Genomic DNA, 220405 nt, shown 5'->3' on the forward strand with positions numbered 1-220405 from the left:
CCCGGCGATGGCCGACCGTCGTGACGGCGACCTCGCGCGCCTCGCCCGCCGCCACCAGGGCGGTCGCGAGCGCCACGCCGAAGGGGGCGGCGGCCTCCAGGGTGTGCCCGGTGATGTCGCCGAGCGCCCGGACCGGCGCCTGCGGCGCCAGGGTCGCCAGCGCGTCGCGCTCCTCGCCGGTGATGCCTCCGCAGCCGGTGGCGGCCGAGATCACGGCATCGGGGGTGCCGAGGCCGGTTCTGCTCCACAGGTTCGCGAGGCTCGCGGCGACGCTGCCGGAGGCGCGCTTCGTCCGGTCGCTCGCCACCGCGTCGAGCCGGGCGAGCGCGCGGGCGCTGCGCGCCCTCGCGTGATCCTCGGCCTCGAGCACCAGGAAGGCGGCACCGGAGCCGAGGATGAAGCCGGGCGCCTCGGCCCTTTCGAAGATCGGGCGGTACCGGGGCTTGCTCAGATGCCCGCCCATCTCGTGGATCAGGAGCACGTCGGCCCGCTCGGCATTGTACGAGCCGCCGACGAGGACGATGTCGATCTGGCCGGCGGCGATGCGGGCCTGCGCGATCCGCAGGGCATCCACGCCGCTCGATTCCTCGCCCATGAAGGTGCGCGAGGCGCCGGTGACGCCGTGCACGATGGCGATGTTGCCGGCGAGCAGGTTCGAGAGCTGGGCGAGGAACAGCGTCGGGCGCAGGTCGTTCTGCAGCCGCTCGTTGAGGTAGGCGCCGGGATCGGCGGCGTTGCGCAGGCCGGTGAGGATCTGGCCGTCGACCGTGTAATCGCGCTCGCCGCCGCCGGCTGCCACGACGAGATGCATGCCGGCCTTCAGGGCCGCATCCGCCTTGGCGCCGGCCGCCTCCAGGGCGAGGCCGGCGGCGTAGACGCCGAGGCGCTGCCACGGCTCCATCTGGCGCTGGTCGGATTTCTTGGGAATTTGCCCGTCGAGGGTCAGGGGCGCGACCGGATGCACCGGATAGGGGGCGAAGGTCTCGGAATCGCTGCGCGGCGCCTCGCCGGAGCGAGTGGCCGCGAGATGCGCCGCAACGCCCTCGCCGGCGCAGGAGACGAGCCCGAGGCCCGTGACGACGACGTTCCGAGTCTCGACCTGCCGGTTCACGAATCCGCTCCGTCGGGGAGGCCGATGCGGGCGGTGCGCTCGCGCATCAGCGCGCCGAGCCCGTCCGGGAACGGCATGGTCCTGAACCGCAATTCGGCATTGCAGATCGGCTTGCCCTCGGACCGGATCGCCGCCTTGGTCACGGCGTAGCCCGAGCCGTCATGCTCCAGGCTCGCCTCGACCTCGAGCTCGGCACCGGGGCCGACGAAGGTGCGGAAGCGCGCCTTGTCGACGCCCATCAGGAACGGCATGTGGCTGAACGACGCACGGGCGAGCAGCAGGTACCCGGAGGCCTGCGCCATGGTCTCGGTCAGGAGCACGCCCGGCACCAGCGGATGGCCGGGAAAGTGCCCCTCGAAGACCGGGCTCTCCTGCGGCACCGTGGCGAGCGCCGCGATGCGCCCGCTGGCGCGGTCGAGGCTCACGACCCGGTCGATCATGTCGAAATATTCGAGGCGCATCCCCGCGGCCGCCTAAACCCGGATCAGACCTTGGCGGCTTTCTCGGCCACCAGGCCGTCGATGCGCTCGCACAGGTTCTTCAGCACGAAGTACTGCTCGGCCGGGACCTTGCCCTCGTTGACCTCCTGGGTCCACTGCTCGAGGGGCAGCTTGATCCCGAAGGTCTTGTCGATCTCGAAGGCGATGTCGAGGAAGGCCAGGCTGTCGATGCCCAGATCGTCGATGGCGTGGCTCTCCGGCGTGATCGTCTCGCGCGGGATGTCGGCGACGTCGGCGATGATGGTGGCGACGCGGTCGAAGGTGTCGGACATGGACGTGCAGCCGTCTTCCTGCTGAGGTCTGGCTCGAACGGCGCGACCTCCGGGCACCGCCCGCACCCCGGCCACGAAACCGCCTACCCGAAACGGGTCCGCCGGGCCTCGGCCCGGTCGAGGGGCCCGCATACACGAGGGGGGCCGGGCCGGCAACCGCGGGCGTTTCCGCATCGGCCCCCCTGCCCTAGGTCACGCCGCACGAGGCCTCCGCGGAGCGGCGGCGAGGACGAACCCGTCATGGAACACGTGAAGCCCCCTCCCGGCGCGCGATCCGGATCCGCCCCGGTGGCTCCGCCGCCGCACGCCGCCGGCACCTCCGCCTTCGCCCGCGCCGCGCTCGTCGTGGCGCTCGCCGCCCTCGGCCTGTGGGTGCTGCACCCGTTCCTGCCGGCGCTCGCCTGGGCGGTGATCCTGGCCATCGCCCTGTGGCCCCTGCGCGAGCGGCTGGTGCGGATCAAGCCGCCGGGCAAGCACAACCTCCTGTGGCCGGCCTTCCTCACCCTGGCGGTCGCCCTGGTGATCCTGGTGCCGCTGGTGGTGGTCGCCGTCCAGGCCGCGCGGGAGGCGCACGACGCGGTCGCGTTCTGGCGCCAGATCGAGGAGCAGGGCTGGCCGGTGCCGGACTTCGTGTCCCACCTCCCGTTCGGCGCGGCCCAGGTCACCGCCTGGTGGCAGGAGAACCTGAGCCATCCGCAGGGCTCGTCCGAGGTGCTGAAGCGCGTCGACCAGTCGATCAACCATTCGTCGCTGGTCGGATTCGGCCGCACCTTCGGCAGCCAGATCGTCCACCGGGCGATGCTGTTCGGGTTCACCCTGCTGACGCTGTTCTTCCTGTTCCGCGACGGCCCGTCGGTGGCGGCGCAGGGGCTGTCGGCGATGCGGCGGCTGTTCGGCCCGCGCGGCGAGCGGGTGGCGCGCCAGATGGCGGCCTCGGTCCACGGCACCGTCGACGGGCTCGTGCTGGTCGGCCTCGGCGAGGGCTTCCTGCTCGGCATCGTCTATTATTTCGCCGGGGTGCCGCATCCGGTGCTGCTCGGCGCCTTCACGGCGCTCGCCGCGATGATCCCGTTCGGGGCGCCGGTCGCCTTCGGTCTCGCGGCCCTGCTCGCCGCGGCGCAGGGCGGCGTCACGGCCGCCGTCGTGGTGGCGGTCGCCGGCCTCGTCGTCACCTTCGTCGCCGACCACTTCGTCCGCCCGGCGCTGATCGGCGGCGCCACCCGGCTGCCCTTCCTGTGGGTGCTGCTCGGCATCCTCGGCGGCGTCGAGAGCTTCGGCCTGCTCGGCCTGTTCCTCGGCCCCGCCGTGATGGCGGCCTTGGTGCTGCTGTGGCGGGAATATACTGCGGGCGACGACCAGCCCGTCGCCTGATTCGGCTCGAACCTTGGATCACCCGTCCCGATGAGATGTCTGCTCCCCGCGGCCCTGCTCTCCGGCCTCGTCGCCTGTCCCGCCGCGGCGCAGTGGGACGACGTCGATCGTCCGACCGCCCGGCGGGGCTACGACGATCGCGGGCGCGAGGCCGACCGCCCGCGCTTCCGCGACCGTGACGACGACAGGCCCCGGGATGCCGGCCGTCGCGACCGCGTGGAAGCCGACCGACGGGACTTCGACCGACGGGACTTCGACCGACGGGACTTCGACCGGCGGGACTTCGGCCGCGATCCGGACGAGATCCTGCCCCGCCGCCGCGACCGGGATGGCGACCGCCGCGACGCAGACGGCCGCGTCCGGTCCGACCGCCGCTGGGACGACGGATCGCGGGCCGACCGCTACGACCGCTACGACCGCGTCGGTCCTTCGCCCTACGGCCCCGTCCCCGTGCCGCCCGCGCCGGGCGGGGTCTTCGTCGTGCCGCCGCCGATCCCCGGCGCGCGCGCCTACTGATCCGCGAAGGGTGTCCTGAGAGATTGTCTCGGAAGGTTGTCTCGATGACGCAAGTCCCGACGCTCCGCGGCGAGCCCGCCCGTCGCCTCGACGCTCTCGGCCTCACGCTGCCGCGGGTGCCGGAGCCTCGCGGCGCGTTCCTGCCGTTCTCGCGCATTGGCCCGACCCTGTGGCTCGCCGGCCAGATCTGCGAGTGGGAGGGCGAGGTCCGCTTCACCGGCCCGGTCACCGACATCGCCACCGGGCGGGAGGCGGCGCGGATCTGTGCCCTCAACCTCCTCGCCTCCCTGAGCCTCGCCCTCGACGGCGACCTCGACCGGGTGGTGCGCTGCCACCGCCTCGGCGGCTTCGTGCAGGTGGAGCCGGGCTGGCCCGACGTGCCGAAGGCGGTGAACGGCGCATCGGAGCTGATGGCGGAGCTGTTCGGCGAGGCCGGCCGCCATGCCCGCACGGCGATCGGCGTCGCGAGCCTGCCGGCCAATGCGAGCGTCGAGGTGGACGGAATCTTCGAGGTGCGGTGAGGGCGGGTGCGGCCCTGGATGGCCATGACCGAGCCGGATCAACCGTCGGCCGGTCGGGCACGCTTCCGTTTCCCGGATCTCCTTCCGCTGACGCTTCTCAGTCGTCCGGAAAAAGGGCGCGACATGGCGAGGGTTTTCGGGGACCCGGCACGGATCGGCAATCCCGTCGCCAGGTGATCACGGACCAGCGCCCCTTGGGATGCGCCCTAATGCGCGTCCCCGGTGGCGCGGTATCCCGCCGCCTGCTCCACCAGGGTCAGGATGTCGAGCGCCCGCCAGGGCTTGGGGATGAAGGTCGCCGACATCCGCAGGTCGCTCGGCTGGTCGCCGGCATCGCCCGAGGTGAGCAGCACGTGAACCCGCGGCCAGGTCACGCCGATGATCCGCGCCAGCTCGAAGCCACCGATCTGGCCCGGGGTCCGCACGTCGGAGAAGACGACGTTCACCTCCTCGCCGCGTTCGCGCAGGATGGCGAGCGCCTTCTCGGCGGTCTCGGCTTCGATGACGCGGAAGCCGGTCTCCTCCAGCAGCGTGGCCGCGAGGAAACGCTCCTCCGGTTCGTCCTCGACGACCAGGATCACGGGCTGTGTCTTCGCGGCGGCGCTGGACTCGGTCATGTGCAGGGAACGAGCGGACGGCCCGGTGGTTGCATAGCTCCCGGGACCCTGAGCTCATCCTTCCCGAGGTGTTGCGGCAATGCAAGAGTTGCCGCAACACCCCGCGGCGATCAGGCGACGCCGTGCTGCCGGAACCACCCCAGCATCCGGCCCCAGCCGTCCTCCGCCGGGCCCTTGCGGTAGCTCGGGCGGTAATCGGCGTGAAAGCCGTGCGGCGCGTCCGGGAAGATCACGATCTCGACGTCCTTGCCCGCCGCCTTGGCGGCGTCGCGCGCCTTCTCGACGTCGGCGACCGGGATGCCGGTATCGGCCGCCCCGTAGAGGCCGAGGATCGGGGCGCGGATCTCCGGGATCACGTCGGCGGCGGTCTTCGGCTGGATGCCGGTGCGGGTGCCGCCGAAATTGCCGTACCAGGCGACGCCGGCCTTCAGGCTGGCGCTGTGGGCGGCGTAGAGCCACACGGTCCGCCCGCCGCGGCACCAGCCGGTGATGCCGAGCTTGCCGGGATCGCCCTTGGCCTCGGCCGCCGCCCAGGCGGCGGTGGCGTCGAGATCGCCCATCACCTGCGCGTCCGGGGTCTTCGAAACCACCTCGCGGACGATCTCCTGCACGTCGGTCATCTTCGAGACGTCGCCCTGGCGGGCGAAGAGCTCGGGCGCCACCGCGGTGTAGCCGGCCTTGGCAAGCCGGCGGCAGATATCCTTGATGTAGTCGTGGACCCCGAAGATCTCTTCGACGACGAGGACGATCGGGAACGGTCCGGCCCCCTCCGGCATCGCCCGGTAGGCCGGCATCGGCCCGTCGCCGACCGGGATCCGCACCTCGCCGGCGACGATGCCGGCCTCGTCGGTGCGGATCGCCTGCGCCTCGACCCGGGTGGTCGCCAGCGTCAGGCCGGTCATCAGGCTCGTCATCACGAAGCCGCGCCGCGAGAAGGGCGGGGTCACCAGGCCGTCGAGCTGTTCGAGGTCGTTCGAATCACCCGCCCGCGCGTCGTCGCTCATCGCCATCCCGGCCCTCCCCTGATGCGGCGCCTGTTCGCGCCGGGGCGCGATCATGCGTGCCGGACGCGGGGGGGCAAGAGCGAACACGCGCCGTCCACGGTCACGATCCGGTGCGAGAATGGCGTCCGCACCGAAAGGGCCGCCTGCGCGAGCGGACGGCCCTTTCGTTCGGCGGGCGATACGCGGCGGTCACGCCACCGCCGCCTTGCGGCCCTCAGGCAACCGCGGCCCTGCGGCTCTTGGCCGGGTTGCGGGCGGGCCAGCCGAGCGCCACCAGCCGCGCCTTGGCGTGCTCGCGCACCTCGTCGCGCAGGCCCGGCGGCATCGCCGCCAACGACGCCTGCGTCTCGGGGGCGAGCATCAGGTCGGTGACGGCGTTGATCGACTGCGCCTGGTCGATGCGCGCGGTCAGCTCGGATTCCGATGCGCCGCCACCTTCCTCCCGCGGCACGTCGACGTCGTTCGCGGCCCCGGTCTCCTGCGCCGATTCCCGCGCCGCCTCGGGCTCCGCCTCGTCGGGGTCCCGGGCGTCCTGCGGCTCGCGCAAGGGCTCGGGCCGGCGCGACTGGTTCGCCGCCACCAGGTCGGGCCGGCTCGCCTTGAACTCGTCGGCCTCGTCCTCGGAATAGAGCAGGCCATGCAGGCCGGCGAGCTTGAGGATCACCCGGTCCTTCGCCCGCTTCTCCGCCATGGCGAAGACGTAGGCGGCCTGCTTGCCCGAGACACGGTAATTCACGCCGATCAGCGCCTCGCCGATCGACCATTCGGTGCGGTCGCCGTTCGGGCCCGGCATGTGGCCGGTCACCAGGATCACCGCTTCGTCCCGCTCCGCCCGCACGATCACCGGCGCATCGAAGCGGATGCGGGCCTGCACGGCGATCCGCTCCAGGGCCTTGTGGTAGATCACGGCGGTGCCCTGCACGCGCCAGACGTTGCCGGCCAGCGGCTCGCCGTAGGTGGCGAGGATGTCCGCGATCTGCTTGTCCGTGGTTGCGCTCATCTCGATCGATCTCACCTGCTGACAGCGGGCTCCGGGCGGGGCGAGACGACCGGTTCCACGTTTGTTCCGTCTACCATGCTAAATGGGGATTCGCGAGCGGTTTCGCGATATCCCGTCCAAACAAAACACCACCGGGCGATGATGTTTTGTCGCGCCCACGGCCCAGCTCCACGACGACGTCAGACCATCCCCGGATCAGAACGGCCGCGCCATCAGGGCGGGAATTTTGCCGCCGTTGCACCGGATGGGTATGTTCGCTAAATGTTCCTAAAGAGCCTGCGGTGCAAGACTGTGGCTCGTCGGGTCATGCCGGTCGCGCCGGCATCGCCCCCTGAAGGCCTGCCACCCGGAGCCCCGCATGAGCACCCCCGCCCTCCTCGATCCCCCGGCCCTGCTCGATCGCCCGGGCCAGCGCCGCGGTGCGGTGCGGGGTGCCGCCGCCCGGCGTGGGCCCGCGCTGGCGCCGGCGGTGCCGCGCCCGGCCCTCGTGGCGGACTTCCTCGCCCTCGCGACCCTCGACCCGGCGGTGGAGCGCCTGCGCGCCGCTCCCGCCCCGGTCCGCCTGACGCTCGGCGACACCACGCTCGAGCATGCCGCCGATTTCGAGCAGTGGCGCACCGACGAGCCCGGCCTGCTGATCGACGTGGTGGCGGAGGCCGATCTCGGCCGGCACCCATTCCGGACCGCCTACGTGGCGGGCGAGCCGGTGATGGCCGAGGATGGCCGCCGCTTCGTGATCGAGAGCGCCGCCACCCTGCGGGCCGAGCCGCGGATCTCGACCGTGCGCCTGATCATGGCCTGCCGCCGCACCACCGTCTCGGCCGGCGACCGGGTGCGGATCCTGCACCACCTTGACGAGTGCGGCACCGGCCGCCTGGTCGAGTGCGCCGCCATGGCGATCAACGCCCAGGACGGCGTCGCAGCGGTGCTGGCGCTCGCCGTCGAAGGGCTGGTGGCGGTGGATGTCAGCCGGCCGATCCTGCCGGAGACGCCGGTGCGGCGGCGGGTGCTGCCGTATCCGGATCCGTTCGGGTTCTGAAGGTCAGGTCTGGAAAACATCTGGACGTTCGGGTCTCGGCACCGTCATCCCGGTGCCCGCCCAAGACGGGAACCCGGGATCCCCGACCGTCACCGGCGCCGGATGCGGTGACGAGCGGCCGGATCCGTCCTGCATCGTCACCGTCGATGCGTCCCGGGTTCCGCGATCGCGGCCCCGGGACGACGGAGGGGTGAGGATCGACCGGCGCGACAGGATCGACGGTTCCCTCACCCGCCCCGCTTCGCCACCGCCGCCTCGACCAGCGCGCGGATCGCCGCCCGCACCGGCTCCGGCGTCTCGTCGCGAGAGAACTTCGCCTCGATCTCCTCGCGGATCAGCGCGCCGTCGTCGCTGCGGGCGAGTTCGGTGGTGGTCTCGGCCTGGAGCAGCGACACGAAGGCGCTCTCGATCCGGCCGACCGCCTCGGGCGACGGATCGGCGGCGACCTGGCGGCCGGTGAGGTCGAACACGTCGGCCGTGAAGGGCAGGCGCTCCTCGGCGAGGGAGAGGTCGCCCGACAGCACGAAGACCGCCGGGACATGGGCGATCAGGTCGACCGAGCCGCGGGTGATGTTGCCCGGGTTGAACCACCGCGTCTCGCCGGCCTGGAGCGGGACGTGGCGCTTGTGGACGTGGCCGTTGATCGCGAGGGCGCAGCCGGCGATCGCCGCCGGCGGCACGGCGCCCGGGTAGCCCGCGCCGAAGGCGAGGTCGTGGTGCGTGAGCCAGACCGTGTGGTCGGCCTCCGGGAACAGCCCGCCCACCGCCGTCGGGATCGCCTGGCCGAACGGCGTCGCGCCGAGGCCGAGGCGGTGCCCGGCGACGTCGTACAGCGCCGCCGGCCCGGATTCCGGCACCACGTCGAGCACGTCGCTCACCGCCAGCATGGCGAGGCTGTCGCCGTCGGACAGGCGGGTGTGGCGGATGTCGTGGTTGCCGACATTGGCGAGCGGCCGGTGGCGAAACCCCTTGAGGATCCGGATCAGGCGCGACTTCAGGCTCTCGTCCGGCTCGACCGGCCGCTCGAACAGGTCGCCGAGGAGCACGGGCGCCAGGTCGCGCGCATTGGCCAGCGCGACGCAATGCTCGAGCTTCGCCAGCACCGGCGCCGGCCAGTCGGGATCCTTGCGCCGGCCCGGGCGGCGTGACGAGACGTGGGGGTCGCCGATGACGAGGAGGCCGGCGCACGGAACCGGCGCGGCGTCGAGCCGCTCGCGGCCGAGGATCATGCCGCCTCTCCCGACCGGGCATGGCGGTGCCCGGCGAGCAGCGTGGCGGGCGCCGCCGGCGTGCCGCAGGCCGGGCAGCGCCCGCCGGTGGCGGCGAGCACCGCGGCCATCTCGGCCTCCGCCGCCGCCAGCCCGTCGCGGGACGCGGCCTCGCGCGCCCGCGCCTCGGCGAGGTGGCGGCCGATCTCGGCGAGGCGGCGAGCGGTCGCGACGGCGTCCGGCCGGAGCACCGGCTGGGGCAGGGTCGTGGGCAGGTCGTGCAGGGCGGCCGCCCGCCGCTCGGCGTCGGCGAGGTCCCGCGCCAACCGGCGCAGCCGGGCGGCATGGGCGGTAGCCTGGCCGGTGTCGCGCGGCGCCGGCGCCACCGGCAGGTCGGCCAGGGCGGCCGCGCGGTCCGCCGCCCTCGCGAGGTCGGTCGCCGCCGCGAGCACCCGCCGGCCCACGCCCTCGCGGTGGCGCGCCTCGGCGAGGGCCCGGCCCAGCTCCGCGCCGGTCTCGGGCCCCGGCAGGTCGGCGAGAACCCGCGCCCGGGCGGCGGCACCGGTCGCGAGACGGTCGGCCCGGGCGAGACGGTCGGCCAGGGCCTCGCGGGCGCTCAGCCGCGCGGCCGCCTCGGCGAGGGTGGCGGTCTCGTCCCCCAGCGCGTGCAGGGCTCGGCCCGACTCGTCGAGCCCGTCGAGGGCGGCGAGGGCCTCGCGCAGCCGGGTGATCTCGCGCTCGCCCTCGCGCACCGTGCGCTGGTCGTCCGTGACCCGGTCGCGCTGGAGCGCCTGCATGTCGCGGATCAGCCCGGCCTCACGGCCGATCGACAGCACCGCCGAGCGCCGGGCCGGCTTCTCGCCGAGGAGGAAGACCGGGAATTTCTGGTGCGCCACGTGGACGTCGAGATCCTCGACCCGGGTGATGCCGCAGAGCCGCTCCACCCAGGCCGGCACGTCGCGGCCGCCGGTCTCGAAGGTCGTGCCGTTCTCCTGCACCAGCGTCCCGTCGGCCTCGTGGAGCGACCACAGGTTGACCGGCGTGCGCTTCGGCTGGCGCACGTAGCGCAGCACGCGGCCGCCGGCGACGCCGATCTCGACCCGCGCGGCGCCGGCCCCGGCCCGCACCAGGCTGTCGCGCACCTCGCCGTAGAACACCGCCCGGAGCGCCCGGATCACCGTCGACTTGCCGTGGTTGTTCGGCCCGACGAGGGCGTTGACGCCGGGCGCCAGCGGCAGGGTCGCCTCGGCGAAGCCCTGCACGTCGATCAGCCGGATGAAGCGGAAGCCCGGCATCTCGGGCGTCCACGCTGCGGCGCAGGATGCGGCCGGGCCGTCGATCGCCACCCCGGTCTCGGGGCGCCCGGCGATGCGGCTCACCGTCAGCCCAGCATCGAAGCCGGCGATGTCGTGGTGGGAGATCGCCAGGCACTGGACCCCGAGCCGGGCGGCGCCGTCGTCGAGCACCCGGTAGAAGGCCGGCACCCGGTCCGGCGCGATCCAGCAATCGGCCTCGTCGAGGGCGAGGAAGCGGCCGACGCCGGCCTTGACCACGGCGATCAGGCGCAGCGCCATCCCGACCACGTTGGTCATGGCGCCGCCATTGTCCTCCAGCACGTCCTCGCGGCCGCCATCCGGGCGCTCGACCCCGATATCCAGGGCCGGCAGGCCGCGCTCGGTGGTGAGATCCAGGCGCACCGGCTTCTCGCCGGGCAGGACTTCCTGGACGAGGGCGGTGAGCAGCGTCTCGAAGGTCGCCACGCTGCGCCGGTTGGCGTCCTGCTGCAGCTCGCGCAGGTAGGTGTCGATCGCGTCGCGCTGGGCGAGCCGGCCCTTGGCGGCGGCGACGGTCTTCGTCCGCACCGCCAGGGCATCGCGGTCGCGGTCGCGGGTCGCCTCCAGGCGGACGAGCAGGCGCCCGGCGCGGGTGAGCGCGTCCTGGAGGTCTGCGAGAATCACGGGTGCCGTCACGGGCTGCTCAGCGGGCCGCATCGAGGGCGGCGAGCCGGTCCTGCACCGCCCGCAGGGATTGCGCGAAGGCCTCGACCCGGCGGGCATTCTCGGCGCGTGCCTCCTCGATCATCCGGCGGATCTCGGCCTCGTCGTCGGTGCCGAGCTCCTCGCGGGCCTGGGCCCGGGCGGCGGCCAGCTCGGCGGTCAGGCGCTCGACGTCGCTCTCGGCCCGGATCCGGTCGGCGCGCAGGCGTTCATAGGCCGGCTGCAGCGCCTCGAGGCGCTTGAGCGCCTCGCCGTCGGACCCGGGCTCGCGCGAACCGGACTCTTGACCCTTGCGGCTGCGCTCCATCTCGCTCCTCATCGTCTGTCACGAGCCCGCGCCCGCAATCGCGGCAAGCCCGGACGGGCGCCGGCGCACCGATGCGCGCTCCTGCGCCGGATCGATGATCGTGAGGTGGCATCCGGGCCCGGCTTTGGCAACCGCGGCGGCGCCCGAGAAAGTTCCGTCGAAACCTGTTGACGGCCTGTGCAAATCAGCCCAGTGTTCCGGTAATGTTCCACGCGATGAGCCGGTCCGGGAGGCGGCGCGGCGTCGTGGCGGAACCTGGGGAGACCGGCATGGAGACCACCCGCCTGGACGACGTCGCGGCCGAGGCTGCCCCGCTGTTCGAGAACCGGGACTGGCGCCTCCACGCGGACGGGCTCGAGCACCGGGAGACCGGCTACTTCATCGACCGCGATGCCCTGAACGCCCGGCGGCCGGACGGCTACTGGGAATGGCCGCTGCACCTGTCGGAGAAGAGCTGGTGCGGCGTGCGCAGCTTCCGCGAGGCGTTCGTGGCCGCGCTGGAGGCCTTCGGCATCGCGCCCGACCGCAAGCTCACCCTCTCCTTCGCCCTCGGCTTCGGCACCCGGGTCGGCGGCGCCGCGCCGGACGCCTTCGTGCCGCTCGCCGATCTCGTGCGCCTGCGCGCCCCGGTGCCGCGCCCGGTCGCCGCGATCCGCCCGCTCGTCGCCGCGAGCGCCTGAGTCGTCTCTTCTCCCCTCCCTTGCCGCGAGGAAATGCTCTAGATCCCGCCCGATCGGACACCATTCGGGGAGCGGGCGGTCGTGAGCGGGCACCGCAGCGTGGGAATCATCGTCCGGGGCCGGGTCCAGGGCGTCGGCTACCGGGCCTGGACCAAGGGCGTCGCCGAGGCGAGGGGCCTCACCGGCACCGTGCGCAACCGGCCGGACGGCAGCGTCGAGGCCTGCCTCGCCGGCCCGGCCGAAGCCGTGGCGGCGATGATCGAGGCCTGCCGCCAGGGTCCGCCCGGCGCCCGGGTGGAGGATCTCGCCGTCAGCGAGGACGCGCCGGGCCCGGTCCCCGGCGCGCGCGGCGTGCAGATCCTGCCGACCGCCTGACGGGACCCGGCATGCACCCGGATCTGGGCCTGAGCAGCTTCTCGCTCGTCGACCTCGCCGCCATCATCGGCTTCCTGACGGCCTGGTGGGGCTATGCCTACGCGGTCGAGCACCTGTCGGGCGGCAAGCGCAGCCTCAACGGCATGATGAACCGGTACCGCCACGCCTGGGCCGACCAGCAGATCGTGCGCGAGAACCGGGTGGTCGACACCACCATCAACGCCTCGCTGCAGAACGGCACCGCCTTCTTCGCCTCCACGGCGCTGATCGCCCTGGGGAGCGCGCTGACCCTGTCGCGCTCCGCCGACGATGCCCTGACGCTGTTCTCCACCCTGCCCTTCGGCGCGCCGATGACCCGGGCGGTGTGGGAGATCAAGGTGGCGGGCCTCGCCCTGATCTTCGTCTACGCCTTCTTCAAGTTCGCCTGGGCGTACCGGCTGTTCAATTACGGCGCCATCCTGATCGGCGCGGTGCCGCCGCGGGGCGGCGATCCGGTGGCGATCGCGCGGGCGGCGCGGCGGGCCGCGGCCATGAACGTGGTGGCGGGCGGCCACTTCAACCGCGGCCAGCGTGCGTTCTTCTTCGCGCTCGCGTATCTCGGGTGGTTCGTCAGCGCCTACGTGCTGTTCGTCACCACCGCGATGGTGCTGACCGTGATGTGGCAGCGCCAATTCGCCTCCGACGCCCGCCGGGCCCTGCAGGACCACGATGATCCCTAGCGATTACGAGCTCGAACTCACCCTGATGCGTCTCGTCGCCGAGCGCGGCGCCGAGAAGACCGTCTGCCCCTCCGAGGTCGCCCGGGCGCTCGGCGGCCCCCATCCGGACGGCTGGGGCCCGCTGATGCAGCCGGTCCGCCGCCAGGCGGTGCGCCTGATGAAGGAGGGCCGCATCGCCATCCTGCGCAAGGGCAAGCCGGTGGAGGATCCGGACGATTTCCGCGGGATCTACCGGCTGTCGTTGCCGCGCTAGAGCGCTTCACGTCGCCGGAAAACGCTGTCGCGGTCACGGCCCGGGAAACACCGCCGCGGTGTAGCCCGACGCCCGGTACGCCGCGAGGCCGAGCCATTCGCGCACCGCGACGTCCAGCTCGAACAAGCCATCGCCGGCCGTCGAATGGAGCCCTAGGGCGCCGGGGCCGGTGCGGTAATCGACCGGGTAGGCGGTGACCGTGAAACCGGCCTTCCGGAAGCACCCCATCGCCCGCGGCATGTGCCAGGCCGAGGTGACGAGGAGCCAGCGCTCGCCGGGCTTTGGCCTGGCCAGCGCGGCGCTGAAGGCGGCGTTCTCGTGGGTGTTGCGGGACCGGTCCTCGTAGGTGATCCGCTCCGGCGAGACGCCGAGCGACGCGGCGTGGCGGCGCGTGATCGCGGATTCGGAGACGGCGCCGTCGCCGGTGAGCCGGCCCGAGCCGCCGGAGAAGACCACGACCGCCTGCGGGAAGCGCCGCGCGAGGTCGCCGAGCGCGATCATGCGCTCGCCGGCATCGTTGACGACGAGCTGGTGGCGGGCGGCCGACAGCCCGGTCTCGACCGCGCCGCCGAGCACCACGATGCCGGTGACCGGCGCCCCGTCGTCGCGAAACTCCGGGAATCGGTTCTCGAGCGGGCCGAAGACCAGGGAGGCCAGCGGCGAGACCCCTCCGACGAGGAGGACGAGGGCGGCGGCGGCGACCAGCCCGAGGCCGAGGCGCCGCCACCGAAGCGCGATTCCTGCTCCGGCGAGAACCAGGAGCAGGAGCAGGTTCGACGGTGCCGTGAGGAACCACAGCACCTTCGAGAGCACGAAGAACACCGGGACCGTCCCGGCCGGACGATGGTCAGGCCTTGTTGGTCTCGGCTTCGTAGCGGGCGCGGGTCTCGGCGTTCGGCGGATAGAGGCCCGGCAGGGGCAGCCCCTTGTCGACCTCGCGCATGATCCAGAGCTCCAGGCGCTCCTGCTCGACCGCGGCGAGCGCCACCTCCTCGGCCAAGGCCGCCGGGATCAGCACCGCGCCGTCGCCGTCCGCCACCACGATGTCGTCGGGATAGACCGCGACGCCGCCGCAGCCGACCGGCTCGCCCCAGCCGACGAAGGTCAGGCCCGACACCGAGGCCGGCGCCGCGACGCCCGAGCACCAGACCGGCAGGCCGGTGCCCTCGACGCCCTCGCCGTCGCGCACGACGCCGTCGGTGATCAGGGCGGCGACGCCGCGCTTCTTCATCCGGGCGCACAGGATGTCGCCGAAGATGCCGGCATCCTGCACCCCCATCGCGTCGACCACCGCGATGCAGCCCTCGGGCATCGCCTCGATCGCCGCGCGGGTCGAGGTCGGGCTCGACCAGGATTCCGGCGTCGCCAGGTCCTCGCGGGCCGGCACGAAGCGGAGGGTGAAGGCCGGGCCGACGATCCGCTGGCCGGCGGCGAAGCGCGGCATCGGCCCGCGCATCCAGCAGCGGCGGATGCCCTTCTTCAGGAGCACCGTGGTGAGGGTGGCGGTGGTGACGGCCTGCAGGGCGTCGAGGAGCGTCTTGTCGAGCGGCATCGGGCCTTCGGGGGCGTGGGGACGGGAACGCGACGAGACCTAGCCGATCCGGGGCGGGGCGGCCACGCCATGGGCGCATGGCCCGGATGGAGCGATCCGGCCGCGCGGCACCTGCTGCCGTATTCTCCTGAAAGACGACGCATCGATGACAGCAAGTCGCGGGATCCCCTCTCCCGCGTGGGAGAGGGGGAGGGGTGCGGGTGCTCCGGTGCCGCGTATAGCTGAGCCGTTACGCCGCCAGCACGAGGCTCAGCGCTTTACACGGATGCGTGTCACCCTCAGCCCCCGGCCCCTCTCCCACATGGGAGAGGGAGGTGCGCTTCATTCTTCAACGATGGGGGAAGAACAAGGATTTCGGTGTCGGATACTGCCGTGGCTGCGTCAGCCGACGACCGCTCGCCGGAATGGGACCGCCGATTTTTCGTATGGCTCAGCTCAGCGGCGGCAGCGCCGAGGCGGCGGCCGGCCGCGTCCGCAGGCGCTCGTACCAAGCCCGCATCGCCGGCCGCTCGACGCGCGGCACGTCGAGGAGGAGCCAGCGATGGGCGGCGGCCCCCACCGCGATGTCGGCGGCGGTGAAACGGTCGCCGACCATGTAGGGACGCCCCATCAGATGCGCGTCGAGAAGCGCGGCGCAATCCTCGGACGCCGCGACCGAGCGGTCGATCACGGCCCGGTCGCGCTGCTCCGGCGGCGTGCGCACGGTCTGCCAGAACGCGTCCCGGGTCGACGGCGTGAAGCGGGTCGCCTGCCAGTCGAGCCACTGGTCGACCTGCGCCGCCTCGCGGGGATCCTCCGGCCACAGCGCTCCCGCGCCGTGGCCGCGGGCGAGGTAGCGCAGGATCGCGTTCGATTCCCACAGGACGAACCCGTCCTCCTCCATCACCGGCACGAGGCTGTTGGGGTTCATCGCAACGTAATCCGGATCATGCACCCGCCCGAAGGCGCCGCCGGCCTCGACCCGCTCGTAAGGCAGTCCCAGCTCCTCCAGGCCCCACACCGCCTTCTGCACGTTGACGGAGCTCAGCCGTCCCCAGAGCCTGCGCATGGCGTGTCCTCCTCGGTCTTGTTCGTGGTCCCGCCCGCGATCTCGGGCGGATAGGCGTGGATCCGGCCGGTCGGGTCGGCGACGGTCCAGCCCGCCGGGCCGCCGGTCAGGTAGCCGGGGCCGACCGGCACCTTGCCGTAGCCGCCCGGGATGTCGAGGATGTAGGTCGGCTGCGCCAGCCCCGAGACCCGGCCGCGCAAGGACCGCATCAGCGCCTGGCCGTGATCGAGCGTGGTGCGCAGGTGGCCGGTGCCGGGGGCGAGGTCGCCGTGATGCAGGTAATAGGGCTTGATCCGGTTCTCGACGAAGGCGCGCATCAGGGCGGCGAGCGTGTCGGGATCGTCGTTGATCCCGGCGAGCAGCACCGACTGGCTCACCATCGGAATCCCGGCATCGATCAGCCGCGCGATGGCCGCCCGGGCGGCCTCGGTGAATTCCCGCGGGTGGTTGGCGTGGAGCGCCACGAACACCGCGCCGGCGAAGCGCTTCAGCGCCGCGACCAAACCATCATCGATCCGGGCCGGATCGACCACCGGCACGCGGGTATGCAGCCGCAGCACCCGGACATGCGGGATGTCCCGGAGAGCGGCGGCGATGCGGCCGAGGCGCCGGGGCGACAGCACCAGGGGATCGCCGCCGGTGACCACCACCTCCCAGATCTCCGGCCGGGCAGCGATGTAGGCGAGCGCCGCATCCAGCTCCGCCTCGGTGAGGCTGCCCTGCCCCTCCGGCCCCACCACCTCGCGGCGGAAGCAGAAGCGGCAATAGACCGGGCAGACGTGGAGCGGCTTCAGGAGCACCCGGTCGGGGTAGCGGTGGACGATGCCGGGGACGGGCGAATGGGTCTCGTCGCCGATCGGGTCGGCCCGCTCCTCCGGGGCGGTGATCAGCTCCTCGGCCCGCGGCACGAACTGGCGGCCGATGCCGTCATCCGGGTCGGCGATCAGCTCGGCCATTTCCGGCGTGATCGACACGGCGTAGCGCGCCGCCACCCGTTCGAGCGCCGGCAGCCGCTCCGCCGGCACCAGACCGCGATCCGCGAGCCCGCCCGCGCTGCGGATCGCCCCGCTCACCGGCGCGACCCGGCCTGGGCATGGTCGGCGCGGGGATATTCGGCGACGGGCGTCCACATCACCTCGTCGACCCGGCGCGCACCGGTCGCCAGCATCGCCAGCCGGTCGAAGCCGAGCGCGATGCCGCTCGCCTCCGGCATCTGCGCCAGGGCCGCCAGGAAATCCTCGTCGAGGGGGTAGCGCTCGCCGTAGACGCGCTCCTTCTCGTCCATCTCGGCCGAGAAGCGCCGGCGCTGCTCGGCGGCGTCGGTCAGCTCCCCGAAGGCATTGGCGAGCTCGACGCCGCAAGCATAGAGCTCGAACCGCTCCGCCACCCGCGGATCGGCGGGGCTCGGCCGGGCGAGAGCCGCTTCGGGGATCGGGTACTCGCACAGGATCGTCGCCCGGCCGCGGCCCAAAGCCGGTTCGACCCGCTCGACCATGACCCGGCTGAACAGGTCGGCCCAGGTGTCGTCGGGGGCGGTGCGGATGCCGGCCTGGTGAAGCGCGGCGGCGAGCGCCTCCCGGTCGGTGGCCGCGTCCGGCTGCACCGTCGCCAGGAGGTCGATGCCGGCATGGCGCCGGAACGCCTCCGCCACGGTGAGCCGCTCGGGCTCGGCGAACGGGTCGGCCTCGATCCCGCGCCAGACGAAGCGCGTCGCGCCGGTTGTCTCGGCGGCGAGGCTCAGGACATCGGCGCAGTCGCCCATCAGGCTGTCGTAGGTCTCTCCCGCCCGGTACCATTCGAGCATGGTGAATTCCGGCTGGTGCAGCGCCCCGCGCTCGCGGTTGCGATAGACGGGGCCGAGGCTGAACAGCCGCGTCTCGCCCGCCGCCAGCAGCTTCTTGCAGGCGAATTCCGGCGAGGTGTGGAGGTAGAGCGGGTGCGGCACCCCGTCCGGCCCGATCGCCGTGGTGGCGAAGGCCGAGAGATGCGCCTCGTTGCCGGGCGAGACCTGGAGGGCGCTCGCCGCGACCTCGACGAAGTCCCGCTCCGCGAACCAGGCCCGCAAGCGCGCGACGACGCGGTTGCGCGCCATCAGCCGCGGCCGGCGGTCGGCATGGACGTGGGGGGCCCACCAGGGCGAGGCGGAGGTCATCGTGCGGACATCGATCGGGTGGCGGGCGACTGGCGGTCGCGCCTGAGATGCGATAGGGCGGGCCGGAAGGCATCCTCTGCCGGCGCGGCGCCCGAACCTGCGCGGCTTGGCGGACGCCGCCGCTCTCTGTCAACGCTTCCCATTCAGGATTCGCCCCGTGCCGAAGGTCATCGCCAGCTCTCTCCGCAAAGGCAACGTCGTCGACAAGGACGGCCGGCTCTACGTGATTCTCTCCGCCGAGAACATCCATCCCGGCAAGGGCACCCCGGTCACACAGCTCGACATGCGCCGGATCACCGACGGGGTGAAGGTCTCGGAGCGCTACCGCACCACCGAGCAGGTCGAGCGCGCCTATGTCGAGGACCGGGAGCACACCTTCCTGTACAGCGACGGCGAGGGGTTCCACTTCATGAACCCGGAATCCTACGAGCAGCTCGCGGTGCCGGAGGACGTGGTCGGCGACCAGGCCCCCTACCTGCAGGAGGGCATGGCGGTGATGCTCTCGACCCATAACGGCGTGCCGCTGGCGCTCGAGCTGCCCCAGCGCGTCACCCTCGAGGTGACCGACACCGAGCCGGTGACCAAGGGCCAGACCGCGTCCTCGTCCTACAAGCCCGCCACGCTCTCGAACGGCGTGCGCACCCTGGTGCCGCCGCATATCGGCACCGGCACTCGCATCGTCATCATGACCGCCGACGCCTCCTACGTCGAGCGCGCCAAGGATTGATGCGGTCGGGCGGGGTCAGTCCCCGCCCGCCTGTTTGAAGCAAGTCCGGGACGCCACGATGGCCCGGGCCTGCTCCTCCGCCGTGTAGCCGTCGCCGGCCCGCCACAGGCCGTCGCCCCGCAGCCGCACCAGCACGCAGCGCGCCGCCACCCGGCAGACTGCCGCATTGCCGCCGGCCTCGGCGCAGTTCGCCCGGTACTCGCGCAGGAACGATGCCTCCCCCGCCCGCGGATGCGGCCCGGTGAGCGCCGCGATCCCGTAGAGCAGCCCGAGCAGCAGCGGCTGGTGCACGAGGTAGACCGCGAGGCTGTGCCGCCCGGCCGCCGTCGCGAGCCGCGCCGGGGCGTTGCGCGGCGCCCAGGCCCCGATCCGCGAGGCCGCGAGCCGCCCGAGCCCGATCCGGCCGAGACCCACCCCCGCCAGCACGAAGCCGAACCAGGGGCAGAGCGGCACGTAGTCGTTCGACGCCGGCACCACCGTGCCGAGTCCGAGGAACAGCAGGCCCGGCGCGTCGAGGAGAGCCGGCGCGCCCGCCAGCGCGGCGAGCGCGGGACCGGCGAGCACCAGGGCGGCGCTGAGCCCGACCACCGGCAGGGGGGCCGTCAGCGCCGGCAGGGCCAGCACGCTCGACAGGGCGATGCAGTGCAGGATGCCGAAGAAGATCCAGGCGCCGGGAAACAGCCACAGGGTCGCGAGGGAGATCGCCCCCGCCGCCAGGGCGATGCGCCCGAGCCGCGTCAGGTAGGGCCGCCAGCCGCCCCGGCCCCATAACGGGCCTGTGCCTGACTGGCCTCCTCTCGCCAGCACGAGACTCACCCCGACCAGGACCAGGAAGCTGCCCGCGATGCCGTGCGCCGCCGCCCGCCCGAGGGGCGACAGGGCGGCGTTCTCCGGCGTCAGCCGCAGGAAGCCGAGGTCCCAGGTGAAATGGTAAAGGGCCATGGCGGCGAGCGCCACGCTGCGGGCGAGATCGACGAGCGCGAGGCGGCGGATCGGCGTCGCGCGGGGCATCGGGGTCTGAATCGCGGCTCTCCGGAATCGGTCGCGGGCAAGTCTCTCGGACAGACCTCTTCGTCAGGCCTCCCGCAGCGCCCTCATAGCCGAGGCCGGCCTTGCTGCCCGCCCCTGCGGCGAAAACGCGCAGCCACCGCCGTGGCCCCCGCGCCGGTGCCTCAACTTGCGCGCGGCACCCCCGAAGCCTGCCTCCCCGGATTGCAAAATGCGCGGCCCGGAGGCGAATTCGGTGCGGGACATCACCCGTCGGAAGTTTCAACTCGGCGGATTTGGGCTTCCCCGGAGTCATGACTTTGTTAATCTGGCGGTGAAGCGCGCGACGCGATTCGAGTGGGTTGCTTACGATGTCGGACGAGTTCGGTTCAGCCCCGGCCGGGGAACGGCTGGTGGGCGCGTTCGGGGAGAGCGCGCGCGACACCCGGTCCGGGCTCGACGCCGCGGCGGAGCGCCCGACCGAACTCGTCGAGGTCAGCGGCCGGATCAAGTGGTTCGACGTCGCCAAGGGCTTCGGCTTCATCGTCCCGGATAGCGGCGCGGCCGACGTGCTGCTGCACGTCACCTGCCTGCGCCGCGACGGCTACCAGAGCGCCAGCGAGGGCGCCCGGATCGTGGTCGAGGCGGTGCAGCGCACGCGAGGCTGGCAGGCTTTCCGGGTGATCTCCCTCGATCAGACGACGGCGACCCACCCGGCCGAGCTGCCGATGCCGCGCACCCACGTCACCGTGGTGCCGACGAGCGGGCTCGAGACCGCGGTCGTCAAGTGGTTCAACCGCCTGCGCGGCTTCGGCTTCCTGAGCCGGGGCGACGGTACGCCGGACATCTTCGTCCACATGGAGACCTTGCGGCGCTACGGCATCGCCGAGCTCAAGCCCGGCGAGCACGTCATGGTGCGCTACGGCGACGGTTCGAAGGGCCTGATGGCGGCCGAGGTGCGCCTGCTCACCGAAGCCGGACCGCCCTCCTCGCACTGAGCGACGGGGCCGGTCACATTTTCGATTCGCCTGTGTTTCCGGCGGCGAGACCCCATCCCTTTCGCCGGACAATGCGCTAGCTCACGCTTCATGTCGCTCCGCTTCGCACGGCCACTCGCCGCCTCGCCGCGCCGGCTCCTCGCCGCGCTCACTTTCCTGATCCTGACGGCGCTGGCGCCGTCGGCGGCTTTCGCCGACGGCCCGTTCGAGCCGCTGACGATCGCCTCGCGCTCCGGCCGCCATACCTTCCAGGTCGAGGTGATGCGCGACGATGCCGGCCGGTCTCAGGGGCTGATGTTCCGCCGCGCCATGGCGCCGGACCGTGGCATGCTGTTCGATTTCGAGCGCAACGCCCCGGTGGCGATGTGGATGAAGAACACCTACCTGCCGCTCGACATGCTGTTCATCCGGCCGAACGGCACGGTGGCGCGCATCGCCCAGGATACCGAGCCACTCTCGACCCGCACCATCGAATCGGGCGAGCCGGTGCTGGGCGTGCTCGAGCTCAATGCCGGCACCGCCGCGCGCCTCGGGCTGCATCCGGGCGACAAGGTCGAGCACCCGCTGTTCCGCGGGCGCTGACGGCCCCCGGCGGCTCACGCCGCCGGAGGGATCTCAGAAGCCGCGATTCGAGATGCTGGGGATCGACGGCTGGGTGAAGGCGCGGTTCACGTCGGGGCGGCGCTGCGTCCCGTTGGTGTCGTTGGAGCGCACGTAGTTCTTGGTGTCGAAGGTCTCGGCGAGGCCGGAGCCGCGCGGGTCGCCGGCGCTGGTGCAGGCGGCGGCGAGGCCCGCGAGGGTGAGCGCCGCGGCGACACGAAGGAAACGCATGGATCGGTCCTGACTGAGGGCTTCTGGCGCTGACGAGGCTGCCGGGGTGCCCGGCTCCCGCCGGCCCGTCAAGGCGCCCCCGCCCGGAGGCGCCGCAAACCCGCCCCCTGTGCCCGCCGTGCCGCGTTCCGTGGAATGTGTGGAGGGCTGCGATTCTCCGGCTGGCGGAGTCGGGAGCTTTGCGCGACAGTCCGGGCCGATGAGCAACGTCGTTCCCCTGCTGCGCCCGCGTCCGGCGCCCGATGCCGCCGCCCGCGCCACCGCGTCGGTCGTCTCCGACCTGGTGACGATCGCCGAGCAGCTGCACGATATCGGCGCCCGCGCGGCCTTCCTCGGCCGGCCGCGGGGGGAGACCGAGCGCACGGTGCAGATGGTGCTGGACGCGGTGACGTCGATCGAGCGGGCGCTCGATACGATCACGGATGGCGGGGATTACACGCCGTTCTGAGTGACCCGTCTGCGCTGAGGGAGCTGCCACGCTCCGTGTCATTCCGGGGCCGCGCAGCGGACCCGGAATCCAGAACCGCAGGCGGTGCCAGATGGCGCGGAGCGCCACCTGATCTATCCCGAACGTTCGGCGCGTCTGAATCCCGGACGCCGCCGCCCGGCCCCGGGATGGCTCGGAGGCTCGTATCGTCGGGGGCTGCTCGACCCCGGGTCCCTCGCTGGCCGGTGCGGAACATCCTCCCTCACGCCCCCACGTCGAGCACGCTCCTGAATACCGCGCCGTAATGGCAGGCCGCCGCCGCCAGCACGAAGGTGTGCCAGATCGCGTTCTGGAACGGCAATTGCCGCCAGACGTGGAAGATCACCCCGAACGAGTAGAGCAGGCCGCCGGCGAACAGCAGCCACAGGGCCGGCGGCGACAGGGCGGCGATGACCGATTCGTAGGCCATGATGCCGCTCCAGGCCAGCGCCAGGTAGAGAGCGATCGCCAGCCGGTCGAAGCGTCCCGGCAGCGTCAGCTTCACGGCGGCGCCCGCCACTGCCACGAGCCAGATTCCGGCAAGCAGCCCGAAGGCGAACCCGTCGGTGCCGACGAGCGTGACCAGCGGCGTGTAGGTGCCGGCGATCATCAGGAAGATGGTGGCGTGGTCGGCCCGGCGCAGGCGCCATTTCAACCGGCCGATCGGGCACATGTTGTAGGCTGCCGACGTGCCGAGCATCGCCACGAGGCCGGCGGCGTAGACGCCCACCGCGACCTTCTCGGACGGGTCGAGGTTCGAGAGGGCGGCGCTGATCGTCAGCGCCAGGGCGCCGATCACGCCCAGGCTCACGCCGACCACGTGGACGACGCCGTCGGCGAGCATCTCGCGCGGCGTGTAGGTCCAGACGAGATCCAGGGGACGGCCGTCCGGCGCCAGCCGCGCCGCGGTGGCCGAGGATGCATCCAGGGTTTGCTCCTGCGCAGACATCGAACCTCCGCTCTCGGGGCTGGGAGTCGCCTCCCGGTTGACCAAGGTTAAGGTGGGTGCATGAACGTGGGACGAACGCCCGCGGGCTCACACCGTCCGGAGGACCGCCGGCGCGGGGGCGCGGCAGAGCCGGGCATGGGCGGTCGCCATGCCGAGCACCACCATCGCGGCGACCTGGTGGGCGAGGCCGGCCCAGAACGGCACGGCGAGGAGCAGCGTGACGATTCCGAGCGTCGCCTGCGCGACGACGAGGCCGGCGAGCGCGGTGGCCCGGCGCGCCGCGCCGGTGCCCGGCACGGTGCGGCGCGCATCGGCGGCATGGACGATGGCGAGGGCGAGCAGCGCGTAGGCGGTCAGCCGGTGGTTGAACTGCACCAGGGCGACGTTGTCGACGAAGTTCTCGATCCAGGGCGTGCCGGCGAACAGGCCTGCGGGGACGAGGCTGCCATCCATCAGCGGCCAGGTGTTGTAGGTCAGCCCCGCCTTCGAGCCGGCGACGAGGCCGCCGAGCGCGACCTGCACCAGCACCAGGGCCATCATGGCCAGGGCCGTGCCGGAGATGCGCGCCGGCACCGCCTCGTCGCGCCGCCGGTCGAGGCCGGAGGCGAGCCAGACGAGGCCGGCATAGATCGCGCTCGCCAGCGTCAGGTGCAGGGTGAGCTTGATCGGCGCCACCGCGGTCATGCCCGGCTGCAGGCCGGAGGCGACCATGATCCAGCCGACCGTTCCCTGCAGGCCGCCGAGGAGGCCGAGGCCGAGCAGGCTGAGCGACAGGCGCCGGTCGAGCTGGCCGCGCCACCAGAAGACCAGGAGCGGCAGGAAGAACGCGAGGCCGAGCAGCCGCCCGAGCAGCCGGTGGCCCCATTCCCAGGCATAGATGAACTGGAACTCCGACAGGCTCATGCCCTGGTTGATGAGCTTGTATTGCGGCGTCGCCTGGTACTTGGCGAATTCCTCGGCCCAGGCCGTGCCGGAGAGCGGCGGGATCGCGCCGGTCACCGGCTTCCACTCGGTGATCGACAGGCCGGACCCGGTGAGCCGGGTCGTGCCCCCGACCGCCACCATCGCCACCACCAGGGCGGCCATGACGAAGAGCCAGGTCCGCACGGCGCGGCGGGACCGGGGCGCGGCGGCCGCCGGGACCGCGGAAGGGGCGAGGCTGATCGAGGACGTGCTGCTCATGGGGCCGGCTTACCGGCGGGGATGCCGGGTGCGCAACGTTCAGCGGTGCCGCACCGGGCTTGCGGACAATGCTGAGCGCCCGGACCCGACGCTGTCTGGATCCAGGGCCTGCCTGTGCCGACGGATCACTCCCCCGGCCGCGCCAGCACCCCGCCGGTGATCGCCTCCCGCACCCCCGTGGTCGACGGGAAGGTGATCGGCAGGCCCTCGGTCGAGCGCACCGCCAGGTAGGCGAAGGCCTGGGCCTCCAGGAAGGCGGAGGACCAGCCGATGGCGTCGGCGGTCGTGATCTCGGCGCGCAGGTGGTAATTGAGCTGGCGCAGCAACTCGCCATTGCGGGCGCCGCCGCCGGCGACGATCCAGCGGACGGGCGGGTCGGAGGCGTGGTCGAGGGCGCGGGCGACCGCCCGGGCGGTGAAGGCCGTCAGCGTCGCGGCGCCGTCCTCGGTCGAGAGCTGGCCGGCGAGCTTGTGCGAGAACCAGTTGCGGTCGAGCGACTTCGGCGGCCGGCGGGCGAAGAACGGGTGGACGAGGAGCCAGGCGAGCAACTGCTCGTCGGGCCGGCCGCGGGCGGCGGTGCGGCCGTTGTCGTCGAGGGCGTGGCCGGTGCGCTCGCGCATCCAGTCGTCGATCAGCGCGTTGCCGGGGCCGGTGTCGAAGGCCAGGATCCGCCCGTCCCGGGCGATCAGCGTCGCGTTGGCCACGCCCCCGATATTGAGGATGCCGAGGCTCTCGGTGAAGCCCGAGGCCTGGGCCAGCGCCCGATGGAAGACCGGCACCAGCGGCGCCCCCTGCCCGCCCGCCTCGATGTCGGCGTGGCGCAGGTCCGACACGACCTTGATGCCGAGGCGGCGGCTCAACGCCTGGCCGTCGCCGATCTGCACGCTCATCTTCTGGTCGGGCCGGTGCACCACGGTCTGGCCGTGGAAGCCGACCACGTCGATCTCGGCGGCGCTCAGCCCGTTCTCGGCGAGGAAATTCTCGACCGCCTCGGCGTGGAGCCGCGTCACCAACTCCTCGGCCGCGCCCAGGCATCCCGGCCGCTCGCTCCGCTCGGTCACGGCTTCCGCATCGACGAGGGCCTGGCGCAGGAGCGCCCGGTCGTCGTCGGAATAGGCGCGGTAGCCCGTCGGCCCCAGCGGCTCGAGATAGCCGTTATGGCTGCGCTCGACCCGGATCGTCTCGCCGTCGGTCTCGATCAGGGCGACGTCGACGCCGTCGAGGGAGGTGCCGCTCATCAGCCCGATCGCCCGCCGCATCGTCATGCCGAATCGCCCCCGTGCCTTTCGGGACCGGCTTTGCTATGGACCGACCCGTTCCGAATCCGACGGAGCTAGCATGGCGGCGCCGCGCTGTCGCGCTGTCGCCCACCCGCGAGACTGATCGAGAGTTCCATGGCCGCGCCCACCGACTTCGCGCCGCGTTCCGACTTCCTCCGCATCCTGATGGAGCGCGGCTACGTCCACCAATGCTCCGATTTCGCGGGCGTGGACGAGGCCGCCCGCGAGGGCCGGCTGACGGCCTATGTCGGCTACGATTGCACGGCGCCGTCGCTGCATATCGGCCACCTGCTCTCGATCATGATGCTGCACTGGCTCCAGGCGACCGGCGGCAAGCCGGTGGCGCTGATGGGCGGCGGCACCACCCGGGTCGGCGACCCGTCCGGCCGCGACGAGAGCCGCAAGATCCTGACGCTCGACCAGATCGAGGCCAACAAGGCCGAGATCGGCAAGACCTTCTCGCGCTTCCTCGATTTCGGCGCCGGCCCGAACGCCGCCGTGATGGCCGACAACGCCGAGTGGCTGACCACGCTCAACTACATCGAGATGCTGCGCGACGTCGGCCGGCACTTCTCGGTCAACCGCATGCTGTCGATGGACAGCGTGCGGCTGCGGCTGGAGCGCGACCAGGAGCTGTCGTTCCTGGAATTCAACTACATGATCCTGCAGGCCTACGACTTCGCCGAGCTGAACCGCCGCTACGGCGTGACGCTGCAGATGGGCGGCTCGGACCAGTGGGGCAACATCGTCACCGGCATCGATCTCGGCCGGCGCCTCGGCACGCCGCAGCTCCACGCCCTGACCTGCCCGCTGATGACCACGGCGTCCGGCGCCAAGATGGGCAAGACGGCGTCCGGCGCGGTCTGGCTCAACCCGGACATGCTGAGCCCCTACGAGTACTGGCAGTTCTGGCGCAACACCGAGGATGCCGATGTCGGCCGCTTCCTGCGCCTGTTCACCCTGATGCCGCTCGACGAGGTGGGAAAGCTCGCGGCGCTCGGGGGCCAGGAGATCAACGAGGCCAAGAAGGTGCTCGCCACCGAGGCCACCGCCCTGCTGCATGGCCGCGAGGCGGCGGAAGGAGCCGCCGAGACCGCGCGGCGCACCTTCGAGGAGGGCGCGCTCGCCCAGAGCCTGCCCACCGTCGAGGTGCCGCGCGCCGCGATCGAGGCGGGGCTCGGCGTGCTCTCGGCCTTCGGGCCGGAGCACGCGGCCCTCGTCCCCTCGACCAGCGAGGCCCGCCGACAGGTCAAGAGCGGCGGGCTCAAGGTCAACGACGCGCCGGTCACCGACGAGCGCGCGGTGATCGGCGCGGGCGACGTGACGCCGGAAGGCGTGGTGAAGCTGTCCTTCGGCCGCAAGAAGCACGTGCTGCTGCGGGTGGTGTAGACCGCTTCAAGACCTCCCCGGGACACCCCTCCCCCCGCGGGGGGAGGGTGGGACACCCGTCACGAGAGAAGCCCCGCCGCGGCGGGGGCCGGGCGGGGCTGGGAGTCGAGGTCCAGAGAGCAGGATGCTACAACCGCCCCGGGGACCGGCGCATCCTCCATTTGCGAAAAAAGGTCAGGCGTGCGGGCGGGCCCGGCGCCGGGGCGTGGCCCGGGCCGTCGCCGCGGGCGCGCAACGCTGCCAGCCCCAATGGTCGTAGGCGGTCGTGGCGCGCGCCTCGCACCAGCCCTGGCGGCGGAGGGCCGCGGCGGCGCGGTCGCGGTCCTCGCAGGCCTGGTTGGCGAGCGGCGAGGCCGGTAGGGCGCAGGCGGCGTCGGAACGCTGCCAGCGCGCGACGAGATCGTCGGCCGCGGCGGGCGCGGCGCCCGTGGCGAGCAGCGCGACGATGAGGAACGGACGCAGGGGCGACATCACGCGGGGCCTCGGTGAAACGCGGTGCGATCATCGAACGACGATCGTGACCGGGATCGGACGGATTCGCGCAGTCGCGTCAAGCAGAAACCGGCTTTCATGATGGGGCTTAATCCGTTCGGCCGAGTTATTCCCCTGGTCCGGACTGGTCCCCCATTCGCAAGCCGTGCCCGTCCGCCGCTCCCTGTGCTTCCCGCCTGCCCCCTTGCCGGGACAACCATCCCTTCGGCGGTGTTGCGGCGGATACCCTCGCCAGCGCCGCAATCCTGTGCTCAAAGAGCCCGACCTCATCCCAGACGGGCTCTCCCAGACCAATGCTGCGCCGCCTCTACGAGTGGATCCTCGCGCTCGCCGCGCGCCCCTCGGCCCCCTACGCGCTCGGCGCGGTCTCCTTCGCCGAGAGCTCGTTCTTCCCGGTCCCGCCGGACGTGATGCTGGTGCCGATGGCGGTGACCCGGCCCGAGAAGGCCTGGACCTACGCGCTGATCGCGACCCTGACCTCGGTGGCGGGCGGGATCGCCGGCTACGCCATCGGGGCGCTGCTGTATGATTCGCTCGGCGCCTGGCTGTTCCACCTCTACGGGCTCGACAAGGGCGCCGACGCCTTCCGGGAGGCCTACGCGCATTACGGCCATTGGGTGATCCTGCTCAAGGGCCTCACCCCGATCCCCTACAAGCTCGTCACCATCACGTCGGGCTTCGCCGGCTACGACCTGTTCTGGTTCATCGTGCTGTCGCTGATCACCCGCGGCGCCCGGTTCTTCATCCTGGCGGGCCTTGTCGGCCGCTACGGCGTCGGGATTCGCACCGTCCTCGACCGGCACCTGAATGCCGTGGCGGCGGTGTTCGGCGCGGTCTGCGTCCTCGGCTTCGTCGGCTTCCGCTACCTGTTCTGAGGCTATCGGCCATGGCACACGCCCTCGCCCAGCGGCTCACCGCGCCCCGGCCGGCGGCCCTGCTGGTGTTCGTCGGCGCCGCCGCCACGGTGGGCGGCGCGCTGCTCTTCCAGCACGGGCTCGGCTACGTGCCGTGCAAGCTCTGCCTGACCGAGCGCCAGCCCTACTACCTCGCCCTGCCGCTGCTCGCCGCCGCCCTGCTGCTGCCGCGCCGCCTCGCCGGCGGGCTGCTCGGGATGGTCGCGGTGATCTTCCTGGTCGGGGCCGGGCTCGGCGCCTACCATGCCGGGGCCGAGTGGAGCTTCTGGCCCGGCCCGAGCGATTGCGGCGGCGGGGCCGGTCCGGCCCCGGCCGGCGTCAACGATTTCCTCAAATCCCTCGAAGCCACCCGGCCGGTCGATTGCACGGCCGCCGCCTGGCGCTTCCTCGGAATCTCCCTCGCCGGCTACAACGCGCTGATCGCGCTCGCTCTCGCGGCCCTCGCCGGGACCGCCGCGTGGCGGGCCCTGCGCGGTCGCTGAAGAGCCGCTGCCGAAATCCGGTCGATCGCTTCGCGATCCGGAGGTCAGCGCTTCGGCTTCATCACCGTCGGCTCGGCAAGGAGCGCCGCCAGGCGCTCGGAATCGAGGGCCGGCTCGGGCTTCGGCTTCTTCGCCTCCTTCTTCGGCTCCGGCTTGGGATCGACCTTCGCCAGCCGGGCGACCTTGGCCGCCGGTGGCGCCGGCACGATCGAGCCGGTGACGACCGGCTCGTCGAGGGGGACCGGGGGCTTCGCGACGGCGACGAGCTGCGGCTGGGGCGGGTCGCGGTCGAGCTGCGCCGAGCAGACGGCGCAGATCGTGGCGAAGCCCAGGCCCGCGATCGCCGCGAGGGTGAGGTTGGTACGCAGGGACACGGTCGGGTACTCAGGAACGGTTGACCATGGCCGAGACTAGGCGCTGACACCTAAGAAAGAGTCTCACCTGGTTTTCCACAGTCCCGTTCAGGATCTGCACACCATGGCGGCGGGTGAGGCGAACTGTTCAGGTTCTGACGCATTCCTCCCGGCACGCGGGAGCCAGACGATGTTCTTTACCCTGACGGCCGCGATCGGCGGCAGCCTGACGGCGGGGGTCTTCCTGATCGACGATGGTGCGGCGGCGGCCGTGCTGGCTGCGCTGACGGTCGGCCTGGCGAGCGCGGCGCTCGCCGCCTCCCTGGTCGTCCGGCTGGATCGTCGCGTGCGGATGCGCCGCCTGGATGCCGGCCCGGAGCGCGCGGCCGACGACGTTCCGCGCCTGGCGCGCCGGCGCCTCGCCGGATCGTACCCGCCGTACCATCCCCGGCCGGGGGCCGCACGGTTCGCCTCGGTCCTGTGATCGGTCCGGAACCGGGCCAATGCCTCCCGGTTGACGCTCGCACGATCCCGGAGGGCGAGCGATTCCAGCGCGACAGACCGGCATCGCCGCGCCCTCCCCCCCCGGTCGCGCGCGGGCTGAGGCCCGCCCTCGCCACCCTGGTCCTCGTGACCCTGGTCCTCGTCGCCGGGGCCGGGGCGGCCCAGGCCGCCGGGATCGGCGCGGCCGGCGGTCCGTCGGAGGTCGTGCTCCTCGTCCAGATCGTGCTGCTCCTCGCCGTCGGGCGCCTGCTCGGCGAGGCGATGCTGCGGATCGGCCAGCCCGCCGTCATGGGCCAGCTCATGGCCGGCATCCTGCTGGGTCCGTCCTGTCTCGGAGCTCTCTGGCCGGAGGCCCAGCACTGGCTGTTCCCGCCCGGCCGCGACCAGCGGGCCCTCCTCGACGGCATCGCCCAGCTCGGCATCCTGCTGCTTCTGCTGATGACCGGCATGGAGACCGACCTTGCCCTGGTGCGCAAGGTCCGGCGCGCGGCGCTCAGCGTCTCGGCCGCCGGCGTCGCCGTGCCCTTCGCCTGCGGCGTCCTCCTCGGATGGGTCCTGCCCGAGGCGATGCTGCCGCATCCGGAGCTGCGGCTCGTCACCGCCCTCTTCCTCGGCACCGCGCTGGCGATCTCCTCGGTCAAGATCGTCGCGATGGTAGTGCGCGAGATGGACTTCCTGCGCCGCAACGTCGGCCAGGTGATCGTCGCCTCGGCGATCATCGACGACACGATCGGCTGGGTGATCATCGCGGTCATCGTCAGCCTGGCGCAGGCCGGCACCGTCGACCTGTGGGCGGTCGGCCGCAGCCTCGCCGGCACCCTGGTGTTCCTGGGCCTCGCCCTCACGCTCGGGCGCCGCCTCGTCTTCCGGCTGATCCGCTGGGCCAACGATTCCCTGCGCAGCGAGGCCGCGGTGATCACCGCGATCCTGGTGCTGATGGGGGTGCTGGCGCTGGTCACGCAGGGGATCGGCGTGCAAACGGTGCTGGGCGCCTTCGTGGCCGGCCTGCTCGTCGGACAGTCGCCAATCCTGACCCGGCGGATCGACGAGCAGCTGCGCGGCGTCGTCACCGCGCTGTTCGCGCCGATCTTCTTCGGGCTGGCGGGCCTGAGCGCCGACCTCACCATCCTGCGCGATCCGCGCCTCCTGCTCCTGACCCTCGGGCTCATCGCCATCGCGAGCCTCGGCAAGTTCGCCGGCGCCTTCGCGGGGGGCCGGCTCGGCGGATTGCGGATCCCCGAATCCCTGGCGCTCGCCTGCGGCATGAACGCCCGCGGTTCGACCGAGGTGATCGTCGCCTCGATCGGCCTCGGCATCGGGGCGCTGAGCCAGGACCTGTTCACGATGATCGTCGCGATGGCGCTGATCACCACCCTGGCGATGCCGCCGACCCTGCGCTGGGCCCTCCGCCGCCTGCCGCTCACCGGCGAGGAGACGGCGCGGCTGGAGCGCGAGGCGGTGGAGACGCGCGGCTTCGTCCCGCATCTCGAGCGCCTGCTGGTCGCCGCCGATGACGGGCCGAAAGGGCGCTTCGCCGCCCGGATCGCCGGGCTCGTCGCCGGCTCGCGCGGGATGCCGGTGACGGTGGTGCGCCCGGGCGAACCGACGGAGGACCCGGTCCTGACCGGCGCGGTGGCGCGGGCGGCCGAGGGCGCCCGCGCCGAGGAGACCGGCGCGGTCGAGGTCACCGAACGCGCCCGGCCCGAGCCGGCGGCCGAGGTCGTGGGCGAAGAGGCCGCCAAGGGTTACGACCTCCTGATCGTCGGCATCGATCCGACGGTGTCGCCGGAGGGAGGCCTCGCGGATACGGTCGCCGGGGCGGCGGAGCGGTTCGACGGACCCCTCGCCGTCGCGGCGGCCCGGGGCGCGCACCGCGCCGACCCGGAGCACGCCGCCCTGGCGGTGCTGGCGGTGATCGACGGCACGCAGGCCGCCCGCCGGGGCGCCGAGATCGCCGTCACCCTGGCGCGGGGCGCGGGCGGGACGCTGACGGTGTTATTCCTGTCCGAGGGGCCAGGCCGCCTCGCCGGCCTGCGTCAGGCCGATGCGGCGGCCCTGCGCGAGGTGCTCGATCTCGCCGAGCGGGCCGGCTTGCGGGTGCGGACGGAGCTGAGGGCCACCCGGGCACCGGAGCACGCGATCCTGCGCCAGGCCAGGGCCGGCGATCACGACCTGATCGTGATGGGCGTCACCCGTCGCGCCGGCGAGGCGGCGGCGTTCGGGCCGGTGGCGGAGGCGGTGCTGGAGGCGTCGGACCGGTCGGTGCTGCTGCTGGCAAGTTGACGATCCCCGTCGACCGTGTCGCTCGCACCATGCACGGGGCTCGTTTGCGGCCTCGCCGCACGGCGATGGAAGGACCGGGGGGCGTCCGCCGCGGAGCGTCGTCCTCCGCCGATCCATCTTCGGCGCCGGGATCGTCGCGACGCGGCCGCGTTCAGTTCCGGTCGTCCGGCAGGGACGGCAGCGGCTGCACCGCGATGCCCTCGTCCAGCAGCGAGCGCGCCTCGGTGAGGCTCGCCTCGCCGTAGATCGCCCGCTGCTCGGTCTCGCCGTAATGCATCCGCCGGGCTTCGGCGGCGAAATCCTGGCCGACATGGTCGGCGGTGCGGGCGACGTGCTCGTGCAGGGCGCGGATCATCGCGCGGAGCTGCCGCTCGGGCTCGGCGACCAGGCTGAGCGGGCCGTCCGCGGCGAGAGCCGGTGCGCTGGGCGCCGGAAGTGCGGGCGCCTCGGCCGCGGCCGGCAGCGACGCGGCGCGGCCGAGCGACGGCGCCATGATCTGCTTGGCGACTTTCGGGCTGTCGCAGAACGGGCAGGTCACGAGGCCGGCCCGCGCCTGCTCGTCGTAGGACGCGCTCGACGGGAACCAGCTCTCGAAGCTGTGGCCGGAATCGCAGGACAGGGCGTAGCGGATCATGATCGGGATATCGGTGGGCGGGCGCGCGGCTGCGAGTCGGTGCGACGCTTCGGCCGCTCCCTGTGGCCGAAAACCGGACCGCTGGGAAGCGGTCTAGGGCCGGGCCGCCTCGACCACCACCGGCCGGGCGTGGCGCAGGGCCGGGATGCGGGCGCGGGCATCGGCGACCAGCGCCATGTCGATCTCGGCCAGGATCACCCCGGGCGCGTTGCCCTCGGCCTCGGCCAGCACCCGGCCCCAGGGATCGACGATGAGGGAGTGGCCGTAGGTCTCGCGCCCGTCCTCGTGCCGGCCCCCTTGCGCCGCCGAGATCATGAACGAGCCGGTCTCGATCGCCCGGGCGCGCTGCAGCACGTGCCAATGCGCCTCGCCGGTGTGGCGGGTGAACGCGGCGGGCGCCGACAGGATCTCGGCCCCGGCCTCGGCCAGTGCCCGGTAGAGCGCGGGAAAGCGCACGTCGTAGCAGATCGCGATCCCGAGCCGGCCCCAGGGCAGATCGGTCACCACCGCCCGGGCGCCGCCGGTATAGGTGGCCGATTCGCGGTAGCTCTCGCCGTTCGGCAGATCGACATCGTAGAGGTGGAGCTTGTCGTACGAGGCGGCGATCGCGCCCTCGCGGTCGATCACGAAGGCGCGGTTGGCGAGCTTGTCGCCGTTCTTCACGGCGAGCGAGCCGACATGGACCACCACCCCGCGCTCGCGGGCGACGTCGCGGAGCGCACCGAGGGTCGAATCGTGCTCAGGGGAGCGGATCTTCTGGAACAGGCTCGCCCGGTCGCGCTCGAGGAGCGAGGTCATCTCGGGCGTCTGCACGTAGTGCGCGCCGCGTTCCGCCGCCTCGCGGATGCCCGCCACCGCGGCGTCGCGGTTCTGCGCGGGGTCGCGGCCGGAGCGCATCTGCACGCAGGCGGCGACGAAGCGGGGAGCGGTCATGGGCTGCAACTCCGGAGGGTCCCGGAATCATACGCCCGAACGGCGACGCCTCGCCAGGGGGGGAGGCCCCTTTCTGGCTCAGCCGGCGAGCAGCGGGTCGAGCCGGCCCGAGCGGTCGAGGGCGTAGAGGTCGTCGCAGCCGCCGACATGCGTCTCGCCGACGAAGATCTGCGGCACGCTGGTGCGGCCGCCGGCCTTCTCGGTCATCTCGCGCCGGGCGCCCGCCTTGGCCTCGACGTCGATCTCGGTGAAGGCGGCCCCCTTCTCCTGCAGCAGCGACTTCGCCGCCGAGCAGTAGGGGCACCAGCTGGTGGTGTAGATCGTGACCGGCTGCATCCGTCGGCTCGCGCAAGGCTTTGGGAGGACCCGATATAGGCGCCCGGGACGCGTGCCGCCAGCGGGGTCTTACGCCGCCATCAGCTTCTCGACTTCCGTCACCAGCTCGCGCAGGTGGAACGGCTTCGACAGGACCTTGGCGTCCTTCGGAGCCTTGGAGTCGGGGTTGAGCGCCACCGCGGCGAAGCCGGTGATGAACATCACCTTGATGTCGGGGTCGAGCTCGGTGGCGCGGCGCGCCAGCTCGATGCCGTCCATCTCGGGCATCACGATGTCGGTGAGCAGGAGCTCGAACGGCTCCTCGCGCAGGCGGTTATAGGCCGAGAGCCCGTTGTCGAACGAGGCCACGTCGTAGCCCGCGTTCTGGAGCGCCTTGGCGAGGAAGCGACGCATGTCGTTGTCGTCTTCCGCGAGGAGGATCTTCATGAACGAAAGTCCCGGATACCGATTCGGAGCGTTCATTCCATAAAGCGGCCGCTTGGTAAACAGAGTGTTGACGCCGACCCCGCCGGCCGGGTTGCCCCCTGCGGGATTCGCCGAGGCCTGACCCCGTCGCGGCAGTGGACACGCCCGTGCCGGGACGCCAGATTAGCCGGATGACGGCGCGATCACGTCCCTCTCCCGGCCTCCTCGGCCCCGGCCCCCTCCCCCGGGCGGCCGGATGAGCCGAGTTTCTCCCGCCAGCCTGTTCACGCCGCCCTTCCGGGTGGACGAGCCGGAGCGGCAGACCCTGCCGTTCGTCTACAACACCGGGCATTCGGGAGCCGTCTACCCGGCCTCGTTCGTCGCCGCCTCGCGGCTCGACGCGGTGGCCCTTCGCCGCTCGGAGGACGCCTTCGTCGACCGGCTCTACGCCCCGGTCGTCGGCCTCGGCGCGCCCCTGATGCAGGCCGCCTTCCCGCGGGCCTATCTCGACGTGAACCGCGAGCCCTACGAGCTCGACCCGCGGATGTTCGACGGGCGGCTGCCGCCCTTCGTCAACGTGCGCTCGATGCGGGTGGCGGGCGGTCTCGGCACGGTGCCGCGGGTGGTGGCGGACGGCCAGGAGATCTATCGCAGCCGCCTGCCGGCCGAGGAGGCGCTGGCGCGGATCGAGGAGCTGTACAAGCCCTATCACCGCACCCTGAAGGAGCTGGTGGCCCGCACCGCCCGGACCTTCGGCCACGCGGTCCTGATCGATTGCCACTCGATGCCCTCGACCAGCCTCGCCCGCGACGAGGGGCCGGCCGTGGACGTGGTGCTCGGCGACCGGTTCGGCACCGCCTGCGCGCCGGACCTGATCGACTGCGCCGAGGCTGCGTTCCGGGGCCACGGACTCCGGGTGGTGCGCAACAAGCCCTATGCCGGCGGCTTCATCACCGAGCATTACGGCGAGCCGGCGCTCGGCCGCCACGCCCTTCAGATCGAGGTCAACCGCGCCCTCTACATGGACGAGCGCAAGCTCCTTCCCCGCCCCGGCTTCGAGGACCTGTCGCGGACCCTGACGGCGGTGGCCGAGACCCTCGGCCATGCCGCCCTCGACCTCGGCCCCCGGCGCATCGCCGCCGAGTAGATCCCGCGCCTTGCGACGAACGCCGGGCTGGCACGCCCGGCCCGATCGGCTAAGCAGGGCGGCGACCCGGCCCCGCGGTTCCTCGCGCGAGAACCGTCCGGAGGCCCGTCAAAGCGCCAGGGAACCCCGCGATGATCGACCTCCGCCTCCGCCGCAGCGTGCTCTACATGCCGGGCTCGAACCAGCGTGCCCTGGAGAAGGCGCGGACGCTGGCGGCCGACGCGTTGATCCTCGACCTCGAGGACGCGGTCGCGCCGGACGCCAAGGAGGTGGCGCGCGAGCAGGTCTGCGCCACGGTGCGCCAGGGTGGCTACGGCGACCGCGAGCTGATCATCCGGGTGAACGCGCCCCAGACCCCGTGGGGCGAGGCGGACCTGCGCGCCGCGATCGAGGCGCGGCCCGACGCGATCCTGATGCCGAAAGTGTCGTCGCCGGCGGTGCTCGAGAACATCGCCGACCGGCTGGAAGCCCTCGACGCGCCGGCCGGCATCAAGATCTGGGCGATGATCGAGACCCCGGCCTCGATCCTCAACATCCAGGCGATCGCCGCGGCGCGGCGCAACCCGGGCACCCGGCTCACCTGCTTCGTGCTCGGCACCAACGACCTCGCCAAGGACACCTGGACGCAGATCGTCCCCGGCCGCGCCCCGATGATGCCGTGGCTGATGACCGCGCTCGCCGGTGCCCGGGCCGAGGGCCTGACCATCCTGGACGGCGTCTACAACAACTTCTCCGATCTCGATGGCTGCCGCGAGGAATGCGAGCAGGCCCGGGTGCTCGGCTTCGACGGCAAGACGCTGATCCACCCGAGTCAGGTCGCGCTGGCCAACACCGCCTTCGCGCCGACCGAGGCCGAGGTCGCGGTCGCCCGCAGCGTGATCGAGGCCTTCGAGCGGCCCGAGAACGCCAAGCGCGGCGCGATCCAGATCAACGGCCGCATGTTCGAGCGCCAGCACATCCCGATGGCCCGCCGCTCCGTCGCCTGGGCCGAGGCGATCGCCGCCAAGGGCCAGTGACCAAGGGCCAGTGACCAAGGGCCGGTGACGCGAAGGGCCGGTGACCAAGAGTCAGTGCTGCAGAAGGCGGCGTGCGGCGCTGACGGGATGTCGCGGGCATTGCGAATCATCCGGGCTTGACCCCCGGATGGTTGCGTCGCACAAATCGTTTAGAAATAATTAACGCGCGATGTCCGGCAGTGCTTCCGGATCCGTGCCGGTCATCGGTCCTGTCGCGACCGGGCCCGGACTTGGCGCAGCCGCGCGTCCTCGACTTGGCGTCCCCCCGCTTCTCGGCGCCGCTCCCTCGATCGACCCGCGATGGAGATTTCTCATGCGCTGCGAGCCTCCCGCCTTCGAGACGATCTTCCGCATCCCGGGCGGGCACCGGCTGGAGAGTGACGGAATGCTCGGCCGCGGCGGCCGGGTGTTCGGCCTCTGCTGGTTCCACCGGGAATACGACCGGCGCGACCGCCTGGTCGCCCGCTACGAGACTTACGACGAGGTCGGCGCCGATGGTGCGCCGCGCTGCGGCTGGCGCCGCTACGACGAGGCGGGCCGCCTCACCCTCGGCCACGAGGTCGCGATGCGCTGGGCCGCCCTGGTCGAGAACCTGTCGCGCCACGAGGCCGAGACGGCGTTGCAGCACCCGCGGGCGCATGAGGCCGAGCGAGACTGCGTGCCGGCGTGAATGCGCGCGGGCCGCGACGAGGCTCGCCCCCTCATGGTCCGCCCGGGTTCTCGCCTTCGGCGAGCCCCGGGATGATCACGCGTCGATGCCTTCCTGCGGGGTGATACCGCCGCGTCGTCGAACGGATCGGTTCGACGGCGCAAGGCAAGCCCGAACGGGCGTCGGCGCTGATGCGCCGGCCGCCTTCGCATCGCCGTGTCGATGCCAAGGCGCGAAGGTATGAGACGTCACCGCGCCGGCTTCTTGGCCGGCTCCGCCGGTGCCGCCGCCGGCGTGATGCTGCCGGTCTGGGTCACCTTCTCCTTCGCCGCTTCCAGGCGCTTGGTCAGCGAGGCGAGGTCGCGCTGCGTGGTGGCGAGTTGCGCCTTGGCCTTGTCGCGAGCCGCACCCAGTTGGACGATCTCGTCCCGGGCCGCGGCGATCTTCGCCTGGCGGTCGCGCAGCTCGGCCTCGACGTCCTGGAACTGCTTGACGCGCGCGGCGAGCGTGTCGCGCTGGCCCTCGGTCTCCGCCAGCTGGGTCCGCAGCGCGGCCTTGCCCGACGAGGAGACGGCGTAGGCGCCCCAGCCCGACAGGGTGCCGAGGCCGAGGATCCCGACCGCGAGAAGGGCGGGGTTGGGGCGGAACCGAAGGGTACGCATCGGCAGTCCTCGTCAGGTACGCGGGTGGCCGCCGCGGGACGGCCGAGGATGTCCCGAGCCCGGGAACACGACTGCCTGCGAGTATGGCGAGTCTTCGTTAACGCCCTGTTGTCGTGCTCGACCTTCAGAAACCTTAACGAATGGTAAGCGGCCGGGTCGTACAATGCAGGATTGCGGAGTCCGGCTCTTAACCTCCGGTTGTTAGTCCTTGCTTGTGAGAGCAAGGCGATCGGCGACAGGAGGCCGTCCTGCCATGAAGCGGCTGTTCGTGCGTTTCCGGCGTGACCGCGGCGGCAGCGTCGCGGTGATCATGGCGCTGGCGATGATCCCGGTGACCTTCCTGGTCGGAGCCGGCGTCGACTATGCCCGCGGCGCCGGGATCCGGGCGAAGCTCCAGACCGCCACCGACGCCGCGGTGCTGGCGGTGATCCGCGAGGCGCCGACCCTGCGCAGCGACGCCGATTTCCAGGCCCGGGCCCGGGCCTATTTCGACGCCAGCTTCCCGGCCCAGACCGGCGTGACGGTGACGAGCTTCACGCCGGTCCGCTCCGGCACCCAGGTCACGGTCAGCGCCACCGCGCAGGTCGACATGACCCTCGGGCGCCTGATGCATCCCGGCCCGCTCGAGGTCACCGGCACGTCGCAGGCGATGTCCGGCGGCAAGGCGGTCGAGATCGCGCTGGTGCTCGACAATACCGGCTCGATGAACGATGCCGGCAAGCTCCCGGCGCTCAAGCAGGCGGCGAAGGACTTCCTGACCTATCTCGACAAGGTCGTGGTCAGCCGGTCCGACGCCAAGGTCGCCCTGGTGCCGTTTGCGACCCAGGTGAATCTCGGCACGAGCGTGACCAGCGCGGGCTGGCTCAGCTACACCAAGACCGGCACCACCAGCGCGACGAGCTGGCAGGGCTGCATCACCGACCGCGACCAGCCCTACGACGTCCAGGTGCCGAACGTCGAGCCGAGCGGCGCCGATGCCTACCCGGCGACCACCTGCGCCACGACGTCGAACGGCAGGCCGACGCTCGCGCCGATCCGCCCGCTCAGCACCGATTACGGCATGCTCGCCACCGCCATCGACAGCATGAGCGCGGGCGGCAACACCAACGTCACCATCGGGGTGGCCTGGGGCCTGGAGGCGCTGACGCCCTACGGACCCCTCGCCACCGCCACGAGCCTCGCCAACGGCCGGGTCAGCAAGATCATGATCGTGCTGACCGACGGTCAGAACACCCAGAACCGCTGGAAGATCGCCTGCTCCGGCAACTGGCTCGCCGATCTTCTCTCGGGCTGCGTCGATGACAGCGTCATCGATGCCCGAACGGTCTCGGCCTGCAACGCCGCCAAGGCCGCCGGCATCACCATCTACACGGTGCGGGTGATCGACGGAAATACCGACATGCTGAAGTCCTGCGCGACGAAGGACGGCTTCTTCTACAATGTCATCACGGCGGATGACCTGAAGCCGGCGTTCCAGAGCATCGGCAGCTCGATCGCCCAGTTCCGCCTCACCCAGTAGCGACGCCGGCCCGGGCGGCCGGGGCCCGACCCGTTGACTCGCGCGTTGCATTGCAGCATCGTGATTGCTGCGTCGCACAAAACCTCAGGGCGGCGCGCGTCGCGACTGCCAGAGGGAACGACCCATGACCACCACCCAGAAGCCGTTCGAGATCCCCACCGAGATGCGCGATTTCGCCGAGAAGGGCGTCCAGAACGCCCGCACGGCGTTCGGCACCTTCCTGGGCACCGCCCGCAAGCTGGCCGAGACCGTGCAGACCTCGACCCAGACCTCGCAGACCGGCATGGGCACGGCCGTGGCCCGCGGCTTCGACTACACCGAGCAGCATGCCGCCGCGACCTTCGACCTCGCCGAGAAGCTGGTGCGCACCACCGACGTCAAGCAGGCGCTGGAGCTCCAGAGCGAGTACATGCGCAACCAGATGAGCGCGCTGCAGAGCCAGGCGAAGGAGTTCGCCACCCTGTCCGAGTCGATCAAGGCCGACCTGAACAAGGCTCAGGCCAAGGTCTGAACCAAGGCCCGAGCCCGGGTCCTTGCTTGGGTTCGTACTCCGGGTTCGTACTTTGGGCTCGTCATTGGGCCGGCAGTTGGGCCCGAGGGCCCTGCGCCGGTCGGGGATGAGGCCGCCTGAGGCTCATCCCGCACCCTGACGATCACGGCCGGTCCGGCGGGGCGGAGGCCTAAGCCGCCGGTCGTCGATGCCCGGACCGCCGGCCCGAGGCGCCGTCGCCGGGCAAGGCTGTGCGGCTCGGGCTGGGCCTCCGAACCGTCGCACGGGATCGGTGGCGCGCAACGACGCGCCGCGTCCGACCGCACGGCCATCGTCCACGTCACGCCGCGGGTGCCCCGGACGAGCCTGCCGGCACTCCGGCCCCGCGCGCTCGCCCCCGCATCGGGTGGGGGCGGCCGCCCCCGGGTGACGCGCCAGGGACGCGACGCCCGCCACTCCGAGGAGGCCGAGCCATGACCACGCGTCGCACCGACAAGACCCGCAAGCCGCCCCGCCGCCCCGCCGCCCGCCCGGCGGCCCGGACGGTGGACAGCACCCGGTCTGGCACGATCGCAGCCGGCCAGACACTGCCCGATGCCGCCGCCGCCGGGACCGCGGCCACGTCGGAGTTGGTCGAGACCGGGCTGTCGGAGACCATTCCCGGCACCGAGGCCGTGTCGGAGCAGGCGCCGGCCGATGCGCCGGTGGCAACCGCCGCGGAGCCTTTCGGGAGCGAGCCCGCCGTGGAAGCGCCCGATCCGGAGACTGCTCAGGACGTGCAGGGCGTCCAGGAGGATCGGGTTCCGACGAGCGAGGCGGCACCGGAGCACGAGCTTGCCGCCCCGGACGCCGCCGTTCAGGAAGCCGCCGATCAGGAGCCGGTCGCTCGAGCGGCCGCCGACATGCCCGTCCTGGCACCCGACGAAGCGGTCATCGCCGAATCGGCGTCCGACGAGCCGGCTTCCGAAGCGACCGCGCCGGCCGCCGTCGCGGCCTCCGACGACCGGGCTCCCGCACCGCAGGCGGAAGCCACGCCCGAGCAGCCCGCGGCGCCGGACCGCGACGAGATCCCCCTTGCGGCGATGCAGGGTCTCATCGAGATCAACGGCCGGCTGGTCGCCTTCATGCAGGGTGAGGGCCAGGCCGCCGTGGCGTTCTGGAAGGCGGCCATGACCGTCCGCTCTCCGGGCGACCTCGTCCAGCTCCAGGCGGCCGAGATGAGCCGCGCGCTCGACGCGGCGCTCGCCTGCTGGGCCGACCTCTCCCGCCGAATGGGCCGGTTCGCGGCCTTCGCGCCGCCCCGGGCCCGCGCCGCCTGACGGTGCTCCCGTCGGCATCCGCACGGGTGCCGGCGGCACGCGAGGCCGGGCCCGTGAGGGGCCGGCCGACAATGGCCCCGGGGCGTCCCGCTCCGGTCCGCCGATCGCCCCTAGCTCAAGGAGACCGGGATGTTGGATGCGTGGTACGCGACGGCGATGCTCGCGATGGAATCCCAGAAGGTCATCGAGCTGCGGATGGTCAAGCTCGCCTGGGGCGGCCTCGCCGGCCAGGTCGAGGCGCAGCGGATGGTGAGCGAGAAGATCGGCGCCGCTCTCGAGGCGACCGGCACGCTCCTCAGCGGCGGCACGCCGGGGGCGGTGATCGACCGCTACCGCCAGCATGTCCGCAACAACGTCGAGCGCCTCTCCGCGCCGACTAATTGATTGCGCAGAAGCCGGCGCCGGACCCGATCACCCGGCCGGTGCACCAAGGCCGGGCCGGTGCCGGTGCGGGAGCCGGCGCCGCCTCGGTCCGCACGGCCGGCGCTGCGGGGAGCGGCGCGGTGGCTCCGGTCGTCATCGGCTCCGGCCCGCCGGCCGCCGCCGTGCGGATCCGCGGCGAGTCCGGGGTCCGGGCCGCCGGCGCTGCGGCATGGCTGCGGCTGACGAAAGAGAAGCCGCCGCCGCGCCGTCCGCGCGCTTCCGCCGGGGCCGCGGCCGCGACCATCCCGAGGCCGACCAGCCCGAGCACCAGACCTGTACGCATCGCCTTCACCCCCGCGCCACTGGACGAGAGGGATGATCGCCGGTGGATCTTAATCCGCCGCCCCATGCGATCGCTCGCATTCGACGGATCGGCGCGACGGCCTCAGGTCTTGCGCAGCCACAGGCTGGTCTCGAATGCGCCGGGCGGCAGGGGCAGGCGCGCCAGCACGCCGTCGAGCGGCCGGGCGGCGAGAGTGCGGCTGGCGAAGAGCGGGGCCCAGGCTCCGCCCTGCAGCAGAGCGCCGACCACCAACTGCTCGTTGTAGCCGCGCCAGGCCCAGGATTCCGGGTAGGGCTCGGGCAGGAAGACGTCGTGGATGTGCACGATCACGCCCGGTCTCACGCGCGGCAGCACGTCGAGGACGAGCCGGTCGACGTCGGTGCCCGGCATCGCGACATGGCTCGAATCGATGAACAGGATGTCGCCGGGCGCGAGCGCGGCCGCGGCGTCCGCGTCCTGCGGCCCGAACAGCCGCGCCTCGTGCTGCACGGGAAGGCCGGTCAGCGGCGCGCGGGGCGCCGGATCGATGCAGGTGATGCGGGTCGGCAAGCCGCCGTCGTGCACGGCCTGCGCCAGGAAGCGGGTCGAGTGGCCCGAGCCGATCTCGATGATGCGGGCGGGCCGCTCGCGCCGCACCAGGGCGTAGGCGGCGGCCGCGTCGAGGCGCGGGAACCAGTCCTGGGTGAAGCGTGCCGGCCGTGCGCCGATCAGGCCGGGGCCGCCGGCGGCGATGCGGTCGAGATCGGCGGCATGGGCTTCGATGGCGTCCAGCACGGCCCGGAACGCTGGCTCGGCCCGCATGAAGATCGGGCGGAGGGCCGGGTAGCCCTCCGCCCGCGCCGCACCGGCATGCCGGTACGGGATCAGGAAGCCGCCGGGCCGGAAACCGAGCAGGGTGCGGAGACCGAGCCCGGCGCGGCGCAGGCGGGCCCGGGTCATACCGCCTTGCGCACCGTGGCGTCGCGGAGGTCCGGAGTGATGCCAGGGCCGTCGACCGGCGGCGGCGGCACGGTCGCGGGCGACTGCGCCTTGTTGCGCAGGGCGTCGGCCAGGCGGCCGCGCTCGAACAGCAGCACCACGCCGATCGCCAGGGCGAAGGGGACCAGCAGGTAGAACAGGCGGAAGATCAGCACCGCGGCGAGCACGTCGGTCTTCGGCAGGTCCGGCATCGCCGTGATGAAGACGAGCTCGAACACCCCGATCCCGCCCGGGGCGTTGGAGACCAAAGCCACCGAGAACGAGGCCAGGAACACCGCCAGCACGACGAGGAAGCCCGGATTCCCGGCCTCCGGCAGGGCGAAGTAGATGATGCCGGCGGCACCCAGCAGCTCGAGCGGGGCGGCGACCAGCTGGCGGCCCATGATGTTGGGGCGCGGATACTCGATCTTGAACGAGCGGATGTGCAGCGGCCGGAAATGCAGGATCGAGCCGACGACGTAGAGCGCGACGAAGCCGAGCAGGCCGAAGCCGACGAGGCGCGCGGTGGTCGGGCTCGCCAGCACCGGCGGCAGCAGGCTCGCCACGCGCTGCAGCAGTTCGGGCTCGAGCACCAGGACGAGGCCGCCGAGGAACGCGGTGCCGAGGCCGAAGGTGAAGGAGCAGAGCGCCACCAGCACCGCCACCTGCGCGGTGGTGAGGCCCTTCGAAGTGTAGGCGCGGTAGCGTACGACGGCGCCGGAGAACACCGAGGCGCCGATGTTGTGTGACAACGCGTAGGTGGTGAACGAACACACCGAGACGAAGAGCCATGAGATGCCCTTCACGCCGAGATGCAGCAGCGCGATCCGGTCGTACCAGGCCAGTGCGCCGTAGGCGACCAGCGTCGACAGGATGGCCAAGGCGTAGCGGTGCGGCGGGATCGCCGCCAGGCTCGCCTTTACGTCGGCGAAGGAGAGGCCCTTGAGCAGGTGCCACAGCAGATAGACCGAGACCACGACGGCCCCGAGGCCGATGACCGGCCAGATGAAATCTTTGATCTTCTTCATCGCGGTCCCGTCGCGTCCCCTGTCTCTCGCGCGCGCTTCTGCCCGACCCTGCGGGCGACCGCAAGGACGGACCCGCGCCGGCGGGGCCTTCGTGTCATGGGATCGTGACGGTTTCGTGCCGGCGCTGCGGCGGAGGCCGGCTCAGGCCCCGCGCCGGTCGAGCCAGTCGAGCAGCAGGCGGGCGACGCCCTCGGAGCCGAGATCGAGCTGAAGGAAGTGGGCGATGCCCGGCACGGTGCGGTGCTCGGCACCATGATAGAGCGCGGTGCGCCACGTCGTCGCCGGCCAGATCATGCGGTCGTCGGCGCCGCCGAGCACCAGGGTCGGCACGCCGGCGAAGGCCGCCGACAGCGGCAGGGCCGGCCAATGCGCCTCGGCGAGCGCCACCGGGCTCTCGGCCGACATCCGGGCGGCGTAGCCCTGCGCTCGCTCCAGCGGCAGGCCTTCCGAGAACAGCCAGTGCCGGGCGAGCGCCACCGCCGGCTCGCGGCCCGGCAGCAGCGACCCGGCCAGGGCCTCGACCCAGAACCCGGCATCGGTCATCGCGATGCGCGGGCCGACCACGCCGAGGCCCTCGGGCGGCAGGGAGGCCATCAGGACGAGGCCGCGCAGGGGCACCCGGCCGAGCAGGCGCTGCGCCAGCAATCCGCCGAGCGAGTGCCCGACCAGGACCGGCGGCTCGCCCCACTGCGCCAGGGCCAGGCTCACATCGGCGAGGTAATCGGCGAGCGAAGCGGCGCGCAGGTCGCGCCCGCCCCCGCTGCGGCCGTGGCCGCGCAGGCTCACCGCCGCCGCACGGCGTCCGCGCCGGGCGAGGTGGGGGAGAAAGATCTCCTCGAACATCCAGGCGCCCCCGAAGGCGCCGTGCACGAACAGGAGCGGCGCCCCGCGGGGCTCGCCGGCCGGCTCCGCCTCGATCCATTCGAGGGCGGGACCGTCGCGGCGCTCGATCATGCGACGCGTCACCTGAGCGCGGGGCTCGGTGACGATCGTGAAGCGGCGCCGGTCCCGCGCGGATGCGTCGTGCATGGTGGTGCCTCTCAACCGTCCGACGGGCGGCCCGGCTCGTATCTAACGGCCACGCCCCGTCCGCCAATCGTCCGAACGGCGGAGGCCCTTCCGCGGCAGTGTCGCACGGGAAAGCTTGACAGGGGGGAAACGGGACGGCCCCCTCGCGCCGCAGCTGTGCCGAGAGGAGACGAAGCCGCCGTGAGCGATCACCCGACCGACGAGCCGCGCCTGCGCCTCGACGGCTACACCCCGGTCCCGCCGAGCCACGTCGCCGCCGTGGTGACCTACCTGGAGATGCGGGAGCCCCCTCCCCCGCGGAGGCATGAGCCGCTGCCGCTCGCATCCCTCGGCGCGGACATCGCCCGCTACCGGGCGCTCTACGCCGCCATCGGGAATCCGTGGCTGTGGTTCGGCCGCGCGCGGATGACCGACGATGCGCTCCTGACCATCTTGAGCGATCCGGACGTCGAGGCCCTCGCCCTGACCGAGGACGGGCGCGACATCGGGCTCCTGGAGCTCGACTGGCGGCAGCCCGGCGAGGCGAACCTCGCCTATTTCGGCCTGGTGCCGGAGGCTGTCGGCCAGGGGCGCGGGCGGCGTCTGATGGACGAGGCCCTGCGCCGCGCCTTCGCGCGACCCATCGAGCGGTTCTGGGTGCATACCTGCACCCTCGACCATCCCGGCGCGGTGGAGTTCTACCGGCGCTCGGGCTTCCGCGCTTACGCCCGGGCGATCGAGGTCGCGCCGGACCCGCGGCTCGCCGGCGACCTGCCCCGCGACGCGGCCGGGCAGATCCCGCTCCTTGGGGAATGATCGATCAGGCCCGGGCGCGGCCGAGGCCGATGGCGTCCATGCTGGCCTGATCGCGGGCATTCTCGGCGGCGCGCTCGCTGGTGCGCTCGCGGTCGTCGAGGATCTCGACCTTCTTGAGTTCCTCAAACGCCTCGGCGAGGGCCGCCTTGGCGGCGGCGAGCTGGACGTCGAGGTCCTCGGCCGAGCGGCGGATGTTGTCGCGGCGCTGCGCGGCGGCGCGGGCATAGGTCGGGTAGGCGAAGTGAGCCGGATCGGAGATCCCGGCCCTCTGCTCCTCCTGGCCGATCTCGCGGTCGAGATCGGCGGCCATACGGGCAAAATCGGCGATCATCATCTCGATTTGCGCGACCTTGCGGCGCTTCTCGTCGGCCTGGAAGCGGCGCAGCCGGATGAGCGTGTCCCGCGACTTCATCGATACTCTACTCCCGCCAGCGGCTTGCGGCCGAGCTCAAGACCCGCCACGCGCCGTCGCGCGGCCGCGCTGGCGGACCGCGCGACCGGCCCTCACGGCCCGCCGACGATCGCGGCGAGGCGTTCGTAACCCTCGCGGATGGAGGTTGCTTCTTCCTTACCCTGCCCCAGAAAAGCCTCCAGATCGGGCATCAGGCCGATCGCCTCGTCGACCTCCGGCGAGCTGCCGGGCCGGTAGGCGCCCAGGCGAATCAGCTCCTCCATGTCGGCATAGGTCGACAGCACCCGGCGGGCGCGGCGCACCACGGGGAGAAAGTCCGGGTCGCAGGCGCGCGGCATGGTGCGGGAGACCGAGCGCAGCACGTTGATCGCCGGGTAGCGCCCGCGCTCGGCGATGGCGCGTTCCATGACGATGTGCCCGTCGAGGATGCCCCGCACCGCGTCGGCCACCGGCTCGTTGTGGTCGTCGCCCTCGACCAGCACGGTGAACAGGCCGGTGATCGCCCCCTCCCCGGTTCCGGGCCCGGCCCGCTCGAGGAGGCGCGGCAGCTCGGAGAAGACGGTGGGGGTGTAGCCCTTGGCGGTCGGCGGCTCGCCGGCGGCGAGCCCGATGTCGCGCTGGGCCATGGCGAAGCGGGTGATCGAATCGACCATGCACAGGACCTGCGCGCCCTGATCGCGAAAGTACTCGGCGAGCGCGAAGGTGACGTAGGCGGCGTTGCGGCGCATCAGCGCCGGCTCGTCGGAGGTCGCCACCACCACCACCGAGCGGGCGAGGCCCGCCGCGCCGAGATCGTCCTGGAGGAATTCCTGCACCTCGCGGCCGCGCTCGCCGACGAGGCCGATCACCGCCACGTCGGCGGCGGTGTAGCGCGCCAGCATCGACAGCAGCACCGACTTGCCGACGCCGGACCCGGCGAAGATGCCCATGCGCTGGCCGGCGCACATCGTGAGGAACGTGTTGATGCAGCGCACCCCGAGATCGAGCGGCGGTCCGACCCGGCGCCGCGCATGGGCGGGCGGCGGATCGGCCTGGAGGCCGTAGGGCATCGGCCCGGGCGGCAGGGGCCCCAACCCGTCGATCGGGCGCCCGAGGGCATCGACGACGCGGCCGAGCCAGGCCGGGCTCGGCCGGATCGCCCCGGCGCCGTCCGCCCGCACCCGGGCCGGGCAGCCCCGCCGCACCCCCTGCAGCGACCCGAACGGCATCGCCAGCGCGTGGGGGCCGGAGAAGCCGATGATCTCGCACGGCACCGCGGCGCCGGCGGCCTCGTTCACCACGACGTCGAGCCGGCCGCCGAGGCGCATCGCCGCCACCGGACCGGCGACCTCGATCAGGAGGCCGCGGACCGCCACCACCCGGCCGAAGGTCTCGACCTCCTCCACCCCGGCGAGCGCGGCGCGGGCCGCCTCGAACCGCCCCGCCCCGGTCACGGCAGCATCCTGTTGATACGAGGCGGTTTCCCGATTCCTGCCGTCGCCATTGCCGGATTCCATCAACGATCCATTTACCCCTCTCCTTAACACTGAGGCGCATGGGATCCGGGTCGGGCTCCCGGAGGTTCTCCGGGCGCGTGGCACGGGCGCAACAACGCGGGCGGGCCTCAATGGCATGAGCCATTTAGGCATGCACCCCAGGAGCGGGATCACGGTATGCTATCGCGATTCGGCCGGAACGGAACGCCAACCTGCAAGGGGCCGGCCCGTCTCGCGGATTTCTTACCGCTTGCGGGACCGGAACAGGGTTTGTTAACCGTTCGGGCCTAGCGTCGCGGTTCGGAAGATAACGGGCGTTTTCCACGGGCCGGTGGGAAACGGGCGGCGGGGGCTTGCCTTAACCCTTGAGGGCCAAGGCTTGGGGACCTGAGATGCGGGTACTTCTGATCGAGGACGACAGCGCCACGGCGCAGAGCATCGAGCTGATGCTCAAGTCCGAGAACTTCAACACCTACACGACCGATCTCGGCGAGGAGGGTGTCGATCTCGGGAAGCTCTACGACTACGACATCATCCTGCTCGACCTGAACCTGCCCGACATGTCGGGCTACGAGGTTCTGCGCTCCTTGCGGGTGGCCAAGGTCAAGACCCCGATCCTGATCCTGTCCGGCATGGCCGGGATTGAGGACAAGGTGAAGGGCCTCGGCTTCGGGGCCGATGATTACCTCACCAAACCTTTCCACAAAGATGAACTGGTCGCGAGAATCCACGCGATCGTGCGCCGGTCGAAGGGCCACGCGCAGTCGGTGATCACCACCGGCGACCTGATCGTGAACCTCGACCAGAAGACCGTCGAGGTGTCGGGCGCCCGGGTGCACCTCACCGGCAAGGAGTACCAGATGCTGGAGCTCCTCAGCCTGCGCAAGGGCACCACCCTGACCAAGGAGATGTTCCTGAACCATCTCTACGGCGGCATGGACGAGCCCGAGCTGAAGATCATCGACGTGTTCATCTGCAAGCTCCGCAAGAAGCTGGCGAATGCCAGCCAGGGCAAGAACTACATCGAGACGGTGTGGGGCCGCGGCTACGTGCTGCGCGAGCCGAGCGAGGGCGAGGACCGCATCGCGGTCTGAACGGACCGGGCCCCTCTCCCGGGGTCGGACGACGAAAGAACCCCGCTTCGGCGGGGTTTTTTCGTTGCAGGGGGGCGCCGGCCGTCTGGGCTTGCCCGGCGCAGCGGGGCCGTATGGCACGCCGCGATGCCGTCGATGCGTTCTTGCGGGCGGTCCGATCGGTCGGCGGCACCAGTGACGGCGAGCCCGTGCCGTCCCGGGTTGCGCTCGCGCGAGTCCGGGACGACGCGTCGGGAATCGGTCCTGCCGGGCTTGAGCCGGGTGACGGACGCGCAGGCGTCGCCCGGGAGGCGGCCGCGGACCTGTTCGGGGATGGTGGGTTCCGGGCGTCGGGGGCGCTGCTCGGGACCTCGAGCATCCTTCCCTGCCCGCCTTGCGCAGGGCTGTCGCAGGCGCGCGCGAGAGGAGCCCGGCTCCACCCTCGTGACGCGAAAGCTGTGGACAGGATGCGCGCGATGCCCGAGCGCAACGGCGCCTGTCGGCCCGCGGGTAAGGCCGGCCCGGTTCATCCACCCCGGACCGCAGGGCGGTGCCCGGGGCGTGGGAAGGGGCGGCGCCTCAGCGGGCCGCCCAGCGCAGGCCGGCCATCGTCGGCGGCGAGGCCGGTGCGGCGAGTCCCAGGGTCGTGCCCAGGGTCGTGGTGGTCGAGGCCGGGGCGCCGAGGCTCACCGGCGGCGCCGCGCGGCCGTGGCGGTAGAGCCCGCGATGCTCGGGGTCGGGCATCAGCGACTCGGTGATGCCGATCACCGTCTCGGCGGCGCCGAGCAGCACCGCGCCGTCCGGGGCGAGCTGGTCGGCGATGCGGCGCAGCACGTCGGCCTTGGTCAGCGTATCGAAATAGATCAACACGTTGCGGCAATACACGATGTCGAAGGTGCCGAGCTGCTCGAACGGCTGCAGCAGGTTGAGCGGCCGGAAATCGACCATCTGGCGCAGGCTTTCCGCGATGCGCCACTGCTCGCCGACCTGGGCGAAATGCTTGAGCATCAGTTGCACGGGCAGGCCGCGCTGGACCTCGAACTGATTGTAGAGCCCGAGCCTGGCCTTCTCCAGGACTTCGGTCGAGAGGTCGGTGGCGACGATCTCGACCCGCCAGCCGGCAAGCCGCGGCGCGGCCTCGGCGAGCAGCATCGCCAGCGAGTACGGCTCCTGACCGGTCGAGGCGGCGGCGCACCAGATCCGCAGGCGTCGCTGATTCGCCCGTGTCGCGAGCGCGCCGGGCAGCAGCACGTCGCGAAACAGGTCGAACGGCGTGCGGTCGCGGAAGAAGAAGGTCTCGTTGGTAGTCATCGCCTCGACGACCGCGCGCTCGATCGCGCTGTCGCGGGCGAGCCGCAGGCAGCCGACCAGCTCGGTGAGACCGGCGAGGTTGAAGCGCCGGCAGACCGGCGACAGGCGGCTCTCCACCAGGTAGCGCTTCTCCGCCGTCAGGGCGAGGCCGGAGCGCTGCTTGAGGTAGGCGCGGAGGAAATCGAACTCGGTCTCGGTCATCGACGCGGCATCCTCCCCCGGATCCGTGGCAGGATGCGCATCAGTGTCCTCCGATCGCGGCCCGGAGGGCCGGCCCGATCGCGGAGAGCGCCAGGATCTCGTGGGCGTAGCCGGCCCGGACCAGGCTGCCGGGCATGCCCCAGACGGTCGAGGACGCCTCGTCCTGGGCCAGCATCGTGCCGCCGGCCTCGACCAGGGCCTGGGCGCCCTTGGTGCCGTCCGACCCCATGCCGGTGAGCACCACCGACAGGGTGGCGGCGCCGTAGACTTCCGCCGCGTCGCGGAACATCACGTCGACCGCCGGTCGGCAGAAATTCACCGGCGGGCCGTCGTTGAGCCGGATCACCGCCTCCGCGGCGGTGCCGGACAGGCCCATATGGCGCCCGCCCGGGGCGACGTAGACGACGCCCGGCCGCACCGCCTCGCCGTGCTTGGCTTCCGCCGCCGGCAGGCCGATCCGGGCGCCGAGATGCTCGGCGAAGACCGCGGTGAAGACCGGCGGCATGTGCTGGACGATCAGGATCGGCAGGCGCCGCAGGGTGGCGGCGCCGATGCCCTCGAGCACCTCCCCGACCGCGCGAGGACCGCCGGTCGAGGCGCCGACGAGGAGGCAGCGCGGCGGGCTGGTGCGCAGGGGGCGCGGGCGCAAGGTCGCCGGTGCGGCGGCCGGACGGGCCACCGGCGCCGGCGCGGTGGCCGGGCGCTCGGGCAGGCCGGGCCGCTCGGGCGGAGCGGCGGGACGGGCCCGCGGCCGGGTGCGCAGGTCGGCCCCGAGCATCCGGATCTTCTGGACCAGGTCCTCGCGGAAGCTCGCCTGGGTGGTGACGCCGCGATTGCCCTCGGGCTTGGGCAGGTAGTCGATGGCGCCGAGCGCCAGGCAGCGCAGGGAGATCTCGGCGTTGCGCTGGGTCAGGGTCGACATCATGACGACCTGGAGCCCGGGGCGCTTGGCCAGCATCCGGGGCAACGCCTGGGTGCCGTCGAGCTCCGGCATCTCGATGTCGAGGAGCACGATGTCGGGCTGGACCCGGTCGAGGGCGTCGAGGGCGATGCGGCCGTTCGAGGCGGTGCCGACGATCTCGCAGCCGGCCTCCTCGAGCCAGCGCGAGACCAGGCCGCGAACGACGACGGAATCATCGGCGACGAGGACGCGGATGCGAGGTCCGGCGCTCGGGGACGGGGTGGAGGTCGCGGCGGATGCGGCCATGGCGTGTCTCGGTCGGCGCGCCGCGGGGCGGGCCTCGGGGGATCGGGCCCCGGTACAAAGCCGGGGCGTCTCGGGGCGTCTCAGGCTTCGATCGGCGATGCGGGCCGGCCGCAGCGAGGCCAGCTGTGCCGTCGGTCTCAGGCGAGACCGACGGCGATAGGGTCTTCACGCGAGACCGACCGCCTGGAGCTTGGCGGTCATGATGTCCCGGTCGAAGGGCTTCATGATGTACTCGTCGGCCCCGGCATGCAGCGCCCGGGCGATCGACGCGACGTCGTTCTCGATGGTGCAGAACAGCACCTTCGGGTGGTCGCCCTCCGGCAGCCGCCGCAGGGCGCGCAGGACTTCGTACCCGTCCATATGGGGCATGTTCCAATCAAGCAGGACGGCGTCCGGCATGGCCGAGCGGCACTGCTCGACCGCCTCGCGGCCGTCCTCGGCTTCCGCCACCCGGAAGCCCAGGCCCTCGATGATCCGGCGCGCCACCTTGCGGATCACCGCCGAGTCGTCGACGATCAGGAAGGTCTTCATTCCATACGGTCCTTGCCGTCCGGTCCTCGAGGCTCAGGCCGCGCTGGCGGCCGGCCGCTCGTCGCCGAAGGCGAGGACCGCCTCGACATCGAGGATGATCAGCAGGCGACCGTCGAGGCGGTGCACCCCGCGCGAGACCGCGCGCCAGCGGTTGTTGAGATGGACCGGGTTCGGCTCGTAGGTATCGGCCGCGAGCTTCATCACCTCGCCGACCTGGTCGACGAGCAGGCCGTAGGCCTCGCCGCCATGCTCCAGGCCCACCGCCATGTTGCGGCCGTCGCCGGTGCGGTCGGGCAGGCCGAGGCGCCGGCGCAGGCAGAGGGCGGTGACGACCCGGCCGCGCAGGTTGAGCAGACCCTTGATCTCCGGCGGCGCCAGCGGGACGTCGGTGAGGTTGGTGGCGATGAAGACGTCGTGCACCCGGTCGATCGGCAGGCCGAACAACTCGTCGCCGAGCAGCACGGTCACGTAGTCGGTGGTCTCGCCGGTGGCGGACGCGGCGGTGCCGGCGGTGTTGGTGTTGGCGGCCATCATGGGCGGGGCTCGGGAGCGGGAGGACGTGCGGGGCGGTCGTGAGCGTCCGGGCGACGAGGGCGTGCCCGGACGCGTCGGGGCGGTCAGGCCGCGGCGTCGAGGGGGGCGCCGGCGATCTCGTTGACCGCCGCCACGAGGCCGGACCGGTCGAACTTCGCGACGCAATCGGCGACGCCCAAGGCCCGGGCGCGGGCGAGCGAGTCGGGCGCCATGGTGCCGGCGAGCGCCACCACCGGCATCGCCGCGAGCCGTCCCCCGCCCTTGCGCATCGCCTCGATCAGGTCGAAGCCCGAGCGGCCCGGCATCTCGAGGTCGCAGACCACGAGGTCGAGCCGGGCCTCGCCGCCCAGGTGGCGCAGGGCCTCCTCGGCATTGCCGGCCTGGGTGACGCGGAAGCCCGCGGCCTTGAGCACCGGGGTCAGCATCTCGCGGAAGAAGGCCGAGTCGTCGACGAGCAGCACGCTCGGCGCCTTCGGCACCGCGCGGTGCGAGGGCTGGCCCCAATCGTCGTGGGCGAGCGGCAGGTAATGGGCGATGTTGACGATCTCGGTCGCCCGGTTGCGCACCACCGCCGAGCCGATCAGGTCGGAGCGCTCGTGCACCAGCTCGACGTCGAGCACCTCGTCGACGATGTCGACGATCTCGTCGACGACAAGGCCCATCGAGCGTTCGCCGTCGGAGAACACCACCAGGGCCTGCGCGCCCTCGCGCTTGAGGGCCTGGCCCGGATCGGCCGGGACGAGCGGCATCAGGCGGCCGCGATACTGGATCAGCGGGCGTCCGCCGACCCACTCGATCTTGGCCGCGTCGATCTCCTCGAGGCGCGTGACGAGCGAGAGCGGAACCGCCTTCAGCGCCTCGCCGCCGCCCTTGAACACCAGCAGCGTCACCGCCTGGTCGGCGCCGGACTCGTCGGTCTCGGCCTCGGCCTCGATCTCGCCCTGCTGGCCGGTCGCGGTGCCGGAGCCGACCATCTTGGCGACGCCGTTCGGATCGATGATCAGCACCACCGCCCCGTCGCCCAGGATGGTGTTGCCCGAGAACAGCGGGATGTGCCGCAGCTTGGAGGACATCGGCTTCACGACGATCTCTTCCGTGTGGAAGACGCCGTCGACCAGGATGCCGAAGCGCTGGCGCCCGACCTGGCTCACCACCACGAAGCCCTCGTCGGTGGAGGCCGGGGCATCCGCCGCGTCGAGGCGGAGCATGCCGGCGACCGGCACGATCGGCAGCAGCCGGTCGCGCAGCCGCAGCACCGGCGAGCCGTTGATGCGCTCGACGGCATGGTCGGTGCCGGGCTGCACCCGAACCAGCTCCAGCACCGAGACCTGCGGGATCGCGAAGCGGTGCTCGCGGGCCGAGACGATCAGCGCCGCGACGATCGCCAGGGTCAGCGGGATCTTGATCGTGAAGGTGGTGCCGCGGCCGAGCTGGGTCTGGATGTCGATCGTGCCGCCGATCAGCTCGATGTTGGTCTTCACCACGTCCATGCCGACGCCGCGGCCGGAGACCGAGGTGATCGCCTTGGCGGTCGAGAAGCCGGCGTGGAAGATGAACTTCGCCACCTGGGCATCGGTCATCCGCTCGACCTCGGCCTCGGTGGCGACGCCGCGCTCGACCGCCTTGCGGCGGATCGCCGACAGGTCGAGGCCCTTGCCGTCGTCGGCGATCTCGATCGTGATCGTGCCGCCCTCGTGGAAGGCGTTGAGGCGGATCGTGCCCTTCTCGGGCTTGCCGGCCGATTTGCGCTCCGCGCCCGACTCGATGCCGTGATCGGCCGAGTTGCGCACCATGTGAGTGAGCGGGTCCTTGATGACCTCGAGCACCTGGCGGTCGAGCTCGGTCTCGGCGCCCTGCATCACCAGGTCGATCTTCTTGCCGAGTTCCGACGAGAGGTCGCGCACCACCCGCGGCAGCTTCTGCCAGGCCGAGCCGATCGGCTGCATGCGGGTCTTCATCACCCCTTCCTGCAGCTCGGCGGTGACGTGGGAGAGGCGCTGCAGCGGCACCTTGTAGTTGCCGTCCTCGTGCCGGCGGGCGATCTCAAGCAGCTGGTTGCGGGTCAGCACCAGCTCGGACACCATCGTCATGAGGTGCTCAAGGGTGTCGACGTTCACCCGGATCGTCTGCACCTTGCTGACGGGCCCGCCCTCAGCCTCGGCGGCGGGCGCCTCGGTGCGGGCGGCGTCGGCGCGCGCCGGCTCGGCGCGGCGGGCCTCGATCGGTGCCGGCTCGTGACGCACCGGCTCGGGAGCCGGCAGCGGGGCGGGGGCCTGGAAAGACGGCGCGGGGGCAGACGGCGCCTGGAGATCGGCGTCGAGATCGGGGCCGGGCGTGTCGCGGAAGGCGCGCTCGAGGTCGTCGAGGGAGACCTCGCCGGGCTTCAGCGCACGCTCGAGGATCTGCGGCACCAGGGTGCCGCTGGCCATCGCGGGGGCTGGCGGGGCGACGGGCTCGGGGGCCGGCACCGGCTCCTCCGACATGCGCTCGAGGGCGCCGATCAGGTCCTCGTCGACCCCGGCCGGCTCGCCGCCGGTCCGCTCCAGCTCGGCGAGGATCAGCTTGATCCGGTCGAGGGTCTGCAGGATCAGGCTGACCGCCGGGCTCGTCACCGGCATGCCGTCGCGGAACTTGCCCATCAAGGTCTCGGCGGCGTGCGCCAGCGCCTCGAGGCGCGGCAGCCCGAGGAAGCCGCAAGTGCCCTTGATGGTATGGACCAGGCGGAAGATGTTCCGCAGGATCGTCTGGTTGTTGGGATCCTGCTCGAACCGGACGAGTTCGAGGTCGACAGTGTCCAGGTGCTCACCGGACTCCGTCAGGAACTCACGCAACAAATCGTCCATCGCGGCCACTCGTCGATCCACGCAGGATCTCTGCGCCGTGTGACGGTGCCACGTGAGCCTTTATGATCCGTTGCCGGAAATCCTCACAGGGCGGCCGCCCCGGTCGGATCCTGCGCGGGTCTGACGAAAAACCCCGAGGATCGGCACGAAGAGCCCGCCGCCGCGCAAGAGAGGCGAAGCAGAGATCGGCGGGACGGAGGGCAGAGAGGCGCCCGCCCCGCCGGGACGACGCAGGGTTAGATGGCGTTATCGTCGCCGTCCGGGTCCGGCTGCACATCCGGCTCGGCGGCGTCGGCGGCGGCCTCGGCCCGGATCGTCACCGTGTCGCCCTGGATCGAGAACCGCACGCCCATCTCGGCGGCGCGGGCGACGAGGCCGGCATAGAACGGCTGGATCGCGTGGGCATCGACGGTGCCGCTCTCCGGCGTGCCGGCGATTAGGGCCTCGACATGCGGCGGGATGCGGGCATAGGCGCCCTTGGCGGTCAGCACGAAGAGCGGCGCATCGCCCTCCCCGGTGACCGCGACGTCGATCACGCCGCCGCGCGGGATCGCCGTCACGGCGATCACGACGAGGTTCAGCAGCAGCTTGACCTTGTTCTTCGGGAACAGGGCGCGCGGGGCGCTCCACGTCAGCTGGGTCTTCTCGTCGCCGAACATGCCGCGGGCCACGTTCTCGGCATCGGCGAGGTCGATGCTGGCGCCGGCCGAGCCCGCCGCCCCGAAGGCGATGCGGGCGAATTGCAGCCGGGCCGAGGCCTGCCGGGCGCTCTTGCGGATCAGGTCGAGGGCGAAGTCGCGCATCTCGGCGCTGTCCTCGTCCTCCAGCACCTCGAGGCCGTTCACGATGGCGCCGACGGGGCTGATGACGTCGTGGCAGACCCGCGAGCAGAGCAGCGCCGAGAGGTCGAGGGCGTCGAGGGTGACGGTGGTCATGGGGGCGCTCCGCGGGGCCGGGTTCGAATCGAGTCGCGGCGGCTCCCGCCACGGTTTGCCGGCACGGATAGCCGCCGCGCGGCTGTTTGAAAAGGCGATCCACGTGCCACCGCCCATCCGAGCGGCGCGAACCGGCGGATCGACAAATCCGGCGCCGCCGGGCATGACGATACCATGACACCGACCCTGGCACTCAACGCCGTGCCCCATCCTCCCGAGCGCGACGCCATCGCGCTCCGGCTCGCCGGGATCGCCGCCGCCGCCGGCGTGATCCTGAGGCAGTACGAGCTGGGCGGCTGCCGCCACCACCTCAAGCCGGACGGTTCGCCGACGAGCCAGGCCGACCTCGCCGCCGAGGCCCAGATCGTCGCCGACCTGACGCGGGACTTTCCCGGCATCCCGGTGATCGCCGAGGAGACCGCCGCCGAGGTCGCTCCCGCCGCCCTGTTCTTCCTGGTCGATCCCCTCGACGGGACGAAGGACTTCCTGAAGGGCACCGGCGAGTACACGGTCAACATCGCCCTGGTGGCCGGCGAGCGGCCGGTCGCGGCGGCGCTCGCCGCCCCGGCCTTCGGCCGGGTCTGGGCCGCGGGCGCCGGAGCTGCCGAGGCTCCGATCGTCGCGGGCCGCCCCGGTGCCTTCCGGGCGGTCGCGGCCCGGACCACGCCGGACGAGGGCATGACGGCGCTCGTCAGCCGCAGCCACGGCGAGGCGGCGGACGAGGCCTGCCTGGCGGGGCTGCCGATCGGGTCGCGGCGCGGTGTCTCCTCGGCGCTGAAGTTCGGTCTCCTCGCCTGCGGCGAGGGCGACGTCTACGTCCGCTGCGGCCCGACGATGGAGTGGGACACGGCGGCCGGCGATCACATCCTGACCCAGGCCGGCGGCTGTCTGATCGGCCCCGACGGGCGCGCCTTCGGCTACGGCCGCCGGCCCGGCCAATACCGCAACGGCCCCTTCGCGGCCTTCGGCGACCCGTCCCAGGCCGTCCGCGCGGTGCTGCCGGCGACGAGCCCGGGGCGGTCCTGAGAGAGAGCCCGAGGGCGGATCAACCGCCGATGGCCGCGTCGCGCCGCAAGACCGGCCAGCGATCCTCCGCCGCGTCCAGGAGCCCCGGTGCGGCCCGTGCCCGGCGCTCGGGGTCGCGGAACAGGTAGAGCCGGTCCTCGCGCAGGGCGGCCACCAGGGGATCGGCGTCGATGAGGCGGCCAGCCACGACGCCCTCCGGGTCGTAGCCGCCGAGCCGCGGCGCGTAGGTCTCCGGGTCCCGCGCGAAGGCGCCGCGATTGGCCGCCCCGGTGAAGCGCCAGACGAGGCCCGACCAGCTGAACTCATGCTCGGGCGAACCCGGTGCCGGATCGGGGCCGAGCCGGTAGGAGACCGGGTCGAAGCCGCGCAGGGCCAGCCCCGTCAGGGGATCGGCGGCGTAGAGTGACGGCACGCCGAGCGGCGTCTCGGCGCGGGCCGGGCGGAAAGCCGAGGCCGGCCAGATGGCCAAGCCTGGCAGAAGCGACAGCAGGCCGCGCCGCGTTAACCGAATCTTGCCCATATCCGCAGCATCTGTGGCATCCCGCCGCCCGTCCGCGCCGGGTCCCGGGGGCCAGGGCCCCGACCGGGTTCGGCCAGGACCTTCTAAGCCGGGATGCCTAACGAATGCTCTCAGCCTCCTCCGCTCCCGGGTCTCGCGCCGCCCGCTCCCGGCAAGATCCCGCTCCGGGCGATCCTGCCCGGCCGAAAGCCGGGCCGTCGCGTCGCCGCGCCGTCGCGGCCCTCCTCGCCGCGCCGCTGGCGCTCGCGTCCCTCCCCGCCGCGGCGCAGGGGCGCGGCTCCGGCGATCCCGGCACGTTCCAGCCGCGGGAGATCATCGATTCGGGCCACCAGTTCTTCGGCTCGGTCTCGCGCGGCCTCGCCCTGACGGTGCAGGAGGCGACGCGGCGCTGGGGCGAGCCCAACGGCTACATCCTGGGCCAGGAGGCGTCCGGCGCGATCATCGGCGGCGTGCGCTTCGGCGAGGGCACGCTGTTCACCCGCAATGCCGGGCAGCGCAAGGTGTTCTGGCAGGGGCCGTCGCTGGGCTTCGACGTCGGCGGCGACGGCGCCCGCAGCATGATGCTGGTCTACAACCTGCCGCGGGTGAACGCGCTCTACCGCCGCTTCGTCGGCATGGACGGCTCGGCCTACGTGGTCGGCGGCTTCGGCATGTCGGCGGTGACCGCCGACAACATCGTGGTGGTGCCGATCCGCGCCGGGGTCGGGGCACGCTTCGGCATCAATGTCGGCTACCTCAAATTCACCGACGCCCCGACCTGGAACCCGTTCTGATCCCGCCGCTTGACTCCCGTCGCGTGCCGCCACGCTGGTCCTTGCCGCGATCCCGTGGCAGGGTCCGGCCGCGACCCGCGCGGCCCAGCGCGGGGTGTTTCGTCGACCGTCGCAACCGTCCGCGCGGGATTGCCCGCCCGGACGCCGAGAGAGTATCGCCCGGGTGATCGAATCCCTGATGTTCGCGGCGCTGGGATTCCTCGGCGCCAGCCTGTGCGCCCTGCTGATCCTGCCGGCGCTCAATGCCCGGGCCGAGCGCCTGGTGCGCCGCCGGCTCGAGGCGCTCTACCCGATGTCGATCGTCGAGCTGACCGCCGAGAAGGACCACCTACGGGCCGAGTTCGCGGTGCGCGAGCGCCAGCTCGAGCGCCGGGTCGAGGAGGCGCAGGCGGCCCGCCGGGCCGGGATGGAGGAGATGGGCCGCACCACCGTGCGCCTCGGCACGCTGACCACCGAGATCGAGCGCCGGGACGCGCGCCTGTCCGAGATCGAGCGCGATCTCGTCGAGGCCCGCGGCGGCCTCGCGCAGGCGCAGAGCGAGCTCGCCGAGGCCCGCACCGCCCGGGCGGCGGCCGAGGAGGCGATGCGGGCGCTGGAGGGCCCCTACCAGCGCGCCCTGTCCGATCTCGCCGCCTTGCGCGGCGAGGCCGAGGCGATGCGAAGCGGCCAGGCCGAGGCACAGGCGGCGCGGGGCGTCGCCGAGGAGCAGGCGCGGGCCGCCCGCGGCCGGGTCGCCGAGGCGGGCGAGAGCGTCGCCAGCGCCGCCCGCGGGCAGATCCAGGCGCTGGAGGACGCGCTGACCGATCTCAACGCCCGCCATGCCGCCGAGGCCGAGGCGGCGCAGGCCGAGATCGTCCGGCTGCGCGAGGCCCTGCGCAACGCCGGCGCCCCGCCGCCGGAGCAGGTCGTCGCCCAGAATGCCGCCCTGGAACGGCGGATCGCCGAGGTGGCCGACGCCCTGATGCAGGGCCAGGGCCGGGCGGAGCCGCGCCTGCCGCCGGCCACCCCGATGCAGAACGCGGCACCGACGCCCGCGGCGGCGGGATGAGGCCGGGCCGTGATGTGCCGTGGGGCACATCACGGCCGTGCTTTCCAGCCGGGGGCTGCGACGAGCCGGACGGGACACAGCCTGGAAACGTGAACCAAGCGCCTGAGAAACCTATGGTTTTCCGTCCTGCTCCAGGCCCCCTCGGGTGTGCCTCCGGTGCCGCGGGCGCGCCTGCGGCGCCCCACAACCCTTGTCAGGTCGCCGGTTTCGGGCCATGTCGCTGCAACTTCCCACCCTCTGCAAGGCTTCGACAGACATGATGCTCCGGCCGATGTCGCTCGCTCTCCTGGCTGCCGGCAGCCTGACGCTGCTCGCCGCGCCGGCTCTGGCCCAGCGGGACGACCCCAACCTGAAGAAGTACTGCACCGGCGACTACATGACCTATTGCGGCAACCTGCCGCCGGACGGTCCCGAGGTGCAGGCGTGCTTCGAGAAGAACATGAAGAAGATTTCGGTCAACTGTAAGCGGGCGATCGACTACTACGAGCAGACCCACAAGAAGTAGCCATTCCGACTCGGGCCGGGTCCCGGCTCAGGCCGAGGCCTCGGTCCGGCTCGCGGCCTCCGACGCCGCGGCTCGCACGGCCGCCGCGTCCGCGGTCGCGGCCTCCAGGACCTCGGCCAGGGCCTCGATGGTGAAGGGCTTGCGCAGCACCGTCTCGCCGGGGCCCGGCTGGGGGCCGTCACGCTCCTCGTCCCGCGGATGGCCGGTGGCGAAGATCACCTTGAGGTCGGGCCGCCGGCGCCGCGCCTCCACCGCCAGCGTCGGCCCGTCGATCCCGGGCATCACCACGTCGGTGAACAGAACCGCTACCTCGCGCTCGCTGTCGAGGGTGGCGAGCGCCGCCGCCCCGTCCGGCGCGGTCAGCGCGCGGTAGCCGAGCTCGCCGATCGTCTCGGCGCTGGAAAACCGCACCGCGGCGTCGTCCTCCACCACCAGCACGGTCTGCACCGCCCGTCCCGGCGCCGCTGCGCTCAGGCGCGACCGGCCCGCCGCCTCGGCCGGCACGCCGTCCCGGCTCACCGGCAGGGTCAGCTCGATGGCGGTCCCCTGCCCCGGCTGGCTGTCGATGCGCACCCGCCCGCCCGACTGCGTGACGAAGCCGTAGACCTGGCTCAATCCCAGGCCGGTGCCCCGCCCCTGCGGCTTGGTGGTGAAGAACGGCTCGAAGGCGCGGGCCACCACCTCGGGCGGCATGCCGGTGCCGGTGTCGCGCACCGTGATCGAGACCCCCGGCGTGCTGTCGTCGAGGGCGCCGTGCGCGATCTCGAGGGCGAGCCGGCCGCCGCCCGGCATGGCGTCGCGGGCATTGACCGCGAGGTTCAGGATCGCGTTCTCGAGCTGGTTCTGGTCGACGAACACCGCCGGCGGATCGGCCATCAGCTGGGTCTCGACCCGCACCGTCTCGCCCAGGGTCCGCCGCAGCAGGTCGACCATGCCGGCGACGAGGCGGTTCGGATCGGTCGGGCGCGGCTCGAGCGGCTGCTGGCGGGCGAAGGCGAGGAGCCGGTGGGTGAGCTTGGCCGCCCGGTCGGTGCCGTCGAGGGCGCCGGCGATGAAGCGGCCGATATCGGTGTCGCCCCGGGCGACGCGGCGCTGGACCAGCTCCAGGGAGCCGGTGATCACGGCGAGTAGGTTGTTGAAGTCGTGGGCGATGCCGCCGGTCAGCTGGCCCACTGCCTCCATCTTCTGGGCCTGGCGCAGCTGGCTCTCGGCGGCGATGCGCTGGGCGTGCTCGCGCTTGAGGTCGGAGAGCGCCTGCTGCTCGGCCCGCGCCCGGGCGAGCGCCAGCCAGGCCATCAGCACCAGGGTCAGGGCCGAGACCGTGGCGACGAGGCCGTAGACCCGCAGGTTGTCGTACCAGCGGTCGAGGGCGACCGCGGTCTCGACCGAGAACGCGACCTCCACCGGATAATCGCCGATGCGGCGCCAGGCATAGAGCCGCTCGCCCTCGCCGGGCGGGGTGCCGGAGGCGGTGCCGCCCTGCGGCCGGGCGCGGAGCGCCCGCAGCAGCGGATCGGCCGGCGCCAGCCGCTCGTCGACCGCCGGGCCCGGCGGCTCGCGCACCAGGATCGCCCCGTCGGCGCGCAGCAGCATCGCCCGGTGGTCGGTCGGGGCGGCGATCTCGGCGTAGAAGCGGGCGAAGTACTCGGTGCCGAGCGCGATCACGATCACGCCGTCGAAGCGCCCGTCATCGGTCGAGCGCCGGCGGCTGACCATGAAGGCGGTCGAGCCGTCGGCCTCCTGCACCGCGGGGCTGACATAGATGCCGATGTCGCGCGGGCGATGGACCGAGAAGATGTCGCGCTCGGCGAGGTCGCGGCCGAGATCGCCGGCGCGGCTCGACGCCTCGATCCGCCCCTGCGGATCGACGACCCAGACCGCCCGGGCCTGGGCCAGCGGCGCCTTGAGGCTCGCCAGGAACCCACCGGTGGCGCTCGCCTGGATCTGGCTCCAGCTGCGGTCGAAGACGTAGTCGTCGACCCGGTCCATCGCCAGCTCGGCGGTGTCGAACACCTTCGAGGCGTGCTCGTGCATCACCGCCGCGGTGCGGACCACGGCGCTGTCCTCTTCCCGCAGCACCTCGGCCCGGTTCCACCACGCTGCGCCCACCAGGACGACGCAAGGGACCAGGAAAGCCGCGGCGACGAGGAGCTGGTGCAGCCGCACCGTCGAAAGGCTCACGGGACACTCACAAACGCGACCGAAGCCGACGCGGCGATCGGCCATAAGCTTAACCGTGCATTAACGGACTGGCGAGCGAAACGATTGCCGCAGCCTCCGCCCGGCCCCGCGACGGGGCCGTTGCCCAGGCGGTGTGTCGGCGGGGCATCGGTGGGCCTCCCGGGACGGCGCCTCGCGCGCACTCTCCCGGGCCACGCGCCAACGCCGCCTTAACGGCCACGCTCGAATGCCGCGCAACGCGTATGCGGGCCGGGCTCGCTTCACGGAACGCTGGCCGCTATGGTGCCGCCGTCACGCTTGTGCCCGGATTTCGCCCGTGTTCCGTACCCGTACCCTCGTCCTCCTCGGCCTGATCGCCGTCTCGGCCGCCGCCTGCGGCCGCCGCGGTCCGCTCGAGCCGCCGCCCGCGGCGGCGCCCGCCGTCCAGCCCCGGGCCGGGGGAGCGGGCGGGCAGGCGGACGGCACCGCCCGGCCGCGGACCGGCGCCGCCGCCGTCAACACGCTGCCGGGCGGCGTCGGGCTCCAGGCGGGCAGCGCCGCCCCGGACCCGGAGGACGAGCTGCCGGCCGCCGCCGTCGCGGCCCCGACCGGGATCCCCGCCCCGACCGAATCCTCCTCGAGGCGCCGCAAGGGCTACGCGATCCCCAAGGGCCCCTTCCCCCTCGATCCGCTGCTCTGACGGCGGGCGGGACCGCGAGGGGGCCGACGGGACGAGCACCGAGGCGAGGGGCGCGCGGGGGAAGGGTACAAAGCCCGGCCGCTTTCGTGTAGACGGCGCGTCTCGCGCCCGCCTCCGGCGCGGATCAGCGCCCGGATCGTCGGTCACCTCCCAGGTCACCTCCCATGCACCATTTCCATTACCGCGACGGCGTGCTCCACGCCGAGGACGTCGACCTGGCACGGCTCGCGGGCGCGGTCGGCACCCCGTTCTACTGCTACGCCTCGGCCACCCTGGAGCGGCATTACCGGGTCTTCGCCGAGGCCTTCGCGGGTGACGGCGCCCTGGTCTGCTACGCCATGAAGGCGAATTCGAACCAGGCGGTGCTCGCCACCCTGGCCCGCCTCGGCGCCGGCATGGACATCGTCTCGGAGGGCGAGTTGCGCCGGGCGCTCGCCGCCGGCGTGCCGGGCGAGCGCATCGTGTTCTCGGGCGTCGGCAAGACCGAGGGCGAGATGGCCGCGGCCCTCGACGCCCGCATCCTGTGCTTCAACGTCGAGAGCGAGCCGGAGCTGGAGCTGCTCTCCCGGGTCGCCGCCGCCAAGGGCATGACGGCGCCGGTCTCGATCCGGGTCAACCCGGACGTCGACGCCCGCACCCACGCCAAGATCTCCACCGGCAAGTCCGAGAACAAGTTCGGCATCCCGATCTCGCGGGCGCGCGAGGTCTATGCCCGGGCCGCCGCCCTGCCCGGCCTGTCGGTCTCCGGCGTCGACATGCATATCGGCAGCCAGATCACCGATCTCGCCCCCTACGACAACGCCGCCGCCCTGCTCTGCGGCCTCGCCCGCGACCTGATGGCGGCCGGGCACGCTCTCCACCACGTCGATTTCGGCGGTGGCCTCGGCATTCCGTACCGCGACGACAACGCGCCGCCGCCGGACCCGGCCGCCTTCGCGGCGGTGCTGCGGCCGCATTTCAAGCCGCTCGGCCTGAAGCCCGTCTTCGAGATCGGCCGGATGATCGCCGGCAATGCCGGCGTGCTGGTGACGCGGGTCCTGTACGTGAAGCACGGCGAGGGCCGCACCTTCGTCATCGTCGATGCGGCGATGAACGACCTGATCCGCCCGACCCTCTACGAGGCCTACCACGCCCTGCGCCCGGTGGCGGAGCCGCGGCCCGACGCCGCCCGCCTCACCGCCGACGTGGTCGGCCCGGTCTGCGAGAGCGGCGACTACCTGGCGCTCGCCCGGGAGATGCCGGAGGTGAAGCCCGGCGACCTGATCGCCGTGATGTCGGCCGGGGCCTACGGCGCCGTGCAGGCCTGCACCTACAACACCCGGCCGCTGGTGCCCGAGGTGCTGGTGCGCGGGCCCGACCACGCGGTGATCCGGCCGCGGCTGTCCTACGAGGCGCTGATCGGGCTCGACCGGGTGCCGGAGTGGCTGGCGGCCTGAATTGTCGTGCGCCGATCACTAAAATCCGACGGAATTTTCGAACGAGGCGGCCAGTCCTCACGGTCTAGGGTCTCGCCATGATAGTCGGAGGACCCCCCGCGATGGCGCCCCAAGGCAACCTGCTCGCCCGTGCCGAGGCCGTGGTCGAGCGCGCGTTCCGCATCGTCGCCGAGAACCAGGCCGCCCTGGCCCGGACCCGCAGCGCCGTGCAGCCGCTGCGCGACGCGGCGGCGCGGCAGGCCGGCGGCGTCGACCACGCCCCGGCGCTGCGGCACGACGACCGGACGGCCTGAGCCGATTTGACCCGCTGGCCCGGCCGGGCCGGCATGCTAGCCTCCCGGCTTCGCCCGTCCGCGGACGGGGCAAGGCAGGGCTTGACCCATCCCGGGATGGGTCGTGGGAGCAGGGCATGACGAAGGCCGAGCCGGACACCGCGCGGGGCGCGCCCGCCCAGACCGGCGCCGCGAGCCGCGCCGATCCGGTGCGCGCCGGGCTCGACCGGCTGGTGGTCCGCGCCGGCCGGGTGACGCTGTGGGAGCAGGCCTGGCCGATCCTGTGGCGGGGCCTCGCGGTCGTGCTGGTCTTCCTTGCCGCCTCCTGGCTCGGGCTGTGGCTCGATGCCGGGCCGACCTTGCGGATGGCCGGCGTCGCCGTGTTCGGGCTCGCCCTGGTCGCATCCCTCCTGCCGCTGGTGCGGCTGCGGCGGATCGCCCGGACCGAGGCCCTCGCCCGCATCGACCGCGATGCCGGCCTGAGCCACCGTCCGGCCCGCGCCCTCGAGGATACCCTGGCGCTCGGGTCCGACGATCCCGGCGCCCGCGCCCTGTGGGAGCTGCATCGCCGCCGCGCCGCCGCGACGGTCGCCCGCCTCAAGGTCTCGGGCCCCCGCCCCGGCATGGCCCGGCGCGACCCCTACGCGCTGCGCGCCGGGGCGATCCTCGCCGCGGTGGCCGGCGCCTTCGTGGCCGGCCCCGAGGCCGCCGACCGGCTGCGCGCGGCCTTCGACTGGCGCGGCCCGGCCGCGGCGGCGCCCGCCTTCCGGGTCGACGGCTGGATCGACCCGCCGCTCTATACCCGGATGCCGCCGCTCATCGTCACCCTGGCGGAGGCCGGCCAGCGCCTGCGGGCGCCGGTGAATTCGACGCTCGTGGTGCGCATCGCCGGCGCCGGCGACGCCACCGTGACGCCGGGGACCGGGCTCAAGCCCCTGCCCGCCACGAGCCCGGCCCGTCCCGACCTGCGCGAGGAGCGCTTCGCCCTCACCGGGGGCACCGCCGAGGTCGCGGTGCAGACGGGTTTCGCCACCAGCCACCGCCTGACGATCGAGACCATTCCCGACAAGCCGCCGGAGATCGCCTTCGCGGGCCCGCCGGAGACCAACGGGCGCGGCACCTTCACGATCCTCTACCGGGCCAAGGACGATTACGGCCTCGCCTCCGCCGAAGGCGTGGTCGAGCCGCAGACGAAGGGCCGGACCCTCGTGCCGCCGCCGCGCCTGAACTTAGGCCTGCCGGCGGATGCGCAGGGCACCAGCGACACCCGCACCCTGGTCGACCTCACCGACAGCCCCTGGGCCGGCGCCAAGGTGCTGCTGACCCTGGTGGCGAAGGACGAGGCCGGCCAGGAGGGCCGCTCCGCGCCGCTCTCCGTCACGCTGCCGGGACGGTTCTTCACCAAGCCCCTGGCGCGCGCGCTCGCCGAGGAGCGCCGCCGCCTCGTCCTCGATCCCGATGGCGGCCGGGCCCGGGTCGAGACCTCCCTCGACGCGCTGCTGATCGCGCCCGAGCGGTTCACGCCGCAATGGGGCGTCTTCCTCGGCCTCAAGGAGGCGGCGCGGCGCCTGCGAGCGGCGCGGAGCGACGAGGCCCTGACCGAGGTCGCCGATCTTCTCTGGACCATGGCGCTCCAGATCGAGGAGGGCGACCTCTCGGATGCCGAGAAGGCCCTGCGCGCCGCCCAGGAACGGCTGAAGGACGCCATCGACCGCGGCGCGTCCGACCAGGAAATCGCCAAGCTCACCGACGAGCTGCGCCAGGCGATGGATCGCTTCCTGAAGGAATTCGCCCAGCGCCAGCAGCAGAACCCGCAGAATCCGGGGCAGACCAACCAGCAGGCCGACCGCACGGTGACGCCGGACGACCTCTCGAAGATGCTCGACCAGATGCAGGAGGCGATGAAGCGCGGCGACGTCGCGGAAGCGCAGCGCTTGCTCGACCAGCTCCGCGGCATCCTGGAGAACCTGCAGACCGCCCAGCCCAACTCGCGCATGTCGGATCCGACCGCCCGCGAGATGAACCGCCAGATGCAGGACCTCGAGGCGATGGCGCGCGAGCAGCAGGGCCTGCGCGACGAGACCTTCCGCCAGGGCCAGGAGCGCCGCTTCGGCAATCGCGGCCAGCCACAGCAGCCGGGCCAGCAGGGCCAGCGTCAACAAGGTCAGCGCGGCCAGCAGGGCCAGCGTGGGGCCGAGCCGCAGCAGGGCGAGGGCCAGCAGCCGGGCCAGCGCGGCCAGCAGGGCGGACAGCAGGGGGGGGTGGGCGAGCGCCAGCAGGCCCTGCGCCAGCGCCTGGAGGACCTGCAGCGGCGGATGAAGGAACTCGGCATGCAGGGCGAGCAGGGCCTCGCCGATGCCGAGCAGGCGATGCGCGAGGCCGAGAACGCCCTCGGCCAGGGCCAGGACGGCGCTGCCGTCGACGCGCAGGGGCGCGCCCTCGAGGGCATGCAGCGCGGCGCCCAGGGCATGGCCCAGCAGATGCAGCAGATGGGCCAGGACGGCGAGGGTCAGCAGGCCGACGGGCAGCAGGGCCAGGGCAACCCGAACCAGCCCGGCCGCCAGGGCGCCCGCGACAGCGACCCCCTCGGCCGTCCGACCCGCAGCCGCGACTTCTCCGATGGCCGCGTGCGGGTGCCGACCGCCGAGGAATCCGGCGTCGAGCGGGCCCGTCGGATCCTGGAGGAGTTGCGGCGCAAGCTCGGCGACCCGAGCCGGCCGGCGGAAGAGCTCGACTATTTCGAGCGTCTGCTGCGGCGGAACTGACGCCGGGTGCGACGGCGAGAGGCCGGTGCGACGAGGCGGAGATCGGTCCGTCGCGGAACGATGCTGAAACGCCGAAGCCTGGAGCCGCATCCGGTCACCGCGTGATCGGGCGGTCCTCCCGATGACCGGACGAAAAACGGCGCGGTCCCGCCGGGACCGCGCCGTGTCTCAGGTGATGCCCGAAGGCGATATCCCCGGCCCCGCGAGGCGGCCGGGGATCGGCCGCTTTCAGTTGAACAGGTTGAAGTGGTAGTTGATGCCCACCTTGAGCTGGTGGGTATCGAGGCCCGTGCGCACGCCGAACTGGGTGCCGAGCGCGCGGAAGCGCACGTCGCGCGAGAAGTCGGAATACAGGTACTCGCCCTTCACCGACAGGTTCTGGGTGATCATGTATTCGAGGCCGCCGCCGACGGTGTAGCCGTCGACCGGGATCGAGGCGTTGAACGATGTCGGGGCGATGAGGCCCGGCGCCGTGACGCTGCCGCGGGCGCCGATCTCGGTGAAGGCCCAGCCGCCGGTGGCGTAGGCGAGGAGCGGGCCCCAGGCATAGCCGACGCGGCCGCGGACGGTGACGAAGTAGGTGTCGGTCTTCAGCGCGCCGTTGACGTTGCCCGTCGCGTTGGCCGAGGCCCGGAACTCGTTGTGGATGTCCGAGTAGCCCGCATCCGCCTCGACGCCGACGACGAAGCCGTTGCCCGGCGTGAATTGGTAGTTGTAGCCGACGGTGCCGCCCGCCACGAAGCCGGCCGCCGAGACCTCGGCGCGGGACGCCGGCAGCGCGGCCGGACGCGGAGCCGTGGTCGCGGCGCGGAAGTCGCCGCCGACGGCGCCGCCGGCGTTCACGCCGGCATAGAAGCCGGTCCAGGTGAAGACCGGAGGCGCGGCCATGACGACCGGCGGCGGAGCGACGCGACGGGGCAGGTCGGCGGCATGGGCGCCGCCCGCGAGCGCGATGAGGCTTCCGGCTGCGAGCAGAGAGGACTTCACGTCAGTAACCCTCGATATCGTCTTCGAGCGGATCCGGTCGCGCATGGCGCCGGATCTCGAGCCAAGGATGTGTTCCGGGCGCTGCCGGGCCTGGCGACCCTGCGCCGGCTCCGGGGGCAGCTGCGCCCGACCTCGGCATCAAGCCACGCCAGTTCAGTTTCGTCTATCGCAAATATGCAACACTGAAGCGATCTCGCTGCTCTAATGAGGTCTTAACTTGCGGGAGGCGTGACAGGTCTCGACTTGGGTCGATTGGCGGGCCTGCGGAGATGCCCGTATCCCGGGGCGCGCGATGACTGTTAGATCCTGTACTGGGCCAAGCGCGCGGTGCGGGAGCGTCGGTCTTGCCCGCGCTCCTGCGTCGCGGGGCCGCCTCCCCGCCGGGTCCCGTTCCGCCCTATCAGGCCGCTCCACCTCGCGAGCCCGTGCCGGATGTCCACCAACACCCTCGTCCTCATCGCCTGCCTCGCGGTCGCCGTGGTGCTGCTGCTCGGCCTCGCCAACATGCTCCGCGGCGGCAGCGCCAGCGTCTCGCAGCGCCTGATGCGGCTGCGGGTGGTGCTCCAGTTCGTCGCCATCCTGGTCATCATGGGGGTGCTGTGGTGGCGCGGCGGCTGACGCGATCGATCGCCGCCGCATGACCTTGCGGGACTGTGGCGGGGTGGCCGCATGGGGTGGAAAACCGCGCCGGGGCGGATCGTGCGGCGAGACGGGACGCGCGGCGCACGGCTAGGGTGAGCCCGCCCCAGCAACGGGGCGGTGGACCGTTCGACAGATGCGCGTAACCCTTCCGAGCCTCGCCGCGGCGATCGTCACGACGGCTGTCCTGGCCGCGCCGGCCGCACAGGCCGCCGACCCCTCGGCCCTCGTCCCGTCCTACCGGCCGCCGGTCCAGCCCCTCAGCATCGTGTCGGAGTTCCGCATCGGCGGCTCCGCCCAGGACCCGGGCAGCAACGAGAAGAACACCAGCAACATTAACGGCGAGTTTTTGTTCGCCCGGCCGGTCACCGTGGCCGACAGGCTGTGGAACTCCCTGATCCCCCGCCCGACCGTCGGCGGCAGCTACAACGTCGATGGCCGCACCAGCTACGCCTATCTCGGCGCCACCTGGACCTTCGACATCACCGACCGGATCTTCGTCGAGGGCTTCTTCGGCGCCGGCTTCCACGACGGCTATACCGGCCCGAAGGCCCTGGTGCCGAAGACCTACAACGCGCTCGGCTGCTCGCCGCTGTTCCGCGAGGCTGCGGCCGTCGGCTTCCGGCTCACCGAGCACTGGAGCGTGATGGCGACGATCGAGCACATGTCGAATGCCGGTCTCTGCGTCACGAACCGCGGCCTGACCAATTTCGGCGGCAAGATCGCGTACACCTTCTGAGGTCTGCCTCGCGGGGCGGGGTCTGGCGCTCCGGCTCGGGACCGCTAGAACCCTTGCTGTCGAAGCGGGCCCGCCAGGGAGGCCGCCCGAAGGGAGCCTCACCGTGGTCGTCCTCAACCGCATCTACACCCGCACCGGCGATCAAGGCACCACGGCGCTCGCCAGCGGTGCGCGCCGCTCGAAGGCCGACCTGCGGGTCGAGACCTACGGCACCATCGACGAGACCAATGCCTGCCTCGGACTCGCCCGCCTGCACACGACGGGCGACCTCGACGCGATGCTCGGGCGGATCCAGAACGACCTGTTCGATCTCGGCGCCGACCTCGCGACCCCGGAGACCGGTGAGCCCCTGTCCTACGAGCCGCTGCGGATCGTGGCGGCGCAGGTCGAGCGGGTGGAGCGCGAGATCGACGCGCTCAACGCGAACCTCTCTCCCTTGCGCTCCTTCGTGCTGCCGGGCGGATCGGCAGCGGCGGCGTCCCTGCACCTCGCCCGCACGGTCTGCCGCCGGGCCGAGCGTCTGGCGGTGGCGCTCGCGGGCACTCCGGGCGAGATCGTCTCGCCGGTGGCGATCCAGTACCTGAACCGCCTGTCGGACTTCCTGTTCGTCGCCGCCCGGATCGCCAATGACGGCGGCGCCGCGGACGTGCTCTGGGTTCCGGGCAAGAATCGCCCTTGAGCCACCGCGCCTGAGCCCCGCGCCGGACGCCGGGGGAACCGCCTTCCGGCCGCGTTGACAAGTCGGAAAATCGGCCGTTACGGTCCGCGCACCTTGCTGCATATCGGGGATGATCGCGGGCCGGCCGAGGGAGGGCCCGGCCACGATCGTCTCTCCGTCCTGAAGGATGCGACGATCATGAAGGTCCTGGTGCCCGTCAAGCGGGTGGTCGACTACAACGTCAAGATCCGGGTCAAGCCGGACGGCTCCGGCGTCGAGCTCGCCAACGTCAAGATGTCGATGAACCCCTTCGACGAGATCGCCGTCGAGGAGGCGATCCGCCTCAAGGAAAAGGGCAAGGTCACCGAGATCGTCGCGGTTTCGATCGGTCCGCAGCAGGCGCAGGAAACGATCCGCACCGCGCTGGCCATGGGTGCCGACCGCGGCATCCTGGTCAAGACCGACGCCGCCGTCGAGCCGCTCGCCGTGGCGAAGCTCCTCAAGGCGCTGGTCGAGAAGGAGAGCCCCGACCTCGTCATCCTCGGCAAGCAGGCGATCGACGACGATTCGAACCAGACCGGCCAGATGCTCGCGGCGCTCCTCGGCTGGCCGCAGGGCACCTTCGCCTTCAAGCTGGAGGTCGCCGAGGGCAGCCTCGACGTGGTGCGCGAGATCGACGGCGGCCTGCAGACCCTGACCCTGCAGCTCCCGGCGATCGTCACGACGGACCTGCGCCTCAACGAGCCGCGCTACGCCTCGCTGCCGAACATCATGAAGGCGAAGAAGAAGCCCCTCGACACGGTCGAGCCGGAGGCGCTCGGCGTCGACGTGAGCCCGCGCCTGAAGGTGCTCAAGACCGTCGAGCCGGGTGGCCGCAAGGCCGGCGTCAAGGTCGCCAGCGCCGCCGAGCTCGTCAACAAGCTGAAGGTCGAGGCTGGCGTCCTCTAAGGACGTCCAAGCCTCCCTCAACCGGAAGGAACGACACGCCATGACCACCCTCCTGCTGGTCGAGCATGCCGGCGGCGCCGTGAAGGACGCCAGCACCAAGGCCCTGACGGCCGCCAAGCAGCTCGGCGCCCCGGTCCACGCCCTCGTGGTCGGCGCCGACGCGCAAGGCGCGGCCGAGGCTGCCGCCAAGCTCGACGGCGTCGAGAAGGTGCTGGTGGCGGCCGACGCCGCCTACGACCACCTGCTCGCCGAGCCGACCGCCGCCCTGGTCGCCGGCCTCGCCGCCGCCTACAACACCGTGATCGCCGCCGCCTCGACCGAGGGCAAGAACGTGCTGCCGCGCGTCGCCGCCCTCCTCGACGTCGCCCAGGTCTCGGACATCATCAAGGTGGTCGGCCCCGATACGTTCGAGCGGCCGATCTACGCCGGCAACGCGATCCAGACCGTGCAGGCGACCGACGCCAAGCGGGTGATCACGGTCCGCACCGCCGCCTTCCAGGCCACGGCCGAGGGCGGCTCCGCCGCCCCGGTCGAGGCCGCGCCCGCGGCGTCGGCGCCCGAGGCGAAGTCGTCGTTCAAGGGCGAGGAGATCGCCAAGTCCGACCGTCCGGAACTGGCCGGTGCCCGCATCATCGTGTCGGGCGGCCGCTCGCTCGGCTCGGCCGACAAGTTCAAGGAGCTGATCGAGCCGCTGGCCGACTCGCTCGGGGCCGCGGTCGGTGCCTCGCGCGCGGCGGTCGATGCCGGCTACGCCCCGAACGACTGGCAGGTCGGCCAGACCGGCAAGGTCGTGGCGCCGGACCTCTACGTCGCGGTCGGCATCTCGGGGGCGATCCAGCACCTCGCCGGCATGAAGGACTCGAAGGTCATCGTCGCCATCAACAAGGACGAGGAGGCGCCGATCTTCCAGGTCGCCGATTACGGCCTGGTCGGCGACCTGTTCCAGGTGGTGCCGGACCTGCAGCAGGAAATCGCCAAGGCCAAGGGCTGAGCGGGTCCAAGGGCTTGGTTGCACGGCTGATCGGAACAGCCACTCCCCCGTGCGGGCGCCGCACGGGGGCATACAGACCCGACCGTCCCTCGCTGGAACCCTTCGCATCTGCGAAGCCGCGATGGTATGAACGCTCGGGCCGGCGCGGCGGGAAGGCAGGGGTGTGATGGGCATCGAGATCAAGACGGTCGGCATCATCGGGGCCGGTCAGATGGGCAGCGGCATCGCCCATGTCTGCTCCCTGGCCGGGCTCGACGTGCGGATGAACGACCGCGATCCCGAGCGCCTGAAGAACGGTCTGGCGACCGTCAACGGCAACCTGCTGCGCCAGGTCTCGAAGGGCGCGATCACCGACGACCAGCGCCGCGACGCGATCGAGCACATCGTGGCGGTCGATTCGTTCGACGATTTCGGTCCCTGCGACCTGGTGATCGAGGCGGCGACCGAGGACGAGGTCATCAAGCGCAGCATCTTCAGCGCGCTGTGTCCATCGCTGCGGCCCGAGACGATGGTGGCGACCAACACCTCGTCGATCTCGATCACCCGGCTCGCCGCCTCGACCGACCGGCCCGAGCGCTTCATCGGCATCCACTTCATGAACCCGGTGCCGGTGATGCAGCTCGTCGAGCTGATCCGCGGCATCGCCACCGAGGACCCGACCTACGAATCGGCCAAGGCCTTCGTGAAGCGCCTCGGCAAGATCGTGACGGTGTCGGAGGATTTCCCGGCCTTCATCGTCAACCGCATCCTGCTGCCGATGATCAACGAGGCGATCTACACCCTCTACGAGGGCGTCGGCTCGGTCGATTCGATCGACACCGCGATGCGGCTCGGCGCCAACCACCCGATGGGGCCGCTCCAGCTCGCCGACTTCATCGGCCTCGACACCTGCCTGTCGATCATGCAGGTGCTCTACGAGGGCCTGGCCGATTCGAAGTACCGCCCCTGCCCGCTCCTGGTGAAGTACGTCGAGGCCGGCTGGCTCGGCCGCAAGACCAAGCGCGGCTTCTACGATTACCGTGGCGCGGAGCCGGTGCCGACCCGCTGAGACGCGCCCTCGCCCGCGGCCTGCGGCCGGCGCAGGATTCGCGGCCGCCAGACGCCTAAGGCCACGTTCAGCGTCGCGATCGCGAGCAGCACCCACAGCGTTCCGCGCTCGGCGCCCAGCGATCCGGCTAGCGTCGCCGGGTCGGCGCGGCCGAGCACCGCCTGGGCGGCCCGCTCCGCTTCGGCTTGCATCGGGCCCTGGACGCCGACGAAGCCGTACTCGAACATCAGCACCCCGGTCGCGAGCTTCACCCAGGCCCAGCCGGCATTCTGGAACGCCCGGGTGAGCGCGATCGCCAGCAAGCCGGCCACCAGCATCAGCGCCAGCGACGGCAGGAAGACCCACGTCGCCACCGCGGCCATCGCGCCGCGCATCAGGGCGTAGCCGGTCAGCGCCGAGGATGGCGGCGGAACCACGCCCAGCATCACGACCAGGGACGCCATCGCGCCCATGAGGCCGATCGCCCCCATCGTGTGAAGGAACTTCATCAAGCGTCGCATCGCGCCGGCCCCGTCTCGCGGCAGCATGCGACAGCCTAGGGACGGTGGGGCGCCGGCGGGGATCACGTTCCCGTGCCGATCGACCCTCTGGAACGACGAAGGGCCGCTCCCCTGTCGGGAAACGGCCCTTCGATCGCTCAGGTGCGACCGCTTACTTGGCGTTGGTCGAGCCCGTCGACTTCGGCTCAGCCGGGGCCGGATAGGCCGGGTTGCCCGCCGGGACGCCGGCGCTGTTCGACGACGACACGCCGCCGCTGCCGTTCGGCGAGCCGGTGATCTGCTGGCGCGAGGCGTCCTGGCTCTGGCTGGCATAGTCCTTCGGTGCGTTGGCGCCGTTCCAGCTCAGCAGGCCGACCATGGCGATCGCCAGGAGGGCGAGGCTGCCGAGCAGCACGTAGAGCACGGGACGGCCCTTCGCGCCCTGGCGGGCCTCGGTCGGGGTCTCGACGGTGCGGTTGGTGTCCATGGGGGAACCTCGGGCTTTCGGCTCGACGGCGATGCCGAGCAAGGATCGGTGTCGTGCAGCCCAACGTCACCGATCGGCCGAGGTTCCTCGCGCTCCTGCCGCAGGGCGGTCTTTGAGCCCGCGCGGTCTACTTCCCGGTCAGCAGCATGATCTTGCCGAGATGGGCGCTCGATTCCATCAGTTCGTGCGCCGCCCGCGCCTCCTCCAACGGGAAGGTGGCGTGGATCACCGGCTTCACCGTGCCGGACTCCAGCAGCGGCCAGACCTCCCGGCGCAGGCCGTCGGCGATGGCGGCCTTCTGCGCGACGGTACGCGGCCGGAGGGTCGAGCCGGTCACGGTGAGGCGGCGAATCATCACCGGGGTGAGGTTGAGGTTCTCCGCCATGAAGCCCTGCAGGAAGGCGATGATGACGAGCCGGCCTTCGAGCGCCAGGGACTTCACGTTGCGCTCGAGGTAGGCCGCGCCGACCATGTCGAGGATCACGTCGACGCCGTTGCCGTCGGTCAAGCGCTTCACCTCGGCGGCGAAATCGGCCTCGCGGTAGTTGATCGCGTGATCGGCGCCGAGGGACTCGCAGAAGGCGCATTTCTCGGCCGAGCCGGCGGTGGCGTAGACCGTGGCGCCGAACCGCTTGGCGAGTTGGATCGCCGTCGAGCCGATGCCGCTCGACCCGCCATGGACCAGGAAGCGCTCACCTTTCTGCAGGCGGCCGCGCTCGAACACGTTGGTCCAGACCGTCCAGTAATTCTCCGGCAGGCCCGCCGCCTCGATGAGCGAGAGCGGACCAGGCTTCGGCAGGCAGAGCGCGGCATCGGCGACGGCGTATTCGGCGTATCCGCCGCTGATCGTCAGGGCGCAGACCTCCTGGCCCTCGGCGAGATCCGTGACGCCCTCCCCGAGCGCGACGACGCGGCCGGCGATCTCCAGGCCCGGCACGTCGGTGGCGCCGGGCGGCGGCGGGTACTTGCCGGCGCGCTGCTGGCAATCGGGCCGGTTCACGCCCGCCGCCACGACCTCGACCAGCACCTGGCCCGGCCCCGGTTGCGGCACCGGCGCAGTCTCGATCCCGATCACCTCCGGACCGCCGGCCCCGTTGAAGCGGACCTGGCGCATGGTGGCGGGGATCGACGGCATGGGACGGCTCCGGCGTTGTGGCTGTCCCGCCCTTACCTGCCGCGTGGGTGGGCCAGCGGCAAGGGGCTGCCGCGTGGAGGCTACCGCGTGCCGTACATCCGGTCGCCCGCATCGCCCAGGCCCGGCAGGATGTAGCCGTGCTCGTTGAGGTGGCTGTCGATCGAGGCGGTCCAGACCGGCACGTCGGGATGGGCGCCCTGGAACTTCGCCAGGCCCTCGGGCGCGGCGAGCAGGCAGACGAAGCGCAGGTCGCGGGCGCCGCGCTCCTTCAGGCGGTCGACCGCGGCGACCGCCGAGTTCGCCGTCGCCAGCATCGGGTCGAGGACCAGCACGGTCCGATCGGCGAGGTCGGACGGAGCCTTGAAGTAGTATTCCACCGCCTCCAACGAATCCGGGTCGCGGTAGAGTCCGACATGGGCGACGCGCGCCGAGGGCAGGAGCGACAGCATGCCGTCGAGGAAGCCGACGCCGGCCCGCAGGATCGGCGCCAGGACGAGCTTCTTGCCGGCGATCTGCGAGCCCTGCATCGTCACGAGCGGCGTCTCGATCTCGATCGGCTCCAGCGGCAGATCGCGGGTGACCTCGTAGGCCAGGAGTGTCCCGATCTCGTTCAGGAGCTGGCGGAAGCCCTTGGTCGAGCGGGCCTTGTCCCGCATCAGGGTCAGCTTGTGCTGCACCAGCGGGTGATCGACCACCGTGACCGGCGCCACACCCGTCTCCCCGCGCGCACCCGCACCCTGCATCGCCGTCTCCCCGTTCACGATCACGCTCTGGTGGTTCTTAGAATACGGTGCCGTCGCTCGCGATGGCGAGGGGCGGTGCGCCCTCCGGCCGCAGCGACTTCGCCAGGCGCCGGCCGGTGGCCCAGGTGCCGCCCTCCAGCACCTTGGCCAGGGGCAGCTCGGCGGGATCCTTGATCCCCAGCCGCTCGCGCACCAGCGGCGCCAGCCGGTCGAGAAGCGCCACCGTGAGAGCCCGCCACTCGACGACGAGGCGCGACTCGACCGGATGCGCCTGCTTGGCCTCCTCGGGCCGGCGGAGCGCCAGCACCCCGGTATCGAGGAACAAGCCGCCGTTGCGGTATTCCGGCAGGCCGGTCAGGGCGTCGAGCCCGGTGACGGTGAGGCCCGCCTCCTCCAGCGGCTCGAGCAGCGAGTAGGCCAGCCACTGCGACAGCTTGTGGAACGGGACCAGCCCCTCGGTCGGCCCGGTGCCGCCGGCGAGGGGATGCCGCCAGGCATCGCCGAGATCGACCCCGTCGAGGACGATGCGGCCGGGCCAGATCGGCCCGAGATGGGTCAGCAGCACCTCCAGCACGGCCTCGGCCGCCACCTCGCCGTCCTGGGCCCTGGCCTTGATACGGTCGAAGAGGAAGCCGGGGCGGGCGTCCGGCCCGAACCCTTCCGGATCGGCGGCCGCGACCTGGCCGAGGCGGTTGAGCAGGGCGGTGCGGCCCGGCAGGCCGACGAGGGGATTGGTCGGCGAGACCTGGAAGCCGTCGGCGAGCTCCGCCTCGGTCAGGCTCGCCAGCGCGCGGGCGTCGGCCCGGAACGGATCCTCGGGCGCCGAGGAGAACAGCCCCGACACGAACATGTCGAAGCTCGCCACCGCCAGCCCTTCCGAGCGGGCATAGGTCTCGCCGGTGCGGCCCTCCTCGTAGCGCCAGGTCGGACCGGCGCCGGCATCGAGCAGCACGCTCACCACCACGAGGTCGAAGGCGGCGCGGGCCTGCTCGGCCGGATCCTCGAAGGGGGCAGCGTGGACGAGGGAGCCCCAGCGCTCGAACCCGCCGACCGAGAAGTGGCGCCAGCGGGCGTGGTAGGGGATGGCGAGATCCGGATAGGCGTCGCGGATGGTCTCGACGACCGCGTCGGCGCAAGGACCCAGACGGTCGAGATCGACCACGAAATGGTCGAGCCGCCCGTCGAGCCCGGCCTTGAGCAGGGTCTCGGCGCGGGCGCGCACCGCCCGGGCCGAGAGCAGGCTGCGGGCGGTCGAAAACTCAGGCACGGGCATCTCCAGCAATCGTTCGCCAAGCATCGTGCGCTCAGCCATCGTCGGTCCGCTCAGAACCGCTCGAGGTCGCGGCCCTTCACGGCGTCGAGGTCGTCGGCGGTGCCGTCCGGCGCGTAGTAGCCCGCCGCCTTCTTGGCTTCCATCTCGACCGAGGCGTCCGGCGGAATCAGCTCCGGCGGGATCGGCACCCGCTCGCCGACCTCGATGCCGGAGCCGGTGATGGCGTCGTACTTCATGTTCGACATCGACATCAGCCGGTCGATGCGGCGGATGCCGAGCCAGTGCAGGACGTCGGGCATCAGCTGCTGGAAGCGGGCATCCTGCACGCCGGCGACGCATTCGGTGCGCTCGAAGTAGGTGGCGGCGGAGTCGCCCCCCTCCTGCCGCTTGCGGGCGTTGTAGACCAGGAACTTCGTCACCTCGCCGAGCGCCCGCCCCTCCTTGCGGTTGTAGACGATCACGCCGGTGCCGCCGGCCTGCGCTTCGCGCACGCATTCCTCGATGCCGTGGGTCAGGTAGGGCCGGCAGGTGCAGATGTCGGAGCCGAACACGTCCGAGCCGTTGCACTCGTCGTGGACCCGGCAGGCGATGCGCCGGCGCGGATCGGACAGACCGGCGACCTCGCCCATCACGTAGACGGTGCAGCCGCCGATCGGCGGCAGGAAGACCTGGAGGTCGGGGCGCGTCACGAGCTCCGGGAACATGCCGCCGGTCTGCTCGAACAAAGTGCGACGCAAGGCCGTCTCGCTGGTGCCGAAGCGGGCGGCGACGCCCGGCAGGTGCCAGACCGGATCGACCGCGATCTTGGTGACCGAGATGTCGCCGGTGGCATGCAGCACGGTGCCGTCGGCGGCGAGCCGGTGGGCGCCCATCGCCGCCAGGATCTCGGGCAGGCTCAACCGCGCCTTGGTGACCGCGATGGTCGGCCGGATGTCGGTGCCCGTGGCGATCGCCTCGCGAAACACCTCGCCGGGCATATGGCCCCAGGGATCGAGCGAGACGATCTTCTCCGGGTCGGCCCATTGCGGGTGCGGGCCGATCGCGACCACCGGGTGGGTGTTGGTCAGGTCCGGCCGCGCCAGCGGATTCATGGCCCTCCCGGCGATGGCGAGAGCCCGGTAGAGCGAATAGGCGCCGCCATTGGCCCCGATGACGTTGCGGTCGGCCGGGTTGGTGACGGTGCCGATGATCGGCCCCCGCTCGCGCGGGTCGGCGGCGCCCCAGCGGATCGGCCAGCGGGCGGCGCCCGGCTCCGGATGCGAGGTGAGCCGGATATGCGACGAGCGGTTGGAACTGGTCATGCGGACGCGCCGTCCTTCAACGGAGAAGGCTCCCCGCGGGGGCCGCGAGGAGCCTGTCGAGTGCTTGACCTGAGAGAGGGTGGCCCAGGGGATTCGGGCCGTCAAGCTCAAGCCTCAGGCGTTGGTCGCCTATCGGGATGGCAACACCCTCCCGGTGCGGCCGCTCAGTAGTTCGAACCGGCGCGGCGGCGGGCCATGAAGGCGTCGAACTGCTCGCGGTCGCGGGCGCGCTTCAGCTCGTCCACGAACTCGGTGAAGGCGCGGCTCTCCTCCTCGAGGCGCCGGCGCTCCTCTTCGAGGCGCTCGATCTCCTTGCGGCGATACTCCTCGAAGGCCCAGTTGCCGCTGTCGTGGCGGGCGGCGCCGAAGCCCGAGAAGCCATTGCGGAAGGTCCGCTCGGCGAAGGACTTCATCTCGTTGAGGGCCGGGTATCCCATGAGCTTCCACACCACGTAGGCCGCGGCCAACGGCCACGCATAGATGAAACCGATGACGATCGCGCCGATCTCAAGGGAGCGGCGCGGGAACGGGCCATTGCGGCAGGCGCGGCCGCTCGACCAGGGGGCAGAGGTATACGACACGTCACGATCTCCCGCAGGATGTGAATGTGAACGACATTTACATGCGGGGTCGCCCCGGCGGTTTCAAGGAGGGGCGGCCGGGAAAGCGCGCGACGTTCCTCTCGGCCGCTTCATCGATCCGGTGGCGCCATTCCCTTCTCCGCCAGGACTGGCACCGCCTCGGGGCCGGCGAGGTGGCGCAGAAGCGCCGTAGCCGCCTCGGCCTGTCCGGCTCCCATCGGCACGATCCCGGCATAGACCGTGACGTTCTGCACCTCCGCCGGGATCGGCCCCACGAGGCGCGCGCCCGGCACGGCCAGCAGCTCGCTCGTCTGCTGGAGCGCGAGATCCGCTTCGCCGGAGACGAGGCGCGACGCGGCGAGCCCTCCGCGCACCAGGACGAGCTTGTCCTTCAGGCGATCCGCGAGGCCGAAGCGCTCGAAGAGCTGCGCCAGGTAGATCCCGCTCGACCCGCCGGAGGCCGGATCGACCATCGCGACGGCCCGCGCCCGCAGCAGCGCCTCGCGGAAACCGTCAAGGGTGGCGATGTCCGGCACCGGGGCCCCGTCGCGGATCGCGACGCCGATCCCGACCTTCGCGAGCGGTACGGGCTGCGCGCCGGAGAGACGGCCCTCGCGGATCAGCGCGTCGAGGCCACCCGGGGTCAGCACCACGAGGTCGGCCCGGGCGCCGTCGCGGATCGCCTGCGCCACGGCGCCGGCGGTCTCGTTGCGGATGACGACCTTGTGGCCGGTGCGCTGCTCGAACGACGGCACCAGCCGCGCCGCCACGGGCTTGTAGGCGCCGGTGGTCAGGAGCGTGATCTCGGCCGACCACGCGGAGGCCGTGACGGTGAGCGCGAGGCCGGCCGCGCCGCAGGCACGCCACAGGGCTCGGGACAACGGTGTGAGGCGGCGCATGACGGGGCTCCCGAAGACCGGGCCGCGTGCCCGGCCCTGCCCCATCGGTAGCCGACCGACCTCGCTTTCAGCGAGCGAAATCCGAAAAGCCGCCGGTGACGGCGCCCGAGGCCGTGAGCGCCGCCCGGCTCTCCGCTGCCGTCAGGGCGGCGAGTTCCTCCGCATAGGCGTAGCCCGGCGCCTCGCCGGGGAAGCCGCCCTGCGTCGCGGGATGCAGGTACAGCTCGGTCAGCCCGTTCGGCAGGTGGCGCAGCAGGCCGGCGACCCGGGTGGGCGTCATGGCGCCCGACCAGGCGAGGCCGAGCACGCGATCGGGGGCGAGGAGGCCGGCACTCCGGGCCCGGGCGCGCAGCAGGGCCGCCCACGGGGCGGTATCGAGAGCAAGGCCCGGGCGTGCCGAGGGCTCGGCGCGGCGCAGGATGCCGCGCGGCTCCCGCGGCACCCGGATCGCCCGCATCCCGTACTCGCGCCCGATCCGCAGCACCATGCCGGCGATGATCGGGTGGATGTGGAAGTGCTTGTGCGCGTTGACGTGGTCGAGGGGCAGGCCGGTCGCCCGGAAGGCCTCGAACTGCGCCCGGATCTCGGCTTCGAGCTGGCGGCGCGCCGGCGCCTTGAGCGCGAGGTCGAGGCCCAGCCGCGCCTGGTCGGCCCGCATCAGCCCGGCGCCGTCGGTGAGGGCCGGCAGGGCGGCGGGCGGCAAGGTCGGCCAGGCCTCGACAAGCACGAGGTGCAGCCCGACCCGCAGCGACGGCAGCGAGCGCGCGCGCAGCAGCGCGTCCGCGGCGGCGGGCGCCGAGACCATCAGGCTCGCCGCCGTCAGGATGCCGTCGCGATGGGCCCGCTCCACCGCCGCGTTGACTTGCGGCGAGAGGCCGAAATCGTCGGAGGTGACGACGAGGCGCTTGCGAGGCTGTGGCGTGGTCATGCTCGGGTCCCGTGACGCGAAAGAGCCTCCCCGTCCGGCCGGACGGGGAGGCTCGTGCCCGCCTCAGGCGGGATGTTCAGGCGTGTGACGGGCCCTTACGCGGCCTTCTTGGCGACGCCCTGGCGCTCGCGCAGGAAGTGCCAGAACTCGACGCCCTCGCGCAGGCGCCGCTTCATCATGTCGGGCGAGCGCACCATCTCGCTGACGATCGAGGCGATCTTCGGGGCGCGGAAGTAGAACGCCTTGTAGAACGCCTCCACCGAGGTGAAGATCTCGGTGTGGGACAGGTGCGGGTAGTGCAGCGGCGCGATCTGCACGCCGTTCTCGTCGACCAGCTCGGCGTTGTCCTTGTCGAGCCAGCCGTTCTCGACGGCCTGCTTGTACAGGAAGGTGCCCGGATAGGGCGCGGCGAGCGAGACCTGGATGGTGTGCGGGTTGATCCGCTTGGCGAAGGCGATCGTCTCCTGGATCGTCTCCCGGGTCTCGCCCGGCAGGCCGAGGATGAAGGTGCCGTGGATGGCGATGCCGAGCTCGTGGCAATCCTTGGTGAACCGCTCGGCCACCTCGACCCGCATGCCCTTCTTGATGTTGTTCAGGATCTGCTGGTTGCCCGACTCGTAGCCGACGAGCAGCAGGCGCAGGCCGTTGGCCTTCAGCACCTCGAGGGTCTTGCGCGGGACGTTGGCCTTGGCGTTACACGACCAGGTCACGCCGAGCTTGCCGAGCTCGCGGGCGATCTCCTCCGCACGCGGCAGGTTATCCGTGAAGGTGTCGTCGTCGAAGAAGAACTCCTTCGTCTGCGGGAACTCCTTCAGGCAGTACTTGATCTCCTCGATCACGTGCGCGACCGAGCGGGTGCGGTAGGTGTGGCCGCCGACCGTCTGCGGCCACAGGCAGAAGGTGCAGCGCGACTTGCAGCCCCGGCCGGAATAGAACGAGATGTAGGGGTGCTTGAGGTACCCGATGAAGTACTTCTCCATCTCGAGGTCGCGCTTGTAGACCGAGGTCACGAACGGCAGCTGGTCCATGTCGGTCATGATCTCGCGGTCCTCGTTGTGGACCACGACACCGTCGGCGTTCCGGTAGGAGAGACCCTTGATCTCCGCCATCGGCACGCCCTCGGCGACCTCCTTGACGGTGAAGTCGAACTCGTTGCGGGCGCAGAAATCGACCGAGGGGGCCTGGGCCATCGAGCCGGCGGCGTCCACCGCCACCTTGGCGCCGATCAGCCCGGCGATCAGCTTCGGGTTGGCGGCCTTCAGCGCCTCGATGGTCTTCACGTCCGACTTGAACGACGGCACCGAGGTGTGCAGCACCACGAGGTCGAAGTCCTTGGCCTGGGCCACGATCTCCGGCAGCTTGATGTCGTGCGGCGGCGCGTCGATCAGCTTCGAGTTCGGCACCAGGGCGGCCGGCTGGGCGAGCCAGGTCGGGTACCAGAACGACTTGATCTCGCGCTTGGCCTGGTAGCGCGAGCCGGCGCCGCCGTCGAAGCCGTCGAAGGTGGGGGCCTGGAGGAAGAGGGTCCGCATCATCGGGAGGATCGTCTCTTGAGGAGAGGAGGCCGCATCCGCGGCCGGTGAGGCCGCCGGGCGGCCCGAGGGAGTGATCTTAGGTCGAGGGAGCGCCGGATTCGCCGGCGAGGCCGGATTCCGGGATCAGCGTACCGTCCGCAACGACCCGATAATCATGACCTTTCCAAGTCACGGCACCGGAGACGAAGCACCAGGCAAAGCCCGCGAAGGACAGGAGGTCGCGGATCGGCAACAGCCAGTACGGATGAGGCTCGAGGCCGAAGGCCCGCTCGATCCGCACGCACAGCACGATCCGGCAGGCGAGCGCGAGCGCCGCGGTGGCGAGGGTGTAGACTCCCGCATCCGGCAGCAGCGCCGCGATGAGCGCCAGCGGGAAGGCATGGGTGACCAGCGTGCCGGCATAGCCGACGGGATCGACGTTGCGGATGGTGCGGTTCCACCGGGTCTCGTGGCGCCACAGGCCGCCGAGCGAGGTGTCGACGCAGGTATGCCCGATGGTGAAGTTCGGGATCGCCACGATCCCGCCCTGCGCCCGCAGCGCCGCCCCGAGGGTGTAGTCGTCGGCGAGGTCGTCGCGGATCGCCTCGAAGCCGCCGATCTGCCTGAGCCTCTCGGTGCGGAACGCGATGGTCGAGCCGAAGCAGGGATCGGCGAGGCCGAGCGACGTGCCCATCAGGACGTTGGGCAGGAACTGGGTGTCGATGGCGAGCGTCGAGAGATGCGCCCACACGCCGCGATTGGCCGGCACGCCGTGATACAGGCAGGTGACGCCGGCGACGCCCGGACGGGCCAGCTCGGCGACGAGGCGCTCCAGGTAATCGGGCGCCACCACCATGTCGCTGTCGGCCAGCACCACGACCTCGTGGGCGATCAGGCCGGCCATGTTGATCAGGTTCGAGACCTTGCGGTTCGCGCCGTGCTGGCGGGCATCGACGACGAGGTCGATGCGCAGGCCGGGGTGCTCGGCCTGGAGCCGGTGCACCACGGCGATCGCCGGATCGGTGGCGGTCTGGACCCCGAAGATCACCTGCACGGCACCGGCATAGGCCTGGGTGCAGAAGGTCGTGAGATTGGGGTGGAGGTTCGGCTCGTCGCCGCAGAGCGGCTTCAGCAGGGTCACGGACGGGCGGGCGGCGTCGGCGGGGAGCCGCGGCACCGCCCGCCGCGCGAGGCGTCCGGCGAGCCAGGCGGTGGTGAGGCCGTAGACGCATCCGGCGAGCGCCAGGACGATCAGCAGGGCGGAGATCCAGGTCCATTCCATGGCGAGGGGCGATCCCTGGGTGGAGTTGGCGGCGCGGGGGCGCGGCGGGTTGTCTTATGGTGTCGCAGCAATCCGGCGGCCGGTGGCATCCATCGGAGGATCGGATGGCCGCCGGAGCCGGGCATCGGCCCTGCGGGCCTTCGGAGCGCGAACGCTAGGGCTTGGCCTTGGGGGCCGGCGCCGCCAGCATCGTCTCGGTCGATTTCTTCAGGTGGGCGAGAAGGCCGTCGGCTCCGCCCTCCTGCAGCGGCTCCGAGAAGCCGGTCCGCAGGGTGCCGGCCTCGCTGACCGTGCCCTGGAGGAAGACGTCGGTGATGCGGTTCTCGGCGTTGAGCACGTAGTCGACCGGGGAGGTGTCGCCGCTGCCGTCGGTCACCGTGACGTGCACGATGCGGCCGGGCCCGCGGGCCTCGCTCTTCGGGTCGATGGCGAAGGTGCTGCCCGCCGCCGCGCTCAGCCGCGTGGCGTATGTCGCCGCCAGGTAGGGGCCGAAGGCCGCGATCAGCGCCTGCTGCTTCTCGGCCGGGATGTCCTTCCAGCGGGTGCCGACGCCGAGGCGCAGCATCGCCGGCAGGTCGAAGGTCTGCTGCATCGGGCCGGACAGGATCTCGGACCGCTCGCGCACGGTGCCGGCCTTCAGCGCCGCCTCGAGGGCATCGGTCATGCGCCGCACGGTCGCGACCGCCGGGTCGCCCTCCCCGGCTGCGGGAGTTGCGGGAGCCTGAGCCAGCGCCGGCAGCGCGGCCAGCCCGAGGGCGGCGATCGTCAGGCTGCGCAGGATGTCGCGTCGGGTCTGCACCAGGTCATTCTCCTTTGCCGTCGGCGGGCGCCGCGGCGTAGCCGAAGGCGGGCCTGTCGGCCCGGCGCGGGCGGATGATGAAGGCCCGCAGGGCCGCGCCGAGACCGGTCGCCGGGCGGCGGCCCGGCTCGGCATGGCCGTCTTCCATCGCGTGCCAGAGCATCAGGCTCGGCAGCCCGACCGCGAGGTCGGCCAGCCGCTTGATCAACGACAGGGCGAGCGCTGCCTCGGCCGGGATGCCGAACACCGCGCAGAGCGCGATCAGGCCACCCTCCTGGGCGCCGAGCGCGCCCGGCACCGCGAAGGCGGCGCCGCGCACGGCCTGGGCCAGGCTCTCGATCACGATCGCCTCGAGGAAGCCGACCTCGTAGCCCATGAAGCGGAGCGCGATCCAGACCTCGAGGGTGCCGATGATCCAGCCGAACAGATGCGTGCCGATGGCGGTGAGAATGCGGCTACGGGCGGCGTAGAGGCCGCGCAGGCGCTCGAACAGCACGTCGACGGCCCCGAAGATCCGCCACTCGCGCCCGCCGGCGAATCGGTTGATCGCCGCCTGGAGCAGGCTCTGCCCGAAGCGGCGCTGCACGAGGTAGAACGCCACCAGGGCCGGCGCCGCGACGACGAGGCCGAGGCCGACATAATGGACGATCGGCCCGTCGCCGCCGAGCGCCACCAGGATGCCGAGACCGGCCACCGTGAAGAGGAACTGCGTCAGCGCCTGGACCATCAGGTCGACGAGGGTCGTCGCGCCCGACAGCGCGCCCGACACCTTGTGCAGCGTGAGCAGGCGCGCGCCGATCAGGTCGCCGCCGACCTGCGCCACCGGGAGCAGCGTGTTGACGCCCTCGCGCACGAAGCGCACGCTGACGCAATCGCGCAGCAGCGGCCTCTCGCCGCGGGGAAACACCACCCACCATCCGAGGCCCGCCCAGGCCACGGCCACGAAGCGCGCGACCACGACCAGCACGGCGCCCCAGCCGGACGCCCACAGGGCGGCCGCGACGGCGTCCGGCCCCGAGGAGACGAACAGGCCGATCACGGTGCACAGGCCGGCGATCAAGCCCAGTGTCGTCAATCGCTTCATGACCCTCTTTCTGTCGCAGCGGCCGCGGCCCCGTCAGGCGCGCCATTCCGGCAACGGGGGCGAAACAAAGCAGCGCCGTTGCGTCTCGGCACGTTGCAGCTTTGGTGGGCGCTGTCTATCACCGCCCGGACACAGTGCCGGCGAAACCGGCATGTTCCACCGGCCCGGCGAGCCCGCCCAAGCATCGCCGCAAGCTTATGTTATGGCGCAGCTTCCTTGCCCACCGGACGTGACCGGCGGGGCCCGGAAACGCGCGAGAGAAGGCCGCTCGCGACGGCCGTCAGGGGATGGACGAGGCATGGATCGGGAGACGACCTTCGAGGCCGAGCGCGGCGCGCTCGACGATGCCACCGCGCATGACCTGGCGCCCTTCCGGGGCGAGGCCCCGGGCCGGGTCACGGCGCCGCAATCGCCGGTCATGGCCTGGAACGAGTGGGATCCCCTCGAGGAGGTGATCGTCGGCTCGCTCGACGGGGCGACGATTCCGACCCACCACCTGACGGTGATCTTCAACCTGCCGCGGGCGGCCCAGCCGTTCTACCGGCTCGCCTCCGGCTGGAAGTATCCCGGCTTCATGAAGAAGCTCGCCCAGCAGGAGCTGGACGGCTTCATCAAGATCCTGGCCGGCGAGGGCGTGAAGATCCGCCGTCCCGATTCCGTCGACTTCTCGAAGAAGTTCAAGGCGCCGCGCTGGTCCTCGCGCGGCTTCTGCGTCGCCTGCCCGCGCGACCCGTACCTGGTGATCGGCGACGAGATCATCGAGAGCCCGATGTGCTGGCGCTCGCGCTACTTCGAGGGCGATGCCTACCGCTCGCTGTTCAAGGAGTATTTCCGGGCCGGCGCGCGCTGGACCTCGGCGCCGCGGCCGCAGCTCACCGACGACCTGTACAACTACGACTACCGGGTGCCGAACCTGAAGGCCGGCGAGCCGATGCAGTTCACGGTCAACGAGTTCGAGCCGGTCTTCGACGCGGCCGACTTCGTGCGCTGCGGCCGCGACCTGTTCGTCACCCGCTCGAACGTCACCAACCTGATGGGCATCGAGTGGCTGCGCCGCCACCTCGGGCCGGGCTTCCGCATCCACGAGATCGAGAGCCGCTGCCCGCAGCCGATGCACATCGATTCGTCGTTCATGCCGCTCGCCCCCGGCAAGGTGCTGGTCAACCCCGACTACATCGACATCGAGAAGCTGCCGGCGGTGCTCAAGAAGTGGGACGTGCTGATCGCGCCCCGTCCCGACCCCGTCGAGGGCTTCATGAGCAAGATCTCGATGTGCTCGCCCTGGACCTCGATCAACGTGCTCGCCATCGACGAGAAGAAGATCGTGGTCGATGCGAGCCAGCCGACGCTGATCAAGGCGCTCAAGGACTGGGGCTTCGACCCGATCCCGACCCCGTTCCTGTCCTACGGCCCGTTCGGCGGCTCGTTCCACTGCGCCACGCTCGACGTGCGCCGGCGCGGCGCGCTGAAGTCGTACTTCTAGGATCGGGCCGACCGTCATCCCGGAGCCGCGTGGCGGAACCCGGGATGACGGTCGGGACGGCCGCGGCGACAGGCGCGTGGACGCCGATCGCGACCGCGATCCGGCGACGTTCGGGGTTTCGTCACCACTGACCGGCCATGGAAGGACGGCACGGCGCGAACCGGCGCCGGTGCCGTCCACCCGAAGGCCGTCTCCCATGACGATCCTGGCCCCATGACGATCCTGGTCCCATGAGGATCCTGGTACTCGGCGGCTACGGCCTGATCGGCGCCGCCGTGCTCGCGCAGCTGCTCGATGCCGGTCACGACGTGCTCGCCCTCGGCCGCGACACCGACGCGGCCCAGCGGCTCTGGCCCGAAGCGACCTGGATCGCGCACGACATCGCCACCTTGAGCGAACCTGCCGCGTGGCATCCGGTCATCACCGGGTGCGACGCGGTGGTGAACTGCGCCGGCGTGCTGCAGGACGGCCCGCGCGACGACGTGCGCGCCGTCCAGGACGTCGCCATGCGGGCCCTGTTCCGGGCCTGCGCGGCGACCGGTCTCCGCAGGATCGTCCAGATCTCCGCCGTCGGCGCATCTCCGGAGGCCCGAACCGCCTTCATGCGCAGCAAGGCCGCGGCCGATGCCGCCTTGAGCCGGCTCGACCTCGACTGGACCATCCTGCGCCCGGGCCTCGTCCTCGCCCCCACCGCCTATGGCGGCACCGCCCTGTTGCGGGCCCTCGCCTCCGCACCGCTCGTCCTGCCTGTGGTCGGCGGCGCCGGGCCGATCCAGACCGTGCATGTCGACGACGTCGCCGAGGCCGTGCGTCTCGCCGTCGAGGGACGGGTGCCCACACGGGCGGCCTACGATCTCGTCGAGGACGAGACGCATCCTCTGAGCGAGGTGGTCGCGGCGTTCCGGGCCTGGCTCGGCCATCCGCCGGCCCGGGTCGTGACGGTGCCGCGGCTCCTGGTGCGGCCGGTGGTGGCGGTCAGCGACGGTCTCGGCCGGCTCGGCTGGCGCTCGCCCCTGCGCAGCACGGCGCTCGCCCAGGTGACCGCGGGCGTCACCGGCGATCCCGGGCCGTGGCGGCGGGCCGGCGGGCCGGCACTGTCCGGGTTGCGGGCCAGCCTGCGCCGCCTGCCCTCCACGGTGCAGGAGCGCTGGTTCGGCCGGCTCTGGCTGCTGAAGCCGGCGGTGATCGGCGGATTGGCGCTGTTCTGGCTCGTCTCCGGCCTCGTCGGCCTCGCCCGGTTCGACGCGGCCGCGTCGGTGTTGACCGGACGCGGCGTCGGGCCGGATGCGGCCCATCTGGCGGTCGCGGCCGGCATCGGGCTCGATCTCACGCTCGGGGCGGCCATGCTGGTGCGGCGCCTGATGCCGTTCGCAGCGCTCGCGATGATCGGCGGCACCCTCGCCTATCTGGCGGCCGGGACGTGGCTCGCCCCCGATCTCTGGGCCGACCCCCTCGGGCCCTTCGTGAAGACGCTGCCCGCCGCCCTCTTGGCGCTCGCCGCCCTCGCCCTGGCCGCCGAGCGCTGACGCCGATGCCGTGGATCGATCTGCTGCGCTGGCTGCACGTGATCGGTGCGACGGTGCTGTTCGGCACCGGTGCCGGCATCGCCTTCTTCATGCTGGTGGCGCACCGCACCCGCATGCCGGCCCTGGTCGCTCACGTCGCCGGCACGGTGGTGATGGCCGATGCCCTGTTCACCGCGACCGCGGCGGTCCTGCAGCCGCTGACCGGGCTGGCCCTCGCCCATCTCGTCGGCTGGCCGCTCGGCGAGGGCTGGCTCCTGGCTTCGATCGGGCTCTACGTCGCCGTCGGCCTGTTCTGGCTGCCGGTGGTCGCGATCCAGCTCCGAATGCGCGACCTGGCGCGGGCGGCCGCCGCGACCGGCGCACCGCTGCCGCCGGCCTATGACCGGCTGTTCCGGATCTGGTTCCTCTGCGGCTGGCCCGCCTTCGCGGCGATGCTGGCGATCCTCTGGCTGATGACCGCCAGGCCGGCCCTCGGTTGACCCGCCCGTCGCCTCAGCGCCCGGCGGTCGGTCCCTTGTCGGTCCAGTCCGGCGGGGCGCCGAACGAATCGCCGATGATGCCGTCGATGCCGGGGGCGCGGCCGAAGGCCTGGCAATCGGGGTCGCGGGGCATCTCGCCGAGCACCGTGACGCGGACGCGGTCATAGGTCGGGAGGGTGAGCTCGGACTCGAACGGGTCCTCGCCGGTGGCGAGGTACGATCCGAAATCCTGCCCGAAATCGCCGGCGAGGTCGTAGATGTCGGCGATCGGTGAGAACCGGGCCTGGTTGGTGAAGGAGTTGGCGCCGCCGGCCCACACCATCGCGGCGCGCTGCTGGCGGCGGGCATCCAGGGCCTCGGCCTCGACCGTCAGGTCGCCGAGCCCGATCGGCAGGCGTGGCACCGGCACCTTGCCGATGGTGTCGGCGAAGCCGACACCGACCTGCGCGGCGATGGTGATCGCCGCCGAGGCGCCGACCGCGACGCCCGAGGCCGGCACGTTGGTGAGGCCGGCCCGGGTGATGTTCGCCCGTACGGTCAGGTCGGCCGGGCCGGACGAGACCACATCGTAACGCAAGGACAATTCGTAGCACAAAGCCCGGTCCGCCGCGTTGGCGACGACCCGGCGCTCCTGCTCGGTCACGCCGGGGCCCGACACCGCCGCCGTGAAGGTGGTCGGGACGATGCGCACGGTCCGCACCTGCGCCATGGCCCCCTTGTCGATGAAGATCCGCGACTTGGTGGCGGTCGCCTCGCTCGGTGTCAGGTGGTCGTAGCGCGCCAGCAGCCCGGTCTGGGTCAGGACCGGCGTGGCGCAGCCCGCCAGCACCGCCAAACCGGCCACGGCCGCGACGCGGCGGGCGGCCCGCGCGTTCAAGGCAGCCTTGAGTGTCGTCCGCATTCGGTCGCTTTCCCGGATCGCGCGAAGCCGGCTCCGCGGCACCCCCGTTGGGGGGAACCCGGAATCCGGCTCCCGGCGGCGCGAGGCGGACCCGTTCGAATCCCGCCACGCCGTTATGACCTGAAGCCTAACTCCCGCCGCCCGGGTCGGAAAGCCGAGCTTGGCGGCGGCACGCGCTTCGGTCCGGGGCTGTAACGCTTCGGCCACATTGTTTCCGAGGGTCAGGGCCCGCCCGCACCGTTCAGGCCAGGGCCGCCATACTGCAGCTCTGGCCGCCATCCACCGGCAGGCACACGCCGGTGATGAAGCGGGCCTCGTCGGAGGCGAGGAAGACCGCCGCATGGGCGATGTCCCAGGCTTCGCCGAGGCGCCCGAGCGGCACCCGGCGGTCGCGGCCCGAAGCGAGCGTGCCGGCGCCGCGGCACTCGTCGGCCAGCGTGGTGTCGAGCAGGCCCGGCAGGATGGCGTTGGCGCGGATGCCGTCGCGGGCATATTGCATCGCCACCGAGACGGTGGCCTGGTTCACCGCCGCCTTGGCCGCGGCGTAGGCGAAGGCCGGCGCCCCGGCCCAGCGCAGGGACGCCACCGACGAGATGTTGACCACCGCGCCGGACCGCCGCGCCCGCATTCCCGGCAGCACCGCCTTGCAGGTGCGCCAGACCCCGCCGACATTGGCCTCGATCGCCCGCCGCCAGCTCTCCTCGTCGAGATCCTCCGGGCCGCCGGCCTCCGACAGCCCGACATTGTTGTGCAGGATGTCGATGCGGCCGAACCGGGCCTCGCCGGCGGCCACCGCCCCCGCCACCGCGTCGTAATCGGTGACGTCGGCGCGGAGGGCCAAGGCCTCATTGCCCTCCTCGGCGACGATCTGCGCCGTCTCCTCGGCGGCGGCGAGCTCACGATCGACGCAGATCACCCGGGCGCCCTCCCGGGCGAAGGCGACGGCGACGGCCTTGCCGTTGCCCCACCCGGTCCCGGCGGAGCCCGCCCCGAACACGATCGCGACCTTCTGCAGCAGGCGTGTCGACATGGCCCCGGCCTCCCTGACCGGGGGGAGAGTCGCGAGAAACGCCGGGGTCGCGCAACGGGCGGCAGAGCAGGGCCGCCCATCCTCGCCCGCATGGATGGAGGCGGTCGCGCGACTCATCGGCGAAACGGGCGGGGCTCATACCCCTTCGGACCAAGGAAGACGGGCTCGCGCCGAAATACGGGCGTCGGCCGGTCAGGCCCGGGCCGTCGCGCCGCGCATCGTGCGCCAGGCGGCGACCGCGACCGCCAGGGCGAGGGCGATCTGGGCGATGCTGCCCTCCCCCAGATGGGTATGGCCGAGATCGAGGCGGACGGCGAGGCGGACCGCCAGCCCGGCCGCCCAGTAGCCGAGGCAGAAGGTCAGGGCGGCGGAGAGGAGCGCGACGAAGTCGTTCATGGGAGCAAACCCCACGGTCGAGGAGAAGCCCGGCGCAGCAAGAGCCGCGCCAACCCCGTCACTCAGCCCGATCTCCGCCGTGCCGCCAAGCTATCCCTTCAGCCGAGCGGGCGGTTCACTCCGGCCGCGTCGCCTGCATCGACGGACGCTCGCCGAAGCGCGCGTACCACGCCGCCGCCGCCGGCGCCCGCTCGCGCCAGCCGAGGTCGGGCAGCCGCAGGTCGAGATAGCCGAGGGCGCAGCCATACGTGATGGCGGCGATGTCGACCCGCTCACCGAGCCCGGGCGCGGCCGCCTCGATCTCCGCCAGTGCGTCGACGATCTTCTCGCGCTGGCCGGAGACCCACCCCGCCGAACGCTCACCCTCCTGGCGTACCCGGGTCTCGTAGACGCAGAGCAGGGCCGCATCGAGCAGCCCGTCGCCGGTCGATTGCGCGGCGAGAGCCGCCCAGCGCGCCGGGCCGGGGGCCGGGAAGAACCCGCCCTGCCCCAGATGGTCGAGATATTCGCAGATCACCCGGCTGTCGGCCAAGGCGGTGCCGTCGTCGAGGATCAGGGTCGGCACCTGGGCGAGGGGATTCCGTGCCCGGATGGTCGCGTCGCGGTTGATCGGGTGGGCGGCGGCCGGCAGCAGCTCGATGCGGTCGAACTGCCCGAGCTCGTGGGCGACGACCAGCACCTTGCGGACGAAGGGCGAGGTCTTGGCGTAGAACAGCTTCATGGGGTTCCTCCGCTGTGATTGATCGTCACCGTGCGCTCTTTCGGCGCGATGGCGGGTCATGCGAGCCTCCCCGTCATGGATTCCGGGCTCCGCCGCGCGGCGTCCGCATGACCATGAGGAAGGTCCATCTGTCGAGTGCGGCAATGGGAGCGTGACGGGAGGCCGACGCACACCGCCATCTCATCCGTCCACCGTCACTGCCCCCGCGCCGGGCTCCCGGGCTTCGCGGCGGGCTTCGCCGGTGCCGCGGGAGCCACGCTCGCGGCCGCGGGGGCTGCAGCTGCCGCGGGCTTCGCCGGGGCCGGCGGGCGCGGGGTCTCGACGGCGAGGCGCCGCACCGGCCAGCCGTCGCTCCAGCGCTCCATGTCGATGAAGCGCGGGTTGCTCTTCAGGCTCGTCGCGCTCTGGCCCGAGAACGCGGCAGCCGCCGCGAGGTCGAAGGTCTTCCAGTAGGCGAGGTAATCGAGGCTGTCGGTGCCGGCGCCGTTGATCTGCCCGACCAGGACGGTCTGCTCGCCGGTCAGCGTCATGTCGGCCGACCACTTGAAGGGCGCCGGCTTCTGCTTCGGGTCGGGGGCCGGCAGCTTGACCTGCGCGACGTCGTAGGCCGGGTTGCCGCCGGCCGGCGAGGCCAGGGTGGCCGACAAAGCCGGGAAGCCGTGGTCGTCCGAGAGTGCCCGGACCATCAGCTTGTGATCGGTCGGCACCGCGCTCGCGTCGCGCATCACGCGCCGGGAGGCAATGTCGGCGGCGCGGGCGTCGCGGTCGCCGATCACCGTGACGATCAGCGTGGCGGGATCGATGCTGTTGAGGTCATGGAGCGCGATGCCGCGAGCCTTGTCGTCGCGGGCGATGCCGCCCGGCATCGCGCCGAAGATCAGCCGCGGCACCGGCAGCCCGGTCTCCTTGGCATGCGCCGCGAGGTTGGCCGCCAGCGGCACGCCGGCGAGGTGGCCGATCAGCGCCACCCGGCCCGTATCGGGCTTCGCGTCCTGGTCGGTGGCGAGTTCGGCGAGCGCATCCTTGACGAGGGCCGCGGTGATGCCGCTCGCATCGACCGGCCGGGTGCGCCCCACCTCCTGGAAGCGCGGGAACAGCACGAGGTAGCCGGAGCGGGCGAGATGCTCGATCCATGCGCCGTAGGCCTGCGGGTTCACCGCGCCCCAGGCGTGCAGCATCACCGCCACCGGCCGCCCCTGCGCCGGGGCGGCACCGTTGCCGTAATAGGCCAGGGTCACCGCGCCGGCCCGGCCCAAAGCCCGTTTCACCACGGCGGCGGCCGAATAGGCTTGTCCGCCCGGGCCCTCCTTCGGCTGGGCGGGCGGCGTGGCGGCCCCCGCGCCGGGCGCACCACCGAGCGCCGCGAGGGCGAGGGCGAGCGGAAGGGCGAGGCAGATGCGGGTCAGCGAAGGCATGAGGCAGGGGGGCTAGCGGCTCGGGACGCGCACCCCACACTGTTTCGCGTCCGCACTCAAGGCGTGATCGCGCGGGGCCGACCCGTTCACAGGGCTTGTCGCTTCCGCGGTACAGTCAATGTGCGCGGTGCCGAGAGCAGAGGCCGAGTCCGGACGAGACGGCGATCAGGTTTTCAGCCCTGCCCCTCGGGTTCATCCCCCAGCACCGCGTGCAGCCGCTTGACCAGGGTGTCGAGTTCCTGTGGCACCGGCTCGTCGGTGACGCTGGTGTACATCGCCCGCAGGTCGTGTCCGAGCTTGGCGAGCAGCAAGGCATCGGCGAGCGACGAAGCGGTGGAATGCGTCTGGCCGAAGCTTGCGGCGTGATGGCTCGGGATCAGCTTCATGGCGCATCGACGGGAGGGCGTCCCGGCTCCAGCAAGGGAAAATCCAGATTCGAAGCGCAACCCGGCGACCGCGCAAGGAGGAAAGGCGCCGGAGTTCCGGCTCGATAGGAGTAACGCGGCTCCCGGGAAGCAGTTGCGCCTGATTTGCAGGCAATCCCCTTGAAACACAGGCAACCCCGCGCGATGACGCGCGAGGCTGCCACCATCCATACTCCTGCGTCATGCAGCGGATGCGACATGGGACGGGCGGATGCGACCTGGGCTGAAGCCCCGCGGCGGCGATCCGGCGCCCGCCCTCGCCCGCGTCACATCGGCGGCGTCAGGCCGTCCTTGCCGACCGAGATGCTGCGCGCCTCGAGCCGGTCGCCCTCCCGCACCGCCGAGGCGAAGATCTTGGCGCCGGGCTTGAGCACCGCCCGGTCGGCCGGCTCGAGCATCACCACCGGCGTGCCCGGCGGCACCGCGACCGCGAGGGTCTGGCCCTTGTAGGAGACCGTGAGGGTCCGGCCACCGGCGGTGGCCGGACCGCCCGCCACGGTGCCGTTGGTCATCGTGGTCTCCACCTCGGGCGCCTTGACCGTGCCGTTGGTCATGCTCGTCTCGACCTCGGGGGCCTTGACGGTGCCGTTCGTCATGCTGGTCTCGACCGGGCCGCTCGCGGCGCCGTCCGGCAGGCGGTCCCACGGGTAATGCCCCTCGCCGGCGCCGCGCAGAGATTCGGGGAAGATCAGCACTTCGAGGGCCACCGGCGGATCGCCGGGCTTCGCCCCGGCCTTGGCGGCGGTGCCGATGAAGCTGCCGTCCTTGACCTGGTCGAGGCTCGCCGGTGCCAGCTGCGCGACCCGCGTCCCGGGGACGAGGCGCACCGTCTCGGTCGCGCCGGCGCGGGTCCGGATGGTCACCGTCTCCGCTTCGACGCGCTCGATCGTGCCGCGCAGGCGCTCGACCTGCGGCGCGGCCTGGGCTGCGCCGAGGGCGGCGCCAGCCGCGACTGTCAGGCCGGCGGCCGCGATCGTCCTGAGGATGGTCATGAGAACTCCGGGGAGCAGAAAGGCTCGGGGGGAACGAACGAATTCGGGGATCGGGACGGTCCCGCTCCGGTTATGGTTCACCCTGGCCGTGCCGGACATTCGCCTCGCGCACACGTGATCGAGGATGGTCCCAGACCCATCCTCCGACGGAGCGGATGTCGGACCGGCGCAGAAGGAATGGAATACGAGGAGCTTAGGCAGGGACTCAGGCAGGTCCGTGCGATGACGCAGGAGGCGAGTGCGACGGCGGTGAGGGAATCACAGGCCAAGCGCTCGTCGCGGGTCGCGACGCGCCGCCCGTCCTCGAGATGGCCGACCAAGCGCTCGATCCGATTGCGCTGCGGATAGGCGCTCCGGCCGTGCGTGTCGGGCCCGGTCCGGATAACCGGGGACGGGATGGCGGCGATCACCCGGTGGCTCGCGCGCCAATCCCGCAGGCTCTGGGCGTTCGTAGGCCCTGTCGGCAATCAGGCGTTTGGACGACGCCACGGCCCGCAGCAGAGGCGGCGCCATGGTGATGTCGGCCACGTTGCCGGGCGCCAGGGCGAACGCAACCGGTCGGCCACGACCATCGGCCAAGCAAGACAATTTACTCGCGACGCCGCCGCGCGAACGGCCGATCGCCTGGCTCCAGGCCCTCTTTTCCACCGTCGGCCGAGCGGTGGGCTGTCACGTGGAACGCGCCGCGCATCAGCGCGTCCGGCATGGGGCCAGCGGCTGCGATCTTGGCCTACAGGCGCTGCCAGATCCCGCGCTGAGACCACCTGTCAGGTGGGTGTCGACCATCGTGTGTGGGCCGTAGGCGGACGGCGTGTCCTGCCAGCGGCCGCCGGGTCGGCCGTGCGGCAGGTGCGGCGCGATCCGCGCCCAGGCTTCATGCGAGAGCCAGAACAGCCGGGCCATCGTGATCCTAGTCCTCCTCGGCCTCCTCCGGCTCCAGGGTTGCCTTGACCGTGTCGAGGACACGCCGGGCGAGGTCGGAATCAGGGTCCTCGCGGGTCAGCGCGTCCTCCAGCATGGCGAGGAAGCCGCCGAGCTGATGGCGGTAATGGTCGGAATCGACCCCGCGCAGGATGCCGGCGACGAAGCGTACCGCCATCTGCAAAGCCACCTGCTTGGCGGCGACGTCGGACTGCGCCTCGGAGAGCCGGGCGATCATCTCGCCGTGGCGCGCCGAGAGCGTGGTCAGGCCATTGATCTTGTCGTCCGGGCTCATCGCGGCACTCCCGAGAACAGGAAGGGGGCCTTTCCAGTCGGAAAGGCCCCCGTCGTCATGGCGGTTCCGGAAGCCTGTCAGGACTTCCGGCAATCCGAAACCTCACACTCCGGATGAACCGGGGCGTGGGGCCGTGCGGTGGCTCACGCCGCGAGCTGGCGCAGCACGTAGGGCAGGATGCCGCCGTTGCGGAAGTACTCGAGCTCGTCGAGCGTATCGATGCGGCAGGTCAGCGGGACCTCCTTCACCGAGCCGTCGGCCGAGGTGATCTTGGCGGTGAGCGTCTGGCGCGGCTTCAGCTCGCCGGCCAGGCCCTCGATGGTGACCGTCTCGTCGCCCTTCAGGCCGAGCGAGGCCCAGGAGGTCTCGCCCTGGAACACCAGCGGCACCACGCCCATGCCGACGAGGTTCGAGCGGTGGATGCGCTCGAAGCTCTCGGCGATCACGGCGCGGACGCCGAGCAGCTTGGTGCCCTTCGCCGCCCAGTCGCGCGAGGAGCCGGTGCCGTACTCCTTGCCGGCGAACACCACCAGCGGGGTGCCCTCCTGCTCGTAGCGCATTGCGGCGTCGTAGATGAACATCCGCTCGCCCGACGGCTGGTACAGGGTGTAGCCGCCCTCGACCACGTTGCCGGCCTCGTCGCGCACCATCTGGTTCTTGATGCGGATGTTGGCGAAGGTGCCCCGCATCATGACTTCGTGGTTGCCGCGGCGGGTGCCGTACTGGTTGAAGTCCTGCACGCGGACCTGGTGCTCCTGCAGGTAGTGACCCGCCGGGGACGCCGCCCGGATGTTGCCGGCCGGCGAGATGTGGTCGGTGGTGATCGAGTCGAGGAACAGGCCGAGGATGCGGGCATTGACCACGTCCTCCACCGGCTTCGGGGTCTTCTCCATCCCGACGAAGTAGGGCGGGTTCTGGACGTAGGTCGAGCCGCCGTTCCACGCGAAGGTCTCGGCCTCGGTGACCTCGACGTCCTTCCAGTTCTGGTCGCCGCCGAACACGTCGGCGTAGCGCGACTTGAACAGGGCCGAGGTGATGTTGGCCTCGATGAACTCCTGGACCTCGGCGGTCGAGGGCCAGATGTCCTTGAGGTAGACCGGCTTGCCGTCCGAGCCGGTGCCGAGGGGCTCGGTGGTGATGTCGATCTGCATCGAACCGGCGAGCGCATAGGCGACGACGAGCGGCGGCGAGGCGAGGTAGTTCGCCCGCACGTCGGGGTTCACCCGGCCCTCGAAGTTGCGGTTGCCCGAGAGCACCGCGGCGGCCACGACGTCGTTGTCGTTGATCGACTTCGAGATCGCCGCCGGCAGCGGGCCCGAATTGCCGATGCAGGTGGTGCAGCCGAAGCCGACGAGGTTGAAGCCGAGCGCGTCGAGGCTCGGTTGCAGGCCGGCCTTGTCGAGATACTCGGCGACCACCTGGGAGCCGGGGGCGAGCGAGGTCTTCACCCACGGCTTCGAGCGCAGGCCCTTGGCGACGGCGTTGCGGGCGAGCAGGCCCGCCCCGATCATCACGCTCGGGTTCGAGGTGTTGGTGCAGGACGTGATCGCGGCGATCACCACGTCGCCGTGGCCGATGTCGAAGTTCGCGCCCTCGACCGGATAGCGCTTGGCGATGTCGGCCGCCTTCTTGAACTCGGTCTCCATCGACTGGGCGAAGCCGGGCTTCGCGCCGTCGAGCAGCACCCGGTCCTGCGGCCGCTTCGGGCCGGCGAGCGAGGGCTTCACGTCGCTCATGTCGAGGGCGAGCGTGTCGGTGAAGACCGGGTCCGGGGTCTCGGCGTCGCGCCACATGCCCTGCGCCTTGGCATAGGCCTCGACGAGGGCGATGCGGTCGTCGGCCCGGCCGGTGACCTTCAGGAAGTCGATGGTCTTCTGGTCGACCGGGAAGAAGCCGCAGGTCGCGCCGTATTCCGGCGCCATGTTGGAAATCGTGGCGCGGTCGGCGACCGACATGTCGTCGAGGCCGGGGCCGTAGAACTCCACGAACTTGCCGACCACGCCCTTCTTGCGCAGCATCTGGGTGACGGTGAGCACGAGATCGGTGGCGGTGGTGCCCTCGGGCAGCTTGCCCGACAGCTTGAAGCCGACGACCTCGGGGATCAGCATCGACAGCGGCTGGCCGAGCATCGCGGCCTCGGCCTCGATGCCGCCGACGCCCCAGCCGAGCACGGCGAGGCCGTTGACCATCGTGGTGTGCGAGTCGGTGCCGACGAGCGAATCCGGGTAGGCCACCTCGTGGCCCTCGAACGGCTTCGTCCAGACGGTCTGCGACAGGTACTCGAGATTGACCTGGTGGCAGATGCCGGTGCCCGGGGGCACGACCGAGAAGTTGTCGAAGGCCGACTGGCCCCACTTCAGGAAGGTGTAGCGCTCGCCGTTGCGCTCGTACTCAAGCGCCACGTTGTCGGCCAGCGCCTTCGGGGTGCCGAACTCGTCGACGATGACCGAGTGGTCGATGACGAGGTCGACCGGGACCAGCGGGTTGATCTTCTGCGGGTCGCCGCCGAGCGCCACCATGGCGTCGCGCATCGCCGCGAGATCGACCACCGCCGGCACGCCGGTGAAGTCCTGCATCAGCACGCGGGCGGGACGGAAGGCGATCTCGACCTCGGTCTTGCCGCGGTTCTCGAGCCAGCCGACCACGGCCTCGATGTCGGCCTTGCGGACCGAGCGGTCGTCCTCGTAGCGCAGCAGGTTCTCGAGCAGCACCTTCATCGAGAACGGCAGGCGGCTCGCATCCGGCAGGCCGTTCTTCTCGGCCTCGGGGATCGAATAGATGGTGTAGGTCTTCGCCCCGGCCTGGACGGTCTGGCGGGCCTTGAAGCTGTCGATGGATGCCACGGCGTGGTCCTCGCGAGGGGTTGTCGAACACGGCGCAGGCATATCCTGCGCCACTACCAAGTGTTCGGCCGGATGCGCTGCGGGTCCGGCCCTGGTTGACGCAGGGAAGACCCGTATGCCGCCCGCCCTCGCCTTCCGGCGGGAATCGGACGGTGCGCGCGCCGCCCCGGGGGTGCCCGGACTGGGATGCGCGAAGGACGGTTTGGACGCCTCTGAAGGTCGCGCGGCGCAGCCGGGGATGCGTATAGAACACTTCGAAACTGGCCGCTACGGGTCTGGTGGCCGCGGATTGGGTCATTCTCGCCGGGCCGGCCATAGCGTAAACGCGGGCGTCGCCCTCGCACCCTGCATAGACCCCCTGCCCTAGGATCCCTGCCCTTGCGCCTGATCGCCGAGGATCTCGCCTGCCGGCGCTCCGGCCGCCGCGTCTTTTCCGGGCTGTCCTTCACCCTGGAGGCCGGCGAGGCGCTCACCGTCACCGGCCGCAACGGCGCCGGCAAGTCGTCGCTTCTCGCCATCCTCGCCGGGCGGCTGCGGCCGGAGACCGGGCGGCTCGCGGCCGAGGGGGTCGGCGAGCGTACCATCCCCGAATGCCTCCACGTCGTCGGCCATCGCGACGGGCTCAAAGGGGCGTTGACGGCCGAGGAGAACCTCGCCTTCGCCCGCGACCTTCTGGGAGACGCCGACCTCGACCCCCGCGCTGCGCTGGCTCGCCTCGGCCTCGCCCATGCGGCGGGCCTGCCGGTCGCCTATCTCTCGGCCGGCCAGCGCCGGCGGGTGGCGCTCGCCCGGCTTCTCGTCTGCCGCCGGCCGCTCTGGCTCCTCGACGAGCCGACCGCCGCCCTCGACGTCGCCTCGCAAGCCGCCCTGGCGGAGCTGATGCGGGAGCATCTGCGCCAGGGCGGTCTCGTCGTCGCCGCCACCCACCAGGCGCTCGGTCTGGAGAAGGCCCGGGACCTGTCCGTCGAGGCCTTCCGCACCGCCCGGTCCGCGAGCGCCGATCCCTTCGCGGAGGCGGTCTGATGGGGCGCGCCTTCCTGGCGGTGGTCGCCCGCGACCTGCGGCTCGCCGGCCGCCTCGGCGGCTCGGGCGCCCTGTCCCTGGTGTTCTTCCTGATGATCGTCGCCCTGGTGCCGTTCGGCCTCGGGCCCGACCTCAACCTGCTCGCCCGGATCGGCCCCGGAATCCTGTGGATCGCCGCCGTTCTGGCGACCCTGATCGGCCTCGACCGGCTGTTCCAGGCCGACGAGGAGGACGGCTCGCTCGACCTCCTCACCGGCGCCCCCGCCCCGCTGGAGCTTCTGGTGCTCGCCAAGGTCACGGCGCACTGGCTCACCACCGGCCTGCCCCTGGCGCTGGCGACGCCGCTGTTCGGGCTCCTGGTCGCGCTCAGCCCCACCGGCATGGCGGCGACCAGCCTGACGCTCCTCGTCGGCACCCCGGCGCTCACCTTCATCGGCGCCGTCGGCGCGGCGCTCACCGCCTCGATCCGCCGCGGCGGCCTGATCCTCGCCGTGGTGGTGCTGCCCCTGATGGTGCCGACCCTGATCTTCGGCGTCTCGGCGGCGGATGCGGCGCTGGCGGGAACGGTGCCGTTCACGACGCCGCTGGCGATCCTGGCCGCGCTCAGCCTCGCCGCCGGGGTGGTCGGGACGCTGGCGGCGGCGGCGGCGTTGCGGTGGGGGGAGTAGCCCTCGCGCACTGCGCCCCGCTCAGGCCGCCCGCACCGTCGCGAGGAACCGCGAAACCTCCGCCGCGAGGTGCTCCGACTGGCGGGACAGCGCGGAGGCGGAGGACAGCACCTGGCTCGCCGCGGCCCCGGTCTCGCCCGAGGCGCGCGCGACGCCGACGATCGTGCGGGTCACGTCGCTCGTGCCGCTCGACGCCTGCGACACGTTGCGGGCGATCTCCCGGGTCGCCGCGACCTGCTCCTCGACGGCGGACGCGATGGAGGTGGCGACGCCGCTGATCTCACCGATTCGCCCGTTGATCGCCCCGATGGCGGCGACCGCCTGATCCGTCGCACCGCGGATCCGGCCGATCTGCGCCGAGATCTCGTCCGTCGCCCGGGCGGTCTGGGTGGCGAGCGCCTTCACCTCGGCCGCGACGACCGCGAAGCCGCGTCCCGACTCGCCGGCCCGCGCCGCCTCGATCGTCGCGTTGAGGGCGAGGAGGTTGGTCTGTCCGGCGATGCTTGAGATCAGGCCGACCACCTCGCCGACCTTCGACACGGCACCGTTCAGCTCCTGCACGAGGGCGGCCGTCGCGTCGGCCTCGGCCGCCGCGTGCCGGGCGAGCTCCGCGGAGCCGGAGACCTGACGCCCGATCTCCTGCACGGAGGTGCCGAGCTCCTCCGCGGCGGCGGCGACCGTGCCGACATTGCCGGAGGCCTGTTCGGCCGCGGCGGCGACCGCCGTCGACCGGCCGGCGGTCTCGCCGGCGGCGGCGCTCAGCGTGCCGGCGGTCGCCTGCAACTCGGCGGCCGAGTCGGACACGACCCCGACGATCCCGCCGACCGCCTGCTCGAAGGCATCCGCCAGCTGGCGCATGCCGGTCCTGCGCTGCTCCTCGGCGGACGCACGAGCCAACATCGTCTCGTCCTCAAGCCGGCGGGTGCGGATCAGGTTGTCCTTGAAGACTTGCACGGCGTCGGCCATCGCGCCGATCTCGTCGCGGCGGCCGGCTCCCGGAACCGTCACCGTCACGTCTCCGATGGCGAGGGTGGCCATCGCGGCCGTCATGCGGGTGATCGGACGGGAGATCCGGAGCAGGCCGAACAGGATCGCGCCCGTCGCCACGGCGAGCGCCGCGGTCAAGGCGGCCCAGGTGGCGAGAGTCGCGGTCGCGGCATGGTCGAGCGTCGCATCCGCCTTGCGTTGCGCATTCTCCCCGTTCAGCGTGATCGCCCGGCCGATGGCCTCGCCCATGGCCAAGGACAGCTTGAGCATCTCCGGCGCGACGATCTCGGCCAGTGCCTCCCGAGGCCGATCGGCCTCCACCAGCGTCACGGCTCGGCGGCCGATCGCCTCGTACTGCGCCCAGGCGCGCGAGAATTGTTCGTAGAGCGCGCGTTCCTCGGGCGACGAGATCAGGGGCTCGTAGCGGGCGCGAATGGCGGCAACCTGCTCGAGCACCAACAGATACATCCTGCGATGCTCGATCAGCTGCTGCGCGCCCTGCGTCGCGGCGGCGAGACGGTATTGACGCACCCGGGACTTGTCGACGGCAGAGGCCAGCTCGCTGATGACTCTGACGGACGGGATAAGATCGGTCGCGCTCTCCTGGGCGTTCCGGCGAATGGTGTCGAGCTCGAGAAGCGTAAGGCCTCCCTGAAGCCCGATGACGATTGCCAGCAGCAAAAGCAAACCACTGAGTGCGGACTTGATTGAGACACGCATCTGTCATTCCTTGCCTGGTCTGCGGCCCAGCGCACGGAATGGACATAGCGAATAATCGTTAAGCACGTTTGACGAGGCATGATCAGCGCCTCGACCGGGAACACGCCACGGTGATAGGGGCGCCCGGGGCCCGCACCGGGATCGTGGCGGGGCAGGACCGTCGGGCTCGGGACGCCGCGAGCGTCTTGCCCGTTGGGCAGCGCCGCACGCCCTTCTCGCGGATGAACGGGTCGGCTGTTGTATTGCCGGGGAGCCCGGCCCGGACCGATGAGGCGCAACGGATCCGGGACTGCTTCGGCGGGTGTCATGCGGCAGACAGCCTGCCGCGCAGAGGCTACCCGCTCCCCCGGCGCCGCGCACCGGGGGAGCGGACGCGCCTAGAACACCGCCTGCCCGAGCAGCACCGCCGCGATCACGATCACCACGGCGATCACCAGGAACAGCCCGAACAGCAGCCGCGCGATGCCGCGAGCCCCGGAGGCGACGTTGGTGAAGCCCAGCGCGCCGGCCACCAGTGAGATCACGAAGAAGATGATCGCCCATTTCAACATGGCGGAAGCACTCCGGTCGCCGCGAAAAGTCGCGAAGGTAACCTCTACCGCCACGCTTCGTTCCGCCCAGTCCACAGGCCCGTGCCCCCACCGTCTGCGCCGTTCGTCCGCATTGCTCACGGAGGCGCCGCCGCGCTACACCGGCGCCATGTCGATGGGTCTCCTCACGCGGCTGGCGCAGCCCGGCCACTTCATGCGCTGGTCCGGGGCCGTCCTGCCCTGGGTGGCGGGGCTCGCGGTCGCGCTGCTGGCGCTCGGCCAGTACCTGACCTGGTTCGTGGCCCCGCCCGACTACCAGCAGGGCGAGACGGTGCGGATCATGTTCATCCACGTCCCGGCGGCCTGGATGGCGGTGTTCTTCTACGGCGCCATGGCGGTCTCGGCGCTGGGCACCCTGATCTGGCGCCATCCCCTCGCCGACGTGGCGCAGCGCGCCGCGGCCCCGATCGGCGCCGCCTTCACGCTGATCTGCCTCGTCACCGGCTCGCTCTGGGGCAAGCCGATGTGGGGCACCTACTGGGTGTGGGACGCGCGCCTGACCTCGATGCTGGTGCTGTTCCTGATCTATTGCGGGCTGCTCGCCCTGTGGCGCACCATCGAGGACCCGAACCGGGCCGCCCGGGCGGTGGCGATCCTGACCCTCGTCGGCGCCGTCAACCTGCCGATCATCAAGTTCTCGGTGAACTGGTGGTCGACCCTACACCAGCCGGCCTCGATCCTGCGCATGGGCGGTTCGACCATCCACCCGACCATGCTCTACCCCCTCCTCGTCATGATCGTCGCCGCCTCGGTGCTCGGCATCGCCCTGCATCTCCAGGCGATGCGGACCGAGATCCTGCGCCGGCGGGTCCGCACCCTGACGATCCTCGAGGCCGAGCGGCTCGACGCCGCCCTGATGGCGCCTCAGGCGGCGTGACCATGGATCTCGGACCCCACGCCGCCTTCATCCTCGGGGCCTACGGCTTCACCGCCCTGGTGATCCTCGGCCTCGTCGCCCACGCGATCCTCGACCGGCGGGCGCAGGAGCGGGCGCTCGCCCGCCTGGCGCAGGAACCGCCGCGGGGTCGCCGGTGAGCGACGCCCCCTTGCATCCGGCCGACGACGCGGAGGAGGCGCCGCGGCGCTCGCGGCTGCTGTTCCTGCTGCCGCTGCTGGCGTTCGCCGCGCTCGCCGGCATCTTCCTCGGCAAGCTGCTCACCACCGGCTACGACCCCTCCGCCGTACCCTCGGCCCTGATCGGCCGACCGGTGCCCGCCTTCACCCTGCCGCCGGTGCCCGGCCTGACGGAAAGCGGCGCCGCGGTGCCGGGCCTGAATGCCGCCGACTTCCAGGGCAAGGTGACGGTGCTGAACGTCTGGGCGTCGTGGTGCGCGCCCTGCCAGGTCGAGCATCCGATGCTGGTGCGGCTGTCGCGCGACGGGGTGAACCTCGTCGGCATCGACTACAAGGACCAGCCCGAGAACGGCCGCCGCTTCCTCGGCCGCCACGGCAACCCGTTCAAGGCCGTCGGCGCCGACGAGGACGGCCGCGTCGGCATCGATCTCGGGGTCTACGGCGTGCCCGAGACCTTCGTGATCGGTCCGGACGGGCGCATCCGCGAGAAGCTGGTCGGGATTCTCACGCCCCAGAACTACGACGCGTTCCTGGCGCGGGTGCGGGCGATGAAGTAGAGGCGAGGCTCGAAGCCTCGCTCCTGTCCCGGATCGCCTTCCGCTTCGCTGCTCGCGTCCGGAACAGCGAGCGCGTCGGCGCCTCCTACTTCGGCAGCGCGTAGATGTTGACCTCGAGCGCCTCGTCCGACGGGCTCGCCAGCGGGGTCAGGTACTCCTCCACGAAGGCGTCCTGGACGATGATGCCCTTGGCGTCGAGATAGGCCGTCACCGTCTCGTAGGTCTGGTCGATGCCCTCGTAGGGGCCCTTGTGGGTGAAGCGCAGGGCCTTGCCGCTCGGGGTCGCGCCGAAGCGCAGGTCGTCGGGAAGGCCGGCGGGGCGCGGGTTCGGGGCGGCCTCCACCGGCACCATCACCTCGTACTGGAAGCCGTCGTCGTCGGTGCGGGTGAAGACCGAGAGCGGCTTGCCGGTCGCCTTGATGCCGGCTTGGGCGAGCGCCGCCTCGACCTTGGCGACCGCGTCCTTGAGGCTCGGCACCGCCTGGTCCCACTTCGCGCTGCCGGACAGGATCGCCGCGGGCTTGGCCGGCAGCGTCACCTCGTCGACGTCGGACGGGTCGCCCGGATTGGCGACGAGCGGCACGCGGCCGGCGGCCGGCGGCACCGGGGTCGCGGGCGGCAGCGCCTTCTCGGGGGCGGGCGGGGTCGGCGCCTGGTTCGGGCCCGGGCCGGGGCCCGGCGCCGTGGTGGTCGGCAGCGGGGTCGATTGCGCCGGGGACGGCGTGCCGGCCGGGGGGGCGGCGGGCGACGGCGCCGGGGCGGGCGCAGGGGCTTGGGACGGGGCGGGCGCAGGGGCTTGGGCCGGCTGGGCCAGCACCGAAGCGCCGCAGGCCAGGGAGGCCGCGAGGCCGATCGCGATCGTCGGGAGGCGGGTCTTCATCACGGGCGGAGCGCTCCGGGCGGCTTCAGCGTGGGTCGGCATCGCCGGACGGGTCGAACGCGTCAAGCGCAAAGCCGTTGCAGGCTCATCGCGGAAGCGTGAGCGAGCCGTTACGCCGCTCGCCTGCGCGCCGGTTCTGGTCCATACACCGCCCGATCCCCACCTGAGCGGTCACAGCCGGAGTCTGCCTCGTGTCGCCCCTCGCCCATCGCCGCTTCCTGAAGATGAACGGCCTCGGCAACGAGATCGTGGTGCTGGACCTGCGCGGCAGCGACATCCGCGTGCAGCCGGACGAGGCCCGCGCCATCGCGGCCGATCCGGCCTCCCGCTTCGACCAGATGATGGTGCTGCACGATCCCGTCACCCCGGGCACCGACGCCTATGTGCGGATCTACAACACCGACGGCTCGGAGGCCGGCGCCTGCGGCAACGGCACCCGCTGCGTCGCCTGGGCGATGCTGGACGATCCGGTGATGGCCCGCCCGGTCACGGGCGAGCGCCTGACCCTCGAGACCCGCCCGGGCCTCCTCGACGTGGTGCGCGTGTCGCCCGTGGACTTCACCGTCGACATGGGGGCGCCGCGCCTGCGATGGCACGAGATCCCGCTCGCAGAGCCGTTCCCCGATACCCGCCGCATCGAGTTGCAGATCGGGCCGATCGACGATCCGGTGCTGCATTCGCCGGGCGCGGTCAGCATGGGCAACCCGCACGCGGTGTTCTTCGTCGATCGCGATCCCGAGACCTACGACCTCGCCCGGATCGGCCCGCTGCTCGAATCGCACCCGATCTTCCCGGACCGGGCCAACATCTCGCTCGCCCAGGTCATCGACCGCTCGCATCTGAGCCTGCGGGTCTGGGAGCGCGGCGCCGGCCTGACCCGGGCCTGCGGCACCGCCGCCTGCGCCGCCCTCGTCGCGGCGTCGCGCCTGCGCCTCACCGACCGCACGGCCACCGTCACCCTGCCGGGCGGCGATCTCAGCATTGCCTGGGGCGAGGACGACCACGTCCGCATGACCGGCCCGACCGAGCTGGAGCACGAGGGGACCTTCGCAGCCTCGCTGTTCGAGGCGGCCTGATGTCCGTGGAGGTCCTGAGCTTCGGCTGCCGCCTCAACGCCGCCGAATCGGAGGCGATGCGCCGGCAGGCGGAGGCCGCGGGCCGCACCGACCTTCTCCTCGTCAATACCTGCGCGGTCACGAGCGAGGCCGGCCGGCAGGCCCGCAAGGCGATCCGGGCGGCCGCCCGGGCGAACCCGGCGGCGCGGGTGGTGGTCACCGGCTGCGGCGCGCAGGTCGAGACCGCGTCCTACGCCGCCATGCCGGAAGTGGCCGAGATCCTCGGCAACCGCCGCAAGCTCGATCCGGCGGCCTGGGCCGATCCCGCGCCGGAACGGATCCGGATCGACGACGTGATGGCGCCCCGGCCCGATCCGCTGCCCGACGCCGCGCCGATGCGGGCGCGCACCCGCGCCTTCCTGCCGGTGCAGAACGGCTGCGACCATCGCTGCACCTTCTGCGTCATCCCGTTCGGCCGCGGCAACTCGCGCTCCGTGCCGGCGGCGAGCGTCGTCGCGCAGGTCCGTGCCCTGGTGGAGGCCGGCACCCGCGAGGTGGTGCTGACCGGCGTCGACCTCACGGCCTATGGCCGCGACCTCGACGGCTCCACCCTCGGCGCCCTGGTGCGGGCGATCCTGCGGGCGGTGCCCGAACTCGACCGGCTGCGCCTGTCCTCGATCGATTCCGTCGAGGCCGATGCGGAGCTGGTCGCGGCCTTCGCCGAGGAGGCGCGGCTGATGCCGCATCTCCACCTCTCGCTCCAGGCCGGCGACGACCTGATCCTCAAGCGTATGAAGCGCCGCCACGGCCGCGACGACGCGATCCGGTTCTGCGCCGAGATCCGGCGTCGGCGACCCGACGCGGTGTTCGGCGCCGACCTGATCGCCGGCTTTCCGACCGAGACCGAGGCGCAGTTCGCCCGCTCCCTCGCCCTCGTCGAGGAATGCGGCCTCGCCCAGCTTCACGTCTTCCCCTACTCGCCCCGCCCGGGTACGCCGGCCGCCCGGATGCCGCAGGTCGCCGCGGGCGAGATCCGCGACCGCGCCGCCCGCCTGCGCGCGGCCGGCGCCGCCGCCTTCGCCCGCCGCCTCGACCGCGAGGTCGGCGAGACCCGCCGGGTGCTGGCCGAGCGCGGCGGAATCGGGCGCACGGAGGGTTTCCTGCCGGTGCGGCTGCCGGAGGGCGTGGCGGCGGGGGCGCTGGTCGACCTGCACATCGCCGGGCATGACGGGCAGGTGCTGCGGGCGGCGTGATCCCGGTTGCGAGCGAGCCTCGCCCCCGCGTCGGACCGCTCGCTTTTCCCTTAAGGAAAGCAGGTTATAGGCTAGTTATGTCCCGCATCTTGCCCGGCGCATGCGCCGTGGCAACCGTGCAGGGTTTCGCCGTCACTCCAGCCTCGCTGCAACGGCCCCACCGACGATCTGCCTGGCATGCCACCGTCCCGGAACACCTCCCTCGACGACCGCTTGCTCGATCTCGACGACGAGCACTGGTCGATGCTGCTGCGGCATTCCCTGGATACGATCGCCGACATGATCATCTGGCTCGATCGCGACGCCAGATACGTCTATGTCAACCGGGCGGCGACCGTGCTTCTCGGCTACTCGGCGGACGAATTTCTGCGCATGCGGGTGTGGGACGTCGATCCGCTCTTCGACGAGGCGCAGTGGCGCGAGCATTGGCACGAACTCGAACGGACGGGGGCGGTGAAGCTCGAGACCGTGAATACGTCGCGGCTGGGCGAGCCGATTTCCGTCGAGGTGACGGCCAGTTTGGTCGCCTTCAAGGGCAAGGCCTATAATTGCTCGGTGGTGCGCGACATCACTGCCCAGAAGCAGGCCGAGGCCGATCTCCGGGCCCTCAACGACCGAATCCACGTCCTCAGCATCACCGATGCGCTGACGGGACTGGCCAACCGGCGTCACCTCGACACCGTCCTGGCGACGACGATCCGGCACCATGCCCGCACGGGCGAACCGTTCTCGCTGATCCTGCTCGACATCGATGCCTTCAAGGCCTTCAACGACCGCTACGGCCATATCGAGGGCGATGCGTGCCTGGCCCGGGTCGCGGCGGCCCTGACCGGCGCGATGCGCCGGAGCGACCACCTCGTCGCGCGCTATGGCGGCGAGGAATTCGCTTGCGTGCTCCCGAACACCACGGAGGCGCAGGCTCGGGCGCTCGCCGAGGGGCTCCGCGCCGCCGTGGCAGCGCTGGCGATTCCGCACGCGGCCTCACCGGTCGCCGGGGTGGTGACGGCGAGCTTCGGGGTTCTCACGGCCGCCTGCACCGAGGCGAGCACGCCTCTCGACTTGATCCGGAGGGCCGACCACCTCCTCTACCGGGCGAAGCGCGAGGGGCGCGACCGCGTCGTCGGGGCCGGCTGCTGACAGACGGTCCGTTTCATACCGCCGCGCCTTCGAACGGATCCGTTCGAAGGCGCGAGGGTATCAGAGGCCGCAGGCCGCCAGTCCGGTGAGCATATGTCCCGGCGCTGGCGCCTCGACGGTGATCGCCGGCTTCTTCGGGTAGAGCGGCAGGGCGAGGGTCCGGGCATGGAGCTGCAAACCCGGCCCGCCCTGGCGCGGGGCGCTGCCGTAGATCGGATCCCCGAGGATCGGCCAGCCCATCGCGGCGCAGTGCACGCGGAGCTGGTGGGTGCGCCCGGTCACCGGGTTCAGCGCCAGCCAGGTCAACCCGGTGGCTGCATCGCGTCCCAACACCCGCCAGCGCGTCAGCGAGGGATCGCCGGCGGGGTCGGTCTTCATCCACCAGCTGCGCGGATCGTCGGAGCGGCGCGCGAGGGGGAGGTCGATCTCGCCCGTCGCCTCCGACGGCCCACCCTCGACCAGCGCCCAATAGGTCTTCTCGGCGCGTCCTTGCGCGAACAGGGCGTTCAGCCGGGCCAGCGCCTTGGCGTGGCGACCGAGCGCCAGGCAGCCGGAGGTGTCGCGGTCGAGGCGGTGGGCGGCCTCGGGCCGGCGCGGCAGGCCGAAGCGCAGGGCGTCGAGGTGCTGGGTCAGCGTCTCGCCGCCCTTCGGCCCGGGATGCACCGGCAATCCCGCCGGCTTGTCGATGACGAGAACAAGGGCATCGCGGTAGAGGAGCCGCGCGAGTATGTCGTCAACGATCATGAGCCTGTCGCAGCGGCGGGGGGATGCGGGCGAAAGTGAGGGCAGGCCGCCCTAGATCGTCCGAAGGGTCGGGAGCAAGTGCGGATGAGTGAGACCAAACAGCCGGGCTGGTTCGGCCGCCTGTTCGGCCGGAAGGCCGAGACGCCGATCGAGACCCCCGCGGAGACGCCCGAAGCGGCGCCCGGTCCCGCGCCTGAGCCCGATCCCGCCGAGGCGATACCGACGGAGCCGACCGGCACCCTGTCGGAGGGCGTGCCCGACTTCGCGACCGCTGCCGACGACATCCTCCCGGCCCCGCCGACGGTGACCGAGGCCTCGCCCGAGACCGAGCCGGAGCAGGACCTGCCCGACGAGCTTGCCGGCGCCGACCTCGAACCGGTCGACGGCGTGCAGCCCGAGGGCGTGGTGCCGGCGGCGCCCGAGCCCGAACATCCCGAGCCGGTCTCCCTGGCGGAGCCCGAGCCCGAGCCGGTGCCCGTGGCGGAGGCCGTCGGGGAGCCTGCACCGGAGGAAGCGCCGCTCCAGATCTTCCAGCCCCCGCCCCCGTCCGAGACGGCGGAGGAGAAGCGCAGCTGGTGGGGCCGGCTGACCGGCGGCCTCAAGCGCACCTCCTCGGCCCTGTCCGACCGGGTCACCGGGCTGTTCACCAAGCGCAAGCTCGACGCCGACACCCTGGAGGAGCTGGAGGACGCGCTGATCCAGGCCGATTTCGGCCTCGATACCGCGGCCCGGATCGCCGAGGCCGTCGGCAAGGGCCGCTACGAGAAGGGCATCGCCCCCGACGAGGTGCGGGGCATCCTGGCGACGGAGGTCGAGCGCGCCCTCGATCCGGTCGCCCAGCCGCTCGTCATCGACACGACCAAGAAGCCGTTCGTGATCCTGATGATCGGCGTCAACGGCGCCGGCAAGACCACGACGATCGGCAAGCTCACGCAGAAGTTCCGGGCGCAGGGGCACAGCGTCATGCTGGCCGCCGGCGACACCTTCCGGGCCGCGGCGATCGAGCAGCTGCGGGTGTGGGGCGCGCGCACCGGCGCGCCGGTGGTGGCGCGGGCGCAAGGGTCGGACGCCGCCGGCCTCGCCTTCGACGCGCTCCAGGCCGCCCGCGAGGCCGGCACCGACATCCTGATGATCGATACCGCCGGCCGGCTGCAGAACAAGACCGGGCTGATGGCCGAGCTCGAGAAGGTGATCCGGGTCATCCGCAAGCTCGACGAGGAGGCGCCCCACGCCGTGCTCCTCGTCCTCGACGCCACGGTGGGCCAGAACGCGCTCAGCCAGGTCGAGATCTTCCAGAAGGCCGCCGGCGTCACCGGCCTGGTCATGACCAAGCTGGATGGGACGGCACGCGGCGGCATCCTGGTGGCGCTCGCCGCGAAGTTCGGCCTGCCGGTCCACTTCATCGGCGTCGGCGAGGGGGTCGACGACCTGGAGCCCTTCGCGGCGCGGGACTTCGCCCGGGCGATCGCCGGGCTGGACAAGGGCTGAGGGGCGGGGCGCCGCCCCGCTCACTCCGCGCAATACGCCGCCATGCCCTCCGCCAACGCGTCGAACGCCACCCGGCAGCGGCGCAAGGAGCGCAGGTCCTCGTGCATCGCCACGAAGGTCGGCAGCTCCCAGACGATCTCCGGCAGGATCCGGATCAGGCCGGGGTCGCGGGCGGCGAGCACCGTGTGGCAGGCGCCGAGGCCGAACCCGGCCCGCACAGCCGCGAGCTGCGCGAGCGTGCTGTCGCTGCGCCAGGCGAATCCCGCCCCGGCCAGCGCCGGGGCGTGGTGCATCATCACCCGCAGGAACGGCGTCTCGGCGTCGAAACCGACGACGCTGTGCCGGGCGAGGTCCGCCGGGACCTCCGGCACGCCGCGCCGGGCGAGGTAGCGGCGGTGGCCGTAGAGGCCGAGGCGGACCGTGCCGACCCGGCGCGCCACCAGAGCCTCCTGTGTCGGCGGCGCCATCCGGACGGCGATGTCGACGTCGCGCCGCAGCAGGTCCTGCATCCGGTCGGAGAGCACCACGTCGACGGTGAGGCCGGGATGGCGGGCGTGCAGGTCGGCCAGGATCGGCGGCAGCACCTCGGCCCCGACCACCTCCGAGGCGGTGATCCGCACCCGTCCCGTCAGGCCTTCCGCCTCCGCCGTCACCGCCCGGTGCAGCGCCTCGGCCGTCGCCCGGAGCGAGCGCCCGTAGGGCGCCAGCGTCAGGGCGGCCTCGGTCGGCGCGAGGCCGGCGGGCGAGCGCGTGAACAGGGCGACCCCGAGGGCCTGCTCCAGGGCCGCGATCTGCCGGCCGAGGGTCGGCTGGGTCAGCCCGAGCGCCCGCGCGGCGCCGGAGAGCGAGCCCTCCTCCAGCACGGCGAGCGCGGCGCGGTAATGGTCCCAGCTCGGTTCGGTCATACGGTTTCGTATAGCCGATCGCCGGGCTTCGGCAATTTTCAGGGTGCCGACGCCCTGGCACATCTCCCCCCGCCACCGGACGAGGAGAGCGTGATGACGGCGAGGACGGCCCTGGTTCTGGGCGCGACGGGCGGGATCGGCAACGCGGTGGCGCAACGCCTCCGGCAGGACGGCTGGACGGTGCGGGCCCTGCACCGCGATCCCGGCCGGGTGGCGCGGGACGGCGACGGGTTCGCCTGGATGCGCGGCGACGCGATGAAGCCCGCCGACGTGACCGCCGCCGCGGCGGGCGCGTCGCTGCTCGTCCACGCGGTCAACCCGCCCGGCTACCGCGACTGGGACCGGCTGGTGCTGCCGATGCTCGACGCCTCGATCGCGGCGGCCGGGACGGCCGAGGCCCGCCTGCTCCTGCCCGGCAACGTCTATGTCTACGGCCGCGACGCCGGCCCGAACCCGGGCGACGACGCCCCCCAGACGGCCCGGACGGCGAAGGGCCGCATCCGCATCGCCATGGAGGCGCACCTGCGGGATTCCGGCGTGCGCAGCCTGATCCTGCGGGCCGGCGACTTCTTCGGGCCGCGCACCACCGCCAATTCCTGGTTCTCCACCGCCCTGGTGCGGCCGGGCCGGCCGGTGCGGCGGGTGCTCGATCCCGGCACGCCAGGGATCGGCCATCAATGGGCCTACCTGCCCGACGTCGCCGAGGCGATGGTGCGCCTGGCCGCCCGTGAGGCCGAGCTGCCGCGCTTCGCGACGTTCAGCATGGACGGACACTGGGATCCGGACGGCCGGCAGATGATCGCGGCGATCGTCCGCGCGGTAGGCGCCCCCGTGCGGGTGCGGCGCTTCCCCTGGGCGTTGCTGCCGCTTGCCGCGCCGTTCTGGCCGCTCGCCCGGGAGATCCGGGAGATGCGCTACCTGTGGCGGGAGCCGATCCGGATGCGCAACGACCGTCTCGTGCAGGTTCTGGGGGCCGAGCCGCACACCCCCCTCGACCGGGCCGTACGCGAGACGCTGGCCGGGCTCGGATGCCTGGAGGGCGAGGACGACCGGAGCGTCACGGCGCGCCCGAGAGCGCGTGCGTGACCGTCTTGCCGAGCCGCATTCCCGCGGCGGCGTGCCGGAGCGGCGCCGGGGAGCCGAGCGTCCAGGACAGGATCCATGCCGCGGGGCCCCCTCCCGGATGCGACACGTCGTCATCGTCACTCATGATCTAGGCGCGTGCCCGGCCCTGTGGTGACCTGGCTGCGCGAGCTGGCCCGGACGCGATGCGATCGGCCCTCGGATGTTCCAGGGGGCCGAGGATGCGGGCAGGGATGCGGGCTCTGGTGGGGCTGCCGGCGCTGGCCGGACTCGTCGGCACGGCCGTCGCCCAGAATGCGGCCGCGATGCCGGAGTCGCTCTACGCCAAGGCCGGCGGCTACGACGTCATCCGCCCTGCCGGCGGCCCGGCCAACGGCCTCGGCTGCCGCATGCTGCGCAGCACCCTTGAGGCGAGCGACGGCAACGCCGAGAAGGCCGTCATCGTCGCTCCGAAGACTGGCGGTGTCGCCTTCTCGGTCGCCTACGAGCGCTGGAGCTGGAAGGCCGGGCAGCCGCCGACGCTCCGCTACCGGATCGGCGACCAGAACCCGCTGCAGGAGATCGTGCCGGTCGGGGCGATCGTGGCCGACGGCCTGGCCATCGGCGCCCTCTTCCCGGTTGCCCTCGTGCCCCGGCTGCAAGCCGCCACGCGGGTGGTGGTCGAGGCGAACGGCAGCGCGGTGACGTTCCATCTCGCCGGCATCCGACCGGCCTATGATGCCGTGCTCCGCTGCAACCGCAACGAGCCCCCCGCCCCGCCGGGACCCGTCGCGGGGACGGCATCGCCGGCCGCGGCGCCCTCCGCGACGGCCCCTGCGACCATCCAGGCCTTGCCCCCCGTCGCCCAGGCCTCGCCCCCGGTTCAGGGCTCCCCGCCCGGTCAAGCCGCTCCGCCGGGCCAGGCGCCGCTGCCCACGGAGGCGCGGCTCGCCGCGTACATGCTGGGTCGCGGCCTCAAGAGCGTCTTCGAGCGCTGCGACCTCCCCACGACGAGCCGGGAGCGCGCAACGCTGGACGCCAAGCTCGCGGCCCTGCGGCCGGAGATGACCCGGGCCGAGACAGCGATCCAGCTCGCGATCGACAAGCAGGCGGGAGTGCCGTGCGGCGGCGACGACCCGTCGCTCCGCCAGGCGCTCGAGATGTATGTCCGGACGACGCCCGAGGAATTCGCCGCCGAGTGGGACGGCAAGCGCAGCGGCGTCGGGGCCCGCGTCGCGCGTCAGATCCTCGCGGCGCTCAAGCCGGCGGGCCCGCCGCGGGCGCGGGTCGCGACCTTCCTGTACGGGCTCGTGCTCCAGGACCTGATCGCGCATTGCGACATCGCCACCACCGCCAGGCAGCGGGCCGGGCTGAAGGCGAAGCTGGACGGCTTCCGCGCCGAGATGCCGGCCCAGGAAGCGGAACTGCAAAAGCAGAAGGGCGCCTTCACGACCTGCCCGCCGGCCGGCGAGGTGTCCGATTTCCAGACCGTGATGCCGCTGTTCCTGGAGCGCAGCCCCGAGGAGTTCTCCGCCGAGATGGACCGCCGTCAGGCGGGCCGGACGGCGGCCCTGCCGGCGCCGCCGAACGCCGAGCCGGGCTGCCGCCTCGGCTCGTTCCCGCAGGACGAGGCGCAGGCGGAGAAGGCGTTCACGGAGCGGTTCCGCCGCGATCTTCCGGCCTTCGTGATCGAGAAGGCGGCCTCCAACGAGCATGAGGCGACCTTCGTGTTCGCGCCGCTGACCGAGAAGGATGCGGGCCCGCGCGGCTTCGTCGTCCTCGACCGGGTCGCGGGCCGGTTCGGCCGCGTGCTGATCGCCGCCCCGGTCGCGCGCAGCGACTGGCGCCAGGCGATGACGCTCGTCGCGAGCCACGTCATCAATGTCTACGACGCGACCCAGGCCGTCGGGGCGGTCGGCAGGACAGTCGCCCCCCATGTCAAGGAGCGCGTTCACAGCGTCCCCGACAGGATCCCGTTCGGCTCCGTCTACCTGCAAGTCACGCAGCTGAAGGACGGCAATCAGGCGCTCGTCGTCGACCGCTGGAACGGCGCGGATTGCACGCGGGACACCATGAAGTGAGATCGCGGCGGGCGGCCCGGGAGGATGGACGATGATGCGGTTCGCGTGGATCCCCGGTGGACTGAGCGTCGCGGCGGCTTTGTGCTCTGCGGCGCTCGCCCAGGCGGGCGGGGGCTCCGGTGGCCCTGTTCCCGACGGATCATACCACTGCCGGATGTGGATGGGATCGAGCTACGTCGATCTCGGGACGGTGCGCAGCGTCGGCGGGGCGCTGAGCCCCAACCCGGTCGCCAAGGCCGGCGGCACGATCACCGGGGCGAGCGCGACGAAGGACGGCCTCCGGATCGACTACACGACCGCCCGCGGCTACCGCGAGAACCTGGACTGCACGCGGGTGTAGCGTTCCCGCCCCCTCGCCCGCCGCGCCGGGGAACCTGCGATAGGGCGTGCCCGCCGTGGCCGCATCCGCCACAGGCTCAGGCCGCGTCACGGCACGGCCGGATGATCCCCTCGCGCCTTAGCGCCGGCGCCCGCTCGGTCTTGCCGTGCGCCTTCGAGCGGATGCGGTCGAAGGCGCGGCGGTATGAGGCATCGGGACCGGCCTTGGATGCCGTGCCGGCTCGTGACCCTGGCGTTGCGACATGCCGTCATCGTCACCAGTGACGATAGGCGGCCTCCCGGCCCTGTGGTGACCTGCGGACAGAGGGCGTGCGCGGGCCGACCGGTCCGGCCCTCGACCGTTCGGGGGCCGGGAATGCGGGCAGGGAAGCGGGTTCGCGTGTGGCTGCCGGCTTTGGCCGGCCTCGTCGGCGCGGCCTTGCCCGCCGCGGCCGAGGACACGCTCTACGCGAAAGCCGGCGGCTTCGACATCCAGCGCCCCGACGGCGGACCGGTCGGCGGCCTCGGTTGCAACGCGCTGCGCACCAGCCTCGAGGCGAGCGACGGCAACGCCGAGAAGGCGGTCATCGTCACGCCGAAGAGCCGCGGCCTCGCCCTGACGGTCGCCTACGAGCGCTGGGACTGGAAGGCCGGCAAGCCGCCCAAGCCGCGCTATCGGCTCGAGGGCCAGGGGGCGGCGCAGGAGATCGTGCCCCTGCCCGGCGAGCTCGTGGCCGACAGCTACGCCCTCGGCACGCTGTTCCCGTTCTCGGTGCTGTCCCGGTTCCAGGCTGCCACGCGGGTGGTGATCGAGGCCGGGGGCACCCGGGTGCCGTTCGACCTCACCGGGTTGCGACAGGCCTACGACGTCGTGCTCCGCTGCAACCGCGACGAGCCGGTTCCGGCTGTCCCGCAGCCGGGCCCCGCCGCGGGTACCCCGTCCGCAGCGGGGGCTTCGACCCCGGCCATCGGCGCCTCGCCCTCCACCGGGACGTCGCCACCCGTGGCGGGCCCGACGCTGTCCGCCGAGGTCGCGCCACGTCCTGCCGGGCCGGCGCCCTCACCTGCCGGCGAACCCTTGCCGACGGAGGCGCGGCTGGGCGCCTACCTCGTCGGCCGGGGGTTGCAGGATCAGGTCGAGCGCTGCGACCTCGCCACCACGGCCCGGCAGCGTCGGACGCTCGATGCCAAGGTCGAGGCACTGCGGCCGGAGATGCGCAAGGCCGACGACGCGATCCGAACCACGCTCAAGGAGGAGGCGGGCAGACCGTGCCCTGAGGCCGGCGATCCCATCGTGCGCGAGGCTCTGGACCTTTACCTGCGCGCCACGCCCGAGGCGTTCGCGGCCGAGTGGGACCGCAAGACCGACGGTGTCATGGTCTTTAAGGCGCGCGAGATTCTCAAGACCCTGCAGCCGGCGGCCCCGCCGCGGGCGCGGCAGGCCGCCTTCCTGTACGGGCTGATGCTGCAGGACCTGATCGCGCATTGCGACATCGCCACCACCGCCAGGCAGCGGGCCGGCCTGACGGCGAAGCTGGACGCCTTCCGCATGGAGATGGCGGCGCAGGAACCGGACTTGCAGAAGGAGAAGGGTGCCTTCACGACCTGTCCGGCGGGCGACACGCTGGCCGAGTTCCAGGCTGCGATGCCGCTGTTCCTGGAGCGCAGCCCGGAGGACTTCGCCGCCGAGATGGACCGGCGCTCGGCGGCACGGACGGCCGCGCAGGCCCGGGAGCCTCAGGGACCGGAAGCGCAGGCGCCGGACGGCAGGGCCGCCCTGGCGCCGAAGGCCGAAGCGGGATGTCGCAAAGCCCCCTTCCCGCAGAATGCAGCGCTGCTGCGGCAGAGCCTCGTGGAGCGGTTCCGTCGCGAGCTGCCGGATTTCGAGATCGAGGATTTGACGGCGAATAAGGACGCCGCCAGCTTTGCTTTCATGCTGCGGACCGACGAGAGCGGGGATCGGAGCGGGTTCTTCACGCTCCACTTCGACGCGGGCCGCGCAGACTACCTGGCGGTCAGCGGCCCGGTCGGGCATGGCGGTTGGCGCCGCGCGGTGATTCTCGTCGTCGCTCATGCCATCGCGGTCTTCGACCCGACCCAGGATCGCGCGGAGATCGACCGGAAGCTGTCCGTGCACGTCACGGAGCGCCCGCGCTCGGTGGACAAGATGATCGCCTTCGGCCCGGTCTTCCTGAGCTTTCTCGGCCTGCGGGACGGGGATCAATCCATCACCGTCCAGCGGTGGGACGGCGCTGAATGCTGGCCGGGCAGCGTGAGGTGAAGGACCCCGGCGGCACGATCCCGGGGCGATCCCCCGAGCGTCCACCTCGCCCTCCCCGCCGATCCCGTGCAGGATGCCGACGGGACGGGAGGACGAATGCGGGATGGGATCGCTCCGGGTACGGTTCGGGCTGCTGGTCGGGAGCGCGGCCGCCCTCGTGGTGCTGGCGGCGATCGGCCTCTACGCGACGTTGCACACCGCCGAGCGCACGCTCGACGCGACGCTCGACGCGCAGGTGCGCCTGGAGCTGATCGCCGAGCTGTCCGGGCGGCTGACCGAGTTCGGCCTCGCGGCGATCGAGGCGGTCGGCGACAATCCGGGCCGGCCCGAGCGGCTCGCCAATGCCCGCAACGAGGTCGACCGGGCGCTCAACGCCGTCGATGACGGCCTCAGCCGCGCCGTCGCCGGGGCCGGCGGCGTCCTCGACCGCACGCAGTACACCGCCCGCGCCCGGCCGCTGGCCCGCCTGCGGGCGGCCCGCGCCATGCTCGACCGGCAGGTGGCGCAGATCCAGCGCGAGCCCAACCCCGCCCGCCGCGCCGACGCGATCCGCGGGGCGCTCAACGCCTTCGGGGCGGTGACCGGCCAGCCCCTGACCTTCCTGGTCGAGGCCGAGCGCCGCTCGGTCGAGGCGTCCTCGGCCGAGGTCCGCACCCTGGCCAGCCGGATGCGCGGCGTCGCGGTGGCGGCGGCCGTGCTGATCGTGCTGCTCCTCGTCCTGCTGCACCAGGGCCTGACCCGGCCGATCCTGCGGCGGATCGAGGCGATCCGGGCCGGCGCGGCCGCCATCGGCCGCGGCGAGCTCGACACCCGCCTGCCGGTGGCGAGCCGCGACGAGCTCGGCCTGCTGGTCGCCAGCTTCAACCGGATGGCGGCGCGGCTGAAGCGGCGCGAGGCCCGGGTCGCCGCCGACCGGGCGGCGCTGGAGGAGATCGTCGCCCGCGCCACCGCCGACCTGCGCGGCGCCAATGCCCGGCTCGAGGAGATCGACCGGTCGCGCCGGCGGTTCTTCGCCGATGTCAGCCACGAATTGCGCACGCCGCTGACCGTGATCCTCGGCGAATGCGATCTCGCCGCCCGCTCCCCCGACACGCCCGACGCGTTCCGCCCGGTGATCGCCACCATCCGCAAGCGGGCCCTGCGGCTGCACCGCCGGGTCGGCGACATGCTGCGGGTGGCGCGCTCGGAATCCGGCCAGATCGCCCTGGAGCTGCGTCCGGTCGGGCTCGCCGGCATCCTGGCCGAGGCGGTGGAGAGCTGCGCGCCGGAGGCGGGGCGCCGCCGCATCGCCCTGGAGCTGGAGCCGAGCGCCGCCGACGTCGAGGTGATGGCCGATGCCGAGTGGCTGCGCCAGATCGTCGAGGGGCTGATCGACAATGCCCTTCGCCACGGTGCCGGCGCGACCCGGATCGGCGTCGGCTTCGCGCCGAGGGGCAGCGGCGCCGCCGTCACGGTGACCGATGACGGCCCGGGCTTCCCGCCGGAGGCCGAGGGCCTGTTCGAGCGGTTCCGGCGCGGTGACGGGCCGGCGGCCTCCGGCTTCGGCATCGGCCTCGCTCTGGCGCGCTGGGTCGTTGAGCGCCATGATGGGGCGATCCGCCTGGAATCGGGCGCGCCGGGCGCCCGGGTGACCCTGGAACTGCCCGGCGAGGACATGAGGGAGGATGCCGCATGAGCGACCGACCGGAAGGGCGCACATGACCAACGTGCTCATCGTCGAGGATGACGGCGACATCCGTGCCATGCTGGCCCGCGGCCTCTCGGCCGAGGGATTCGACATCGACCTCGCGGGCGGCGTCGACGAGGCGCTCGCCGCCGCCCGCGAGCGGGTGCCGGAGGCGGTGCTGCTCGACAACATGCTGCCGGACGGCTCGGGCCACGACGTCTGCCGCAGCTTGCGCGAGGGCGGCTATCCGGGGGCGATCCTCTTCTTAAGCGCCAAGGACGAGGTCGGCGACCGGGTCGACGGCCTGGCGGTCGGTGCCGACGACTACATCGTCAAGCCGTTCGTGTTCGACGAGCTGCTCGCCCGCCTGCGCGTCCACCTGCAGCGGCGGCGCGCCGCCGGCGAGGCCCGCACCCTGGTCACCGCCGGGCGCCTCTCCCTCGACCTCGCGACCCGCCAGGTCCGCTTCGGCGACGTCACATGCCGGCTGACCCAGCGCGAGGCCGAGTTGCTGGCGATCCTGATGGAGCAGGCGAGCCGGCCGGTCTCCCGCGGCGACATCTTCGACCGGCTCTGGGCGAGCCAGGGCGGCCTCTCGCTCAACGTCGTCGACGTCTATGTCGGCTACCTGCGCACCAAGCTCGCCGACATCGTCCGGGCCGGCGGGCCCAGCCTCGTCACGGTGCGCGGCCGCGGCTTCATGCTCGACCTGCACGAGGCCGGCTTCCGCCAGTGAGGCCCGCCGCGATTCTGGTGGCGATTTCCTCGATGGCAAAATTATTTTGGGCGCGATCGATACCGGCTAACCCCGTGCGGAACCTGCACAATAAGACCGGTCTGAGAATGTGCGCCCCCGCCCCTCCCGAACAATCGGCAAAATAGCGCTTGCACTCCGGGGCGTGATTGCCGATATATCCCGTGTGACAGAAAACACTGTCATTCCAAAGTCTTAAGAACCTCTTAGAGGTTCCGGCAGCCCAGGAGAAGCGCCATGAAGTGGTCGATGCCCGTCGTCGCCGAGGTCTGTGTCGGCATGGAAGTCACCAGCTACGAGTCGGCCGAGATCGATCCCTTCAACTAAGGGCTCGTACGGTTTGCGCCTCCGGCGGTTCGCCGCCGGATGGCGCTCGATCGAGACACCACCAGAAGCCCGGCCCTCGCGAGCCGGACCATCCGCCGAAGTCGAAGGAGGAACATCATGAAGTGGTCGATGCCCGTCGTCGCCGAGATCTGCGTCGGCATGGAAGTCACCAGCTACGAGTCCGCCGAGATCGATCCGTTCAACTGAGCGGATCGAGCCCGGACCATGCAGGCCATCGTTCTGGGCTCCGGTGCGGGCGGGGGCGTGCCGCAGTGGAACTGCCGCTGCCCGATCTGCGCCATGGCCCGGGCGGGCGACCGCCGGGTTCTGGCACGCACCCAGTCGAGCCTCGCCGTCTCCGCCGACGGCGACAACTGGCTCCTGGTGAATGCCTCGCCGGATCTCCGCCAGCAACTCTTCGAGACACCGGCCCTGCACCCGCGCGAGGGCCTGCGCCACTCGCCGATCCGGGCGGTGCTGCTCACCAACGGCGACGTCGACCACGTCGCCGGCCTGCTCACCTTGCGCGAGGGCCAGCCCTTCCGCCTCCACGCGACGCGCGGCATCCTCGACTCGATCGCCGCCAACCGCGTCTTCGACGTGATGGCGCAGGGCGTGGTCGAGCGGAGCGAGATCGCCCTGAATGCGCCGTTCTCGCCGGTGCCGGGCCTGACCGTGACCCTGTTCCCGGTGCCCGGCAAGGTGCCGCTCTGGCTCGAGGACGGCACGCCGGAGATCGGCGCCGAGACCGAGAGCACGGTCGGCGCGATGATCGAGGCCGGGGGGAAGCGCCTCGCCTACGTGCCGGGCTGCGCCAGGGTCACCGACGGCCTGAGGGAGCGGCTGGCCGGGGTCGACGCCTTGCTGTTCGACGGCACGGTGCTGGCCGACGACGACATGATCCGCGCCGGGGTCGGCACCAAGACCGGCTGGCGCATGGGCCACGTGCCGATGACCGGCGAGGGCGGTTCGGTGGCGGCGCTCGCCGCGGTGCCGATCGGGCGCAGGGTTTTCGTCCACATCAACAACACCAACCCGGTGCTGGTCGAGGGCTCGGAGGAGCGCCGGAGCATCGAGGCGGCGGGGTGGATCGTGGCGCAGGACGGGCTGGCGCTGAGTTTGTGAACCCCCTCGGCCGGTTCTCACCGAGCGATTGATCGCGCGGGCGCCCCTCTGCGATACGGGAGCGGGGGCCGCCATCGACCCGGACTCCGCGACGATGCAGAGCCGAGGCCGTCGGATCACCCCGCCGTCAGGCACTTTGGTCGCCCTTGACCGCCCTCCCCTGCGGGACAATCTCCCTCTCCCGGGTCAGCCGCCGAACAAGAAACCGGAACGCCAGGACGCCATGACCGCCGCTTCCCTCGCCCGTCCCGCCGAGCCCGTCGACCGCCTGCTCTCCCCCGACGAGCTCGAGGCGGCGCTGCGCGACATCGGGGCGCGGCGCTACCACAACCTGCACCCGTTCCACCGCCTGTTGCATGACGGCCAGCTCGACAAGGATCAGGTCCGGGCCTGGGCGCTCAACCGCTACTACTACCAGGCGATGATCCCGGTGAAGGACGCGACGCTCCTGGCGCGCCTGCCCGATGCGGCGCTGCGCCGGATCTGGCGCCAGCGCATCGTCGACCATGACGGCGACCACGAGGGCGATGGCGGCATCGAGCGCTGGCTGAAGCTCGCCGAGGGCGTCGGCTTCGACCGCGACTACGTGCTCTCGACCACGGGCATCCTCTCGGCGACCCGCTTCTCGGTCGAGGCCTACGTGCATTTCGTCGGTGAGCGCTCGCTCCTGGAGGCGATCGCCTCTTCGCTGACCGAGATGTTCTCGCCGACCATCATCTCCGAGCGCGTCTCCGGGATGCTGAAGAACTACGACTTCATCACCCGCGAGACCCTGTCCTACTTCGACAAGCGCCTGACCCAGGCGCCGCGGGACGCGGATTTCGCCCTCGACTACGTCAAGCGTCACGCCACGACGCCGGAGCTGCAGGCCCAGGCCCTCGCGGCTTTGCGCTTCAAGTGCAGCGTGCTGTGGACCCAGCTCGACGCGCTGTACTTCGCCTATGTGGCGCCCGGCATGATCCCGCCGGATGCCTGGCGGCCCGGCGAGGGCCTGCGCGCGGGAGCCGGCGCATGAGCCTGACCCCCGACAGCGTGCCGCGCCTGCCCCGCGGCGTGCGCCTGCGCCACGACACGGTGCGCAACGCCCACGTGCTGCTGGCGCCCGAGCGCACCTTCGACCTCGACCAGAACGCCGTCGCGGTGCTCAGCCTCGTCGACGGCAGCCGCAGCATCCGGACCATCGCCGAGGCCTTGGGCCGGCAATACGAGGTCGATCCGGGCATCATCGAGCCCGACGTCATCGTCATGCTGGACGGCCTGCTGCTCAAGCGCGTGCTGGAGACCGTGCCGGCCGCCTGACCCCCGGGACGGACAGAGCCGAGAGAGGCCATCATGAACGCCGTCACGCCCGCTCTGCCGGCCCCGATCGGGCTCCTCGCCGAGCTGACCCATCGCTGCCCCCTGCGCTGCCCCTATTGCTCGAACCCGCTCGAGCTCGACCGGCGCTCGGCCGAGCTCGACACCGCCACCTGGCAGCGGGTGCTGACCGAGGCGGCGGGTCTCGGGGTACTGCACGTGCATCTCTCCGGCGGCGAGCCGACGGCGCGGCAGGACATCGTCGACATCACCCGCACCTGCGCCGAGCTCGGCCTCTACTCGAACCTGATCACCTCCGGGGTGGCGGGCGCGCTCGACAAGCTCGACGCGCTCTACGAGGTCGGGCTCGATCACGTGCAGCTCTCGGTCCAGGCGGTCGAGGCAGCCAATGCCGAGCGCATCGGCGGCCTCAAGAACGCGCAGCCGCAAAAATTCGCCTTCGCCGAGCGGGTGACGGCGCTCGGCCTGCCGCTGACGCTGAACGCCGTGATTCACCGCGGCAACATCGCCGAGGTGCCGGCGCTGATCGACCTCGCGGTCCGCCTCGGCGCCAAGCGCCTGGAGGTCGCCCACACGCAGTATTACGGCTGGGCCTACGTCAACCGCGCCGCCCTGATGCCGGCGAAGGCCGATGTCGATCGCTCGATCCGCACCGTCGAGGAGGCGCGCGAGCGGCTGAAGGGCCAGCTCGTCATCGACCTCGTGGTCCCGGATTACTACGCCAAGTATCCCAAGGCCTGCGCCGGCGGCTGGGGCCGGCGGCTGATGAACGTCACCCCCACCGGCAAGGTCCTGCCCTGCCACGCCGCGGAGACGATCCCGGGCCTGGATTTCTGGTACGTCCAGGACCGGTCGCTCTCCGAGATCTGGGCGGAGTCGCCGGCCTTCCGGGCCTATCGCGGCACCGAGTGGATGCAGGAGCCCTGCCGCTCCTGCGACCGGCGCGAGAAGGATTGGGGCGGCTGCCGCTGCCAGGCTCTGGCGCTCGCCGGCGACGCCAAGGCCACCGATCCGGCCTGCTCGCTCTCGCCCCTCCACGGCAAGGTGCAGGCCCTGGCCATTGCCGAATCGGCGCTTGAGACCGCGCCGGACTATCAGTACCGCACCATCGGCGGCGCGCCCCGCGTCGCCCTGCCCGAGGGAGCGCCCGCGTGAGACGCCTCGTCCTGGTCGCCGCCATCGCCACAACCCTCGCGGGCTCGGCCTCCGCGGACGATGCCCCGGCCGCCGCCAAGCTCCTGTTCGAGACCAACCAGCTCGCCAACGCCCCGCCGGGCCAGCCGCTGAGCTACCGCTACACCCGCTTCAGCGGCATCGAGGGTGCGCCGTTCGGCCCCCCGGTCGAGGACCGCATCCGCGAGGAGCTGGCCCCGGGCCCGAATCCCGACACCCGCAACCTCAAGGTCGAGATGTTCTCCGGCGAGCGCCGGATGCCGACCGCGACCTACGAGGACATGCCGGGCAACCCGGTGCTGGTGCGCTTCCTCGAACACCACCTCGACGACCTCGCCAAGGTTCTCAAGGGCAACCCGCGCTACATCAAGAACGCCATCCGGCGCAGTTTGCGCGAGGGGGCCACCGTGACCCCGACCGAGGTCGAGGTCGACGGGATAAGGAAGCCGGGCTGGCGCGTGGTGGCGCGGCCTTTCGTCGACGATCCCGTCCGCGACCGCCTGCGCGGCTTCGACAGCCTGACCTACACCTTCGTGGTCTCCCCCGCCGTGCCCGGCCAGATCGTCTCGATCGACGTCAAGGCGACGAACCCGGAGGGCGGCATCCTGCTCCAGGAAACCCTGACCCATGAACCGAATGCTGGTTAAGGCGGCTCTCGCCGCGGGCATCATGCTCGCGGCGGGTCTCGCCGCCGCGCGGGCCGACGACAACGACTATCCGACCGAGGCGCGGGCCGATTACGTCTTCGGCTGCATGGCGGCCAACGGCCAGACCCGTGAGGCGCTGACGAAATGCGCCTGCTCGATCGACGCCATCGCGGCGATCCTGCCCTATGACAAGTATGTCCGGGCCTCGACCATCCTGGGCATGCGCCAGGGCATCGGTCAGCGTGCCAACGAGTTCCGCTCGACCAAGATGTTCGACGACCAGGTGGCGGAGCTGCGCCGCGCCCAGGCCGAGGCGGAGATCCGCTGCTACCGGCCGACCGCGAACTGACCGCATCCGGAACCCCCCGGGCGCCGCAGCGATTGCCCGCTCGGCGAGGGGGGAGCGCGGCGATGACCGACGATGGCGGGGGTGGGACGGGCGAGCCCCGCGTGCTGGTGGCCGGCGCCACCGGGGAACTGGGCACCCGCATCGTCCGGGCCCTCGCCGCGCGCGGCGCGCCGGTGCGGGCGCTGGTGCGGCCGGGCACGCCGCTCGCCCGGACCGAGCCGCTGCGCCGGCTCGGCGCCGAGGTGGTGGCGGTCGATCTCCACCACGCCGCGACGGTGACGACGGCCTGTGCCGGATCGTCCTGCGTGATCTCAGCCTTGAACGGCCTTGACGACACGATCCTCGATGCCCAGACCGTGCTGCTCGACGCCGCGGCCGCCGTCGGCGTGCCGCGCTTCATCCCTTCCGATTTCGCCCTCGACTTCACCAAGACGGTGCCCGGGCGCAACCGCAACCTCGACCTGCGGCGGGACTTCCATGCCCGCCTCGACCGGGCGCCGATCCGGGCCACTTCGGTCCTCAACGGCGCCTTCATGGACATGCTGACCGGCGCGATGCCGCTGATCCAGTTCGGCCTGCGGCGCGTTCCTGAGCGTCGGCGATCCCGACCGGCCCCTCGACTTCACCACCATGGACGACGTCGCGGCCTTTACCGCGCGGGCCGCCCTCGACAGCGAGACGCCACGGATCCTGCGCATCGCCGGCGAGGTCGTCTCGGCCCGCGGCCTGGCGCAGGCGGCGAGCGAGGCCACCGGCCGCCGCTTCACGATCCTGCGCCTCGGCGGCCCCGGATTGCTGACGCCGATGATCGCGCTCGCCCGCACCCTCGCCCCCGGGAGGGATCAGGTATTTCCGGCCTGGCAGGGCATGCAGTACCTGCGCGACATGGTCGAGGGACGGGGAAAGCTCGCTCCCCTCGACAACGACCGCTACCCGGACCTGAGCTGGACCGGGGTGCGGGAGGTGCTCGGGCGCCGCTGACGCGGTTGCGACTCCGCCCACGGACCGGCACTCTGGCTCGGTTGACCGGGGGATGGCACGATGAAGCGGCTGATCGGGATGGCGCTGGCGGTGGGATGTCTCGCACGCCCGGCCATGGCGGACGACCTCTCGCTCTGGTCGCTTTACGACCGGATGCTCCGGTCGGCGAAGTACATCGACCTCACCCACGCCTTCGCGCCGGTGCAGCCGGTCTGGCCGGGCTTTGCCGGCGCCCGCTTCAAGCCGGCGTAGGCGGGGCGCACGCTGGAGGGCTTCGCCAAGGAGGGTGACGTCTTCACCTACGAGACCCACGGCTTCGTCGCCACCGCCTACGAGCTGCCGACCGACCAGTACGGCACTCAGCTCGACCCGCCGGCGCACTGGAACCCCCGCGGCGCCACGATCAGCGACCTGCCGGCGACCTATACCCTGCGGCCGCTCGCGGTGATCGACATCTCACCGAGCGTTCGTCGCGACGAGGGCTATCACCTCCAGGTCGCCGACATCGCGGCCTACGAGGAGAAGCACGGCCGCATCCCGGCCGGCGCCGTGGTGATGGTGCGCTCGGACTGGTCGAAGCGCTGGGCCGAGGCCGAGCGCTTCCGGCAGAAGCCGTTCCCGGGCGTGAGCCTCGCGGCGCTCCAGTTCCTGCACCTGGAGCGTCGGATCCTGTTCCACGGCCACGAGCCGCTCGACACCGACACGACGCCGACCCTCGAGGGCGAGGCCTGGCTGATGCACAACAACTTCGCGCAGGCCGAGGGGGTGACGAATCTCGACCAGGTGCCGGAGGCCGGCGCGCTGATTGCGATCGGCTTCGCCAAGCCGCTCGGCGGCACCGGGGGCTTCGCCCGCTACGTCGCCATCGCGCCGGCGAATTGGCCGCACGGGGTCAGCGTCGAGGCGGTGCCGGGCGCGCCGCTCCCGCTCCAGGCGGCGCCGCTGCGGCGGGATGCGGACGGGGTGATGCGGCCGGCGGAGCGATGAGGAGCGCTGGGAGCTGATCGCCAGCGATCTCGAACGCCTGCTGAACGACGCCCTGGAGCGGCATCGTCCGGACCTCGAGTCGGTACAGCGTTCCGGGTCCCAAACTCGGGCTCAGATCCGCCATCCCGACAGGTCCCGGCTTCACCGGGGCCTCCCGTCCGGAATCGGGCATGGTGGTGATCGACTACCATCCCGTGGCGGGCCGCCGTTTCTGGACTGGTCATCGAGCCGCGTCGCATCGAGGTCGCGGACTGGGAGCGCGGGCCAGACGGGGAGACGGCGCGGCGGCTGACCGACCCGGATGCCGCCCTCGACCTGCCGAGCCTCGGCCTCCATTACCCACTCAGCGCTCTACGCCGGCATGCATCTGCGGCCGCGCCGACGATCCGCGTACGAGCCTCATACGGGCGATTCGCTGAAACGAGTGCGCCCTCACGTCCCATCCCCCGCCGGGAACGTCTGGGTGAACACCCGCCCCTCGGTGTCCTTGGCCGCCACCGTCACCGGCTCGCCGTGGCCCGTATAGGAGAAGCGGAAGGTCGGATCCTCGCTGATCGAGATGCCGCCGGTCATCGCGAAGAGCGGCGTCTCGCCCTGGCGCACGCTCAAGGATTCGACGAACCAGGCCGGGGTGTAGAGCCGGGTCACCTGGTCCATCTGCAGGCCGGAATAGTTCGGGTGGCGGACCTGCACCTGGGCCTCGCCGCGATCTGCGAAGGCACGGAAGCGCATCTGGCCGAGATGGGCCTTGGCCTCGGCCGGGTCCTTCACGGCCGGCGCCGAGCAGCCGCCCGCCGCCTTGACGTAGGCCTTGGTCATGTACAGCCCGCCATCCTCGGTCTCGGCGATGGCGCGGACGTAGGAGTACGAATTCACCCGGATGCGGGTCGAGAGGTCGAACCGGCTCTGGCCTTGCGCGAAGCGGATCGTGCCGACCACCGGCGAGGGGTTCTCGTCCACCACCAGGGTCAGGCTCTTCACCCGGCGGGCATCCCCCTCGGGCAGCGCGATGCGCAGGGTCACCGGCACGATGGCGGCGTCCTCGGCGCGCTTGGGCGCCTCCAGGGTGATCAGCCCGGCCCCGTCGCGGATCGGCTTGTCGCCGAGGACCGACGGGCGCAGCTCGGTCCAGGTCGTCTCAGGGCGCTCGTCCTGCCCTGCCGCCGGCCCGGCCAGGGCGGCGACGATCGCCAGGCTCGACAGCACTTGGCGCGACAACACTCTCATGGCGGGCTCCCCGATGCGGGCCCCGACGGGCCTCTCTCGCGTCTGCGACCAATGTAGAGGACCGCTTCGCCCGAAGCCAGGATAAGGCCCTGAGCGCGCGCGGTTTCCGGCGGAATCTCGCCGGAAGGTGATCGCCCCCGCCGCCGTTGCGCGCCGGCGCCCGCCGGCCTATCCCGGGGCGGTCGTCCCGGAGGATCGCCGCCCGTGTCCGCGCCCACCGCGCCCTCTCTCGCCGCCCTGCTGCCGGATCTCGGCCGCCGCACCCTGGTGATGGGCATCCTGAACGTCACCCCGGATTCGTTCTCGGATGGCGGCCGGTTCCAGGACCTCGACGCCGCGCGCGCCCAGGCGGCCCGCCTGGTCGAGGACGGTGCGGCGCTCCTCGATATCGGCGGCGAGTCGACGCGACCCGGCCATACGCCGGTCCCGGCCGAGGAGGAGCAGGCCAGGGTGCTGCCGGCGATCCGCCTGCTCGGCCCCGCCCTCCCCGTCCCGATCTCGATCGACACCTACAAGGCCTCGACCGCCGAAGCGGCGCTCAAGGCCGGGGCCCGCATCGTCAACGACGTCTGGGGCCTGCAGCGGGAGCCGGAGATCGCCCGGGTCGCGGCCCATCACGGCGCGCCGGTGGTGGTGATGCACAACCGCGAGACCATCGATCCGAGCCTCGACATCGTGGACGAGATGCGGGCCTTCTTCGAGCGCTCGCTGACGATCGCCCGACGGGCCGGCATCCCCGACCGCGACATCGTGCTCGATCCCGGCATCGGCTTCGGCAAGAGCTGGGAGCAGCACTTGGAGGCCCTGCGGCGCTTGCCCGAGTTGCGGGCGCTCGGCTTCCCGCTCCTCGTCGGCGTGTCGCGCAAGTCGGTGCTCGGGCGCATCCACAACGCCGCGACCGCACCGGCCGACCGCCTGTTCGGCTCGATCGCCGCCCACGTCGCCGCGGCAATCCTCGGGGCCGACATCGTGCGGGCCCACGACGTGCGCCCCCATGTCGAGGCCTGCCAGGTGGTCGATGCGATCACCCGGCCCGCCGCCCGAGCCGGAGCCTAGTATCTTGGACCGCATCCTGATCCACCGCCTGGCGGTGTTCGCCCGGCACGGCCTCCTGCCGGAGGAGGAGGTTCTGGGCCAGCGCTTCTATCTCTCGCTGGAGGCCCGCCTCGACCTGCGCGAGGCCGGCACCCGCGACGACATCGCCGCCAGCATGAGCTACGCCGATCTCGCCGGCCTCGCCCACCGCATCGCCACCGAGCGCCGGTTCCGGCTGATCGAGGCCCTGGCCGAGACCATCGCCGCGGAGGCGCTGGACGCCTTCCCGGCGCTGGTCGCCCTCACCGTGCGGATCGACAAGCCGGGCGCGCCGGTGCCGCTGGTGCTCGACGGCGTCGCGGTCGAGATCACGAGGACGCGCCGTGGTTGAGACGTCCTGGGCTGAGGCCTATCTCGGGCTCGGCAGCAATCTCGGCGACAAGGCCGCGATGCTCGACGCCGCGGTGGCGGCGCTGGCCGCGACGCCCGGCCTCGCCGTGACCGCCCGCTCGCGGAACTACCGCACCCCGCCCTGGGGCGACACCGACCAGGACTGGTTCCTCAACGCCGCGATCGGCATCGCGACGACGTTCTCGCCCCACGCCCTGCTGGAGGCCTGCCTGTCGGCCGAGACGCAGCTCGGCCGGGTGCGCGAGCGCCGCTGGGGGCCGCGGGTGATCGACATCGACGTGCTGCACTATGCCGGCGCCACGGTGAGCGACGAGCGCCTGGTGCTGCCGCACCGCTTCCTGCGCGAGCGCGCCTTCGTGCTGGTGCCGCTGGCCGAGATCGCGCCGGACCTGGCGATCGGCGGGGAGACGGTGGTGCAGGCGCTGGGACGGCTCGACCGGAGCGGGATCGAGCCGGTCGCGGGGACACCTGACGCCGGCCATCCTTGATTTCAAGGCGATCTCGGCAGGATCGACGCGAAATCTCATTGTCTTCGCGTCATCCCCGGGCCCCGCAGCGGAGCCTGGGATTGGGAGCCGTACGTAATGCAGACCGAAGCTGGGCGCGGTCTGCCGTCTCCGGCATCACCTGCGCTTGCGGATCCCGGGCTCTCGCCTGTGTCGAGCCCCGGGATGACCGTGCGGATGACGAACGTCGTCGGCGCGAAACCCTGCACCTTGCTGCAAGGAGCCGTCTACACCGACCGCGTGATCCCTCCATCCACCCGTAGATTCTGCCCGGTGATGTAGCCCGCCCCTTCGGAGGCCAGGAAGGCGACGACCGCGGCGATCTCGTCCTCGCTGCCGTAGCGGCCGAGCGGGATGCGGTCGCGGATGCCGGGCTTCTCCGGCAGGCTGTCGATGAAGCCCGGAAGCACGTTGTTCATCCGGATGTTGTCGGCGGCGTAGCGGTCGGCGAACAGCTTGCTGAAGGCGGCGAGCCCCGAGCGGAACACGCCCGAGGTCGGGAAGGCCTGCTCGGGCTCGAAGGCCGCGAAGGTCGAGATGTTGATAATCGCGCCGCCGCCCTGGCTCTGCATGATCGGGGTGACGAGGCGGGTCGGCCTCACCACGTTGAGGAAGTAGACCTCCATCCCGCGGGTCCAGTCCTCGTCGGTGAGGTCGAGGAGCGGGCCCTTCGGCCCGTGGCCGGCGCTGTTGACCAGCACGTCGACCCGACCCCAGCGCTCCATCGTGCGATCGACGAGGCGCGTCAGGTCCTCGCTCGAGCGGTTCGAGCCGGTCACCCCGACGCCGCCGAGGGACTCGGCCAGGGCCTCGCCCTTGCCGGACGAGGACAGGATCGCGATCCGGAATCCGTCCGCCGCCAGCTTGCGGGCCGCCGCGGCTCCCATGCCGCTGCCGCCGGCGGTGACGATGGCGACGCGATCGCTGGTCATGGTGCTGGTCTCCCGGTGACTCAAGGCTTGCCTGGATGCCACGGGAGGGCGGCCCGAGTCACGGCGCCGCGGGGCTGGCCCGTTCGAGGGGAAGCCCGGCCTCGCCCCAGCCGTCGGTGCCGTCCGGGTACCAATGGACATGGCGGTAGCCGAGCACCAGGGCGCGCTTGGCGGCGTTCCACGACATCCAGCAATTCCGCTGGCAGAACAGGACGACGGGCTTCTCCGGATCGCCCTCGGTCGCCACCGCGAGCCCGTGCCGGAAATAGGCGTCGGTCTCCGGTGCCAGGGCGCCGAAGCCGGTATTGGGCAGCCATTGCGCGCGCGGGATGCTGTCATGCGGCGCGTCGCGCCAGATCGTGCCGGGCGGCAGGGTCGTCGGCTTCGGAGGGCGCGGCAGCACGTCGATGAAGGCGGCGCCCGCCCGCCACAACCGCTCGGCCTGGGCGGTGGACACGGTCTCGGCGCCGCGCAGGGTCGCGGGCGTCGGGCTGCGAAAGTCCTCCTGGCGGTAGCCCTCCGGCTCGGCCGGGGCCGCGGGGCTGCCTGCCCGGACGGCCCCCGCCGCCAGGACCAGCAGCAGGACCGCGACGGCCGGCCTCACGGCTTCGGATCCCCCGGCAGCAGCCGGTTCTCCTCCTCGTCGAGGAGCGGCACCGCATAGTCGCGCAGGACCGCGTCGATCTCGGCTCGGCGCTTGCGGAGCGCGGTGTTGAGGATCCGCTTCCATTCGTTCTCGCCGTGCCGCACGCCCATGGCGATGCGGTAGGACAGCGGCGGCCGATCGGGCTCGCGCAGCAGCGGCACGACGTCGAGGCCGCCGGCCTGCTTGGCCAGCCAGCCGGCGGCGGGCCCCCACAGGACCGCCCCGTCGAGCTTGCCCGAGACCACGTCGGCGACGATCTCGGCCGAGACGGTCTGGTGCGGGCGCGCAGGATCGAACTGGTAGGGCGGATAGGGCTTCATCGTCGGCACGAGGCCGACCGCTCCCATCCGCTCCACCGGCGGCGTACCGACGATGACGCCGATCGCCTTGCCCTTCAGCCGCGGGTCGTCGAGACCGGTCAGGCCGTCGAGGGCGCCGCGACGCGACACCATGACGTAGGTCGAGCGGTAATAGGGGTTGGTGCTCTGGACCAGCTCGCTGCCGAAGGCCGACCCGACGATGACGTCGCACAGGCCGCTGCCCAGCGTGTTGCGCACGAAGCCCGGCCCCTGGGTCAGCCAGTAGTACCGGAGCTTCACCTTCAGCTCGTCGGCGACGATCGCCGCGATGCGGTTCTCGAAGCCGTCCACCTGCCCGTCCCTGCGGCGCTCCGAGAACGGCATGTTGCCGGGATCGGCGCAGACTCGCAGGGTGTCGGGCGTGACGAGGTCCGGCAGGCTCTGCGCCCGCGCGGGAGCGGCCAGCGCGAGGCCGGCCGCCAGAAGGGTCGCCGTGAGAGGAGCCCGCGCCATCAGCCGCCGAGGCACTCCTTCTCCGCCTTGCGCGCCGCTTCCGGCTTCTCTTCCTTGTCGCCCGGGCGCACCCGGCCGAGGGCGCCGGCGGCCCGCGCCTTCAGGTAGACGTAGAGGTCGTCCATGTAGCAGGTGACGTTCTTGTTGTCGCCGAAGGCCGGCATGACCTTCTGGGTCGACGAGTTCACGTCCTGCTTGCCGCCGACGACGATGCCGACGAACTCTTCGTAGGAGAGGGACTTCAGCGAATCCTTCAGGGCCGGGGCGTAGGTCGAGCCCATGCCGTCCGGGCCGTGGCAGACGTGGCACTCGGCGTGATAGCGGCGGTAACCCGAATAGGTGTACCAGTCGACCTTCTTGCCGTTATCGGTGATGTGGAAGGTCGGGGAGCCGGCGGCGTCGAAGTACTTGCCGTCCTCCACCTTCACGGCGGCGTCCTTGGCGAGCAGCTTCTCGTCGGGCTCGGCGGTCTTGTCGTTGGGGTTGAGCTGGTTGGCGAGGGCCGGATCGGGCTTCTTGGCATCCTCAGCATGTACGGCAACCCATCCGACGGTTGCTAGGGCGAGGCCGGCCGCGAACGGCCGCAGGACAGCTTTGCTGAGGTCACGCAACGGACGTTTCTCCCTGACATCTTCGGTTGGCAGCCGCCGACGCCGCGGCACCACCGTCGTCCCTGTCATGTAATCATGGAAGAGCCGGCGCGGAAACCCGCGCCGGCCCGGACTTAGGTCTGAGACGCTTTATGTCTCGGATGTTTCCTTAGCGTCAGTTCGGCAGGTTAAACACCGTGAGCTGGCCGCCGAGGTTGGTGTAGCTCGACAGGGCGGCGTAGCCGCCGACCGCGCCGAGGCCGGCATTCGGATCGGTTAGGCCGGCCGCGAGGCCGATGCCGGCCCAGCCGCCGACGCCCGACAGCACGGCGATGTTCTGCTTGCCCTTGTGCTGGAAGGTCATCACGTTGCCGATGATGCCCGACGGGGTCTTGAACTTGTAGAGTTCCTTGCCGGTCTTGGAATCGACGGCCTTGAGGTAGCCTTCGAGGGTGCCGTAGAACACCACGTCGCCCGCGGTGGCGAGAGCGCCCGACCACACCGAGAACTGCTCGGGGTTCGACCACTTGATCTTGCCGGCCACGCCGTCCCAGGCGATGAAGTTGCCCATGCCGCCGTGGCTGTTCGGCGCCGGGTACATCGACAGGGTCGCACCGACATAGGGCTGGCCCGGGGTGTAGCTCACCCGGAACGGCTCGTAGTCCATGCAGACGTGGTTGGTCGGCACGTAGAACAGGTTGGTCTTGGGCGAGTAGGCCGCCGGCTGCTGGTCCTTGGAGCCGAGCGCCGCCGGGCAGATGCCCTTCGAGTTGGTGTCCTCGCCGTTCTGGTCGGTCGAGTACTTGGCGACGACGAGCGGACGGCCGTAGGTCTTCGAGGACTTGTCCTGGTCGACCTTGGTGGCCCAGTTCACGGCCGGATCGTACTTCTCGGCGACGAGCAGCTCGCCGGTGGCCCGGTCGAGGGTGTAGCCGAAGCCGTTGCGGTCGAAGTGGGTCAGGAGCGGCCGCTCCTTGCCGTCGATCTTCTGATCCGTGAGGATCATCTCGTTGATGCCGTCATAGTCCCACTCGTCGTGGGGGGTCATCTGGTAGACCCACTTCGCCACGCCGGTATCGGCGTCACGGGCGAAGATCGTCATCGACCACTTGTTGTCGCCCGGGCGCTGCTTCGGGTTCCAGGTCGACGGGTTGCCGGTGCCGTAATAGACCAAGTTCAGCTTCGGGTCGTAGGAGTACCAGCCCCAGGTCGAGGCGCCGCCGGTCTTCCACTGATCGCCTTCCCAGCTCTTCAGCGAGGAATCCTTGCCGACCGGCTTGCCGAGCTCGGTGGTCTTCTCCGGGTCGATCTTCATCTCGTCGTCGGGACCGACGTTGTAGGCGCGCCAGGCGCGCTTGCCGGTCTTGAGATCGTAGGCGGTGATGTTGCCGCGGATGCCGTACTCGGCGCCGGCGATGCCGACGATGAGCTTGTCCTTCACCGGCATCACGGTGGCGGTGTTGGTCTCGCCGATCTTCGGGTCGCCGTTCTGGGTCGACCAGTTCACCTTGCCGGTCTTGGCGTCGAGCGACACGATGGTGGTGTCGGCCTGGTGCAGGAAGATCGCGCCGTCGGCATAGGCCAGGCCACGGTTCACCGTGTCGCAGCACATCACCGGGATGACGTTGGGATCCTGCTTCGGCTCGTACTTCCAGAGGATCTTGCCATCCTGGTTCAGGTCGAGCGCGTAGACGATGTTCGGGAACGGCGTGTGGACGAACATCACGTCGCCGACGACCAGCGGCGAGCCCTCGTGGCCGCGCAGCACGCCGGTCGAGAAGGTCCAGGCGACCTGGAGCTTGTTGACGTTGCCGGCGTTGATCTGGTCGAGCTTCGAATAACGCGTGTTGGCGTAATCGACGGTCTGCAGGACCTGCTCGGCCGGGTTGGCCGTGCGTTTCAGCACGTCCTCGTTGGCGAGGGCCGGGGTGGCGCCGAGAATGCCCGCGCCCAGCGCAAGAAGATGGACCGCTCTCATGGATTCCTCCGACAGGTGCATTCCGTCGTGCGCCCCGCGGGACGCAACGAACCGTTTCCTGTTGTTAGCGTTTGGGGACGTCTGTCGCCTCGGCAGCGTGTCACAACCGGCGGCCAGCGGCGCTGCTGGCGCGAGAGGGCCCCAGGCGGGCCTTGCCATGTTTGCGAACCGAACACCGCCTTCCCCCGGCGGCACCGTTGAAACCGAAGCTGAAGGAACTCTAAGAGAAATTCGGACGCCGTCAACACACCAGCCTGCCGCAGGGCGGGTCGAGCGCGGGCCCAAATTCATAACTAAGGTATATATCCGGTAGCATGCTGCACAGCAGTATGGAAATGGTGCTCTGCAACATCAGATTCTTACGCCCGCCACTGTTCGCGTGCGAATGGAAGAGCTTGGCGCCGCGGCGGCTAACCATCGGCACTTACTCCCATTCGAGCTCGTGATAGGCCGTGGTGGCGTTGCGGGTATTGAAGTCGTCGAACAGCGCCCAGTCCCCCGCCTCGCCGCGCGCGGCGCCTCCCGCCTCGCCGATCGGCGCACCGTCCCGCACCATCGCCCGCACCTGCCCCTGGAGGGTGGTGAGGTAGCGGTCGATGGCGGCGGCGGCGGCGGGCCATGGCACCGCCGCCGGGCCGTGGCCGGGCACGACTCGGGCGGCCGACCGCGCGCTCAGGCGCTGCAGCACCGCGATCCAGCCGGAAAGCCGCCCGTCGAGGGCCGGCACGTGGCCGACGAACAGGAGGTCGCCGAGGAACCACGTGTCGGTCGTCTCGTCCCGCAGGGTCAGGTCGCTGTTGGTGTGGGCGGTCGGCCAGGCCTCAAGGTGCAGGACCCGCCCGCCGAGGTCGAGGTCGAGGACGGTCGAGACCAGCAGGGTCGGCGGCACGATGCGGGTGCCGGCGAAATCCGGTCCGACCAGCTCGGCATTGGCCTTCAGGTAGCCGTCCGCCCGCGCCGCCAGGGCTTCGGGCAGGGCCCGGTGCCCGACGAAGGTCGCGCCTTCGTCAGCGAAGGCGGCGTTGCCGAGCAGGTGGTCGGGATGGACGTGGGTGTTGACGACGTAGCGCACCGGCAGGGCGGTGCGCTGCCGCAATGCCGCGAGGAGGCGCCGCCCCGCCGTCAGGCTGCCGCCGGTATCGATCACCGCGACGGCGTCGCGGCCGATCACGAATCCGACATTGGCGATGGCGCCGGCATTGCCGCGCCCGGCCAGCGCGTAGGGTGCGGCGTAGACGAACACGCCCGGCGCGACCTCCTGCATCGGCAGGGGATCGCGGGCCGCCGCGCCGGCGGCGGCCGCGGGGCCCGGCTCTGCGGCCGGCGCCGGCAGCCCGGGGGCGGCCAGGGCGAAAGCCAGGGACAAGCCGAGGGCGAAGCCGGCGCTCCGGCGGAAGGTCGAGGAGGCGAGCGCGGCGGGCATTCTCACGCGCCCCCCGTGTCCGCGTCGCCGGCCTGGGGCGGCGCCAGCGGCGTGAACAGGGCACGGTCCGGCTTGATGTCGAGGAGCGGCGTGCCGTCGAGGCAGTCGAGCCCGCGCACGTGCACGACGCCGTCCCCGACCCCGATCAGGGTGACGATGCTGGTGCCGATCGGGTTCGGCCGCACCGGCGAGCGCAGGGAGAAGGTGCCCCGGGTGGTGCCGTCATCGGCCGGGCTCTGGCGCACGAGGTCGCGCCGCGAGCGGTCGAGCCAGTACAGCACCTCCAGGCGCGCGTAGAGCGCGACGCCGTCGAGGGCGTCGCGCCAGGGGGGAAACACCTCGATCCGGCAGGCCGGCCCGTCGGCCCGGCCCTGGCGCGGGCAGCCGAGCCGGTCGGTCCAGGGCGTTCGAATCCGGCCGATGAAGACCAGCCCGGCATCCGTGGCCGGGGGCGGCTCCACCGCGACCTCGCCGGCCCGGATCTCGTTGAGGCGCACCATGCGGGTCTATCCCTCCCCTCGCGAGCAGGCCGGGCCTCAACGGAGGTGTTCAGACTGCGCCGGCCCGACCTGCCGCCGGACCGACCCGCGGGGGCAGTCGTGGGCCCGGCCTCAGGAGCCTATTGCACCGGTCGCCGAACTGGCAATCGGCCGGCGGCGTCACGCCCGAAAACCCGGGCGGCGCTGGGCTCCGGTGTCGCCCGACGCGGCATCCTGGCAGGATGCCCCGGCCGCAGCGCACGAACGGCCTCCTCCCGCGGGAGCGGGACTTCCGGCTCGCGGCACCGCTGCCGACGCCTGGATATCACGACGGGCACGGTGGCGGCGATCGGCGTCGACGGGGTACGAAGCGCAGAGGCGAACTCCTGACGACACGTACCATCGCGAGTGCGCCAGCCGACGCAATCGGGTGGCTCGACGGCTCCTCCCGCGGTGCCGTCGAGCGCCTGTCCGACACAGACGGCCGAGAAGGGTGCGAGCCCGGCTGAGCACCGGTTGGCGCCGGGCCTTCACGGCGGCCGCTCGCCGGTACGGACGATCGTTCGGAGGCGCGCCGGCCGGCGGCTTGCACCTGCCGTGCGCGAGCATCGTCCGACATCAGATCGTCGTCGGCAGCGAGACGAACCCGACGGCTTGGAGCCCCACGCGATGGCCGCGCGATCGGTCGGTGCTCCAGGTCGCCGGTCGGTCCTGCTCAATATTGTGAAAAGATCTCCGCCAGGGCGGCGGGGTCGCGCGTCACCGTGAGCGCAAGGGCCAGCAGGATGCGGGCCTTCTGCGGCGTCAGGTTGTCGGCGCTCAGGATGCCGAGCTCGGCGAGGCGCTGCGTCGACGGCACCACGCCGCTGCCGGCCCGGGTCGATTGCACCACCGCGATGCCGGTGGCGACCGCGCGTCCCAAGGCCTCGGCCTCGGCCGGCGGGGTCATGCCGGGGGCGAGCCCCGCCGAGACGATGCCGCGCGCGCCGGCCGCCGCGAAGGCCCGCACCGCGGTGCCGTCGGCATCGGCGTAGGCGTAGGAGATGTCGACCCGCGGCAGGGCGTCGAGGCTCCGGATGTCGAACGGCGTGCCCGGGGCGTGGCGGCGCTCCGCCCGGCGGTAGTAGCGCACATGCGGCCCGTCGACCTGCCCGAGCACGCCGAAATCCGGCGTCCGGAAGGTCTGCATCCGGGCGACCGAGGTCTTGGTCACTTCGCGGGCGGCCTGGATCTCGTCGTTGAGCACCACCAGCACGCCGCGCCCGCGCGATGCCGGCGCCGCCGCGGTGCGGAGCGCCGCCACCAGGTTGAGGTCGGCATCGCTCGACAGGGCGCTGATCGGCCGCTGCGAGCCGACCAGCACCACCGGCACGTCGACGGTGAGGGTCAGGCTGAGCGCGTAGGCGGTCTCCTCCAGGGTGGCGGTGCCGTGGCCGATGACGATGCCGGCGAGGTCCGGGTGCTCGCCCACGAGCTGCTCGCAGAGCAGGACCAGGGCGCGCCAGTCGGTGAAGCCCACACCCGGGCTCGTCACCGCCCGGTAGCGCACCGGCACCACCTCGGCCACCATGCGGGTCTCCGACACCCGCGCCAGGATCTCCTCCGCCTCCAGCCGCTCGCCGGTGGCGCCGTAATCGAGGATGTCGAGGCTGTCGCGGCCCACCGACGAGAGGGTGCCGCCGGTGCCGATGAAGGCGACCTTCGGGAGTGCTGTCATGCGGGTGACCTACCTCGTGCGTGCGTGTCCGGTGGGGGATGCCGGGGCCCGGGCCTCCCCGGTCGTCGATCCGCTGGCAGGATCCGTGCCGGCGGCCTCGCCGCAGCCCGGCGCGTCGAACAGGGCGGCGAGGCCGCAGGCCGAGCCGAGCATCCGCCGGCCGCTATGGCCGACCCCCGGCACCACGTACAGGGGCTGGCGCAGGCCGGGGTGCCGCGCCTTGAGGGCCTCCCAGTAGAACTCGCCGCGGGCGAGGCGGAACGGCCCCTGCGCCTCGGCCATGCAACTGCGGTCGAGGGCGGGGTGGTCCGGGTCGGTGTCCCGGCCGCCGAGCAGGTAGGTCACCGGGCGGACGACATAGGCCGCCTCGAGCGATCGCGGGTCGGCCCCGGCGGCGTAGCGCGGCAGGTCCCGCATGCCGTATTTCCAGCGGTCGTAGCCGGGGCATCCCGCGGTCGGCCCCGGCCGCTCGGGCGTGAAGTAGGCGTAGCTGCTCGGGTTGGCGACGACGGTGCTCATGCGCACGCCCTGCCGCGCCAGCGCGTCCCCGGCGCGGGACAGGATCGCGTAGCGCTGCGCCACCTGGCCGCCGCCGGAATGCCCGGCGACGACGATGCGCGACAGGTTCGGGAAGCGGGTTCGGTCGCCCAGCCGGGCGACCACCGCGTCGAGGGCGTCGAAGGAGCTGAGGGGGAGCGGGCCGAGGGCGTCCTCGCCGCCCTGCCAGCCCTCGAGCGACCAGTGCAGCACGTCCGCCGGCAGTCCGTAGGCCGCCCAGTCGGTCTCGGCCAGGAATTGCGGCGCCACCACGAGGGTGCCCTCGCCCGCGGCGCCGGCATCCGCCCGGGCTGCGAGGCCGGTGCCGAAATAGGTGTCGGCATCGCGCAGGCGGCCGTGGAGCACGATCACCGCCCGGGTCACCTCCGGGTGGCGCTGCTCCAGGTCGGCGGAGGCGAAGAGCAGCAGCCGCGCGCCCGGCGCCACAGCCAGGCTGCGGTCGCCCAGGACGGAGACCGGCCGGTGGTGCCGGCCCGCCTCGTCGGCGTCCTGCCCCCGGACCGTGAGCGGGGCGAGCAGGAGCGGCAGCGCGAACAGGAGCCGGCGGGTGCGGAGCGGAAGCATCATCGCGCCTCAAGGAGGATCGCCGCCATCGGCAGATCGGACCTTCATGAACCGTGCCCGGGTTGGCTGGTGCCGGCGGAGGGGATCGAACCCCCGACCTTCGGTTTACAAAACCGCTGCACTACCGCTGTGCTACACCGGCGAGAGCCCGCAAGCCCTTGATACGCAAACACGAGACCACCGTCACGGGCGGGTCTTTAGAGCCCCTGGGCGTGCCGGCGTCAAGGCGCAAAATCCGGCTCGGCCGTCCCGCTCCGGGGTTCGCCGCGGTTCCCGGTTCCGCCGATCATGCGAGGTCCGGGAGGGGCCTTGCGGACATCGTGTCAGCCGCCCGGCGACTGCAGGAACGCGAGCGGGGCCGCCGCCGTCGGGTCGAGCACCGCGGCGGTGAGGCGGCCGGTCCGCAGCGGGGCGGTGTCGAGGTTGGTGCGGTAGGGATGGCGGTCGGGCCGGCCGGCGTAGCAGGGCGTGTGCCCGTGCAGCACGTGCTTGCCGAAATCGTACTCGACCGACAGGAACGGCTCGCGGATCCACAGGCGGGCCATCACACACGGATCGATGCCGCGGCGGCCGGGGCGGAAGCCGGCATGGACGTAGTAGCGCAACGCGTCCTCGTGCACGGTCTTCAGGCCGGCGATCCAGTCCAGAGCCGCCGCCGGAAGCTCCGCGATCCGCGCCACGCCGTAGGAGGCGAGGGTCCGGTCGCCTCCGGTCGCGATCCAGGCCGCGGCCCTCCCGGGATCGTGAACGGCCCGCAGCAGCGCCGATTCCCGGTTGCCCATCAGGCAGGTGACGGAGGCGGGATCGGCCTCCTGCAGCGCCCGCACCATGGCGACGGCGCGGGCGCTCTCCGGGCCCTTGTCGATGTAGTCGCCGAGGAAGACCAGCCGCCGGCGCCGGCCGGCCCCGTGCGCCGCGATCAGGCCGAGCAAACTCTCGAGCGCGCCGGCACAGCCATGGACGTCGCCGATGGCGTAGGTCAGCTCGTCCATGAGGCGCGGCGACTCCGTCGGGGGCGGCTATGGCGAAGGTCCAAGCAGAGCGCCCCGCCCCTGTCGATGCCGCCGCACCGGATTGGGACGCTGGGGCAGGATTTCGAGACGTGGCGTGGAGCCGCCTGCCGGACACCACCCGGCACCGGCCTGAGGCGACGTGTCGAAGGTGATGATCTTGCTTTGCCGAGTGTTTTCGCTCTAACGGCGAAGCACGACAAATCAGCCGAGCGATCTATGCCTGAGGCAGGAGCGACCGCCCGACGTGGAGCGGGTCTGCACTTCTCGACCGATGCCGCAACACCGTCCGGCCAGGACGGGTTCGAGGCGTATCACGACATCTACGCGATGGTGGCCGATGCCGTCCGGCTCGACGAGGCCTTCGCCGTCGAGGTCGCGGCCGAGCGCCTCGACGGCATGATCCTGTTCGACCGCCGGATGCGGGGCGTGGCGCATGTCCGGCCGCCGCGGCGGGTCCTCCGCAACGGGTTCGACCATTTCACCGCCCAGCTCGTCCTCGACGGTGCCCTGGCGGTCGGCACGCCCGAGGGCGAGCGGGTCGTCGGGCCGGGCGAGATCGCCCTCATCGACATGAGCCGGCCGATGGAGACGCGGGCGGCCCGGGCCCGGATCCTCACGCTGTCGGTCCCTCGCGGCGAGGTCGAGGCGGCGGTTCTCGAGCCTGGGCGGCTGCACGGCGCCGTCCTGCCCCAGGAGCGGGCGCATCTGCTCTCGGGCTTCCTTCGCTCCCTCCTCGACGAGATGCCGGGCTACGGCGCCGCCGACCGGCAGCGCCTGGCCCGGGTGATCACGGAACTCCTCGGTCTCGCCCTCTCGGGAGCGGTACCGCAGCTCGGTCCTGCGCCGGAGGCGGATCACGCCGCGCCGGCCAGGGACGCGGTACGCATGGCCGGCGCAGCCGCCTGCCGTCGCCGCGCCCGGCTCTACATCGACGCCAACCCGGCGGCGACGCCGGAGGCGGTGGCCCGGGCCGTCGGCGTCTCGCGCTCGGTGCTCTACCGCGCCTTCGAGCCGAGCGGCGGGGTCGCCCGCGCCATCCGCGCCCGCCGCCTGGCGCGGCTGCGCTCCCTGCTGGCCCGGCCGGACGAGGCCGGCCGGATTGCCGACCTCGCCCATGCCTGCGGCTTCACGAGCGAGTCCGACTGCAGCCGGGCCTTCAAGGCTGCCTATGGCCTGTCGCCGAGCGAGTACCGGCGCCTCGGCCGGGAGGCCCATGCGCCGGATGTCCCGGTCCGCCAGAGCTTCGCTGGGCTATGGAACGACCTGCGCTGAGCCGCACCTTCCGGTGCTGCAGTGCAACATAAGGTCGCAACACATGATCGTCGCGCGACCCTGGCACGTGAATCGCTGCGCTCCGCCGGCGCGGCGCGAGCATTCCTCCGGCCCGGACCTTCGCCCGCCCAGTCGTGTCGTGAGGCCGGTGGAGATGGCATGGCTGACTTTCTCACCGTTGCCCTGGTCTGCGCCGGCTCCCTGTCGGCGCCGGATTGCTCGCGCGACACCGCCCTCGACGTCGCGGTCGCACCGGCTCCGACGCCGATCGCCTGTCTGATGCAGGGCGAGACCCTGGCGGCGCGAAGCGGCCTGGTGCGCGGGCACGAGACCTACCTCAAGGTCGCCTGCGAGCGCCGGCGCACCGCCGCCCTCCGCCCGGAGGCGGGGCCGCGATAGGGGCGGCCGGGCCGCGCACGAGGGAGCGGTTCCCGGAAGGCGGGCGTGGGGGATGGATGGATCGGCCGCGCCGGGCTATGCCCTCCCTCCCGTTGCGCAACAAGGCCCGCGCGGGTCCACCCGCGCGACGCGGGCCAGCCGCATATCGACGAGGAGCGTCGCCCCCGCCCCATGCAGATCGAAGCCGTTCCGCCGCAGACCCGCCTGCCTCCTCTCGCCAAGCTCGCCCTGGAGCTCGGGCCCCTCGGGGTGTTCTTCCTCGGCAATGCCTATGCCGAGAAGTTCGGCTTCGCCTCCGACCAGCGCCTGTTCGTGGCGACCGGGCTGTTCATCGCCGCGACCCTGGCGGCCCTCGCGGTCCACTACGTCTGGGTGCGGCGGCTGCCGATCATGCCGCTGGTCTCCGGCGTGGTGGTGGTGGTGTTCGGCGGCCTCACGCTGCTCCTGCGCGACGAGCTGTTCATCAAGCTCAAGCCCACCATCGTGAACAGCCTGTTCGGGGCGGTGCTGCTCGGCGGCCTCGCCTTCGGCCGGCCGCTGCTCGCCCTGGTGCTCGACAGCGTGTTCGACCTCACCCAGGAGGGCTGGCGCAAGCTCACCTTCCGCTGGGGCCTGTTCTTCTTCTTCCTGGCGGCGGTGAACGAGGTGGTGTGGCGCACGCAGACCACGGATTTCTGGGTCAGCTTCAAGGTTTTCGGCATCATGCCGATCACCATCGCCTTCGCGCTGGCCCAGACCCCGCTGCTGCTGCGCTACGAGCGCAAGAAGGACGAGACCAACAAGGGCGAGAGCAAGTCGGGATAAGCGCGGCTCCGGACGCGGTGCCGCAGGCGGAACAGGCGCGGGACTTCGACGATTCACCTCGTCATGAGCCCCGCACGTCAAGACTCCATGTTCCGGGACCTGCCCGAGACGGCTTGCACCCGCAAGAACTCGTCCGGTCGCACACCGGGCGAGACCGAGGTGACCGAGAAGGCCTTGGCCATCCATCGCCGCCTGTGCGGGGTCTATGGCTGCCCGATCGCCTATTTCCACGATCTCGACCCGGTGAGCGAGGTAATCTCCTCGCTTCTCTCCCATCGCACCCGCAACGCCGATTCGGGCCGCGCCTTCAAAGCGCTGCGGGCGCGCTTCAACGACTGGGACGCGCTGGTCTCGGCGCCGACCGAGGAGGTGCAGGCGCTGATCTCCGGCGTGACCTGGCCGGAGCTGAAGGCGCCGCGGATCCAGGCGGTCCTGCGCGCGGTGCGGGAACGGGCCGGGAGCCTCGACCTCGCTTTCCTCGGTGACCTCCCGGTGCCGGAGGCGCGGGCCTGGCTCGAGGCGATCCCCGGGATCGGGCCGAAGACCAGTGCCGCCGTGCTGTCGTTCAGTACCCTGCGGATGCCGGCCCTGCCGGTCGACAGCCACCACCACCGCGTCGCGCAGCGCACCGGCCTGATCGGCCCGAAGGTCGATGTCGGCCCCGCCCACGCGATCCTGCGCGCTCAGCTGCCGGCGGACTGGAATGCGCAACAGCTCTACGACAATCACGAGATCCTGATGCTGCACGGCCAGCGCTGCTGCTTCCATCGCAGCCCGGCCTGCGGGCGTTGCGCCGTGCTCGACCTTTGCCCCACCGGGCAGGCCCGGACGGGTGCGCGGGCGACACAGGAAACGGCCGTCCTCCACCCCTGAATCCGCCCGCTTGACCCCCCTCCCGGAACGGTCCAGAACGCCGCGCCCGCGGGATTGTGACAGCCCTCGGCCAAGGGACGACGGACCCAAGGGACGACGATCACGATGCCCGCCTTCAAGGAACTGGTGTTCTCCGGCGTCCAGCCGACCGGCAACCTGCACCTCGGCAATTATCTCGGCGCGATCAAGCGTTTCGTCACGATGCAGGCGCAGTATGATTGCCTGTACTGCGTCGTCGACCTGCACGCGATCACGGTCTGGCAGGACCCGGCCGAGCTGACGCGCCAGATCCGCGAGGTCACCGCGGCGTTCCTGGCGGCCGGCATCGATCCGGCCCGCTCGGTGGTGTTCAACCAGAGCCAGGTGCCGCAGCACGCCGAGCTCGCCTGGATCTTCAACTGCGTCGCCCGCCTCGGCTGGCTCAACCGCATGACGCAGTTCAAGGAGAAGGCCGGCAAGGACCGCGAGAACGCGAGCGTCGGTCTCTACGACTACCCCGTGCTGATGGCGGCCGACATCCTGGCCTATCGCGCCACCCACGTGCCGGTGGGCGAGGACCAGAAGCAGCATCTCGAACTGACCCGCGACATCGCCCAGAAGTTCAACAACGACTTCGCCGGTGCGATCGCCGAGCAGGGTCACGGCGAGGCGTTCTTCCCCACCACCGAGCCGCTGATCGGCGGGCCGGCCGCCCGGGTGATGTCCCTGCGCGACGGCACCAAGAAGATGTCGAAGTCGGACCCGTCCGATTATTCGCGCATCAACCTCACCGACGATGCCGACGGCATCGCCCAGAAGGTGCGCAAGGCCAAGACCGACGCCGAGCCCCTCCCCTCCGAGACCGCCGGCCTCGAGAAGCGGCCGGAGGCCGACAACCTCGTCGGCATCTTCGCCGCGCTCAACGACGTCAGCCGCGAGGACGTGCTGCGCGACTACGGCGGCGCGCAATTCTCGGCCTTCAAGGGCGCGCTGGTCGACCTCGCGGTCGCCAAGCTCGGCCCGATCGGCGCCGAGATGCAGCGCCTCGTCGCCGATCCGGGTCACATCGATGCGGTGCTCGCCAATGGCGCCGCCCGTGCCGAGGCGATCGCCGCCCCGAACATCGCCGCTGTCAAGGACATCGTCGGCTTCGCGCGCCGGCGCTGAGTGCCGGACGCCCGACCGCTCCGACAGCCTTTCCGATCATCCCGGGCTCCGCGCCGCGACCCCGGGATGATCAGGGCCGCAGAGGACCCGCGAGGGGATCGGTCGGGACGTGAGCCGGCTCCCGCGCTGGCGCCGTTGTTCGTCGACGGTCAGGTCCATCAAGGTCGGCAAAGGTCAACTTTCCTCGAGTGGCCGCGTTCTGGTGTCGTCACGTCCGGCGGCTTGATTGCAGGCTTGGCCGCTTCTGGCAGGACATCTGATCCGCGCCTGCACTATCGATGTGCCATCGGGCCAAGTCATTCTCACATCTTGCCGCTGGCCTTCAGTCGTGCCAGCCGCGTCACGGCCCGCTCGGCCGAATCATCCCGCTGCACATCCTGCGCCCATTCCTCGATCAGGGTCGGGCGTGAGCGTGCTCTTTGCCGCAGGGTTTCGATCTGATCTCGCAGGATCGTGTTCCGCTGCGCGGTTCCATGCTCATGATTCGGCGGTGATTTGCGGTGGCTCGACATGGCGGGCATGCTCTGACGGCACCGTTAACAGATGGTAAAGATCTGTCATAACCAGGTCGTCGTCCGGCTCCCCTCACCCGATGGTGATGATCGCCGAGGCCGGGCTTGAAGGACGGGCCGTCGAACCGATAACCCGGGGGTAGAACGACCAGCATCGGGAGGCGGTCCGCATGGCGATCCAGGCCCTCATCTTCGACGTCTTCGGCACCCTGCTCGACTGGCACGGCGGCGTCGCCCGGGAGGCGGCGAGGCTCCTGGCGCCGTTCCGGCCCGATCTCGACGGCCCCGCCTTCGCGCGGGCCTGGCGCGACCGCTACCAGCCCGGGATGGCGCCGATCCGCCAGGGTGCCCGGCCCTATGCCGACCTCGACACCCTGCATGCCGAGAGCCTGGAGGGCGTGCTCGCCGGCCTAAATCTCGCCGAGGCGGTGCCACGCGAGGTCCGGCGCGAGCTGGTCCTGGCCTGGCACCGGCTCGATGCCTGGCCCAAGGTGCCGGACGCCCTCGCGCGGTTGCGCGAACGTTACCTGCTGGCGCCGTGCTCCAATGCCCATGTGCGGCTCGCCATCGCCCATGCCCGCCGCAACCGTCTGCCCTGGGATACGGTGCTCGGGGCCGAGATCGCCCAGGACTACAAGCCGAAGCCCGCCGTCTATCTCCGCGCCGTCGAGGTCCTGCGGCTCGTGCCGGCGGAGGTGATGATGGTGGCGGCCCACTCCTCCGACCTCGCGGCCGCCGCCGCCTGCGGGCTCGCCACCGCCCACGTCGCCCGGCCCGGCGAGAGCGGCCCGGGCACGGGAGAGCCGGCGCCGCTGGTGCCGGTGGATGTCGCCGCCTCCGACCTCGCGGATCTCGCGCGCCAGCTCGGCTGCTGACGAAGAAAGGGCCCGCTTCCATGGGGAAAGCGGGCCCCTGTGGCCGTCAGTTCAGCAGGGCATGCGCCGGCCGGCGCTCGTCCGGCGAGACCGACTGGTCGCCGATGAACAGCCCGGCGGGGCCGAGGCGCACCGGCACCGTCTCGCCGTCATGGACGCGGCCGGCCAGGATCTGCTCGGCGAGCGGGTCCTGCACCGCCTTCTGGATCACGCGCTTGAGCGGGCGCGCACCATAGGCCGAGTCGTAGCCCTTGTCGGCGAGCCAGGCGCGGGCGTCGGGCTCGATGTCGAGGGTGATCTTGCGGTCGTCGAGCAGACGCGCCAGGCGCCCGAGCTGGATGTCGACGATCGCCCCCATCTCCTGCCGCTGCAGGCGGTGGAACAGGATGATCTCGTCGACCCGGTTCAGGAACTCGGGCCGGAAATGCGCGCGGACCACGTTCATCACGTCGTCGCGCACCACATCGGTGTCCTGGCCCTCCGGCTGGTTGACCAGGTACTCCGAGCCGAGATTCGACGTCATGACGATCAGCGTGTTGCGGAAATCGACCGTCCGCCCCTGCCCGTCGGTGAGCCGCCCGTCGTCGAGGACCTGAAGCAAGACGTTGAACACGTCCGGATGCGCCTTCTCGACCTCGTCGAACAGCACGACCTGGTAGGGCCGGCGCCGCACGGCTTCCGTCAGCGCGCCGCCCTCCTCGTAGCCGACATAGCCCGGAGGCGCGCCGATCAGGCGGGCCACCGCGTGCTTCTCCATGTACTCGGACATGTCGATGCGCACGAGGGCGGTGTCGTCGTCGAACAGGAAGCCGGCGAGCGCCTTGGTCAGCTCGGTCTTGCCGACGCCCGTCGGCCCGAGGAACATGAACGAGCCGATCGGCCGGTTCGGGTCCTGCAAGCCGGCCCGGGCGCGCCGCACCGCGGTGGCGACGGCGACCACCGCCTCGTGCTGGCCGACGACGCGCTTTCCGAGCGCCGCCTCCATGCCGAGCAGCTTCTCGCGCTCGCCCTCCAGCATCTTGTCGACCGGCACGCCGGTCCAGCGCGAGACGACCCCGGCGATGTGGCTCGGCGTCACCGCCTCCTCCATCATGCCGGCGCCGTTGCCGCGGGTGCCGTCGGCACCGCGCGCCTCGATCTCGGCCAGCTCGCGCTCGAACCCCGGGATGATGCCGTAGGCGAGTTCGCCCGCCTTCTGGTACTGGCCCTGGCGCTGCGCCGCCGCGAGGTCGTTGCGGGCCTCGTCGAGCTTCTTCTTCAGCTCCGCCGCCCGGCCGAGCTTGTCCTTCTCGGCCTTCCAGCGCGCGGTGATCGCCGCCGACTGCTCCTCAAGGTCGCCGAGCTCCTTCTCCAGCCGCACCAGCCGGTCGCGGGAGGCGGAATCGGTCTCCTTCTTCAGGGCCTCGGCCTCGATCTTCAGCCGCACGATCTCACGGTCGATGCTGTCGAGTTCCTCCGGCTTCGAATCGACCTGCATGCGCAGGCGCGAGGCGGCCTCGTCGACGAGGTCGATCGCCTTGTCGGGCAGGAAGCGGTCGGTGATGTAGCGGTTCGACAGGGTCGCGGCCGCCACCAGCGACGAATCCTGGATCCGCACGCCGTGATGCTGCTCGTACTTCTCCTTGATGCCGCGCAGGATCGAGACCGTGTCCTCGACGGTCGGCTCCGACACGAAAACCGGCTGGAAGCGCCGGGCGAGCGCCGCGTCCTTCTCGACGTGCTTGCGGTACTCGTCGAGGGTGGTCGCGCCGACGCAGTGCAGCTCGCCGCGGGCGAGGGCGGGCTTCAACAGATTCGAGGCGTCCATCGCCCCGTCCGCCTTGCCGGCGCCGACGAGGGTGTGCATCTCGTCGATGAACAGCACGATCCGGCCTTCCGCGGCCGTGACCTCGGACAGAACGCCCTTCAGCCGCTCCTCGAACTCGCCGCGATACTTCGCGCCGGCGATCAGCGCGCCCATGTCGAGGGCGAGGAGCTGCTTGTCGCGAAGCGATTCCGGCACGTCGCCGTTGACGATGCGCAGGGCCAGCCCCTCGACGATGGCGGTCTTGCCGACGCCGGGCTCGCCGATGAGGACGGGATTGTTCTTGGTGCGCCGGGACAGCACCTGGATGGTGCGGCGGATCTCCTCGTCGCGGCCGATCACCGGGTCGAGCTTGCCGTCGCGCGCCGCCTCGGTGAGGTCGCGGGCGTACTTCTTCAGCGCGTCGTAGGCGTTCTCGGCCGTCGCGTTGTCGGCGGTGCGGCCCTTGCGCAGCGCGTTGATGGCGCCGTTGAGCGAGGCCGCGGTCACGCCGGCCTGGCCGAGGATCCTGCCCGCGTCGGACTCCTTCTCGACCGCGAGCGCCAGCAGCAGGCGCTCCACGGTGACGTAGGAATCGCCCGCCTTCTCGGCGGCCTTCTCGGCGGTGTCGAACAGGCGCATCAGCTCGCGGGTCGCCTGCGGCTGGGAGGCGCCGCCCGACACCTTCGGCTGCTTGGCGAGCCACGCCTCGGTCTGGGCCAGCGCCACGCGCGACTGGCCGCCGGCCCGGTCGATCAGGCCCGCGCACAGCCCCTCGGGATCGTCGAGCAGCACCTTCAGCACGTGGGCGGGCGACAGCTGCGGATGGCCCTCGCGCAGGGCCAGCGACTGCGCCGACTGGACGAAGCCCCGCGCCCGCTCGGTATACTTTTCGAAATTCATGCGTTCGCTCCTCCTCGGCCGATCCGCCCGCCCTCTTGCAGAGGCGACGGGGGACCGAAAGGTTCGCCCTCGCGCCGTCTCGCGCGCCGGGCGCCGGCCCTTCCTGGAAGCTGCCGGCTCTCCCCATGTGGTGTGACATATCGGTAACACAAGGGGCGGTTGCCGCGATTTCGCAGGGCTGAGGCATGCGGCCGGCGGATGGCGTGGCCGGTCTCGCGCCGCCCGATGTTCAGGCCGGCCGATTTCCACTAATCAGGGGCATGACGAACGCCGCCCTCACCGTCACCGCCCTTCACCGCTACCCCGTGAAGGGCCTCTCCCCCGAGCCCCTGACCACCGCCGCGCTGGCGGCCGGCGGCTACTTCCCGGGCGACCGGCTGTTCGCGGTCGAGAACGGCCCGAGCGGCTTCGATCCCGCCGCACCGGTGCACCAGCCCAAGATCAAGTACCTGATGCTGATGCGCAACGAGGCCCTGGCCCGGCTCGTCACCCGGTACGACGACGCTACCGGCGTGCTGACGATCCGCGAGGGCGACCGCGAGGCGGCGCGCGGCGACCTCGGCACGAAGGACGGGCGGCTTGCCATCGAGGCGTTCTTCCGCCGCACCCTGCCGAAGGAGCTGCGCGGCCCGCCGAAGGTCCTGGCGGCGCGCGACGGCTATCGCTTCACCGATTCGCCCCGCGGCTACGTCTCGCTCATCAACCTGGCGAGCGTGGCGGCGGTCGAGGACATGGTCGGGGCGCCCGTCGATCCGCTGCGCTTCCGCGGCAACCTGCACGTCACCGGGCTCCCGGCCTTCGCCGAACTCGACCTCGTCGGCGCGACGCTGACGACCGAGGCTGGCCTGACCCTGAAGGTGACCAAGCGCATCGTGCGCTGCGCCGCCACCAACGTCGACCCCGTGACGGGAGAGCGCGATCTCGCGATTCCCGAGGCGCTGCAGAAGAACCTCGGCCACGCCGATTGCGGGATCTATGCCGAGGTGGTCGCCGGCGGCGAGGTCGGGGCGGGGGACGTGTTGCGGGTGCGCTGACGCGGGGGCGCCCGGCTCACCCCTTCGACGGCAGCCAGTCCGGCTCCGGCTCCTGGCGCGGCAGCACCGCCGCGACCTCGTCGAGGTCGACGGTGTAGCTGTCGGTGAGCAGGCGCCACAGGTCCTGGCGGCTGGCGGCGCGGTGGCTGAGCGAGCTGACCGTTGCGGCGAGGAGCGAGGGATTGGTGAGGGCGGGGCGCGGCAGGAGCGAATCGGCGGGGCGCATCGGTCGGAACCCTGATAGATCGCCCGCAGCATTCTCCCGACATGGTTAACGTTACGTAAACGCGGTCGTCATCGAACCGTCGCGACGCGGCGCCAGAACCCCCGCCGGAGCCCGGCGGTTTCGCTTGAGGGCGCGACCGTCGCGCCCGGCCTCGTCGTGCGGTCCGCCCCGCGAGATTTCGATGTGCGAGATTTCGGTGTGACAGGCCGCGCGATGATGCGTAGAACCCCGCGCCGACCCCGGCTGCGCGCCGCCCTCGTGCCGCGGCCTGACCCTGCGAGAGGACACCCGCCGCGATGAGCGATTCCGGAGCGGACACAGCGCCCGAAGTTCAGCTGCCCAACGTTCACGTGCGGGCCGAGGTCCTGGTTCAGGCGCTGCCGCACATGCAGCGCTACGACGAGGAGGTCGTGGTCATCAAGTATGGCGGCCACGCCATGGGGGACCGCGCTGCGGCGGAGGACTTCGCCGAGGACATCGTGCTCCTCGAGCAGTCGGGCCTCAAGCCCGTGGTGGTCCATGGCGGCGGGCCGCAGATCGGCCGCATGCTCGACCGGCTCGGCATCAAGTCCGAGTTCCGCGAGGGCCTGCGCGTGACCGACGAGGCCACCGTCGAGGTGGTCGAGATGGTGCTCGCCGGCTCGATCAACAAGCAGATCGTCGGCTGGATCTCGGCCGAGGGCGGCAAGGCGATCGGCCTGTGCGGCAAGGACGGCAACATGGTGCGGGCGCGCCGCGCCGCCCGCACGGTGGTCGATCCCGATTCCCACATCGAGCGCCACATCGATCTCGGCCTCGTCGGCGAGCCCGAGCATGTCGACCGCACGGTGCTCGACGCGGTGCTGAAGGCCGAGCTGATCCCGGTCCTCGCCCCGGTGGCGGTCGGTGCCGACAACCAGACCTACAACGTCAACGCCGACACCTTCGCGGGCGCGATCGCCGGGGCGATGCGGGCCAAGCGCCTGCTGCTCCTTACCGACGTGCCGGGCGTGCTCGACAAGAACAAGAAGCTGATCCCGGAACTGTCGATCGAGGATTGCCGCCGGCTGATCGCCGACGGCACCATCACGGCCGGCATGATCCCCAAGATCGAGACCTGCATCTACGCCCTCGAGCAGGGCGTCGAGGCGGTGGTCATCCTGGACGGCAAGGTGCCGCACGCGGTGCTGCTCGAGCTGTTCACCGATTACGGCGCCGGCACCCTGATCCGCCGCTCCTAGGCGCGACCGCCCCGGGCGGCCGGATGGGCCGCCCGGACAGTGAGACCTTGCTTCCGTCTTCCCTTCCGGCCCGCCTCGCTTATCTTGGGCGTCCGGGGCCGTGGGGCCCCCGTCGCCGGATCGTCCCCCTTGCTCCTGCCAGGCGAGAGCCACCTCACCGCGCCTGAGGCCCGTGGCTTCTCCGGGATCGACACCTGGGTGTTCGACCTCGACAACACGCTCTATCCCCACGACGCCCGCGTCTGGCCGCAGGTCGACGAGCGCATCACCCTCTACGTGATGAACCTGTTCGGGCTCGACGGGATCTCGGCCCGGGCGCTGCAGAAATACTTCTATCACCGCTACGGGACGACCCTCCGTGCGCTGATGGCCGAGTGGAAGATCGACCCCTACGACTTCCTCGACTTCGCCCACGACATCGACCATTCGAGCATCGCGCTCAATCCGGGCCTCGGTGTCGCGATCGAGGGCCTGCCCGGCCGCAAGCTGATCCTCACCAACGGCTCGCGCCGGCACGCCGAGAACGTGGCGAGGAAGCTCGGCATCCTCGACCATTTCGAGGACGTGTTCGACATCGCGGCGGCCGATTTCGTGCCGAAGCCCGAGCGCAGCGCCTACGAGAAGTTCCTCGATCGGCACGGCGTCGACCCGACCCGCTCGGCCCTGTTCGAGGACATCGCCAAGAACCTCGTCGTCCCGCACGACCTCGGCATGGCGACGGTGCTGGTGGTGCCCCGCACCATCGATCCGTTCCGCGAGAGCTTCGAGCAGGAGGCGGTGCGGGCACCGCATATCGACCACATCACCAACGACCTCGCGGGCTTCCTGACCGACCGCGTCGCCCCGGCGGTGGCGGCGTGAGCCCGCCGGAGCGGCGAGATCCGGTCGAGGACGATCCCGTCGAGATCTGGGGCCGGCGCATCGGCCGCGGGCTCGGCGTCGTCGCGCTCGGTATCCTCGCCTGGTTGCTCGGCCGACAATTGCAGTTCTGGTGACACCGATGACCGAGCCGTCCGAGATCGACTGGACCGCCCGCCGGGCCCCCGACCTCGCCGCCGTCGAGGCCCTGGCGGAGGCGGCCTTCGCGCGCCTGCCGGAGGAATTCCGCGCCCTGTGCGAGGGCGTGGTGATCCGCGTCGAGGAGTTTCCCGACGACGAGACCCTGGAGGAGATGGGCTGCGAGAGCGAGTTCGATCTTCTCGGCCTGTTCCGCGGCACCGGGATGGCGCAGGGCGGCGGCGCCCTGAACCTCGCCACCGGGCAGTTCCCCAACATGGTCTGGCTCTATCGCCGGCCCCTCCTCGACTATTGGGCCGAGCACGACGAGACCCTGGGCCACCTCGTCGCCCATGTCCTGGTGCATGAGATCGGCCACCATTTCGGGCTGTCCGACGACGACATGGCGGGGATCGAGGCGGCCGCCGAGGCGTGAGGCCGGCACCGGAAAGCGGCCGGGATCCTGCAAAGGCCTCGTCCTCACCGCCGGCGCGCCGCGTCGGGTGGCGACGGCATGGTCGTGACGACCTGCGGCGAATGCCGTGCAGGCCGACCTACGGTGCCGAGCGAGGTCGTCGATGCCACGCCGGTCACCGGTGCGGGACCGAACCCGGCGATGCTCGTATGCCCGATGGCAGTATAACCGTGAGGCGATTGCGGTCGCGTGGGCACGATCTTATCGACGGCTCCTGATCGTCAGCCCCCCTGTCGCCGTGAACTGGACATGTCCGCAGCCATTACCCTTGAGCCCGTTCGCATCGGAATCGGCAACGCCGACAGCGAGGGCCGCCTGGCCTATCGCGGCGGGCGCCTCGTCGGCGTCCTGACCCTGCTCGACGCGGATTCGTACGACGAGCTGGGGCTCGGCCGGCACTGGTTCCTGGAGGCAGGGTTCGGCCCGGTGGCCGGCGAGCCGCGCCCGCCGACCTTCCCGACTCTCGACGCGGCCCGCGCCTGGCTCGACGACCGGACGGCCCGGGTCAGGCCGCACTGCGCGGCGGCAGGGCACTCGCCTTCGGCCGGCTGGTGCGGAACTGGCCCCGCTCCGCGGCGATGAAGATCAGCACGACGATCGTCACGCTGGTGAACCACCAGCTCGCCGTGGTGCCGATGCCGAGGCAGGCGGAGGCGAAGGCGGTGGCGGCGGTGGCCATCGCGCCTGGCGTCAGCACCGGGTGCTCGCGACCGGAATGGCGGATGCCGCTCCACAGCACGAAGGCCGCCGTGACGGCGCCGACGATGCCGAGCTCGTACCAGATCTCGAACAGCAACGAGGCCGGGGCGTTGATCGGCACCATGCCGACCACCTTGCCGCGCAACGCCGTCTCGAGGCCGTGGCCGGTGATCAGGCGCAGGGGCTCGCCCGTCACCACCCGTTGCCAGGCCTTCAGGGACAGGATGGTCGGGTGAAGCGGCCCGAGAATCGGTGTCAGCAGCGGCCGGAGGATGAAGGGCAGCAGCGGCGCCAGGGCGACCAGGCCCGCCGCGACCCCGGCCGTGACCCTTACGCCGAGCCCCGGGCGCCAGGCCGAGAGCGCGAAGGCGGCGGCCCCGACGGCGAGCGCCATCAGCGGCACCGGCCCGGGCGCCAGCACCAGCGCCAGCGCCACCACCACGGCGAGGCCGAGCGCCTCCATATCGCGCCGGCGAGAACGCAGCCAGGCGGCGGCGGGCCAGAGCAGCAGGGCGAGCAGCATCGCGCCGCGCTCCAGGGCGCTGTCGTCCTCGAAGCCGCCGCGCAGGGAGGCCCCGCTGAACAATCCGAGCAGAACCGCCCCGACCGCCGCCGCCCCGACGCCGAGCGGCAGCAGGTAGAGGTTGGCCGAGCGCATCCGGTCGGGCAGCGCGAGGTAGCCCGCCACCGTCAGCCCGACCGTGGCGGCGAGGTTGAGCAGGCGCTCGCTCGCCGGGCCGGGAAACGGGGTCCAGACCAGCGACAGGGCGCACCAGCCGAGCAGCAGCGCGCCGGCCAGGACCGCCCGGGCGCCGCCCAGCCGCGACAGGCCCGCCCCGAGGGGACGCTGCGCCCCGTCGAGGAGGGCGGCGATGATCAGCAGCACGATGCCGATCGGCGCCAGGATCACCACGCTGCGCCGCGACACCAGGGCGCTCACCGGGATCACCACCGTCAGGCCGAAGAAGGCGAGGCGGCGCAAGAGCGCCGCCGCGTCGACGGCGGGATCGGGAGTGTGCGACGTCGCGCGCGGCATGGCGGCTGTTCCGGCTGACGGCACCGAAACGGGGCCGTTCTCCCCTCCTAGTCGAGAGGATGGCCAATGCGCTGTAGATGGGGTGCAACACTGAGGCGAAGCGCTGGGCGGAAACAAGCGGCAGCGCCGCCGGTCAGCACGCCAGGGCCGCCCCCACATCCTCCTCCGTCACCTCTTCGAGAGGCTTTCCCACCTTGCAGGCGCGCGAGCGTGCGCCCGGGGCCATGACCAGGATCACCGTCTCGGTGCCCGGGCAGGCCGGGTCGGCGCAGACGATCTCGTTGACCGTCAGGCTCACCTCGGGGCCGAAACCGCCGAGGCGGCGGGCGATCTCCGCCACCCGGGCCCGCGCCGCGGCGTCGGGGCCGGGGCGCCGGCGGAAGGCGCCGAGGAGGCCCACCGTCAGCGCGGCAGGCTGAGGAGGCCGGCCTGGCCGTCGGCGCAGCCGAAGGCCAGGTGCTCGCCGCCGGAATGCCAGCTCATCGCCGTCACCGCGCTGCCCCGCACCGCCGGCCGCACCAGGAGCTCCGAGGCATCGGTGAAGCGGATCAGCAGCACGCAGCCATCCTCGTAGCCCGCCGCCAGGACCGGCGACTTGGGGTGGAACGCCACCCGCGACACCCGGGCCGGGCGCACGCCGCATTCCCGCGGCGCCTTGCCGGTCGGGCCTTCCTTGGAATCGAACGGCCACACGATCACCGCCTCGGCGCCGCTCGTCGCCAGCCAGTTCCCGTCCGAGGACCAGGCGTAGGAGCGCACCTTGGCCGGGTAGCCGGTCATCCGCATGTGGCCGCGATCGGGCTGGAGGCGCCAGCCATGCAGGGCGTTCTCCTGCATCGTGGTGATGACGAAGCGCCCGTCGGTCGACCAGGTCACGTCGATGTGCGAGCCCTTCCAGGTCAGGGGCTCGGGGGCTGCGTCGAGGTTCGGGTACCACAGGGTGGCGCCGCCGTAATGCGACACCGCCAGCCGGTAGCCCTTGGGCGCGAAGGCGAGGCCGCGGGCGGTCGAGGGCGCCTCGAAGGTCTTCTCGCGGCCCTTGGCGTCGCGGGCGACGACGCGCTTGCCCGCCGCATACGCGACGCCGCCGTCGGGATGCAGCGCCAGCGCGTCGATCCAGGCGCCACCCGTCGCGGTCGCGATCTCCTCGAGGCCGCCATCGGCCTTCACGGCGACGACCCGCCCGTCGTCGCCGCCGGTGACGACGCGCTTGCCGTCCCCCGCCGCCACCAGGATCCCGGCCTCCGGATGGGCCTCGACCTGCGTGGTCTCGCCCCCTTCCGCGACGAGCAGCACCCTGCCGTCGCCGAGGGCGAGCGCGAGGGTCCGGCCGAGCCACTGCGCCGCGATGACGTGGGCGCCGGCCTCGATCGCGGTGACCTGCTGGGTGAGGGAGGGGGCGGCGGTGGCGCTCATCGCTCTTCCTGTGAACCTCGGATGCGAGGGCGGGCCTCTCACACGGGGGCCGAACGCGCAAGGGCACCACGATGGCGCGGCGCGGGTTCCGGCGCGGATTAACGCTCGTTTCGCAGGGTTAAGGCTTCGCTCACCACACCGAGTCAATTTGACCGACCGGTCCCGAACACGGCCCAGGTTCGGTGGTTCTTCCTCCGAACCGTCGCCGGACAGCCCGGCGGCCCCCCCTCCTCCTGGAGCGAGTTGCGTGATGATCCAGTCTGCCTACGCGGCGATGGTGCCGCCCGCCGCCCTCCCCTGCGAGACGGTGCTGGTGGTCGAGGACGAGGCTATGGTGTGCGAGATCGCCGCCGAGGCCCTGGCGGAGGAGGGATACCGGGTGCTCACCGCGGCCGACGCGGTCGAGGCCGGCCGCATCCTGCAGGCCGAGCGGGTCGACATGCTGTTCACCGACATCGACCTCGCCCGCAACACCAACGGCGTGGCGCTCGCCCGCGACGCGCGGCGCCACCGCCCGCGCCTGCCGGTGGTCTACACCTCGGGTGGCCGCCACACCCTGCGCGAGGGCGAGGCCGTCGCCGACTCGGTCTTCGTCCCCAAGCCCTATCGCCCGAGCCAGATCGTGGCCCTGGCCAACCGCATCCTCGGGCACTGAGCCCGGCCCTTCCCCAGACCCGCCCGTCATCCCCCACTAGGAGCCCCGACCCCGATGCGACCGCCCTTCGTCCTGACCGGCCTCCTCGCCGTCCTTCTCGCCGGCCACGCCCTCACGGCCGGAGCCAAGGACGTGCCGGCCCCCGCGTCCCCCGCGGCACCGACGGCGCAGGCCGCCGCGCCGCTGCCGAGCCCGACCTGCGACGTGGTCGGCCTGAAGCTCGAGGACGTGATCGCGAAATCCAGCGAGTTGCGGAAGCCGGCCAACGAGCAGGCGGTGCGCGACATGCGCACCCTGCGCGACGCGGCCGTGGTCCTCGATGCCTACAAGCACCCGCAGGTCTGCGCCCAGGTTCTGACCGTCCTGCGCGGCCTCGCTGCCGATCCCGAGCGGGCGATCGACCAGGGTGGCGATACCGACGAGGAGAAGGCCGAGGCCATCGAGCAGGCCCGCAAGCCGAAAGCGCCGGAGACGAAGTCGCCCGGGGCGACGCCCGAGCCGAAGAAATAGATGAGGACGGGCTGGACGGGGGGATTGCCGAATGTTCCCGGCCCCTTCCTCCGGCGTTGGGGTAACAGATTGGAATTCCTCTGAGTTTCACGGGTGGTCTTGATCCTGCCCGGTCCTCTCGCTAGTTCGTCCCTGCCGGCAGCCCGTGATCCCCGTCTTCGGGATCTTCGGGCCGTCGCCGTTGTCTGATGAACAAGAGCGGGAGCCGGGACGGCGTCGCGCCGACGCCCAGGAGGGGCGGACGGCCCGTGCCCTGACGGCCGCGCTCGGCCGTCCCAGAGGAGTCGCCCACCGTGCTCACGCAAGGGTTTCCCAGGTCCCGAGGTCGCATCTCCCGCGCCCTCATCGTTCGCAGCGCGGCGTCCGGCCTCGCGCTGTCGCTGGCCCTGGTCTCCGCCGTCGCGGCCGAGGCGGAAACCTCCGACGGCAAGACGACGGACGGCAAGGCGCCCGAGGCGACCGTGACCCGCGCCGCCGTGACGCAAGGAACCGGCGCGCCGCTGCGGGTGGAGCTCAACAAGCTCGAGACCGCCGGCGAGATCTGCAAGGCGATCCTGATCGTCGAGAACGGCAAGGGCGGCGCGATCAAGTCGCTGCGCCTCGATCTCAACGCCTTCGATCCGGACGGGATCGTGCAGAAGCGCAGCATGGTCGAGCTCGGGCCGGTGCCGGCCCGCAAGACGGCGCTCCGCCAGTTCGAGATCTCCCCCACGCCGTGCGCCCAGGTCGGGCGGGTGCTGCTCAACGACGTGGCGGCCTGCGAGGGCCAGGACGCGGCAGGCCACAGCCTGTCGCGCGACATCTGCCTGGAGCGCATCGAACCCTCCTCCGCCAAGGGCGCCGCGCCGTTCGTGCGCTGACCTCTCCTTCCCCCCTCCCTGTCTCCGGAGACCGCCGAGATGGATCCGACCACCGCGCCCGCCGCGGCCGCAGGCCACGACTTCTCCTTCCTCGGCCTCTTCCTGCAGGCCGACCCGATCGTGAAGGGGGTGATGATCCTCCTGGTCCTGGCCTCGCTGGTCTCCTGGACGATCATCATCGAGAAGCTGGTGCGCATCGCCGGCGCCCGGCGCCAGGCCAAGTCCTTCGCCAAGCTCGTCGCCAGCGGCGGCATGCCGGAGGCGCGGACCGGGATGTCCGCCCGGGTGGTGGCCGCGGCGCAGGAAGCCTGGCGCGACCAGGATTCGAGCGAGACCCGGGCCGAGCGTCGCGAGCGCATCGAGCGCGCCATGCGGGCGGCGCTGACCCTCGACATCAAGCGGCTCCAGATCGGCCTGCCGTTCCTGGCCAGCGCCGGCTCGGCGGCGCCGTTCATCGGCCTGTTCGGCACGGTCTGGGGCATCATGAACTCGTTCTCGTCGATCGCGAAGAGCCAGGACACCAGCCTCGCGGTGGTGGCGCCCGGCATCGCCGAGGCGCTGTTCGCCACCGCGATCGGCCTCGTGGTCGCGATCCCGGCGGTGCTCGCCTACAACAAGTTCTCGAGCGACCTCGGCAAGGTGCAGTCGGCCTTCGTCGCCGGCATCCAGATCCTCGGCAACCGGCTCGCCCGCGACCGCGGCCACCACGCCCGCAGCGCCGCCGCCGAGTGACGGCTACCGGGTAATCGCCTTCCAGTTCAACGCTCAAGACAGCCCCTGCCTCTTCGGGCAGGCGGCCGGAGGCCCGTCAGATGGGTATGGGACCGGTGCAGGCCGGCGCCGGCGACGAGGATGGCTTCGACGCCGCGCCGATGTCCGAGATCAACGTCACCCCGATGGTCGACGTGATGCTGGTGCTGCTGATCATCTTCATGGTCGCCGCACCCCTGATGACCGTTGGCGTGCCGGTGCAGCTGCCGAAGACCGCGGCGGCCAAGAGCGCCGAATCGAAGAAGCCCGTGGTGATCTCGGTCGACAAGGACGGCCAGGCGTTCCTCGCCAAGGAGCCGCTGCCGGCCGACACGGCCCTGGCGCGCCTGAAGGCCGCCGCCGCCGAGGATCCGGGCCAGACCGTGCTGGTGCGCGGCGACAAGGACGTGCCCTACGGCAAGGTCATGGAGGTGATGGGCCTCGTCGGCCAGGCCGGCTTCGCCAAGGTCTCGCTGATCGCCAACGCGCCGTCCGGGGGAGCCGCCCCCGCAGCGGCCGCCCCGGCTCCCGCTCCCGCGGCGCCGCGCTAACCCGATGAGCCAGACCGTGACGACCGACGCACCGGAGCCGCGCGAGCCGGGGGCGGGCCTCGGCCTCGCCTTCCTGGTGGCGCTGGCGATCCATGCCGGCGGCCTCTTCGCCCTGACCTACTGGCGGTCCACCCCGACCCCGCCCGGCGAGAACGAGATCACCATCGATCTCGCCCCCGACCTGGCGGCGGTCGACGTGCCGACCCAGGCGCAGGACGTCGAGACCGTTCAGACCCCCACCGACGTGGTCGAGCCGAAGACGACGCCGACGACCGAGCCGCCGGCCGATACCGTCCCGGTCGAGACGCCGCCCGACACCAAGGTCGAGGAGGCGCCGCAGGAGACCCGGGTCGAGCAGGCCATGCCCGAGACCGTGCCGATGGAGAAGCCGCCCGAGGCGGTGACCGAGGCGGTGCAGGAGCCCGAGGAGCAGGTCGTCACCTCGACCAACACCGAGGCGCCCGCCGCCGTGGTGGCCAGGCCCGTGCAGGAGCAAAAGCCCGTCCCGGTGCCGAAGCCGGTCGCCAAGGCAAAGCCGGTGGAGAAGCCGAAGCCGGTCGAGAAGCCCAGGCCCGTCGAGGCGAAGAAGCCGCCGCCGAAGCCGGTGCGCGACGAGAGGCGCGAGGCGCAGAGGGCGGAGGAGCGTCGGGTCGAGGCCGCGCGCCAGCGCCGCGCCGCGGCCGCCGCCTCGCAGATGAACCAGGGCGGCGCTTCCGCCGCCGCCAGCGCCAATGCCGCCCGCGCCTGGGGCGCCATGGTGCGCGGGGTGATCCAGAGCCGGGCGCGCAGCGCCGCCGGGGCGAGCGGCACCGCAACGGTCCGCTTCACGGTGTCCCGGTCCGGCCGGGTCCTGGGCGCCTCGCTCGCCAGCAGCAGCGGCAACGGCAGCCTGGACGCCGCGGCCGTGGCCGCCGCGTCCGGCAGCCTGCCGCCGGCGCCGTCGGAGTTCACCGGCGCGCAGCAGAGCTTCACCCTGCCGGTGCGGTTCAACTGACGGAGGGGGCGAGCGCCTCGGCAGGGCCGTGATGCCGAGGCGGCGCCGACGGTGAGCCCGCTCCCGGCGGCGTCGCCCGTGCCGGCCGCGCGACGGCCGGCAGAGGGCCCCGGCGTAGACATGTGTCCTGGTCTCGCCCGCCGATTCGGGAACCGCGCCGGGCCCCGCGATTTCCGGAGGGCTGATCCGGGACGCCCATGACCACCTACTTCACCAGCGACACCCATTTCGGCGATCCGCGGGTGCTGCGGATCGACCGCCGGCCCTTCCCCGACCTGGCGACCCATGACGCGGCCCTCGTCGAGGCCTGGAACGCCGTCGTGGAGCCCGACGACACGGTCTGGCACCTCGGCGATTTCGCCCTCGGGCCGCCGCCGGAGCGGGTCCGGGCGCTGCTCAAGGACTTGCGCGGCCACAAGCACCTGATCGTCGGCAACAACGACGGACCGGCGACCCTGTCCGCGCCGGACTGGGAGAGCGTCGCGCATTACGCCGAGATCGATGTCGAGGGGCAGCACCTCGTGCTGTGCCACTACGCGTTCCGGACCTGGAACCGGATGGGGCGCGGCGTGCTCAACCTGCACGGCCATTCCCACGGCAAGCTGAAGCCGGCGACGCGGCAATACGATGTCGGCGTCGATGCCTGGGAGTTCCGCCCCGTGACCCTCGAGACGATCCGCTCCACGCGGCGCCGCCGTGCCGGGACCTGAAACCGGTCGGGCTGCATCCTGGGAGGCGTGGGCTGCCGGCCATCTGAGCAGTTTTGCGCGGAACCCTCCGGGCGCCCCCGACGTTCCTCGGACACAATAAGCAAGCTCGGCTTTGAGCCTCATCCATAGGGCAAATCGCCACAGCTTCGGACCCAGAACGTGTTCAAGAGTTCAGCGATGACCACACCGCGTCGTCTTCCGCTCGGCTGGCCCGCCGCCGCCGCATTCCTGCTCCTCGCCGGTCCCGCCCTGGCGCAGCCCGCCTGCATCGGGGCCCAGCGCAAGATCGACGAGGCGGGCGCCCTGCGCTTCCAGGCCCGCCAGGATGCACGCATCGGCGACCGCGACCGGGTCTGCGACAACCTCGGCGATGCCGAGGACCGCTACGAGGACGCCCGCGACCGCCTCGACGATTGCGGCCTGGGGGTCGCCTCGGTCGACCTCAAGACTGCCTTGCGCTCGGTGCGTCAGGAGAAGCGGTTCTTCCGCTGCGATTGAGGGCGTGCCGTAGCGCACACCGTTTCATCCTCGCTTAACCCATCACTCTCACCGGGCGGTGCCGTGAGTCGGCGCGCCAAACGGATGCTTTGCCATGACCACCGCCAACCTCACCAACGCGGCCCCGATCTCGTCCGAGTCCCGCCTCGCCGCGCCGGCCGCCGGTGCCCACTCCTTCACCGCGGCGCTCTGCGGCTTCCTCGGCTCCACGGCGGCGACGACGGTGGTGATGCTGCTCCTCAGCAGCGTCTGAGCCCGAGCCCCGGGGTTACCCGCGCCCTACGGCGCCACCGACCAGAACCGGCGCCGGGCGAACAGCATGTCCGGCTGGCCGACCTGCGGGCTTCCGGCCTGCGCCGAGACCTGACAATGGGTCTGGACCGCCGGGGGCGGGCAGACCGGATCCGGCCTCCGCGTCTGGATCGTCACCGGCGCGGGCCGCACCAGGCCCATTCTCACCTGCACGTCCGGATTGCGCAGGGCCGTGACCGTCGCGACGGCAGCCATCAATGCGCCCGCGACGGCGCCGAGGAGGAAGTTGAGCATAGCGGCCGGTCCTTGCGCCGACATCGGAGCGGTTTGAGGGCGGGGGCCCCGGCCCGGAAGCGAATCCGGTGCCGCAAGGTCGGGATTCTTTCACAACTCGAGCTTAACAAATCGATGGCAGACCTGCCTCGGGGCCGCTTCAGCGGCCCGCGGAGAGGCAGACGATGAGCTACGCGGCGAACGCCTACGCGAGAACGGCCCAGGCGGCGCTGACGCCCCGCGAGGCGGAGGCGGCGGTGCTGATCAAGGCGGCGAGCCGCCTTCAGACGATCCAGGACAATTGGGACGCGCAGCAGACGACGCTGAACGACGCGCTCGGCTTCAACCGCAAGGTCTGGACGCTGCTGGCCTCCGCGGCGACCGAGCCCCAGGCGCCGCTGCCCGAGGAGCTGAAGACCTCGATGGCCCGTCTCGGCGCCTTCGTCTTCAGCCGTACCCTCGACGCGATGGTCGCCCCGAGCGCCGACAAGCTGACCGCCCTGATCCGCATCAACCGCGAGCTGGCGAGCGGTCTTCGCGGCAATCCCTGACGTCCGATCTCCCGGGCCGACGAAAAAGCCCCCGTCCCGGCGGGACGAGGGCTTCTCCGGCGATGACCGGACGGAGGTTACTTCTGCTGGCTGCGCAGCGCGCTGTCGTCGCCCGACTCGGTGGTCATCGGTGCCTCGAGGCCGCTGGTGTTCTGCTCGGCCCGATCAGGCAGCGTCTGGTCGAAGTTGCGCCGGTTGGCGGCGTGGTCGTGGTACTGCTCGGTCTGAACGAACTTGCTGTCGAGGCCGCGTTCCGCGCTGTGCTGAGCCTTGTCGCGGTTGCTCAGCACCATGTTCTCTTCGAGGATGCCCTCGGGCAGCTCGGTCATCGCGCCGGTGCCGGAGCCCTTGCCCTGCGCCCCGGGACCCATGTTGTGCCTGTCGGCCTTGGCCATGCTCATCCTCCGATCGAAGGGGTGCGAATCGAGCCGTGGTGCCAATCACGGTGTCTCGTTCCGCTTGCCCGATAAGAGTATGATGCGAGCCCGCTCGTGCAAGCGGAGCCGCGAGAAATACTGCCGGGAACCTTTTGCTCGGGAGAGCAATGGCGGCGTCGAGATCGACAGGTCCACTACGCTGCAGGGCAGCGTCCGAACTGGTGCCAGGTCCCGGAATGGTGTTCATTCGTGAGCGGCCCATTCGTGAGCGGCCCATTCGTGAGCGGCCATGGGCAAGACCCGTCACGGCTTCCGGCACGGAAAGGCGTCGCGCAGGGCCAGCAGGGCGAGCACGCCGGCATTCTCGCGCAGGGCGTTGGGATGGGCGCCCCCATAGGCGACGACCGCCCGGACGAGCTGCAGCCGGTTGCCGTCGGCGGGCAGGCAGGCACCGAGAATCGGCGGCTGGTTCGCCGCATCGGCGACGCCGGCGAGATCCTGCACCGCGGCCATGAAGGCCCAGCAGCCGACCGTCTCGGGATCCTGGCGGAACTCGACCTGGTCGCCGCGCACCTTGGCGCCGCGCAGCAGGCTCTTGCATTGCGACACCAGCACCGTGCCCTCCGCGGCCTGTGCCGGCGCAGGGCCCATCGACGCGACGGCGATCAGGGCCGACACGAGGATGAGGGCTGGGGACCGGGTCGTTCGCCTCCCCGGGCGCACGCCGCAGGACGACGCGGATTTCCGAGACCGGCTGGGGATCGACATGGAGAGAACTCGACGCGGCAGGCCGCCTGCCTGCGGCCCGCCCCATCCTAACAAGCGCGGCCGCGCCCCGCCGCGTCTCCGGTTCGGTCAGTCACACCTTCGTTGCCGCAGGCGGGGCACACCGTCAGCGCGCCGGGTACACCACCCGGGCCAGGGTCGCCTCGACGCGGGGCGTCGACACCACGGCCGGGGTCGCCTTCTGGTACTGCGCCATCATCCGGCGAGCGGCATCGGCCGGCAAGGCGCCGATCGGCGCCGTCATGGCGAGCAGTTCCTTGCGGGTCTTGCTCGCAACGACACCCGGACGGTTCACGTCCTGGAAATCGGTCATCTTGTGCTTCTCGCTGCCGCTCTCGCCATGGAAGACCCGCGGCCCCTCCGGCATGATCACGATGTCGCCGGGACGCAGGGTCGGGTCGCGCAGGAGGGCGGTACGGGCATCGAGGGACTTGAGCGGCGACACCGTCACGGCGAGCGGCTTCGGCTCGTTCTTCTCGGGCTTCACGTCGGCCTTCGGCAGCGCGACGTAGCGGGTCCGGCCGCGCATCGCCTTGGCCTGGACCGCGAGGCGGTTGCGCCGGCTCACGCGCGAGCGCGCGGGGGCGTCGTAGGGTTGGACGGCGTAGGGCTGCGCCACCGGCGCGGGGGCGTAGGTCGCCTGCGGCGGGGCGAAGATCTGTCGGAGAAAGTCGAGGCCGTCGCCGTCCGCGGCCCGCGCCCCGGCGCCCGAGACGATCAGCAGGCAGCCCGAGGTCACGGTCAGGGCGATGGCGCGCAGCCGCGCAGCAGGCAGGGTCTGGTGCAGCGGCATGGAGCCCCTCCAGTGAAGTGCGACGATGACGGATGGGAAATCTGTACTGGTACTCGGCCGATTAACCTCGACGGGAGCCTGCCAGTTCCGGGCATCGCGCCAAAGATGAACAATTTATGAGAGGTCCGGCCCCGGCCCCGCCGATCGGATGAGCCATGACGCGTCACAGGTGGGGGCGCCCGCCCTCACCCGTCTTGCCCCTCGTCCCAATCCCTCGGCTGGGCCGCCGCTTGAACCCCGGATCCTGCCCGGTACAGTGCGGCAGGGATCCACGGGTCACGGGCCGACGATGATGCCGCAGTGGAGGCGCCAGGTGATCCGGCCACTGATGACCCTCCCCGTGGCGGTTCCCCTGGCCCTCGCCGCGCTCGCCGCGCCGGTGCCGGCCCGGGCCCAGGCGGCGCCGCACGGCCCCCTGCCGGACCGGCGCGTGCCGATGGAGCCGACGGCGTGGCCGTTCACGGCGATCGGACGGGTCAACGTGGTGCAGGGGCCGGCCCATCGCAGCCACTGCACCGGCACCCTGGTCGGGCCGCGCCAGGTTCTGACCGCCGCCCATTGCCTGTTCGACGCCCGCCTCGACGCCTGGGTCAAGCCGCACCAGATCCACTTCGTCGCCGGCCAGGCCCGGGACGTGAATACCGGCATTGCCGAGGTGGAGGCGTTCCGCCTCGCCCCCGGCATCGATCTGCGGCTCGCCACTCGGCCGAACCGGAGTGGCATCGCCCCCGAGATGATCGGGCGGGATTGGGCGATCCTGACCCTGCGCCAGCCGATGGCGCTGAAACCCGTGCCGTGGCTCGTGCTGCCGAAGGCCGAGCTGCCGGGGAGCCGTCCGGGCGCGGTGGTGGCGCTCGCCGGCTACGCTGCCGACCGGCCCTTCCTTCCGGTGATCCACCGCGGCTGCGCCGCCCGCATCGATGCGCCGGCCGAGGGCCTGCTCAGCGATGCCTGCGACTCGATGTCGGGAGAATCCGGCGCCCCGGTGCTGCTGCTGGATGCCGATGGCAGCACCGCGCTGGTCGGGATCCACACCGCGGTCACGCGATCGCCCGGGGCCGGCAACGCCGGCCGCTCGGCGACCGGGATCGGCGTCGCCGCCGGAAGCTTCGCGGCGGCGCTCGACGAGACGGTCAGGCAGTGAAGCGCCAGAACGCCACCTGCGTGTCGCCGTAGGTGCGCCGATCGAGTTCGGTGAAGCCGTCCGGGGGCGTGAGGGCGGCGGAGGCCGTCTCCTCCACCACCGCGAGGGCATCACGCGTCAGCCACCCGCCCTCCGCGGCCGCCTGCAGCGCCTTCGGCGCCAGGTCGCGGCCATAGGGCGGATCGCAGAAGACGAGGCCGAACGGCTCGCCCGGCGGTGCCGCGCCCAGCCGGGTGGCATCCCGGCGAAACAGCCGGGTCACCCCGCCGAGCCCCAGCGTGTCGAGGTTGGTCCGGATCACGCCGCGCGCCTCCGCGCCCTCGTCGACGAGGAGCGCGAAGGCGGCGCCACGGGACAGGGACTCGCAGGCGAGCGCCCCGGTCCCGGCGAACAGGTCGAGGACGCGGGCGCCTTCGACCGGGTCGTCGTAGCCGTGCGCGAGGACGTTGAACATCGCCTCGCGCAGCCGGTCCGAGGTCGGCCGGATCGCGTCGCTGCGCGGCCCGGCCAGAGCGCGGCCGCGCAAGGATCCTCCGACGATCCGCATCGGTCAGGCTCAGCCGCGCGGCGGCCGGCCGCCGCCGGGACGCCCGCCCGGCCGCCCGCCGGGCTTGCCCCCGCCGCCGGCCCCGCCGGAGCGGAACCCGCCGCCGGGCTTGCCGAAGGACTTGCCCCCCGGCTTGCCCCCGAACGAGCGGCCCTCGCCACCGCGGCCGCCGCCACCGGGACGGCCCTCGCCCTTGCCGGCAAAGCCCTTGCCGGCGAAGGACCCGCCGCCGGGCTTGCCGAAGGACTTGCCCCCTGGCTTGCCCCCGAACGACTTGTCGCCGAACGCCCTGCCGCCGCCCGGCTTGGCCCCGAACGAGCGGCCCTCGCCGCCCCGGCTGCGGCCCTCGCCGCCGAAGCCGCGGCCTTCGCCCTGCCCACCGAACGAACGGCCTTCGCCGCCTCGGCCGCCTGGGCCGCGGCCCTCGCCGCCGAAGCTGCGGCCTTCGCCCTGCCCGCCGAAGGAGCGGCCTTCGCCGCGCTTGTCGAAGGAGCGGCCTTCCCCGCCGCCAGTCCCGAAGGACCGGCCACCGCCGGAGCGGCCCTCGAACGAGCGGCCACCACCGCCGTCCGGACGTCCGCCGGACCGGCCGAAGCCGCGCCCGCGGCCACCGTCATCGCCGAGGCCGGCCTTGGCGCCGCTGAAACTGCCGCCGCGCGGGCCGCGCTGCGGGGCGTCGCCGTCGCGGTCACGCCGCATCGGGCGGTCGTCGCCGCGCGGCGCGCGGTCCGGGGCGCCTTCGCCACCGCGGAACTTGGTCCGGCGGTGCGGCGCCGCCTCGTCCTGCGGCTGAGCCACCAGGCGCTCGACCAGCACCCGGCGGTCGCCGCTGGCGATGGCGCCGACGCGCTTGCGCGGCGCGTCCGCCATGGCGGCACGGATCTCCTGCGGGCTGTCGCCCCGGCGATGCACCCGGCCGCGGTTCGGAAGGTCGCCCGCCGCCTCGGCCTCGGGGTCGCGCCAGACCGTGCGCGGCGGGGCGTGGCGGGCCCCCGGCCCGCCCGGCGGCTTGCCGAATTGCGGCCGGGCGGGGTCGCGCCCGCGGGGGGGGCCGTCCTGCGCCGCGAGGCGGGCGGCGGCCTTCGGCGAGCCGAACGGCGCGATCGGCTCGCGGACCGGGCTGGTGAAGTCGACGCCGGCCTGCTCGGCGAGGCTGTTGCCGAGCTGGTCCTTGAGCACCCGGGTGCGGATCTCCTCGACGAGCCCGACCTCGAGGTCGCCGAGCTGGAACGGTCCGAAGGAGAGCCGGATCAGCCGGTTCACCGACAGGCCGAGATGCTCGAGGATGCGCTTGACCTCGCGGTTCTTGCCCTCGCGCAGGCCGAGCGTCAGCCAGACGTTGTCGCCCTGCGCCCGGTCGATCGTCGCCTCGATCGGGCCGTATTCCATCCCGTCGATGGTCACGCCCTTGCGCAGCCCGTCGAGCATCGCCTGATCGACGTCGCCGAAGGCGCGCACGCGGTAGCGGCGCAGCCACCCGGTCTCGGGATGGGCGATGACCTTGGCGAGGCCCCCGTCGTTGGTGAGGAGCAGCAGGCCCTCGGTGTTGATGTCGAGCCGGCCGACCGCCACCACCCGGGGCAGGTCCTCAGGCAGCACGTCGAACACCGTCTGGCGCCCCTCCGGGTCGCGGGCGGTGGTGACGACGCCCCGCGGCTTGTGGAACAGCCACAGGCGGGTGCGCTCGCGGGTCGGCAGCGGCTCGCCGTCGATCGTGATGCGGTCGTCGGGGGTCACGTTCACCGCCGGCGAATCGAGCCGCTGGCCGTTCAGGGTCACCCGGCCCTCGGCGATCATCGCCTCGGCGTCGCGCCGCGAGGCGATGCCCGCCCGGGCGATCGCCTTGGCGATGCGCTCCGGCTCCGGCTCGGCCGCCGGCTTCGCCGCCGCCCTGGGGGTGCTCGCACGCTTGGTCGAAGCCTGCCCCTCCGGGGAGCCCGCGGATGTCTCGTCCCGTCCGTGACGCCGCTGCGGCGCCCCGGTCTCGTCGTCGTTGATGTCGTTCATGCGCGCCTGATACCAGACGGGGTTTGGCGAAGCGAGTGGAACCGATGCGCGATTTTGCAAGGGGTCGCATGCCCGCGAGCGGGGCGATGCGCCCGGATCCGCTCGGCCTTGCCTTCGACGCCGCCCGGGAGGCGGCGGCGCGAGGCGAGGTGCCGGTCGGTGCCGTCGTGGTCCGGGACGGCGTCGTCCTCAGCGTGGCCGGCAACCGTCCCCGGGCCGATCGCGACCCGACGGCGCATGCCGAGATCCTGGCGATCCGCGCCGCCTGCGCCCTCCTCGACGACGAGCGCCTGACCGGCTGCGACCTCTACGTGACTCTCGAGCCCTGTGCGATGTGCGCCGGCGCGATCAGCGTCGCGCGGATCCGCCGGCTCTACTTCGCCGCCGACGACCCGAAGGGCGGCGCTGTGGAGCATGGGCCGCGCGTCTTCAACCAGCCGACCTGCCACCACGTCCCGGAGGTGTATGGCGGCCTGCGCGAGAGCGAGGCCGCCGCGCTGCTGCGCGACTTTTTTCGCGGGCGGCGCACCTGACCGACGGCAAAATTCAGCCTTCTCAAATCAATATAGCAGTGGCTATATAGTCGAAGCCCGGCTCGGCCGGGAACGACGGAGCACGGGCTGATGCGGGATGGATGGGCGTGGCGCGCTGGCGACGGGGCGGAGCCGAGCCTCGGGGCGATGAACGCGAGCGTGCCGGTGGTCGCGACCGGTTCGTGGCTGCGGCGCCTCCTGGCCTTCCTCGGCCCCGGCTACATGGTCTCGGTCGGCTACATGGACCCGGGCAACTGGGCCACCGACATCGCTGGCGGGTCGCAGTTCGGCTACACGCTGCTCGCCGTCATCCTGCTCTCGAACCTGATGGCGGTGGTGCTCCAGGCGCTCGCCGCGCGGCTCGGCATCGCTACCGGCCGCGACCTCGCCCAGGCCTGCCGCGACGCCTATCCGCGCCCGGTCGGGATCGCCCTCTGGCTCGCCTGCGAGGCGGCGATCATCGCCTGCGACCTCGCCGAGGTGATCGGCACCGCCATCGCCCTGAAGCTGCTGTTCGGCCTGCCGCTCCTCGTCGGCGCCGTGCTGACCGGGCTCGACGTGCTGCTGATCCTGCTCCTGATGCGCCGCGGCTTCCGGACGCTCGAAGCCTTCGTGATCGCGCTCCTCACCATCATCTTCGTCTGTTTCGCGCTCCAGATCGCCATGGCGGCGCCGCCGATCCGCGACGTGCTCGGCGGCTTCGTCCCCTCGGCGGAGATCGTCACCAACCCGGCGGCGCTCTACCTCGCCATCGGCATCATCGGCGCCACGGTGATGCCCCACAATCTCTACCTGCATTCCTCGATCGTGCAGACCCGCGCCTATCCGCGCGACGAGGCCGGCAGGAGGAGCGCGCTGCGCTTCGCGGTGGCGGATTCGACCATCGCCCTGACCCTGGCGCTCTTCGTCAACGCCGCGATCCTGATCATGGCGGCCAAGGTCTTCCACGGCGCCGGCCAGACCGGCGTGCAGGAGATCGAGGAGGCCCACGCCTTGCTCTCACCGCTGCTCGGCATCGGCCTCGCCTCGACCCTGTTCGCGCTGGCGCTCCTGGCGTCGGGCCTCAACTCCACGGTCACCGCGACGCTCGCCGGCCAGATCGTGATGGAGGGCTTCCTGCGGCTGCGCCTGCCGGACTGGGCGCGCCGCCTCGTCACCCGCGGCATCGCCATCGTTCCGGTGGTGATCGTCACCGGGCTCTATGGCGATGCCGGAACCGCCCGGCTCCTGGTGCTGAGCCAGGTCGTGCTGTCGATGCAACTGCCCTTCGCGGTGATCCCGCTCGTCAGCTTCGTGTCCGACAGGCGCAAGATGGGCGTCTTCGTCATCCCGGCCTGGCTCAAGATGCTGTCCTGGAGCATCGTCGCGGTGATCGTGGTCTTGAACCTGAAGCTTCTCGTCGACACCGTCACCGGCGGCTGACGCCGATGTCAGGGCGTGGACGCAGAGGCAGGTTCGTGGCCACTGCACAACATTTGGGCGCCGATCGCGCGCCGGACTGCCCGAGAACTCGGAACATCGGCGCGTCTTGAGGCTTAAGGCACCACGTTTTTTAAATTGCGTGGACGCCACGATGAAGATCCGCACCGGCTACTCGATCGCCTTCGACACGCCCGGCCCGACCCCGATGGTCCTGATGCTGAACGTGCATCCGTCGCGGGCGCACGACCTGATCACGCCCGACACCATGACCATCGACCCGCCGGTGCCCGCGCACCAGTTCGTCGATTCCTTCGGCAACCTCTGCACCCGCGTCACCGCGCCGGGCGGGCGGATCACGTTCTCGGCCGATTTCCTGGTCCAGGACAGCGGCGAGGTCGACGACTACGCGCCCGACGCGATCCAGCATCCCGTCCAGGATCTGCCGGACGACGTGCTGCCCTTCCTCCTCGCCAGCCGCTACTGCGACACCGACAAGCTGTCGAACACCGCCTGGCAGCTGTTCGGCCACACGCCCGAGGGCTGGGCCCGGGTGCAGGCCATCGTCGACTACGTCCACAACCACATCCGCTTCGACTACCAGCGCGCCGATTCCACCCGCTCGGCCCTCGACGGCTTCAACCAGCGCGAGGGCGTATGCCGCGACTTCGCGCATCTCGCCGTCACCTTCTGCCGCTGCATGAACATCCCGGCGCGGTACTGCACCGGCTATCTCGGCGATATCGGCGTGCCGGCGGTGCCGGACCCGATGGATTTCTCGGCCTGGTTCGAGGTCTATCTCGGCGGGCGCTGGTACACGTTCGACGCCCGCCACAACAAGCCGCGGATCGGCCGCATCGTCATGGCGCGCGGCCGCGACGCCACCGACGTGGCGATCTCGACGAGCTTCGGCCCGGCTTGGCTCGCCAAGTTCGAAGTCCACACCGACGAGGTGGTGGGCGAGGAGCCGCGGCAGCAGGCGGAGTGGCTGCAGGCTGCGGAGTAAGCGGGCCCAGGATCCCCTCTCCCGCACGGGAGAGGGGATCCTGCACGATACTTGCCGGACCTCGTCGCCTGATTCGCCTCCGTGAGGCGTGAGCGGCTCCCTCGCCTCACCCGCTGTCAAGCCTGGATGCCCGCGCATTCTCCGGCTATGGCGGCGCGATGCTGCTTCGTCCCTACCAGCGCGCGAGCCTCGACGCGCTTCAGGCCGATTGGGCGCGCGGCGGCCGCAGCGGCCTGATCGTGCTGCCGACCGGGGCCGGCAAGAGCCTCGTCATCGCCACCCTGGTGCGCGAGACGATGGCCCGGAACCCCGACGCCCGGATCGCCGTCGTCACCCATACCCGCGAGCTGATCGCCCAGAACCATGCCGAGCTCCTGGGCCTGTGGCCGGAGGCCCCGGCCGGCATCGTCTCGGCCGGGCTCGGGCGGCGGGAGGAGACGAAGCCGATCCTGTTCTGCGGCATCCAGTCGGTCTGGAACCGGGTCGAGGCGACGGGGGGCTTCGACCTCGTGGTGGTCGACGAGGCCCACCTGATCCCCCGCGACGCCGAGACCCGCTACGGCCGGTTCCTCGACGCGGTGCGGGCGCGCTCCGCCGATATGCGCCTCGTCGGGCTCACCGCCACACCCTACCGCCTCGACAGCGGCCGCCTCGACGAGGGCCAGGGCCGGGTCTTCGAGGCCATCGTGTACGAGGCGCAGGTCGGCGACCTGATTCGCGAGGGCTATCTCTCGCTCCTCGTCTCGAAGGCCACCGCGACGATCCTCGACGTCAGCGGCGTCCCGCTGCGGGCCGGCGACTACGTGCCGGGCGCCCTCGAGGCGGCGGTGAACCGCGACGTCATCACCAAGGCGGCGGTGGCCGAGATGGTGGCCTATGGCGCCGGGCGCCGGGCCTGGCTCGCCTTCTGCGCCGGGGTGAAGCACGCCGACGCCGTCCGCGACGCGATCCGGGCGGAGGGCTTCTCCTGCGAGTCGATCTCGGGCGAGACGGGCAAGCGCGAGCGCGACCGCATCGTGCGCGACTTCCGGGCCGGACGGCTGCGCTGCCTCACCTCGGTCGGCGTGCTGGCGACCGGCTTCAACGTGCCGGAGGTCGACCTGATCGCGCTGCTCCGTCCGACCCAGAGCACCGGGCTCTACGTGCAGCAGGTCGGAAGGGGCCTGCGCCGGGCGAAGGGCAAGACCGACGCCCTGGTCCTGGACTATGCCAGCCTCGTGCGCCGGCACGGGCCGATCGACGTGCTCTCGGCCAATGCCGTGGCGCGGGCGCGTCTCCTCGGCGAGACAGGCGGCCCGCGGGCGAAGCCCTGCCCCGGCTGCGGCGCGCTGATCGCGCTCAATGCCAGCACCTGCGAGGCCTGCTGGGTCGAGCCCGAGGACGACGAGGCGCCGGAGATGCCGCACGAGGCGGTGGCCGACGACGAGACCGCGGTCCTCTCCGCCGGCACCGTGGCGGTCGTCCGCGAGGCGCATGCGCGCTGGTGGCCGGTGGCCGGCTGGCGCTTCGCCCGCGAGGGACGGGGGCGCGGCCCCGACGTGCTGGCGGTGGCGCTGGAGGGCGACGAGGACGCCATGACCGTGCGTCTCGACCTCGAGGCCTCGGGCTTCGCCCGCGAGAAGGCCGTGCAGTGGTGGCGGCGCCTCGGCGGCGCGATGCCCGCTCCCCTCGACATCGAAGAGGCTTTGGCGCGCTGCGACGAGCTGGCCCGGCCGGAGGCGGTCCGGATCGTGCCGACCGGGCGCCTCTCGGAAAGCGTCGATTACCGTCTCGCCGGCGGCACCACCTGGACCGATACGCGGCGGGTCGCCTGAGCGGTCACCCCGCCGCGATCAACCGGGAGACCTCGGCCTCCGCGAAGGCCTTCTCGTCCGACACCGCCGCGGCGAGTTCGCGGACCGCGTCGAGGTCGCCGGAGGTGCAGGCCGTCTCCAGGGCGGCGCAGAGCCGCGACAGCTGGGTGAAGCCGATCAGCCCCGACGAGGCGATGACGCCGTGCGCCGCGGCACCGAGGGCCGCCCTCTCGCCGGTCACCGACCAGCCCTGCAACTGCGCCCGGAAGCGCCCGAGCAGGACCGGCAGCGCCTCGTCGCCAACGGCCTGGCGCAGATCGGCGTAGATCGCGGCGTCGAGGGAGGGGGGCGTCGTCGCCATGGCGTCCGGCTCCAAGGGCGCCGTCAGGCGCATCGGCACGAGCTCGTCGGCTCGCGGAGCACGACCGTACAGGAGATGGCGCGACGATGATGCTCGGCCAAGCGGCCGATCCCCCTTGATCGGTGCCGATCCCCCCAGACCGGCCCCCGTCAGGCCGAGCGCGCCACCGCCGTGCCGATCTCCGCCGACCGGGCCGCCTCCGCCTCGCGGGCATAGGTCCGCGCCCGCAAGGCGGCCTCGGAGGGAAGCTGCTCGACGACCGATCCGTCCGGGCCGACGACCTGGAACACGATCTGCTGGCTGTCGAGGTCGCGCCGGTAATGCGTTTGATCCGCCGCCGCGGCGGCGTTCTGCCGCGGGGCCGGCGTTTCCTTCGCCGTCGGGCTCAGGTCGAGGGTCACCGCCGGGTCGAGGGGGGGACCGCCGCTCGCCGGAGGCGGGCGGCCGGTCGTGGTGCGCATCGCCGGCTCGACCGCGGCCGGCGGAAGCGCCGCGGCAAGGCTGCTGGTCCCGATCACTGCGACATCCTTTCGGGCGATCTGTTCGTGCCTAGATAACCCCTCCGAGTCCTACCCGGATGTTAACGCCGCAGCGGCGGGTGAAGGTTGTCTTAAGGCGGGGTTTCCGCGGATTCAGCAATTGCGCGGGATTGCGGGGATGGCGCGGGCGGCCTTCGTCGAAGAGCGTGGTCGCCGTGGCCGGTGATGGGACATGGTACCCAACGAGCGCGGCCTTCCAGCCTTTCCCTTCCGCGGGGCGGGAGGGGGGAGCCACGCTCACGGATATGACGGACCCGTTCTGAGAGGCGCGGCCTGGATCAGCGTCGCGCCGCCCCTCTCCCGGCCCCGCCTCGCGCAGGGGCCGCCGCCACCCGCGGCGGGGGGGTGGACAGTCAGGCTGGATGGGGGGTCCGCGCAGCGACCTACAGCGCGATGTCGAGGCTCGCTGCCGTGCCGCGCTCGGCCTGCGCGTAGTCGATCTGCGCCCGCAGGTTCGAGGCCATCGCCCGCACGATGCGCGAGCCGAGCCCGGTGCCGCGCGGGGTGCCGGCGCCCTGCCAGCCGACGCCGTCATCGGCCACGGTGAGGCGCAACGAGTCGCCGTCCCGCCGCGCGGTGATGCGGATCTCGCCGGTGACGCCCTCCGGATAGGCGTATTTGTAGGCGTTGGTGACGAGCTCGGTGACGATCACCCCGAGCGAGACCGCCTTGTCGGTCGCCACCTCGATCGGGACGGCGTCGAGCAGGATGCGGTGGCGCTGGCCGGTGGCGTTCATCGCCCCGTCGAGGTCTTCCACCAGGGTCGCCAGATAGGCATCGACCGCCACCACCCGCACGTCGTCGGAGGTGTAGAGGCGCCGGTGGATGCCGGCGATCGCGGTGATGCGGGTCTGGGTTTCCTCGAGGGCGGCGCGGGCGGAGGCGTCGGTGACCGTGTTGGCCTGCATCCGCACCAGGGCCGCCACCAGGGCGAGGCTGTTCGCCACCCGGTGGTTGACCTCGCGCAGGAGCAGCTCGGCCCGGTCGCGCGCCTCGCGCACCTCGGCCTCGGCCCGCTCCTTCTCGCGGCGGGTGCGGTCCTGGAGCACGGCGGTCGCCACCGCCTCGGCGAGCAGCTCGCGGAAGTGGCCCTGAAGGTCCTTCCAGACGTAGTCGACGGCGCCGGCCTTCAGCGCCGCCACGGCGACCCGGCTGTCCTCCGAGCCGGTGACGTAGATCACCGGCGGCGCATCCGGCAGCGCGCGGATGCGCGGCAGGATCTCGAGCCCGGTCTCGTTCGGCATGTGATGGTCGAGGGCGACGACGTCGAACCGCTCCGCGGCGATCAGAGCGAGGCCGGCCTCCCCGTCCGCCGCGTGCGCGACCTCGCAGCCCCTGCCCGCGAGGGTGCGGCCGACCAGCCGCGCCAGCCCCGGATCGTCGTCGATGTAGAGGACGCGGACCGGCTCGGTCACGGTCACGCGCTCTCCGGAACCTGCATCACCGAGAAGAACAGACCGAGCTGGCGGATCGCGTTGGCGAAGCCCTCGTAGTTCACCGGCTTGGTGATGTAGACGTTGCAGCCGAGGTCGTAGCAGCGCTGGATCTCGCGCTGGTCGTCGGTGGTGGTCAGGATGACCACGGGCGAGCGCCGCAGGTGCGGGTTCGACTTCACCTTCTGGAGGATATCGATGCCGGTCATGTCCGGCAGGTTGAGGTCGAGGAGGATCAGCAACGGCCGGCCGGCATTGATCTCGCCGCTGCCGTCCGGGCCGAACAGGGCTTCCAGCGCCGAGGTCCCGTCCCGGAACGATTCGATGACGTTGTTCACGCCGGCACGGCGGATGTTCCGCTCGATCAGCCGGGCGTGGCCCTCGTCATCCTCGATCATCACGATGTGTACGGCCGGCACCTGACGACTCCCCTGGCGTAGCCCCGACCGCGCCGGGACGCCGCTGACCTCTCACGACACCGCGCCGACCGCGGTCGCCTCCCGCGGGGCATACCCCCGCAAACGCTCTCTAGACCACATCCGACCCGGTTTGGACACGTGGCTGGCGTAGAAAACAACGCGGTCACCTTAACTGAGCGTTGCATCGCTCCAATGCTGCACCTCAGCCTTGGCGCAGCGGCAGCGTCACGGTGAAGGTCGTGCCGACGCCGAACTCGGAGTCGAGGTCGATTCGGCCGCCGAGCGCCCGCACCAGGGTGCGGACATGGGCGAGCCCGATGCCCTCGCCCGGCCGATCCTGGACGCCGGAGCGGCGGAAGAGCTCGAACACCCGGCCGTGGTCGCGGGCATCGATGCCGCGGCCATTGTCGGTCACCCGGAACACCGCGAGCCCGTCCGAGACCGCCCCCGTGACGGTGATCCGCCCCGGCCGGTCCTTGGCCAGGTACTTGATCGCGTTGTCGATGAGGTTGCCGAAGATCTGCCCCACGGCGACCCGGTCGGCGACGATGTCCGGGAGCGCGCCGATCTCGATCACCGCGCCGGCCGTTCCGGTCTGGTGGCGCTGCGCGTCGGCGAGGCTGCGGACCAGGTCGCTCATCGCCAGGGGCTCGTGCTGGAAGTTGCGCCGCCCCTCCCGCGACAGCTTGAGGATGGCGTTGATCAGCCCGTCCATCTTGGTGATCGCCGCCTTGATGAAGCTCACCGATTCGGCGAGGTCGGCGTCGATCCGCTCGGCCTGCGGCCGGCCCGCCAGCGCCGTCCGGATGTCGTCCTGGCTCGCCTCGATCTCGCTGGTGAAGCCCATGATGTTGACGAGCGGCGCCCGGAGATCGTGGCTGACGATGTAGGCGTAGCGCTGGATCTCCTCGTTCGATTCGCGCAACGCCGTCTCGGCGGCGCGCTGCTCGGTGATGTCGGAATGCACGCCGACCCATTCGCGGATCGCGCCGTCGGCCTCCAGCACCGGCACCGCCTGGATCGCGAAGGTGCGGAACACCCCGTCGTGGCGGCGCACCCGGTGCTCGTGGGTGTAGCGCCGGCGCCCGGTCACCGCCTCGTTCCAGCTCTCGACGCTGGCGGCGCGGTCGTCCGGATGCACGGCGTCGGCCCAGCCGAACCCGCTATATTGCTCGGGGCTCTGCCCGGTGAGCGCGGCCCAGGCCGGCTGGTCGTTGGTCATCCGGCCGTCGGAGCCGTTGGTCCAGAGCACGCCGCGCACCGCCTGGACGGCGGCCTCGAACCGGTCCTGCGCGCGGCGCATCGAGCCGAACAGGCGGGCATTGTCCATCGCCACCGCGGCCTGCCCGGCCAGGCCCTCGATCAGCGACGCCTCGCGGGTGCCGAACCGATGCGATTCGGGATGGCCGAACAGCAGCGCGCCGAGGGTCGTCCCCGTCCCCGAGACCACCGGCACCGCGAGGTAGCTGCGCACCGGCAGATGGCCCTTCGGCATGCCGCCGTGGCTGCCGTAGCGGGGATCCGCCGTCACGTCGTCGCTCAGCACCACCCCGCCGGCCGCGAAGGTCTGGCTGAACAGGTTCGTCACCCGCGGCAGGCCGAAGCGGGTGAAGGCCTCGCGCGGGCCGCCGGTGAGGCTCAGCAGCTGCCAGTGTTCCGGCCCGTCCGGGCCCTCCGGGATCCGCTCGAACAGGGCGCCGTAGGCCGCCCCGGTCAGGCGGGTCGCGGCCTCGACCACCGCGTCGCCGAGGCGCTGGCGGTCGAGTTCGCTCGCCAAAGCCGTGCCGAGGCGGTTCAGCACCTCGAGCCGCTGGGTCTCGGAGCGGAGCGCCGCGGAGGCCCGCTCGCGCTCGGTGACCCGCTCGCGCTGGCGCTGGGCCGCGCTCGCGATCTCGGCGCTCACCGCCGCCACCTCCGCCGGCACGCCGGCGAGCGCCGGGGCCGGCCGGCCGAGGCCGAGCGCCACCGCCTGGTCGCGCAGGGCCTGGAGCGGCGCCGCGATGCCGCGGGCGAAGGCCAGCGCCAGCACGCCCGCGACGGCGGCGAGCATGATGCCGAGCCCGGCGAACCAGACCAGCGAGGCCCGGACCGGCGCCGTCAGCGCCTCCTCCGGCACCCCGACGGCGATGCGCCAGTCCGGCACGCCGGCCCGGGCATAAGCGACGAAGAACGGCGCTCCTTCCAGCGAGCGGCCGCGCCAGATCCCCTCCGGCCCTGCCGCCTGACGCAGTGCGTCGGGGGCATCGGTGCCGGTGAAGCGCTCCGGCGAGCGGGTGCGGGTCAGGACGCGGTTGTCGCGGTCGAGGGCGGTGATCACCCAGTCCTTCGGCACGCCGCCGCCCGCCAGCACGTCGCGGATGCGCGTGGTCGGCAGGGAGAAGGACAGGAGGTAGAGCACCGCGTCGCTGCCGCGGCGGTAGACCGGCACGGTCACCCGGAACCGCCCGTCGATCACGCCCGAGACCGACGGCCGCCCGGCGAGCGCCGCCTGGTCCGCGGCATCGATGTGCTCCGGCATCGGGGTGCTGCCGAGATCGATCAGCCGGCGCCCGTCGGGATCGCGCAGGGTCGCCGGCAGGCCGCTGCGGCGGGCGAGTTCCTCCACCTGCTCGCGGAACGACGTGACGGCGCCGCGCTGCAGCGCGTTCGACAGGCTCAGGGCCTCGAGGGTCGCGATCAGGCTCGCGACCTCGCGGTCGACCGCCGCCGCCTCCATCCGGGCGCGGCCGAGGGCGTCAGCCTCCAGGCGCTCGCGCGCCGCGCCGGCGAATTGCCACAGCATCACGCCGCCGAAGATCAGGATCGGCACCGCCAGGCCGAGGGCGAAGACGACGAGGCGGCGGACGATCGAGCCCGGACGGCGCCCTTCGGCAGCGGGAGGGGGCGGGGCAGGCCCCCGCGGGGCCGCGGGGGCCTGCATCAGCATTGGGACGGGTTCCTACTCGCCGGCGTCGACGTAGAGTCTCCCGCCCTCGCCCAAGAATTCCGCCGATTTTTGGGCCATGCCCGCCGCCCGGGCCTCTTCGCTCAAGGGTGTGGCCTCGCCGACCACCTCGGCCGCCGCCTCCATCGCCAGCACGTCGGCGCGCAGGTCCTGGGTGATCTTCATCGAGCAGAATTTCGGCCCGCACATCGAGCAGAAATGCGCGACCTTGTGGGCGTCCTTCGGCAGGGTCTCGTCGTGGTACGCCCGGGCGGTGTCGGGATCGAGGGAGAGGTTGAACTGGTCCTCCCAGCGGAAGTCGAACCGCGCCCGCGACAGGGCGTCGTCCCGCACCTGCGCCGCCGGGTGGCCCTTGGCGAGGTCGGCGGCATGCGCCGCGATCTTGTAGGTGATGACGCCGGTCTTCACGTCGTCGCGGTTCGGCAGGCCGAGATGCTCCTTCGGGGTGACGTAGCAGAGCATCGCGGTGCCGAACCAGCCGATCATCGCCGCGCCGATGCCCGACGTGATGTGGTCGTAGCCCGGCGCCACGTCGGTGGTCAGCGGGCCCAGCGTGTAGAACGGCGCCTCGCCGCATTCGGCGAGCTGCTTCTCCATGTTGACCTTGATCTTGTGCATCGGCACGTGGCCGGGGCCCTCGATCATCACCTGGCAGCCCTTGTCCCAGGCCACCTTGGTCAGTTCGCCCAGGGTCTCCAGCTCGGCGAATTGCGCGGCGTCGTTGGCATCGGCGATCGAGCCCGGGCGCAGGCCGTCGCCGAGCGAGAACGACACGTCGTAGGCCCGGCAGATGTCGCAGATCTCGTCGAAGCGCTCGTAGAGGAACGATTCCCGGTGGCCGGCGAGGCACCAGCGCGCCATGATCGAGCCGCCGCGGGAGACGATGCCGGTGACCCGCCGCGCGGTCAGCGGCACGTGGGCGAGGCGCACTCCGGCGTGGATGGTGAAGTAGTCCACCCCCTGCTCGGCCTGCTCGATCAGCGTGTCCTTGAACACCTCCCAGTCGAGCTTCAGCGGGTCGCCGCCGACCTTCTCCAGCGCCTGGTAGATCGGCACCGTGCCGATCGGGACGGGGGCGTTGCGCAGGATCCAGCCGCGGATGTTGTGGATGTTGCGGCCGGTCGAGAGGTCCATCACCGTGTCGGCGCCCCAGCGGATCGCCCACACCATCTTCTCGACCTCGTCGGCGGCCGACGAGGTCACCGCCGAGTTGCCGATATTGGCGTTGATCTTGACCAGGAAGTTGCGGCCGATCGCCATCGGCTCGAGCTCGGTGTGGTTGATGTTGGCCGGGATGATCGCCCGGCCCCGCGCCACCTCCTCGCGCACGAAATCCGGGGTGATGAAGGGCGGGATCGCGGCGCCGTGGCTCTCGCCGTCGGCGATCTTGGCCTCCGCCCCCGCCAGCATCGCCTCGCGGCACAGGTTCTCGCGGTGGGCGACGTAGATCATCTCCTCGGTGACGATCCCGGCCCGGGCGAATTCGAGCTGGGTGACGCGCTGGCCGGCCTCGCCCCGGCGCACGATGCGCTCGGCCGGGCACGGTGCCACCAGCCTGTCCTCGGCGGCGAACCCGTTATCCTCCGGACGCACTGCGCGAGGCGCAACGGCGGCATAGCCGCGTCCCTCGACCCAAGCGGCGCGGATCTGCGGCAGCCCGGCGGCGAGGTCGATGCGCGCCTCGGTCTCGGTATAGGGCCCGGACGGATCGTAGACTCGCACCGGCGCCTCGCCCGGGTCGGTGAGCGCGATCGACCGGTACGGCACCCGGAGGTCCGGGCGGTCCTTCGGCGAGGCATAGGCCTTGGCCGAGCCGGTGATCGGCCCGGTGGTGACGCTCTGGGGCAGTCCCTTGGGGAAGGCGGGTGCGTTCATGGATCTCTCCCTGGGAGACGATCCGGCCTCGAGGCGCGAGGACGCACGGGTCACGTCGATCATGCAGGTTCCCGTCCCTCCGCCGGTACGAACCGGATCAGGTTCAAGGGTCAGGACGCACGATCGTCCAATCTCAGCCCCTGTCGGCGGGGCCCCCCTCGGTAACGGCACGACTGTCCGGTGGCGGGCGGGGTTTGTCAATCGGGGCCGATCGCGCGACGCTGCGGCATCCCGGCCGCAGTCTTGAACCGTCCGGGGAGCGCCACCCAGATAGGGCATGACTTCCCCTCATCGTCAGGAGACGGCCTTGGGACGCCGAGAGCGGCGCTGGCGCGACGACGACCCCTCCACCCACGGCCCGAGCGCTCTCAAGGTCGTGATCTGCCCGCTCTGCGAGCGGCCGATCCCGCCCGGCGCCCGCCAGAGCCGCCACCACCTGACCCCAAAGCTGAAGGGCGGCACCCACGGCGAGACCGTGCAGCTGCACCAGATCTGCCATTCGGCGATCCATGCCCGCCACAGCGAGGCCGAGCTGGCGCGGCGCCTCAGCGACGTCGAGAGCCTGCGGGCCGAGCCGGAGATCGCCCGCTTCCTCGCCTGGGTCCGCACCAAGCCCGACGACTTCCACACCGCGACGCGGATGACCCGGGAGCGGAGGGACTCGAAGCGGAGCGTGCGGTGAGGTCGCGCCGACGCTCCAGTCGTCCAGGGGAGGAGCATGGGACAGCGGATCACCCGCCGGCCGAGCGCCCGGCCCACCACCCCGCCAGTCCCTGCACCGCCGCCGAGGCGACGGACAGCCCGGCCAGCGCCGGCATCGCGACAGCCTCGATCTCCCCGGCGGCGACCCCGAGGGCCCGGCTGCCGAGGAGCCAGGCCAGGAAGGCGATCTGGCAAGCGGTGTTGAGCTTGCCGATGGCGAGCGGCGGGGTTTCGAGCGGCCGGCCGGCGAGCCGGGCGAGGCCGGCGGCCAGAACCATCAGGGTATCGCGGGCGATCAGCACGGCGGGGAACCAGGCCGGCAGGATCCCGGCCAGCGTCAGGCCGACCAGCACGGAGAGCATCAGCGCCTTGTCGGCGAGGGGATCCAGGACCGCGCCGAGGCGGCTCGTCAGGCCGTACCGTCGGGCGACGACGCCGTCGATGCCGTCGGAGATCCCCGCAAGGGCGAAGAGCAGGAAGGCGGTCCTCCACTCCTCCAGGGCGATCGCCCGGACGACGAACGGCACCAGGGCGAGGCGCGCGGTGGTGATCAGGTTCGGCAAGGATCTCGGCAAGGATCTCGGCGGGGTGTTCGGCGGGGTGTTCGGCGGCGTCATGGCACCTCCGGCTGCCCCGACTCGCGGTCGCGGGCAAGAGCGGCTAAGAGCGGTCGCAGAGAGTCGAGGATCGAGGCGAAGGGTCGAGGGATGACGACGGGCGAGCGCCAGAACGGGATGACCTACGCGGAGGCGGGCGTCGACATCGATGCCGGCAACGCCATGGTCGAGGCGATCAAGCCCCTGGTGCGGGCGACCCGCCGGCCGGGGGCCGATGCGGAGATCGGCGGCTTCGGCGGCCTGTTCGACCTGAAGGCGGCGGGCTTCACGGACCCGATCCTGGTCGCGGCCAATGACGGCGTCGGCACCAAGGTCAAGATCGCGATCGAGACCGGGCGCCACGCCACGATCGGCATCGACCTCGTGGCGATGTGCGTCAACGACATCATCGTGCAGGGCGCAGAACCCCTGTTCTTCCTCGACTACTACGCCACCGGCAAGCTGGTGCCGGGGGTCGGCGCCGACATCGTCAGGGGCATCGCCGAGGGCTGCCGCCAGGCCGGCTGCGCGCTGATCGGCGGCGAGACCGCCGAGATGCCGGGCCTCTACGACGGGTCCGACTACGACCTCGCCGGCTTCTCCGTCGGCGCGGCGGAGCGCGGCGCGCTCCTGCCGGTGGCCGGTATCGCGCCCGGCGACGTGGTTCTCGGCCTCCCCTCCTCCGGCGTGCATTCGAACGGGTTCTCGCTGGTGCGCCGGATCGTGGCGGCGTCCGGCCTCGGCTACGACGCACCGGCGCCGTTCGCGGAAGGCCTCAGCCTCGGCGAGGCGCTGCTGGCGCCGACCCGGATCTACGTCAAGCCGCTGCTGGCGGCCCTGAAGCAGACCGGCCATGGCGCCATCAAGGCGCTCGCCCACATCACCGGCGGCGGCTTCCCCGACAACCTGCCCCGGGTGCTGCCGGATGGCGTCGGCATCGCGCTCGATCTCGACGCGATCGCCGTGCCCCCGGTCTTCGGCTGGCTCGCCCGCCAGGGCAACGTCGCCGAGGCCGAGATGCTGCGCACCTTCAACTGCGGCATCGGCATGGTGGCGGTGGTCGATCCCGCCCGGGCCGAGGCGGTGAGCGCGGCCCTCCAGGCCGCCGGCGAGGCGCCGGTCCGCCTCGGGCAGATCACCGCGCGCGGGGAGAGCCCGGTGACCTATACCGGGCGTCTCGCCCTATGAGCGCGCGCGCCAAGGTCGCGATCCTGATCTCCGGCCGCGGCTCCAACATGGTGTCGCTGCTGGAGGCCGCGCAGGCGCCGGACTACCCGGCCGAGATCGTGCTCGTCGCCTCGAACCGGCCGGACGCGCCCGGCCTCGCCCGCGCCGCGGCGGCCGGGCTCGCCACCGAGGCGGTCGACCACCGCGCCTTTTCCGATCGGGCCGCCTTCGAGCGGGCGCTGGATGCCGCCTTGCGTCGGCATGGCGTCGAGTTCCTGGTGCTGGCCGGCTTCATGCGGGTGCTGACGCCCTGGTTCGTCGAGGCCTGGGCCGGGCGGATGCTCAACATCCACCCGTCCCTGCTGCCGCTGTTCCGCGGCACCCACACCCATGCCCAGGCGCTGGCGGCGGGGGTGCGCGTCCATGGCTGCACGGTGCATTTCGTCGTGCCGGAGCTCGATGCCGGCCCGATCGTCGCCCAGGCCGCGGTGCCGGTGCTGCCGGAGGACGACGAGGAGCGTTTGAGCGCCCGGGTGCTGGTGCAGGAGCACCGGCTCTACCCGGCGGCGCTCGCCCTGGTGGCGAGCGGGCGGGCCCGCCTCGACGGCGGCCGGGTTGTGTTCGCGGCGGGAAGCGGCGCCGCCGAGGGGGCGCTGGTAGCGCCGGCCCTGGCCTGACGGGACGGCCGGTCCTCCGGACGGGCGCGGCGCTCCCGTCCGCCCCAGTCTCGGAACAAGATGGCGCTGCCCTTCCCTGTTCAGACCCATCGGGGAGGTGCGGAGCCTCGCACTCTCCCCGTGCATCACGATGCCGATGCTGCGCCGCGACGCAGATGTCGCCTGCTGTTCTGCTGACCCTGACCAGACGCTGATCAATCCGCACCGGATGCCGCGCGCGGCGAATCGATGCGTTGGCGCGACGATATTCGCGCGGGTGACGGCGGCAGTGGTCCGTCAACCATCCGGCAGCTGCAGGCAAAAATTGTCCTTCACAGAAAATACAACCTCAAATAGAAATTTGAGCCGGACGCAACGCGGCGGGCTGGGAGGTGCCGGGTGTTCTTCATCGTTGCGGCGACGATCAGCGGCGGCCTGACGGCCTGGGCCTGGACGCTGCAATACGGGTCCGGCTGGGCCCTCGCGTTCGGGCTCCTGGTGGCCACCGCCTGCGGCCTGCAGGCGGCCCTGGCTCTGGGGGCGATCGAGCGGCGGGACGAGCGCGAGCGCATCACCGCGGCCCGGGAGGCCGGGCTGGCGGCACATCCGTCCCAGGCCCCGCCGAAGCCGCGCTGAGACCACGACGGCACGGTGCCGCAGCCCTGCCGGGACCGCCCCGAATCCGAGGCGCCGGGATTGCGGCTCAGCCCGCGATCTGGCACCGCCATCCGCGTCATTCCGACAGCCCGGACCGTCCGGTCCGCACGGGTCCCTTCCCCTATGTCCCGAGCCTCCCGCCTTCTCGGCTGGCTGATCCTGGCCGCCATCACGGTGGCGACCGTCGCGCCGATCGGGTACCGCCCGGTCAGCACCATGCCGGTCTCGATCGAGCGGTTCTCCGCCTTCGCGGCGCTCGCCTTCCTGCTGAGCCTCGGCTATCCGCGCCGCCGCTGGCAGATCCTGGCGCTCACGATCGCGGCGGCCGGCCTCCTGGAGGCGATGCAGCTGCTCGAGCCGACCCGGCACGGCCGCCTCGCGGATTTCCTGGTCAAGGTGGTCGGCTGCGGGTTCGGCGCGGCGGTCGCCCTGGTGGCCGGCCTGCTCTGGCCCCGCCTCGCCGGCACCCGCGGCGAGGCGGAAGCGTCCCGGGTCAGTTGATGCTGTAGGCCCGCTCGATCACGACGCCGCAACTCTCGGCGAGGCTGAAGGCCATCTCGCGGGTCAGGCCGAAGATCAGCGGCGTCTCGCCGCGATAGAGCGTGTAGCGGCCGTCGGGCCGCACCGTGATGCGCACCGTCTCCTGCATGGATGCCTCCTCCGGCGGCCGGCCCGTTCTCGTGCGGGACGGCTCGCGGCCGGGGAGCTTAGGGTGATTCGCCGAAGGCGCGAAGGGGCCGAATCAGCCGGTACGCCGCCTCGGCCGCCAGCGCTTCGCCGTCGGCTCGACGGTCGCGGCCCTGCTCATCGCGCACCGCGCGCTGCTGGCGCCGCACCGCGTTCGCGGCGTGACCCATCCAGAAGCCGGCGGCCCGGTTGGCGGCGGAGAGCCACGGGCGATCAGGCGATGCCGTCATGGCGACAGATCCCTCCGCGCGGACGACGACGTCGGGCCTGGACCGGTTCACGCCGTCCGCTCGAAGCGCCTCCCACCGGCTCGGCTACTTGACCTGCGTCCCGATCGACTGGCGCCACTCGGCGAGGAAGCGGGCGCGCTTGGCGCGGTCTTGCACGGCGAGGAGCACCGGCCCGACGGTGATCGGCCGGAACAGGCCGGCGGCCGACAGGCTCGGCGGGCCGTCGACGCCGGGGGGAAGCGGGCCGGTGCGGTCGAAGAAGAAGCTCTGCTCGCGGGACACCCGCTGCCCGCGCTCCGACAGGAGGTAGTCGAGGAACGCGAAGGCGTCCCCCGCCGCCCGGGCGGTGACCGGCACCAGGGCGGCGCGGGTGAGCACCAGGGTATAGTCCTGCGGCACCACCACGCCGAGGCGTGCGCCGCGCCGCATCGCGCCGTAGACGTAGGAGCCGAGCAGGTTGTAGCCGATGACGATCCGCCCGGCCTCGAGGTCGGCGATCAGGTCGGCGGTGCAGCAGCGGACCTGGAGGTTCGCCCGCCCGAACGCCTCGACGAGGCGGCCATAGGTCGCCGCCGCGCGGGCATCGTAGACCGCGAACAGGTAGCCGATGCCCGACAGGGTGATGTCGTAGGAGCCGATTCGCCCGGCATACGCCTCGGGCTTGCGCCGCAGCAGGTCGACGAGGGCGACCCGGCTGCGCGGCAGGTCCTCGCGCGGCAGCAGATCGGGCCGGTAGGCGATCACCGCCGGCTCGGTGGTGAAGCCGAACACCTCGTTGCGCCAGGCCGCCCAGTCGGGCAGGCGGCCGGTCTCGATCGAGCGGTGGGAGCGGGCGCAGCCGTCGTTGGCGAGCTTGATCAGGTGATCGACCGAGGACGAGATCACGACGTCGGCGGCGTAGTCCGAGGCCGCCCGCCCGGCGGCGCAGGCCGCCGCCACCCCGCTGAACAGGTCGGCGGTGATGTATTCGTGATAGACCACCGTCACGTCCGGATAGAGCAGCTGGTAGTCGCGGATCAGCGGCGCCATCGCGTCGGTGTCGGCGGCGCCGCGGATCGTCAGCGTGGTGCGCTCGTGCTCGCTCGCCGGGAAGCGCATCACCTCCTCGGCGGCGGCGGGGCGCGCGAGCAGCAGGGCGAGCAGCAGGGCGAGCGACGGGACGAGTGCCGGGATCACGCGGCCGCCTCGTCCGGCAGGGACAGGATCACGCAAAAGCCCTTCTCGGAATGGGTCTCGAAGCGCAACTCGCCGCCATGGGCCGCCGCGACCTCGGCGGCGATCGACAGCCCGAGGCCCGAGCCGATGCCGCCGCCGGTCGCCGCCTGGAACGGCTCGCGCACCCGGGCCCAGTCGGCGGCCGGAATGCCCGGCCCGTCATCCTCCACCGCCAGCACCACCCGGCCGCGCTCGCGCCCGAGCCGGACCGTGAGCCGGGAGCGGGCGCCGTGCTTGAAGGCGTTGTGGATCAGGTTCGCCAGGGCCTCGCGCAGGGCGATGGCGTCGCCCGGGATCACGAGGGCGTCCTCCGGTCCGTCGTAGCCGATGTCGATCGTCCGGTCGCCGGCCTGCGGCACGGCGTCGATCAGGGTGCGGCGGGCGAGCCCCGCCACGTCGACCGGGCCAAAGGCCGCCGAGCGGGCGCGGTGGATCACCATGGCGTGGTTGAGGAGCTGGTTGGTGAGGTGGCCGAGCTCGGCGGTGCGCTGGCGCAGGCGGGCGATCTGGTCGCGGCGGCGCCCCTCGTCGGTCTCGCTCGACAGGAGGTCGAGCTGCGCCGCGAGCGCGGTCAGCGGCGTGCGGATCTGGTGCGCGGCATCGGCGATGAACCGCTTCATCACCGCGACATGGCCCGACAGCCGGCCCATGAAATGGTCGATCGAGGTGACGAGGAGGCGGATCTCCTGCGGCGCGGCGAGGCCGAGCGGCTGGAGGTCGTTGGGTCCCCGGGCCGCCAGCACGCCCTCGATGGCCCGCAGGGGCCGCAAGGCGGCGCGCACCGCCACCGCGACGGCGCCCAGCGCCAGCGCGCTCATCGCCAGCACCATCAGGCTCGCCTTGATCGTCAGCGTACGGGCGAGCGCGCCCCGCGCCTCCCGGGTCTGGGCGACCACCACGGCGGCGAAGCCCGCCGTCGCGACGTCCGGCACGTAGCGTCCGGCCACCACCGCCCGCACCGCCTGGCCGCGGTGCTCGGCGTCGAGGAGGATCGGCCCGGCGGCGAGCCGCCCCCTGTCGACCGGCACCGCGAGGTCGGCGTCCCCCGTGAGCAGCCGGTCGGCGGGATCGAGCACCTTGTAGAAGATCCGGTCGCGAGGGCTGAGGCCCAAGGTCTCGAAGGCCGAGAACGGCGGATCGACCGTGATCTCGCGCCCGTCGCTGGCGATGGTCTCGGCGATCTGCAGCGCCGCCCCGACGAGGAGCCGATCATAGGCCTCGTCCGCCGCGAGCCGCGCCGAGGCCCAGGCCGCGAAAAGGAGGAGGGCGGCGCCGAGCGCCAGGACCGCCGCCAGCACCGCGACGAGGCGCGCGAAGAGCGAGGAGGCCAGCAGCGAGGGCGCCGTCGGGATCATGGATCTCGGGATCATGATTCCTGACAGAGCACCTGGTAGCCGAGGCCGCGCAGGGTGCGGATCTCGGCCCGGGCGCCGGCGGCGGCGAGCTTGCGGCGCAGGCGCGCCACGATCTGCTCGACGGCGTTCTCGCTCGATTCCTCCTCGAAGGCGAAGACCCGCTCCAGCAGCTCGCCCTTGGCGAAGATCCGGCCAGGGCGCGCCGCCAGGATCTCGATCAGGGTCCATTCCCGCCGCGTGAGGTCCAGGACCTCCCCCGCCACGCTGGCGCTGCGGGCCTCCCGGTCGAGGCGCAGGTTGCCGAGGGTCAGCGCGTTGTCGGCGTGGCCGCTGTTGCGGCGCAGGAGTGCGCGCACCCGCGCCTCCAGCTCGCGGAAGTCGAACGGCTTCACCAGGTAGTCGTCGGCCCCGAGATCGAGCGCGCCCACCCGGTCGTCGACCTCCGAGCGGGCGGTGAGGACCAGCACCGGCACCGGCCCGCGCCGGGCGCGCAGCCGCTTGAGGATGGCGAAGCCGTCGAGCCCCGGCAGGTTCACGTCGAGGATCACGAGGTCGTAGGCCTGCACGCTGAGGACCGCGTCGCCCGCCGCGCCGTCGACCTCCCAGTCGACCGCGTGGCCGAGCCCGCGCAGGCGCGCCGCGATCGCCTCGCCGACGTCCCGGGTATCCTCGACGAGCAGGATGCGCACGAAAATTCCTCCCCGTTCCTCGCGTGGCATTATCTGTCAGGTTGGCGACAGGTTCGAAGGCTACCCCACCGTCCAACGGCGGACCAGAGACCTTCAGAAAAGGTTTCGGTCCGCAAGCGACGAAGACGGGGAGGACCACGCCATGAACGCACGCCCGACCATCATTCCCGAGCCGCTGCTCCAGGTGCAGGGCGTCACGCTCCAGTATAAGACGACCGATCATCTGGTCACCGCGACCTACCGGGTCGATTTCGAGGTGATGCCGGGCGACCGCTACATTCTGCTCGGGCCGTCGGGCTGCGGCAAGTCCACCCTGCTCAAGGCGATCGGCGGCTACATGACCCCGGTCGAGGGCGAGATCAAGCTCAAGGGCCGCAAGGTCACCGAGCCCGGCCCGGACCGGATGATGGTGTTCCAGGAGTTCGACCAGCTCCTGCCCTGGAAGACCGTCCGGCAGAACGTCGCCTTCGCGCTGACCGCGAGCGGCCGCGCCACCGGCGCCGAAGCCGACGATCGGGCGATGTCCTACATCGAGAAGGTGGGTCTCGCGAAGTTCGCCGATTCCTTCCCCCACATGCTGTCGGGCGGCATGAAGCAGCGCGTGGCGATCGCCCGCGGCATGGCGATGGAGCCCGACATCCTGCTGATGGACGAGCCCTTCGCGGCCCTCGACGCGCTTACCCGCCGCAAGATGCAGGACGAGCTGCTGCGCCTGTGGGAGGACACCCGCTTCACGGTGCTGTTCGTCACCCACTCGATCGAGGAGGCGATCAAGGTCGGCACCCGCATCCTGCTGCTCTCGCCCCATCCGGGCCAGGTCAAGGCGGAGCTGAACAGCCTGCCGGCCTCCGAGCTCGGCACGGCGGCGCAGGGCGCCCTCGAGACCCGCATCAACGACATGCTGTTCGCCTGACAACGAAAATCTCCGGGAGACACGCCGTGACCGCCACCCTCGCCCCCCTCGCCACCCCCATCGCCCCGCGGCCCGAGATCGTCCGCGAGACCTCCGCCGCCGGCGCGATCAGCGTCGAGCAGCGCCTGTCCTTCGCCGAGCTCGCCTATCGCCAGAGCTGGCTGCGCAAGGCGGTGGTGCTCGCCGCCCTCGCGGTGGTCTGGGAAGTCTACGGCCGCTGGCTCGACAACCCGCTGCTGTTCCCGACCTTCTCGGCCACCGTGGAGGCCTTCGCGTCGTCGATCCTGAGCGGCGAGATCCCCGCCAAGGCGCTGATCTCGCTCCAGACGCTCGCCATCGGCTACGGCATCGGCATCGTGCTGGCCGCGTTGCTGACCACGCTCGCCATCGGTTCGCGGATCGGCACCGACCTGCTCGAGACGCTGACCGCGATGTTCAACCCGCTTCCCGCGATCGCGCTGCTGCCGCTGGCGCTGATCTGGTTCGGCCTCGGCCAGGGCAGCGTGGTGTTCGTCCTCGTCCACTCGGTGCTGTGGGCGATCGCGCTCAACACCCATGCGGGTTTCCGCTCGGTCTCGAACACCCTCAAGATGGTCGGCCTCAATTACGGCCTGCGCAACCTGAGCCTAGTGCGGGCGATCCTGATCCCGGCGGCCTTCCCGTCGATCCTCACCGGCCTCAAGGTCGGCTGGGCCTTCGCCTGGCGCACCCTGATCGCCGCGGAGCTCGTCTTCGGCGTATCCTCGGGCTCGGGCGGCCTCGGCTGGTACATCTTCGAGAACCGCAACGCGCTCGAGACCACCAACGTCTTCGCCGGCTTGTTCACCGTCATCATGATCGGCCTCTTCGTCGAGAACGTGATCTTCGCCAACATCGAGAAGAAGACAATCCGCCGCTGGGGCATGCAGCACTAAAAGAAACGGCAAGCTCGGCCCCCGAAGCGGCGACGCTTCGGGGGCATACCCAACGAAATCCCCGGAGGAACCCCCTATGTTCGCACGCAAGCTCCTCGGCCTCGCGGCCGGCGCCGCGCTCGCCCTCTCGCTGAACCTCGGCGCCGCCCGCGCCGAGGTGTCGGAGGTCCGCATCTCCAAGGGCTACGGCGCCCTCTACCTGCCGCTCTTCGTGATGCAGGAGAAGAAGTTCCTGGAAGCCCAGGCCGCCAAGGCGGGCCTCGGCGACGTCAAGGTGACATGGCTCTTGCTGGATGGCGGCAACGTCATCAACGACGCGATGATCGCCGGCTCGCTCGACATCGCCGGCACCGGCGCCCCGGGCTTCCTCGCCCTGTGGTCGAAGGGCCGCGGCAGCGCCAAGACCGAGGTGATCGGCGTGTCCGGCCTCTCGGCGACCGCCCTCGACCTCAACGTCGTCAAGCCCGAGATCAAGTCCCTCGCCGACTTCACCCCGAAGGACAAGATCGCGATCCCGGGCATCAAGACCTCCCTCGCCGCGGTGGTGCTGCAGATGGCGGTGGCCAAGCAGTTCGGGCCGGAGAACTACACCAAGCTCGATGCGAGCACCGTCGGCCTGCCGCACCCCGAGGCGGTCGCCGCCCTCTTGTCGGGCAAGACCGAGATCGTCGCCCACTTCGCCTCGCCGCCCTTCACCCAGGTCGAGCGCGCCGATCCGAAGGTGCGCACGATCCTCAAGGCGTCTCAGATCTTCGGCGACATCACCCTCAACGTGGTGTTCGCGCTCAAGCGCTTCACCGAGGCGAACCCGAAGATGACCCAGGCCTTCCTCGCCGCCCTCGACGAATCGAACGACTTCATCAAGAACAACAAGGCCGAGACCGCCGAGATCTTCTCCCGCGCCTCCAAGGTGAAGGTGAGCCCGCAGGATGTCGTCCAGATCATCGAGGATCCGGACAGCCGCTTCTCGGCGACGCCGCACGGCATCATGGAGTTCGTGACGTTCATGAACCGGGCCGGCATCATGAAGACCAAGCCGGCGACCTGGCAGGACCTGTTCATCCCGGCGCTGCGCGACCGCTCGGGCAGCTGACGCCAAGCTCCTCGTCCTGCGATCGACCCCGCCGCGCTCCGCGCGGCGGGGTCTTTACGGTTGGTTAAGCATGTCGTCGCCTCATGGAGGCCATGCCGACTCACGCGACGACACCTCATCCGTCCCTCGATCCGCTCGGCGATGCCCGGGACCTTCAGGCCAGCATCGCGGCCCTGCGACATCTCCTGCGGGCGCAGAGCCGCCAGCTGGAGGCGCTGGAGCGCCGCCTCGCCCCGCCCGGGAGCCCGGCCGAGACGGGGGCGCGGCGCCTTCGCGCCCTCAAGACCGGCGGCTGACGGCATCCTGCCGCCGCCCCGCAACCCACCGGTGCAGCCCTCCCGGGTCGTGCACGCTGGTGACCAGGCCGTAACCTTGATCGCGTCCCGGTTGGACCACGCCTCGCCGCGAGGCGTTGTCCGGTCGAGCGTGAGAGGAGAGGAAGCGTGGACACAAGCAGCGGGACGCCCGTCAGCCTGACTTTGGGGCGACGCAGGATCGACGGCGTCCTGCGCGCCGTCGGCGAAGCCGTCGAGCTGCCCGGGGTGCCGGGCGGTCCGGCACGCCGCCTGCGCAACCTGATCCTCGATTTCGGCTCGGCCTGCGCCCCGGTCGAGGTCTGGCTCGCCGAGCCCGATCCGGCCTTGCCGTCGACCGGCTCCCCCCGCCCTACCCCTTCATCAAGGTCCTGAGGACCTCCAGGATGTCGTCGCCGCGGCAGGGCCGGGCGACGAAGCGGGCATGGGACGGCATCCGGTCCGGATCGGGCTTGCTCCGCCCGGAGACGACGACGATCGGCAGGTCGGGCCGCATCTGTGCCGCCGAGCGGGCGAGGTCGAAACCGTCGGTCTTGCCGGACAGCTCGACATCCGTGATCAGCGCGACGATGTCGGTCCGTCCGGTCAGCAGGCCGAGCGCCCGCTCGGCGGAGGCCGATTGCAGCGCCTCGTAGCCGGCGGCATCGAGCACGTCGCTGAGATCCATGATCGTCAGCGCCTCGTCCTCGACCACCAGGATCACGGGCCGCTCGTCCCTGACATCGTCCTTGGCCTTCACGGTGTCGTTGTCCACGTCGCCTGTCCTTGACGGTCGGGCCCGCCCGGGGCCCGCCCGGGAGCGGCGCGGTCGGACGGCCACAGATTGTCGGGCGGCCGATCCCGGCCGGCCGGCGCGCACGCACCGGCCGTTGATCGAAACGGCCGATACCCCATGCCGGTTGCAGCGCCGCCATCGCCGCACCGGTGAGATTTCACCGCTTCCACGGCCCCGCTCACGATCTCACGCTTGCGCCGCAGCCCGCGCCCCGCTAGAGGACGGCACCGACCCGCACGGGCGCCCCGGCGCCCCGCAGGTCTGGCCCGGAGAGGTGGCCGAGTGGTTGAAGGCGCACGCCTGGAACGCGTGTATACGGGCAACCGTATCGAGGGTTCGAATCCCTCTCTCTCCGCCAGCTTGCTGGCATCATAAATACCCAAGCAGATCTCACAGTCGCAGTCGCGGCACGCTTGCCCCCCGCGGCGAACGCCCTGATGTCGCGATCGGCGTGACCGAGGCGTGAGCCCGGGCGCCGGCGGGCCGTCCTCCTCTCGGCATCGCCGATGCGCGACCTGCCTCGCCGGATTGGCCGGAGCGACACGACCGGCGGTGCGCGAGGGCCGCGCCCGTCGCCAGCCTGGGTGTCCCGCCCAATTGACCAAGCGTCCCAAAGATCGAAAGATCGAATATCGTCCCTCGCTCGCCGATTGCTTGATCCGGTTTACCAGAGCATAGGGGCTGCCTCATGATGTCCGAGGCGCTCTCGCGTGATGCCGCACTATCGCTTTCGGCTGAAACTCTACGGGCAGCCCCTCAAAGATGGCGCCTGGCTCGAACTCGAAAACAAACAGGCCGCGTTGGCGAAAGCACGTCAGCTCGCCCAGGCGTTCCTCGACTTCGGCGACCGGAGCGTGCCGTGGACAGAGGCCGTGGTGGTCGTCGAAGACAGCGACGGCAGCGAGGTCGTCCACGTACCGATCGGCGACCTGATCGGAAGCGGGGCGGAAACGCTGCGCCACTGAGCATCGTGCCAGCTTGCAGGAACTTCGCACCCGACCGTGCGGGACGGCGTCTTGAACTTCGGGGATTCTCGAAGACGACGGCAGCCCGACACCCGGAGGGGGCATGAACGGGCATCAGGCTGCCGCCGAGCCGGGACAGGCTCGAAGCCTGCGGGCGTACCGACACTCTGGCGGCACGACGGGCCTCGCACTGTGCGGTGGCGCACGGCGGCGTGCCGGACGGCAGAACGCCCGCTCGAGGGATAGGACCTCGGCGGGCGGGCTGTCTTGGGGATTGGGGAATCCGCTGCTGGGTCCACAACGTGGCTCCGGGGCTGTCGGTTCCGGCCGGGCTGTCCCCTCCCGCGCGCCATAGGAGCATGTCGTCCGGCGATCGCGTCCCGACGTCATAGGCCCGACAGCCTAGGACCCTTGATCGATTTCCACCGGAATCGAGCGCCTAGTTTGAGCACTATGCGTTCTTCAGGTTGAGCTGAGACAAGCGTATGAATCTTTTTTCCGCAGAGCCGGACGCGTTGCCCGGATCGCGCGGCGAGATCATCGTGTCGCCGCCGTCCCCGGCCCTGGATTGTCGAGTGCTGAATCTGTCCGCCGTCGGCGCGACGCTGCTCGTCCCGGCCGGGACGCGGGTGCCGGACGCGATCACGCTGGCCATCGCCGGGGAATTCGTGATGCGGCGCGGCCGGGTGGTGTGGCGGCGGCCGGGGCGGGTCGGGGTGGCGTTCGAGATGCCGGTCTGAGGCCCGGGGCCCGGTCCGTGATCCGAAGGGCGCCGGCCGCCGGGTGATGGCATTCGGTGTCGCTCGTGTGCGAACCGGCCAGAATTCCGCACGCTGAGGCAAGGAGGCCGGTCGCGTCCGGAGGGAGACGCGACGGCGCCGGTGCGCCCGTCAACCGGGGAGAAGCGCCGCGGTGCTCACATCGACCGGATCTTGTCCTCGATGCGCCGGGCCTCCTCCTCGTCGATCTCGACCGGGCTGCTCGTGTCGTTCGGCAGGCCCGGTCCGGTCTGGGCGATGGTCTCGTTGCGCGGGCGCGCGTTCGGGCCGTTCGAGATCTTCTCGCGCTTGCCGGTCTCGGTGTCTGTCTCGTCGGCCATCGGTGCCTCCTGCGGGGACATGCGTCGCTGCCGAGGCAATCGGCCGGGCGTGCCATCGTTCCGGCGCGCCCGCTCAGATTGGAATTCCCGTCAGATCACCTGGACCTTCGTGCCGACGGGCACGAAGCGGTAGAGCTCGATCACGTCCTCGTTGAGCATCCGGAAGCAGCCGGCCGAGGCGGCGCGGCCGATCGACCCCGGGTCGGTGGTGCCGTGGATGCGGTAGAGCGACGAGCCGAGATAGAGCGCCCGGGCGCCGAGCGGGTTGCGCGGGCCGCCGGCGACGCGGCGCGGCAGGCCGGGCCGGCTGCGCCGCATCTCCGGCGTCGGGGTCCATTGCGGCCATTCCTGCTTGGCGGTGACGGTCTCGACGCCGCGCCAGACCGTACCAGGCCGGCCGACCGCCACCCGGTAGCGGACCGCCATGCCGTCGCCGCGCACGAGGTAGAGGAAGCGCGCCGCGGTATCGACCACGATGGTGCCCGGCGCCTCCGCCCCCGGATAGCCTACCATCCTGCCCCGCCGTACCGCCGGCAGGCCGACCGGCGTGGGCGCCAGGACGGGCGCGGCAGGCATCGGTACAGGAGGCACAGGCATGAGGGGGGCCGGCAGCGGCTCGGCGGGACGTGCGGCCAGGCGCACGGACGGCTCCGGTACGGGCGCCGGGAGCGGCGCGACCTGCATCTCGGGGGACAAGGCCGTCAGGCGCATTGGCGCGTCCGGCAGCGGCACGGCCGGAGCGGTCGCGGGCGCCTCGCCCGTCGCGATGGCGCGGGGCGTTCCGAGGTCGGCGGCGGGGCGGGCGCGGCAGCGATAGACCCGGCGCCCATCCGCCCGCATCGTCACCGGGCCGATCGCATCGACGACGATCTGCCGGGGCTCGGCATGGATCCCGGCGCGCAGGTCGTCCACCGAGCGGAAGCAGCGCATGTGCAGCTGGTAGCCGATCGCGGTGTCGGAGACCTTGTCGATCCGGCAGCGCAGGTCGTGGGCATCGAGCCGCGCCTCGCCGGCCGGCTTCAGCCGGATCTCGAAGACCCGAGGGCTCGATGGATCGGCGCAATCGGCCAGGGTCGGCGCCCACCACCCCGCCGGCGACTCGTCGGGGCTCATCGCGTGGGCGGTACCCCCATGGGCGGTACTGGCGCCGCAGAGGAGGAGAGCGGGCAGGAGCCGGCCGAGGCGTCGCATCGTGGAAGGTGTCCGGTCGGGGGAGCGGGGGCGGATCATCGCGCGGCAGCAGCCTCCGCCGTGGCGACGGGGCGGAATCCAGCGGGCAAGGATCCAGTCGGCAAGGATCCAGTCGGCAAGAATTCAGTGGGCAAGGACCCGGCGGGTTTCGGAACGGCGCCGACCACCACGAACCCGCTCCAGCCGCCCCGCGGCGACGGGCCGGATTCCGCATCCGCCACCACGGCGATGCGGACGGCCTCGCCGGACCGGCTCTCATCCCTCGTCGGTGCCTGCGGGGGGGCCGGGGGCGCCGGTGGCGCGGCAGGCACCTCCGCCTCCTCGAACAGGCCCGCCCGCAGGACGAGCGGCCCTTCCTCGGCGACGATCCCGCGCGGTCCGGCCCCGGCGACCGGGACGAACCCGCCCGGCGCACGAAGGGCCGTCATGCGGGCGCCGAGCCGGTCGAGCGCGAGGCGGATCGGCCGGGCCCGCGGCGCGTCGAGGACCGCGAGGGCCGCCCGGGTGTCGGCCGGCGCCGGCACCACGTGGACGACGCGGTAGCGGCGCTCCTTCAGCCGGCGCAGCAGCTCGGGCAGGATCGCGACGGTGCGGGGCTGGATGTCATGGAGCAGGATGATCCCGCGTCCGGCCGCGTCGAGGCGGGTCATCACCCGCTCCAGCACCGCCCCCGGGGTGATCCTCCTCCAGTCGTCGCCGTCGACGTCGATGCTGAACGGCACCAGCCGCTGCGCGGCGGCGTAGCGGTCGAGGGCGGGACTGTGCCCGAGGCCCGGGAAGCGGAAGAACGGCGACAGGGCGGGCGCGTCGTCGGTGAGGACGGTGCGGGCGGCCTCCAGGCCGCCATTGATCTGGTCGCGATGCACCGCGGGGCTCCGGACCCGGTCGAGGTAACGGTGCGACCAGGTATGGGTCGCGATCGTGTGACCCTCGGCGGCGGTGCGGCGCAGGATGTCGGGGAACTGCGCCACCATGCTGCCGATGACGAAGAACGTCGCCTTCACGCATTCGGCCTTCAGCGCGTCCAGCACCGCGGTGGTCCGCCGGGGCAGCGGCCCGTCGTCGAAGGTCAGCACCACCTCGCCGCGCTCCAGCGGCAGGGTGCGGCGGTAGCTCGCCGTGCCGACCGGCCCCTGCGAGAACGGCACCTCGAGGGTGCGGGCGGTGCCGAGCGCCGCCGGCCCGCAGGGCTCCGCCGCGAGGGCGGGCGGCGCGCACAGCAATCCGGACAGCAGCAACAGCGTGAAGCAACGCACGAACAAACTCCGCCACTCAGCCCGGCCGTCCCAGACAAAATCTCATGCAAACCTGAGTCGCAGGTAAACGCCCCGCCGGCCGGCGACAGTCTCGCCGGGACGGCAACGAGGAAAAATCCTCCCGTCGAGGGTGGACGGCACCATGCGCGGGCAAGTTCAGCAAGGTTAACACCTGCATAATGCTGCGGGAACGTCGCCGATGACCGCGACGGACGCAGCGTCGAGGGGCCGGCTCGACTGCAACGCCAGGATTTCGCACCGGCCGGGCGGAGATGTCGCCGGGTCAAGGCCGGCTCCCGTCGTCGTCCCTATGCGCGGGCGGGCGGCGCCTTAACCGGGCGCTAACCGTGGCCGTCGTTCCGTCGGCGGGGGAGCAGCGGAATCTCGGACGGATGGCACGGCGCGGACACACCCTTCGGGCCGGAAGCCGGCCGCACGGCGCGATCGCGGCGCCCGCACCGCACGTGGCGCCGGCTCCGCTGGCGCCCGGCCTCCTGACCCTCGCGCGCTGGCGGCTGCTCGCCATGCACCGGGATGCCGGCGTCGGGCATGTCGGCGGCAACCTGTCGGCCCTCGACGCGATGATGCTGGTCCATCACGAGATGCTGGGCGCCTCCGACCGCTTCGTCCTCTCGAAGGGCCACGCGGCCGGGGCGCTCTACGTCACGCTGTGGAGCCGCGGGCTGATCGCCGAGGCCGATCTCGCCACGTTCCACGCCGACGGCACGCGGCTGCCCGGGCACCCGCCCGCCCGCGGCCTGCCGGGAATCCGCTTCGGCACCGGCAGCCTCGGCCACGGCCTGCCGCTCGCCGGCGGGCTCGCCCTGGCCGCCCGGCTCCAGGGGCGGGACGGCCGGGTGTTCTGCCTCACCTCCGACGGCGAATGGCAGGAGGGCTCGACCTTCGAGGCTCTGATCTTCTGCGCCCACCAGCGGCTGGCCAACCTGACGATCCTGATCGACTACAACCGCCTGCAGGGCTTCGGCACGACCGAGGAGGTCGCCTCCCTCGACCCGATCGGGCGGGTGCTGGCCGGGTTCGACGTCGAGATCCGCGAGGCGGACGGGCACGACCTCGCCGCCATGCGCCGCGCGCTGACCCCCGGTACCGACCGGCCGGTGGTCGTGGTGCTGCACACCGTGAAGGGTCATGGGGTCCCCGCCCTCGAGGGGCGCCTCGACAGCCACTACCTGCCGCTGACCGAGGACCAGGTCCGCGAGGCGATGCTCGGGGTCACCGGATCCCCGCCCACCCGGGAGAGCGCGTGATGCGGCGCGAATTGTGCGAGGCGCTCGTCGCCCGGTCCGCGCGCCCGGACCTCGTCTTCCTCACCGGCGATCTCGGCTTCGGCGCCCTGGAGCCCCTGCGCGACGCGCTCGGTCCGCGCTTCCTCAATGCGGGCATCGCCGAGCAGAACATGATCGGGGTCGCCGCAGGCCTGGCGAGCGAGGGGCTGGAGCCCTGGACCTACACCATCGCGCCGTTCTGCTACGCCCGCGCCTTCGAGCAGATCCGCAACGACGTCTGCTTCCACCGCCTGAAGGTGCGCCTGCTCGGCAATGGCGGCGGCTACGCCTACGGGGTGATGGGGCCGACCCACCACGCCCTCGAGGATTACGGCGTGCTGGCGACGCTTCCCGGGTTGCGGATCTTCGTCCCGGCCTTCGACGGCGACGTGGCGGCGGTGGTGGAGGCGGCCGGCGCCGAGCCGGGTCCGGCCTATGTCCGGCTCGGCCGCGGCGAGGTGCCGGAGGGCCGCGAGGCACCGGCCTACACGCCCTGGCGCCGCCTGCGCGCCGGGCACGGCCCGGTCGTCGTCGCGGTCGGGCCGATCGCCGGCATCGCCTGGTCGGCCTTCGCGTGCGACGGCGAGGACGGCCCGGACGTGTGGGCGGTGAGCGAGCTGCCGCTCGCCATGAGCCCGCCGCCGCGGGATTTCACGGAACGCCTGAGCGGCCGCACGCTCTGCGTCGTCGAGGAGCACGTCGCCCAGGGCGGCCTCGGCCAGGCGCTCGCCGCCTGGTGCCTGGAGGGCGGTGTCCCGCTCTGGGGATTTCGCACCGTGACCGCCGCCGGCTACCCGTCCGGCACCTACGGCTCGCAGGCCTTCCACCGGCGCGAGAGCGGCCTCGACGCCGCGTCCCTGCGGGAGAGACTGACAGCATGACCCCGTCGCACGCCGAGTGGATCGACACCCTCAAGGGGCCGATCGCCGTCCTCGGCGCGGGCGGCTTCGTCGGATGCAACCTCTTTCGCCACATCCTGGCGCGGCGGCGCGACGTCTACGCCGTCGCCCGCACCCTGCCGGCGCCGCGGCTGCGCGGCATCGACCCGGGCCACCTGATCGCCGTCGACCTCACCGACCGGGCGGCGACCGCCAACTTCGTCGAGGCGATCCGCCCGGCGACGGTGTTCGACTGCGTCGCCTACGGCGCCTACGCGTTCGAGGCCGACACCGACCTGATCTACGCCACCAACTTCACCGCCCTCGTCGATCGCGTCGAGCGCCTGGCCGGGAGCGGCGCCCTCGCGGCCTACATCCATGCCGGCTCGTCCTCCGAGTACGGCCTGAACTCCGCCTCGCCGTCCGAGGAGGCGGTCCTCGTCCCGAACAGCGCCTACGCCGTCTCGAAGGCGGCGGCCGCCCAGTACATCGTCTATGCGGGCAAGACCCGCCGCTGGCCGGTGGTCAACCTGCGGCTCTACTCGGTCTACGGCCCCTACGAGGATGCCGGACGGCTGATCCCGGCCGTGGTCTCGCGCGGGCTCGCGGGTGGCTATCCCGACCTCGTCGACCCCTCGACCGCCCGCGACTTCGTCTATGTCGAGGATGTCTGCGAGGCCTTCGTGCGCGCGGCGGCCAAGATGTCGCTCGACCTCTACGGCGAGTCGCTCAACATCGGCACCGGAATCGAGACGACGATCGGCGACCTCGCGGCGACGGCACAGAACCTGTTCGGCATCGCCGACCCGCCGCGCTTCGGCGCGATGGCGCCCCGCGCCTGGGACCTCGCCCGCTGGCAGGCCAATCCCGACAAGGCCGCGCGCCTGCTCGGCTGGCGCGCCGCGACGCCGCTCCAGGACGGGCTGTCCCGCACCGCCGCCTGGATGCGCGAGGCCGGCGCCGAGATCGCCGGTCTGACCAAGGCCGGCGCTTCGCGCCGGCGCAGCATCGCCGCCATCATCGCCTGCTACAAGGACGAGGAGGCGGTGCCGATCATGCATGCTCGCCTGACGGCCGTGTTCCGCAAGATCGACGTCGATTACGAGATCATCTTCGTCAACGACGCCAGCCCGGACGGCTGCGCCGACGCGATCCGGGCCTTGTCGGCCACGGACCCGCACGTCCTCGGCATCACGCATTCGCGCAATTTCGGCTCGCAGATGGCGTTCCGCAGCGGCATGGAGCTGGCGACCGCCCAGGCCTGCGTGCTCCTCGACGGCGACCTGCAGGATCCGCCCGAGCTGATCGAGCCGTTCTACCACGCCTGGATCGCCGGCAACGACGTCGTCTACGGGCGCCGCGTGCAGCGCGAGATGCCCGTGGCCTGGGGCCTGCTCTACAAGGCGTTCTACCGGGTCTTCGCCGCCTTCAGCTACGTGCGGATCCCGCACGATGCCGGCGACTTCTCGCTGATGGACCGGCGCGTCGTCGGCTGGCTGCTGAACTGCCCCGAGCGCGACCTGTTCATGCGCGGCCTGCGCGCCTATGTCGGCTTCCGCCAGACCGGGGTCGATTATGTGCGGCCGAAGCGGATGTTCGGCACGAGCACGAACAACCTCCTCTCCAACCTCGAATGGGCCAAGCGCGGGATCTTCTCGTTCAGCAACACGCCGCTGAAGATGCTGACCGCCGCCGGTGTCGTGCTGCTCGGCCTCGCCGGCCTCCTGGGCCTGGGCCTCGTCGCCGCCCACCTGCTGGTGCCGGACATCGCCCCGCGCGGGGCGGTCTCGACCCAGCTCGCCATCCTGTTCTTCGGCGCCCTGAACCTGTTCGGGATCGGGCTGATCGGCGAGTACGTCGCCAAGATCATGGAGGAGGTGAAGGGGCGTCCGCGCCTGATCCGGGCGGCGCTGATCCGCCACGGCATCGCCACCGACCTGCCGCCGGAGGGGAGCCCGCGCCCGTGACCGCCGCTCCCGCGCCGCCGCACTCCCTCGCCCCGCGCCGCGAGCCCATTGACCCGCGCCGCGAGCCCATCGACCCGCGCCGCGAGCCCATCGGCTTCGACGAGTCTCCGGGCGGCCATGCCGGACGGGCCGTCGCCGCGGCGGTGAGCTCGCGCCTCGGCCACCTGCCCTTCGCCGTCGTGCTGGCGCTGACCGCCGCGCCCAACCTGATCTTCCTTGCCACCCACCTGGCGAGCGCGCCCCTCGCGGCGGGCGCGGTCGCGCTCCTCGCTGCGGCGTTGGCGGGCGTCTGGCGCGACCTCGCCCGGACGACCGGCGCGCCGCTCGATCGCCCGCTGCTGGCGGCGGCCCTGGCGGTCGGGTTCGGGCTCTGCCTGCTCGGCGGCCAGGCGCACCTGTTCTTCGCCAACGACGACTGGCTGATCCGCGACGCGGTCCTGCACGACCTCGTCGCCGCGCCGTGGCCGGTCGGCTACCTCTATGCCGGCGACCCGACGATGCTGCGCGCGCCGCTCGGGCTCTACCTGCTGCCGGCGCTGATCGGAAAGGCGGCCGGCCTGTACGGGGCGCATCTCGCGCTGCTCGCCCAGAACGGGCTCCTGTTCGGATGCCTGTTCTACGGCGTCGCCCGGGCCGCGCCGTCCCGCCGGCAGGGTCTCGGCCGCATCGCGGTCTTCGTCGCGTTCAGCGGCTGGGACGTGGTCGGCAGCCTGCTCGCCGGCGACCGGCTGATCCCCGGCATCCATCTCGAGCAATGGGCGGGGGACCTGCAATTCTCGTCGCACGTGACGCAGCTCTTCTGGGTGCCGAACCACGCCGCGTCGGGCTGGATCTTCGTCTCGGCCTACTGGCTGTGGCGCGCGGGCGCCCTGCGGGCGACCTCTCTCGCGGTGGTCTTCGGCCTCTGCGTGTTCTGGTCGCCGCTGAGCATGATGGGCGCCCTGCCCTTCCTGCTCGCGGCTTTCCTCGCCGACGCGGCCGGGGGCCGGCTCGAAGGGGGCTCCGTCGCCGTGGTCGGCCTCGCCCTCCTCGGGCTCGCCCCGGTCGCGCTCTATCTCGGCGCGGATGCGGGCCGCGTGCCGCACGGGCTCCAGGCGATGACGGGGGATTTCCCCCTCCGCTATGCCTTCCTCCTGCTGCTCGACATCGTGCCGGCCCTGGTCGTCCTCGCCCTCGCCCCGGGGCGCGGCGACCGGTGGGCGGGATGGGAGATCGGGCTCGTCCTCCTCCTGCTCGTGCTGGCGCCGCTCTACCGGCTCGGGGGAGCGGATTTCGTAATGCGCGCGTCGATCCCGGCCCTGGCCGTGCTGGCCCTGCGGGTCGGCGCCGTGGTCCCGGGCCTCGAGGCCCGGCGCCTGGCGGTCGCCGTCCTGGTGCTCGGCCTCGGCGCGGTGACGCCCCTGTACGAGGTGATCCGGGCCGTGCTGGTCCCGCCCTTCGCGATCAGCCCGTGCAGCCTGCTCGCCGCCTCCCGGACCCCGCCCAACAACGGCACGCTCTACCACTACGTCGCCCGGATCGACGCCCTGGAGGGCCACCCCGCCGGCGCGATCTTCGCGCGGCCCGAGACGATGATCCGGCGCGTGCCGCAGGGGATGTGCTGGCCGGATCATCCGGCCCATCAGGAGGGCGCCGGGTCGGTGTTCTGAGATGCGCCGTCCCGGACGCGCGCGGGCGCGGGATCGACGGCGGCCCTGAGCTAAGGGGGACCGGCCCTGCCGTGACGGGGCCGATCCCGGCATTCGGCAGGCTTCGCGCCCACGGTCGCAGGCGCCGGTCTCGGCGCCCGTGCGGCGACCCGGACCTTAAGGCGCCGCTAACCACGAGTGCCGTTCCATCACCATCGTCCGGTGGACGGCGGCCGGACGGCGCGGCGATTCGCGGCCGAACCCGCGCCGCGCACCCGGTCCCGAGGACGCATCCGTGATCGAGACCTCCCCCGCCCCGGCCGCGATCCTGGACCGGCTCCGGCACCGCGACTGCCCGGTCTGCGGCGCACCCGAGCGCGATGGGCGGCCGTTCCTGTCGGCGGCGATCGATCCGGCCCGGATCGACGCGCTCAGCTTCGCCTCGCGCAAGGCGCCGGAATACATGACGTTCCGTCTCGTCCGCTGCGGCCCCTGCGAGACGGTGTTCGCCGCCGAGGCGCCCGAGGCCGAGGCCCTGGCGCAGGCCTACGGGCAGGCCGGCTACGACAGCGCCGAGGAGGCCGTCTATGCGGCGCGCACCTACGCGGAGGTTCTGGCGCCGCATCTCGGCCCGCAGCAGCGCGGCGGGACCGCCCTCGAGATCGGCGCGGGGACCGGGGTGTTTCTGCGCGAGCTGCAGGCGATGGGCTTTGCCGAGGTCGTCGGGATCGAGCCGTCGCTCGAGGCGGTGGCGGCGGCTCCCGCGGCCCTCCGCCCGCACCTGCGGCTCGGCGTGTTCGAGCCGGGTTGCCGCGAGGCCGACAGCCTGTCGCTGGTCTGCTGCTTCCAGACCCTGGAGCACGTTCCCGATCCGCGCGGCCTTGCCCGGGCCGCCTACGACCTGCTGCGCCCCGGCGGGCTGATCGCCTTCGTGACCCACGATTACCGGGCACCGATCAACCGGCTCCTCGGCCGGCGCTCGCCGATCATCGACATCGAGCACATGCAGCTGTTCTGCGAGGCAAGCCTGCGGCGCCTCCTCGGCGAGGCCGGCTTCGAGGAAATCGCGGTCGCCGCCATCCGCAACCGCTACCCCCTGCGCTACTGGCTGCGCCTGATGCCGCTGCCCGGGCCGCTCAAGCCGGCCGCGCTCGCAGCGGCGGAGACGCTCGGCCTCGGGCGGCGCAGCCTCGCCGTCAATGTCGGCAACCTCCTCAGCGTGGCGCGCAAGCCGCTGTGAGACGCGGTCCCGCCGGTCAGGACACCGCGTCACCGTCCGTGGGCGGGCGGCGCGCGGTGACGGTGTAGCCGAGGCAATCCTCGCCCCAATCCGAGGCGAGGGACAGGGTGCCGATCACGCCGAGCAGGCCGAGGACCGGCAGCAGGGCCGCGCCGAGGAGGCGACGCGCCGGACGGTGGGCATCGAGCAAGGGGATCAGGCACAACGCCATCGCCTTGTAGCAGGCGACGGTAACCGGGTTGCCGCGGGCCGTGACGCGTACCTCGCGAAAGCCCGCCCGGCGCAGCAGCCCGTCGAGGGAGGACGGGGTGTAGCGCCAGTAATCGTAGGGAATGAAGTGCCAGCGGGCCGCGAACGGCACCGTCAGGATCAGGCGGCCGCCGGGCGCCAGGCAGGCGAAGACCTGCCCGAGGAAGGGCTCCGGCGCCTCGACATGCTCCAGCACCTCGGTGCACAGGACGACGTCGATGGAGGCTGGAGCGACGTTCCAGTCGGTCCCCTCGAAATACTCGGTGTCCGGCACCGCGTAGCCGAAGCGGTCGCGGGCGTCGCGCGTGTCGATGCCGCGATAGCGCGCCGTCGGGGGCAGGAGGGAGCGGAAGACCTGGGCGCCGCAGCCGACATCGAGCACCACGCCGGAGGCGGAGGCGAGCTCCACCCGCAGGTCGCGCCAGGCCGACCCGGCCTGGAGATCGAGCAGGCGGCGTCCCGCCGCCAGCACGTCGTCCCACCGCGAGCGCCGTCGGCGGAAGACCGGCGGCTTGAACCGCTCCGCCCGCTCGTCGACGAGGTTGCGGCGCGTGGCGTGCGTGCTCATCCGGCGGCTCCCCGAGGGTCGAGGCCGCTCATCCGCCGGGGCCGTGAGCCGATCTCTCGACCGCGTCTCGATCCGATCATGTGGTGAAGTGAAGTGGCGCGCCCGAAAGGATTCGAACCTCTGACCCCCAGATTCGTAGTCTGGTGCTCTATCCAGCTGAGCTACGGGCGCCCGATCGAAGACCATGCCTTCGACTATGTAACGGTCGGTGTCGGCATGAGCCGGACAGGACCGTGATCTTCAAAAGTAAAATGGCGCGCCCGAAAGGATTCGAACCTCTGACCCCCAGATTCGTAGTCTGGTGCTCTATCCAGCTGAGCTACGGGCGCCTGACCGGGGGGAGCGGTGCGCCCCGCCGGTGGAAGTGGGATCTAAGGGGTCCGCCCTGGCTTGGCAACCCCTATTTCGCCGGGCGAAAGAGGGGCCGCGCGATGGCGGCCCCCGCCCCGCTCAGAAGCCCGCCTGGGTGACGAACTTGGTGTTGAGATAGGCTTCGATCGCCTCCGAGCCGCCCTCGCTGCCGTAGCCCGAATCCTTCACGCCGCCGAAGGGCGTCTCGGGCAGGGCGATGCCGTGGTGGTTGATCGACATCATCCCGCTCTCGACCCGCGTGGCGAGCTTGGTGGCGGTCTCGGCCGAGCGGGTATAGGCGTAGGCCGCCAGGCCGTAGGGCAGGCGATTGGCCTCCGTGAAGGCCTCCTCGTCGTCGGAGAAGCGCTGGATCGCGGCGATCGGCCCGAACGGCTCCTCGTTCATGATCCGGGAATCGAGCGGCAGGTCGGTGAAGACCGTCGGCTCGAAGAAGTTGCCCTGGTTGCCGATGCGCTTGCCGCCGGTGCGCAGCTGCGCGCCCTTCTGCTCGGCATCGGCGACGAAGCCCTCCATCGCCTCGATGCGGCGGCCATGGGCGAGCGGACCCATCTTCACCCCCTCCTCCAGGCCGTTGCCGACCTTGAGGTCGCGCGACAGGCCGACGAAGCCGTCGACGAAGGCGTCGAACACCGAATCGTGGACGAGGAAGCGGGTCGGCGCGACGCAGACCTGGCCGGCATTGCGGTACTTGTTGGCGCCGAGCACCTGCACGGCCTTCTGCACGTCGGCATCGCGGAACACGATCGCCGGGGCATGGCCGCCGAGCTCCATCGTGGCGCGCTTCATGTGCTTGCCGGCGAGTGCCGCGAGCTCCTTGCCGATCGCCGTCGAGCCCGTGAAGGTGATCTTGCGGATGATCGGATGCGGGATGAGATACGACGAGATCTCCGCCGGATCGCCGTAGACGAGGCCGAGCACGTCGCCGGGTACGCCGGCATCGAGCAGCGCCTGGATCAGCGCGGTACAGCTCGCCGGAGTGTCCTCGGGCCCCTTCAGGATCACCGAGCAGCCGGTGCAGAGCGCTGCCGAGACCTTGCGCACGGCCTGGTTGATCGGGAAGTTCCAGGGCGTGAAGGCGGCCACGGGCCCCACCGGCTCGCGGATCACCAGCTGCATCACGCCCTCGGCCCGGGGCGGGATCACCCGGCCGTAGGCGCGCCGGCCTTCCTCGGCGAACCAGTCCATGGTGTCGGCGCCGCCGAGCACCTCCATCTTGGCTTCCGCCAGCGGCTTGCCCTGCTCGAGGGTCATGATCCGGGCGATTGCGTCGGCACGCTCGCGCATCAGGTTGGCGGCCTTGCGCAGAACCTTGCTGCGCTCGAAGGCCGAGACCTTGCGCCAGGCCCGGAAGCCGCGATCCGCCGCCTCGAGCGCCTGGTCGAGGTCCTGGCGGGTCGCGACGGCGAGCTGGCTCAGGGTCTCGCCGGTGGCCGGGTTGAGGATCGGGAGGGTCTGGCCGGCGCTGCCGGCGCGCCATTCGCCGGCGATGTGAAGCTTCACGTCTGGGAACATCGGGGGCTCATCCTCGTACCGGAGGGGACGGGCCTTAACTAAGGCATTCCCTCCCGGCGAGACAGGCTCCGACGCGCAACGCCCCGTATCCCCGGAGCGTCTTGTGTGTAAGAGCCTGGCCTGACACTGTCCCTTCCCTCCGGCCCGGCGGCCTCAATGCGCCCCGACGGCGCGGGCGATCGCCTCGAAGCGCCGCTGCGTGCCGGCAATCTGGTCGGAGATCGTCTGACGGGTGCAGGCCGAGACCGTGATGCCGTAGAAGAACATGCCGGAATCGTGCTGGCCGCGGCAACCGAGGTAGTTCGGCAGAACGACGATCGCCAGAACGACGACGAGGGGAAGCCCGAGCTTGAGGGTCAGACGCACCGGCCAGGGCAGGTAGGCCGAGGCGCGCTCCTTCTTCTCGCGCCCGGCGGGCGGTGCCGAGACCACGATCCGGATGTCGCCGCGGGCGGAACCCAGGCTCCCGCTGCGATCGAGGCGCGCGATCCCGCTGCACTGCCCTTGGCCGTACTCCTGGCTGTGCTCCTGGCCGCCCATCCGCTGCCTCCCCGCCACCCGACCCTGCATGTCACCCGGGACTACTCTCCCCGCGGCGGGATTAAGATTCCCTGCGGCGGCGTGGCCGGATTCCTGCGTGTCCGGAGCCCGGCGGGACTTGTCCACAGCGAGGGCGCCGACGCACCGGCTGGCACATGCCGGACGGCGGCCGAATCCCGGGGCGGGAGGATCCGGCCCGACGGGCGCCCCTCCACGATTTCGGCCAGGTTCGACTGCGATGCCATTGCGGGCTAGCCGAGAGGGTGGCGCCGAGGGTCTTTGCGGAACGCCCGGCCTCGTCAGAGCACGACGTGCAGCCCGAAGGTTTCGGGCCGGAACGGCAGCCGGAAGGTGGCGGCGAACCCGGCCTGGAGGTGGCGCACCACCGTGGCGCGGCGCTTGCCGAGGGTGACCAGCTCGCCCACCGGCGGCAGCTCCGCCACCGCGATGGCCGCGCCGCTCATCGACAGGTCGATGACCGTTCCTGCCAGCACCCGGCCGTCGGCGCGGCGGACCTCGACGGTCCGGTGGGTCGGCACGATGCGCGGGTCGCTGCGCTGGTCGGCGCGCCCGCTCGCCTGGTCGGCGAGCCAGTTCAGGCGCGCGGCGAAACGCGTCAGCCGCTCGGGCCCGACATCCACCGCGAGGGTGAAGCCGTCGGCCGAGATGGTCTGGATCGCGCCCGAGACCGGGCCGACATCGTCGAGATAGAGGGTGACCGGATCGCCCAGGAGGCCGCTCTGCGGTGCCAGCACCTCGATCGCCGCGAGGGAGAGGCTCCGGGTCTCGCAGACATGCTCCGTTCCGCCCGGCAGCAGGTAGCGGCCGCTGACCCGCATCTGGATCGGCTGGGCACCCGGTGCTGGCGCAGGTTGGATGTGCAACTTCAAGGTGCCCGCCAAGATCTCACAAACGCGTGCCGGTAGCATCGCGCGAAGCTCGGCCGGTCGCAAGACCGCTTGCCGCGTGAAGATCATCTTCCAGTGTGAGACTTAATGTCAGGTGCATATGACCGCCGCGATCGACGTCCCGGCGGCCGATGAGAATCGTTCCGGCCAGAACGCTTTTCGCTGCCGGATAGACGGCCTGCCGTTCCTGACACCGAATGTGTACCGCTCGACCGCAGTCATGGCGAGGATTCGAACCGGCGATGGATGTAAAGACTTCGTATGCAACCTCTAAACAAGGGAATAACTACACTGACCTCACGCAATAGCGCGTTTCGAGCGCGCATCGCATCTTCTCGCCCTCACCCGAAAACACCGATTTCCGTCGAATGCGAGCGAATCGATTGAGGCTGGATTCGCATCTGCCTGCTGTCCTGGCAGCATGGCGACCAAGGCGGACAGAGGGTCATGGATTCACAGCCGGCCATCGGGGCGAGCGGGATGATCGAGGCGCGCGACATGACCCGGCGCGAAGCGGACGACCGGCTCGTCGCCCTCGAGGCGCTGACGACCGAGCTGATTCGGTCGCTTCGCGGGGCCGGATTGCTGCGGGAGGCGCAGGTGGAGGCGTTGCTCGACCGGGTCGAGGACCTGATGACGGGCCGGCCGGGCGCCATCTTCGCGGCCCAGCAGCTCGCCGCCGCCGCCGACACCCGGGGGCCGGGGGAGCCGCCGGGGCTGGGATCCGCAGACGCCGCGATGCCGGAGGCCCATCTCTGCGCCAGCTTCCGCCGGATCCTGTACGGACCGTGCGACGCGTCGGGGCTGTAAGCCCCCGGGCCCGCACGCAACACGGCACGCAATCGCGGTGAAATCCCCTGCCGCTAGTCACGGCATGCCGCCCGGACGACCGGGGCGCTGCAAGGGGGACGGAAACGATGACGTCTGGATCGACCAGGCCGCGGATCAGCCTGATGGTGCGCGGCCTGCTGACCGCCATCTTCCTGGTGGCGGCCGGCATGAAGCTCGCCGCCGTACCGTTCGAGGTCGAGGGGTTCGCCCGCTTCGGCTATCCGTTGTGGTTCATGTATGCCGTCGGTGCAGCGCAGGCGCTCGGCGCGGGGCTGCTGTGGCGCCGCGGCACCGCCGCCCATGGCGCGCTTCTCCTCGCCGCCATCATGGTCGGCGCGGTGGCCAGCCATCTGCGGGCCGGCGACGCCGTCGCGATGGCGCTGCCCGCGCTGGTGCTGCTCGGCCTGGCGGCCGGCCTCGCCTATGCGCGGCGGGGCGAGTTCCGGCCGGCGCTGCCGGCCTGATCCCCCTTCTCCACTCCGCCTATTCCGCGGCGAACAGGCCGGCGGGCTCCTCCGCCGCGCCCTTCGGGTTGCCGGGGGCGGTCTCGCAGCCGAGAGCCGGCAGGGCGACGACGCGGTTGCCGCGGAAATCGGTGCGGCACACCGCGGCGCCGCGGCTCTCGACATAGGCGAGAAGCCGCCGCGCCCGGCCCGGCGAGCGCGAGCCGATGGCGCGGGCGAGCGCGTCGTCGGAAGGGCACGGGGCGCCGGCGCGGGCGGCACGGGCCAGCAGCAGGACCAGGCCCTGGACCTCCTCGGGCAGGCCGGCGCAAGCCGCCATCACCGCCTCCGCCTCGTCGCCCTCGGCCGCCTCGCCGTCGACCCCGGCCCGCGCGATGGCGAGGCGCCGGCGGAAGCGGCCGAGATCCAGGGGCTCGCCGGGCAGCCGGCGCATCCGGCACCGGACCAGGAAATCCTGGTAGAGCACCGCGATCGGGTGGTGCGTCCCGTCCGGATCGGCGGCGATCTCGCGCAGGATGTCGGCGAGCGCCGCGTCCCGCTCCGCCTCGCTCATGCTCGGGGCGACCTCGACCGGCTCCGGCGGGCGGTACTGGGCGAGCTGCTGCAACAGGTCGGTCGGCGTCGCCCGCGGCGCCGGGGCCGGGCGGGGAGCGGGCATCCAGGCCACCTCGCTCTCGGCCGGGGTCAGGATCAGCTCGCGCAGATCGTCGCCGGCGGCCGGGCTCGGCAGCGGGACGAGCTTGGGGCTCGACGAGCGCGCCGAGGTCGCGACCGGCCCGATGGCGATCGGCAGCGGCCGCTTCGACAAGGCGGGACCGAGCGCGATGAAGTGGCCGCGCTCGAGATCGCGGAAGCTCTCGGCCTGGCGGCGCTCGAGGCCGAGGAGGTCGGCGGCGCGGGCCATGTCGATGTCGAGGAAGGTCCGGCCCATCAGGAAGTTCGACGCTTCCGCCGCGACGTTCTTCGCGAGCTTGGCGAGGCGCTGGGTCGCGATGATGCCGGCAAGCCCGCGCTTGCGGCCGCGGCACATCAGGTTGGTCATCGCGCCGAGCGAGGCCTTGCGGGCCTCGTCCGAGACCTCGCCGGCCGCGGCGGGCGCGAAGAGCTGCGCCTCGTCGACCACCACCAGCACCGGGTACCAATGGTCGCGCTCGGCCTCGAACAGGCCGCCGAGGAAGGCCGCGGCGGCGCGCATCTGCGCCTCGACGTCGAGGCTCTCCAGCGTCAGCACCACCGAGACCCGGTGCGCCCGCACCCGGGCGGCGATGCGCTGGAGGTCGGCCTCGCCGTTATCGCCCTCGACCACGACGTGGCCATGCGCGTCCGCCAGGGTGACGAAATCGCCCTCGGGGTCGATCACCACCTGCTGCACGTGCGGCGCGCTCTGCTCCAGCAGGCGGCGCAGGAGGTGCGACTTGCCCGAGCCGGAGTTGCCCTGGACCAGCAGGCGCGTCGCCAGCAGCTCCTCCAGGTCGAGGGCGGCCGGCCGGCCGCCGCTCGCCACCCCCATCTCGACGCTGATCGTCATCTCGGCTCCCTGCGATGCCACGACTCGTAACACGGCCGGGGCGGTCCCGATCCGTGCCCGGATCCGGGGTCCACAGGGGAGTTCGCGTCAGCCGCAGGTCAGCCGAAAGCGAGCGCCCGCGACCCCTCCCCCAGCCGCTCGATCATCCGCAGGCGCCACGCCTCGACCGGATCGTCGGGCTCGAGCAGGGCGAGCGCGCTGACGCCGCGGGCCCACAGGAAGGCGCCCATCACCGCGTGGTCGGCGTAGAGCGGCGCCTCGCCGCCGAGGAAGGCTTGGCTCCGCAGCACGGCCCGCACCGGCGACAGCGTCCGCCGCAGGACGGCCAGCTGCGCCTCCGGATCGGGGCAGACATCGGCCAGGGCCTTGCCGAACCGGGCCTCGCGGCTGCGGCGAAAATAGGCCTGGTCGGCCTCGTCGAGGTGGCGGTGGATGTCGAGGAGGAGGAGCGGCACCAGGGCCGGATGCAGGACCTGATCGGTCCAGGCGACGTGGAACCGGGTCAGCGCCGCCCCTGCCGGGCCGCCGAACAGCGACGGCCGGTCCGGGTGGGCCGCCTCCAGATGCCCGGCGATGACCGACGAGTCCGCGATCGCCCGCCCGTCCTCGACCAGCACCGGCACCTTGTCCGAGCCCGAGAAGGCGAGCGCCGCCGTGTCGGTGAAGCGCCACGGCCGCCCCTCGAAGGAGAGGCCCTTGTGCTCCAGCGCGAGGCGGATGCGCCAGCAGAACGGGCTGAAGCGCCGGTCCGGATCGGCGGCGGCGAGTTCGTAGAGCACGCGGGTCAAGGGGCTTCCTCCGGTGCGCGGCCCGCATGGGCGGGGCATCGGCGCGCGGAGCGGATGATAGGGCCGGCGCCCGCTCCGGTAACCTCCTGATGCGTCGGACGCAGCCGAGATGTCAGAGGGCGGACGCCGCCACCTGCGGATGCACCGGCCTGCCCGCCCCCCTCGCGCCACCGGCCTTCTCGGACGAGCGGATCGCCTTCCAGGCATTCGGCTGCGAGACGAAGGCGCGGAGCGCCGCCACGTTCTGCGCCGCCTCCGCGGGACCGAGGTCGCGGGTGAGCACCTGCTCGGCCTCGCCGAAGCGGCCCTGGAGGCCGAGCACCAGGGCGAGGTTCTGGCGCACCCGCCCGTCGGCGCGGGGATCGACGCTGGCCTGGCGCAGGGTCGCCTCGGCCTCGGGCAGGCGCTTGGCGAGCGCGTAGGACAGGCCGAGATTCGACAGGACCGCCGGTTCGCCGGGCACGATCTTCAGCGCCGCCTCGTAGTAGCGCTGGGCCTGGGCGTGGTCGCCCATCTGGTCGGCCACCGCCCCTTGCGCCGAGAGCACGCGCCAATCCGGGTTGGCCGGGGAATGCGCGTTGCGCAGGACCTCCGCGGCCTCCGTGAAGCGGCCGACCTCGGCCAGGCTCTTGCCGTAGGCGGAGAGCACGGCCGGGTTCTTCGGGTTGCGGAACGCCGCCTGCTGCAGCACCGCGGCGGCCTGGGGGCCCTGGTCGGTCGCGCGCAAGGCCTGGGCATAGGCCATGGCGGTGCCGATGTCGGATGGATCCCGGGCGTAGCGCTCGGCCAGCCGCCCGACGTCGCGGCGCGCCGTGCTCTGCGGGGCGCTGGCATCGATCGAGCCGGTGGTGAGGGGGTTGCTGGTCAGGGGATTGCGCGACAGGCAGCCCGAGGCCGCCAACGCCACCAATCCCGCGCAGGCGAGTCGCCGGAGCGGGCCCGCGGCGGCTTTCGGGCGGACGGGACGGGTCTCGACGGTCGCGGGCATCGGCCACTCCAGGAACGGGCCTGGGATGGCTGACCCCGCTCCCACGGCCCTCGATGGTTCCGGTGGTAGATCGTTAACCCTAACCCGCCGTTAACGCCGCGGGGTGTCCGACGGCGTCGCCTTCGGGGCCGGCGGCGTCGTCTCGGCCCCGCCCCGGTCGGTGCCGGTGCCGTGGCGGCTCGGCGTCACCGGCCCGTCGTGGCGGTTGCCATCCTCGACGCCGATGGTCTCGCGCCGCTCCAGCGGGTTGATGGGCTTGCGGTCCTGGTCCATGGCGGCTCCTTGCATGACGTCTCCTCGCATGACGGCTCCCTCACGCGCGACGCGAGGAGGTCCGGGGTGACGCCGGAGGGCTGCCGGGGTTCCCGAACGGAGCATGCCCCGCCGCCGTGAAGACCGGCTCGTCGGAGGCGAGGCGGCATCCCCCGAAGGCATGGAGCGGCGTCCGGTGGCCGCGCGACCGGGCGCTGCCCCGGCGGCCGCATTGACAACCGCTGCGGTTTGCCTCCCCCTCCGGCGGGTACCGTGCGCGTTGAAGGAAGGGATGCCCCGCGTGACCACGCTCCTGCCCGCGACCGAGGGCGCCGTCCCGATCCGCTGCGTCGATGCCGCCGGCTGGCCGGCGGTCGCGGCGGAGCTGCCGCCGCTCGCCGCCGCCTTCGCGACCGCCAGCGGGTTCGAGGCCAAGCCGGGCCGCATCGCCCTGCTGCCGGGGCCGGACGGGACGCTGGCGACCGTGCTGTTCGGGGTCGAGGCCGGCGAGCGGGGCGATCCGTTCGCGGTCGGGCGCCTGCCCGACGCCCTGCCGGAGGGAACGTACCGGTTCGAGGCACTGCCCGGAGATCCGGCGCTCGCCGCCCTCGCCTGGCAGCTCTCAGGGTACCGCTTCGGCCGCTATCGCGACCGGCCGGCGCCGAAGGCCCGCCTCGTCGCGCCGGACGGCGTCGATGCCGGCGAGATCGACCGCATCGCGCGGGCGGTCGCCGCCGGCCGCGACCTCGTCAACACCCCGGCGAACGACCTCGGCCCGGCGGAGATCGAGGCGGCGGCCCGCGCGCTGGCCGAGCGCTTCGGCGCCGCCTGCACCGTGGTGTCGGGCGAGGCGCTGGAGCGGGGTTTTCCGCTCGTCGCGGCGGTCGGCCGGGCCTCGCCGCGGGCGCCGCGCCTGATCGACCTCACCTGGGGAGAGGCCGACGCGCCGAAGGTGACCCTCGTCGGCAAGGGCGTGGTGTTCGACACCGGCGGCCTCGACATCAAGCCCTCGGCGGCGATGCTGCTGATGAAGAAGGACATGGCCGGTGCCGCGGTGGCGCTGGCGGCGGCCGAGATGGTGATGGGCGCCGGCCTGCCCGTCCGCCTGCGGGTGCTGATCCCGACGGTCGAGAACGCGATCAACGGCGAGGCTTTCCGCCCCGGCGACGTGCTGGCGAGCCGGAAGGGTCTCACCGTCGAAATCGGCAATACCGACGCGGAAGGCCGGCTGATCCTGGCCGACGCGCTGGCGCTGGCCGACGAGGAGGCGCCCGATCTCGTCTTCGACTTCGCCACCCTGACGGGGGCGGCCCGGGTGGCGCTCGGCCCCGACCTGCCCGCCCTGTTCACCGAGGACGACGCGCTGGCCGGCGAGCTGGCCGCCATCGGCCTCGCGGTCAACGACCCGGTCTGGCGCATGCCGCTCTGGGGCCCCTACGCGTCCCTGCTCGATTCGAAGATCGCCGACCTCAACAACGTGTCGGGCGGCCCCTTCGCGGGCGCCGTCACCGCGGCCCTGTTCCTGCGCCGCTTCGCGACGAAGGCCGGGGCGCATGTCCACCTCGACCTCTACGGCTGGAACGCGGGGACCAAGCCGGGCCGCCCTGAGGGCGGCGAGGTGCAGACCGCGCGCCTCGTCTACGCCCTGCTGAAAGCCCGCTACGCGGTGCCGGGCGAGGCCCGCTCCGCCTCGTAGGCCTCGCGCACCAGGGTCTTGCCGTAGCGGCGCTCCAGCCGCCGCACGGTGAAGTGGCCGCGGGCGATGGACTGGAAATGGTCCATGAAGGCGGTGTTGACCGCGGCTCCGCCGATGGCGCCGAGCACCGGCACCGCCTGGGCAGCGAGCTTCTGCGACACCACTCCCCCGAACCGGGCGCCGACCTGGCCGGCGAAGCGCATCAGCGCCGGCGCGCTCTCGTCGAGAAGGCCGCGCCCGGCGGCGTAGCGGGCCGCCTCCGACATCGCCTTGGCGAGCGCGCCGCGGACCGCGAAATAGCCGCTCTCGGCCGCGTTGCCCGTCGCCCCGTCCGCCTGCGTCGCGCCGCGGCCGCCGAGGGCGAAGACCTGCATGCAGGCGAGCGCGGCCTCCGGATCGCCGAGATCCTCGCCCTCGCGCTGGGCGATCTCGGCGATCGAGCGCAGCATCAGGGTGGTGGAGAGCGGCAGCTCGACGGCGAGCGTGGTGATGCCGAAGGCGCCGCCGATCGCGCCCGACACCGCCGCCAGCGCCTTGTGGCCGCGGTCGCCGGGCGGGAAGCGTTCGAGCAGCTCCATCGCGCGGCTGCGCCACGAGGCCGGGAAGGACGGGGAGACGTCGGGGCCGAGCGGCACCAGCGCGCCGGCCTCCGGCGCGGTCTCGGCCGCTTTCGGCAGGGTGGCGAGGGCGACGTGCAGGGCGCCGCGCATGGCCGTCTCGGTGGCGTGGCCGACCGCGTCGACGACCGGCGCCGGCAGGGCGCGGGTGATCATGTCGAGGGGCGCACCGGCCATCGCCGACAGCCGGCCGGCGAGGCTCGGCCGCTCCAATGCCTCGACCGCCCGGCGTAAGGCGCTGCGGTCCTCGGCGCTCAGGGGCTCCGGCGCCCCGAGCGGGACGGGGGACGGGGCGGGCTCGACGGCGACGATCTCGGACACGGACGCTCCCTCGCGGACGATCAGCGGCTTCCGGGACTAAAGCTGGGGCGCCGGGGGCCGGTTCCGCAAGGGGCGGTCCCCTCCCCCTCAGGCCCGGGCCGGCATCTCGTCGGCCGGTGCCGGGCCGGTCTCGCCGGGCAGCATCCGCAAGGACAGGCAGAGGAGGGTCACCGGGATGCCGACCGCCGCGGTCATCACGAAGAAGGTCGGATAGCCGAGGGATTCGACCGCGAAGCCCGACAGGCCGCCGACGAACTTGCCCGGCAGGGCATAGAGCGAGGAGAGCAGCGCGTATTGCGTCGCCGCGAAGGCCGACGAGGTCAGGCTCGACATGTAGGCGATGAGCGCCGTGCCGGCGAAAGCGCCGGCGAAGTTGTCGATGCTGATGCTGGCCACCAGGAGCGGCAGGTCGTGGCCGGCGAGGGCCAGCCAGGCGAACATCAGGTTGGAGGCGGAGGCCGCGATCCCGCCGATCAGCAGGGCCGGGTACAGCCCGAGCCGGCTCACCGCGATGCCGCCGGCGAAGGCCCCGGCGATGCCGATCCAGACGCCGTAGACCTTCGAGACCGTGGCGATCTCCGACAGGGAAAACTTCATGTCGATGTAGAGCGGGTTCGCCATGATGCCGGACACGATGTCGGGCAGGCGATAGACGGTGATCAGCGCCAGGATCAGCACCAGCCCCGAGCCCTTGCGACGCACGAGATCCGCGAAGGGATCGACCACCGCCTCGCGCAGCGCATGGCGCCAGCCGCGCCGCGGGCCCGGATCCTGCGCCGCCACCTTCGGCGCCGCGAGGGTGCCGGCGACCGCCAGGATCATCAGCGCCGCCATGGTGCCGTAGGCCGGCGCCCAGCCGAAGGCGTCGGCGACGAACAGGGCGCCGGCACCGGCGCAGATGCGGGCGAGGCTGTAGCCGAGCTGGTAGGAGGCCAGCATCATGCCCTGGCGCTCGGTCGGCGCGGAATCGATGCGCCAGCCGTCGACGACGATGTCCTGGGTCGCCGAGGCGAACGCGATCACCAGGGCGCAGACCACCATGTAGCCCAGCGATACCGCCGGATCGCCCCGGCTCATCGCGATCAGGCCCGCCGCCACGGCGAACTGCGCCAGCAGCATCCAGGCCCGGCGCCGGCCGAGGAGTCGCGACAGCACCGGCACGTCGAAGCGGTCGATGACCGGCGCCCACAGGAACTTCAGCGTGTAGGCGAGCGAGACGTAGCTGAGGAGCCCGATGCTCGACCGCTCGATGCCGGCGCTGCGCAGCCAGGCCGACAGGGTGGCGAAGACCAGCAGGATCGGCAGCCCGGCGCCGAAGCCGAGCACCAGCATCAGGGCCATGCGCCGGTCCGCCACCACGTCCCGCAGGGTGGCGCGGGTGCGCGACAGCCAGCTCGTGCCCTGTCTCCCGGCCGTCGTCGTCATCGCGCTCCTCGTCTCCCGAAGATTCTGGGAAAGCTCCCGGTGCCGCGTCACATCCTGCCGCCCTTCGAGCCCAGGATGTGGGCGGGATCATGATGGACAAAGGATTAAGATTGCATCCACCGGAGCTTACGCGGCGGCCGGGAACCCCGCCCCCCGTTGCGGGTTCGCTGATCGGGACAGGGCCAAAGGCCCCGCTCCGCCCCGGATCGTCCGGGCGGGGCCATCACGCGGGCGGGTGCGGATGATCGGGTTGGACGCTCCGAGGCAGGCTGAGCCGATGACCGCGCGGGCGGCCGACGCGCCGCAGGCCGCGTCCTTCCTCGCCGCCTTCCAGGCCTCCGAGGCCCCGATGGTGATGACCGATCCCCACCGAGCCGACAACCCGATCGTGTTCGCCAACCCGGCCTTCTGCCGCCTCACCGGCTACGCGCCGGACGAGGTCGTCGGCCGCAATTGCCGCTTCCTGCAGGGACCCGACACCGATCCGGCCGCCGTCGCCCGGGTGCGCGAGGCGGTGGCGCTCGGCGAGCCGTTGCAGATCGACATCCTGAACTACCGCAAGGACGGTCATCCGTTCTGGAACTCCATGACCCTCACGCCGGTCCGGGACGAGGACGGAACCCTGCGTTCCTACTTCGCGGTGCTCACCGACGTGACCCGGGCGCGGCAGGCCGAGCGGGCGCTCGCCCGGGAGAAGGACGGGCTCGCCCAGGACATCGAGGCGCGCAACCGGGCGCTGCAATCCGCCCTCGACCAGCAGACCGCCCTGCTGCACGAGGTCGATCACCGGGTGAAGAACAACCTCCAGGTCATCTCCTCGCTGGTGCTGCTCAAGGCGCGGCGCGCCCGCGACGCGGCCTGCCGCGACGTGCTGCGCAGCATGGCCGACCGGATCGGGGCGCTCGCCACCGTCCACCGCCTGCTCTACTCGCTCAGCGACGTCGCCCGCTTCGACCTGCGCGACTTCGCCGACGACTTCGCCGCCGAGCTGGAGGCCGGGATCGATCCCGACCGGATCGCCCTCACGGTCGACGTGGCGGCGGTGGCGGTGCCGGCGTCGATGGCCGCCCCCCTGGCGCTCCTGGTGCACGAACTGTCCGTCAACGCGGTCCGGCACGCCTTTCCGGGCGAGCGCCATGGCCGGGTCGCCATCACGGCGCGGGTGCATGACGAGCGCCTGATCCTCGAGGTCCGCGACGACGGCGTCGGCCTGAACCCGCAATCCGACAATCCGGAGGGCTTCGGGCGCGACCTCGTCGGCATGCTGGTGCGCCAGCTGCGCGGCAGCCTCGCCTTCGAGGACCTGAACCCCGGCACGAGGGCGCATGTCGTGCTGCCCCTCGGCCCCGGCCTCGCCGGAGCCGGGCCTTGAGCGGGGTCGCCCTGCGGGTCCTGATCGTCGAGGACGAGGTGTTCATCGCCCTCGAGCTCGAATGCCTGCTGGAGGAGGCCGGCCACGTGCCGGTCGGCGTCGCCACCCGCTCGGCCGAGGCGATCGCGCTCGCTCGCGACCTCGCCCCCGACGTCGCCCTCGTCGACATCCACCTCGCCGACGGCCCGACCGGCGTCGCGGTCGCTCAGGCCCTGAGCGCCCAGGCGGGGACGGTCGTGCTGTTCACGACAGCCAACGCCAAGCGCGTGCCCCCGGACTTTGCGGGAGCGGTCGGGATCATCGCCAAGCCGTATTCGGAGCGGGTGATCCGCGCGGCGCTCGCCTACGTGGCCGGGCGGTATCACGGCGGGGCGGCGACCGGGGCGCCGGACGGGGTGGTGCTGGCGCCGTAGGGATCCGGGGACGGCACGGCGCAATCCGACTGGGCGACGCGCTTCGCGGGACCTCGACCCGATCGGCAGACGTGACGCGTCCCGGGGCGTCCCGAGTTTCCAGACACGGCACCGGAATGACGACGGAGAGCGTCAGGTCCGTTTGGCCTGGTCACGACAGGTCGTGCAGCGCCTTGCCCATCGGGCCTCCGACCGTGAAGTCGGAGAACTTGACCCTCAACCCAGCACGTTCCGGCGTACAGCACATCGGACCGACACTGTAAGGTCCAGCAGGGAACGGGCACAGCCGCATGAGCGGCCAATGCACTCCGTCGGATGAGACCTGCAGCCGGAGCACGCCGGCGGCCACTGTCGCGCGCAGCCAGAAATCCCCCGGGTCATGTCCGTAGGGCGCTGTCGCCCAATCAGACCGGTCGACCGTCAAAA

Annotated in this window: 237 protein-coding genes, 4 tRNA genes, 3 pseudogenes and 1 riboswitch (2 of these 245 only partly in view); of the genes and pseudogenes, 122 read left to right on the plus strand and 122 right to left on the minus strand. The window is 72.0% G+C overall.

Annotation, left to right across the window (positions count from 1 at the left end; genetic code table 11):
- The 3 genes in view from FF100_RS10850 to FF100_RS10860 are tightly spaced (at most 23 nt apart) and all read right to left on the minus strand, a layout consistent with a single transcriptional unit that may run on beyond the window.
- On the minus strand, positions 1-1111 hold the 5' portion of the coding sequence (locus FF100_RS10850) for a beta-ketoacyl-ACP synthase (RefSeq protein ID WP_139035749.1). Its footprint begins 44 nt before the window's first position; only the first 1111 of its 1155 coding nucleotides appear in the window; the start codon lies at positions 1109-1111; the stop codon falls past the left edge of the window.
- Positions 1108-1572, minus strand: a complete 465-nt coding sequence (locus FF100_RS10855) for a 3-hydroxyacyl-ACP dehydratase FabZ family protein (RefSeq protein WP_139035750.1) — start codon at positions 1570-1572, stop codon at positions 1108-1110. The genes FF100_RS10850 and FF100_RS10855 overlap by 4 nt, the downstream gene beginning before the upstream one ends.
- A gap of 23 nt (positions 1573-1595) precedes the next feature.
- Positions 1596-1883 carry an acyl carrier protein gene (locus tag FF100_RS10860; protein ID WP_048462449.1) on the minus strand — a complete coding sequence of 96 codons (288 nt, stop codon included), beginning with the start codon at positions 1881-1883 and terminating at the stop codon, positions 1596-1598.
- Between the two features lie 240 nt (positions 1884-2123).
- Here FF100_RS10860 and FF100_RS10865 point away from each other — a divergent pair, with 240 nt between their 5' ends.
- From FF100_RS10865 to FF100_RS10875, 3 genes are read left to right on the plus strand one after another with little or no spacing between them, the layout of a single operon-like run.
- A complete protein-coding gene (locus tag FF100_RS10865; protein WP_139035751.1) occupies positions 2124-3254 on the plus strand; it encodes an AI-2E family transporter in 1131 nt (376 codons plus the stop codon).
- A gap of 30 nt (positions 3255-3284) precedes the next feature.
- Positions 3285-3770, plus strand: coding sequence for a hypothetical protein (locus FF100_RS10870; RefSeq protein WP_139035752.1), 486 nt, complete (start codon positions 3285-3287; stop codon positions 3768-3770).
- A 44-nt stretch (positions 3771-3814) separates the two neighbouring features.
- Positions 3815-4291 (plus strand): RidA family protein, encoded by a 477-nt coding sequence (locus FF100_RS10875; protein WP_139035753.1) that lies wholly within the window; start codon positions 3815-3817, stop codon positions 4289-4291.
- A 206-nt stretch (positions 4292-4497) separates the two neighbouring features.
- On the opposite strand, the gene FF100_RS10880 is transcribed toward FF100_RS10875, so the two are convergent.
- The 3 genes from FF100_RS10880 to FF100_RS10890 form a co-directional block, all read right to left on the minus strand.
- On the minus strand, positions 4498-4908 hold the full coding sequence (locus FF100_RS10880) for a response regulator (protein WP_139035754.1): 411 nt from the start codon (positions 4906-4908) through the stop codon (positions 4498-4500).
- 110 nt (positions 4909-5018) lie between these two features.
- Positions 5019-5912: a dienelactone hydrolase family protein gene (locus FF100_RS10885; RefSeq protein WP_139036163.1), complete on the minus strand. Its 894-nt coding sequence runs from the start codon at positions 5910-5912 to the stop codon at positions 5019-5021.
- A 214-nt stretch (positions 5913-6126) separates the two neighbouring features.
- A complete protein-coding gene (locus FF100_RS10890) occupies positions 6127-6912 on the minus strand; it encodes a trna delta -isopentenylpyrophosphate transferase (protein ID WP_139035755.1) in 786 nt (261 codons plus the stop codon).
- A gap of 358 nt (positions 6913-7270) precedes the next feature.
- Here FF100_RS10890 and FF100_RS10895 point away from each other — a divergent pair, with 358 nt between their 5' ends.
- Complete coding sequence (locus FF100_RS10895; RefSeq protein WP_139035756.1) at positions 7271-7951, plus strand: hypothetical protein; 681 nt, start codon at positions 7271-7273, stop codon at positions 7949-7951.
- Positions 7952-8178: 227 nt separating this feature from the next.
- On the opposite strand, the gene FF100_RS10900 is transcribed toward FF100_RS10895, so the two are convergent.
- Genes FF100_RS10900 through FF100_RS10910 form a run of 3 tightly spaced genes read right to left on the minus strand, consistent with a single transcriptional unit; the run spans position 8179 to position 11463 of the window.
- Positions 8179-9180, minus strand: a complete 1002-nt coding sequence (locus FF100_RS10900; RefSeq protein ID WP_139035757.1) for a hypothetical protein — start codon at positions 9178-9180, stop codon at positions 8179-8181.
- Positions 9177-11117: an AAA family ATPase gene (locus FF100_RS10905; RefSeq protein ID WP_246102018.1), complete on the minus strand. Its 1941-nt coding sequence runs from the start codon at positions 11115-11117 to the stop codon at positions 9177-9179. The genes FF100_RS10900 and FF100_RS10905 overlap by 4 nt, the downstream gene beginning before the upstream one ends.
- Positions 11118-11136: 19 nt before the next feature.
- Positions 11137-11463, minus strand: a complete 327-nt coding sequence (locus tag FF100_RS10910; RefSeq protein WP_139035759.1) for a hypothetical protein — start codon at positions 11461-11463, stop codon at positions 11137-11139.
- A gap of 269 nt (positions 11464-11732) precedes the next feature.
- On the opposite strand from FF100_RS10910, the gene FF100_RS10915 reads away from it, so the two are divergent.
- From FF100_RS10915 to FF100_RS10930, 4 genes are all read left to right on the plus strand, one after another.
- A complete protein-coding gene (locus FF100_RS10915) occupies positions 11733-12143 on the plus strand; it encodes a hypothetical protein (RefSeq protein WP_139035760.1) in 411 nt (136 codons plus the stop codon).
- Positions 12144-12224: 81 nt separating this feature from the next.
- On the plus strand, positions 12225-12518 hold the full coding sequence (locus tag FF100_RS10920; protein WP_139035761.1) for an acylphosphatase: 294 nt from the start codon (positions 12225-12227) through the stop codon (positions 12516-12518).
- An 11-nt stretch (positions 12519-12529) separates the two neighbouring features.
- Entirely contained in the window at positions 12530-13237 is a 708-nt protein-coding gene (locus FF100_RS10925; protein ID WP_139035762.1) for a DUF599 domain-containing protein, read from the plus strand.
- Positions 13227-13490, plus strand: coding sequence for a DUF3253 domain-containing protein (locus FF100_RS10930; protein ID WP_139035763.1), 264 nt, complete (start codon positions 13227-13229; stop codon positions 13488-13490). Before FF100_RS10925 ends, FF100_RS10930 begins: the two co-directional genes overlap by 11 nt.
- 33 nt (positions 13491-13523) lie before the next feature.
- Here the strand turns inward: FF100_RS10930 and FF100_RS10935 are convergent, their stop codons facing one another.
- From FF100_RS10935 to epmA, 5 genes are all read right to left on the minus strand, one after another.
- Positions 13524-14312 carry a YdcF family protein gene (locus FF100_RS10935; RefSeq protein ID WP_139035764.1) on the minus strand — a complete coding sequence of 263 codons (789 nt, stop codon included), beginning with the start codon at positions 14310-14312 and terminating at the stop codon, positions 13524-13526.
- Positions 14313-14337: 25 nt separating this feature from the next.
- Positions 14338-15042, minus strand: a complete 705-nt coding sequence (locus FF100_RS10940; RefSeq protein ID WP_139035765.1) for a ribonuclease activity regulator RraA — start codon at positions 15040-15042, stop codon at positions 14338-14340.
- 430 nt (positions 15043-15472) lie between these two features.
- Positions 15473-16090 carry a glutathione S-transferase family protein gene (locus FF100_RS10945; protein ID WP_139035766.1) on the minus strand — a complete coding sequence of 206 codons (618 nt, stop codon included), beginning with the start codon at positions 16088-16090 and terminating at the stop codon, positions 15473-15475.
- Complete coding sequence (locus tag FF100_RS10950; protein WP_139035767.1) at positions 16066-17163, minus strand: lysine-2,3-aminomutase-like protein; 1098 nt, start codon at positions 17161-17163, stop codon at positions 16066-16068. The genes FF100_RS10945 and FF100_RS10950 overlap by 25 nt, the downstream gene beginning before the upstream one ends.
- Positions 17160-18242: an EF-P lysine aminoacylase EpmA gene (gene epmA / locus FF100_RS10955; RefSeq protein WP_139035768.1), complete on the minus strand. Its 1083-nt coding sequence runs from the start codon at positions 18240-18242 to the stop codon at positions 17160-17162. The genes FF100_RS10950 and epmA overlap by 4 nt, the downstream gene beginning before the upstream one ends.
- Positions 18243-18399: 157 nt before the next feature.
- On the opposite strand from epmA, the gene efp reads away from it, so the two are divergent.
- Positions 18400-18969: an elongation factor P gene (gene efp, locus FF100_RS10960; RefSeq protein ID WP_139035769.1), complete on the plus strand. Its 570-nt coding sequence runs from the start codon at positions 18400-18402 to the stop codon at positions 18967-18969.
- Between the two features lie 15 nt (positions 18970-18984).
- Here the strand turns inward: efp and FF100_RS10965 are convergent, their stop codons facing one another.
- Positions 18985-19980, minus strand: coding sequence for an acetyltransferase domain-containing protein (locus FF100_RS10965; RefSeq protein ID WP_139035770.1), 996 nt, complete (start codon positions 19978-19980; stop codon positions 18985-18987).
- A gap of 347 nt (positions 19981-20327) precedes the next feature.
- Between FF100_RS10965 and FF100_RS10970 the strand changes: the two genes are divergently transcribed.
- Both FF100_RS10970 and FF100_RS10975 read left to right on the plus strand, forming a co-directional pair.
- Positions 20328-20954, plus strand: coding sequence for a cold-shock protein (locus FF100_RS10970; RefSeq protein WP_139035771.1), 627 nt, complete (start codon positions 20328-20330; stop codon positions 20952-20954).
- Between the two features lie 90 nt (positions 20955-21044).
- Positions 21045-21536: a DUF192 domain-containing protein gene (locus FF100_RS10975; protein WP_139035772.1), complete on the plus strand. Its 492-nt coding sequence runs from the start codon at positions 21045-21047 to the stop codon at positions 21534-21536.
- 33 nt (positions 21537-21569) lie between these two features.
- On the opposite strand, the gene FF100_RS10980 is transcribed toward FF100_RS10975, so the two are convergent.
- Complete coding sequence (locus tag FF100_RS10980; RefSeq protein WP_109959307.1) at positions 21570-21785, minus strand: hypothetical protein; 216 nt, start codon at positions 21783-21785, stop codon at positions 21570-21572.
- A gap of 199 nt (positions 21786-21984) precedes the next feature.
- Here FF100_RS10980 and FF100_RS10985 point away from each other — a divergent pair, with 199 nt between their 5' ends.
- A complete protein-coding gene (locus FF100_RS10985; RefSeq protein WP_109959306.1) occupies positions 21985-22233 on the plus strand; it encodes a hypothetical protein in 249 nt (82 codons plus the stop codon).
- 241 nt (positions 22234-22474) lie between these two features.
- Here FF100_RS10985 and trhA read toward each other — a convergent pair whose 3' ends face one another.
- The 3 genes from trhA to FF100_RS11000 form a co-directional block, all read right to left on the minus strand.
- A complete protein-coding gene (gene trhA, locus FF100_RS10990) occupies positions 22475-23200 on the minus strand; it encodes a PAQR family membrane homeostasis protein TrhA (RefSeq protein WP_139035773.1) in 726 nt (241 codons plus the stop codon).
- An 87-nt stretch (positions 23201-23287) separates the two neighbouring features.
- The gene (locus FF100_RS10995; protein WP_139035774.1) at positions 23288-24382 is read right to left on the minus strand and encodes a COX15/CtaA family protein; all 1095 of its coding nucleotides are present in this window, start codon (positions 24380-24382) and stop codon (positions 23288-23290) included.
- A 125-nt stretch (positions 24383-24507) separates the two neighbouring features.
- Complete coding sequence (locus tag FF100_RS11000) at positions 24508-25647, minus strand: anhydro-N-acetylmuramic acid kinase (RefSeq protein WP_171070124.1); 1140 nt, start codon at positions 25645-25647, stop codon at positions 24508-24510.
- Positions 25648-25776: 129 nt separating this feature from the next.
- Between FF100_RS11000 and tyrS the strand changes: the two genes are divergently transcribed.
- Positions 25777-27051: a tyrosine--tRNA ligase gene (gene tyrS / locus FF100_RS11005; protein ID WP_139035775.1), complete on the plus strand. Its 1275-nt coding sequence runs from the start codon at positions 25777-25779 to the stop codon at positions 27049-27051.
- Positions 27052-27225: 174 nt separating this feature from the next.
- Here tyrS and FF100_RS11010 read toward each other — a convergent pair whose 3' ends face one another.
- Positions 27226-27522, minus strand: coding sequence for a hypothetical protein (locus tag FF100_RS11010; RefSeq protein WP_139035776.1), 297 nt, complete (start codon positions 27520-27522; stop codon positions 27226-27228).
- Between the two features lie 314 nt (positions 27523-27836).
- Here FF100_RS11010 and FF100_RS11015 point away from each other — a divergent pair, with 314 nt between their 5' ends.
- Positions 27837-28418, plus strand: a complete 582-nt coding sequence (locus tag FF100_RS11015) for a YqaA family protein (protein ID WP_139035777.1) — start codon at positions 27837-27839, stop codon at positions 28416-28418.
- A gap of 11 nt (positions 28419-28429) precedes the next feature.
- Complete coding sequence (locus FF100_RS11020; protein ID WP_139035778.1) at positions 28430-28939, plus strand: disulfide bond formation protein B; 510 nt, start codon at positions 28430-28432, stop codon at positions 28937-28939.
- Positions 28940-28983: 44 nt separating this feature from the next.
- Here the strand turns inward: FF100_RS11020 and FF100_RS11025 are convergent, their stop codons facing one another.
- The gene (locus tag FF100_RS11025; protein WP_139035779.1) at positions 28984-29313 is read right to left on the minus strand and encodes a hypothetical protein; all 330 of its coding nucleotides are present in this window, start codon (positions 29311-29313) and stop codon (positions 28984-28986) included.
- Between the two features lie 169 nt (positions 29314-29482).
- On the opposite strand from FF100_RS11025, the gene FF100_RS11030 reads away from it, so the two are divergent.
- Positions 29483-29776 carry a hypothetical protein gene (locus tag FF100_RS11030; RefSeq protein ID WP_139035780.1) on the plus strand — a complete coding sequence of 98 codons (294 nt, stop codon included), beginning with the start codon at positions 29483-29485 and terminating at the stop codon, positions 29774-29776.
- Between the two features lie 146 nt (positions 29777-29922).
- The gene (locus FF100_RS11035) at positions 29923-32079 is read left to right on the plus strand and encodes a cation:proton antiporter domain-containing protein (protein ID WP_246102019.1); all 2157 of its coding nucleotides are present in this window, start codon (positions 29923-29925) and stop codon (positions 32077-32079) included.
- A 151-nt stretch (positions 32080-32230) separates the two neighbouring features.
- On the opposite strand, the gene FF100_RS11040 is transcribed toward FF100_RS11035, so the two are convergent.
- The 4 genes from FF100_RS11040 to cpdR all read right to left on the minus strand — a co-directional run bounded on the left by FF100_RS11040 (position 32231) and on the right by cpdR (position 34408).
- Entirely contained in the window at positions 32231-32713 is a 483-nt protein-coding gene (locus tag FF100_RS11040; RefSeq protein WP_139035781.1) for a DUF1178 family protein, read from the minus strand.
- Between the two features lie 93 nt (positions 32714-32806).
- A complete protein-coding gene (locus FF100_RS11045; protein ID WP_139035782.1) occupies positions 32807-33646 on the minus strand; it encodes a carbon-nitrogen hydrolase family protein in 840 nt (279 codons plus the stop codon).
- A 78-nt stretch (positions 33647-33724) separates the two neighbouring features.
- Complete coding sequence (grxC, locus tag FF100_RS11050; protein ID WP_109959294.1) at positions 33725-33982, minus strand: glutaredoxin 3; 258 nt, start codon at positions 33980-33982, stop codon at positions 33725-33727.
- A gap of 69 nt (positions 33983-34051) precedes the next feature.
- On the minus strand, positions 34052-34408 hold the full coding sequence (cpdR, locus tag FF100_RS11055) for a cell cycle two-component system response regulator CpdR (protein WP_048427828.1): 357 nt from the start codon (positions 34406-34408) through the stop codon (positions 34052-34054).
- A gap of 235 nt (positions 34409-34643) precedes the next feature.
- On the opposite strand from cpdR, the gene FF100_RS11060 reads away from it, so the two are divergent.
- The 3 genes from FF100_RS11060 (at position 34644) to FF100_RS11070 (ending at position 37220) form a co-directional block, all read left to right on the plus strand.
- The gene (locus tag FF100_RS11060) at positions 34644-35534 is read left to right on the plus strand and encodes an N-formylglutamate amidohydrolase (protein ID WP_139035783.1); all 891 of its coding nucleotides are present in this window, start codon (positions 34644-34646) and stop codon (positions 35532-35534) included.
- Positions 35535-35665: 131 nt separating this feature from the next.
- Positions 35666-36550, plus strand: coding sequence for an HpcH/HpaI aldolase/citrate lyase family protein (locus tag FF100_RS11065; protein ID WP_139035784.1), 885 nt, complete (start codon positions 35666-35668; stop codon positions 36548-36550).
- A gap of 313 nt (positions 36551-36863) precedes the next feature.
- Positions 36864-37220 carry a hypothetical protein gene (locus FF100_RS11070; RefSeq protein WP_139035785.1) on the plus strand — a complete coding sequence of 119 codons (357 nt, stop codon included), beginning with the start codon at positions 36864-36866 and terminating at the stop codon, positions 37218-37220.
- 227 nt (positions 37221-37447) lie between these two features.
- Here FF100_RS11070 and FF100_RS11075 read toward each other — a convergent pair whose 3' ends face one another.
- Positions 37448-37861, minus strand: a complete 414-nt coding sequence (locus FF100_RS11075) for a hypothetical protein (protein ID WP_139035786.1) — start codon at positions 37859-37861, stop codon at positions 37448-37450.
- A gap of 253 nt (positions 37862-38114) precedes the next feature.
- On the opposite strand from FF100_RS11075, the gene FF100_RS11080 reads away from it, so the two are divergent.
- The 4 genes from FF100_RS11080 (at position 38115) to FF100_RS11095 (ending at position 41573) form a co-directional block, all read left to right on the plus strand.
- Positions 38115-39380: a pilus assembly protein gene (locus FF100_RS11080; protein ID WP_139035787.1), complete on the plus strand. Its 1266-nt coding sequence runs from the start codon at positions 38115-38117 to the stop codon at positions 39378-39380.
- 124 nt (positions 39381-39504) lie between these two features.
- A complete protein-coding gene (locus FF100_RS11085) occupies positions 39505-39891 on the plus strand; it encodes a phasin (protein WP_139035788.1) in 387 nt (128 codons plus the stop codon).
- 452 nt (positions 39892-40343) lie between these two features.
- Positions 40344-41189, plus strand: a complete 846-nt coding sequence (locus tag FF100_RS11090) for a hypothetical protein (protein ID WP_139035789.1) — start codon at positions 40344-40346, stop codon at positions 41187-41189.
- 129 nt (positions 41190-41318) lie between these two features.
- On the plus strand, positions 41319-41573 hold the full coding sequence (locus FF100_RS11095) for a hypothetical protein (protein WP_139035790.1): 255 nt from the start codon (positions 41319-41321) through the stop codon (positions 41571-41573).
- Here the strand turns inward: FF100_RS11095 and FF100_RS11100 are convergent.
- The 4 genes from FF100_RS11100 to FF100_RS11115 form a co-directional block, all read right to left on the minus strand.
- The gene (locus FF100_RS11100) at positions 41566-41895 is read right to left on the minus strand and encodes a hypothetical protein (RefSeq protein ID WP_139035791.1); all 330 of its coding nucleotides are present in this window, start codon (positions 41893-41895) and stop codon (positions 41566-41568) included. The genes FF100_RS11095 and FF100_RS11100 overlap by 8 nt on opposite strands.
- 102 nt (positions 41896-41997) lie before the next feature.
- Positions 41998-42834: a class I SAM-dependent methyltransferase gene (locus FF100_RS11105; RefSeq protein ID WP_139035792.1), complete on the minus strand. Its 837-nt coding sequence runs from the start codon at positions 42832-42834 to the stop codon at positions 41998-42000.
- Positions 42831-43880: a lysylphosphatidylglycerol synthase domain-containing protein gene (locus FF100_RS11110; protein WP_139035793.1), complete on the minus strand. Its 1050-nt coding sequence runs from the start codon at positions 43878-43880 to the stop codon at positions 42831-42833. Before FF100_RS11110 ends, FF100_RS11105 begins: the two co-directional genes overlap by 4 nt.
- 141 nt (positions 43881-44021) lie before the next feature.
- Positions 44022-44909, minus strand: coding sequence for an alpha/beta fold hydrolase (locus FF100_RS11115; RefSeq protein WP_139035794.1), 888 nt, complete (start codon positions 44907-44909; stop codon positions 44022-44024).
- 180 nt (positions 44910-45089) lie between these two features.
- On the opposite strand from FF100_RS11115, the gene FF100_RS11120 reads away from it, so the two are divergent.
- Complete coding sequence (locus FF100_RS11120; RefSeq protein WP_246102020.1) at positions 45090-45704, plus strand: GNAT family N-acetyltransferase; 615 nt, start codon at positions 45090-45092, stop codon at positions 45702-45704.
- Between the two features lie 4 nt (positions 45705-45708).
- Here FF100_RS11120 and fliJ read toward each other — a convergent pair whose 3' ends face one another.
- Positions 45709-46116 carry a flagellar export protein FliJ gene (gene fliJ, locus FF100_RS11125; RefSeq protein WP_139035795.1) on the minus strand — a complete coding sequence of 136 codons (408 nt, stop codon included), beginning with the start codon at positions 46114-46116 and terminating at the stop codon, positions 45709-45711.
- A gap of 92 nt (positions 46117-46208) precedes the next feature.
- Positions 46209-47549 carry a flagellar protein export ATPase FliI gene (gene fliI / locus FF100_RS11130; protein WP_246102021.1) on the minus strand — a complete coding sequence of 447 codons (1341 nt, stop codon included), beginning with the start codon at positions 47547-47549 and terminating at the stop codon, positions 46209-46211.
- 434 nt (positions 47550-47983) lie between these two features.
- Here fliI and ctrA point away from each other — a divergent pair, with 434 nt between their 5' ends.
- Positions 47984-48685 carry a response regulator transcription factor CtrA gene (gene ctrA, locus FF100_RS11135; protein ID WP_139035797.1) on the plus strand — a complete coding sequence of 234 codons (702 nt, stop codon included), beginning with the start codon at positions 47984-47986 and terminating at the stop codon, positions 48683-48685.
- Between the two features lie 558 nt (positions 48686-49243).
- Here the strand turns inward: ctrA and FF100_RS11140 are convergent.
- The 6 genes from FF100_RS11140 to chpT all read right to left on the minus strand — a co-directional run bounded on the left by FF100_RS11140 (position 49244) and on the right by chpT (position 56226).
- Entirely contained in the window at positions 49244-50176 is a 933-nt protein-coding gene (locus tag FF100_RS11140) for a CheR family methyltransferase (protein ID WP_139035798.1), read from the minus strand.
- Between the two features lie 40 nt (positions 50177-50216).
- Complete coding sequence (locus FF100_RS11145) at positions 50217-51383, minus strand: protein-glutamate methylesterase/protein-glutamine glutaminase (RefSeq protein ID WP_139035799.1); 1167 nt, start codon at positions 51381-51383, stop codon at positions 50217-50219.
- Between the two features lie 165 nt (positions 51384-51548).
- Positions 51549-51914, minus strand: a complete 366-nt coding sequence (locus FF100_RS11150; RefSeq protein WP_139035800.1) for a response regulator — start codon at positions 51912-51914, stop codon at positions 51549-51551.
- Positions 51915-51947: 33 nt separating this feature from the next.
- Positions 51948-52448 carry a chemotaxis protein CheW gene (locus tag FF100_RS11155; RefSeq protein ID WP_139035801.1) on the minus strand — a complete coding sequence of 167 codons (501 nt, stop codon included), beginning with the start codon at positions 52446-52448 and terminating at the stop codon, positions 51948-51950.
- A gap of 83 nt (positions 52449-52531) precedes the next feature.
- A complete protein-coding gene (locus FF100_RS11160; protein WP_139035802.1) occupies positions 52532-55291 on the minus strand; it encodes a hybrid sensor histidine kinase/response regulator in 2760 nt (919 codons plus the stop codon).
- A gap of 236 nt (positions 55292-55527) precedes the next feature.
- The gene (gene chpT, locus FF100_RS11165; RefSeq protein ID WP_139035803.1) at positions 55528-56226 is read right to left on the minus strand and encodes a histidine phosphotransferase ChpT; all 699 of its coding nucleotides are present in this window, start codon (positions 56224-56226) and stop codon (positions 55528-55530) included.
- Positions 56227-56400: 174 nt separating this feature from the next.
- Between chpT and FF100_RS11170 the strand changes: the two genes are divergently transcribed.
- On the plus strand, positions 56401-57252 hold the full coding sequence (locus tag FF100_RS11170; RefSeq protein ID WP_139035804.1) for a 3'(2'),5'-bisphosphate nucleotidase CysQ family protein: 852 nt from the start codon (positions 56401-56403) through the stop codon (positions 57250-57252).
- Between the two features lie 19 nt (positions 57253-57271).
- Here FF100_RS11170 and FF100_RS11175 read toward each other — a convergent pair whose 3' ends face one another.
- The gene (locus FF100_RS11175) at positions 57272-57772 is read right to left on the minus strand and encodes a hypothetical protein (RefSeq protein ID WP_139035805.1); all 501 of its coding nucleotides are present in this window, start codon (positions 57770-57772) and stop codon (positions 57272-57274) included.
- 104 nt (positions 57773-57876) lie between these two features.
- Here FF100_RS11175 and FF100_RS11180 point away from each other — a divergent pair, with 104 nt between their 5' ends.
- The 3 genes from FF100_RS11180 to FF100_RS11190 all read left to right on the plus strand — a co-directional run bounded on the left by FF100_RS11180 (position 57877) and on the right by FF100_RS11190 (position 60098).
- Positions 57877-58545: a DUF1134 domain-containing protein gene (locus FF100_RS11180; protein ID WP_246102022.1), complete on the plus strand. Its 669-nt coding sequence runs from the start codon at positions 57877-57879 to the stop codon at positions 58543-58545.
- A 163-nt stretch (positions 58546-58708) separates the two neighbouring features.
- Positions 58709-59593, plus strand: a complete 885-nt coding sequence (locus FF100_RS11185; protein WP_139035806.1) for a hypothetical protein — start codon at positions 58709-58711, stop codon at positions 59591-59593.
- A gap of 256 nt (positions 59594-59849) precedes the next feature.
- A complete protein-coding gene (locus tag FF100_RS11190; RefSeq protein ID WP_139035807.1) occupies positions 59850-60098 on the plus strand; it encodes a 3',5'-cyclic-nucleotide phosphodiesterase in 249 nt (82 codons plus the stop codon).
- 27 nt (positions 60099-60125) lie between these two features.
- Here FF100_RS11190 and FF100_RS11195 read toward each other — a convergent pair whose 3' ends face one another.
- Positions 60126-62279, minus strand: coding sequence for a hybrid sensor histidine kinase/response regulator (locus FF100_RS11195; protein WP_139035808.1), 2154 nt, complete (start codon positions 62277-62279; stop codon positions 60126-60128).
- Between the two features lie 316 nt (positions 62280-62595).
- On the opposite strand from FF100_RS11195, the gene lptM reads away from it, so the two are divergent.
- The 4 genes from lptM to FF100_RS11215 all read left to right on the plus strand — a co-directional run bounded on the left by lptM (position 62596) and on the right by FF100_RS11215 (position 67431).
- On the plus strand, positions 62596-62958 hold the full coding sequence (gene lptM, locus FF100_RS11200; RefSeq protein WP_246102023.1) for an LPS translocon maturation chaperone LptM: 363 nt from the start codon (positions 62596-62598) through the stop codon (positions 62956-62958).
- Between the two features lie 164 nt (positions 62959-63122).
- Positions 63123-64394, plus strand: a complete 1272-nt coding sequence (gene lysA / locus FF100_RS11205) for a diaminopimelate decarboxylase (RefSeq protein ID WP_139035809.1) — start codon at positions 63123-63125, stop codon at positions 64392-64394.
- Positions 64395-64495: 101 nt separating this feature from the next.
- Positions 64496-64687, plus strand: a complete 192-nt coding sequence (locus FF100_RS11210; RefSeq protein ID WP_139035810.1) for a hypothetical protein — start codon at positions 64496-64498, stop codon at positions 64685-64687.
- A gap of 116 nt (positions 64688-64803) precedes the next feature.
- On the plus strand, positions 64804-67431 hold the full coding sequence (locus FF100_RS11215) for a TIGR02302 family protein (protein ID WP_139035811.1): 2628 nt from the start codon (positions 64804-64806) through the stop codon (positions 67429-67431).
- A gap of 228 nt (positions 67432-67659) precedes the next feature.
- On the opposite strand, the gene FF100_RS11220 is transcribed toward FF100_RS11215, so the two are convergent.
- Positions 67660-68418, minus strand: a complete 759-nt coding sequence (locus tag FF100_RS11220; protein WP_171070125.1) for an outer membrane protein — start codon at positions 68416-68418, stop codon at positions 67660-67662.
- Positions 68419-68850: 432 nt separating this feature from the next.
- Between FF100_RS11220 and FF100_RS11225 the strand changes: the two genes are divergently transcribed.
- The 6 genes from FF100_RS11225 (at position 68851) to FF100_RS11250 (ending at position 73441) form a co-directional block, all read left to right on the plus strand.
- A complete protein-coding gene (locus FF100_RS11225) occupies positions 68851-69036 on the plus strand; it encodes a twin transmembrane helix small protein (protein WP_139035813.1) in 186 nt (61 codons plus the stop codon).
- Between the two features lie 157 nt (positions 69037-69193).
- Positions 69194-69796 (plus strand): acyloxyacyl hydrolase, encoded by a 603-nt coding sequence (locus FF100_RS11230; protein WP_139035814.1) that lies wholly within the window; start codon positions 69194-69196, stop codon positions 69794-69796.
- 103 nt (positions 69797-69899) lie between these two features.
- Positions 69900-70475, plus strand: a complete 576-nt coding sequence (locus tag FF100_RS11235; protein ID WP_139035815.1) for a cob(I)yrinic acid a,c-diamide adenosyltransferase — start codon at positions 69900-69902, stop codon at positions 70473-70475.
- Between the two features lie 177 nt (positions 70476-70652).
- The gene (locus tag FF100_RS11240) at positions 70653-71402 is read left to right on the plus strand and encodes an electron transfer flavoprotein subunit beta/FixA family protein (RefSeq protein ID WP_139035816.1); all 750 of its coding nucleotides are present in this window, start codon (positions 70653-70655) and stop codon (positions 71400-71402) included.
- Positions 71403-71442: 40 nt separating this feature from the next.
- Positions 71443-72393 (plus strand): electron transfer flavoprotein subunit alpha/FixB family protein, encoded by a 951-nt coding sequence (locus FF100_RS11245; RefSeq protein ID WP_139035817.1) that lies wholly within the window; start codon positions 71443-71445, stop codon positions 72391-72393.
- Between the two features lie 166 nt (positions 72394-72559).
- Entirely contained in the window at positions 72560-73441 is an 882-nt protein-coding gene (locus FF100_RS11250; protein ID WP_139035818.1) for a 3-hydroxybutyryl-CoA dehydrogenase, read from the plus strand.
- On the opposite strand, the gene FF100_RS11255 is transcribed toward FF100_RS11250, so the two are convergent.
- From FF100_RS11255 to FF100_RS11315, 13 genes are all read right to left on the minus strand, one after another.
- A complete protein-coding gene (locus FF100_RS11255) occupies positions 73408-73941 on the minus strand; it encodes a hypothetical protein (protein ID WP_139035819.1) in 534 nt (177 codons plus the stop codon). The genes FF100_RS11250 and FF100_RS11255 overlap by 34 nt on opposite strands.
- A gap of 151 nt (positions 73942-74092) precedes the next feature.
- Complete coding sequence (locus tag FF100_RS11260) at positions 74093-74407, minus strand: hypothetical protein (RefSeq protein ID WP_139035820.1); 315 nt, start codon at positions 74405-74407, stop codon at positions 74093-74095.
- A 127-nt stretch (positions 74408-74534) separates the two neighbouring features.
- Entirely contained in the window at positions 74535-75542 is a 1008-nt protein-coding gene (locus FF100_RS11265) for an NAD(P)H-quinone oxidoreductase (protein ID WP_139035821.1), read from the minus strand.
- An 80-nt stretch (positions 75543-75622) separates the two neighbouring features.
- On the minus strand, positions 75623-76285 hold the full coding sequence (gene upp / locus FF100_RS11270; RefSeq protein ID WP_139036169.1) for a uracil phosphoribosyltransferase: 663 nt from the start codon (positions 76283-76285) through the stop codon (positions 75623-75625).
- Positions 76286-76322: 37 nt separating this feature from the next.
- A complete protein-coding gene (locus tag FF100_RS11275; protein ID WP_246102024.1) occupies positions 76323-77552 on the minus strand; it encodes a URC4/urg3 family protein in 1230 nt (409 codons plus the stop codon).
- A gap of 56 nt (positions 77553-77608) precedes the next feature.
- The gene (locus FF100_RS11280) at positions 77609-78859 is read right to left on the minus strand and encodes a GTP cyclohydrolase II (protein WP_139035823.1); all 1251 of its coding nucleotides are present in this window, start codon (positions 78857-78859) and stop codon (positions 77609-77611) included.
- A gap of 164 nt (positions 78860-79023) precedes the next feature.
- Complete coding sequence (locus FF100_RS11285) at positions 79024-79440, minus strand: DUF2852 domain-containing protein (protein ID WP_139035824.1); 417 nt, start codon at positions 79438-79440, stop codon at positions 79024-79026.
- 110 nt (positions 79441-79550) lie between these two features.
- A complete protein-coding gene (locus FF100_RS11290; protein ID WP_171070126.1) occupies positions 79551-80339 on the minus strand; it encodes a molybdate ABC transporter substrate-binding protein in 789 nt (262 codons plus the stop codon).
- A gap of 67 nt (positions 80340-80406) precedes the next feature.
- The gene (gene hpnK, locus FF100_RS11295; RefSeq protein WP_139035826.1) at positions 80407-81267 is read right to left on the minus strand and encodes a hopanoid biosynthesis-associated protein HpnK; all 861 of its coding nucleotides are present in this window, start codon (positions 81265-81267) and stop codon (positions 80407-80409) included.
- 95 nt (positions 81268-81362) lie between these two features.
- Positions 81363-82799 carry a hopanoid biosynthesis associated radical SAM protein HpnJ gene (hpnJ, locus tag FF100_RS11300; RefSeq protein WP_139036170.1) on the minus strand — a complete coding sequence of 479 codons (1437 nt, stop codon included), beginning with the start codon at positions 82797-82799 and terminating at the stop codon, positions 81363-81365.
- Positions 82800-82878: 79 nt separating this feature from the next.
- Positions 82879-84063: a bacteriohopanetetrol glucosamine biosynthesis glycosyltransferase HpnI gene (gene hpnI / locus FF100_RS11305; RefSeq protein ID WP_139035827.1), complete on the minus strand. Its 1185-nt coding sequence runs from the start codon at positions 84061-84063 to the stop codon at positions 82879-82881.
- 154 nt (positions 84064-84217) lie between these two features.
- Positions 84218-84862: an MlaC/ttg2D family ABC transporter substrate-binding protein gene (locus tag FF100_RS11310; protein WP_139035828.1), complete on the minus strand. Its 645-nt coding sequence runs from the start codon at positions 84860-84862 to the stop codon at positions 84218-84220.
- A 4-nt stretch (positions 84863-84866) separates the two neighbouring features.
- The gene (locus tag FF100_RS11315; protein ID WP_139035829.1) at positions 84867-85946 is read right to left on the minus strand and encodes a lysylphosphatidylglycerol synthase domain-containing protein; all 1080 of its coding nucleotides are present in this window, start codon (positions 85944-85946) and stop codon (positions 84867-84869) included.
- A 298-nt stretch (positions 85947-86244) separates the two neighbouring features.
- Between FF100_RS11315 and FF100_RS11320 the strand changes: the two genes are divergently transcribed.
- From FF100_RS11320 to FF100_RS11330, 3 genes are all read left to right on the plus strand, one after another.
- Positions 86245-87429, plus strand: coding sequence for an amidinotransferase (locus FF100_RS11320; RefSeq protein ID WP_139035830.1), 1185 nt, complete (start codon positions 86245-86247; stop codon positions 87427-87429).
- Positions 87430-87659: 230 nt separating this feature from the next.
- Positions 87660-88955 carry an SDR family oxidoreductase gene (locus tag FF100_RS11325; protein ID WP_139035831.1) on the plus strand — a complete coding sequence of 432 codons (1296 nt, stop codon included), beginning with the start codon at positions 87660-87662 and terminating at the stop codon, positions 88953-88955.
- A 5-nt stretch (positions 88956-88960) separates the two neighbouring features.
- Positions 88961-89434, plus strand: a complete 474-nt coding sequence (locus FF100_RS11330; RefSeq protein ID WP_139035832.1) for a DUF2269 family protein — start codon at positions 88961-88963, stop codon at positions 89432-89434.
- 13 nt (positions 89435-89447) lie between these two features.
- Here FF100_RS11330 and FF100_RS11335 read toward each other — a convergent pair whose 3' ends face one another.
- The 10 genes and pseudogenes from FF100_RS11335 to acnA form a co-directional block, all read right to left on the minus strand.
- Positions 89448-90335, minus strand: coding sequence for a DUF3313 domain-containing protein (locus FF100_RS11335; protein ID WP_139035833.1), 888 nt, complete (start codon positions 90333-90335; stop codon positions 89448-89450).
- A gap of 241 nt (positions 90336-90576) precedes the next feature.
- The gene (locus FF100_RS11340; RefSeq protein WP_139035834.1) at positions 90577-91365 is read right to left on the minus strand and encodes an SDR family NAD(P)-dependent oxidoreductase; all 789 of its coding nucleotides are present in this window, start codon (positions 91363-91365) and stop codon (positions 90577-90579) included.
- Between the two features lie 192 nt (positions 91366-91557).
- Positions 91558-91761, minus strand: a complete 204-nt coding sequence (locus tag FF100_RS11345) for a hypothetical protein (RefSeq protein ID WP_139035835.1) — start codon at positions 91759-91761, stop codon at positions 91558-91560.
- 115 nt (positions 91762-91876) lie between these two features.
- Positions 91877-92482 carry a glutathione S-transferase gene (locus FF100_RS11350; protein WP_139035836.1) on the minus strand — a complete coding sequence of 202 codons (606 nt, stop codon included), beginning with the start codon at positions 92480-92482 and terminating at the stop codon, positions 91877-91879.
- 194 nt (positions 92483-92676) lie between these two features.
- Positions 92677-93897, minus strand: coding sequence for an alpha/beta hydrolase family protein (locus tag FF100_RS11355; RefSeq protein ID WP_139035837.1), 1221 nt, complete (start codon positions 93895-93897; stop codon positions 92677-92679).
- Between the two features lie 173 nt (positions 93898-94070).
- Complete coding sequence (locus tag FF100_RS11360) at positions 94071-94283, minus strand: NepR family anti-sigma factor (RefSeq protein ID WP_139035838.1); 213 nt, start codon at positions 94281-94283, stop codon at positions 94071-94073.
- Positions 94284-94588: 305 nt separating this feature from the next.
- Positions 94589-95314: a metal ABC transporter permease gene (locus FF100_RS11365; protein WP_139035839.1), complete on the minus strand. Its 726-nt coding sequence runs from the start codon at positions 95312-95314 to the stop codon at positions 94589-94591.
- 212 nt (positions 95315-95526) lie between these two features.
- Positions 95527-96217, minus strand: a pseudogene (locus tag FF100_RS11370) (IS5 family transposase); the annotation flags it as partial.
- A 7-nt stretch (positions 96218-96224) separates the two neighbouring features.
- Positions 96225-96530 carry a hypothetical protein gene (locus FF100_RS11375; RefSeq protein ID WP_139035840.1) on the minus strand — a complete coding sequence of 102 codons (306 nt, stop codon included), beginning with the start codon at positions 96528-96530 and terminating at the stop codon, positions 96225-96227.
- 143 nt (positions 96531-96673) lie between these two features.
- Complete coding sequence (acnA, locus tag FF100_RS11380; protein ID WP_139035841.1) at positions 96674-99373, minus strand: aconitate hydratase AcnA; 2700 nt, start codon at positions 99371-99373, stop codon at positions 96674-96676.
- Positions 99374-99751: 378 nt separating this feature from the next.
- Here acnA and ccmA point away from each other — a divergent pair, with 378 nt between their 5' ends.
- Positions 99752-100396 carry a heme ABC exporter ATP-binding protein CcmA gene (gene ccmA, locus FF100_RS11385; protein WP_139035842.1) on the plus strand — a complete coding sequence of 215 codons (645 nt, stop codon included), beginning with the start codon at positions 99752-99754 and terminating at the stop codon, positions 100394-100396.
- Positions 100396-101064, plus strand: a complete 669-nt coding sequence (ccmB, locus tag FF100_RS11390) for a heme exporter protein CcmB (RefSeq protein WP_139035843.1) — start codon at positions 100396-100398, stop codon at positions 101062-101064. Before ccmA ends, ccmB begins: the two co-directional genes overlap by 1 nt.
- A 21-nt stretch (positions 101065-101085) precedes the next feature.
- Here the strand turns inward: ccmB and FF100_RS11395 are convergent, their stop codons facing one another.
- Positions 101086-102771 (minus strand): methyl-accepting chemotaxis protein, encoded by a 1686-nt coding sequence (locus tag FF100_RS11395; RefSeq protein ID WP_139035844.1) that lies wholly within the window; start codon positions 102769-102771, stop codon positions 101086-101088.
- A gap of 377 nt (positions 102772-103148) precedes the next feature.
- Positions 103149-103322, minus strand: coding sequence for a DUF1328 domain-containing protein (locus FF100_RS11400; protein WP_048450062.1), 174 nt, complete (start codon positions 103320-103322; stop codon positions 103149-103151).
- A gap of 148 nt (positions 103323-103470) precedes the next feature.
- Here FF100_RS11400 and FF100_RS11405 point away from each other — a divergent pair, with 148 nt between their 5' ends.
- Genes FF100_RS11405 through FF100_RS11415 form a run of 3 tightly spaced genes read left to right on the plus strand, consistent with a single transcriptional unit; the run spans position 103471 to position 104992 of the window.
- Positions 103471-104238, plus strand: coding sequence for a heme ABC transporter permease (locus FF100_RS11405; RefSeq protein ID WP_139035845.1), 768 nt, complete (start codon positions 103471-103473; stop codon positions 104236-104238).
- Positions 104239-104240: 2 nt separating this feature from the next.
- Entirely contained in the window at positions 104241-104396 is a 156-nt protein-coding gene (gene ccmD, locus FF100_RS11410; RefSeq protein ID WP_139035846.1) for a heme exporter protein CcmD, read from the plus strand.
- Positions 104393-104992: a DsbE family thiol:disulfide interchange protein gene (locus FF100_RS11415; RefSeq protein WP_425463301.1), complete on the plus strand. Its 600-nt coding sequence runs from the start codon at positions 104393-104395 to the stop codon at positions 104990-104992. The genes ccmD and FF100_RS11415 overlap by 4 nt, the downstream gene beginning before the upstream one ends.
- A gap of 85 nt (positions 104993-105077) precedes the next feature.
- On the opposite strand, the gene FF100_RS11420 is transcribed toward FF100_RS11415, so the two are convergent.
- On the minus strand, positions 105078-105872 hold the full coding sequence (locus FF100_RS11420; protein ID WP_246102025.1) for a GyrI-like domain-containing protein: 795 nt from the start codon (positions 105870-105872) through the stop codon (positions 105078-105080).
- 191 nt (positions 105873-106063) lie between these two features.
- On the opposite strand from FF100_RS11420, the gene dapF reads away from it, so the two are divergent.
- The 3 genes from dapF (at position 106064) to FF100_RS11435 (ending at position 109317) form a co-directional block, all read left to right on the plus strand.
- Complete coding sequence (gene dapF / locus FF100_RS11425) at positions 106064-106948, plus strand: diaminopimelate epimerase (protein WP_139035848.1); 885 nt, start codon at positions 106064-106066, stop codon at positions 106946-106948.
- A complete protein-coding gene (gene mtaB / locus FF100_RS11430) occupies positions 106948-108180 on the plus strand; it encodes a tRNA (N(6)-L-threonylcarbamoyladenosine(37)-C(2))-methylthiotransferase MtaB (protein WP_139035849.1) in 1233 nt (410 codons plus the stop codon). Before dapF ends, mtaB begins: the two co-directional genes overlap by 1 nt.
- Before the next feature lie 177 nt (positions 108181-108357).
- The gene (locus FF100_RS11435; RefSeq protein WP_246102026.1) at positions 108358-109317 is read left to right on the plus strand and encodes a diguanylate cyclase; all 960 of its coding nucleotides are present in this window, start codon (positions 108358-108360) and stop codon (positions 109315-109317) included.
- A gap of 60 nt (positions 109318-109377) precedes the next feature.
- Here the strand turns inward: FF100_RS11435 and FF100_RS11440 are convergent, their stop codons facing one another.
- Positions 109378-110061, minus strand: coding sequence for an RluA family pseudouridine synthase (locus tag FF100_RS11440; RefSeq protein WP_139035850.1), 684 nt, complete (start codon positions 110059-110061; stop codon positions 109378-109380).
- Between the two features lie 84 nt (positions 110062-110145).
- On the opposite strand from FF100_RS11440, the gene ftsY reads away from it, so the two are divergent.
- Positions 110146-111549 carry a signal recognition particle-docking protein FtsY gene (gene ftsY, locus FF100_RS11445; RefSeq protein ID WP_139035851.1) on the plus strand — a complete coding sequence of 468 codons (1404 nt, stop codon included), beginning with the start codon at positions 110146-110148 and terminating at the stop codon, positions 111547-111549.
- A gap of 20 nt (positions 111550-111569) precedes the next feature.
- On the opposite strand, the gene FF100_RS11450 is transcribed toward ftsY, so the two are convergent.
- Positions 111570-112454, minus strand: a complete 885-nt coding sequence (locus FF100_RS11450) for a LysR family transcriptional regulator (protein ID WP_139035852.1) — start codon at positions 112452-112454, stop codon at positions 111570-111572.
- 93 nt (positions 112455-112547) lie between these two features.
- On the opposite strand from FF100_RS11450, the gene FF100_RS11455 reads away from it, so the two are divergent.
- The 17 genes and pseudogenes from FF100_RS11455 to FF100_RS11530 all read left to right on the plus strand — a co-directional run bounded on the left by FF100_RS11455 (position 112548) and on the right by FF100_RS11530 (position 127522).
- Positions 112548-113540 (plus strand): NAD(P)H-binding protein, encoded by a 993-nt coding sequence (locus FF100_RS11455; protein WP_139035853.1) that lies wholly within the window; start codon positions 112548-112550, stop codon positions 113538-113540.
- A gap of 230 nt (positions 113541-113770) precedes the next feature.
- Positions 113771-115597, plus strand: a complete 1827-nt coding sequence (locus FF100_RS37000) for a hypothetical protein (protein WP_171070127.1) — start codon at positions 113771-113773, stop codon at positions 115595-115597.
- A gap of 160 nt (positions 115598-115757) precedes the next feature.
- A complete protein-coding gene (locus FF100_RS11465) occupies positions 115758-115937 on the plus strand; it encodes a hypothetical protein (protein WP_139035854.1) in 180 nt (59 codons plus the stop codon).
- Positions 115938-116159: 222 nt separating this feature from the next.
- Positions 116160-118196 carry a hypothetical protein gene (locus tag FF100_RS11470; RefSeq protein ID WP_139035855.1) on the plus strand — a complete coding sequence of 679 codons (2037 nt, stop codon included), beginning with the start codon at positions 116160-116162 and terminating at the stop codon, positions 118194-118196.
- Positions 118197-118299: 103 nt separating this feature from the next.
- Positions 118300-119871, plus strand: a complete 1572-nt coding sequence (locus tag FF100_RS11475; protein WP_139035856.1) for a sensor histidine kinase — start codon at positions 118300-118302, stop codon at positions 119869-119871.
- A 22-nt stretch (positions 119872-119893) separates the two neighbouring features.
- Positions 119894-120598, plus strand: a complete 705-nt coding sequence (locus FF100_RS11480; RefSeq protein WP_139035857.1) for a response regulator transcription factor — start codon at positions 119894-119896, stop codon at positions 120596-120598.
- Positions 120599-120853: 255 nt separating this feature from the next.
- Positions 120854-120943 carry a pyrroloquinoline quinone precursor peptide PqqA gene (gene pqqA / locus FF100_RS11485; protein WP_048426854.1) on the plus strand — a complete coding sequence of 30 codons (90 nt, stop codon included), beginning with the start codon at positions 120854-120856 and terminating at the stop codon, positions 120941-120943.
- A 117-nt stretch (positions 120944-121060) separates the two neighbouring features.
- Entirely contained in the window at positions 121061-121150 is a 90-nt protein-coding gene (gene pqqA / locus FF100_RS11490; RefSeq protein ID WP_048436488.1) for a pyrroloquinoline quinone precursor peptide PqqA, read from the plus strand.
- 18 nt (positions 121151-121168) lie between these two features.
- Positions 121169-122068, plus strand: coding sequence for a pyrroloquinoline quinone biosynthesis protein PqqB (gene pqqB, locus FF100_RS11495; RefSeq protein ID WP_139035858.1), 900 nt, complete (start codon positions 121169-121171; stop codon positions 122066-122068).
- A gap of 223 nt (positions 122069-122291) precedes the next feature.
- A pseudogene (gene pqqC / locus FF100_RS11500) lies at positions 122292-123367 on the plus strand (pyrroloquinoline-quinone synthase PqqC).
- Positions 123368-123400: 33 nt separating this feature from the next.
- Complete coding sequence (pqqE, locus tag FF100_RS11510; protein ID WP_139035861.1) at positions 123401-124540, plus strand: pyrroloquinoline quinone biosynthesis protein PqqE; 1140 nt, start codon at positions 123401-123403, stop codon at positions 124538-124540.
- Positions 124537-125205, plus strand: a complete 669-nt coding sequence (locus tag FF100_RS11515) for a hypothetical protein (RefSeq protein WP_139035862.1) — start codon at positions 124537-124539, stop codon at positions 125203-125205. Before pqqE ends, FF100_RS11515 begins: the two co-directional genes overlap by 4 nt.
- A complete protein-coding gene (locus FF100_RS11520; RefSeq protein ID WP_139035863.1) occupies positions 125186-125554 on the plus strand; it encodes a hypothetical protein in 369 nt (122 codons plus the stop codon). The genes FF100_RS11515 and FF100_RS11520 overlap by 20 nt, the downstream gene beginning before the upstream one ends.
- A 62-nt stretch (positions 125555-125616) precedes the next feature.
- Positions 125617-126063: pseudogene (locus tag FF100_RS37780) on the plus strand (NmrA family NAD(P)-binding protein); the annotation flags it as partial.
- Positions 126064-126184: 121 nt separating this feature from the next.
- Positions 126185-126535 carry a Rossmann-fold NAD(P)-binding domain-containing protein gene (locus FF100_RS37785; protein ID WP_246102027.1) on the plus strand — a complete coding sequence of 117 codons (351 nt, stop codon included), beginning with the start codon at positions 126185-126187 and terminating at the stop codon, positions 126533-126535.
- Between the two features lie 60 nt (positions 126536-126595).
- Complete coding sequence (locus tag FF100_RS38490) at positions 126596-126787, plus strand: hypothetical protein (RefSeq protein WP_342779002.1); 192 nt, start codon at positions 126596-126598, stop codon at positions 126785-126787.
- 84 nt (positions 126788-126871) lie between these two features.
- Positions 126872-127522 (plus strand): cyclase family protein, encoded by a 651-nt coding sequence (locus tag FF100_RS11530; protein WP_342779000.1) that lies wholly within the window; start codon positions 126872-126874, stop codon positions 127520-127522.
- 432 nt (positions 127523-127954) lie between these two features.
- Here FF100_RS11530 and FF100_RS11540 read toward each other — a convergent pair whose 3' ends face one another.
- Positions 127955-128749: a quinoprotein dehydrogenase-associated SoxYZ-like carrier gene (locus tag FF100_RS11540; protein ID WP_139035864.1), complete on the minus strand. Its 795-nt coding sequence runs from the start codon at positions 128747-128749 to the stop codon at positions 127955-127957.
- Between the two features lie 270 nt (positions 128750-129019).
- Between FF100_RS11540 and folP the strand changes: the two genes are divergently transcribed.
- From folP to folK, 3 genes are read left to right on the plus strand one after another with little or no spacing between them, the layout of a single operon-like run.
- Positions 129020-129805, plus strand: a complete 786-nt coding sequence (gene folP / locus FF100_RS11545; RefSeq protein ID WP_171070146.1) for a dihydropteroate synthase — start codon at positions 129020-129022, stop codon at positions 129803-129805.
- 1 nt (position 129806) lies between these two features.
- The gene (gene folB, locus FF100_RS11550) at positions 129807-130175 is read left to right on the plus strand and encodes a dihydroneopterin aldolase (RefSeq protein ID WP_139036173.1); all 369 of its coding nucleotides are present in this window, start codon (positions 129807-129809) and stop codon (positions 130173-130175) included.
- A complete protein-coding gene (gene folK, locus FF100_RS11555; protein ID WP_281287275.1) occupies positions 130168-130683 on the plus strand; it encodes a 2-amino-4-hydroxy-6-hydroxymethyldihydropteridine diphosphokinase in 516 nt (171 codons plus the stop codon). The genes folB and folK overlap by 8 nt, the downstream gene beginning before the upstream one ends.
- A gap of 245 nt (positions 130684-130928) precedes the next feature.
- Here folK and FF100_RS11560 read toward each other — a convergent pair whose 3' ends face one another.
- The 11 genes from FF100_RS11560 to FF100_RS11610 form a co-directional block, all read right to left on the minus strand.
- The gene (locus tag FF100_RS11560) at positions 130929-131633 is read right to left on the minus strand and encodes an SDR family oxidoreductase (RefSeq protein ID WP_139035866.1); all 705 of its coding nucleotides are present in this window, start codon (positions 131631-131633) and stop codon (positions 130929-130931) included.
- A gap of 58 nt (positions 131634-131691) precedes the next feature.
- Complete coding sequence (locus tag FF100_RS11565; RefSeq protein WP_139035867.1) at positions 131692-132237, minus strand: PQQ-dependent catabolism-associated CXXCW motif protein; 546 nt, start codon at positions 132235-132237, stop codon at positions 131692-131694.
- Positions 132234-133091, minus strand: a complete 858-nt coding sequence (xoxJ, locus tag FF100_RS11570; protein ID WP_139035868.1) for a rare earth element methanol dehydrogenase accessory protein XoxJ — start codon at positions 133089-133091, stop codon at positions 132234-132236. Before xoxJ ends, FF100_RS11565 begins: the two co-directional genes overlap by 4 nt.
- Complete coding sequence (locus FF100_RS11575) at positions 133091-133702, minus strand: c-type cytochrome, methanol metabolism-related (protein ID WP_139035869.1); 612 nt, start codon at positions 133700-133702, stop codon at positions 133091-133093. Before FF100_RS11575 ends, xoxJ begins: the two co-directional genes overlap by 1 nt.
- Before the next feature lie 154 nt (positions 133703-133856).
- Positions 133857-135659, minus strand: a complete 1803-nt coding sequence (gene xoxF5, locus FF100_RS11580) for a lanthanide-dependent methanol dehydrogenase XoxF5 (RefSeq protein ID WP_139035870.1) — start codon at positions 135657-135659, stop codon at positions 133857-133859.
- A 424-nt stretch (positions 135660-136083) separates the two neighbouring features.
- Positions 136084-137082, minus strand: coding sequence for a quinoprotein relay system zinc metallohydrolase 2 (locus FF100_RS11585; RefSeq protein ID WP_139036175.1), 999 nt, complete (start codon positions 137080-137082; stop codon positions 136084-136086).
- A gap of 2 nt (positions 137083-137084) precedes the next feature.
- On the minus strand, positions 137085-137582 hold the full coding sequence (gene tsaA / locus FF100_RS11590) for a tRNA (N6-threonylcarbamoyladenosine(37)-N6)-methyltransferase TrmO (protein ID WP_139035871.1): 498 nt from the start codon (positions 137580-137582) through the stop codon (positions 137085-137087).
- 694 nt (positions 137583-138276) lie between these two features.
- The gene (locus tag FF100_RS11595; RefSeq protein WP_139035872.1) at positions 138277-139278 is read right to left on the minus strand and encodes an asparaginase; all 1002 of its coding nucleotides are present in this window, start codon (positions 139276-139278) and stop codon (positions 138277-138279) included.
- A gap of 9 nt (positions 139279-139287) precedes the next feature.
- The gene (locus FF100_RS38330; RefSeq protein ID WP_205824840.1) at positions 139288-140403 is read right to left on the minus strand and encodes an alpha/beta hydrolase; all 1116 of its coding nucleotides are present in this window, start codon (positions 140401-140403) and stop codon (positions 139288-139290) included.
- 64 nt (positions 140404-140467) lie between these two features.
- A tRNA-Thr gene (locus tag FF100_RS11605) sits at positions 140468-140542 on the minus strand.
- Between the two features lie 181 nt (positions 140543-140723).
- Complete coding sequence (locus FF100_RS11610) at positions 140724-141392, minus strand: metallophosphoesterase family protein (RefSeq protein ID WP_139035873.1); 669 nt, start codon at positions 141390-141392, stop codon at positions 140724-140726.
- 237 nt (positions 141393-141629) lie between these two features.
- On the opposite strand from FF100_RS11610, the gene FF100_RS11615 reads away from it, so the two are divergent.
- The 5 genes from FF100_RS11615 to trpS all read left to right on the plus strand — a co-directional run bounded on the left by FF100_RS11615 (position 141630) and on the right by trpS (position 145907).
- On the plus strand, positions 141630-142685 hold the full coding sequence (locus tag FF100_RS11615) for a helix-turn-helix domain-containing protein (RefSeq protein ID WP_139035874.1): 1056 nt from the start codon (positions 141630-141632) through the stop codon (positions 142683-142685).
- A 159-nt stretch (positions 142686-142844) separates the two neighbouring features.
- Complete coding sequence (locus FF100_RS11620; RefSeq protein ID WP_139035875.1) at positions 142845-143084, plus strand: hypothetical protein; 240 nt, start codon at positions 142845-142847, stop codon at positions 143082-143084.
- 171 nt (positions 143085-143255) lie between these two features.
- On the plus strand, positions 143256-143888 hold the full coding sequence (locus FF100_RS11625; protein ID WP_139035876.1) for a septation protein A: 633 nt from the start codon (positions 143256-143258) through the stop codon (positions 143886-143888).
- A gap of 87 nt (positions 143889-143975) precedes the next feature.
- Positions 143976-144761 (plus strand): endonuclease III domain-containing protein, encoded by a 786-nt coding sequence (locus tag FF100_RS11630; RefSeq protein ID WP_139035877.1) that lies wholly within the window; start codon positions 143976-143978, stop codon positions 144759-144761.
- Between the two features lie 105 nt (positions 144762-144866).
- A complete protein-coding gene (gene trpS, locus FF100_RS11635; RefSeq protein WP_139035878.1) occupies positions 144867-145907 on the plus strand; it encodes a tryptophan--tRNA ligase in 1041 nt (346 codons plus the stop codon).
- Positions 145908-146209: 302 nt separating this feature from the next.
- Here trpS and FF100_RS11640 read toward each other — a convergent pair whose 3' ends face one another.
- Positions 146210-146419, minus strand: coding sequence for a hypothetical protein (locus FF100_RS11640; RefSeq protein ID WP_139035879.1), 210 nt, complete (start codon positions 146417-146419; stop codon positions 146210-146212).
- 170 nt (positions 146420-146589) lie between these two features.
- On the opposite strand from FF100_RS11640, the gene FF100_RS11645 reads away from it, so the two are divergent.
- The gene (locus tag FF100_RS11645; RefSeq protein WP_139035880.1) at positions 146590-147294 is read left to right on the plus strand and encodes a haloacid dehalogenase type II; all 705 of its coding nucleotides are present in this window, start codon (positions 146590-146592) and stop codon (positions 147292-147294) included.
- Positions 147295-147340: 46 nt separating this feature from the next.
- Here the strand turns inward: FF100_RS11645 and clpB are convergent, their stop codons facing one another.
- Positions 147341-149980, minus strand: coding sequence for an ATP-dependent chaperone ClpB (clpB, locus tag FF100_RS11650; RefSeq protein ID WP_139035881.1), 2640 nt, complete (start codon positions 149978-149980; stop codon positions 147341-147343).
- Positions 149981-150240: 260 nt separating this feature from the next.
- Here clpB and FF100_RS11655 point away from each other — a divergent pair, with 260 nt between their 5' ends.
- Positions 150241-151014: an MOSC domain-containing protein gene (locus FF100_RS11655; protein WP_139035882.1), complete on the plus strand. Its 774-nt coding sequence runs from the start codon at positions 150241-150243 to the stop codon at positions 151012-151014.
- A gap of 16 nt (positions 151015-151030) precedes the next feature.
- On the opposite strand, the gene FF100_RS11660 is transcribed toward FF100_RS11655, so the two are convergent.
- Positions 151031-151240, minus strand: a complete 210-nt coding sequence (locus FF100_RS11660; protein ID WP_139035883.1) for a hypothetical protein — start codon at positions 151238-151240, stop codon at positions 151031-151033.
- 296 nt (positions 151241-151536) lie between these two features.
- On the opposite strand from FF100_RS11660, the gene argB reads away from it, so the two are divergent.
- The 5 genes from argB to FF100_RS11680 all read left to right on the plus strand — a co-directional run bounded on the left by argB (position 151537) and on the right by FF100_RS11680 (position 154513).
- Positions 151537-152460 (plus strand): acetylglutamate kinase, encoded by a 924-nt coding sequence (gene argB, locus FF100_RS11665; protein ID WP_139035884.1) that lies wholly within the window; start codon positions 151537-151539, stop codon positions 152458-152460.
- Between the two features lie 129 nt (positions 152461-152589).
- Entirely contained in the window at positions 152590-153321 is a 732-nt protein-coding gene (locus FF100_RS11670) for a pyrimidine 5'-nucleotidase (RefSeq protein WP_139035885.1), read from the plus strand.
- Positions 153318-153455, plus strand: a complete 138-nt coding sequence (locus FF100_RS37005) for a hypothetical protein (protein WP_171070128.1) — start codon at positions 153318-153320, stop codon at positions 153453-153455. The genes FF100_RS11670 and FF100_RS37005 overlap by 4 nt, the downstream gene beginning before the upstream one ends.
- Positions 153456-153460: 5 nt before the next feature.
- Positions 153461-153892, plus strand: coding sequence for a metallopeptidase family protein (locus FF100_RS11675; protein WP_139035886.1), 432 nt, complete (start codon positions 153461-153463; stop codon positions 153890-153892).
- A 288-nt stretch (positions 153893-154180) separates the two neighbouring features.
- Positions 154181-154513: a hypothetical protein gene (locus FF100_RS11680; protein WP_139035887.1), complete on the plus strand. Its 333-nt coding sequence runs from the start codon at positions 154181-154183 to the stop codon at positions 154511-154513.
- Here FF100_RS11680 and FF100_RS11685 read toward each other — a convergent pair.
- The 3 genes from FF100_RS11685 to FF100_RS11695 all read right to left on the minus strand — a co-directional run bounded on the left by FF100_RS11685 (position 154437) and on the right by FF100_RS11695 (position 157082).
- Positions 154437-155666, minus strand: coding sequence for a peptide ABC transporter permease (locus FF100_RS11685; protein WP_139035888.1), 1230 nt, complete (start codon positions 155664-155666; stop codon positions 154437-154439). The two genes, FF100_RS11680 and FF100_RS11685, sit on opposite strands and share 77 nt — an antisense overlap.
- A gap of 133 nt (positions 155667-155799) precedes the next feature.
- On the minus strand, positions 155800-156066 hold the full coding sequence (locus FF100_RS11690) for a hypothetical protein (protein ID WP_139035889.1): 267 nt from the start codon (positions 156064-156066) through the stop codon (positions 155800-155802).
- A gap of 2 nt (positions 156067-156068) precedes the next feature.
- Positions 156069-157082, minus strand: coding sequence for a WD40 repeat domain-containing protein (locus FF100_RS11695; RefSeq protein WP_139035890.1), 1014 nt, complete (start codon positions 157080-157082; stop codon positions 156069-156071).
- 250 nt (positions 157083-157332) lie between these two features.
- Between FF100_RS11695 and FF100_RS11700 the strand changes: the two genes are divergently transcribed.
- The 9 genes from FF100_RS11700 to FF100_RS37010 all read left to right on the plus strand — a co-directional run bounded on the left by FF100_RS11700 (position 157333) and on the right by FF100_RS37010 (position 162863).
- Complete coding sequence (locus FF100_RS11700) at positions 157333-157737, plus strand: response regulator (RefSeq protein WP_139036176.1); 405 nt, start codon at positions 157333-157335, stop codon at positions 157735-157737.
- A gap of 54 nt (positions 157738-157791) precedes the next feature.
- Positions 157792-158247, plus strand: a complete 456-nt coding sequence (locus FF100_RS11705; protein ID WP_246102028.1) for a photosystem reaction center subunit H — start codon at positions 157792-157794, stop codon at positions 158245-158247.
- Between the two features lie 293 nt (positions 158248-158540).
- Entirely contained in the window at positions 158541-159107 is a 567-nt protein-coding gene (locus FF100_RS11710; RefSeq protein ID WP_246102029.1) for a Tat pathway signal protein, read from the plus strand.
- A 39-nt stretch (positions 159108-159146) separates the two neighbouring features.
- Positions 159147-159839, plus strand: a complete 693-nt coding sequence (locus FF100_RS11715; protein WP_139035891.1) for a MotA/TolQ/ExbB proton channel family protein — start codon at positions 159147-159149, stop codon at positions 159837-159839.
- A gap of 80 nt (positions 159840-159919) precedes the next feature.
- Positions 159920-160408 carry a protein TolR gene (gene tolR / locus FF100_RS11720; protein ID WP_139035892.1) on the plus strand — a complete coding sequence of 163 codons (489 nt, stop codon included), beginning with the start codon at positions 159920-159922 and terminating at the stop codon, positions 160406-160408.
- A gap of 16 nt (positions 160409-160424) precedes the next feature.
- Entirely contained in the window at positions 160425-161402 is a 978-nt protein-coding gene (locus FF100_RS11725; protein ID WP_246102030.1) for a TonB family protein, read from the plus strand.
- 197 nt (positions 161403-161599) lie between these two features.
- Positions 161600-162112 (plus strand): metallophosphoesterase family protein, encoded by a 513-nt coding sequence (locus FF100_RS11730; protein ID WP_139035894.1) that lies wholly within the window; start codon positions 161600-161602, stop codon positions 162110-162112.
- 177 nt (positions 162113-162289) lie between these two features.
- Positions 162290-162610, plus strand: a complete 321-nt coding sequence (locus FF100_RS11735) for a hypothetical protein (protein WP_139035895.1) — start codon at positions 162290-162292, stop codon at positions 162608-162610.
- 94 nt (positions 162611-162704) lie between these two features.
- Entirely contained in the window at positions 162705-162863 is a 159-nt protein-coding gene (locus FF100_RS37010; protein ID WP_171070129.1) for a hypothetical protein, read from the plus strand.
- A 26-nt stretch (positions 162864-162889) separates the two neighbouring features.
- Here FF100_RS37010 and FF100_RS11740 read toward each other — a convergent pair whose 3' ends face one another.
- On the minus strand, positions 162890-163156 hold the full coding sequence (locus FF100_RS11740; protein WP_139035896.1) for a hypothetical protein: 267 nt from the start codon (positions 163154-163156) through the stop codon (positions 162890-162892).
- 164 nt (positions 163157-163320) lie between these two features.
- Between FF100_RS11740 and flaF the strand changes: the two genes are divergently transcribed.
- Entirely contained in the window at positions 163321-163686 is a 366-nt protein-coding gene (gene flaF, locus FF100_RS11745) for a flagellar biosynthesis regulator FlaF (RefSeq protein ID WP_139035897.1), read from the plus strand.
- Between the two features lie 77 nt (positions 163687-163763).
- Here flaF and FF100_RS11750 read toward each other — a convergent pair whose 3' ends face one another.
- The 3 genes from FF100_RS11750 to FF100_RS11760 all read right to left on the minus strand — a co-directional run bounded on the left by FF100_RS11750 (position 163764) and on the right by FF100_RS11760 (position 165642).
- Positions 163764-164081: a hypothetical protein gene (locus tag FF100_RS11750; protein WP_139035898.1), complete on the minus strand. Its 318-nt coding sequence runs from the start codon at positions 164079-164081 to the stop codon at positions 163764-163766.
- Positions 164082-164366: 285 nt separating this feature from the next.
- On the minus strand, positions 164367-164741 hold the full coding sequence (locus FF100_RS11755; protein ID WP_246102031.1) for a Rap1a/Tai family immunity protein: 375 nt from the start codon (positions 164739-164741) through the stop codon (positions 164367-164369).
- Between the two features lie 214 nt (positions 164742-164955).
- Positions 164956-165642, minus strand: a complete 687-nt coding sequence (locus tag FF100_RS11760) for a hypothetical protein (RefSeq protein WP_139035899.1) — start codon at positions 165640-165642, stop codon at positions 164956-164958.
- 328 nt (positions 165643-165970) lie between these two features.
- Here FF100_RS11760 and FF100_RS11765 point away from each other — a divergent pair, with 328 nt between their 5' ends.
- Entirely contained in the window at positions 165971-166786 is an 816-nt protein-coding gene (locus tag FF100_RS11765; RefSeq protein ID WP_139035900.1) for a trypsin-like serine peptidase, read from the plus strand.
- On the opposite strand, the gene rsmD is transcribed toward FF100_RS11765, so the two are convergent.
- Together rsmD and FF100_RS11775 are read right to left on the minus strand one after the other, a co-directional pair.
- The gene (gene rsmD, locus FF100_RS11770) at positions 166776-167333 is read right to left on the minus strand and encodes a 16S rRNA (guanine(966)-N(2))-methyltransferase RsmD (RefSeq protein WP_139035901.1); all 558 of its coding nucleotides are present in this window, start codon (positions 167331-167333) and stop codon (positions 166776-166778) included. The two genes, FF100_RS11765 and rsmD, sit on opposite strands and share 11 nt — an antisense overlap.
- Positions 167334-167342: 9 nt before the next feature.
- Positions 167343-169340 carry a pseudouridine synthase gene (locus FF100_RS11775; protein WP_139035902.1) on the minus strand — a complete coding sequence of 666 codons (1998 nt, stop codon included), beginning with the start codon at positions 169338-169340 and terminating at the stop codon, positions 167343-167345.
- 86 nt (positions 169341-169426) lie between these two features.
- Between FF100_RS11775 and FF100_RS11780 the strand changes: the two genes are divergently transcribed.
- From FF100_RS11780 to FF100_RS11795, 4 genes are all read left to right on the plus strand, one after another.
- Positions 169427-169873, plus strand: a complete 447-nt coding sequence (locus FF100_RS11780) for a nucleoside deaminase (protein WP_205824842.1) — start codon at positions 169427-169429, stop codon at positions 169871-169873.
- A 90-nt stretch (positions 169874-169963) separates the two neighbouring features.
- Positions 169964-171295, plus strand: coding sequence for an Nramp family divalent metal transporter (locus tag FF100_RS11785; protein WP_139035904.1), 1332 nt, complete (start codon positions 169964-169966; stop codon positions 171293-171295).
- Positions 171296-171446: 151 nt separating this feature from the next.
- Entirely contained in the window at positions 171447-172298 is an 852-nt protein-coding gene (locus tag FF100_RS11790; protein WP_139035905.1) for a transglutaminase-like domain-containing protein, read from the plus strand.
- A 158-nt stretch (positions 172299-172456) separates the two neighbouring features.
- Positions 172457-174112, plus strand: a complete 1656-nt coding sequence (locus FF100_RS11795) for a DEAD/DEAH box helicase (RefSeq protein WP_139035906.1) — start codon at positions 172457-172459, stop codon at positions 174110-174112.
- Between the two features lie 4 nt (positions 174113-174116).
- Here the strand turns inward: FF100_RS11795 and FF100_RS11800 are convergent, their stop codons facing one another.
- The 6 genes from FF100_RS11800 to thiC form a co-directional block, all read right to left on the minus strand.
- On the minus strand, positions 174117-174452 hold the full coding sequence (locus FF100_RS11800; RefSeq protein WP_246102032.1) for an Hpt domain-containing protein: 336 nt from the start codon (positions 174450-174452) through the stop codon (positions 174117-174119).
- 149 nt (positions 174453-174601) lie between these two features.
- Positions 174602-174970: a hypothetical protein gene (locus tag FF100_RS11805; RefSeq protein WP_246102033.1), complete on the minus strand. Its 369-nt coding sequence runs from the start codon at positions 174968-174970 to the stop codon at positions 174602-174604.
- Positions 174971-175374: 404 nt separating this feature from the next.
- A complete protein-coding gene (locus FF100_RS11810; protein WP_139035909.1) occupies positions 175375-176412 on the minus strand; it encodes a sensor histidine kinase in 1038 nt (345 codons plus the stop codon).
- Positions 176409-176822 (minus strand): response regulator, encoded by a 414-nt coding sequence (locus FF100_RS11815; RefSeq protein WP_139036180.1) that lies wholly within the window; start codon positions 176820-176822, stop codon positions 176409-176411. The genes FF100_RS11810 and FF100_RS11815 overlap by 4 nt, the downstream gene beginning before the upstream one ends.
- Positions 176823-177045: 223 nt before the next feature.
- Complete coding sequence (locus FF100_RS38335) at positions 177046-179769, minus strand: ATP-binding protein (protein WP_342778994.1); 2724 nt, start codon at positions 179767-179769, stop codon at positions 177046-177048.
- Between the two features lie 12 nt (positions 179770-179781).
- Entirely contained in the window at positions 179782-181662 is a 1881-nt protein-coding gene (gene thiC, locus FF100_RS11825; RefSeq protein ID WP_139035910.1) for a phosphomethylpyrimidine synthase ThiC, read from the minus strand.
- 57 nt (positions 181663-181719) lie between these two features.
- Positions 181720-181831: riboswitch (TPP riboswitch) on the minus strand.
- A 108-nt stretch (positions 181832-181939) separates the two neighbouring features.
- Here thiC and FF100_RS11830 point away from each other — a divergent pair.
- Entirely contained in the window at positions 181940-182344 is a 405-nt protein-coding gene (locus FF100_RS11830) for an HNH endonuclease family protein (protein ID WP_171070130.1), read from the plus strand.
- Positions 182345-182393: 49 nt separating this feature from the next.
- Here FF100_RS11830 and FF100_RS11835 read toward each other — a convergent pair whose 3' ends face one another.
- Positions 182394-182981: a CDP-alcohol phosphatidyltransferase family protein gene (locus FF100_RS11835; protein ID WP_139035912.1), complete on the minus strand. Its 588-nt coding sequence runs from the start codon at positions 182979-182981 to the stop codon at positions 182394-182396.
- 90 nt (positions 182982-183071) lie between these two features.
- Between FF100_RS11835 and purM the strand changes: the two genes are divergently transcribed.
- The 4 genes from purM to FF100_RS11855 all read left to right on the plus strand — a co-directional run bounded on the left by purM (position 183072) and on the right by FF100_RS11855 (position 185941).
- Entirely contained in the window at positions 183072-184148 is a 1077-nt protein-coding gene (purM, locus tag FF100_RS11840) for a phosphoribosylformylglycinamidine cyclo-ligase (RefSeq protein ID WP_139035913.1), read from the plus strand.
- The gene (gene purN / locus FF100_RS11845; RefSeq protein ID WP_139035914.1) at positions 184145-184804 is read left to right on the plus strand and encodes a phosphoribosylglycinamide formyltransferase; all 660 of its coding nucleotides are present in this window, start codon (positions 184145-184147) and stop codon (positions 184802-184804) included. The genes purM and purN overlap by 4 nt, the downstream gene beginning before the upstream one ends.
- 378 nt (positions 184805-185182) lie before the next feature.
- Positions 185183-185419, plus strand: a complete 237-nt coding sequence (locus FF100_RS11850) for a hypothetical protein (RefSeq protein ID WP_139035915.1) — start codon at positions 185183-185185, stop codon at positions 185417-185419.
- Positions 185420-185563: 144 nt separating this feature from the next.
- Positions 185564-185941, plus strand: coding sequence for a VanZ family protein (locus FF100_RS11855; RefSeq protein WP_205824845.1), 378 nt, complete (start codon positions 185564-185566; stop codon positions 185939-185941).
- Here the strand turns inward: FF100_RS11855 and FF100_RS37015 are convergent.
- The 5 genes from FF100_RS37015 to FF100_RS11875 form a co-directional block, all read right to left on the minus strand.
- The gene (locus FF100_RS37015; RefSeq protein ID WP_171070131.1) at positions 185934-186089 is read right to left on the minus strand and encodes a hypothetical protein; all 156 of its coding nucleotides are present in this window, start codon (positions 186087-186089) and stop codon (positions 185934-185936) included. The genes FF100_RS11855 and FF100_RS37015 overlap by 8 nt on opposite strands.
- A 58-nt stretch (positions 186090-186147) precedes the next feature.
- The gene (locus FF100_RS11860) at positions 186148-186357 is read right to left on the minus strand and encodes a hypothetical protein (protein ID WP_139035916.1); all 210 of its coding nucleotides are present in this window, start codon (positions 186355-186357) and stop codon (positions 186148-186150) included.
- Positions 186358-186441: 84 nt separating this feature from the next.
- On the minus strand, positions 186442-187533 hold the full coding sequence (locus FF100_RS11865) for an ABC transporter substrate-binding protein (RefSeq protein WP_246102034.1): 1092 nt from the start codon (positions 187531-187533) through the stop codon (positions 186442-186444).
- Positions 187530-188927, minus strand: a complete 1398-nt coding sequence (locus FF100_RS11870; RefSeq protein WP_139036183.1) for a sensor histidine kinase — start codon at positions 188925-188927, stop codon at positions 187530-187532. Before FF100_RS11870 ends, FF100_RS11865 begins: the two co-directional genes overlap by 4 nt.
- A gap of 11 nt (positions 188928-188938) precedes the next feature.
- Entirely contained in the window at positions 188939-189616 is a 678-nt protein-coding gene (locus FF100_RS11875; RefSeq protein WP_139035917.1) for a response regulator transcription factor, read from the minus strand.
- A 142-nt stretch (positions 189617-189758) separates the two neighbouring features.
- Here FF100_RS11875 and FF100_RS11880 point away from each other — a divergent pair, with 142 nt between their 5' ends.
- The 5 genes from FF100_RS11880 (at position 189759) to FF100_RS11900 (ending at position 193225) form a co-directional block, all read left to right on the plus strand.
- Positions 189759-190529, plus strand: a complete 771-nt coding sequence (locus FF100_RS11880) for an ABC transporter ATP-binding protein (RefSeq protein ID WP_109960103.1) — start codon at positions 189759-189761, stop codon at positions 190527-190529.
- A 59-nt stretch (positions 190530-190588) separates the two neighbouring features.
- Positions 190589-191443 (plus strand): ABC transporter permease, encoded by an 855-nt coding sequence (locus FF100_RS11885; protein WP_246102063.1) that lies wholly within the window; start codon positions 190589-190591, stop codon positions 191441-191443.
- A 76-nt stretch (positions 191444-191519) separates the two neighbouring features.
- Positions 191520-192536, plus strand: coding sequence for an ABC transporter substrate-binding protein (locus tag FF100_RS11890; RefSeq protein WP_139035919.1), 1017 nt, complete (start codon positions 191520-191522; stop codon positions 192534-192536).
- 92 nt (positions 192537-192628) lie between these two features.
- The gene (locus FF100_RS11895) at positions 192629-192832 is read left to right on the plus strand and encodes a hypothetical protein (RefSeq protein ID WP_139035920.1); all 204 of its coding nucleotides are present in this window, start codon (positions 192629-192631) and stop codon (positions 192830-192832) included.
- A gap of 147 nt (positions 192833-192979) precedes the next feature.
- Positions 192980-193225, plus strand: a complete 246-nt coding sequence (locus FF100_RS11900; protein ID WP_139035921.1) for a hypothetical protein — start codon at positions 192980-192982, stop codon at positions 193223-193225.
- Here FF100_RS11900 and FF100_RS11905 read toward each other — a convergent pair.
- Positions 193203-193604, minus strand: a complete 402-nt coding sequence (locus FF100_RS11905) for a response regulator (protein ID WP_246102035.1) — start codon at positions 193602-193604, stop codon at positions 193203-193205. The two genes, FF100_RS11900 and FF100_RS11905, sit on opposite strands and share 23 nt — an antisense overlap.
- 289 nt (positions 193605-193893) lie before the next feature.
- Between FF100_RS11905 and FF100_RS11910 the strand changes: the two genes are divergently transcribed.
- From FF100_RS11910 to FF100_RS38340, 3 genes are all read left to right on the plus strand, one after another.
- Positions 193894-193983 (plus strand) — tRNA-Ser (locus FF100_RS11910).
- Between the two features lie 355 nt (positions 193984-194338).
- Entirely contained in the window at positions 194339-194590 is a 252-nt protein-coding gene (locus FF100_RS11915) for a DUF6894 family protein (protein ID WP_425463305.1), read from the plus strand.
- Between the two features lie 485 nt (positions 194591-195075).
- Positions 195076-195330, plus strand: a complete 255-nt coding sequence (locus FF100_RS38340) for a PilZ domain-containing protein (RefSeq protein ID WP_139035924.1) — start codon at positions 195076-195078, stop codon at positions 195328-195330.
- Positions 195331-195506: 176 nt separating this feature from the next.
- Here the strand turns inward: FF100_RS38340 and FF100_RS11925 are convergent, their stop codons facing one another.
- The 3 genes from FF100_RS11925 to FF100_RS11935 form a co-directional block, all read right to left on the minus strand.
- The gene (locus FF100_RS11925; protein ID WP_139035925.1) at positions 195507-195689 is read right to left on the minus strand and encodes a hypothetical protein; all 183 of its coding nucleotides are present in this window, start codon (positions 195687-195689) and stop codon (positions 195507-195509) included.
- 90 nt (positions 195690-195779) lie between these two features.
- Positions 195780-196880, minus strand: coding sequence for a L,D-transpeptidase (locus FF100_RS38495; protein WP_342778995.1), 1101 nt, complete (start codon positions 196878-196880; stop codon positions 195780-195782).
- A gap of 35 nt (positions 196881-196915) precedes the next feature.
- Positions 196916-198136 carry a polysaccharide deacetylase family protein gene (locus FF100_RS11935; protein ID WP_171070133.1) on the minus strand — a complete coding sequence of 407 codons (1221 nt, stop codon included), beginning with the start codon at positions 198134-198136 and terminating at the stop codon, positions 196916-196918.
- A 392-nt stretch (positions 198137-198528) separates the two neighbouring features.
- Here FF100_RS11935 and FF100_RS11940 point away from each other — a divergent pair, with 392 nt between their 5' ends.
- The 5 genes from FF100_RS11940 to FF100_RS11960 all read left to right on the plus strand — a co-directional run bounded on the left by FF100_RS11940 (position 198529) and on the right by FF100_RS11960 (position 205135).
- On the plus strand, positions 198529-199404 hold the full coding sequence (locus FF100_RS11940) for a transketolase (protein WP_246102037.1): 876 nt from the start codon (positions 198529-198531) through the stop codon (positions 199402-199404).
- Entirely contained in the window at positions 199404-200303 is a 900-nt protein-coding gene (locus FF100_RS11945) for a transketolase family protein (protein WP_139035927.1), read from the plus strand. Before FF100_RS11940 ends, FF100_RS11945 begins: the two co-directional genes overlap by 1 nt.
- A complete protein-coding gene (locus FF100_RS11950; protein ID WP_139035928.1) occupies positions 200300-202267 on the plus strand; it encodes an NAD-dependent epimerase/dehydratase family protein in 1968 nt (655 codons plus the stop codon). The genes FF100_RS11945 and FF100_RS11950 overlap by 4 nt, the downstream gene beginning before the upstream one ends.
- Entirely contained in the window at positions 202264-203916 is a 1653-nt protein-coding gene (locus tag FF100_RS11955) for a hypothetical protein (RefSeq protein ID WP_139035929.1), read from the plus strand. Before FF100_RS11950 ends, FF100_RS11955 begins: the two co-directional genes overlap by 4 nt.
- A 274-nt stretch (positions 203917-204190) precedes the next feature.
- Positions 204191-205135: a class I SAM-dependent methyltransferase gene (locus FF100_RS11960; RefSeq protein WP_246102038.1), complete on the plus strand. Its 945-nt coding sequence runs from the start codon at positions 204191-204193 to the stop codon at positions 205133-205135.
- 16 nt (positions 205136-205151) lie between these two features.
- Here the strand turns inward: FF100_RS11960 and FF100_RS11965 are convergent, their stop codons facing one another.
- The 6 genes from FF100_RS11965 to FF100_RS11990 all read right to left on the minus strand — a co-directional run bounded on the left by FF100_RS11965 (position 205152) and on the right by FF100_RS11990 (position 209215).
- A complete protein-coding gene (locus FF100_RS11965; RefSeq protein ID WP_139035930.1) occupies positions 205152-205952 on the minus strand; it encodes a class I SAM-dependent methyltransferase in 801 nt (266 codons plus the stop codon).
- Positions 205953-206046: 94 nt separating this feature from the next.
- Positions 206047-206123 (minus strand) — tRNA-Arg (locus FF100_RS11970).
- An 81-nt stretch (positions 206124-206204) separates the two neighbouring features.
- Positions 206205-206281 (minus strand) — tRNA-Arg (locus FF100_RS11975).
- Positions 206282-206402: 121 nt separating this feature from the next.
- A complete protein-coding gene (locus FF100_RS11980) occupies positions 206403-207836 on the minus strand; it encodes an NAD-dependent succinate-semialdehyde dehydrogenase (protein ID WP_139035931.1) in 1434 nt (477 codons plus the stop codon).
- Between the two features lie 153 nt (positions 207837-207989).
- The gene (locus FF100_RS11985) at positions 207990-208376 is read right to left on the minus strand and encodes a hypothetical protein (protein ID WP_139035932.1); all 387 of its coding nucleotides are present in this window, start codon (positions 208374-208376) and stop codon (positions 207990-207992) included.
- 299 nt (positions 208377-208675) lie between these two features.
- Positions 208676-209215 (minus strand): PilZ domain-containing protein, encoded by a 540-nt coding sequence (locus FF100_RS11990; RefSeq protein ID WP_246102039.1) that lies wholly within the window; start codon positions 209213-209215, stop codon positions 208676-208678.
- Positions 209216-209731: 516 nt separating this feature from the next.
- Here FF100_RS11990 and FF100_RS11995 point away from each other — a divergent pair.
- Together FF100_RS11995 and FF100_RS12000 are read left to right on the plus strand one after the other, a co-directional pair.
- Positions 209732-210094 (plus strand): hypothetical protein, encoded by a 363-nt coding sequence (locus FF100_RS11995; RefSeq protein ID WP_246102040.1) that lies wholly within the window; start codon positions 209732-209734, stop codon positions 210092-210094.
- 107 nt (positions 210095-210201) lie between these two features.
- Positions 210202-210579, plus strand: a complete 378-nt coding sequence (locus FF100_RS12000; protein ID WP_139035933.1) for a DoxX family protein — start codon at positions 210202-210204, stop codon at positions 210577-210579.
- 19 nt (positions 210580-210598) lie between these two features.
- On the opposite strand, the gene FF100_RS12005 is transcribed toward FF100_RS12000, so the two are convergent.
- The 4 genes from FF100_RS12005 to FF100_RS12020 all read right to left on the minus strand — a co-directional run bounded on the left by FF100_RS12005 (position 210599) and on the right by FF100_RS12020 (position 214156).
- A complete protein-coding gene (locus FF100_RS12005) occupies positions 210599-212107 on the minus strand; it encodes an ATP-binding protein (protein WP_139035934.1) in 1509 nt (502 codons plus the stop codon).
- A 98-nt stretch (positions 212108-212205) separates the two neighbouring features.
- On the minus strand, positions 212206-212895 hold the full coding sequence (locus FF100_RS12010; RefSeq protein WP_139035935.1) for a glutathione S-transferase family protein: 690 nt from the start codon (positions 212893-212895) through the stop codon (positions 212206-212208).
- 112 nt (positions 212896-213007) lie between these two features.
- Positions 213008-213883 carry a tetratricopeptide repeat protein gene (locus tag FF100_RS12015; protein WP_139035936.1) on the minus strand — a complete coding sequence of 292 codons (876 nt, stop codon included), beginning with the start codon at positions 213881-213883 and terminating at the stop codon, positions 213008-213010.
- A 90-nt stretch (positions 213884-213973) separates the two neighbouring features.
- The gene (locus FF100_RS12020) at positions 213974-214156 is read right to left on the minus strand and encodes a hypothetical protein (protein WP_139035937.1); all 183 of its coding nucleotides are present in this window, start codon (positions 214154-214156) and stop codon (positions 213974-213976) included.
- A gap of 280 nt (positions 214157-214436) precedes the next feature.
- On the opposite strand from FF100_RS12020, the gene FF100_RS12025 reads away from it, so the two are divergent.
- A complete protein-coding gene (locus FF100_RS12025) occupies positions 214437-215831 on the plus strand; it encodes a leucyl aminopeptidase family protein (protein WP_246102041.1) in 1395 nt (464 codons plus the stop codon).
- Here the strand turns inward: FF100_RS12025 and FF100_RS12030 are convergent.
- Both FF100_RS12030 and FF100_RS12035 read right to left on the minus strand, forming a co-directional pair.
- Entirely contained in the window at positions 215795-216769 is a 975-nt protein-coding gene (locus tag FF100_RS12030; protein ID WP_139035939.1) for an EcsC family protein, read from the minus strand. The genes FF100_RS12025 and FF100_RS12030 overlap by 37 nt on opposite strands.
- A gap of 87 nt (positions 216770-216856) precedes the next feature.
- Positions 216857-218194, minus strand: a complete 1338-nt coding sequence (locus tag FF100_RS12035; protein WP_139035940.1) for an AmpG family muropeptide MFS transporter — start codon at positions 218192-218194, stop codon at positions 216857-216859.
- A 277-nt stretch (positions 218195-218471) separates the two neighbouring features.
- Between FF100_RS12035 and FF100_RS12040 the strand changes: the two genes are divergently transcribed.
- Both FF100_RS12040 and FF100_RS12045 read left to right on the plus strand, forming a co-directional pair.
- Positions 218472-219566, plus strand: coding sequence for a PAS domain-containing protein (locus tag FF100_RS12040; RefSeq protein ID WP_139035941.1), 1095 nt, complete (start codon positions 218472-218474; stop codon positions 219564-219566).
- Entirely contained in the window at positions 219563-219979 is a 417-nt protein-coding gene (locus FF100_RS12045) for a response regulator (protein ID WP_246102042.1), read from the plus strand. The genes FF100_RS12040 and FF100_RS12045 overlap by 4 nt, the downstream gene beginning before the upstream one ends.
- A gap of 151 nt (positions 219980-220130) precedes the next feature.
- Here FF100_RS12045 and FF100_RS12050 read toward each other — a convergent pair whose 3' ends face one another.
- Positions 220131-220405: the end of a DUF1349 domain-containing protein gene (locus FF100_RS12050; RefSeq protein WP_139035942.1), read on the minus strand. It continues 301 nt past the right edge of the window; 275 of the gene's 576 nt are visible here — the last part of the coding sequence; its start codon lies beyond the right edge, outside the window — the gene reads right to left on this strand; the stop codon is at positions 220131-220133.

This window comes from Methylobacterium terricola (genome assembly GCF_006151805.1).
GTDB classification, from domain to species: Bacteria; Pseudomonadota; Alphaproteobacteria; order Rhizobiales; family Beijerinckiaceae; genus Methylobacterium; species Methylobacterium terricola.

Coding starts and splice junctions, on each gene's coding strand:
- FF100_RS11870 (WP_139036183.1), bottom strand. CDS start 188,927: ATGATCCCGACGGCGCCCTCGCTGCTGGCCTCCTCGCTCTTCGCGCGC.
- FF100_RS11320 (WP_139035830.1), top strand. CDS start 86,245: ATGGATCGGGAGACGACCTTCGAGGCCGAGCGCGGCGCGCTCGACGAT.
- ctrA (WP_139035797.1), top strand. CDS start 47,984: ATGCGGGTACTTCTGATCGAGGACGACAGCGCCACGGCGCAGAGCATC.
- FF100_RS37010 (WP_171070129.1), top strand. CDS start 162,705: ATGACCACCGCCAACCTCACCAACGCGGCCCCGATCTCGTCCGAGTCC.
- rsmD (WP_139035901.1), bottom strand. CDS start 167,333: ATGCGGATCGTCGGAGGATCCTTGCGCGGCCGCGCTCTGGCCGGGCCG.
- FF100_RS10865 (WP_139035751.1), top strand. CDS start 2,124: ATGGAACACGTGAAGCCCCCTCCCGGCGCGCGATCCGGATCCGCCCCG.
- FF100_RS11940 (WP_246102037.1), top strand. CDS start 198,529: ATGGCACGGCGCGGACACACCCTTCGGGCCGGAAGCCGGCCGCACGGC.
- FF100_RS11395 (WP_139035844.1), bottom strand. CDS start 102,771: ATGCGTGTCTCAATCAAGTCCGCACTCAGTGGTTTGCTTTTGCTGCTG.
- FF100_RS11735 (WP_139035895.1), top strand. CDS start 162,290: ATGACCACACCGCGTCGTCTTCCGCTCGGCTGGCCCGCCGCCGCCGCA.
- FF100_RS11420 (WP_246102025.1), bottom strand. CDS start 105,872: ATGAAGACCCGCCTCCCGACGATCGCGATCGGCCTCGCGGCCTCCCTG.
- FF100_RS11190 (WP_139035807.1), top strand. CDS start 59,850: ATGATGCTCCGGCCGATGTCGCTCGCTCTCCTGGCTGCCGGCAGCCTG.
- FF100_RS10940 (WP_139035765.1), bottom strand. CDS start 15,042: ATGCCGCTCGACAAGACGCTCCTCGACGCCCTGCAGGCCGTCACCACC.
- FF100_RS11795 (WP_139035906.1), top strand. CDS start 172,457: ATGCTGCTTCGTCCCTACCAGCGCGCGAGCCTCGACGCGCTTCAGGCC.
- FF100_RS10985 (WP_109959306.1), top strand. CDS start 21,985: ATGAGCAACGTCGTTCCCCTGCTGCGCCCGCGTCCGGCGCCCGATGCC.
- FF100_RS11435 (WP_246102026.1), top strand. CDS start 108,358: ATGCCACCGTCCCGGAACACCTCCCTCGACGACCGCTTGCTCGATCTC.
- pqqB (WP_139035858.1), top strand. CDS start 121,169: ATGCAGGCCATCGTTCTGGGCTCCGGTGCGGGCGGGGGCGTGCCGCAG.
- FF100_RS11085 (WP_139035788.1), top strand. CDS start 39,505: ATGACCACCACCCAGAAGCCGTTCGAGATCCCCACCGAGATGCGCGAT.
- FF100_RS10965 (WP_139035770.1), bottom strand. CDS start 19,980: ATGCCCCGCGCGACGCCGATCCGCCGCCTCGCGCTCGTCGATCTCGCC.
- tsaA (WP_139035871.1), bottom strand. CDS start 137,582: ATGGTGCGCCTCAACGAGATCCGGGCCGGCGAGGTCGCGGTGGAGCCG.
- clpB (WP_139035881.1), bottom strand. CDS start 149,980: ATGAATTTCGAAAAGTATACCGAGCGGGCGCGGGGCTTCGTCCAGTCG.
- FF100_RS11255 (WP_139035819.1), bottom strand. CDS start 73,941: ATGCGACGCTTGATGAAGTTCCTTCACACGATGGGGGCGATCGGCCTC.
- FF100_RS11625 (WP_139035876.1), top strand. CDS start 143,256: ATGCAGATCGAAGCCGTTCCGCCGCAGACCCGCCTGCCTCCTCTCGCC.
- FF100_RS11835 (WP_139035912.1), bottom strand. CDS start 182,981: ATGACGCCGCCGAACACCCCGCCGAACACCCCGCCGAGATCCTTGCCG.
- FF100_RS11645 (WP_139035880.1), top strand. CDS start 146,590: ATGGCGATCCAGGCCCTCATCTTCGACGTCTTCGGCACCCTGCTCGAC.
- FF100_RS11015 (WP_139035777.1), top strand. CDS start 27,837: ATGCTGCGCCGCCTCTACGAGTGGATCCTCGCGCTCGCCGCGCGCCCC.
- FF100_RS11855 (WP_205824845.1), top strand. CDS start 185,564: ATGTCCCGAGCCTCCCGCCTTCTCGGCTGGCTGATCCTGGCCGCCATC.
- FF100_RS11145 (WP_139035799.1), bottom strand. CDS start 51,383: ATGGCCGCATCCGCCGCGACCTCCACCCCGTCCCCGAGCGCCGGACCT.
- FF100_RS11830 (WP_171070130.1), top strand. CDS start 181,940: ATGACTTCCCCTCATCGTCAGGAGACGGCCTTGGGACGCCGAGAGCGG.
- FF100_RS11560 (WP_139035866.1), bottom strand. CDS start 131,633: ATGACCAGCGATCGCGTCGCCATCGTCACCGCCGGCGGCAGCGGCATG.
- FF100_RS11215 (WP_139035811.1), top strand. CDS start 64,804: ATGACGAAGGCCGAGCCGGACACCGCGCGGGGCGCGCCCGCCCAGACC.
- folP (WP_171070146.1), top strand. CDS start 129,020: ATGGGCATCCTGAACGTCACCCCGGATTCGTTCTCGGATGGCGGCCGG.
- FF100_RS11675 (WP_139035886.1), top strand. CDS start 153,461: ATGACCGAGCCGTCCGAGATCGACTGGACCGCCCGCCGGGCCCCCGAC.
- FF100_RS12020 (WP_139035937.1), bottom strand. CDS start 214,156: ATGGACCAGGACCGCAAGCCCATCAACCCGCTGGAGCGGCGCGAGACC.
- FF100_RS11315 (WP_139035829.1), bottom strand. CDS start 85,946: ATGAAGCGATTGACGACACTGGGCTTGATCGCCGGCCTGTGCACCGTG.
- FF100_RS10875 (WP_139035753.1), top strand. CDS start 3,815: ATGACGCAAGTCCCGACGCTCCGCGGCGAGCCCGCCCGTCGCCTCGAC.
- FF100_RS11620 (WP_139035875.1), top strand. CDS start 142,845: ATGGCTGACTTTCTCACCGTTGCCCTGGTCTGCGCCGGCTCCCTGTCG.
- FF100_RS11610 (WP_139035873.1), bottom strand. CDS start 141,392: ATGGACGAGCTGACCTACGCCATCGGCGACGTCCATGGCTGTGCCGGC.
- flaF (WP_139035897.1), top strand. CDS start 163,321: ATGAGCTACGCGGCGAACGCCTACGCGAGAACGGCCCAGGCGGCGCTG.
- FF100_RS11340 (WP_139035834.1), bottom strand. CDS start 91,365: ATGTCGACACGCCTGCTGCAGAAGGTCGCGATCGTGTTCGGGGCGGGC.
- FF100_RS11520 (WP_139035863.1), top strand. CDS start 125,186: ATGAACCGAATGCTGGTTAAGGCGGCTCTCGCCGCGGGCATCATGCTC.
- FF100_RS11990 (WP_246102039.1), bottom strand. CDS start 209,215: ATGCGGGTCAGCGGCCGCTACCTGCTGCCGGGCGGAACGGAGCATGTC.
- FF100_RS10910 (WP_139035759.1), bottom strand. CDS start 11,463: ATGGAGCGCAGCCGCAAGGGTCAAGAGTCCGGTTCGCGCGAGCCCGGG.
- FF100_RS11440 (WP_139035850.1), bottom strand. CDS start 110,061: ATGATCGTTGACGACATACTCGCGCGGCTCCTCTACCGCGATGCCCTT.
- FF100_RS11240 (WP_139035816.1), top strand. CDS start 70,653: ATGAAGGTCCTGGTGCCCGTCAAGCGGGTGGTCGACTACAACGTCAAG.
- FF100_RS11700 (WP_139036176.1), top strand. CDS start 157,333: ATGATCCAGTCTGCCTACGCGGCGATGGTGCCGCCCGCCGCCCTCCCC.
- FF100_RS11175 (WP_139035805.1), bottom strand. CDS start 57,772: ATGGGCAAGATTCGGTTAACGCGGCGCGGCCTGCTGTCGCTTCTGCCA.
- FF100_RS11010 (WP_139035776.1), bottom strand. CDS start 27,522: ATGTCGCCCCTGCGTCCGTTCCTCATCGTCGCGCTGCTCGCCACGGGC.
- FF100_RS11680 (WP_139035887.1), top strand. CDS start 154,181: ATGTCCGCAGCCATTACCCTTGAGCCCGTTCGCATCGGAATCGGCAAC.
- FF100_RS11775 (WP_139035902.1), bottom strand. CDS start 169,340: ATGAACGACATCAACGACGACGAGACCGGGGCGCCGCAGCGGCGTCAC.
- FF100_RS11585 (WP_139036175.1), bottom strand. CDS start 137,082: ATGCCCGCCGCGCTCGCCTCCTCGACCTTCCGCCGGAGCGCCGGCTTC.
- FF100_RS11695 (WP_139035890.1), bottom strand. CDS start 157,082: ATGAGCGCCACCGCCGCCCCCTCCCTCACCCAGCAGGTCACCGCGATC.
- FF100_RS10970 (WP_139035771.1), top strand. CDS start 20,328: ATGTCGGACGAGTTCGGTTCAGCCCCGGCCGGGGAACGGCTGGTGGGC.
- cpdR (WP_048427828.1), bottom strand. CDS start 34,408: ATGAAGATCCTCCTCGCGGAAGACGACAACGACATGCGTCGCTTCCTC.
- FF100_RS11150 (WP_139035800.1), bottom strand. CDS start 51,914: ATGAAGACCTTCCTGATCGTCGACGACTCGGCGGTGATCCGCAAGGTG.
- FF100_RS11040 (WP_139035781.1), bottom strand. CDS start 32,713: ATGATCCGCTACGCCCTGTCCTGCGATTCCGGCCACAGCTTCGAGAGC.
- FF100_RS11245 (WP_139035817.1), top strand. CDS start 71,443: ATGACCACCCTCCTGCTGGTCGAGCATGCCGGCGGCGCCGTGAAGGAC.
- FF100_RS11345 (WP_139035835.1), bottom strand. CDS start 91,761: ATGAACGACTTCGTCGCGCTCCTCTCCGCCGCCCTGACCTTCTGCCTC.
- FF100_RS11365 (WP_139035839.1), bottom strand. CDS start 95,314: ATGACCATCCTCAGGACGATCGCGGCCGCCGGCCTGACAGTCGCGGCT.
- FF100_RS11785 (WP_139035904.1), top strand. CDS start 169,964: ATGCGGGATGGATGGGCGTGGCGCGCTGGCGACGGGGCGGAGCCGAGC.
- FF100_RS11595 (WP_139035872.1), bottom strand. CDS start 139,278: ATGACAGCACTCCCGAAGGTCGCCTTCATCGGCACCGGCGGCACCCTC.
- purN (WP_139035914.1), top strand. CDS start 184,145: ATGAGCGCGCGCGCCAAGGTCGCGATCCTGATCTCCGGCCGCGGCTCC.
- FF100_RS11405 (WP_139035845.1), top strand. CDS start 103,471: ATGTCGATGGGTCTCCTCACGCGGCTGGCGCAGCCCGGCCACTTCATG.
- FF100_RS11210 (WP_139035810.1), top strand. CDS start 64,496: ATGGCGCCCCAAGGCAACCTGCTCGCCCGTGCCGAGGCCGTGGTCGAG.
- FF100_RS12015 (WP_139035936.1), bottom strand. CDS start 213,883: ATGCCCGCGACCGTCGAGACCCGTCCCGTCCGCCCGAAAGCCGCCGCG.
- FF100_RS11160 (WP_139035802.1), bottom strand. CDS start 55,291: ATGGACGATTTGTTGCGTGAGTTCCTGACGGAGTCCGGTGAGCACCTG.
- purM (WP_139035913.1), top strand. CDS start 183,072: ATGACGACGGGCGAGCGCCAGAACGGGATGACCTACGCGGAGGCGGGC.
- FF100_RS38330 (WP_205824840.1), bottom strand. CDS start 140,403: ATGATGCTTCCGCTCCGCACCCGCCGGCTCCTGTTCGCGCTGCCGCTC.
- FF100_RS10855 (WP_139035750.1), bottom strand. CDS start 1,572: ATGCGCCTCGAATATTTCGACATGATCGACCGGGTCGTGAGCCTCGAC.
- lysA (WP_139035809.1), top strand. CDS start 63,123: ATGCACCATTTCCATTACCGCGACGGCGTGCTCCACGCCGAGGACGTC.
- FF100_RS11915 (WP_425463305.1), top strand. CDS start 194,339: ATGCCGCACTATCGCTTTCGGCTGAAACTCTACGGGCAGCCCCTCAAA.
- FF100_RS10890 (WP_139035755.1), bottom strand. CDS start 6,912: ATGAGCGCAACCACGGACAAGCAGATCGCGGACATCCTCGCCACCTAC.
- FF100_RS11360 (WP_139035838.1), bottom strand. CDS start 94,283: ATGAAGCTGATCCCGAGCCATCACGCCGCAAGCTTCGGCCAGACGCAT.
- hpnK (WP_139035826.1), bottom strand. CDS start 81,267: ATGACCACGCCACAGCCTCGCAAGCGCCTCGTCGTCACCTCCGACGAT.
- FF100_RS11095 (WP_139035790.1), top strand. CDS start 41,319: ATGTTGGATGCGTGGTACGCGACGGCGATGCTCGCGATGGAATCCCAG.
- FF100_RS12000 (WP_139035933.1), top strand. CDS start 210,202: ATGACGTCTGGATCGACCAGGCCGCGGATCAGCCTGATGGTGCGCGGC.
- FF100_RS11750 (WP_139035898.1), bottom strand. CDS start 164,081: ATGGCCAAGGCCGACAGGCACAACATGGGTCCCGGGGCGCAGGGCAAG.
- FF100_RS11860 (WP_139035916.1), bottom strand. CDS start 186,357: ATGACGGCATCGCCTGATCGCCCGTGGCTCTCCGCCGCCAACCGGGCC.
- FF100_RS11540 (WP_139035864.1), bottom strand. CDS start 128,749: ATGAGAGTGTTGTCGCGCCAAGTGCTGTCGAGCCTGGCGATCGTCGCC.
- trhA (WP_139035773.1), bottom strand. CDS start 23,200: ATGTCTGCGCAGGAGCAAACCCTGGATGCATCCTCGGCCACCGCGGCG.
- FF100_RS12005 (WP_139035934.1), bottom strand. CDS start 212,107: ATGACGATCAGCGTCGAGATGGGGGTGGCGAGCGGCGGCCGGCCGGCC.
- FF100_RS11890 (WP_139035919.1), top strand. CDS start 191,520: ATGTTCGCACGCAAGCTCCTCGGCCTCGCGGCCGGCGCCGCGCTCGCC.
- FF100_RS11115 (WP_139035794.1), bottom strand. CDS start 44,909: ATGCACGACGCATCCGCGCGGGACCGGCGCCGCTTCACGATCGTCACC.
- FF100_RS10900 (WP_139035757.1), bottom strand. CDS start 9,180: ATGATCCTCGGCCGCGAGCGGCTCGACGCCGCGCCGGTTCCGTGCGCC.
- FF100_RS11895 (WP_139035920.1), top strand. CDS start 192,629: ATGCCGACTCACGCGACGACACCTCATCCGTCCCTCGATCCGCTCGGC.
- FF100_RS10915 (WP_139035760.1), top strand. CDS start 11,733: ATGGAGACCACCCGCCTGGACGACGTCGCGGCCGAGGCTGCCCCGCTG.
- hpnI (WP_139035827.1), bottom strand. CDS start 84,063: ATGGAATGGACCTGGATCTCCGCCCTGCTGATCGTCCTGGCGCTCGCC.
- FF100_RS38335 (WP_342778994.1), bottom strand. CDS start 179,769: ATGCTGATGCAGGCCCCCGCGGCCCCGCGGGGGCCTGCCCCGCCCCCT.
- FF100_RS11985 (WP_139035932.1), bottom strand. CDS start 208,376: ATGGGCGGCCAGGAGCACAGCCAGGAGTACGGCCAAGGGCAGTGCAGC.
- FF100_RS11225 (WP_139035813.1), top strand. CDS start 68,851: ATGTCCACCAACACCCTCGTCCTCATCGCCTGCCTCGCGGTCGCCGTG.
- FF100_RS11100 (WP_139035791.1), bottom strand. CDS start 41,895: ATGCGTACAGGTCTGGTGCTCGGGCTGGTCGGCCTCGGGATGGTCGCG.
- trpS (WP_139035878.1), top strand. CDS start 144,867: ATGCCCGCCTTCAAGGAACTGGTGTTCTCCGGCGTCCAGCCGACCGGC.
- FF100_RS11630 (WP_139035877.1), top strand. CDS start 143,976: ATGTTCCGGGACCTGCCCGAGACGGCTTGCACCCGCAAGAACTCGTCC.
- FF100_RS10870 (WP_139035752.1), top strand. CDS start 3,285: ATGAGATGTCTGCTCCCCGCGGCCCTGCTCTCCGGCCTCGTCGCCTGT.
- FF100_RS11685 (WP_139035888.1), bottom strand. CDS start 155,666: ATGCCGCGCGCGACGTCGCACACTCCCGATCCCGCCGTCGACGCGGCG.
- FF100_RS11110 (WP_139035793.1), bottom strand. CDS start 43,880: ATGAAGAAGATCAAAGATTTCATCTGGCCGGTCATCGGCCTCGGGGCC.
- chpT (WP_139035803.1), bottom strand. CDS start 56,226: ATGACCACCGTCACCCTCGACGCCCTCGACCTCTCGGCGCTGCTCTGC.
- FF100_RS11260 (WP_139035820.1), bottom strand. CDS start 74,407: ATGGACACCAACCGCACCGTCGAGACCCCGACCGAGGCCCGCCAGGGC.
- xoxF5 (WP_139035870.1), bottom strand. CDS start 135,659: ATGAGAGCGGTCCATCTTCTTGCGCTGGGCGCGGGCATTCTCGGCGCC.
- FF100_RS11815 (WP_139036180.1), bottom strand. CDS start 176,822: ATGATCGAGGATGACGAGGGCCACGCCCGGCTGATCGAGCGGAACATC.
- argB (WP_139035884.1), top strand. CDS start 151,537: ATGAGCGATTCCGGAGCGGACACAGCGCCCGAAGTTCAGCTGCCCAAC.
- tolR (WP_139035892.1), top strand. CDS start 159,920: ATGGGTATGGGACCGGTGCAGGCCGGCGCCGGCGACGAGGATGGCTTC.
- FF100_RS38495 (WP_342778995.1), bottom strand. CDS start 196,880: ATGCGACGCCTCGGCCGGCTCCTGCCCGCTCTCCTCCTCTGCGGCGCC.
- FF100_RS11730 (WP_139035894.1), top strand. CDS start 161,600: ATGACCACCTACTTCACCAGCGACACCCATTTCGGCGATCCGCGGGTG.
- FF100_RS11615 (WP_139035874.1), top strand. CDS start 141,630: ATGCCTGAGGCAGGAGCGACCGCCCGACGTGGAGCGGGTCTGCACTTC.
- FF100_RS11880 (WP_109960103.1), top strand. CDS start 189,759: ATGAACGCACGCCCGACCATCATTCCCGAGCCGCTGCTCCAGGTGCAG.
- FF100_RS37785 (WP_246102027.1), top strand. CDS start 126,185: ATGGACGACGTCGCGGCCTTTACCGCGCGGGCCGCCCTCGACAGCGAG.
- FF100_RS11400 (WP_048450062.1), bottom strand. CDS start 103,322: ATGTTGAAATGGGCGATCATCTTCTTCGTGATCTCACTGGTGGCCGGC.
- upp (WP_139036169.1), bottom strand. CDS start 76,285: ATGCAGGGTGCGGGTGCGCGCGGGGAGACGGGTGTGGCGCCGGTCACG.
- FF100_RS11450 (WP_139035852.1), bottom strand. CDS start 112,454: ATGACCGAACCGAGCTGGGACCATTACCGCGCCGCGCTCGCCGTGCTG.
- FF100_RS10925 (WP_139035762.1), top strand. CDS start 12,530: ATGCACCCGGATCTGGGCCTGAGCAGCTTCTCGCTCGTCGACCTCGCC.
- FF100_RS11995 (WP_246102040.1), top strand. CDS start 209,732: ATGGATTCACAGCCGGCCATCGGGGCGAGCGGGATGATCGAGGCGCGC.
- FF100_RS37000 (WP_171070127.1), top strand. CDS start 113,771: ATGCGGGCTCTGGTGGGGCTGCCGGCGCTGGCCGGACTCGTCGGCACG.
- FF100_RS10860 (WP_048462449.1), bottom strand. CDS start 1,883: ATGTCCGACACCTTCGACCGCGTCGCCACCATCATCGCCGACGTCGCC.
- FF100_RS11715 (WP_139035891.1), top strand. CDS start 159,147: ATGGATCCGACCACCGCGCCCGCCGCGGCCGCAGGCCACGACTTCTCC.
- FF100_RS11760 (WP_139035899.1), bottom strand. CDS start 165,642: ATGCCGCTGCACCAGACCCTGCCTGCTGCGCGGCTGCGCGCCATCGCC.
- FF100_RS10885 (WP_139036163.1), bottom strand. CDS start 5,912: ATGAGCGACGACGCGCGGGCGGGTGATTCGAACGACCTCGAACAGCTC.
- FF100_RS11230 (WP_139035814.1), top strand. CDS start 69,194: ATGCGCGTAACCCTTCCGAGCCTCGCCGCGGCGATCGTCACGACGGCT.
- FF100_RS11250 (WP_139035818.1), top strand. CDS start 72,560: ATGGGCATCGAGATCAAGACGGTCGGCATCATCGGGGCCGGTCAGATG.
- FF100_RS10930 (WP_139035763.1), top strand. CDS start 13,227: ATGATCCCTAGCGATTACGAGCTCGAACTCACCCTGATGCGTCTCGTC.
- FF100_RS11705 (WP_246102028.1), top strand. CDS start 157,792: ATGCGACCGCCCTTCGTCCTGACCGGCCTCCTCGCCGTCCTTCTCGCC.
- FF100_RS11660 (WP_139035883.1), bottom strand. CDS start 151,240: ATGCGCCCCGCCGATTCGCTCCTGCCGCGCCCCGCCCTCACCAATCCC.
- ccmD (WP_139035846.1), top strand. CDS start 104,241: ATGGATCTCGGACCCCACGCCGCCTTCATCCTCGGGGCCTACGGCTTC.
- FF100_RS10975 (WP_139035772.1), top strand. CDS start 21,045: ATGTCGCTCCGCTTCGCACGGCCACTCGCCGCCTCGCCGCGCCGGCTC.
- FF100_RS11045 (WP_139035782.1), bottom strand. CDS start 33,646: ATGACCGCTCCCCGCTTCGTCGCCGCCTGCGTGCAGATGCGCTCCGGC.
- FF100_RS11480 (WP_139035857.1), top strand. CDS start 119,894: ATGACCAACGTGCTCATCGTCGAGGATGACGGCGACATCCGTGCCATG.
- FF100_RS38340 (WP_139035924.1), top strand. CDS start 195,076: ATGAATCTTTTTTCCGCAGAGCCGGACGCGTTGCCCGGATCGCGCGGC.
- FF100_RS11780 (WP_205824842.1), top strand. CDS start 169,427: ATGCGCCCGGATCCGCTCGGCCTTGCCTTCGACGCCGCCCGGGAGGCG.
- xoxJ (WP_139035868.1), bottom strand. CDS start 133,091: ATGGCGCGGGCTCCTCTCACGGCGACCCTTCTGGCGGCCGGCCTCGCG.
- FF100_RS10945 (WP_139035766.1), bottom strand. CDS start 16,090: ATGCGCAGGCTCTGGGGACGGCTGAGCTCCGTCAACGTGCAGAAGGCG.
- FF100_RS11330 (WP_139035832.1), top strand. CDS start 88,961: ATGCCGTGGATCGATCTGCTGCGCTGGCTGCACGTGATCGGTGCGACG.
- FF100_RS11020 (WP_139035778.1), top strand. CDS start 28,430: ATGGCACACGCCCTCGCCCAGCGGCTCACCGCGCCCCGGCCGGCGGCC.
- grxC (WP_109959294.1), bottom strand. CDS start 33,982: ATGCAGCCGGTCACGATCTACACCACCAGCTGGTGCCCCTACTGCTCG.
- FF100_RS11335 (WP_139035833.1), bottom strand. CDS start 90,335: ATGCGGACGACACTCAAGGCTGCCTTGAACGCGCGGGCCGCCCGCCGC.
- FF100_RS11980 (WP_139035931.1), bottom strand. CDS start 207,836: ATGTTCCCAGACGTGAAGCTTCACATCGCCGGCGAATGGCGCGCCGGC.
- FF100_RS11065 (WP_139035784.1), top strand. CDS start 35,666: ATGATCGACCTCCGCCTCCGCCGCAGCGTGCTCTACATGCCGGGCTCG.
- FF100_RS10895 (WP_139035756.1), top strand. CDS start 7,271: ATGAGCACCCCCGCCCTCCTCGATCCCCCGGCCCTGCTCGATCGCCCG.
- ccmB (WP_139035843.1), top strand. CDS start 100,396: ATGGGGCGCGCCTTCCTGGCGGTGGTCGCCCGCGACCTGCGGCTCGCC.
- FF100_RS11060 (WP_139035783.1), top strand. CDS start 34,644: ATGAGCCGAGTTTCTCCCGCCAGCCTGTTCACGCCGCCCTTCCGGGTG.
- FF100_RS11790 (WP_139035905.1), top strand. CDS start 171,447: ATGAAGATCCGCACCGGCTACTCGATCGCCTTCGACACGCCCGGCCCG.
- FF100_RS11640 (WP_139035879.1), bottom strand. CDS start 146,419: ATGTCGAGCCACCGCAAATCACCGCCGAATCATGAGCATGGAACCGCG.
- FF100_RS12040 (WP_139035941.1), top strand. CDS start 218,472: ATGACCGCGCGGGCGGCCGACGCGCCGCAGGCCGCGTCCTTCCTCGCC.
- FF100_RS11280 (WP_139035823.1), bottom strand. CDS start 78,859: ATGACCAGTTCCAACCGCTCGTCGCATATCCGGCTCACCTCGCATCCG.
- FF100_RS11180 (WP_246102022.1), top strand. CDS start 57,877: ATGCTCTCAGCCTCCTCCGCTCCCGGGTCTCGCGCCGCCCGCTCCCGG.
- FF100_RS10880 (WP_139035754.1), bottom strand. CDS start 4,908: ATGACCGAGTCCAGCGCCGCCGCGAAGACACAGCCCGTGATCCTGGTC.
- FF100_RS11325 (WP_139035831.1), top strand. CDS start 87,660: ATGAGGATCCTGGTACTCGGCGGCTACGGCCTGATCGGCGCCGCCGTG.
- FF100_RS11080 (WP_139035787.1), top strand. CDS start 38,115: ATGAAGCGGCTGTTCGTGCGTTTCCGGCGTGACCGCGGCGGCAGCGTC.
- FF100_RS11140 (WP_139035798.1), bottom strand. CDS start 50,176: ATGACCGAGACCGAGTTCGATTTCCTCCGCGCCTACCTCAAGCAGCGC.
- FF100_RS37015 (WP_171070131.1), bottom strand. CDS start 186,089: ATGCAGGAGACGGTGCGCATCACGGTGCGGCCCGACGGCCGCTACACG.
- FF100_RS11030 (WP_139035780.1), top strand. CDS start 29,483: ATGTTCTTTACCCTGACGGCCGCGATCGGCGGCAGCCTGACGGCGGGG.
- FF100_RS12035 (WP_139035940.1), bottom strand. CDS start 218,194: ATGACGACGACGGCCGGGAGACAGGGCACGAGCTGGCTGTCGCGCACC.
- FF100_RS11765 (WP_139035900.1), top strand. CDS start 165,971: ATGACCCTCCCCGTGGCGGTTCCCCTGGCCCTCGCCGCGCTCGCCGCG.
- ftsY (WP_139035851.1), top strand. CDS start 110,146: ATGAGTGAGACCAAACAGCCGGGCTGGTTCGGCCGCCTGTTCGGCCGG.
- FF100_RS10980 (WP_109959307.1), bottom strand. CDS start 21,785: ATGCGTTTCCTTCGTGTCGCCGCGGCGCTCACCCTCGCGGGCCTCGCC.
- FF100_RS11355 (WP_139035837.1), bottom strand. CDS start 93,897: ATGCCTTCGCTGACCCGCATCTGCCTCGCCCTTCCGCTCGCCCTCGCC.
- FF100_RS11075 (WP_139035786.1), bottom strand. CDS start 37,861: ATGCGTACCCTTCGGTTCCGCCCCAACCCCGCCCTTCTCGCGGTCGGG.
- FF100_RS11475 (WP_139035856.1), top strand. CDS start 118,300: ATGGGATCGCTCCGGGTACGGTTCGGGCTGCTGGTCGGGAGCGCGGCC.
- FF100_RS11800 (WP_246102032.1), bottom strand. CDS start 174,452: ATGGCGACGACGCCCCCCTCCCTCGACGCCGCGATCTACGCCGATCTG.
- FF100_RS11105 (WP_139035792.1), bottom strand. CDS start 42,834: ATGACCCGGGCCCGCCTGCGCCGCGCCGGGCTCGGTCTCCGCACCCTG.
- FF100_RS11465 (WP_139035854.1), top strand. CDS start 115,758: ATGGGATCGAGCTACGTCGATCTCGGGACGGTGCGCAGCGTCGGCGGG.
- FF100_RS11170 (WP_139035804.1), top strand. CDS start 56,401: ATGACACCGACCCTGGCACTCAACGCCGTGCCCCATCCTCCCGAGCGC.
- FF100_RS11925 (WP_139035925.1), bottom strand. CDS start 195,689: ATGGCCGACGAGACAGACACCGAGACCGGCAAGCGCGAGAAGATCTCG.
- FF100_RS10995 (WP_139035774.1), bottom strand. CDS start 24,382: ATGAGCAGCACGTCCTCGATCAGCCTCGCCCCTTCCGCGGTCCCGGCG.
- FF100_RS11375 (WP_139035840.1), bottom strand. CDS start 96,530: ATGAGCCCGGACGACAAGATCAATGGCCTGACCACGCTCTCGGCGCGC.
- FF100_RS11945 (WP_139035927.1), top strand. CDS start 199,404: ATGCGGCGCGAATTGTGCGAGGCGCTCGTCGCCCGGTCCGCGCGCCCG.
- FF100_RS11090 (WP_139035789.1), top strand. CDS start 40,344: ATGACCACGCGTCGCACCGACAAGACCCGCAAGCCGCCCCGCCGCCCC.
- pqqA (WP_048426854.1), top strand. CDS start 120,854: ATGAAGTGGTCGATGCCCGTCGTCGCCGAGGTCTGTGTCGGCATGGAA.
- FF100_RS11350 (WP_139035836.1), bottom strand. CDS start 92,482: ATGAAGCTGTTCTACGCCAAGACCTCGCCCTTCGTCCGCAAGGTGCTG.
- fliJ (WP_139035795.1), bottom strand. CDS start 46,116: ATGAAGTCGCGGGACACGCTCATCCGGCTGCGCCGCTTCCAGGCCGAC.
- FF100_RS11265 (WP_139035821.1), bottom strand. CDS start 75,542: ATGCCGTCGATCCCCGCCACCATGCGCCAGGTCCGCTTCAACGGGGCC.
- FF100_RS11740 (WP_139035896.1), bottom strand. CDS start 163,156: ATGCTCAACTTCCTCCTCGGCGCCGTCGCGGGCGCATTGATGGCTGCC.
- epmA (WP_139035768.1), bottom strand. CDS start 18,242: ATGACCTCCGCCTCGCCCTGGTGGGCCCCCCACGTCCATGCCGACCGC.
- thiC (WP_139035910.1), bottom strand. CDS start 181,662: ATGAACGCACCCGCCTTCCCCAAGGGACTGCCCCAGAGCGTCACCACC.
- hpnJ (WP_139036170.1), bottom strand. CDS start 82,799: ATGCGGACCCTCTTCCTCCAGGCCCCCACCTTCGACGGCTTCGACGGC.
- FF100_RS38490 (WP_342779002.1), top strand. CDS start 126,596: ATGAAGCGGCTGATCGGGATGGCGCTGGCGGTGGGATGTCTCGCACGC.
- FF100_RS11000 (WP_171070124.1), bottom strand. CDS start 25,647: ATGACGATGCGGCGGGCGATCGGGCTGATGAGCGGCACCTCCCTCGAC.
- tyrS (WP_139035775.1), top strand. CDS start 25,777: ATGGCCGCGCCCACCGACTTCGCGCCGCGTTCCGACTTCCTCCGCATC.
- FF100_RS11290 (WP_171070126.1), bottom strand. CDS start 80,339: ATGCGCCGCCTCACACCGTTGTCCCGAGCCCTGTGGCGTGCCTGCGGC.
- pqqA (WP_048436488.1), top strand. CDS start 121,061: ATGAAGTGGTCGATGCCCGTCGTCGCCGAGATCTGCGTCGGCATGGAA.
- FF100_RS11950 (WP_139035928.1), top strand. CDS start 200,300: ATGACCCCGTCGCACGCCGAGTGGATCGACACCCTCAAGGGGCCGATC.
- FF100_RS11070 (WP_139035785.1), top strand. CDS start 36,864: ATGCGCTGCGAGCCTCCCGCCTTCGAGACGATCTTCCGCATCCCGGGC.
- FF100_RS11155 (WP_139035801.1), bottom strand. CDS start 52,448: ATGATGGCCGCCAACACCAACACCGCCGGCACCGCCGCGTCCGCCACC.
- pqqE (WP_139035861.1), top strand. CDS start 123,401: ATGAACGCCGTCACGCCCGCTCTGCCGGCCCCGATCGGGCTCCTCGCC.
- mtaB (WP_139035849.1), top strand. CDS start 106,948: ATGTCCGTGGAGGTCCTGAGCTTCGGCTGCCGCCTCAACGCCGCCGAA.
- FF100_RS11965 (WP_139035930.1), bottom strand. CDS start 205,952: ATGAGCACGCACGCCACGCGCCGCAACCTCGTCGACGAGCGGGCGGAG.
- FF100_RS11455 (WP_139035853.1), top strand. CDS start 112,548: ATGACGGCGAGGACGGCCCTGGTTCTGGGCGCGACGGGCGGGATCGGC.
- FF100_RS11655 (WP_139035882.1), top strand. CDS start 150,241: ATGACGAACGCCGCCCTCACCGTCACCGCCCTTCACCGCTACCCCGTG.